Source organism: Curtobacterium sp. 314Chir4.1, assembly GCF_900215175.1.
GTDB classification, from domain to species: Bacteria; Actinomycetota; Actinomycetes; order Actinomycetales; family Microbacteriaceae; genus Curtobacterium; species Curtobacterium pusillum_A.
In genome coordinates this window covers 345,675-569,733 of record NZ_OCMI01000004.1, presented here as the reverse complement: position 1 = coordinate 569,733, position 224,059 = coordinate 345,675, and the positions used below count along the sequence as shown (strand labels likewise).

The 224,059-nt window shown below is 71.1% G+C and carries 228 protein-coding genes, 3 tRNA genes and 1 pseudogene (1 of these 232 running past the window's edge); 124 read left to right on the top strand and 108 right to left on the bottom strand.

Features of this window, described 5'->3' with window-relative positions:
- The first annotated feature begins 113 nt into the window (after positions 1-113).
- Together CRP27_RS15545 and CRP27_RS15540 are read left to right on the top strand one after the other, a co-directional pair.
- The gene (locus tag CRP27_RS15545) at positions 114-554 is read left to right on the top strand and encodes an Hsp20/alpha crystallin family protein (protein WP_097181493.1); all 441 of its coding nucleotides are present in this window, start codon (positions 114-116) and stop codon (positions 552-554) included.
- A 5-nt stretch (positions 555-559) separates the two neighbouring features.
- Positions 560-826 carry a hypothetical protein gene (locus tag CRP27_RS15540; RefSeq protein ID WP_097181492.1) on the top strand — a complete coding sequence of 89 codons (267 nt, stop codon included), beginning with the start codon at positions 560-562 and terminating at the stop codon, positions 824-826.
- 72 nt (positions 827-898) lie between these two features.
- On the opposite strand, the gene CRP27_RS15535 is transcribed toward CRP27_RS15540, so the two are convergent.
- Both CRP27_RS15535 and CRP27_RS15530 read right to left on the bottom strand, forming a co-directional pair.
- Positions 899-1,780: a manganese catalase family protein gene (locus tag CRP27_RS15535; protein WP_097181491.1), complete on the bottom strand. Its 882-nt coding sequence runs from the start codon at positions 1,778-1,780 to the stop codon at positions 899-901.
- A 26-nt stretch (positions 1,781-1,806) separates the two neighbouring features.
- Entirely contained in the window at positions 1,807-2,646 is an 840-nt protein-coding gene (locus tag CRP27_RS15530; protein WP_097181490.1) for an SDR family oxidoreductase, read from the bottom strand.
- A 126-nt stretch (positions 2,647-2,772) separates the two neighbouring features.
- Here CRP27_RS15530 and CRP27_RS15525 point away from each other — a divergent pair, with 126 nt between their 5' ends.
- From CRP27_RS15525 to CRP27_RS15510, 4 genes are all read left to right on the top strand, one after another.
- Positions 2,773-3,459, top strand: a complete 687-nt coding sequence (locus tag CRP27_RS15525) for an SDR family oxidoreductase (protein ID WP_097181579.1) — start codon at positions 2,773-2,775, stop codon at positions 3,457-3,459.
- A gap of 145 nt (positions 3,460-3,604) precedes the next feature.
- Positions 3,605-4,225, top strand: coding sequence for a M15 family metallopeptidase (locus CRP27_RS15520; RefSeq protein ID WP_097181489.1), 621 nt, complete (start codon positions 3,605-3,607; stop codon positions 4,223-4,225).
- 219 nt (positions 4,226-4,444) lie between these two features.
- Positions 4,445-5,713 carry a sensor histidine kinase gene (locus tag CRP27_RS15515; protein WP_101686015.1) on the top strand — a complete coding sequence of 423 codons (1,269 nt, stop codon included), beginning with the start codon at positions 4,445-4,447 and terminating at the stop codon, positions 5,711-5,713.
- Entirely contained in the window at positions 5,710-6,384 is a 675-nt protein-coding gene (locus CRP27_RS15510; protein WP_097181487.1) for a response regulator transcription factor, read from the top strand. Before CRP27_RS15515 ends, CRP27_RS15510 begins: the two co-directional genes overlap by 4 nt.
- On the opposite strand, the gene CRP27_RS15505 is transcribed toward CRP27_RS15510, so the two are convergent.
- The gene (locus CRP27_RS15505) at positions 6,381-7,130 is read right to left on the bottom strand and encodes a TetR/AcrR family transcriptional regulator (RefSeq protein WP_255257612.1); all 750 of its coding nucleotides are present in this window, start codon (positions 7,128-7,130) and stop codon (positions 6,381-6,383) included. The two genes, CRP27_RS15510 and CRP27_RS15505, sit on opposite strands and share 4 nt — an antisense overlap.
- Before the next feature lie 77 nt (positions 7,131-7,207).
- Here CRP27_RS15505 and CRP27_RS15500 point away from each other — a divergent pair, with 77 nt between their 5' ends.
- Positions 7,208-8,050: an NAD(P)H-binding protein gene (locus tag CRP27_RS15500; RefSeq protein ID WP_097181486.1), complete on the top strand. Its 843-nt coding sequence runs from the start codon at positions 7,208-7,210 to the stop codon at positions 8,048-8,050.
- Here CRP27_RS15500 and CRP27_RS15495 read toward each other — a convergent pair.
- From CRP27_RS15495 to CRP27_RS15460, 8 genes are all read right to left on the bottom strand, one after another.
- Entirely contained in the window at positions 8,043-8,807 is a 765-nt protein-coding gene (locus CRP27_RS15495) for a triose-phosphate isomerase family protein (RefSeq protein WP_097181485.1), read from the bottom strand. The two genes, CRP27_RS15500 and CRP27_RS15495, sit on opposite strands and share 8 nt — an antisense overlap.
- Complete coding sequence (locus CRP27_RS15490) at positions 8,804-10,510, bottom strand: dihydroxyacetone kinase family protein (RefSeq protein WP_097181484.1); 1,707 nt, start codon at positions 10,508-10,510, stop codon at positions 8,804-8,806. Before CRP27_RS15490 ends, CRP27_RS15495 begins: the two co-directional genes overlap by 4 nt.
- Complete coding sequence (locus CRP27_RS15485; RefSeq protein WP_097181483.1) at positions 10,507-11,886, bottom strand: MFS transporter; 1,380 nt, start codon at positions 11,884-11,886, stop codon at positions 10,507-10,509. The genes CRP27_RS15490 and CRP27_RS15485 overlap by 4 nt, the downstream gene beginning before the upstream one ends.
- A gap of 124 nt (positions 11,887-12,010) precedes the next feature.
- Positions 12,011-12,778: an SDR family NAD(P)-dependent oxidoreductase gene (locus tag CRP27_RS15480; RefSeq protein ID WP_097181482.1), complete on the bottom strand. Its 768-nt coding sequence runs from the start codon at positions 12,776-12,778 to the stop codon at positions 12,011-12,013.
- A gap of 11 nt (positions 12,779-12,789) precedes the next feature.
- Positions 12,790-13,743 carry a 3-hydroxyacyl-CoA dehydrogenase family protein gene (locus CRP27_RS15475; protein ID WP_097181481.1) on the bottom strand — a complete coding sequence of 318 codons (954 nt, stop codon included), beginning with the start codon at positions 13,741-13,743 and terminating at the stop codon, positions 12,790-12,792.
- On the bottom strand, positions 13,740-14,738 hold the full coding sequence (locus CRP27_RS15470) for a sugar phosphate isomerase/epimerase (RefSeq protein ID WP_097181480.1): 999 nt from the start codon (positions 14,736-14,738) through the stop codon (positions 13,740-13,742). Before CRP27_RS15470 ends, CRP27_RS15475 begins: the two co-directional genes overlap by 4 nt.
- 91 nt (positions 14,739-14,829) lie before the next feature.
- On the bottom strand, positions 14,830-15,546 hold the full coding sequence (locus tag CRP27_RS15465) for a GntR family transcriptional regulator (protein ID WP_097181479.1): 717 nt from the start codon (positions 15,544-15,546) through the stop codon (positions 14,830-14,832).
- Positions 15,547-15,571: 25 nt separating this feature from the next.
- Positions 15,572-16,549, bottom strand: a complete 978-nt coding sequence (locus CRP27_RS15460) for a matrixin family metalloprotease (protein ID WP_097181478.1) — start codon at positions 16,547-16,549, stop codon at positions 15,572-15,574.
- A gap of 147 nt (positions 16,550-16,696) precedes the next feature.
- Between CRP27_RS15460 and CRP27_RS15455 the strand changes: the two genes are divergently transcribed.
- Positions 16,697-17,809, top strand: coding sequence for an FAD-binding oxidoreductase (locus tag CRP27_RS15455; RefSeq protein ID WP_097181477.1), 1,113 nt, complete (start codon positions 16,697-16,699; stop codon positions 17,807-17,809).
- Positions 17,810-17,813: 4 nt separating this feature from the next.
- Here the strand turns inward: CRP27_RS15455 and CRP27_RS15450 are convergent, their stop codons facing one another.
- From CRP27_RS15450 to CRP27_RS15435, 4 genes are all read right to left on the bottom strand, one after another.
- Positions 17,814-18,728, bottom strand: coding sequence for a GNAT family N-acetyltransferase (locus CRP27_RS15450; protein ID WP_097181476.1), 915 nt, complete (start codon positions 18,726-18,728; stop codon positions 17,814-17,816).
- 188 nt (positions 18,729-18,916) lie between these two features.
- Complete coding sequence (locus tag CRP27_RS15445) at positions 18,917-20,725, bottom strand: prolyl oligopeptidase family serine peptidase (RefSeq protein WP_255257611.1); 1,809 nt, start codon at positions 20,723-20,725, stop codon at positions 18,917-18,919.
- A 173-nt stretch (positions 20,726-20,898) separates the two neighbouring features.
- Positions 20,899-22,698 carry an N-acetylglutaminylglutamine amidotransferase gene (locus tag CRP27_RS15440; RefSeq protein ID WP_097181474.1) on the bottom strand — a complete coding sequence of 600 codons (1,800 nt, stop codon included), beginning with the start codon at positions 22,696-22,698 and terminating at the stop codon, positions 20,899-20,901.
- Positions 22,698-25,247 (bottom strand): carboxylate--amine ligase/circularly permuted type 2 ATP-grasp protein, encoded by a 2,550-nt coding sequence (locus CRP27_RS15435; RefSeq protein ID WP_097181473.1) that lies wholly within the window; start codon positions 25,245-25,247, stop codon positions 22,698-22,700. Before CRP27_RS15435 ends, CRP27_RS15440 begins: the two co-directional genes overlap by 1 nt.
- 120 nt (positions 25,248-25,367) lie before the next feature.
- Between CRP27_RS15435 and CRP27_RS15430 the strand changes: the two genes are divergently transcribed.
- Together CRP27_RS15430 and CRP27_RS15425 are read left to right on the top strand one after the other, a co-directional pair.
- Complete coding sequence (locus CRP27_RS15430; RefSeq protein ID WP_097181472.1) at positions 25,368-26,717, top strand: alpha/beta hydrolase; 1,350 nt, start codon at positions 25,368-25,370, stop codon at positions 26,715-26,717.
- On the top strand, positions 26,714-28,267 hold the full coding sequence (locus CRP27_RS15425; protein WP_097181471.1) for a GMC family oxidoreductase: 1,554 nt from the start codon (positions 26,714-26,716) through the stop codon (positions 28,265-28,267). The genes CRP27_RS15430 and CRP27_RS15425 overlap by 4 nt, the downstream gene beginning before the upstream one ends.
- A gap of 407 nt (positions 28,268-28,674) precedes the next feature.
- Here CRP27_RS15425 and CRP27_RS15415 read toward each other — a convergent pair whose 3' ends face one another.
- Genes CRP27_RS15415 through CRP27_RS15395 form a run of 5 tightly spaced genes read right to left on the bottom strand, consistent with a single transcriptional unit; the run spans position 28,675 to position 34,357 of the window.
- On the bottom strand, positions 28,675-29,553 hold the full coding sequence (locus tag CRP27_RS15415) for an ABC transporter permease (protein ID WP_079237639.1): 879 nt from the start codon (positions 29,551-29,553) through the stop codon (positions 28,675-28,677).
- Positions 29,550-30,461: an ABC transporter permease gene (locus tag CRP27_RS15410; RefSeq protein WP_097181469.1), complete on the bottom strand. Its 912-nt coding sequence runs from the start codon at positions 30,459-30,461 to the stop codon at positions 29,550-29,552. The genes CRP27_RS15415 and CRP27_RS15410 overlap by 4 nt, the downstream gene beginning before the upstream one ends.
- On the bottom strand, positions 30,458-31,663 hold the full coding sequence (locus CRP27_RS15405; protein ID WP_097181468.1) for a PotD/PotF family extracellular solute-binding protein: 1,206 nt from the start codon (positions 31,661-31,663) through the stop codon (positions 30,458-30,460). Before CRP27_RS15405 ends, CRP27_RS15410 begins: the two co-directional genes overlap by 4 nt.
- Positions 31,660-32,847 carry an ABC transporter ATP-binding protein gene (locus CRP27_RS15400; RefSeq protein ID WP_097181467.1) on the bottom strand — a complete coding sequence of 396 codons (1,188 nt, stop codon included), beginning with the start codon at positions 32,845-32,847 and terminating at the stop codon, positions 31,660-31,662. The genes CRP27_RS15405 and CRP27_RS15400 overlap by 4 nt, the downstream gene beginning before the upstream one ends.
- Before the next feature lie 55 nt (positions 32,848-32,902).
- The gene (locus CRP27_RS15395; RefSeq protein ID WP_097181466.1) at positions 32,903-34,357 is read right to left on the bottom strand and encodes a gamma-aminobutyraldehyde dehydrogenase; all 1,455 of its coding nucleotides are present in this window, start codon (positions 34,355-34,357) and stop codon (positions 32,903-32,905) included.
- A 146-nt stretch (positions 34,358-34,503) separates the two neighbouring features.
- Here CRP27_RS15395 and CRP27_RS15390 point away from each other — a divergent pair, with 146 nt between their 5' ends.
- The 5 genes from CRP27_RS15390 to CRP27_RS15370 are packed head-to-tail and all read left to right on the top strand — an operon-like array spanning position 34,504 to position 39,769.
- A complete protein-coding gene (locus CRP27_RS15390; RefSeq protein ID WP_097181577.1) occupies positions 34,504-34,974 on the top strand; it encodes an Lrp/AsnC family transcriptional regulator in 471 nt (156 codons plus the stop codon).
- Positions 34,975-34,976: 2 nt separating this feature from the next.
- Entirely contained in the window at positions 34,977-36,401 is a 1,425-nt protein-coding gene (locus CRP27_RS15385) for an aspartate aminotransferase family protein (RefSeq protein ID WP_202818718.1), read from the top strand.
- 2 nt (positions 36,402-36,403) lie between these two features.
- Complete coding sequence (locus CRP27_RS15380; protein ID WP_097181465.1) at positions 36,404-37,768, top strand: FAD-binding oxidoreductase; 1,365 nt, start codon at positions 36,404-36,406, stop codon at positions 37,766-37,768.
- On the top strand, positions 37,768-39,096 hold the full coding sequence (locus tag CRP27_RS15375) for an NAD(P)/FAD-dependent oxidoreductase (protein ID WP_101686014.1): 1,329 nt from the start codon (positions 37,768-37,770) through the stop codon (positions 39,094-39,096). The genes CRP27_RS15380 and CRP27_RS15375 overlap by 1 nt, the downstream gene beginning before the upstream one ends.
- Before the next feature lie 19 nt (positions 39,097-39,115).
- Positions 39,116-39,769 (top strand): DUF1345 domain-containing protein, encoded by a 654-nt coding sequence (locus tag CRP27_RS15370; RefSeq protein ID WP_255257610.1) that lies wholly within the window; start codon positions 39,116-39,118, stop codon positions 39,767-39,769.
- Here the strand turns inward: CRP27_RS15370 and CRP27_RS15365 are convergent.
- Complete coding sequence (locus CRP27_RS15365; protein WP_097181464.1) at positions 39,762-40,682, bottom strand: SDR family oxidoreductase; 921 nt, start codon at positions 40,680-40,682, stop codon at positions 39,762-39,764. The genes CRP27_RS15370 and CRP27_RS15365 overlap by 8 nt on opposite strands.
- A 127-nt stretch (positions 40,683-40,809) precedes the next feature.
- Between CRP27_RS15365 and CRP27_RS15360 the strand changes: the two genes are divergently transcribed.
- The 5 genes from CRP27_RS15360 (at position 40,810) to CRP27_RS15340 (ending at position 46,666) form a co-directional block, all read left to right on the top strand.
- A complete protein-coding gene (locus CRP27_RS15360) occupies positions 40,810-41,652 on the top strand; it encodes a helix-turn-helix transcriptional regulator (RefSeq protein WP_097181463.1) in 843 nt (280 codons plus the stop codon).
- Positions 41,653-41,714: 62 nt separating this feature from the next.
- On the top strand, positions 41,715-42,716 hold the full coding sequence (locus CRP27_RS15355) for a nitrilase-related carbon-nitrogen hydrolase (protein WP_097181574.1): 1,002 nt from the start codon (positions 41,715-41,717) through the stop codon (positions 42,714-42,716).
- Positions 42,713-43,726, top strand: coding sequence for an agmatine/peptidylarginine deiminase (locus tag CRP27_RS15350; protein ID WP_097181462.1), 1,014 nt, complete (start codon positions 42,713-42,715; stop codon positions 43,724-43,726). Before CRP27_RS15355 ends, CRP27_RS15350 begins: the two co-directional genes overlap by 4 nt.
- 139 nt (positions 43,727-43,865) lie before the next feature.
- Positions 43,866-45,293, top strand: coding sequence for an APC family permease (locus CRP27_RS15345; RefSeq protein ID WP_097181461.1), 1,428 nt, complete (start codon positions 43,866-43,868; stop codon positions 45,291-45,293).
- Complete coding sequence (locus tag CRP27_RS15340) at positions 45,290-46,666, top strand: NAD-dependent succinate-semialdehyde dehydrogenase (RefSeq protein WP_097181460.1); 1,377 nt, start codon at positions 45,290-45,292, stop codon at positions 46,664-46,666. Before CRP27_RS15345 ends, CRP27_RS15340 begins: the two co-directional genes overlap by 4 nt.
- A 10-nt stretch (positions 46,667-46,676) precedes the next feature.
- Here CRP27_RS15340 and CRP27_RS15335 read toward each other — a convergent pair whose 3' ends face one another.
- From CRP27_RS15335 to CRP27_RS15330, 3 genes are all read right to left on the bottom strand, one after another.
- A complete protein-coding gene (locus CRP27_RS15335) occupies positions 46,677-47,360 on the bottom strand; it encodes a DUF6766 family protein (protein ID WP_097181459.1) in 684 nt (227 codons plus the stop codon).
- 15 nt (positions 47,361-47,375) lie between these two features.
- Positions 47,376-47,534, bottom strand: a complete 159-nt coding sequence (locus CRP27_RS18295) for a hypothetical protein (RefSeq protein ID WP_176505633.1) — start codon at positions 47,532-47,534, stop codon at positions 47,376-47,378.
- Positions 47,535-47,642: 108 nt separating this feature from the next.
- On the bottom strand, positions 47,643-48,377 hold the full coding sequence (locus CRP27_RS15330) for an SDR family NAD(P)-dependent oxidoreductase (RefSeq protein ID WP_097181458.1): 735 nt from the start codon (positions 48,375-48,377) through the stop codon (positions 47,643-47,645).
- A 78-nt stretch (positions 48,378-48,455) separates the two neighbouring features.
- Between CRP27_RS15330 and CRP27_RS15325 the strand changes: the two genes are divergently transcribed.
- Complete coding sequence (locus CRP27_RS15325) at positions 48,456-49,031, top strand: TetR/AcrR family transcriptional regulator (RefSeq protein ID WP_097181457.1); 576 nt, start codon at positions 48,456-48,458, stop codon at positions 49,029-49,031.
- A gap of 45 nt (positions 49,032-49,076) precedes the next feature.
- Here CRP27_RS15325 and CRP27_RS15320 read toward each other — a convergent pair whose 3' ends face one another.
- The 3 genes from CRP27_RS15320 to gabT are packed head-to-tail and all read right to left on the bottom strand — an operon-like array spanning position 49,077 to position 53,358.
- Entirely contained in the window at positions 49,077-50,447 is a 1,371-nt protein-coding gene (locus CRP27_RS15320) for an NAD(P)/FAD-dependent oxidoreductase (protein WP_097181456.1), read from the bottom strand.
- Positions 50,444-52,000: an NAD-dependent succinate-semialdehyde dehydrogenase gene (locus tag CRP27_RS15315; protein WP_097181455.1), complete on the bottom strand. Its 1,557-nt coding sequence runs from the start codon at positions 51,998-52,000 to the stop codon at positions 50,444-50,446. The genes CRP27_RS15320 and CRP27_RS15315 overlap by 4 nt, the downstream gene beginning before the upstream one ends.
- The gene (gabT, locus tag CRP27_RS15310; protein ID WP_097181454.1) at positions 51,997-53,358 is read right to left on the bottom strand and encodes a 4-aminobutyrate--2-oxoglutarate transaminase; all 1,362 of its coding nucleotides are present in this window, start codon (positions 53,356-53,358) and stop codon (positions 51,997-51,999) included. Before gabT ends, CRP27_RS15315 begins: the two co-directional genes overlap by 4 nt.
- 92 nt (positions 53,359-53,450) lie before the next feature.
- Between gabT and CRP27_RS15305 the strand changes: the two genes are divergently transcribed.
- Both CRP27_RS15305 and CRP27_RS15300 read left to right on the top strand, forming a co-directional pair.
- The gene (locus CRP27_RS15305) at positions 53,451-55,013 is read left to right on the top strand and encodes a PucR family transcriptional regulator (RefSeq protein ID WP_097181453.1); all 1,563 of its coding nucleotides are present in this window, start codon (positions 53,451-53,453) and stop codon (positions 55,011-55,013) included.
- 9 nt (positions 55,014-55,022) lie between these two features.
- Positions 55,023-55,640 carry a TetR family transcriptional regulator gene (locus tag CRP27_RS15300; protein ID WP_097181452.1) on the top strand — a complete coding sequence of 206 codons (618 nt, stop codon included), beginning with the start codon at positions 55,023-55,025 and terminating at the stop codon, positions 55,638-55,640.
- Here CRP27_RS15300 and CRP27_RS15295 read toward each other — a convergent pair.
- Positions 55,623-56,321, bottom strand: coding sequence for an NUDIX domain-containing protein (locus CRP27_RS15295; RefSeq protein WP_097181451.1), 699 nt, complete (start codon positions 56,319-56,321; stop codon positions 55,623-55,625). The genes CRP27_RS15300 and CRP27_RS15295 overlap by 18 nt on opposite strands.
- 89 nt (positions 56,322-56,410) lie before the next feature.
- Here CRP27_RS15295 and CRP27_RS15290 point away from each other — a divergent pair, with 89 nt between their 5' ends.
- The gene (locus tag CRP27_RS15290; RefSeq protein ID WP_141399786.1) at positions 56,411-56,824 is read left to right on the top strand and encodes a hypothetical protein; all 414 of its coding nucleotides are present in this window, start codon (positions 56,411-56,413) and stop codon (positions 56,822-56,824) included.
- A 59-nt stretch (positions 56,825-56,883) separates the two neighbouring features.
- Here CRP27_RS15290 and CRP27_RS15285 read toward each other — a convergent pair.
- A tRNA-Leu gene (locus CRP27_RS15285) sits at positions 56,884-56,970 on the bottom strand.
- 86 nt (positions 56,971-57,056) lie between these two features.
- On the opposite strand from CRP27_RS15285, the gene CRP27_RS15280 reads away from it, so the two are divergent.
- The 7 genes from CRP27_RS15280 to pknB all read left to right on the top strand — a co-directional run bounded on the left by CRP27_RS15280 (position 57,057) and on the right by pknB (position 66,193).
- Positions 57,057-57,737, top strand: coding sequence for a DUF3662 and FHA domain-containing protein (locus CRP27_RS15280; protein ID WP_079237613.1), 681 nt, complete (start codon positions 57,057-57,059; stop codon positions 57,735-57,737).
- The gene (locus CRP27_RS15275) at positions 57,734-58,285 is read left to right on the top strand and encodes an FHA domain-containing protein (RefSeq protein WP_097181449.1); all 552 of its coding nucleotides are present in this window, start codon (positions 57,734-57,736) and stop codon (positions 58,283-58,285) included. The genes CRP27_RS15280 and CRP27_RS15275 overlap by 4 nt, the downstream gene beginning before the upstream one ends.
- Before the next feature lie 6 nt (positions 58,286-58,291).
- Positions 58,292-59,644, top strand: a complete 1,353-nt coding sequence (locus tag CRP27_RS15270) for a Stp1/IreP family PP2C-type Ser/Thr phosphatase (RefSeq protein WP_097181448.1) — start codon at positions 58,292-58,294, stop codon at positions 59,642-59,644.
- Positions 59,641-61,083 (top strand): FtsW/RodA/SpoVE family cell cycle protein, encoded by a 1,443-nt coding sequence (locus tag CRP27_RS15265; protein ID WP_097181447.1) that lies wholly within the window; start codon positions 59,641-59,643, stop codon positions 61,081-61,083. Before CRP27_RS15270 ends, CRP27_RS15265 begins: the two co-directional genes overlap by 4 nt.
- The gene (locus tag CRP27_RS15260) at positions 61,080-62,537 is read left to right on the top strand and encodes a penicillin-binding protein 2 (protein ID WP_097181446.1); all 1,458 of its coding nucleotides are present in this window, start codon (positions 61,080-61,082) and stop codon (positions 62,535-62,537) included. The genes CRP27_RS15265 and CRP27_RS15260 overlap by 4 nt, the downstream gene beginning before the upstream one ends.
- The gene (locus CRP27_RS15255; RefSeq protein ID WP_097181445.1) at positions 62,534-64,279 is read left to right on the top strand and encodes a protein kinase; all 1,746 of its coding nucleotides are present in this window, start codon (positions 62,534-62,536) and stop codon (positions 64,277-64,279) included. The genes CRP27_RS15260 and CRP27_RS15255 overlap by 4 nt, the downstream gene beginning before the upstream one ends.
- A gap of 117 nt (positions 64,280-64,396) precedes the next feature.
- Positions 64,397-66,193, top strand: coding sequence for a Stk1 family PASTA domain-containing Ser/Thr kinase (gene pknB / locus CRP27_RS15250; protein ID WP_255257609.1), 1,797 nt, complete (start codon positions 64,397-64,399; stop codon positions 66,191-66,193).
- Positions 66,194-66,257: 64 nt separating this feature from the next.
- Here pknB and CRP27_RS15245 read toward each other — a convergent pair whose 3' ends face one another.
- Positions 66,258-66,902, bottom strand: coding sequence for an aminodeoxychorismate/anthranilate synthase component II (locus CRP27_RS15245; protein ID WP_097181444.1), 645 nt, complete (start codon positions 66,900-66,902; stop codon positions 66,258-66,260).
- An 82-nt stretch (positions 66,903-66,984) separates the two neighbouring features.
- On the opposite strand from CRP27_RS15245, the gene CRP27_RS15240 reads away from it, so the two are divergent.
- A complete protein-coding gene (locus CRP27_RS15240) occupies positions 66,985-67,239 on the top strand; it encodes a cell division protein CrgA (RefSeq protein WP_079237606.1) in 255 nt (84 codons plus the stop codon).
- A gap of 409 nt (positions 67,240-67,648) precedes the next feature.
- Here the strand turns inward: CRP27_RS15240 and CRP27_RS15235 are convergent, their stop codons facing one another.
- Complete coding sequence (locus CRP27_RS15235; RefSeq protein WP_097181443.1) at positions 67,649-68,518, bottom strand: rhomboid family intramembrane serine protease; 870 nt, start codon at positions 68,516-68,518, stop codon at positions 67,649-67,651.
- A gap of 8 nt (positions 68,519-68,526) precedes the next feature.
- On the bottom strand, positions 68,527-69,066 hold the full coding sequence (locus CRP27_RS15230; protein ID WP_071291656.1) for a peptidylprolyl isomerase: 540 nt from the start codon (positions 69,064-69,066) through the stop codon (positions 68,527-68,529).
- A 117-nt stretch (positions 69,067-69,183) separates the two neighbouring features.
- Here CRP27_RS15230 and CRP27_RS15225 point away from each other — a divergent pair, with 117 nt between their 5' ends.
- Positions 69,184-69,756: a hypothetical protein gene (locus tag CRP27_RS15225; protein WP_097181442.1), complete on the top strand. Its 573-nt coding sequence runs from the start codon at positions 69,184-69,186 to the stop codon at positions 69,754-69,756.
- A 363-nt stretch (positions 69,757-70,119) separates the two neighbouring features.
- On the opposite strand, the gene CRP27_RS15220 is transcribed toward CRP27_RS15225, so the two are convergent.
- From CRP27_RS15220 to dnaA, 10 genes are all read right to left on the bottom strand, one after another.
- A tRNA-Ala gene (locus tag CRP27_RS15220) sits at positions 70,120-70,192 on the bottom strand.
- Positions 70,193-70,224: 32 nt separating this feature from the next.
- Positions 70,225-70,301: transfer RNA gene (locus CRP27_RS15215), tRNA-Ile, on the bottom strand.
- A gap of 76 nt (positions 70,302-70,377) precedes the next feature.
- Complete coding sequence (locus CRP27_RS15210; RefSeq protein ID WP_070417462.1) at positions 70,378-70,785, bottom strand: DUF3566 domain-containing protein; 408 nt, start codon at positions 70,783-70,785, stop codon at positions 70,378-70,380.
- The gene (gene gyrA, locus CRP27_RS15205; protein WP_255257608.1) at positions 70,778-73,435 is read right to left on the bottom strand and encodes a DNA gyrase subunit A; all 2,658 of its coding nucleotides are present in this window, start codon (positions 73,433-73,435) and stop codon (positions 70,778-70,780) included. The genes CRP27_RS15210 and gyrA overlap by 8 nt, the downstream gene beginning before the upstream one ends.
- A gap of 117 nt (positions 73,436-73,552) precedes the next feature.
- Positions 73,553-75,556: a DNA topoisomerase (ATP-hydrolyzing) subunit B gene (gene gyrB / locus CRP27_RS15200; RefSeq protein ID WP_097181441.1), complete on the bottom strand. Its 2,004-nt coding sequence runs from the start codon at positions 75,554-75,556 to the stop codon at positions 73,553-73,555.
- Between the two features lie 132 nt (positions 75,557-75,688).
- Entirely contained in the window at positions 75,689-76,189 is a 501-nt protein-coding gene (locus tag CRP27_RS15195) for a DUF721 domain-containing protein (RefSeq protein WP_097181440.1), read from the bottom strand.
- Positions 76,189-77,424, bottom strand: a complete 1,236-nt coding sequence (gene recF / locus CRP27_RS15190; protein WP_097181439.1) for a DNA replication/repair protein RecF — start codon at positions 77,422-77,424, stop codon at positions 76,189-76,191. The genes CRP27_RS15195 and recF overlap by 1 nt, the downstream gene beginning before the upstream one ends.
- 30 nt (positions 77,425-77,454) lie before the next feature.
- Entirely contained in the window at positions 77,455-78,342 is an 888-nt protein-coding gene (gene gnd / locus CRP27_RS15185) for a phosphogluconate dehydrogenase (NAD(+)-dependent, decarboxylating) (protein ID WP_097181438.1), read from the bottom strand.
- A 70-nt stretch (positions 78,343-78,412) separates the two neighbouring features.
- Entirely contained in the window at positions 78,413-79,558 is a 1,146-nt protein-coding gene (gene dnaN, locus CRP27_RS15180; protein WP_097181437.1) for a DNA polymerase III subunit beta, read from the bottom strand.
- Between the two features lie 485 nt (positions 79,559-80,043).
- A complete protein-coding gene (dnaA, locus tag CRP27_RS15175) occupies positions 80,044-81,504 on the bottom strand; it encodes a chromosomal replication initiator protein DnaA (protein WP_255257624.1) in 1,461 nt (486 codons plus the stop codon).
- Between the two features lie 511 nt (positions 81,505-82,015).
- Here dnaA and rpmH point away from each other — a divergent pair.
- From rpmH to CRP27_RS15130, 9 genes are all read left to right on the top strand, one after another.
- Positions 82,016-82,153 (top strand): 50S ribosomal protein L34, encoded by a 138-nt coding sequence (gene rpmH, locus CRP27_RS15170; protein WP_058724833.1) that lies wholly within the window; start codon positions 82,016-82,018, stop codon positions 82,151-82,153.
- Positions 82,154-82,211: 58 nt separating this feature from the next.
- Positions 82,212-82,577 (top strand): ribonuclease P protein component, encoded by a 366-nt coding sequence (gene rnpA / locus CRP27_RS15165; protein ID WP_097181435.1) that lies wholly within the window; start codon positions 82,212-82,214, stop codon positions 82,575-82,577.
- Positions 82,574-82,954: a membrane protein insertion efficiency factor YidD gene (yidD, locus tag CRP27_RS15160; protein WP_097181434.1), complete on the top strand. Its 381-nt coding sequence runs from the start codon at positions 82,574-82,576 to the stop codon at positions 82,952-82,954. The genes rnpA and yidD overlap by 4 nt, the downstream gene beginning before the upstream one ends.
- Positions 82,955-82,962: 8 nt before the next feature.
- Entirely contained in the window at positions 82,963-83,937 is a 975-nt protein-coding gene (yidC, locus tag CRP27_RS15155) for a membrane protein insertase YidC (protein WP_097181433.1), read from the top strand.
- The gene (locus CRP27_RS15150) at positions 83,938-84,432 is read left to right on the top strand and encodes a R3H domain-containing nucleic acid-binding protein (protein ID WP_079237595.1); all 495 of its coding nucleotides are present in this window, start codon (positions 83,938-83,940) and stop codon (positions 84,430-84,432) included.
- On the top strand, positions 84,429-85,070 hold the full coding sequence (gene rsmG, locus CRP27_RS15145) for a 16S rRNA (guanine(527)-N(7))-methyltransferase RsmG (RefSeq protein ID WP_097181432.1): 642 nt from the start codon (positions 84,429-84,431) through the stop codon (positions 85,068-85,070). Before CRP27_RS15150 ends, rsmG begins: the two co-directional genes overlap by 4 nt.
- Before the next feature lie 81 nt (positions 85,071-85,151).
- A complete protein-coding gene (locus CRP27_RS15140) occupies positions 85,152-86,045 on the top strand; it encodes a ParA family protein (protein WP_097181431.1) in 894 nt (297 codons plus the stop codon).
- Complete coding sequence (locus CRP27_RS15135; RefSeq protein WP_097181430.1) at positions 86,045-87,010, top strand: ParB/RepB/Spo0J family partition protein; 966 nt, start codon at positions 86,045-86,047, stop codon at positions 87,008-87,010. The genes CRP27_RS15140 and CRP27_RS15135 overlap by 1 nt, the downstream gene beginning before the upstream one ends.
- 213 nt (positions 87,011-87,223) lie before the next feature.
- Entirely contained in the window at positions 87,224-87,514 is a 291-nt protein-coding gene (locus CRP27_RS15130; RefSeq protein ID WP_369680021.1) for a helix-turn-helix domain-containing protein, read from the top strand.
- Between the two features lie 3 nt (positions 87,515-87,517).
- Here CRP27_RS15130 and CRP27_RS15125 read toward each other — a convergent pair whose 3' ends face one another.
- The 8 genes from CRP27_RS15125 to CRP27_RS18540 form a co-directional block, all read right to left on the bottom strand.
- A complete protein-coding gene (locus CRP27_RS15125) occupies positions 87,518-88,108 on the bottom strand; it encodes a ClpP family protease (protein ID WP_097181428.1) in 591 nt (196 codons plus the stop codon).
- Positions 88,105-88,749: a ClpP family protease gene (locus CRP27_RS15120; RefSeq protein WP_097181427.1), complete on the bottom strand. Its 645-nt coding sequence runs from the start codon at positions 88,747-88,749 to the stop codon at positions 88,105-88,107. Before CRP27_RS15120 ends, CRP27_RS15125 begins: the two co-directional genes overlap by 4 nt.
- A gap of 62 nt (positions 88,750-88,811) precedes the next feature.
- The gene (locus tag CRP27_RS15115; protein ID WP_176505632.1) at positions 88,812-89,363 is read right to left on the bottom strand and encodes a YdcF family protein; all 552 of its coding nucleotides are present in this window, start codon (positions 89,361-89,363) and stop codon (positions 88,812-88,814) included.
- A 93-nt stretch (positions 89,364-89,456) separates the two neighbouring features.
- Positions 89,457-90,419, bottom strand: a complete 963-nt coding sequence (locus CRP27_RS15110) for a D-alanine--D-alanine ligase (RefSeq protein WP_097181425.1) — start codon at positions 90,417-90,419, stop codon at positions 89,457-89,459.
- Positions 90,420-90,465: 46 nt separating this feature from the next.
- Positions 90,466-91,770: a PLP-dependent aminotransferase family protein gene (locus CRP27_RS15105; protein WP_097181424.1), complete on the bottom strand. Its 1,305-nt coding sequence runs from the start codon at positions 91,768-91,770 to the stop codon at positions 90,466-90,468.
- Between the two features lie 188 nt (positions 91,771-91,958).
- The gene (gene trxA / locus CRP27_RS15100; protein ID WP_022832611.1) at positions 91,959-92,285 is read right to left on the bottom strand and encodes a thioredoxin; all 327 of its coding nucleotides are present in this window, start codon (positions 92,283-92,285) and stop codon (positions 91,959-91,961) included.
- Between the two features lie 63 nt (positions 92,286-92,348).
- A complete protein-coding gene (gene trxB, locus CRP27_RS15095; RefSeq protein WP_097181423.1) occupies positions 92,349-93,347 on the bottom strand; it encodes a thioredoxin-disulfide reductase in 999 nt (332 codons plus the stop codon).
- Between the two features lie 86 nt (positions 93,348-93,433).
- Complete coding sequence (locus CRP27_RS18540) at positions 93,434-97,492, bottom strand: DUF6049 family protein (protein WP_255257607.1); 4,059 nt, start codon at positions 97,490-97,492, stop codon at positions 93,434-93,436.
- Between the two features lie 124 nt (positions 97,493-97,616).
- Between CRP27_RS18540 and CRP27_RS15085 the strand changes: the two genes are divergently transcribed.
- The 8 genes from CRP27_RS15085 (at position 97,617) to CRP27_RS15050 (ending at position 104,447) form a co-directional block, all read left to right on the top strand.
- A complete protein-coding gene (locus tag CRP27_RS15085; protein WP_097181570.1) occupies positions 97,617-99,053 on the top strand; it encodes a CCA tRNA nucleotidyltransferase in 1,437 nt (478 codons plus the stop codon).
- A gap of 159 nt (positions 99,054-99,212) precedes the next feature.
- Entirely contained in the window at positions 99,213-99,596 is a 384-nt protein-coding gene (gene rpsF, locus CRP27_RS15080; protein ID WP_079237587.1) for a 30S ribosomal protein S6, read from the top strand.
- Positions 99,597-99,599: 3 nt separating this feature from the next.
- A complete protein-coding gene (locus tag CRP27_RS15075; protein WP_097181422.1) occupies positions 99,600-100,169 on the top strand; it encodes a single-stranded DNA-binding protein in 570 nt (189 codons plus the stop codon).
- A gap of 47 nt (positions 100,170-100,216) precedes the next feature.
- Positions 100,217-100,474 (top strand): 30S ribosomal protein S18, encoded by a 258-nt coding sequence (rpsR, locus tag CRP27_RS15070; RefSeq protein ID WP_017887834.1) that lies wholly within the window; start codon positions 100,217-100,219, stop codon positions 100,472-100,474.
- Positions 100,475-100,488: 14 nt separating this feature from the next.
- Entirely contained in the window at positions 100,489-100,941 is a 453-nt protein-coding gene (gene rplI / locus CRP27_RS15065; protein WP_097181421.1) for a 50S ribosomal protein L9, read from the top strand.
- A gap of 683 nt (positions 100,942-101,624) precedes the next feature.
- A complete protein-coding gene (gene dnaB, locus CRP27_RS15060) occupies positions 101,625-102,992 on the top strand; it encodes a replicative DNA helicase (RefSeq protein ID WP_079237584.1) in 1,368 nt (455 codons plus the stop codon).
- Positions 102,993-103,360: 368 nt separating this feature from the next.
- On the top strand, positions 103,361-103,543 hold the full coding sequence (locus tag CRP27_RS15055; protein WP_141399785.1) for a hypothetical protein: 183 nt from the start codon (positions 103,361-103,363) through the stop codon (positions 103,541-103,543).
- Positions 103,544-103,730: 187 nt separating this feature from the next.
- The gene (locus tag CRP27_RS15050) at positions 103,731-104,447 is read left to right on the top strand and encodes a CPBP family intramembrane glutamic endopeptidase (RefSeq protein ID WP_176505631.1); all 717 of its coding nucleotides are present in this window, start codon (positions 103,731-103,733) and stop codon (positions 104,445-104,447) included.
- 254 nt (positions 104,448-104,701) lie between these two features.
- Here the strand turns inward: CRP27_RS15050 and CRP27_RS15045 are convergent, their stop codons facing one another.
- Positions 104,702-105,013, bottom strand: a complete 312-nt coding sequence (locus CRP27_RS15045; protein ID WP_097181418.1) for a YciI-like protein — start codon at positions 105,011-105,013, stop codon at positions 104,702-104,704.
- Between the two features lie 81 nt (positions 105,014-105,094).
- Positions 105,095-105,343: a hypothetical protein gene (locus CRP27_RS18290; protein ID WP_176505630.1), complete on the bottom strand. Its 249-nt coding sequence runs from the start codon at positions 105,341-105,343 to the stop codon at positions 105,095-105,097.
- A gap of 256 nt (positions 105,344-105,599) precedes the next feature.
- Here CRP27_RS18290 and CRP27_RS15040 point away from each other — a divergent pair, with 256 nt between their 5' ends.
- Genes CRP27_RS15040 through CRP27_RS15025 form a run of 4 tightly spaced genes read left to right on the top strand, consistent with a single transcriptional unit; the run spans position 105,600 to position 109,671 of the window.
- On the top strand, positions 105,600-107,033 hold the full coding sequence (locus CRP27_RS15040; RefSeq protein ID WP_176505629.1) for an MFS transporter: 1,434 nt from the start codon (positions 105,600-105,602) through the stop codon (positions 107,031-107,033).
- Positions 107,030-107,971 carry a nucleoside hydrolase gene (locus CRP27_RS15035; protein WP_176505628.1) on the top strand — a complete coding sequence of 314 codons (942 nt, stop codon included), beginning with the start codon at positions 107,030-107,032 and terminating at the stop codon, positions 107,969-107,971. The genes CRP27_RS15040 and CRP27_RS15035 overlap by 4 nt, the downstream gene beginning before the upstream one ends.
- Complete coding sequence (locus CRP27_RS15030) at positions 107,968-108,888, top strand: ribokinase (protein ID WP_176505627.1); 921 nt, start codon at positions 107,968-107,970, stop codon at positions 108,886-108,888. Before CRP27_RS15035 ends, CRP27_RS15030 begins: the two co-directional genes overlap by 4 nt.
- Before the next feature lie 12 nt (positions 108,889-108,900).
- The gene (locus tag CRP27_RS15025) at positions 108,901-109,671 is read left to right on the top strand and encodes a GntR family transcriptional regulator (RefSeq protein ID WP_097181415.1); all 771 of its coding nucleotides are present in this window, start codon (positions 108,901-108,903) and stop codon (positions 109,669-109,671) included.
- Positions 109,672-109,677: 6 nt separating this feature from the next.
- Here CRP27_RS15025 and CRP27_RS15020 read toward each other — a convergent pair whose 3' ends face one another.
- A complete protein-coding gene (locus CRP27_RS15020) occupies positions 109,678-110,124 on the bottom strand; it encodes a MarR family winged helix-turn-helix transcriptional regulator (protein WP_097181414.1) in 447 nt (148 codons plus the stop codon).
- A 61-nt stretch (positions 110,125-110,185) separates the two neighbouring features.
- On the opposite strand from CRP27_RS15020, the gene CRP27_RS15015 reads away from it, so the two are divergent.
- The 4 genes from CRP27_RS15015 to CRP27_RS15000 all read left to right on the top strand — a co-directional run bounded on the left by CRP27_RS15015 (position 110,186) and on the right by CRP27_RS15000 (position 113,791).
- The gene (locus CRP27_RS15015) at positions 110,186-110,554 is read left to right on the top strand and encodes a VOC family protein (RefSeq protein WP_097181413.1); all 369 of its coding nucleotides are present in this window, start codon (positions 110,186-110,188) and stop codon (positions 110,552-110,554) included.
- A gap of 37 nt (positions 110,555-110,591) precedes the next feature.
- Positions 110,592-111,374, top strand: coding sequence for an MBL fold metallo-hydrolase (locus CRP27_RS15010; protein ID WP_255257606.1), 783 nt, complete (start codon positions 110,592-110,594; stop codon positions 111,372-111,374).
- A 146-nt stretch (positions 111,375-111,520) separates the two neighbouring features.
- A complete protein-coding gene (locus tag CRP27_RS15005; protein ID WP_097181412.1) occupies positions 111,521-113,548 on the top strand; it encodes a GMC oxidoreductase in 2,028 nt (675 codons plus the stop codon).
- A gap of 9 nt (positions 113,549-113,557) precedes the next feature.
- Positions 113,558-113,791, top strand: a complete 234-nt coding sequence (locus CRP27_RS15000) for a hypothetical protein (RefSeq protein WP_097181411.1) — start codon at positions 113,558-113,560, stop codon at positions 113,789-113,791.
- Positions 113,792-113,810: 19 nt separating this feature from the next.
- Here the strand turns inward: CRP27_RS15000 and CRP27_RS14995 are convergent, their stop codons facing one another.
- Entirely contained in the window at positions 113,811-114,554 is a 744-nt protein-coding gene (locus CRP27_RS14995) for a sulfite exporter TauE/SafE family protein (protein ID WP_097181410.1), read from the bottom strand.
- Positions 114,555-115,349, bottom strand: a complete 795-nt coding sequence (locus tag CRP27_RS14990) for an alpha/beta fold hydrolase (protein WP_097181409.1) — start codon at positions 115,347-115,349, stop codon at positions 114,555-114,557.
- 92 nt (positions 115,350-115,441) lie between these two features.
- Here CRP27_RS14990 and CRP27_RS14985 point away from each other — a divergent pair, with 92 nt between their 5' ends.
- On the top strand, positions 115,442-115,963 hold the full coding sequence (locus CRP27_RS14985; protein WP_097181408.1) for an AAA family ATPase: 522 nt from the start codon (positions 115,442-115,444) through the stop codon (positions 115,961-115,963).
- Positions 115,964-115,966: 3 nt separating this feature from the next.
- Here CRP27_RS14985 and CRP27_RS14980 read toward each other — a convergent pair whose 3' ends face one another.
- Positions 115,967-116,356 (bottom strand): MerR family transcriptional regulator, encoded by a 390-nt coding sequence (locus tag CRP27_RS14980; protein WP_097181407.1) that lies wholly within the window; start codon positions 116,354-116,356, stop codon positions 115,967-115,969.
- Positions 116,357-116,441: 85 nt separating this feature from the next.
- Between CRP27_RS14980 and CRP27_RS14975 the strand changes: the two genes are divergently transcribed.
- The 3 genes from CRP27_RS14975 (at position 116,442) to CRP27_RS14965 (ending at position 118,335) form a co-directional block, all read left to right on the top strand.
- Positions 116,442-117,143, top strand: a complete 702-nt coding sequence (locus CRP27_RS14975; protein ID WP_097181406.1) for an SDR family oxidoreductase — start codon at positions 116,442-116,444, stop codon at positions 117,141-117,143.
- A 92-nt stretch (positions 117,144-117,235) separates the two neighbouring features.
- Positions 117,236-117,766 (top strand): hypothetical protein, encoded by a 531-nt coding sequence (locus CRP27_RS14970; protein ID WP_097181405.1) that lies wholly within the window; start codon positions 117,236-117,238, stop codon positions 117,764-117,766.
- Positions 117,767-117,810: 44 nt separating this feature from the next.
- The gene (locus tag CRP27_RS14965) at positions 117,811-118,335 is read left to right on the top strand and encodes a DUF6611 family protein (protein WP_097181404.1); all 525 of its coding nucleotides are present in this window, start codon (positions 117,811-117,813) and stop codon (positions 118,333-118,335) included.
- Here CRP27_RS14965 and CRP27_RS14960 read toward each other — a convergent pair.
- The 6 genes from CRP27_RS14960 to CRP27_RS14935 all read right to left on the bottom strand — a co-directional run bounded on the left by CRP27_RS14960 (position 118,283) and on the right by CRP27_RS14935 (position 122,027).
- A complete protein-coding gene (locus CRP27_RS14960) occupies positions 118,283-118,981 on the bottom strand; it encodes an alpha/beta fold hydrolase (protein WP_097181403.1) in 699 nt (232 codons plus the stop codon). The genes CRP27_RS14965 and CRP27_RS14960 overlap by 53 nt on opposite strands.
- Positions 118,981-119,625: an SDR family oxidoreductase gene (locus CRP27_RS14955; RefSeq protein WP_097181402.1), complete on the bottom strand. Its 645-nt coding sequence runs from the start codon at positions 119,623-119,625 to the stop codon at positions 118,981-118,983. The genes CRP27_RS14960 and CRP27_RS14955 overlap by 1 nt, the downstream gene beginning before the upstream one ends.
- A gap of 119 nt (positions 119,626-119,744) precedes the next feature.
- On the bottom strand, positions 119,745-120,506 hold the full coding sequence (locus CRP27_RS14950) for an ABC transporter permease (RefSeq protein WP_097181401.1): 762 nt from the start codon (positions 120,504-120,506) through the stop codon (positions 119,745-119,747).
- Positions 120,506-121,282 (bottom strand): ABC transporter ATP-binding protein, encoded by a 777-nt coding sequence (locus CRP27_RS14945; RefSeq protein WP_097181400.1) that lies wholly within the window; start codon positions 121,280-121,282, stop codon positions 120,506-120,508. Before CRP27_RS14945 ends, CRP27_RS14950 begins: the two co-directional genes overlap by 1 nt.
- Entirely contained in the window at positions 121,279-121,677 is a 399-nt protein-coding gene (locus CRP27_RS14940) for a DUF1048 domain-containing protein (protein ID WP_097181399.1), read from the bottom strand. The genes CRP27_RS14945 and CRP27_RS14940 overlap by 4 nt, the downstream gene beginning before the upstream one ends.
- 2 nt (positions 121,678-121,679) lie before the next feature.
- Positions 121,680-122,027, bottom strand: coding sequence for a PadR family transcriptional regulator (locus tag CRP27_RS14935; RefSeq protein WP_097181398.1), 348 nt, complete (start codon positions 122,025-122,027; stop codon positions 121,680-121,682).
- A 181-nt stretch (positions 122,028-122,208) separates the two neighbouring features.
- Here CRP27_RS14935 and CRP27_RS14930 point away from each other — a divergent pair, with 181 nt between their 5' ends.
- Both CRP27_RS14930 and CRP27_RS14925 read left to right on the top strand, forming a co-directional pair.
- Positions 122,209-122,697, top strand: coding sequence for a DUF4126 family protein (locus CRP27_RS14930; RefSeq protein WP_097181397.1), 489 nt, complete (start codon positions 122,209-122,211; stop codon positions 122,695-122,697).
- 36 nt (positions 122,698-122,733) lie between these two features.
- Positions 122,734-123,705, top strand: coding sequence for an NAD(P)-dependent oxidoreductase (locus CRP27_RS14925; protein WP_097181396.1), 972 nt, complete (start codon positions 122,734-122,736; stop codon positions 123,703-123,705).
- Between the two features lie 41 nt (positions 123,706-123,746).
- Here the strand turns inward: CRP27_RS14925 and CRP27_RS14920 are convergent, their stop codons facing one another.
- The 3 genes from CRP27_RS14920 to CRP27_RS14910 are packed head-to-tail and all read right to left on the bottom strand — an operon-like array spanning position 123,747 to position 126,072.
- Positions 123,747-124,937, bottom strand: coding sequence for an MFS transporter (locus CRP27_RS14920; protein ID WP_255257605.1), 1,191 nt, complete (start codon positions 124,935-124,937; stop codon positions 123,747-123,749).
- On the bottom strand, positions 124,934-125,140 hold the full coding sequence (locus CRP27_RS14915; RefSeq protein ID WP_097181394.1) for a hypothetical protein: 207 nt from the start codon (positions 125,138-125,140) through the stop codon (positions 124,934-124,936). Before CRP27_RS14915 ends, CRP27_RS14920 begins: the two co-directional genes overlap by 4 nt.
- Positions 125,137-126,072 (bottom strand): helix-turn-helix domain-containing protein, encoded by a 936-nt coding sequence (locus CRP27_RS14910; RefSeq protein WP_097181393.1) that lies wholly within the window; start codon positions 126,070-126,072, stop codon positions 125,137-125,139. Before CRP27_RS14910 ends, CRP27_RS14915 begins: the two co-directional genes overlap by 4 nt.
- A 113-nt stretch (positions 126,073-126,185) precedes the next feature.
- Here CRP27_RS14910 and CRP27_RS14905 point away from each other — a divergent pair, with 113 nt between their 5' ends.
- Positions 126,186-127,070 carry an aldo/keto reductase gene (locus CRP27_RS14905; RefSeq protein ID WP_097181392.1) on the top strand — a complete coding sequence of 295 codons (885 nt, stop codon included), beginning with the start codon at positions 126,186-126,188 and terminating at the stop codon, positions 127,068-127,070.
- A 54-nt stretch (positions 127,071-127,124) separates the two neighbouring features.
- Here the strand turns inward: CRP27_RS14905 and CRP27_RS14900 are convergent, their stop codons facing one another.
- A complete protein-coding gene (locus tag CRP27_RS14900) occupies positions 127,125-128,261 on the bottom strand; it encodes a sorbosone dehydrogenase family protein (RefSeq protein WP_097181568.1) in 1,137 nt (378 codons plus the stop codon).
- Positions 128,262-128,411: 150 nt separating this feature from the next.
- Between CRP27_RS14900 and CRP27_RS14895 the strand changes: the two genes are divergently transcribed.
- Positions 128,412-129,077: an SDR family oxidoreductase gene (locus CRP27_RS14895; RefSeq protein ID WP_097181391.1), complete on the top strand. Its 666-nt coding sequence runs from the start codon at positions 128,412-128,414 to the stop codon at positions 129,075-129,077.
- A gap of 51 nt (positions 129,078-129,128) precedes the next feature.
- Here CRP27_RS14895 and CRP27_RS14890 read toward each other — a convergent pair whose 3' ends face one another.
- Entirely contained in the window at positions 129,129-129,671 is a 543-nt protein-coding gene (locus CRP27_RS14890; RefSeq protein WP_176505626.1) for a TetR/AcrR family transcriptional regulator, read from the bottom strand.
- A gap of 54 nt (positions 129,672-129,725) precedes the next feature.
- On the opposite strand from CRP27_RS14890, the gene CRP27_RS14885 reads away from it, so the two are divergent.
- On the top strand, positions 129,726-130,058 hold the full coding sequence (locus CRP27_RS14885; protein WP_141399783.1) for a DUF952 domain-containing protein: 333 nt from the start codon (positions 129,726-129,728) through the stop codon (positions 130,056-130,058).
- A 50-nt stretch (positions 130,059-130,108) separates the two neighbouring features.
- A complete protein-coding gene (locus tag CRP27_RS14880) occupies positions 130,109-131,224 on the top strand; it encodes a hypothetical protein (protein WP_097181388.1) in 1,116 nt (371 codons plus the stop codon).
- A 26-nt stretch (positions 131,225-131,250) separates the two neighbouring features.
- Here CRP27_RS14880 and CRP27_RS14875 read toward each other — a convergent pair whose 3' ends face one another.
- The 7 genes from CRP27_RS14875 to CRP27_RS14845 all read right to left on the bottom strand — a co-directional run bounded on the left by CRP27_RS14875 (position 131,251) and on the right by CRP27_RS14845 (position 138,204).
- Positions 131,251-131,487 (bottom strand): hypothetical protein, encoded by a 237-nt coding sequence (locus CRP27_RS14875; protein WP_097181387.1) that lies wholly within the window; start codon positions 131,485-131,487, stop codon positions 131,251-131,253.
- The gene (locus tag CRP27_RS14870; RefSeq protein ID WP_097181386.1) at positions 131,484-132,077 is read right to left on the bottom strand and encodes a transcriptional regulator; all 594 of its coding nucleotides are present in this window, start codon (positions 132,075-132,077) and stop codon (positions 131,484-131,486) included. Before CRP27_RS14870 ends, CRP27_RS14875 begins: the two co-directional genes overlap by 4 nt.
- 78 nt (positions 132,078-132,155) lie before the next feature.
- Complete coding sequence (locus CRP27_RS14865) at positions 132,156-132,920, bottom strand: SGNH/GDSL hydrolase family protein (RefSeq protein WP_176505625.1); 765 nt, start codon at positions 132,918-132,920, stop codon at positions 132,156-132,158.
- A 118-nt stretch (positions 132,921-133,038) separates the two neighbouring features.
- On the bottom strand, positions 133,039-135,873 hold the full coding sequence (locus CRP27_RS14860; protein WP_176505624.1) for a hypothetical protein: 2,835 nt from the start codon (positions 135,871-135,873) through the stop codon (positions 133,039-133,041).
- Positions 135,870-136,598, bottom strand: a complete 729-nt coding sequence (locus tag CRP27_RS14855; RefSeq protein ID WP_097181383.1) for an ABC transporter ATP-binding protein — start codon at positions 136,596-136,598, stop codon at positions 135,870-135,872. Before CRP27_RS14855 ends, CRP27_RS14860 begins: the two co-directional genes overlap by 4 nt.
- Complete coding sequence (locus CRP27_RS14850; protein ID WP_097181382.1) at positions 136,595-137,170, bottom strand: PadR family transcriptional regulator; 576 nt, start codon at positions 137,168-137,170, stop codon at positions 136,595-136,597. The genes CRP27_RS14855 and CRP27_RS14850 overlap by 4 nt, the downstream gene beginning before the upstream one ends.
- A gap of 152 nt (positions 137,171-137,322) precedes the next feature.
- Positions 137,323-138,204 (bottom strand): aldo/keto reductase, encoded by an 882-nt coding sequence (locus tag CRP27_RS14845; RefSeq protein ID WP_097181381.1) that lies wholly within the window; start codon positions 138,202-138,204, stop codon positions 137,323-137,325.
- An 85-nt stretch (positions 138,205-138,289) separates the two neighbouring features.
- On the opposite strand from CRP27_RS14845, the gene CRP27_RS14840 reads away from it, so the two are divergent.
- On the top strand, positions 138,290-139,210 hold the full coding sequence (locus CRP27_RS14840; protein ID WP_097181380.1) for an endonuclease/exonuclease/phosphatase family protein: 921 nt from the start codon (positions 138,290-138,292) through the stop codon (positions 139,208-139,210).
- A 19-nt stretch (positions 139,211-139,229) separates the two neighbouring features.
- Here the strand turns inward: CRP27_RS14840 and CRP27_RS14835 are convergent, their stop codons facing one another.
- The 3 genes from CRP27_RS14835 to CRP27_RS14825 all read right to left on the bottom strand — a co-directional run bounded on the left by CRP27_RS14835 (position 139,230) and on the right by CRP27_RS14825 (position 142,056).
- On the bottom strand, positions 139,230-139,811 hold the full coding sequence (locus tag CRP27_RS14835) for a YdeI family protein (protein ID WP_097181379.1): 582 nt from the start codon (positions 139,809-139,811) through the stop codon (positions 139,230-139,232).
- 130 nt (positions 139,812-139,941) lie between these two features.
- A complete protein-coding gene (locus CRP27_RS14830) occupies positions 139,942-141,504 on the bottom strand; it encodes an FAD-binding oxidoreductase (RefSeq protein ID WP_097181378.1) in 1,563 nt (520 codons plus the stop codon).
- Between the two features lie 9 nt (positions 141,505-141,513).
- A complete protein-coding gene (locus tag CRP27_RS14825; protein ID WP_097181377.1) occupies positions 141,514-142,056 on the bottom strand; it encodes an acyl-CoA thioesterase in 543 nt (180 codons plus the stop codon).
- Positions 142,057-142,185: 129 nt separating this feature from the next.
- Here CRP27_RS14825 and CRP27_RS14820 point away from each other — a divergent pair, with 129 nt between their 5' ends.
- Both CRP27_RS14820 and CRP27_RS14815 read left to right on the top strand, forming a co-directional pair.
- A complete protein-coding gene (locus tag CRP27_RS14820; RefSeq protein ID WP_079237509.1) occupies positions 142,186-143,172 on the top strand; it encodes an aldo/keto reductase in 987 nt (328 codons plus the stop codon).
- A 178-nt stretch (positions 143,173-143,350) separates the two neighbouring features.
- Positions 143,351-144,742, top strand: coding sequence for a nucleobase:cation symporter-2 family protein (locus CRP27_RS14815; RefSeq protein ID WP_255257604.1), 1,392 nt, complete (start codon positions 143,351-143,353; stop codon positions 144,740-144,742).
- Positions 144,743-145,024: 282 nt separating this feature from the next.
- Here the strand turns inward: CRP27_RS14815 and uraH are convergent, their stop codons facing one another.
- The 4 genes and pseudogenes from uraH to CRP27_RS14800 all read right to left on the bottom strand — a co-directional run bounded on the left by uraH (position 145,025) and on the right by CRP27_RS14800 (position 147,451).
- The gene (gene uraH / locus CRP27_RS18535) at positions 145,025-145,363 is read right to left on the bottom strand and encodes a hydroxyisourate hydrolase (protein WP_176505644.1); all 339 of its coding nucleotides are present in this window, start codon (positions 145,361-145,363) and stop codon (positions 145,025-145,027) included.
- Positions 145,364-145,822 (bottom strand): annotated as a pseudogene (gene uraD, locus CRP27_RS18530) (2-oxo-4-hydroxy-4-carboxy-5-ureidoimidazoline decarboxylase); the annotation flags it as partial.
- Positions 145,823-145,975: 153 nt separating this feature from the next.
- Positions 145,976-146,458 (bottom strand): FBP domain-containing protein, encoded by a 483-nt coding sequence (locus tag CRP27_RS14805; protein ID WP_097181376.1) that lies wholly within the window; start codon positions 146,456-146,458, stop codon positions 145,976-145,978.
- Positions 146,459-146,638: 180 nt separating this feature from the next.
- The gene (locus CRP27_RS14800) at positions 146,639-147,451 is read right to left on the bottom strand and encodes a class I SAM-dependent methyltransferase (RefSeq protein ID WP_097181375.1); all 813 of its coding nucleotides are present in this window, start codon (positions 147,449-147,451) and stop codon (positions 146,639-146,641) included.
- A 38-nt stretch (positions 147,452-147,489) separates the two neighbouring features.
- Here CRP27_RS14800 and CRP27_RS14795 point away from each other — a divergent pair, with 38 nt between their 5' ends.
- Positions 147,490-147,726, top strand: a complete 237-nt coding sequence (locus CRP27_RS14795) for a hypothetical protein (RefSeq protein ID WP_097181374.1) — start codon at positions 147,490-147,492, stop codon at positions 147,724-147,726.
- A gap of 19 nt (positions 147,727-147,745) precedes the next feature.
- On the opposite strand, the gene CRP27_RS14790 is transcribed toward CRP27_RS14795, so the two are convergent.
- The 3 genes from CRP27_RS14790 to CRP27_RS14780 all read right to left on the bottom strand — a co-directional run bounded on the left by CRP27_RS14790 (position 147,746) and on the right by CRP27_RS14780 (position 151,234).
- Positions 147,746-148,651, bottom strand: a complete 906-nt coding sequence (locus tag CRP27_RS14790) for a helix-turn-helix transcriptional regulator (RefSeq protein WP_097181373.1) — start codon at positions 148,649-148,651, stop codon at positions 147,746-147,748.
- Positions 148,652-148,907: 256 nt separating this feature from the next.
- Complete coding sequence (locus tag CRP27_RS14785) at positions 148,908-150,167, bottom strand: hemolysin family protein (RefSeq protein ID WP_097181372.1); 1,260 nt, start codon at positions 150,165-150,167, stop codon at positions 148,908-148,910.
- An 83-nt stretch (positions 150,168-150,250) separates the two neighbouring features.
- Entirely contained in the window at positions 150,251-151,234 is a 984-nt protein-coding gene (locus CRP27_RS14780) for a M23 family metallopeptidase (RefSeq protein ID WP_176505623.1), read from the bottom strand.
- A 162-nt stretch (positions 151,235-151,396) separates the two neighbouring features.
- Here CRP27_RS14780 and CRP27_RS14775 point away from each other — a divergent pair, with 162 nt between their 5' ends.
- Positions 151,397-151,891, top strand: coding sequence for a hypothetical protein (locus CRP27_RS14775; protein WP_097181370.1), 495 nt, complete (start codon positions 151,397-151,399; stop codon positions 151,889-151,891).
- Between the two features lie 21 nt (positions 151,892-151,912).
- On the opposite strand, the gene CRP27_RS14770 is transcribed toward CRP27_RS14775, so the two are convergent.
- Both CRP27_RS14770 and CRP27_RS14765 read right to left on the bottom strand, forming a co-directional pair.
- Positions 151,913-153,604, bottom strand: a complete 1,692-nt coding sequence (locus tag CRP27_RS14770; RefSeq protein ID WP_097181369.1) for a sodium:proton antiporter — start codon at positions 153,602-153,604, stop codon at positions 151,913-151,915.
- Between the two features lie 27 nt (positions 153,605-153,631).
- Positions 153,632-153,997: a hypothetical protein gene (locus CRP27_RS14765; protein WP_141399782.1), complete on the bottom strand. Its 366-nt coding sequence runs from the start codon at positions 153,995-153,997 to the stop codon at positions 153,632-153,634.
- A gap of 191 nt (positions 153,998-154,188) precedes the next feature.
- On the opposite strand from CRP27_RS14765, the gene CRP27_RS14760 reads away from it, so the two are divergent.
- Complete coding sequence (locus tag CRP27_RS14760; protein WP_097181367.1) at positions 154,189-156,399, top strand: NADP-dependent isocitrate dehydrogenase; 2,211 nt, start codon at positions 154,189-154,191, stop codon at positions 156,397-156,399.
- A 142-nt stretch (positions 156,400-156,541) separates the two neighbouring features.
- Here CRP27_RS14760 and CRP27_RS14755 read toward each other — a convergent pair whose 3' ends face one another.
- A complete protein-coding gene (locus tag CRP27_RS14755; RefSeq protein ID WP_097181366.1) occupies positions 156,542-156,988 on the bottom strand; it encodes a DUF3817 domain-containing protein in 447 nt (148 codons plus the stop codon).
- An 89-nt stretch (positions 156,989-157,077) separates the two neighbouring features.
- Here CRP27_RS14755 and CRP27_RS14750 point away from each other — a divergent pair, with 89 nt between their 5' ends.
- Positions 157,078-157,854 carry a ThuA domain-containing protein gene (locus CRP27_RS14750; protein WP_255257603.1) on the top strand — a complete coding sequence of 259 codons (777 nt, stop codon included), beginning with the start codon at positions 157,078-157,080 and terminating at the stop codon, positions 157,852-157,854.
- Positions 157,851-158,981, top strand: a complete 1,131-nt coding sequence (locus CRP27_RS14745; RefSeq protein ID WP_097181365.1) for a PP2C family protein-serine/threonine phosphatase — start codon at positions 157,851-157,853, stop codon at positions 158,979-158,981. Before CRP27_RS14750 ends, CRP27_RS14745 begins: the two co-directional genes overlap by 4 nt.
- Before the next feature lie 28 nt (positions 158,982-159,009).
- Here CRP27_RS14745 and CRP27_RS14740 read toward each other — a convergent pair whose 3' ends face one another.
- Positions 159,010-159,435, bottom strand: a complete 426-nt coding sequence (locus CRP27_RS14740) for a hypothetical protein (RefSeq protein ID WP_097181364.1) — start codon at positions 159,433-159,435, stop codon at positions 159,010-159,012.
- 78 nt (positions 159,436-159,513) lie between these two features.
- Here CRP27_RS14740 and CRP27_RS14735 point away from each other — a divergent pair, with 78 nt between their 5' ends.
- From CRP27_RS14735 to CRP27_RS14700, 8 genes are all read left to right on the top strand, one after another.
- Entirely contained in the window at positions 159,514-160,176 is a 663-nt protein-coding gene (locus CRP27_RS14735; protein WP_097181363.1) for a ScbR family autoregulator-binding transcription factor, read from the top strand.
- A gap of 156 nt (positions 160,177-160,332) precedes the next feature.
- Complete coding sequence (locus CRP27_RS14730) at positions 160,333-161,211, top strand: aminoglycoside phosphotransferase family protein (RefSeq protein WP_097181362.1); 879 nt, start codon at positions 160,333-160,335, stop codon at positions 161,209-161,211.
- Between the two features lie 60 nt (positions 161,212-161,271).
- A complete protein-coding gene (locus tag CRP27_RS14725; protein WP_141399781.1) occupies positions 161,272-161,883 on the top strand; it encodes a hypothetical protein in 612 nt (203 codons plus the stop codon).
- Positions 161,880-162,575, top strand: a complete 696-nt coding sequence (locus CRP27_RS14720; RefSeq protein WP_097181360.1) for a DinB family protein — start codon at positions 161,880-161,882, stop codon at positions 162,573-162,575. The genes CRP27_RS14725 and CRP27_RS14720 overlap by 4 nt, the downstream gene beginning before the upstream one ends.
- A gap of 207 nt (positions 162,576-162,782) precedes the next feature.
- Positions 162,783-163,430: an ABC transporter permease gene (locus CRP27_RS14715; RefSeq protein WP_097181359.1), complete on the top strand. Its 648-nt coding sequence runs from the start codon at positions 162,783-162,785 to the stop codon at positions 163,428-163,430.
- Positions 163,417-164,694: an ABC transporter ATP-binding protein gene (locus CRP27_RS14710; protein ID WP_097181358.1), complete on the top strand. Its 1,278-nt coding sequence runs from the start codon at positions 163,417-163,419 to the stop codon at positions 164,692-164,694. The genes CRP27_RS14715 and CRP27_RS14710 overlap by 14 nt, the downstream gene beginning before the upstream one ends.
- Positions 164,691-165,452 carry an ABC transporter permease gene (locus tag CRP27_RS14705; protein ID WP_097181357.1) on the top strand — a complete coding sequence of 254 codons (762 nt, stop codon included), beginning with the start codon at positions 164,691-164,693 and terminating at the stop codon, positions 165,450-165,452. Before CRP27_RS14710 ends, CRP27_RS14705 begins: the two co-directional genes overlap by 4 nt.
- Positions 165,449-166,450, top strand: coding sequence for a glycine betaine ABC transporter substrate-binding protein (locus CRP27_RS14700; protein WP_097181356.1), 1,002 nt, complete (start codon positions 165,449-165,451; stop codon positions 166,448-166,450). Before CRP27_RS14705 ends, CRP27_RS14700 begins: the two co-directional genes overlap by 4 nt.
- 75 nt (positions 166,451-166,525) lie before the next feature.
- Here the strand turns inward: CRP27_RS14700 and CRP27_RS14695 are convergent, their stop codons facing one another.
- Positions 166,526-167,155 (bottom strand): TetR/AcrR family transcriptional regulator, encoded by a 630-nt coding sequence (locus CRP27_RS14695; protein ID WP_097181355.1) that lies wholly within the window; start codon positions 167,153-167,155, stop codon positions 166,526-166,528.
- Positions 167,156-167,235: 80 nt separating this feature from the next.
- Between CRP27_RS14695 and CRP27_RS14690 the strand changes: the two genes are divergently transcribed.
- From CRP27_RS14690 to CRP27_RS14680, 3 genes are read left to right on the top strand one after another with little or no spacing between them, the layout of a single operon-like run.
- Positions 167,236-167,982, top strand: a complete 747-nt coding sequence (locus tag CRP27_RS14690; protein ID WP_097181354.1) for an ABC transporter ATP-binding protein — start codon at positions 167,236-167,238, stop codon at positions 167,980-167,982.
- Complete coding sequence (locus tag CRP27_RS14685) at positions 167,979-169,256, top strand: ABC transporter permease (protein WP_097181353.1); 1,278 nt, start codon at positions 167,979-167,981, stop codon at positions 169,254-169,256. The genes CRP27_RS14690 and CRP27_RS14685 overlap by 4 nt, the downstream gene beginning before the upstream one ends.
- A gap of 26 nt (positions 169,257-169,282) precedes the next feature.
- Entirely contained in the window at positions 169,283-169,810 is a 528-nt protein-coding gene (locus tag CRP27_RS14680; RefSeq protein WP_097181352.1) for a GNAT family N-acetyltransferase, read from the top strand.
- Between the two features lie 18 nt (positions 169,811-169,828).
- Here the strand turns inward: CRP27_RS14680 and CRP27_RS14675 are convergent, their stop codons facing one another.
- Positions 169,829-170,104 (bottom strand): hypothetical protein, encoded by a 276-nt coding sequence (locus CRP27_RS14675; protein ID WP_097181351.1) that lies wholly within the window; start codon positions 170,102-170,104, stop codon positions 169,829-169,831.
- 103 nt (positions 170,105-170,207) lie between these two features.
- On the opposite strand from CRP27_RS14675, the gene CRP27_RS14670 reads away from it, so the two are divergent.
- The 3 genes from CRP27_RS14670 (at position 170,208) to CRP27_RS14660 (ending at position 172,960) form a co-directional block, all read left to right on the top strand.
- Positions 170,208-170,894 carry a hypothetical protein gene (locus CRP27_RS14670; RefSeq protein ID WP_079237484.1) on the top strand — a complete coding sequence of 229 codons (687 nt, stop codon included), beginning with the start codon at positions 170,208-170,210 and terminating at the stop codon, positions 170,892-170,894.
- A 173-nt stretch (positions 170,895-171,067) separates the two neighbouring features.
- On the top strand, positions 171,068-172,513 hold the full coding sequence (locus CRP27_RS14665; protein ID WP_097181350.1) for an NAD(P)/FAD-dependent oxidoreductase: 1,446 nt from the start codon (positions 171,068-171,070) through the stop codon (positions 172,511-172,513).
- A 3-nt stretch (positions 172,514-172,516) separates the two neighbouring features.
- Positions 172,517-172,960 (top strand): SRPBCC domain-containing protein, encoded by a 444-nt coding sequence (locus CRP27_RS14660; RefSeq protein WP_097181349.1) that lies wholly within the window; start codon positions 172,517-172,519, stop codon positions 172,958-172,960.
- An 85-nt stretch (positions 172,961-173,045) separates the two neighbouring features.
- On the opposite strand, the gene CRP27_RS14655 is transcribed toward CRP27_RS14660, so the two are convergent.
- Positions 173,046-173,864, bottom strand: coding sequence for a shikimate 5-dehydrogenase (locus CRP27_RS14655; protein ID WP_097181348.1), 819 nt, complete (start codon positions 173,862-173,864; stop codon positions 173,046-173,048).
- Between the two features lie 135 nt (positions 173,865-173,999).
- On the opposite strand from CRP27_RS14655, the gene CRP27_RS14650 reads away from it, so the two are divergent.
- Together CRP27_RS14650 and CRP27_RS14645 are read left to right on the top strand one after the other, a co-directional pair.
- A complete protein-coding gene (locus CRP27_RS14650; protein ID WP_097181347.1) occupies positions 174,000-174,191 on the top strand; it encodes a PspC domain-containing protein in 192 nt (63 codons plus the stop codon).
- A gap of 34 nt (positions 174,192-174,225) precedes the next feature.
- The gene (locus CRP27_RS14645) at positions 174,226-175,617 is read left to right on the top strand and encodes an L-serine ammonia-lyase (RefSeq protein WP_097181346.1); all 1,392 of its coding nucleotides are present in this window, start codon (positions 174,226-174,228) and stop codon (positions 175,615-175,617) included.
- Between the two features lie 14 nt (positions 175,618-175,631).
- Here the strand turns inward: CRP27_RS14645 and CRP27_RS14640 are convergent, their stop codons facing one another.
- From CRP27_RS14640 to CRP27_RS14620, 5 genes are read right to left on the bottom strand one after another with little or no spacing between them, the layout of a single operon-like run.
- The gene (locus CRP27_RS14640) at positions 175,632-176,468 is read right to left on the bottom strand and encodes a class II fructose-bisphosphate aldolase (protein WP_176505622.1); all 837 of its coding nucleotides are present in this window, start codon (positions 176,466-176,468) and stop codon (positions 175,632-175,634) included.
- The gene (locus CRP27_RS14635; protein WP_255257602.1) at positions 176,465-177,430 is read right to left on the bottom strand and encodes a 1-phosphofructokinase family hexose kinase; all 966 of its coding nucleotides are present in this window, start codon (positions 177,428-177,430) and stop codon (positions 176,465-176,467) included. Before CRP27_RS14635 ends, CRP27_RS14640 begins: the two co-directional genes overlap by 4 nt.
- A gap of 5 nt (positions 177,431-177,435) precedes the next feature.
- Positions 177,436-178,590: an N-acetylglucosamine-6-phosphate deacetylase gene (nagA, locus tag CRP27_RS14630; RefSeq protein ID WP_097181344.1), complete on the bottom strand. Its 1,155-nt coding sequence runs from the start codon at positions 178,588-178,590 to the stop codon at positions 177,436-177,438.
- Positions 178,587-179,492, bottom strand: a complete 906-nt coding sequence (locus CRP27_RS14625; protein ID WP_097181343.1) for an ROK family protein — start codon at positions 179,490-179,492, stop codon at positions 178,587-178,589. The genes nagA and CRP27_RS14625 overlap by 4 nt, the downstream gene beginning before the upstream one ends.
- The gene (locus tag CRP27_RS14620; RefSeq protein WP_097181342.1) at positions 179,492-180,370 is read right to left on the bottom strand and encodes an SIS domain-containing protein; all 879 of its coding nucleotides are present in this window, start codon (positions 180,368-180,370) and stop codon (positions 179,492-179,494) included. Before CRP27_RS14620 ends, CRP27_RS14625 begins: the two co-directional genes overlap by 1 nt.
- Positions 180,371-180,502: 132 nt before the next feature.
- Between CRP27_RS14620 and CRP27_RS14615 the strand changes: the two genes are divergently transcribed.
- The 13 genes from CRP27_RS14615 to CRP27_RS14560 all read left to right on the top strand — a co-directional run bounded on the left by CRP27_RS14615 (position 180,503) and on the right by CRP27_RS14560 (position 194,998).
- The gene (locus CRP27_RS14615; protein ID WP_167590901.1) at positions 180,503-181,291 is read left to right on the top strand and encodes a DeoR/GlpR family DNA-binding transcription regulator; all 789 of its coding nucleotides are present in this window, start codon (positions 180,503-180,505) and stop codon (positions 181,289-181,291) included.
- 159 nt (positions 181,292-181,450) lie between these two features.
- A complete protein-coding gene (locus tag CRP27_RS14610; RefSeq protein WP_097181341.1) occupies positions 181,451-182,665 on the top strand; it encodes a Gfo/Idh/MocA family protein in 1,215 nt (404 codons plus the stop codon).
- A gap of 22 nt (positions 182,666-182,687) precedes the next feature.
- On the top strand, positions 182,688-184,013 hold the full coding sequence (locus CRP27_RS14605; RefSeq protein WP_097181340.1) for a sugar ABC transporter substrate-binding protein: 1,326 nt from the start codon (positions 182,688-182,690) through the stop codon (positions 184,011-184,013).
- On the top strand, positions 184,010-185,005 hold the full coding sequence (locus tag CRP27_RS14600; RefSeq protein WP_255257601.1) for a carbohydrate ABC transporter permease: 996 nt from the start codon (positions 184,010-184,012) through the stop codon (positions 185,003-185,005). Before CRP27_RS14605 ends, CRP27_RS14600 begins: the two co-directional genes overlap by 4 nt.
- A complete protein-coding gene (locus CRP27_RS14595; protein WP_097181338.1) occupies positions 185,002-185,862 on the top strand; it encodes a carbohydrate ABC transporter permease in 861 nt (286 codons plus the stop codon). The genes CRP27_RS14600 and CRP27_RS14595 overlap by 4 nt, the downstream gene beginning before the upstream one ends.
- Entirely contained in the window at positions 185,859-186,620 is a 762-nt protein-coding gene (locus tag CRP27_RS14590) for a hypothetical protein (RefSeq protein ID WP_097181337.1), read from the top strand. Before CRP27_RS14595 ends, CRP27_RS14590 begins: the two co-directional genes overlap by 4 nt.
- A gap of 40 nt (positions 186,621-186,660) precedes the next feature.
- Complete coding sequence (locus CRP27_RS14585) at positions 186,661-186,879, top strand: hypothetical protein (protein WP_097181336.1); 219 nt, start codon at positions 186,661-186,663, stop codon at positions 186,877-186,879.
- Between the two features lie 112 nt (positions 186,880-186,991).
- Positions 186,992-188,677 (top strand): bifunctional 3'-5' exonuclease/DNA polymerase, encoded by a 1,686-nt coding sequence (locus tag CRP27_RS14580; RefSeq protein WP_097181335.1) that lies wholly within the window; start codon positions 186,992-186,994, stop codon positions 188,675-188,677.
- Between the two features lie 61 nt (positions 188,678-188,738).
- Complete coding sequence (locus CRP27_RS14575; RefSeq protein ID WP_097181334.1) at positions 188,739-189,560, top strand: phosphatase PAP2 family protein; 822 nt, start codon at positions 188,739-188,741, stop codon at positions 189,558-189,560.
- A 195-nt stretch (positions 189,561-189,755) separates the two neighbouring features.
- On the top strand, positions 189,756-189,944 hold the full coding sequence (locus tag CRP27_RS18020) for a hypothetical protein (RefSeq protein WP_141399780.1): 189 nt from the start codon (positions 189,756-189,758) through the stop codon (positions 189,942-189,944).
- 10 nt (positions 189,945-189,954) lie between these two features.
- Positions 189,955-191,550, top strand: a complete 1,596-nt coding sequence (locus CRP27_RS14570; RefSeq protein ID WP_097181333.1) for a serine/threonine-protein kinase — start codon at positions 189,955-189,957, stop codon at positions 191,548-191,550.
- A 47-nt stretch (positions 191,551-191,597) separates the two neighbouring features.
- Positions 191,598-194,738 carry a GH92 family glycosyl hydrolase gene (locus CRP27_RS14565; protein WP_255257600.1) on the top strand — a complete coding sequence of 1,047 codons (3,141 nt, stop codon included), beginning with the start codon at positions 191,598-191,600 and terminating at the stop codon, positions 194,736-194,738.
- Positions 194,739-194,797: 59 nt separating this feature from the next.
- Complete coding sequence (locus CRP27_RS14560) at positions 194,798-194,998, top strand: hypothetical protein (protein WP_141399779.1); 201 nt, start codon at positions 194,798-194,800, stop codon at positions 194,996-194,998.
- A gap of 21 nt (positions 194,999-195,019) precedes the next feature.
- Here CRP27_RS14560 and CRP27_RS14555 read toward each other — a convergent pair whose 3' ends face one another.
- From CRP27_RS14555 to CRP27_RS14535, 5 genes are all read right to left on the bottom strand, one after another.
- The gene (locus CRP27_RS14555) at positions 195,020-195,802 is read right to left on the bottom strand and encodes an Abi family protein (protein ID WP_141399778.1); all 783 of its coding nucleotides are present in this window, start codon (positions 195,800-195,802) and stop codon (positions 195,020-195,022) included.
- A gap of 240 nt (positions 195,803-196,042) precedes the next feature.
- Positions 196,043-196,588, bottom strand: a complete 546-nt coding sequence (locus tag CRP27_RS14550; protein WP_097181564.1) for a GNAT family N-acetyltransferase — start codon at positions 196,586-196,588, stop codon at positions 196,043-196,045.
- 23 nt (positions 196,589-196,611) lie between these two features.
- Complete coding sequence (locus CRP27_RS14545) at positions 196,612-197,550, bottom strand: aldo/keto reductase family oxidoreductase (RefSeq protein WP_097181330.1); 939 nt, start codon at positions 197,548-197,550, stop codon at positions 196,612-196,614.
- Between the two features lie 60 nt (positions 197,551-197,610).
- Positions 197,611-198,222, bottom strand: a complete 612-nt coding sequence (locus tag CRP27_RS14540; RefSeq protein ID WP_097181329.1) for a hypothetical protein — start codon at positions 198,220-198,222, stop codon at positions 197,611-197,613.
- A gap of 19 nt (positions 198,223-198,241) precedes the next feature.
- Complete coding sequence (locus tag CRP27_RS14535; protein ID WP_097181328.1) at positions 198,242-198,997, bottom strand: SDR family NAD(P)-dependent oxidoreductase; 756 nt, start codon at positions 198,995-198,997, stop codon at positions 198,242-198,244.
- A gap of 35 nt (positions 198,998-199,032) precedes the next feature.
- On the opposite strand from CRP27_RS14535, the gene CRP27_RS14530 reads away from it, so the two are divergent.
- Positions 199,033-199,911: a putative RNA methyltransferase gene (locus CRP27_RS14530; RefSeq protein ID WP_097181327.1), complete on the top strand. Its 879-nt coding sequence runs from the start codon at positions 199,033-199,035 to the stop codon at positions 199,909-199,911.
- Positions 199,908-200,471, top strand: coding sequence for a GNAT family N-acetyltransferase (locus CRP27_RS14525; protein ID WP_097181563.1), 564 nt, complete (start codon positions 199,908-199,910; stop codon positions 200,469-200,471). The genes CRP27_RS14530 and CRP27_RS14525 overlap by 4 nt, the downstream gene beginning before the upstream one ends.
- Here the strand turns inward: CRP27_RS14525 and CRP27_RS14520 are convergent.
- Together CRP27_RS14520 and CRP27_RS14515 are read right to left on the bottom strand one after the other, a co-directional pair.
- Positions 200,468-200,968: a hypothetical protein gene (locus CRP27_RS14520; protein ID WP_097181326.1), complete on the bottom strand. Its 501-nt coding sequence runs from the start codon at positions 200,966-200,968 to the stop codon at positions 200,468-200,470. The genes CRP27_RS14525 and CRP27_RS14520 overlap by 4 nt on opposite strands.
- An 88-nt stretch (positions 200,969-201,056) precedes the next feature.
- Positions 201,057-201,473, bottom strand: a complete 417-nt coding sequence (locus CRP27_RS14515; RefSeq protein WP_097181325.1) for a VOC family protein — start codon at positions 201,471-201,473, stop codon at positions 201,057-201,059.
- Between the two features lie 62 nt (positions 201,474-201,535).
- On the opposite strand from CRP27_RS14515, the gene CRP27_RS14510 reads away from it, so the two are divergent.
- The 10 genes from CRP27_RS14510 (at position 201,536) to CRP27_RS14465 (ending at position 212,950) form a co-directional block, all read left to right on the top strand.
- Positions 201,536-202,480 (top strand): YafY family protein, encoded by a 945-nt coding sequence (locus CRP27_RS14510; protein ID WP_097181324.1) that lies wholly within the window; start codon positions 201,536-201,538, stop codon positions 202,478-202,480.
- Between the two features lie 226 nt (positions 202,481-202,706).
- A complete protein-coding gene (locus CRP27_RS14505; protein ID WP_079237457.1) occupies positions 202,707-202,796 on the top strand; it encodes a potassium-transporting ATPase subunit F in 90 nt (29 codons plus the stop codon).
- Positions 202,796-204,499: a potassium-transporting ATPase subunit KdpA gene (gene kdpA, locus CRP27_RS14500; RefSeq protein WP_097181323.1), complete on the top strand. Its 1,704-nt coding sequence runs from the start codon at positions 202,796-202,798 to the stop codon at positions 204,497-204,499. Before CRP27_RS14505 ends, kdpA begins: the two co-directional genes overlap by 1 nt.
- 11 nt (positions 204,500-204,510) lie before the next feature.
- The gene (kdpB, locus tag CRP27_RS14495; RefSeq protein WP_097181322.1) at positions 204,511-206,601 is read left to right on the top strand and encodes a potassium-transporting ATPase subunit KdpB; all 2,091 of its coding nucleotides are present in this window, start codon (positions 204,511-204,513) and stop codon (positions 206,599-206,601) included.
- The gene (gene kdpC / locus CRP27_RS14490) at positions 206,598-207,206 is read left to right on the top strand and encodes a potassium-transporting ATPase subunit KdpC (RefSeq protein ID WP_097181321.1); all 609 of its coding nucleotides are present in this window, start codon (positions 206,598-206,600) and stop codon (positions 207,204-207,206) included. The genes kdpB and kdpC overlap by 4 nt, the downstream gene beginning before the upstream one ends.
- 121 nt (positions 207,207-207,327) lie before the next feature.
- A complete protein-coding gene (locus tag CRP27_RS14485) occupies positions 207,328-209,820 on the top strand; it encodes an ATP-binding protein (protein ID WP_097181320.1) in 2,493 nt (830 codons plus the stop codon).
- Positions 209,817-210,509, top strand: a complete 693-nt coding sequence (locus CRP27_RS14480; RefSeq protein ID WP_079237451.1) for a response regulator — start codon at positions 209,817-209,819, stop codon at positions 210,507-210,509. The genes CRP27_RS14485 and CRP27_RS14480 overlap by 4 nt, the downstream gene beginning before the upstream one ends.
- 91 nt (positions 210,510-210,600) lie before the next feature.
- Entirely contained in the window at positions 210,601-211,098 is a 498-nt protein-coding gene (locus CRP27_RS14475; RefSeq protein WP_176505621.1) for a helix-turn-helix domain-containing protein, read from the top strand.
- Between the two features lie 47 nt (positions 211,099-211,145).
- Positions 211,146-212,231 carry a bifunctional GNAT family N-acetyltransferase/class I SAM-dependent methyltransferase gene (locus CRP27_RS14470; protein ID WP_097181318.1) on the top strand — a complete coding sequence of 362 codons (1,086 nt, stop codon included), beginning with the start codon at positions 211,146-211,148 and terminating at the stop codon, positions 212,229-212,231.
- Positions 212,228-212,950: an alpha/beta hydrolase gene (locus CRP27_RS14465; RefSeq protein ID WP_097181317.1), complete on the top strand. Its 723-nt coding sequence runs from the start codon at positions 212,228-212,230 to the stop codon at positions 212,948-212,950. Before CRP27_RS14470 ends, CRP27_RS14465 begins: the two co-directional genes overlap by 4 nt.
- Here the strand turns inward: CRP27_RS14465 and CRP27_RS14460 are convergent.
- A complete protein-coding gene (locus CRP27_RS14460; RefSeq protein WP_176505620.1) occupies positions 212,934-213,350 on the bottom strand; it encodes an NUDIX domain-containing protein in 417 nt (138 codons plus the stop codon). The two genes, CRP27_RS14465 and CRP27_RS14460, sit on opposite strands and share 17 nt — an antisense overlap.
- A gap of 45 nt (positions 213,351-213,395) precedes the next feature.
- Between CRP27_RS14460 and CRP27_RS14455 the strand changes: the two genes are divergently transcribed.
- A complete protein-coding gene (locus CRP27_RS14455) occupies positions 213,396-213,941 on the top strand; it encodes an AAA family ATPase (protein WP_097181315.1) in 546 nt (181 codons plus the stop codon).
- Positions 213,942-214,028: 87 nt separating this feature from the next.
- Here CRP27_RS14455 and CRP27_RS14450 read toward each other — a convergent pair whose 3' ends face one another.
- Entirely contained in the window at positions 214,029-215,387 is a 1,359-nt protein-coding gene (locus tag CRP27_RS14450) for an APC family permease (protein WP_097181314.1), read from the bottom strand.
- A 202-nt stretch (positions 215,388-215,589) separates the two neighbouring features.
- On the opposite strand from CRP27_RS14450, the gene CRP27_RS14445 reads away from it, so the two are divergent.
- The 3 genes from CRP27_RS14445 to CRP27_RS14435 all read left to right on the top strand — a co-directional run bounded on the left by CRP27_RS14445 (position 215,590) and on the right by CRP27_RS14435 (position 219,878).
- Entirely contained in the window at positions 215,590-216,357 is a 768-nt protein-coding gene (locus CRP27_RS14445) for an HAD family phosphatase (protein ID WP_097181313.1), read from the top strand.
- Between the two features lie 77 nt (positions 216,358-216,434).
- Positions 216,435-218,945: a glycoside hydrolase family 65 protein gene (locus CRP27_RS14440; RefSeq protein ID WP_097181312.1), complete on the top strand. Its 2,511-nt coding sequence runs from the start codon at positions 216,435-216,437 to the stop codon at positions 218,943-218,945.
- A gap of 165 nt (positions 218,946-219,110) precedes the next feature.
- On the top strand, positions 219,111-219,878 hold the full coding sequence (locus CRP27_RS14435; protein WP_097181311.1) for an SDR family NAD(P)-dependent oxidoreductase: 768 nt from the start codon (positions 219,111-219,113) through the stop codon (positions 219,876-219,878).
- A 6-nt stretch (positions 219,879-219,884) separates the two neighbouring features.
- On the opposite strand, the gene CRP27_RS14430 is transcribed toward CRP27_RS14435, so the two are convergent.
- On the bottom strand, positions 219,885-220,400 hold the full coding sequence (locus CRP27_RS14430) for a DUF1697 domain-containing protein (RefSeq protein ID WP_097181562.1): 516 nt from the start codon (positions 220,398-220,400) through the stop codon (positions 219,885-219,887).
- Between the two features lie 26 nt (positions 220,401-220,426).
- Positions 220,427-220,690 (bottom strand): hypothetical protein, encoded by a 264-nt coding sequence (locus CRP27_RS14425; protein WP_097181310.1) that lies wholly within the window; start codon positions 220,688-220,690, stop codon positions 220,427-220,429.
- 137 nt (positions 220,691-220,827) lie between these two features.
- Here CRP27_RS14425 and CRP27_RS14420 point away from each other — a divergent pair, with 137 nt between their 5' ends.
- Both CRP27_RS14420 and CRP27_RS14415 read left to right on the top strand, forming a co-directional pair.
- On the top strand, positions 220,828-221,292 hold the full coding sequence (locus CRP27_RS14420) for a prevent-host-death protein (RefSeq protein WP_097181309.1): 465 nt from the start codon (positions 220,828-220,830) through the stop codon (positions 221,290-221,292).
- Between the two features lie 382 nt (positions 221,293-221,674).
- A complete protein-coding gene (locus tag CRP27_RS14415) occupies positions 221,675-222,136 on the top strand; it encodes a hypothetical protein (RefSeq protein ID WP_097181308.1) in 462 nt (153 codons plus the stop codon).
- A gap of 162 nt (positions 222,137-222,298) precedes the next feature.
- Here the strand turns inward: CRP27_RS14415 and CRP27_RS14410 are convergent, their stop codons facing one another.
- Positions 222,299-223,771 carry an NCS2 family permease gene (locus CRP27_RS14410; protein WP_079237442.1) on the bottom strand — a complete coding sequence of 491 codons (1,473 nt, stop codon included), beginning with the start codon at positions 223,769-223,771 and terminating at the stop codon, positions 222,299-222,301.
- Between the two features lie 157 nt (positions 223,772-223,928).
- Between CRP27_RS14410 and folE the strand changes: the two genes are divergently transcribed.
- Positions 223,929-224,059, top strand: the beginning of a protein-coding gene (gene folE, locus CRP27_RS14405; protein WP_097181307.1) for a GTP cyclohydrolase I. Its footprint extends 481 nt past the window's final position; the window shows 131 of its 612 coding nt (coding positions 1-131); the start codon lies at positions 223,929-223,931; its stop codon lies off the right edge, out of view.

The following is a 224,059-nucleotide window of genomic DNA, read 5'->3' as shown; positions in this document are numbered from 1 at the left end:
TCCGACACCCGGCGACCTCTGAGCGTTCTTTTGGCACTCCTGAGGGTCGAGTGCTAAAACGGTGGCAGTTGAGTCGAGGGGACTCAACTGCAGACACGAAGGAGTTGATCTCGATGACGATGAACTTCGACCCGTTCCGCGAGCTCGACCGTCTCGCTGGGTCCCTCCTCGGAGCCGGAGGGCCCCGCTCCATGCCGATGGACCTCTACCGGACCGGGGACCACTACGTCCTCGACGTCGACCTGCCGGGCATCGACCCGGGGTCGGTCGACATCGACGTGGACGGCTCGGTGCTGACCATCCGCGCCGAGCGGACCCTCGGTGCCCCTGATGGGTCGCAGTGGATCACGCGCGAGCGGCAGCCCGGCTCGTTCGTCCGACAGCTGACGCTCGGCGACGGCCTCGACGCCGCCCGCATCACGGCCGGCTACGACAACGGCGTGCTGAGCATCACGATCCCGGTGAAGGAGTCCGCCAAGCCGCGCAAGATCGCGGTCACCGTCGGAGGCGGTTCCGAGCAGCTCGCCGTCGGGGCGGGCTCCGACCAGCACTGACCGGCATGGCGGTCCTGGCGAACGCGGTCGCGGCGGTCCTCGTCGTCACCGCATCCCTCGCGCTGACCAGCCTCGACCGACGGACTGCCGCTCTGCTCGGCGCGACCGGCAGCCTGACCGGCACCTTCCTGGCCTGGGTGGTGGCCCCGCACCTGTGGAGTTCGACCCCGCTCCTGCCGTGGGCTGCTGCCGTCGCCGGGACGATCCTCCTCGTCGCGGGGTGGAGCGCCGTCCGCGCGTACTCCGACCTGTTCGAGCCGCCCCGGCGGTGAGCTCGAAGCAGCGATGACCGAGTGGAGGGCCCGGCGCACCACGTGCGCCGGGCCCTCCACGATGTCGACGGACTACTCCTTGTTCAGCGTGTCCTGCACCGCGCCCGCCGTCTTCTCGACGAAGTTCGGCAGCTCGGTGGTGCCGTAGAAGCGCGAGTCCGGGTGCGTGGGTGGCGGCATCGGCACCGACGTGGTCGGCCCGTCGTGGTACGAGTACTCGCCCTTGCCATCGAAGGACGGCCCGCTCGCCCAGGGACCGTTGCCGGCCTCGGCGCCGTCCGAGAAGTTGAGGTACTGGTACGCGACCTCGTTCGCCTGCTTGGCCTCCGGGAACTTGTTCGGCACCGGGAAGTCCTCGATCCCGTTCTCACGGAGCTCAGCCGCGGCGGACGCCCACATGTTCTGGTGCATCGTGTCCCGGGCGATGAGGAAGCCCAGGAGGTCTCGCACCCCCTTGTCGTCGGTCATGTGGTAGAGCCGCGCTGCCTGGACTCGGCCCTGCATCTCGGCGTTCTCGTTGGCGGTGAAGTCAGCGAGCAGGTTGCCGCTCGCGGTGATGTACGAGCCCTGCCAGGGGTTGCCGTTGCTGTCGACCGGTCGTGCTCCGGCACCCGCGACGATCGCGTGCTGCACATCGGTGCCCCCGACGATCGCGGCGACCGTCGGGTCGTCCTGGACGGCGTCCTCGGTGATCCCGAGCGGGGACTTCTCGAGCAGCTGCGCGATCATCGTCGCGAGCATCTCGACGTGCCCCATCTCCTCGGCGCCGATGCCGAAGACGAGGTCGCGGTACTTGCCGGGCATGTGCATGTTCCAGGCCTGGAACTGGTACTGCATCGCCACCGAGATCTCGCCGTACTGTCCGCCGAGCACCTCCTGCAGCTTGCGGGCGTAGACCGCGTCGGGCTTGTCCGGGGTGGACTTGAACTGAAGCTCTTGCTTGTGGAAGTACAACTCGTTCTCCTGTTTCGCTTGGTCGGTCAGAGGATCGGGGTGCCGCCGGTGACGGCGATGCGCGCCCCGGAGACGTAGCTGCCGTCGTCGCTGGCGAGCAGCACGTAGACGGGAGCGAGCTCGGCGGGCTGCCCGGCTCGGCCGAGGGGCGTCTGCTTGCCGAACTGCTCGACCTCCTCCGGCGGCATCGTCGAGGGGATGAGCGGCGTCCAGATCGGGCCGGGAGCGACGCTGTTCACGCGGATGCCCCGGTCGCCGAGCAGCTGCGCGAGGGCGGCGGACAGGTTCGCGACGCCGGCCTTCGTGACGTCGTAGGGCGCGAGGGTCGGCTTCGGGTTGTCGGAGTTCACCGAGCTCGAACCGATGATCGAGGCTCCGGCGCCGAGGTGCGGGAGCGCCGCCTTCACGAGGTGGAAGTAGGCGCTGAGGTTCGTCGCGATGGTGTGGTCCCACTCCTCGTCGCTGATCTCCTCGAGCGTCTCGTGGGTCATCTGGTACGCAGCGTTGTTCACGAGGACGTCGATGCCGCCGAGTTCGTCCACAGCTGTCGCGATGACGCTCCGGCAGTGAGCGGGGTCGTTCAGGTCGCCGGGGCACAGGACGGCGGTGCGGCCTGCCGCTTCGACCCAGCGCCTGGTGTCCTGCGCGTCGTCCTCCTCCTCGGGGAGGTAGCTGATCAGCAGGTCGGCACCCTCGCGTGCGAACGCGAACGCGATCGCCACCGCCTTGCCGATGCCGCTGTCCCCACCGGTGATGACGGCGCGCTTGCCGGTGAGCTTCCCGGAACCGCGGTACGAGTCCTCGCCGTGGTCGGCTCGCGGGGTGAGTTCGCGGTCGCTGCCCGGCGGCTGCTGCTGGTCGGTCATGTGCCCTCCTGATCCGGTGGTGCGGGTGTCGAGGCCGATGGTCGGCGTCGGGTGCTGGGTACCCGTCCGGAGTGGACCGATCACGCAGTTGGTCTGGCCGGATCACGCGGGCGTAGCGTCGTGTCCGTGGACCTCCAACTGCAGAACCGTGTTGCACTCGTCGTCGGCGGGAAGGGGTACATCGGTGCCGCGATCGCCGATCGACTCCGCGCCGAGGGAGCGACCGTCGTCGTCGCCTCCCGGACCGCCGGCGACTCCGCCGACAGCGTCGCGATCGACACCGCAGACCAGGCTTCCGTCGACGCCGGGATCGCCCGCGTGCTCGAGCAGCACGGCCGCATCGACGCGCTCGTGGTGACGGCTGCCCCGAGCGCGGGGACGCTCGACCCGGCGAAGAAGTCCGACCCGGACCAGGTGCTCACCGCGATCGACGGCAAGGCCCTCGGGTTCCTCCGGGTCGCCAATGCGGTGCTGCCGGCGCAGCGGGCGGCGGGCTTCGGACGCATCGTCGTGGTGAGCGGCCAGAACGCGTACCTGTCGGGCAACATCACCGCCTCCCTGCGGAACACCGCCGTGAGCGTCATCGCGAAGAACCTCGCCGATGAGGCCGCGGGCACCGGCGTCACCGTCACGGTCGTCAACCCGGGGACGGTGACCGACACCCCGAGTCCCGAGGTGCGGCCGGGCGGCCCCGGGGACTCCAGCCCGCAGCAGATCGCGGACCTCGTCGCGTTCCTCGCGTCGCCGCTGTCGGTCGTGTCCGGCGAGTCGATCTCGATCGCCCACCGCGTGCTGGGCCAGATCACCATCTGATGGACTGGAGGCGCGGGGCGGCGCCGCCCCGCGCCTCCAGCCCGACGACCGGTCACCACGGACGACGCGGGTTCACCCGGCAGGGTGACCGCCTTGGGTCCCGTGCCCGATGCACGATGACGGCGATGTTCCACATGCTGGGGGCATGCAGACGTCACGCCTCCACCTGATCGCGACCGTCGTGGTCACCTGCGCCGCGCTGACCGTCGCAGGGTGTGCTGCCGCCTCGATCCCTGCCGACGGGCGAGCCGGCGCCCGCGCCGGCCGCACGACCGTGTCGGTCGGGCCGCCGTCCGGCGAGTCCGCCGAGGTCGGCGGTCACACCGTCAGCACCGCGGACGGGTACGCCGCCGACGGGGCTCCGATGTCCGAGATCGCGGACACCCCGGCGATCGCGAACCTCGACGCGGACCTCCGGCACGCGGTGGCCCGCGCGGCCGAGGCGGCGGCCGCGGACGGGGTCGAGGTGCGCATCAACTCGGGCTGGCGGAGCAGGGCCTACCAGCAGGCGTTGCTCGACCAGGGCGTCGAGGAGCACGGTTCGCTCGAGGAGGCCCGCCGCTGGGTGAACACCCCGGACCGGTCGACTCACGTCCAGGGCCGCGCGGTGGACGTCGGCGCGATCGATGCCGCGGCGTGGATGCAGGAGCACGGGCGTCAGTTCGGACTCTGCCAGACCTACGAGAACGAGTCGTGGCACTACGAGCTCGCGACGACCGCGGGTGGCGAGTGCCCACCGATGCGCCGCGACAGCTCCGCGGGGTGACCGACCACGGTTCAGCCGGTGGGATGAAGGCCTTCCACCTCGCGCCCGATGCCGTGCAGCCACCGGGACGCGAGGCTGGTGGCATGGAGTCCTCGACGAAGCACACGATCGCCACGCTGCTGCTCTGCGCCGCGATCGTCGCGGTCACGGCCACCGCCCTCATCGCGATGTCGCCGGTCCCGTGACGATCCCGACACGCCCGCGTGCGATGATCGAGCCGTGACGGAACGGCGCACGTTCATCCGGCCGCTCGCCACCCGTTCGATCGTCGTCGACGTGGCCTGGGCGGTCTTCGCGGCGTTCGTCTTCCTGCTCCCCATCGACCTCGAGCTGGAGCACGCGAGCTTCTTCGCCGTCCTCGCCGCGTCCGGGGCGATCGCGCTGCGCCGGGTTTCACCGTCCGCGGCGATGCTCATGGTCGTCGTCCTCGGGATCGTCCAGGTCGGCGGTGGTGAACGCCCGTCCCTGGTGGACCTCGCCATCTTCGTCGTGATCGGAACCGCGGCCGTGGTCGGGTCCCGGACCGAGGTCATCGTCTCCGGACTCCTGGCGTTCGTCGCCGGGATCGGTGCCACCGCCTACCTCGCGCTGACCGGCTTCCGGTTCCTGGTGCTCATCAACGGACCGCGCGACCAGGCGTTCCTCGCGATGGCCGCCCCGGTCACCGCGCTCCTGGGCGTCTGGGCCGGCGGTGTCGCCGTCCGGGCGTTCCGGTCCCGTGACCGCGAGTCGGAACGCCGAGCCGACGCCGAGGCCGCCGCGTCCCGCGCCGAGGCCGTCGCCACCGAGGCCGAGGCGACCGCCACCCGCGCGATCGACGAAGCCGAGTCGGAACGCATCCGCGCGGACATCGCCCGCGACGTGCACGACGTGGTCGGGCACTCCCTCGCGGTGATCATCGCGCAGGCCGACTCGGTGCCGTTCCTCGACGACGAGGCCCGCATCCGCGAGGTCAGCGCCACCATCGCCAGCACCGCCCGGAGCTCCCTCGTCGAGGTCCGGCAGGTGCTCGGGCACATCGACGGTTCCGGCGCCGCGACGGACCCGGGGTCGCTCGACGAGATCGTGCAGGGTATCCGCGAGGCCGGGGTCGACGTCGACCACGCCGTCCGCGGGGCCCCGGTGCCCCTCGGCCCGGAGAGCGGGACCGCCGCGCGCCGCGTCCTGCAGGAGATGCTCACGAACGCCCTCCGGCACGGTGCCCCCGGCATGCCCGTCACCGTGCGGGAGACCTGGCGGTCCGCCGACCTGGTCCTCGAGGTGGAGAACGTGGTCCCGGGGACGACGGACGCCGCCGCGGGCACCGCCGTCGGCACGGGACCCGTCGCGCTGCCCGCTCCGACCACCCGCGGTTCCGGCCGCGGCCTCGCCGGGATGCAGTCCCGGCTCAGCACGCTCGGCGGGTCGTTCGACGCCGCCGTCCTGGACGACGTGTTCGCAGCACGCGCCCGCATCCCGTTCGACGTCCATGGGGGGACCAACCGATGACCGATCCGATCCGCATCCTGCTCACCGACGACCAGGCGCTCTTCCGCGCCGGACTCCGTGTCGTCCTCGACGCCCAGGACGACATGGTGGTGGTCGGTGAGGCCTCCGACGGCGCCGAAGCCCTGGCCCTCGTTCCACAGCTCCGACCCGACGTGGTGCTGCTCGACATGCGCATGGCCGGGATGGACGGCGTCGAGACGGTCCGGCAGCTGTTCTCCGGCGCGGTCGACGGGCCGCTCCCGCGCGTGATCGTCCTGACCACGTTCGGCCTCGACCCGGCGGCGGCCACCGCGATCCGACTCGGCGCCAGCGGCTTCCTGCTCAAGGACACCACGCCGCCGTTCCTGTTCGCGGCCGTACGGGCCGTGCACGAGGGCAGTTCGGTGATCGCGCCGAACGACCTCTCCCAGCTGTTCGGCGCCGACGTCGAGCGCGCGCCGGCCCCGCAGCCGCCGGCGTTCCAGACGCTGACGGACCGGGAGCGCATCGTGTTCGGCTGGGCCTCGCGCGGCCTGTCGAACGCGGAGATCGCGGCGAAGGAGTTCGTCACGGAGTCGACCGTGAAGACGCAGATCTCGAGCATCCTCGGGAAGCTCGCGCTGCGCGACCGCGTGCAGCTGGTCGTGTACGCGCACGACCACGGGCTGGCCGGCGCCCGCGACGACTCCTAGCGAGCCACGGCCACCCGGTCGAGCCACTCGGCGAGCATCGTCCGCTCGGCGGGGGACAACGCGCCGAGGCGCGACGTGGCGTCGAGGTCCGACGCCGCGGCACGCAACGTGATCGCCGCGCTCCGCACCGCGCCCATGTGCTCGTCGGTCGAGGACGGACCGGACCCCGGCACGAGGATCCGACCGAGCACCGCCTCCAACGCGTCGTCGGCGAGCGTCGTGTCCCGCTCCTCCGCCGGCGCCGACAGGATCGCGAGCACCGCACCGGTGCCGGCGGCGTGCACGAGCCGGAGGGCACGACGTTCCGGCACGGCCAGCCGTCCGGCCTCGGCGACCCGGCGGATCCGCTCCGCGAGCAGCTCGGTGCCCGTTCGCGCGGCGGCGGAGCGACGCCCGCGTTCCGGGTCGCTGAGGAGGACGAACAGATCGGGGTTGGCCAACCCGAACCCGATCGTCATCGCCCAACCGGATCGCAGGTCCTCGACGGGATCGGTCTGCTCGTCGCGAGCGACCCGGATCGCATCGGCCTTGACCGCCGCGAACGACGTCATCTCGTGCTCGGCCACCGCTTCGAGCAGGCCGTCCTTGTCGCCGAACAACCGGTAGATCGTCGGTGCCTGGACTCCGGCTCCCTCGGCGACGGCGCGGGTCGTGACCGCGGCAGCACCGTGCTCCCGGAGCATCGCGCCCGCGACCGCGACGATCCGTGCTCGGGTCTCGTCGCGCTGGGTTCCCTGGTCGATCACGGAACAACGGTAACGGATTCCTGCTACCAGTGTTACCGTCGATATCAAAGGTACGTTTCCATCGATACGGAGATCGCATGATCATCATCACCGGCGCCACTGGGGCGCTCAACGGCGCGACCGCAGAACACCTCCTCGACCAGATCGACCCGGGCGACCTCGCCGTCGTCACGCGTGACCCCGCGAAGGCCCAGCGGTTCGCGGACCGCGGCGTGGAGGTCCGCCGGGGCGACTACGCCGAGCCGGCCGCCCTGCCCGAGGCGTTCGTCGGGGCGGACCAGCTCCTCCTCGTGTCGTCGAACGACCCGGGCGCCGATGCCGTCGCGTTGCACCGGACCGCGATCGACGCAGCCGTCGCGGCGGGAGTCGGCCGCGTCCTGTACACGAGCCACCAGGGTGCGACGCATGACTCCCCCTTCGTGCCCGCGGCCCACCACGCCGCCACCGAGGACCTGCTCCGCGCTTCCGGTCTCCCGTGGACGAGTCTCCGCAACGGCTTCTACGCGCACAGCACCGCCTGGATGATGGGTCCCTGGCAGACCACGGGCGTGGTGTCCGTACCGGTCGACGGCCCGGTCTCCTGGACGGCTCGGGAAGACGCCGCCGAGGCAGCCGCGCGCATCCTGCTCGCCGACCAGCCGTACGACGGCCCGGTCACGCTCACCGCGCCGCAGGCGCCCACCTTCGCAGACCTGGCCGGCTACGCCGCCGAGCGGTCCGGCCGACCGGTCCGGTTCGAGGCGATCGGCGAGGACGCGTGGACGGAACGTGCGGTCGCCGCCGGTCAGGACCCGCGGATGGTCGGGTTCCTGCTCGGCATGTACCAGGCCGCGGCGCAGGGCTTGTTCGCGGGGACCGATCCGCTCCTCGGCGAGCTGCTGGGACGAGCGCCCCGTCCGGTGCAGGACCAGCTCAGCTGACGGCCAGCGCCTGGACCTCGTCGAGGATCGTTCCGATCGCCGCGGGGTCGTGCGCGAAGCGGCCGAGGAACAGGCCGCCGATGCGTCCACGTCCACGGGTGAGCAGCCCCGGACCGGCACTGCCGCCGTAGATGACGGTGCTGCCGACGAGCTCCGGTCGGGATGCGAGGTGCGCCTCGATGCCGGCGAGCAGGTCGACGACGTGCTCGTCGGGCGCCGGCGCCGGTGCACCGATGGCCCAGACCGGCTCGTACGCCACGGTGAGCGGACCCGCCAGACCGTCGGCGACGGCCGTCGACACGGCCCGGTCGAGCTGCGCCGTCACCTCGGCGATCGTCTCCGGCCTGGAGGCACGACTCGCCTCGCCGACGCAGAGCAACGGACGCAGGTGGTTGCGGAAGGCGGCGTGCACCTTCCCCGCGACCTCGTCGTCCGTCTCGTGGAACAGGGAGCGCCGCTCCGCGTGCCCGATCTCGACGAGGTCGACGCCGATCTCCCGGAGTTCCGCGCCCGTGACCTCGCCCGTGTACGCCCCCGCGTCCGCCCACGACAGGTCCTGCGCGCCGAGCAGCACCGGCGCGTCCCCGAGCACCTGGCGCACGGGCACCAGCGCGGGGAAGGTCGGCACGACGAACAGCGTCGCCGCGCCGGACCGGAGCGCGGGGTGCCGCCGGGCGGTGTCCGCGACGTCGGCCGCCCACGCGAGCGTCCGCGCGTGCGAGAAGTACGTCTTCAGCGACACCCCGATCGTGATCACGGCGCGACCGTCTCCACGATCAGCGCGAACGACACCGCACCAGGGTCCGGCGTCCCGACGGCGTGCTCGGCGTGCGTGCGCGCCCGACCCATCCGCGGGAGCAGCTCGGCGGTCCCGTCCGCAGCGGTCCTGGCCGCGACGGCAGCCGCACGCCAGGCCTCGGCGAGCGGAGCCCCCTCGTCGATCCGCGACCGGAGGGCCTCGTCGAACGGGACCAGCGCGTCCACCATCGTCTTGTCGCCGACGGTCGCACCGAAGGCGAGCACCGCCTCGGTGGCCGCACCGACGGCCTGCGCGACGGTGGCAGCCGACGGACGCTGGTCGTCCCCGAGGACGCGACCCAGTGCCTCCAGGGCGGCTCCCCAGATCGCACCGGACGTGCCGCCGGCCTTGTCGGACCACGCGTCGCCGGCGACGGCGAGGACGGAGCCCGCACCGGCGCCGCGCGCGGCGGCGTCCTGCGCGGCCGCGTCGGCGGCGGTGGACCCGCGCTGCATGCCGATGCCGTGGTCGCCGTCACCGGCGACCGCGTCGATCCGGCCGAGTTCGTCGGCCTGCTCGTCGAGCAGCGCTCGGACGGCGGCGAAGCCCGCGGCGATGCGTGCGGCGACGGCACGGGAGTCGTCGCTCGCCGGGCCGACGGCGTCGGGTGTCGCCTCGGCCGCCGCGACGGACGCGGCGACGCGTTCCTGCGGGACGGCACCGCCCTTCCGGTACGCGGGGGTGTCGGCTGGTGCTGCCCAGAGGTCCTCGAGTTCGTCGTCCAGCCAGAACAGCGTCAGCGAGACCCCGGCCATGTCGAAGCTCGTGACGAGTTCCCCGACTTCGGGCTCGACGAGCACGACGCCCGCGTCGCCGAGCAGGCGCTGGACGGACCGGTAGACGACGAAGAGTTCCTCGTACTTCACGCTCCCGAGCCCGTTGAGGATCGGCACGGCGCGGGACCCCGCTGCGGTGATCCCGTCCGGCAGTTCGTCGAGCAGCCGCGCGACGAGCAGGGTCGCCAGCTCGTCCGCCGTCGGGACGTCGGTCTCGTCGATGCCCCGTTCGCCGTGGATGCCCATCCCGACCGCCATGCGGCCCTCGGGCACCTCGAACAGCGGTTCCTCGGCGCCCGGCAGGGAGCACCCGGAGAACGCGACGCCGAAGGACCGGGTCCGGTCGTTCGCGCGGTCCGCGACGGCCGTCACCGTGTCGAGGTCGTCGCCGCGTTCCGCCGCGGCTCCGGCGACCTTGAAGACGCAGAGGTCCCCCGCGATGCCCCGACGCTCGTGCCGGCGCTCGGCCGGTGCCGACGTGACGTCGTCGGTGACGCGGACCGTGCGGACCGGGATCCCGTCCGCCTCGAGCGTCCGCGCCGCAGCGTCGAAGTTCAGGACGTCGCCCGCGTAGTTGCCGTAGCTCAGCAGGACCCCGCCGCCGTGCTCGCTCGCCCGAGCCACGGCCGTCACCTGCTGCGCACTCGGACTGGCGAACAGGTTCCCCATCGCGGCGCCGGCCGCCAGCCCGTGCCCGACGAGCCCGCCGAACGCCGGGTAGTGCCCCGATCCGCCGCCGATCACCAGGGCGACCGTGCCGTCCGGCGACGTCGTCGACCGCGCGACGCCGCCGTGCACCCGCCGCACCCACCGCTCGTTCGCCGCGACGAAGCCGTCGGTGGCCTCGTCCGCGAAGTCCGCCGGGTCGTTGAACAGCCGCGTCACCGCTCGTCCCCCTGCGTGCGCACGTGGGTGGTGTCGAGCAGCTCGTCGGCCTTCGCACCGCGGAAGAACTTCGTGCAGAAGATCATCACCGCGGCCACGAACGCCAGGACCCCGAGCGACACGATGCCGAACGCCCCGCTGTCCGTCGGGACGACCTCGTTGATCGCGGTCCGCATGATGGGTGCGACGAAGCCGCCGAGGTTGCCGAGCGAGTTGATCAGACCGATGCCAGCGGCCGCCGCGGCGCCCGTGAGGAACGCCGTCGGGTACGCCCACGTGATCGGCCCCACCGCGAGGAAGCTCGCCACCGCCAGGGTGATGAACACGATGCCGAGGATCGGCTGCCCGTTCGCCCCGGCCCACGCCGACCCGAGGATCGACAGCCCGGTCGTGACGTAGAACAGCGTCCCCCAGCGTCGGCGGCGCCCGACCGTGTCGGCCTTCGAGCCCACGAGGTAGCAGGCGACCAGACCGACGAGCCACGGGATCGCCGCGACGAGGCCGACCTGCCAGCCGACGTCCTGCCCGAGCAGCGCGGAGACCTGCTGCGGCAGGTAGAACGTCGTGCCGTAGACGGCGACCTGCAGGCAGAAGTAGATGATCGTGAAGTACCAGACGCGCCCGCTCGCCATCGCCTTCCAGATGCCCGTCGGACCGTCAGCACTGCGCACCGTGTCCTCCCGCGCCATCGCCGCGGTAAGCGAGTCCTTCTCCCCCGGTTCCAGCCACTTCGCCTGCTGCGGACTGTTCGTCAGGAACACCAGGGCGGCGATGCCGGCGAGCACCGCGAGGAGGCCCTCGCCGAAGAACATGACCTGCCAGCCGTGGAACGGCGTGGCCTGGTCACCGAAGCTCAGCAGACCGCCGGACAGCGGTGCACCGATCATCTGCGAGAACGGCTGCGCCAGGTAGAAGATGGCGAACATCCGCACGCGCACCTTGTTCGGGAACCACTCGGACAGGTACATGATCACGCCGGGGAACAGCCCCGCCTCGGTCACACCGAGGACGAACCGCAGGACGATGAACATCGTGTCGTTCGTCGTGAAGGCGAACAGCGCGGCGACGATGCCCCATGTGACCGCGATGCGGGCGAGCCAGAAGCGCGCACCGAACCGCTTGAGGAGCAGGTTCGACGGGATCTCGAAGATCGCGTAGCCGATGAAGAAGATGCCGGCGCCGAGCGCGAAGGCGGCGTCGGAGATGCCGCGGTCGACGCTCAGGGCCTCCTCGGCGAAGCCGACGTTCGTACGGTCGAGGAACGCGACGAAGTACAGGATGACGAGCATCGGCATGAGGTGTTTCGTCGCCTTGCCGATGGCCGACTTCAGGGCTGGGTCGTGGGTGGACCCCAGGGCGGGCAGGGATGAGGACACGGTCGCTCCTTCGCGATCATGGTCGGTTCTTCGGGTCGGCCGGCGTCGACCGTCGGGTCGGTGGTCCGGCCTGGAGGCGCGGCTCGTCTCGTGCCGTCGGCACGCGAACCGCAGGCGGTTCCGTCTAGTGCATGTACAGGCCGCCGTCGACGTTCAGCGTCTGACCGGTGACGAACCCGGCGTCCTCGCCGATGAGGTAGGCGACCGCGGCCGCGATGTCCCGCGGCGTCCCGATCCGGGGCAGGACCCCGTCGGCGGCCAGCTCGACCTTCCGCTCCTCGGACAGCGTGCCGCCCATGATGTCCGTGTCGATCGGCCCGGGGGCGATCGCGTTGACCGTGACGCCCTTCGGTCCGAGCTCCCGGGCGAGACCGCGGGTCAGACCGATCACGCCGGCCTTGGCGACCGTGTACGGCGTCTTGCTGAAGGTCCCGCCGCCGCGCTGGGCGGAGACGGACGACAGGTTCACGATGCGTCCGTAGCCGTGCTGCACCATCGACTCCGCCGCTCGCAGGCTCGCGAAGTGCACGCCGTCGAGGTTGATCGACAGCACGCGGTGCCACTCCCCCTCGGGCAGGTCGAGGTAGGCGTGCGCCGAGGACACCCCGGCGAGGTTCACGAGCGCGGTGACGCGCGGTAGCTGCGCCTCGATCGTGTCGAAGGCAGCACGGACGGCGGACTCGTCGGCGACGTTCGCTCCAGCGCCCACGGCCCGGACGCCGTGCTGCTCGCGGATCTCCGCGGCGACCTGCTCGCTCGCGGTCTGGTCGAGGTCGATGATCCCGACGTTCCAGCCCGCCTCGGCGAGGTGGTGTGCGGTCGCCCGGCCGATGCCCCGCGGTGAGGCCGCTCCGGTGAGGACGACGGTGTGGTCCAGGTTCTGGTCGCTCATGGTCGTTCCCCTCAGTGGATCGGTGCCGGGCCGAGCTCGTCGAGGAGCTTCTGCATGGCGACGTACGCCTTGTTCCGGTAGGCCACGAGCTCCGGCGTTCGGTCGGCGGGCACCTCGAGGTACCCGGCGCCGGACTTCGTGCCGAGCTCGCCCGCGTCGACGTGCTGCTGCAGCGACGCCGGGGTGGCGAAGCGCTCGGGCCAGCGGGTCTGCAGCGACTCGAAGCAGAACGCGTAGACGTCTAGCCCCGCCATGTCGGCGATGGCGAAGGGGCCGAAGAACGGCAGGCGGAACCCGAAGGTGGTCCGGACGATCGTGTCGATGTCGTCCGGGCTGGCGATGCCCTCGTCGGCGATCTTCGTGGCCTCCTCGAACAGCGCGTACTGCAGCCGGTTGAGGACGAACCCGGTCGAGTCCTTGACCCGCGCGGACTGCTTGCCCGTCGCGGCGACGACGGTCTCGCCGACCTCGATCGCGTGCTCGCTCGTCGTCGGGTGCGGGATGAGCTCGACGCCGGGGATGAACGGCGCGGGGTTCGAGAAGTGCACCCCGAGGAACCGCTCCGGTCCGACCACGGCCTCGGCCAGCGACGCGATGAGGATCGTCGAGGTGTTCGACCCGATCACGGCGTCGGGGCGGGCGGCCTCGCTGATCCGGCGGAGGGTCGCGTGCTTGATCTCGAGCTTCTCGGGCACGGCCTCCTCGATGAAGTCGGCCGTGGCGACCGCTTCCTCGATGGAGGTCGCGGCGCTGAGGTGGGCGTCGACGCGCGACACCGCGTCCGCGGGGAACAGGCCGTCCGCGACGAACTGTTCCGTCTCCGCGATGAGCCGTGCGCGGTTGGACGCGGCGATCTCGGCGGAGACGTCCGCGATCCGGACGGTGTGGCCGGCGAGGGCGAGGACCTGGGCGATCCCGCCGCCCATGTAGCCGGACCCGACGACGGCGATGTCGAGGGTGCTCATCGTGTTGCTCCTTCGTGCTTCGTGCCCACGCTCGTGGTGGCGAGCACGGAACGGATGTACTGCTGGTTGGTGGCGCAGACACCGAGGCTGTCCCCGCCGTACTGCTCCGTCATGACGATCCCGCGGAAGCCGTCGGCCACGGCGTCGCGGAGGACCTGGCGGTAGTTGATGAGCCCCGCCTCCATCGTGCTCGGCGCGCTCGTCGCCCAGCTGCCGTCGCCCGCTTCGTCCCGCGTGTAGTTCTTCACGTGCAGGTAGTTCGTCAGCGGCATGGTCTTGGCGAACAGCTCCCGCCAGTCCTCGACCGGGCGGTGCAGGCGGATGAGGTTCGCGACGTCCGCGTTGAGCCCGACGTTGTCCAGGCCGATCTCCTCGATCAGCCGCACGGCACTGTCGGCGGTGCCGAGGTAGGTGTCCTCGTACAGCTCGAGCGCCATCGGCAGCCCGACGGAGGCGGCGTGCTCCCCGAGCTCACGCAGTCGCGAGACGGCGGCCTTCCGGACCTCCGGGTCGTCGGGGTCCTTCGGGCCCTGCGCGGTCCAGAACCACAGGGCCGCGCGCTGGGCGTCGGTGAACGGCTGGTGCAGTCCGGTGGAGAAGACCTGCATGCCCCACTCGGCCGCGGCGTCGATCGTCCGGTGCGCGTAGGCGAGGTTGTCCTCCTCGTGCCCGGGCTGGATGACGCTCTTGCGCTGCAGGTGCACCGACGGGATCCCGACGCCGTGGGCCTTCGCGATGGCGAACAGCTCGTCCCGACGGGACCGCTCGAGGTCGGCGGGGCGGATGTGGCTGTCGGCGAGCTCGGCGAGCGAGAACCCGACGGCCTCGATCTGTGCGAACACGTCGTCCCAGACCTCGGGGGCGGCGTCGTGGAACGCGGTCCCGTCACGGGTGATCGGGGGGAACCCGTGCAGACAGGTGGCGATCGGCCAGGTGTCGGACGTCCAGGTGGCGGGGTTCCAGTCCTGGTCGACCCAGTCCTGTGGTGTGGTCACGGAATGCTCCCTCGCATGTCTCGGTTCGGCGATGAACCTCTTTCCTATAGGAAAGATACTCGCGCAGCGCCGAAACGCAACCCCGACCGCGCTACCCGGTGTGCGAGGCGTCGGCGCGGGACCGCAGTCGGACCGCGTCGATGTGGTGCCGCATCGCCGCCACCGCTTCGGCAGGCCCCTCGGCGAGCGCGTCGAGGACCGCCCGGTGCTCCTGCACCGCGCGGTCGGTGTCGTCGCCGCCACCCTCCACGATCTGGCGCATCCGGTGCACCCGCGTCGTGATGATCTCGGACATCTCCTCGAGGAACGGGTTCCGCGTCGCGTCGAAGACGAGCTGGTGGAACTGCCAGTCGCTCCGGAAGAACCGGGCCATCAGCTCCTCGGACGCGTCCGCAGCCCCGACCGCGGCGATCTCCTCGGCGACGGCCGCCTGCTCGGCGAGCGCACCCTCGAGACGGCTCCGCAGCACGTCGACGTCCCCGCGGGCGGCGAGGTCGACGGCGCCGCTCTCCACGATGAGCCGGGCGTCGAAGAGCGCCTCGAGCTGGTCCCCCGCGAGCGGCGGGGACACCCGGTACCCCTTGTTGGCCTCGCGCGTGACGAGGCCCGTCCGCTCGAGCTGCACGAGCGCCTCGCGCACCGGGGTGGGCGAGACGCCCAGGGTCCGGGCGAGGCCGTCGATCGACAGGCGCATGCCCGGTTCGACGTCGTGGCCCATGAGCACCTCGAGCACCCGGTCGTAGACGCGGTCCCGCAGGCCGAGCTGCGTGATGCGTTCGCTCCCGAACCCGGGCATCGTGCTGGACATGCCTCGATCCTAGAGAATCGACGAATCAGTACAGGGCGTCGATGCCCATCAGGTCGCCGAGTCCGAGCGTGCGCTGGCCGACCTCGCAGGTCGTCGACGCCGGCTTCATCACGAGGCCGCTGTTCTGCGCAGTGTGCCCGAGTCCGAACGCGTGACCCCACTCGTGCGTCGCGACCCCGCGCAGGTCGAACCGGGCGCCGGAGCACGCCGCGGACGTCGACCAGGCCACCGCGGTCGAGTAGCGCTGGTCGACCTCGATCGCCGTCCCGGACCGCGACCAGACGCACGTCACCGCGAGGGTGCCCGAGCGCAGCGAGCCCCACCCGACGACGCTCGTCCCGCTCGACGCCCCGCACCCACCGGCCGCCGTGACACCGGTCGCCTGGGTGGTGGTGCCGACGAACCGCTCGGCCGCGGTCGTGGTGGCCTTCCTCCCGCACACCGACACGGCACCCGTCCACGCGTCCGCACCGGAGCGGATCGTCGATGCGCCGGAGACCTTCTGCCCCGTGGCGTTGTAGCTCCAGCTGACGGGTGTCGTCCACCGGAAACCGAGCTTGGTGTACGTCTTGTTGCTGCAGCTCGACACCGGCTGCGTCGTGGTCGCGGTGGCGCCGCGCGCCACGACGGCGGACCTGGCCCGCACGGCCGCACGCTCCTGCCGGACGGCCGCCGGCGAACCGGACCACACGTGGTCGACGACCACCGCGATGCCGGCCCGCCCGGTGTTGGTGATGGACACGTCGCCCGGGTCGTGCGCACCGGCTGCGCCCACCGGCAGCGCGGACACCGTCGTGCCGGCGCGCGGGACGCCGAAGCGGCGGCCGTCGGGCAGCACGACCGTCCCCGTCGCCACCGCGCACCCGGTCGTGAGTTCGGCGACGGTGATCCGGTCGCCCCGACACGTCGGCGCCGCGTCGGCCCGCCCCTCGTCGATCGACGTGACGACGACCGCGGTGACCACGATCCCGAGTACGACCGCCCCTGCGGTCACGGAAGACATGCGCACGATCCGACCCTCCTGGTCCCCTGTGCCCGGGCAGTCCCTTGCCCGACGCAGTCAGTGTGCGGATCGGTCGCCAGCAGGGTCAACCCCCCGAACTGGCCTGTGCGCGCGTGCGTCGGATGTGCCTTCCGGCAGGATCGGTGCATGGGATCACGCTCCGCCGTCGTCATCGGGTCTGGCATCGCCGGCGCCGCCACCTTCTTCGCCCTCGCCCGTCGCGGCGTGGACGTGACGCTCGTCGACGACGGTGCGGTCGGGCAGGCGACCGCGGCGAGCGCCGGGATCCTGCAGCCGTGGTCGTCGGCGATCGACGGCCCGTTCGCGGACCTGTACGTCCGTGGCGCGGCGTTCTGGCCGGAGGTCCTGACGCGTCTGGCGGACGTCGGCGTCACGCACACCGGTCACCGGCGGGGTGGCGCCCTCGTGGTGAACACCGACCCGTCGGCGGTCGACGCGGCCGAGGAGCGGGTCGAACGCCGGCGCGCAGCGGAGCCGGACGTGGTCGGCAGGGTGGAGCGGATCGGCGGCGACCGCGCTCGCGAGCTGTTCCCGCCGCTCGCACCCGGTCTCGACGCCCTCTGGATCGAGGGCGGCGGTCGGGTCGACGGGCGGACCGTCCGCGATGCGCTCGTCGAGGCCGGCCGGCGGCACGGTGGGACGACCGTCACGGCGCACGCCACGCTCGTCGACGACGGACGGGTGCGCGTCGGGGACCGGGCCGTGGAGGCCGACGCGATCGTGCTCGCCGGCGGCGCGTGGACGAACGACCTGCTCGGGGCGCTCGGGCTGCGGGTCCCGGTGGCGCCGCAGCGCGGACAGATCACGCACCTGAGCCTGCCAGGGGCGGACACCACGCACTGGCCCTCCGTGCACCCGCTCTCGCACCACTACCTCGTCGCGTTCGACGGCTCGCGCGTCGCCGTCGGTGCGACCCGCGAGACCGGGAGCGGCTTCGACGCCCGTGTGACGGCGGCCGGGCAGCTCCAGGTCCTGCGGGACGCGCTGTCGATCGCGCCGGGGCTCGCCGACGCGACGTTCCTCGAGACCCGTGTCGGACTCCGCCCGCTGGCCGACGACACGATGCCGGTCGTCGGGGCCGTCCCGGGGCACGAGCGCCTCTTCGTCGCCACCGGCTACGGCGCAGCGGGACTCACGATGGGCCCGTTGCTCGGCGATGCCCTGGCCCGCTGCATCGTCGGCGACCCGGCCCCGGAGCTCGACGCCCTGCTCCCGACGACGTCCGCCGCGACCGCCTGAGCGCTCAGGGCACCTGCACGAACCGCGGCGCCCCGCGGTCCCGCAGCCGGAACCCGAGGTGCTGGTACAGCCCGATCGCCCCGGTGTTCCCGGCGGCGGCGTGCATGAGCGGCGTCTCGCCCCGCTGCCGGATGCCGTACGCGACGTCGAGCACCAGGCGCCGACCGAGCCCCTGTCCACGGAACTCGGCGTCGGTGCACACGGCGCTGATCTCGGTCCACCCCGGCGGGTGCAGGCGCTCCCCGGCCATGGCGATCAGGCGACCCTCGCGCCGGACGCCGACGTAGCGCCCGAGCTCGATCGTGCGGGGCAGGAACGGCCCGGGCTTGGTGCGGGCGATGAGCTCGAGGATCTCGGGGACGTCGTCGGGCGTGAGTTCGACGACCTCGGGATCAGGGGCGCCCTCGATGTGCTCGCCCGTGAGCTGCACACCGCCGGCGCTCTCGACCACGGGCCACCCTTCGGGGACCTCCGCCGATGCACCCACGCCGAACACCGCACCGGATCCGAGCAGCACACGGACGTCCTCCCAGTCCTGCGCGGTGGGCCGTTCCGGGATCCCGGTCCACACCGACACGTCGGGCAGGTACCGCGCGATCTCGCCGCGGCGTTCGGCGAACCGGGCGTGCGCGCCGTTGAGCGAGGCCAGCGCGGGGTTGTCGAGCAGCCGGGTCGGGGTGCCGTCGTCGGCGATGGTGAGGTCGAGGACACGGACGGCCTCGCCGCGCGCGTCGCCCCCGCGGAACCCGAGGTGCTCGAGCCGGCGTCGGTCACCGTCCGCCCACCCGGCGGTGTCGGCGACCACCGCGGCGGCGTAGCGGTTGCGCGCCCGGTCCACGACGTCGCCGGCGTCCGCGGCGGTGGTCAGGAGGACCTCTCCGGGTCGCGTCAGGTCGGTCGTCGGGGCATCGGTCGTCATGCGTCCATCCTGCGACGCCGCGAGGGCCCCGCGGCGCATCGTTGCACCACGTGACGCGGCGCCCGCACCTCGCACCGTGCGACGTGCGCTCCGTCACCGTGCGAGGTTCGGAGCACGGTGCGAGGCGATCCACCCCGCACGCTGCGCGGAACCTCGCACACTGCGGAGCGCGGCCGCGCCCGCCCGCACTACCGCAGTCGGGACGCCAGGAACCGCACCATCCGGCCGACGAGCTCCGCCCGCGAGGACGCCCGCCGGTACTCGTGCCCCTCGCCCGCGAGCTCGAGGTACTCCACGTCGTGCGACCGTCCCCGCAGCGCCGCGACGACCTGGTGCGCCTCGCCGATCGGCACGTTCGTGTCGAGTTCGCCGTGCACGACGAGCAGCGGCGCGGTGACGTCGTCGATCGCCCGCATCGGCGAGAGCGAGTCGAGCAGTGCGGCGTCGTCCACGGGGTGCCCGTACTTGGTGGCCGCTGCCGACGCGATCCACGGCTCGGTGTCCCGGTAGAACGTCGCGAAGTCGCTCATCCCGCACACCGCGACCCCCGCCGCGAACACGTCCGGGGTGAACGCCAACGACGCGAGGGTGGCGTACCCGCCGTACGAGCGACCCTCGACGGCGACCCGGGAGCGGTCCGCGTACCCGTTCGACACCAGGAACCGTGCGCAGTCCACGACGTCGGCGAGCGCGTTCCAGCGCAGCGCGAGGTCGTCGGCGTGCACGAAGTCGCGTCCGTACCCGCTGGACCCGCGGATGTTCGGCGCGAACACCGTGATCCCCGCGGCGGCGAGGGCCTGGTGCTGCGGGGAGAAGGTGGGCCGCTCCTGCGACTCCGGTCCGCCGTGCAGGTGCAGCATCGCTGCGCGGCCGGGAGGCACGGCACCGGCATCGGGGTCGCCGCCGGTCGACGACGCGGTCGGCTCCACGGCCCGGTACAGCCAGCCGGTGAGCTCCAGTCCGTCTCGTGCGGCGAACCGCTCGAGGGTCGGCTCGACGAGGGTCGCCTCCGGCAGCACGGGCACGTCGGTGACCCGGCTCCAGGTGAGCGCGTTCGTGTCGAGTCGCCAGAGTTCGCGTGGCCGGGTGGGGCCCTCGACGGCGAGGATGACGCTCCGCCCGTCGCGGCTGAGGACCGGGTCGGTGACGACGTACCCGGGCAGGTCGGGCACCGGGGTGCGCGAGGCGTCGTGCGTGTTGATGAGGTCGAGTTCGCTGCGGCCGTCGACGTTCCAGACGAGCAGGAGGGTCCGTCCGGCGTCGTCGGCGTCGAGGTACTCGAGCTCCGCGTCGGCGCGCTCGATGATCCGTCGGGGCTGCCCGCGCCACCCGTGCGGTCCGACGGGCTGCGCGACGAGCTGCCGACGCGGCAGGCCTGCCTCGGTCGCGACGTAGGCGACGAGCGGGCTGGTCTCGCTCGCGGGCGATGGACGGAGGAACGCGATCTCCGCCGAGCCGTCCGGCGGGTCGGTCAGGAGCGCCTGGCTCTCGTCGGTCAGCCGGTCGACCACGACGACGAACTCGTGGCCGCGCTGACCGTCCCGGAGCACGACGAGGCGTTCCTCGACGGAGAGGTCGAGGATGTGGATGAGCTCCCCGACGGCGAGGTCGTCCCGGTCACCGGAGACGGGGTCGACGAGGTACGAGCGTGCCGGCTGCTCCGGTTCGGTGGAGGGCAGCGTGATCACGACCCGGTGCCCACTGCGGCTCCACGGTCCGAGTTCGGCGTGCTGGTACCGCGAGCCGGCGATCTGCGCGGCGTCGCTGCCGTCCGGGCGCACCACCCACACCTGCTGCTTCACGCCGCCGTCGGTCGCGATCGCCACGGCCAGCCACTCCCCGTCGGAGGACCACGTGACCCGGATCACCGGGTCGTCGGACAGCCGGATCCGGACGGGTTCGGACGGAGCACCGTCGACGACGACGTCCTGCACGAAGACCTCGGGGCTGCCGTGCCGGTCGCTGACGAACGCCACCCGGCGCGCGTTGCGCGTCATGGTGGGCCCCCACGATCCCCAGGCCGCGACGAGGCGCTCGCCCAGGTCGACCGCCTGCTCGACGCGGGCCGACGACGCGACTGGTGCCGCGCCTCTCCCCACGGGCTCGGCCGCCACGTCGCTCCGCAAGCTCCGCGACGCGTCGGAACCGGCCCGCGTGGGCCCAGGCACGCTCACCGCACCCCCTGGTGCTGCAGCCACATCTCGATCAGGCCGAGCTGCCAGAGCGCGTTCGCGCCGATCTCGGTCCGCGTGCTGTTCGGGTCCTGGAGCATCCGCTCGACGGTACCCGGGTCGAACAGCCCGCGTTCCCGCGCCTCCGGGGCGTGCAGCGCCTGCCGGACGCGCTCCAGGTAGGGTCCCTCGAGCTGGCGGATCGCCGGCACCGGGAAGTACCGCTTCGTCCGGTCGATGACGGCGTCTGGAACGATGCCGCGGGCCGCACGCTTCATGACGCCCTTGCCGCCGTCGGCGAGCTTGAGCTCGGGCGGGATCGCTCCGGCGAACTCGACGAACTCGTGGTCGAGGAACGGCACGCGCGCCTCGAGTCCCCACGCCATCGTCATGTTGTCGACGCGCTTCACCGGGTCGTCGACGAGCATCGTCATCGTGTCGCTGCGGAGCGCGGCGTCGACGCTGGTCTCCGCTCCCGGGACCGCGAACGAGGCGTCCACGAACGCCGACGGGGTGTCGTCGTCGCTCCGCCAGCGCTCCCCGAGGAGTGGCTGGAGCGCCGGCCAGCGGCGGTCCATGAACACCGAGCGGTAGACCTCGGCGGCCTGGTCCCGCGGGACGGACGCGAGCGGCGGGTACCAGCTGTACCCGCCGAGCACCTCGTCCGCACCCTGACCGGACTGCACGACCTTGACGTGCTGCGAGACCTCCTGGGAGAGCAGGTAGAACGCGACGCAGTCGTGGCTGACCATCGGTTCGCTCATCGCCTGGATCGCACCGTCGATGCCGTCGAGCAGGCGCGACGACGGGACCCGGATGCGGTGGTGGTCGGTGCCGAAGTGGCGCGCGACCTCGTCGGAGTACTCGAACTCGTCGCCGGACTCCCCGCCCGCCGACTCGAAGCCGATGCTGAACGTGGCGAGGTCCTGCTGCCCGGCCTCGGCGAGCAGCGCCACGACGAGGGACGAGTCGATCCCGCCGGAGAGCAGCACGCCGACCGGGACGTCGGCGACCATGCGGCGCTCGACCGCGGTGCGGAGCTTCGCGGTGAAGGCCTCCTGCCAGTCCTGGTCGCTCCAGTCGGCCCTGTCCGGGTCGCGCTCGAAGCGGGGCTCCCAGTAGGTGGTGTCGCGGAACGCGCCGGACGGTTCGACCACCCGGACGGTGGCGGGCGGCAGCTTGCCGACGCCGGTCAGGATCGTCCGCGGCGCCGGGACGATGGAGTGGAAGGTCATGTACGACGCGAAGGCGACCGGGTCGATGGACGTGTCGACGCTGCCCCCGGGGCCGCCGTTGGCCGCCAGGATCGCCGGCAACGAGCTCGCGAAGCGCATCCCGCCCGGGACCTCGGCGACGTACAGCGGCTTGATGCCGAGCCGGTCGCGGGCGAGCACCAGCCGACCGCTCGCGTGCTCCCAGATCGCGATCGCGAACATCCCGATCAGGTGGTCGACGAACGCCGTGCCCCACTCGGCGTACGCGGCGACGATCACCTCGGTGTCCGAGGTCGAGTCGAACGTGTGCCCCTTGCCGTGCAGCTCGTCGCGGAGCTGCCGGTAGTTGTAGACCATGCCGTTGTAGGCGATCGTCAGCCCGAGCCGCGGGACCGCCATCGGCTGGGCCCCGGCCGTGGACAGGTCGACGATCGACAGCCGGCGGTGCCCGAGCGCCACCGGCCCACGCGCCCACAGTCCGTCGCCGTCGGGGCCGCGGTGCCGCAGGCACCCGGTCATCCGGGCCACCGCGCCGACGTCCGGGGACGTCCCGTCGAACCGGATCTCGCCCGCGAGTCCACACATCAGCTGTCCCCTGCCGTTCCGATGATCCAGGTGTCCTTGGCGCCGCCACCCCGCGAGGAGTTCACGACCATGCTGCCCTCCGGGGCGACGCGGGTGAGCGCGACGTCGGCGAGGTGGGTGTCGTCCGGACCGGTCCCCGTGACGTACACGAAGGCACGGAGGTCGACGTGCCGGGGGTCGAGCCCCGCCGGCCCGATGGTCGGGTGCGACGAGAGCTGCACGACCTCCTGGCCGACCCAGCCCGCGGGGTCGGCGGCGATCGCGCGCCGTCGCTCGGCGACCTCGGGGGCGCTCGCGCTCGGGCCGATGAGGACGTCCCGGCCGCCCTCGCCGTCGACCGGCTTCGTGACGAGTTCGCCGACGCGGTCGAGCACGGAGAGCCGTTCGCCCTCGATGCTCGTGCGGTAGGTGGGCACCGAGTCGAGCAGGGGTTTCTCCTCGAGGTAGTACCAGATGAGGTCGGGCACGTTGACGTACATCGCCTTGTCGTCGACGAGCGCGTTGCCCGGCGCGTTGGCCAGGTGCACCCGCCCGGCCTCGGCCGCGTCGAGGATCCGGGCGCCCAGGTCCGGCGTGCGCTCGGTGGTCAGGGCGCTCGCGTCCCGGTCGATCCGCAGGTACAGCCCGTCCAGGACCTCGCCGGTCGCCGCGACGACGACGTGGCCGTCGCGGACGTCCAGGTCGGTGTCGGCCAGGAGGCGCAGCCCGGCCCCGTCGGCCAGCCTGCGGTGCTCGAACCACGCGCCGGCGGCGGGGCCGTCGCTGATCAGTGCGATCACGGGGTCCGGGTTGCCGGTGACGGCGGTCGCGTTGGTCCGCAGGGTGTCGCGGAGGCGCGCGGTGACGCTCGCCGGGTCGCGCAGGTTCGCGGGACGCGGCGCATCGGGCACCACGTCGTCCATGAGCTCGCGGAGGGCGATGCCGTACGCGACGCCAGAGGGCGACCGGACGTTGTCCTCGAGGACGCGCCACCCGCCGAACTCGTTCCGGACCAGGTCGAAGCCCATCACCGGCGCACGGACGGCCGACGCGGGGAGGCGTTTCGCGTCCGGGTCCCAGCCGTTCGCACCGACGAACTGGTGCGCGTCCATCGCGCCGTCCGCGACGATCCGCTGCTCGCCGTACGCGTCGCGCAGGAACAGCTCGACGGCACGGGCCCGCTGCGAGAGCCCTGCGGCGAGCTGGCTCCACTCGTAGGCGCTGATCGTCCGCGGGACGAGGTCGCACCCGAACGCCTGGACGCCGCCGTCGACGACGAACCCCACCTCGTGCTCGCGGGTCCAGGCGTCGCGGGCGGCGCACCGGTCGATCGTGGTCTCGGCGTCCCAGTCGCGGAAGAACACGGCGAGGTCCCGGAAGGCGGGGCGCGGTCGGGCACCGGGGCCGACCGCCTCGTCGCCGGCGCGGACGCGGTAGGACGGCAGCGTCACGGTCGGGTGCTCGCTGCGGCCGGAGGGAGTCCCGGCGGTGTCCTCGACCACAGAGGCCACGACGTCGTCGAGCTCGCCGCGCTCGGCGTACGCGGTGCGCTGCCGGTCGGTGGAGTTGCCGCGGGCGAGGGTGTCCTCGGCGAGTTCGGCCACCGTGCCCCAGTCCCCGAGCTCCTCGAGTTCCGGACGCAGGCGGGAGACGAGCTGCCGGACGGCGGTCTCGGCGGGGAGCCGTTCCGGGTGCTGCCCGAGGCCGAGCAGTTCGCCGGTCAGCCCACCGCGCGCCGCCTGCCACATCGCGGCCCGGTGCAGGGGTTCGCTCCGGGGGTGCCACTCGGCACCGGACTCGACCGCCTTCTCGGCCTTCCGGACGGCCGCCCGGAACAGCCCGGCGATGAGGACCGCATCGTCGACGATCGGCGTCGCGTCGCAGACCCGGAGCTCGAGCGTCGGCGCGTGCGACGAGGGGCGGACGTCGAAGTACGCCATCTTCTTGTCCGCGATGACGCCGGACGCGATGAGGTCGTCGAGCACCTTGTCGTACTCGGCCGCGTCGGACACCCGCCCGAAGCTGCCGGCGGACGGCCAGCGCTGCCAGATGATGCTCCGGAACGACGAGTACCCGGTGTCCTGCCCGTTCCAGAACGGACTCGAGGCACTGAGTGCCAGCAGCACGGGCAGCACCGGGGCCACCCGCTGGGCGATCTGCACCGCCAGGTCACGGTCGCTCACCCCGACGTGCACCTGCAGGCCGCAGATGAGCTGTTCGTCGACGAGCATCCGGTACTGCTCCTGCATGCGGCCGTAGCGGCCGCCGCTCGTCAGCTCGAAGTCGGCGTACTCGGAGCGCGGTGCGGTGCCGGCCGCTGCGATCGTGACTCCCGCGGGGGCGATCGCGGCGCTCAGCTCGGTGCGGAGGTCGACGATCACGCGTCTGAGGTCGTCGAGGGTCCGCACGACCGGGGTGTTCGTCTCGATGGTGGTCCGCTGGAGTTCCGCGCCGAAGCGATCGGCGGGCAGCTTGGGCAGAAGGCGCGGGGCCTTCGCGGAAAGTCGGCCGGACTCGAGGTCGATGAGGTGCAGTTCTTCCTCGGCGCCGAGCGTCAGCTCTGCACTCATGGCTGGAACCTACCGTCGCCACCATCGGTTCCGCCCGGGCCTCCGCCGATCTTCGCATGTTCGAAACACGGGGTACAGCGGTGCTGTGAGCGTCGGCACGCCGGCACGTAGGAACGAAGGATGCCCACCACCGTGTTCTGCCTGCACGCCCTCGGCTCGAGTTCCGAGGAGTTCGTGGGCCTCCGCACCCGTCTCGCCGGGACGCTCGATCTGGTCGGGATCGACCTGCCCGGCTTCGGGACGAGCACCGCTGCGACCGGCACCACCGTCGAGGAGATGGTCGTGCTCGTCGAGCGGGCGATCGGTCGCAGCGGGGTCACCGAGTGGGCGCTGCTCGGGCACTCGATGGGCGGCAAGGTCGCGTCCGTGGTCGCCTCCCGCACCGTCGACGGATCGAACGGCCTGTTCGGACTCCGGGCCGTGGTGCTGCTCGCCGCGTCGCCGCTGTCGCCGGAGCCGATGGACGACGAGCGCCGCGCGACCATGCTCGGGTGGGCGGCCGACGGCGAGATCGGACCGGACGAGGCCGAGACGTTCGTCGACGCGAACACCGCGTCCCGCCTGGCCCCCGAACCGCACGCCACCGCTGTGCACGACGTGCAGCGCGCCCTCCCGCAGGCCTGGACCGACTGGCTCCTCCGCGGCAGCCGTGAGGACTGGTCGACCGTGTTCCCCGCGAACCCCGTCCCCGCGCTCGTGCTCGCCGGCGCCGAGGACGGCGACCTCGGCCCGGACGCCCAACGCTCGCTGAACCTGCCGCACTGGTCCGCCGGCGAGTTCGACGTCGTCCCCGGGGCCGCGCACCTGCTGCCGTGGGAGCAGCCGGACGAGGTCGCCGACCGAATCCGCGACTTCTGGCGCCGACGCGTCGACCACGGTCCCGTCGTCCCCGCCGACACCGCCCGGGTGATCGCCTCCCCGCGCGTGAGCGCCCGCACCCGGGGGATCCTCGCGGTCCGCTCGCTGCCCGACGCCCCCGACCGCGAGCCCCGGGCCCTCACCCGAGGCCAGCTCGACACCCTCCGCGCCCTGGCCCGGGTCGTCGTGCCGCAGCCCGGTGACCGGCCCGTCGACCTCGCGCTGCGCGTCGACGACCAGCTCGCCGACGGACTCGGGGACGGCTGGCGACCGGACGGACTGCCCGCCGACGTCGACGCCTACCGAGCCGGGCTCGACGCCCTCCAGGCGGATGCCACCCAGGGCGACGAGCACCTCGCCGTCGTCCTGGGGTCGATCACCGCGGGCGTGTACACACCGGTGTCGGGTGGCCTGGACTCCGAGCAGCTGCAGGCGTGGGCCGAGGACGCCGCCGTCGACCTGGCGAAGCAGTGGATGGCGCACCCCGCGACGATGGCCGCGGTCGACTACGACGGGTTCGCCACCGGCGGCGACGGGCTCCGCAAGCAGGGCTTCCTGCTGCTCGGTGCCGGCGAACGCGAAGCTTGGGAACCGACGGGAGCCGCACGATGAGACTCGACCACCAGCGCCACCACAGCGAGGCCGAGGTCGTCGACGTGGTCGTCGTCGGCACCGGAGCCGGCGGCGCACCCCTCCTCGCCAGCCTCGCCCGACGCGGCCTCAGCGTCGTGGCACTCGAGGCCGGCCGGAACACCGAGCCGGGCGACCACACACCCGACGAGGTCGAGGCCCCCGGCGACGTCAACTGGATGGACGAGCGGATCAGCGGCGGAAGCGCACCGACCGCGTTCGGCCCGAACAACAGCGGCACCGGCGTCGGCGGCTCGACCCTGCACTGGGGCGCGTTCACGCCGCGGCCGAACGCGCACGACATCCGGCTCCGCACCGACTCCGGGCAGGGCGAGGACTGGCCGATCGACCACGCCGAGCTCACCGGGTGGATCGAGCAGGTCGAGCACGACGTCGGCGTCGCCGGTCCCGCCCACTACCCGTGGGACCCGGCCCGCCGCTACCGGATGGGACCGCCGGCGCGGAACGCCTCGTCGGACATGATGATCCGCGGCGCGGCTGCCGTGGGCATCACCGCGACGGACGCCCCCGTCGGCCTGACCACCGAGGACCGGCACCAGGACCACCACGGCCTCCGGCAGGCGTGCGTCGCGTGCGGGTCCTGCCACCAGGGTTGCCGGAACGGCGCGAAGGTGTCGATGGACACCACGTACCTGCCGGCGGCGGTGGCGTTCGGAGCGGAGATCCGCGCCGAGGCGTTCGTGCACGGCATCGAGCTCGACGCCCGCGGCGAGGTCGAAGCGGTCGTGTACCGCCAGGGTGGTCGCGACCACCGGCAGCGCTGCCGGGCGCTCGTGCTCGCAGCCGGCGGGATCGAGACGCCCCGACTGCTGCTGCACACCGGGCTCGCGAACAGCAGCGGCCAGGTCGGCCGGAACTTCACGGCACACGGGGCGACCCAGGTGTGGGGGACCTTCGACGAGTCGATGCGGTCGTACCGCGGGTACCCGTCGTCGATCATCACCGAGGACTTCGTCCGCCCGGCCGACGCGGACTTCGCGGGTGGCTACCTCATCCAGAGCCTCGGCGTGCAGCCGCTGACCCTGACCACCTCGCTCGTCCGGGGCGGTGGGCTCCGCGGCGCCGAACTCGTCCGCGCCCTGCAGGACTACCCGCGCATGGCCGGCGTCGGCATCAACGCCGAGTGCCTGCCGTACGACGAGAACCGGCTGGTCCTGTCCGACGAGCTGGACGAGAACGGCGTGCCGAAGGCCCGCGTGACGTTCTCGCCCGGGTCGAACGAGGAGGCCATCACGAAGCACGCGGTCCGCACCATGACGGCGATCGTCGAGGCCGCAGGGGGGAAGGACGTCCGGGTCCTCGACCGCACGGCGCACACCGTCGGGACCGCCCGCATGGGCACGGACGCGGGGAACTCGGTCGTGGACGACGCCGGTCGGTCGTGGGACGTGCCGAACATGTGGATCGTCGACAACTCGGTCTTCCCGAGCTCCCTGATCGCGAACCCGGCGCTCACGATCATGGCGCTGTCGCTCCGCACCGCCGACCGCCTGCTCGGCACCGGACGGTGAAGTATCACCGAGGCTGATCGCGGGAGGACCCCACCGCCGGGTGGTGCTCCCGGGCAAGGGTGAAGCCCACCACCGCGCCAACGGTGATGGGCTTCGATTTGCTCTCCGAGTGGAAAGCCGAGGACGGGCAGTCGCCGTCCCGAGTCCAACGCTCGGGTCCAGTGTAATCGAGCTCCGGCCCGATCGCACGCCCGTCCCGGCCCACCGCTCCTCGTGTCCGCCGGCGCTGACACCGGAGGTGGTCTCGATGTCGAACGACACCGATCCCAAGCCCAGGCGTCAGGTGCTCTGGCTGGGGGTCGCGGGCTTGCTCGTGAACCTCGCCAGGCTCCTCGTCGACCTGGTCCGGAAGGACTGAGACAGGGCTCCCCGCACTCGCGTACGACGGGTGCGGGGAGCTCCGGGCGTCAGCCGCGGGTACGGGTCAAGCGCCGGTTCAGCGCCCCGTTCAGCAGCGCGACGAGCAGCCCCACCGCGAACACCAGCGTCCCGAAGCACAGCACCTGCGGCGGCATCCCGGCCTTCGCGGCGCCGTACACGAACAGCGGGAACGTCACGGAGGGCCCGGCGACGAACGACGTGATCACGTAGTCGTCGATCGACATCGCCAGCGCCAGGAGTCCCGCGGCGAGCATGCCCGGCGCGAGCAGCGGCAGCGTCACGAGCCGGAACGCCTGGAACGGTGTCGCCCCGAGGTCCCCCGCGGCCTCTTCCAGCGCTCGGGAGGTCCCCGCGATCCGCGCCCGGAGCACCACGACCACGTAGGCGACGTCGAACGCGACGTGCGTCAGCAGCACGGTGAGGAACCCGGTGCCCAGGCCGATCGAGAGGAAGAACGACAGCGACGCCGACCCGACGACGATCGACGGCGCCGCGATGTCCGCGAAGACGACCGCGTTGACGGCACCGCGCCCGAAGAACCGGTACCGCTCGAGCGCCAGGGCCAGCGGGAGGCCGATCGCGACGGAGATCAGAGCGGCGAGGAACGCGATGACGACCGAGGTGACGAACGCCTGCCCGAGCCCGGAGACGTTCACGAGGTTCGCGTACCAGTAGGTCGTGAAGCCGTTCCAGGCGAACGACAGCCGGTTCGTCGGGGCGTCGTTGAACGAGTACACGATCATGTAGACGATCGGCACCAGGGTGATGGCGATGACGACCCAGTACACGATGGCGAGCCACGGCCCGCGACGGTTCACGCCGTGCCGGCCGGGCAGGCGACCGGTCGCGCCGGTGACGGGCGACGTCGGGGCGGTGGACGAGCGGGTGGGTGCGACGGCGGTCATACGAGGTCCTCGAGGTCGTCGGTGCCGGAGACGCGGGCGTAGATGAACAGGATGATGCCGAGCACGACCATGAGCACGGTCGACAGCGCGGCGGCGACGTTGTACTGCTGGTTGCCGGAGTAGGCGTCCTGGATCGCCTGGCCGATCGTGTACGTGTTCGTGCCGCCGAGCAGCGCCGAGTTCACCGGGTCCCCCACGCAGTCGATGAACACGAGCAGCACCCCGGCGAAGATGCCGGACCGGGACAGCGGGAGGGTGGTGTGCCAGAACGCCCGGAACTTCCCGGCGTACAGGTCGTTGGCGGCCTCACCGAGCCGGGGGTCGATGCGCTCGAGTGCGGCGTAGATCGGCAGCACCATGAACGCCAGGTCGTTGTACGCGTCGCCGAAGACGACCGCACCGCCGGTGCCGAGGATGTGGAAGTCCTTGCCGGCGATCCCGATCCCCTGCAGGAAGGTGACGACCGGCCCCTGCGACGCGAGCACGAACGCCCACATGTCGGTCCGGATGATGAACGACACCAGGAAGCTGACGAACACGAGCATGAGCAGCGGGTTCTTCCACCGCGGCGAGACCCGGAACGCGATGAAGTAGGCGACCGGGTACCCGACGATGATGGTCACCAGCGTTGCCGCGAAGCCGTACCAGAGCGATCGGAGCAGGAAGGTCAGGTACGGCACCTGCGGGTCGACGAACAGGGACGAGTAGATCCCGAAGTTCCACGTGAACGTGTAGCCGTCGTCCGGGTTGCCCGACATGAGCGAGACGATGAGCCCCGACACGAGTGGGATGACGAAGAACACGCAGAGGTACGCGGTGCCGACCAGGGCGAGCAGGAACGGCGTGCTCCGACGCCGGCCCCGCCGGATCGGCACGGACGGCGGCGCGCCCACCGACAGGGCGGTCACGACTGCACCACCGCGTTGAAGATGCCGTTCCACTCCGAGTACTCGTCGTAGTTCTTGAACACCCGAAACTCGTGCGACTTTGCCAACACCTCTTCCGACGGGAACACCAGCGGACTGTCCGCCACGGTCGGGTCGTCGAGCTCGTTCCGGACGTAGTCCTCGGCGCCGGGCACCGGGCAGACGTAGTTGACGTAGTCCTCGACGATGCCGGCGGCCTTCGGCGTGTAGTAGAAGTTCATCCACTCCAGGGCGGACACCGGGTTCGAGGCCTGCCGCGGGATGAGCATGTTGTCGTGCCAGGTCATCTGCCCCTCCTCAGGTGTGACGAACTCCAGGTGCGGGAACCCGGACTGCTGCGCCTGGAACACGTCGCCGGACCACGCCTGGGTGATCCAGGTGTCACCGTTCTCGAGCCGGTTGATGTAGCTCTGGTCGTAGAACCCGGTGACGTTCGGCCGGAGTTGCCGAAGCCACTCCTGTGCCTTCCGCCAGTCCGCCGGCGTCGACTGCTCCGGGGCGATCCCGAGCGCGAGCAGTGCCAGGGAGCCGAGCTCCGTGTTGTCGCTCATCAGCCCGATGCGTCCTTTGAACGCGGGATCGAGCAGGTCCTTGAACGAGGTGATCTTCCGGCCGGTGTACTTCGGGTTGTACGCGAGCCCCGTGAACCCGGTCTGCCACACGACCGAGTGCTTGTTGCCCGGGTCGTAGATCGGGTCCTTCACCGAGTCGGACGCGTTCGCGGCGAAGTTCGGCAGCCGCGAGTGGTCGAGTTCGCAGACGAAGCCGTTGTCGATCATCTCGGTCAGCTCGTACCCGTTCGTCATCACGACGAGGTCGTAGCCGGTGGCACCCTGCGCCCGGAGGATCGGCGAGACGGTCGCGTAGAAGGTCGCGTTGTCCTGGATGACCGCCTGGTAGTCGACCGCGATGCCGGTCTCCCGCTTGAACAGTGCAAGCGACTCGGACTTGCCGTGGTCGGAGTCGATGTACAGCGGCCAGTTCGCGAAGTTGAGTTCCTTGGTCGGCTTCGCGTCCTTCCAGAACGCCGTCCAGTCGACGGCGGGACCCATCGACGCCGCGGATCCCTTGATGCTGCACCCGGCGAGGAGGGCCGCGACGGCGGCAGCGCCGCCGCCGGCGAGGAAGCCCCGCCGGCTCACCCGCGCGGACGTCAGTCCGCGCACCAGGTCGGGGCGACTCACGCGACCGCTCCTGCCGTGGCGGGTGCGGACTGGAGGCGCGGGTCGGCTCCGGCGGTGACGGTCGCGTCGGACGCGGGGTGCGCCTCCAGGCCGAAACCGTGGTCGACGCCCCACGTGAGCCAGACCTCGGTGCCGGTCGCGATCCGCGGCCCGCCCTTCGAGTTCTGCGCGAAGACGGAGACGCGACCCGCGCCGGGGACGTCGACGAGGTACTGCGTGCTGACGCCGGAGAACGAGACGTCGACGACGCGACCCGGGCCGAGGATGTTGCGGCCGGCCTCGTGCGCCGGCTCGGCGGTGCGGATCTTGAGCTTCTCCGGCCGGACGCCGACGACGACGCGGCCGGACGTGGCGACGGCACGCGCGGCCGGGACGGCGAGGGTCCCGGCCCCCGTCGCGACCACGAGCAGGCCGCCCTCGGTGCCGCGGACCTCGCCCTCGAGCAGGTTCGACTGCCCGAGGAAGTTCGCGACGAACGCGGTCCGGGGCAGCTCGTACAGGTCCTGGGGGCTGCCCATCTGCTCGATGCGACCGCCGTTCATGACGGCGACCGTGTCGGCCATCGTCATCGCTTCCTCTTGGTCGTGGGTGACGTGCAGGAACGTGAGCCCGACCTCGGCCTGGATCGTCTTCAGCTCGAGCTGCATCTGGTGCCGCAGCTTCAGGTCCAGCGCACCGAGCGGTTCGTCGAGCAGGAGCAGCGCCGGTCGGTTCACGATCGCCCGGGCGAGGGCGACGCGCTGCTGCATGCCGCCGGAGAGCTGCGCGGGACGCTTGTTCGCGGAGTCCTCGAGCTCGACCAGGTGCAGGGCCTCCCGCGCCTTCGTCATCGGGTCCGGGATCCGGCGGCGCTTCAACCCGAACGCGACGTTGTCGAGGACGCTCATGTGCGGGAACAGCGCGTAGTTCTGGAACACCGTGTTGACCGGCCGCTGGTAGGGCTTCGTGTCGGTGACGTCCCGCCCGCCGATCGTGATCGTGCCGCTCGTGGGTTCCTCGAGCCCGGCGACGAGCCGGAGCGTCGTGGTCTTCCCGCAGCCGGAGGGGCCGAGCAGGGCGAAGAACGACCCCGCCGGGACGGTCAGGTCGAGCGCGTCGACCGCAGTGTGTCCGGGGAAGGACTTGGTGATCTGTTCGAGCCGGAGATCGGCTCCCGATTCGGCGAAGGTGCCGGTCACTGCCATGGTGCCTCCTGCTGCTGCTGGTGCTGCTCGGGTCGGGTTCGGTGTCGTCGCTGGGTCAGCCGATGTAGGACATGACGTGCTTGATGCGGGTGTAGTCGTCGAAGCCGTACTGCGACAGGTCCTTGCCGTAGCCGGAGTGCTTGAAGCCGCCGTGCGGCATCTCGGCGACGATCGGGATGTGGGTGTTGATCCACACGCAGCCGAAGTCGAGGTCGCGGGCGAAGCGCATGGCCCGACCGTGGTCCGTCGTCCACACCGAGCTCGCCAGGCCGTACTCGACGCCGTTCGCCCACCGCAGTGCCTCGTCCTCGGTGGAGAAGCGCTGCACCGTCTGCACCGGGCCGAAGATCTCCTGCTGCACGGCGCGGTCGTCCTGTCGCAGCCCGGAGACGATCGTGGCCTGGTGGAAGTAGCCGCGGTCCCCGACACGACTGCCGCCGAGTGCGATCGAGGCGTGGTCGGGCAGGGTGTCGACGAAGGAGTGGACGTGGGCGAGCTGGTTCGCGTTGTTCACCGGGCCGAAGTACGGGGTGGGCGCGTCCGGGCCGGTCTGCGCGTCCGTTCGGGCGGCTTCGGCGAGCGCCGCGACGAACTCGTCGTGGATGCCGTCCTGCACGAGCAGCCGGGTGGCTGCGGTGCAGTCCTGCCCGGCGTTGAAGAACCCGGCGGCGACGATGCCGGCGACCGCTGACGGGATGTCCGCGTCGTCGAACACGATCACCGGGGCCTTGCCGCCGAGCTCGAGGTGCGTGCGCTTCAGGTCCCCGGCGGCGGCGCGGGCGACCTCCATGCCGGCGCGGACGGAACCCGTGATGGACACGAGCTGCGGCGTCGGGTGGTCGATCATGGCGGCGCCGGTGGTGCGGTCCCCCACGACGACGTTGAGGACGCCCGGCGGCAGGAACTCGGCGGCGACCTCGGCGAGGAGCAGGGTGGAGAGCGGCGTGGTGTCGCTCGGCTTGAGGACGGTCGTGTTCCCCGCGGCGAGCGCCGGGGCGAACTTCCAGACCGCCATGTTGAGCGGGTAGTTCCACGGGGTGACCTGGGCGACGACGCCGATCGGCTCACGGCGGACGAACGACGTGTGGTCGGGCAGGTACTCGCCGGCGCTCCGGCCCTCGAGGTTGCGGGCGGCCCCGGCGAAGAACCGGATCTGGTCGACGGACAGCAGGATCTCGTCCTCGACCAGGGTGGCGCGTGGCTTCCCGGTGTCGAGCGACTCGAGGTCGGCGAACTCCTCGGCCCGCTGCTCCATCGCGTCGGCGATCCGGAAGAGCGCGAGCTGGCGTTCCCCGGGGGTGGTGCGGCGCCAGGTCGCGAACGCGGTGCTCGCGGCCGTGAACGCGGCGTCCACGTCGGCAGCGGTCGACACGGGCGAGGTGCCGTAGACCCGCTCGGTCGTCGGGTCGACCAGGTCGAACGCGCTGTCGGCACGCGACTCGACGGACGCGCCCCCGACGAAGTTGCGCACGTCGTGCGTCTCCGTCGCTGTCTTCGTCGTGTCCAGCATGGCGGCGATACTGGCACGGAATCCGGTGGCGCGGAAGAAGAATCCGCAGGTTGTGGCGAACCGTAACAACGGAAATCGTCGCGAAACACGGTGTTCACAACGAAATCCCTTGCTTTCTCGCGATGGTCACTGCAATGCTGTGCGGCATGGCGGCAGCACCACGACGTCCCGGACCGATCGACGACACCTCGAAGCGGATCATCGAGCAACTCCAGGCGGACGGGCGCCGTCCGTACGGCGAGATCGGCAAGGCGGTCGGTCTCAGCGAGGCGGCGGTCCGGCAGCGCGTCCAGAAGCTCACCGAGACCGGCGTCATGCAGATCGTCGCGGTCACCGACCCCATGCAGCTCGGCTTCCACCGGCAGGCGATGATCGGCATCCGCGTGAACGGCGACACCCGCAAGGTGGCCGACGCGCTCGAGCAGCTCGCGGCGGTCGACTACCTCGTGATGACGGCCGGCAGCTTCGACCTCATGGTGGAGGTCGTCTGCGAGGACGACGACGACCTCATCGAACTGCTCAACGGCACGATCCGGGCCATCCCGGGCGTGACCGCCACCGAGACCTTCGTCTACCTGCAACTCCGCAAACAGCTCTACGACTGGGGAACGCGATGACCATGTCCGACCAGACCACCCGCCTCGGCTCCTACGACCCGTTCGCCCCGGTCGACGATGCCGCCCTGCAGCAGAAGTCCCGCGACCACCTGTGGATGCACTTCGCCCGGCACGGTGCGAACCAGGCCGGCGCCGACGTGCCGATCATGGTCCGCGGCGAGGGGCACCACGTCTACGACAGCCACGGCAAGGGCTACATCGACGGGCTCTCCGGCCTGTTCGTCGTCGCCGCCGGGCACGGCCGGAAGCGTCTCGCCGAGATGGCCGCCAAGCAGGCCGAGACGCTGTCCTTCTTCCCGATCTGGTCCTACGCGCACCCCGCGGCGATCGAGCTCGCGGACCGCCTGGCGGACCACGCGCCTGGTGACCTCAACAAGGTGTTCTTCTCGACCGGTGGCGGCGAGGCCGTCGAGACCGCGTTCAAGCTCGCGAAGTACTACTGGAAGCTCCGCGGCAAGCCGATGAAGCACAAGGTGATCTCCCGCGCGGTGGCCTACCACGGCACCCCGCAGGGCGCGCTCGCGATCACCGGCATCCCCGCGATGAAGCAGATGTTCGAGCCGCTCGCCCCCGGTGGCTTCCGCGTCCCGAACACGAACTACTACCGCGCTGCCGAGATGGGCTTCGCCGGCGAGAGCGAGGAGGAGTTCGGCTTCTGGGCGGCCGAGCGCATCCGCGAGATGATCGAGTTCGAGGGCCCGGACACCGTCGCCGCGGTCTTCCTCGAGCCCGTGCAGAACTCCGGCGGCTGCTTCACCCCGCCGCCCGGGTACTTCCAGCGGGTCCGCGAGATCTGCGACGAGTACGACGTCCTGCTGGTCTCCGACGAGGTCATCTGCGCGTTCGGCCGCATCGGCACGATGTTCGCGTGCGACACCTACGACTTCGTGCCGGACATGATCACCTGCGCGAAGGCGATGACCTCGGGGTACTCCCCCATCGGCGCGACGATCATCAGCGACAAGCTGTTCGAGCCGTTCTCGAAGGGCGACACGACCTTCTACCACGGCTACACGTTCGGCGGGCACCCGGTCTCGGCCGCCGTCGCGATGGAGAACCTCGACATCTTCGAGGAAGAGGGGCTGCTGCAGAACGTCCAGCAGAACGCCCCGCTCTTCAAGGCCGAGCTCGACACCCTGCTCGACCTGCCCATCGTCGGCGACGTCCGCGGTGCGGGGTACTTCTACGGCATCGAGCTCGTGAAGGACAAGGCCACGAAGACGACCTTCGACGACGACGAGTCGGAGCGTCTGCTCCGCGGGTTCCTCTCCAAGGCGCTGTTCGACGCCGGGTTGTACTGCCGCGCCGACGACCGTGGCGACCCGGTCGTGCAGCTCGCTCCGCCGCTCACCATCGGGCAGCCGGAGTTCCGCGAGATCACGTCGATCCTGCGGAGCGTGCTGTCCGAGGCCGCGTCGAAGATCTGACCGTGACCGGCTACCGGGGCGTCTCGTTCTGGCTCGACGCACTCGTGTCCTCCGGACGCGACGACCTGACGCCCCGGCCGCCGCTCGACGGTGACACCACGGCGGACGTGTGCATCGTCGGGGGTGGACTGACGGGTCTCTGGACCGCGTGGTACCTGCACCAGGCCGACCCGCGCCTCCAGATCGTCGTCGTGGAACGCGAGATCGCGGGGTACGGCGCGTCCGGACGCAACGGTGGCTGGTGCTCCGCCCTGTTCCCGCGCTCCGCCGCCTCGATCGCCGAGGAGCACGGCCGCGACGCGGCCCTCGCGCTGCGCGCCGCGATGCGCGACACCGTCGACGAGGTCGGACGCGCCGCGTCCGAAGCCGAGGTCGACTGCGACTACGTCAAGGGCGGCACCGTCCTCTACGCCCGCTCCGCCGTGCAGGAGCGCGCAGCGCGCGCCGAGGTCGACTCGTCCGCCGCATGGGGCGACGACATGACGTACCGCGACGGTCGCCCCGGCGACGCCGCCGGTTCGGCCGGCGTCGCGTGGACCCCGGACTGCGCGCGCGTCCAGCCCGCAGCGTTGGTACGTGGCCTGGCGGCCGCCCTGGAGGCACGTGGCGTCCGGATCGCGGAGCACACGCCCGCCGTGTCGTGGGCTCCAGGGCGCGTGGTCACCACGCGTGGGACCGTCTCGGCCGGTGCCGTGGTGATCGCGGTCGAGGGGTACGGCGCGCAGCTCGCACAGACGAAACGGCGGATCCTGCCGCTGTACTCGCTCATGATCGCGACCGCACCGCTGCCGTCCGCGGTGTGGGACCGCATCGGCCTGGAGCACGGGCAGACCTTCTCGGACTACCGGCACCTGCTCGTCTACGGCCAGCGGACCGCGGACGACCGGCTCGCGTTCGGCGGCCGGGGCGCCCGGTACCACTGGGGGTCGTCGATCACGGCCGGGTACGACCGGGTGCCGCGGGTCTTCGCGCACCTGCGCTCGTCGCTCGTCGACCTGTTCCCGGCGGTGGCCGACGCCCCGATCACGCACACCTGGGGTGGCCCGCTCGGCGTCCCGCGCGACTGGTGCGCCTCGGTGACGTGGGACGGACACGTGGGGACCGCCGGCGGGTACGTGGGCGACGGGCTCTCCACGACGAACCTGGCCGGGCGGACGCTCGCCGACCTCGTGCGCGGGGAGTCCTCACCGCTGACGGCGCTGCCGTGGGTGAACCACCGTTCACCGGACTGGGAGCCGGAGCCGCTCCGGTTCCTCGGCGCGAACGCCGGGCTCGTGGCGACCGACCTGGCCGACCGCGAGGAAGCACTGACCGGACGGCCCAGCCTGGCCGCACGACTGATGGCACCACTCACAGGAGGCCACTGATGGACACCGAAGTCGTCGTCGTGGGGGCCGGCGTCTCCGGTCTCGCCGCCGCCCGGGCACTGACACGCGCCGGACGGTCCGTCGTCGTGCTCGAAGCCCGCGACCGCATCGGCGGGCGCACCTGGACCGACACCGAGCTCGGCGTGCCCGTCGACCTCGGAGCGTCCTGGATCCACGGCATCGACGGCAACCCGCTGTGGTCACTGGCGGCGTCCTTCGGGATCGAGACCGTCGAGTTCACCGTCGGCAGCTTCCAGTTCGACGGCCGACCGATCGCCTGGCACGACCCGTCGGGCGAACCCCTGTCCGGTGCCGCCGCGGCGTCGTTCGTCGCCGACCTGCACACGGTCGACGCGGCGCTGGACCGTGCCGTCGCCGACGCTGCCCCCGGGACCTCGTACGCCGACGTCGTCGCGTCCGTCGTGTCGGCCCTCGGCTGGTCCGGCACTCGCGCCGACCGGGTGCGGGAGTACGCCGCGCACCGCTCGGAGGACCTCTGCGGCGCCCCCGTCACCGACCTCGACGCGCACGGGCTCGAGGAGGAGCACGTCGCCGGTGACGAGGTCGTCTTCCCCGGCGGGTACGGGCAGTACGCCGCGGCCCTCGCGTCCGGGCTCGACGTCCGGCTGTCGTCGGTCGTGCGGTCGGTGTCGTCGACGGACACCCGGGTCGCCGTGGGCCTGGCGGACGGGTCGACCGTGTCGGCCGCGCACGCGATCGTGACCGTCCCGCTCGGCGTCCTGCAGGCCGGCGACGTCACGTTCACGCCGCCGGTGTCCGGACCGGCCGCCGGTGCCCTCGAGCGACTCGGGATGGGCGTCTACGACAAGGTGTTCCTCCGGTTCCCGGAGGTGTTCTGGGGCGGTGACTGGGTGGTCCGTCAGCAGGGTCCCGCCGGGGTCGACTGGCACTCCTGGTACGACATGTCCCGGGTGACCGGCGCGCCCGTGCTCGCGGCGCTCGTCGGCGGTGCGGGAGCCCGACGACTCGAGACGCTCTCCGACGAGGCGATCCTCGCCGAGGCCGTCGCCGCACTGCGCCACGCGTTCGGACCGGTCGTGCCGGCGCCCGAGGCCGTGCGGATCACGCGGTGGGCGGCCGACCCGTTCGCGAAGGGGTCCTACTCGTACCTGCACGTCGGGGCGTCGCCGGACGACCACGACGTGCTCGGCACACCGTTCGGCCACGTGCAGTTCGCCGGCGAGGCCACGTGGGGGGACGACCCGGCGACCGTCCACGGCGCGCTGCTGTCCGGTCTCCGGGCCGCGGGTCGGTTGCTCGGGCAGGACGTTGACGCTGTCTCGCTGGCCGACGAACTGCCCGGCTGAGGCGCTCTACACTCGGCGCGTGAGCACCCGGCGAGCCCGTCCCCAGCACGAACACCGTGCGCCGGTCGCCGTCGCGGTGCTGGTGAACCTCGCGCTCAGCCTGTTCCTGCCGAGCGAGGTGCTGTTCTTCCCGTCGTGGGTCGTCCCCGCGATCGGCCTGTCGCTGCTCATCCCGCTCGTGGTGTTCAACCCGCGCCGCCTGACCCGCGAGACGACGTGGTCCCGGTGGCTCTCGTTCGCCCTCGCGATCCTGCTCACGGTCGCGAACCAGCTCACCGTCGTCCGGACGATCGACCAGCTCCTGCACGGGCACCCCGACGGGGGCGCGGTGCTGCTGACGGCGCTGCAGGTCTGGGTGAGCAGCATCATCGCGTTCGGACTCGTGTACTGGGAGCTCGACCGCGGCGGCCCGGTGGCACGCCGCCGGCCGGACCTCTTCGCCCGCGATGAAGCGGACTTCCAGTTCCCGCAGGAGACCGACCCGGCGACCGCCGCCTGGCGACCGGTGTACCTCGACTACCTCTACGTGGCACTGACGAACATGATGGCGTTCAGCCCGACCGACACCATGCCGATGACCGTCCGCGCGAAGATGATCATGGCCTACCAGTCGATCGGCGGGTTCATCCTGCTGGCCCTGGTCATCTCGCGCGCGGTCAACATCATCAGCTGACGAGCGCTTCGGAGACGTCCCAGAGCCGCGCGGCGTCCTCGTCCCGGAGCATCGGCGCCCAGGGCTCCCGGCGTCCGGCCGGTCCGCCGAGCTGACCGGGCCCGGTCGGACCGACGAACCCGCCGTCGAGCTCGGGGTCGGTCGCGGCGAGGAGGGCCGGCTCCGCCGCCGAGACCGGCGTCCCGACGAGGAGCCCGCGCGCGGACAGCCACCGGATCAGCCGGACGGCCACGGTGTCACCCGTGCGTCCGATCTCCGGCCGTGCGGCGAGCAGGTTCGTGGGTGCGACGCCGGGGTGGCTGACCGCGGTCGTGATCCCCCACCCGCCGGCTCGGCTCCTGCGGCCGAGTTCGCGTGCGAAGAGCGCGCAGGCGAGCTTCGACTGCGCGTACGCCCGCGCGACGTCGTAGTCCCGCTCGGACTGCAGGTCGTCCCACCGGATCGAGGCCCGCCGTGCCGCCACGCTCGTCTGCATCACGACCCGGCCGCTCGCGGCACGCACCAACGGCAGGAGGCCGCCGACGAGCGCGACGTGCCCGAGGTGGTTCGTGCCGAACTGCAGCTCGAAGCCGTCCCGCGTGGTCTGCCGCTCGGGCGGGTTCATGACGCCGGCGTTCCCGACGACCACGTCGATCGGGGTGCCCTCGGACCGCAACCGGTCCCCCAGCGTCGCGACGGACTCCAACGAGGACAGGTCGAGGTCCTCGAGCACGACGGACGCACCCGGGTGCTGCTGGGTGATCCGGGCGACGGCCGCGGCCCCCTTGTCGCGGTTCCGGACCGGCACGACGACCTCGGCGCCGGCCCCCGCGAAGCGCGCGGCGATCTCGAGTCCGATGCCGTCGCTCGCTCCGGTCACCAGGACCCTGCGGCCGCCGAGGTCCGCGATCTCCAGTCGTTCGTTCCGTGCCATGGTCCGCCTCTTCCGTCGTGGTCGGTGCCGGATCCGGCACCCGAGACGATCGTCCTCGTGGCCCGCGAGCGCAACCACGGCCCGACGATCCGTGGCTCCGGGCTGCCACCCGGGAGAAGATGGGCGCATGATCGACCGAGCGTCCCTCGCGGACTTCCTCCGCAGCCGTCGGACGGCACTGCAGCCCGAGGACGTCGGCCTGCCGCGGGGACAGCGCCGCCGCACGAGCGGGCTGCGGCGCGAAGAGGCGGCGCTGCTGAGCAACATGTCCGTCGACTACTACGCACGGCTGGAGCGGGAGCGCGGCCCGCAGCCGTCCGACCAGATGCTCGCGTCGATCGCACAGGGGTTGCGCCTCTCGATCGCGGAGCGCGACCACCTCTTCCGCCTTGCCGGACACGAGCCCCCGACGCCGGCGTCCGGCGGCGACCACGTCAGCCCGGGCATGATGCGCATCTTCGACCGGCTCGCCGACAGTCCGGCCGAGATCGTCACCGAACTCGGCGAGACGCTGCAGCAGACGGCCCTCGCCGCGCAGCTCACCGGTGACGCGAGTGGTCGCCGTGGCGACGACCGGAGCATCGGGTACCGGTGGTTCGCCGACCCCGGGTCCCGAGACGTCCACCCGGTGGAGGACCACCCGTTCCTGTCCCGGATGTACGCCTCGGGCCTCCGCACCGTCATCGCGCGCCGTGGCCCGGGCTCCCGTGCCGCGCACCTGGCCGAACGGCTCCTCGCCACCAGCGAGGAGTTCCGCGAGGTCTGGGCGCGCCACGAGGTCGGCATCCGCCCGCGTGACGTGAAGCACTACCGTCACCCGGAGGTCGGCCTGCTCACGTTGCAGTGCCAGGTGCTGCAGGACCCGGACAGTTCGCAGGCGCTGCTCGTGTACACGGCCGAGCCGGGCAGCGAGAGTGCCGACCGGCTCAGACTGCTCGCCGTCATCGGCTCGACGGTCCGTCAGACCTGACAGCGCACAGTCGTACGGGATCGGGTCTTGTGCGCGTTGATCACATGATCAACAATGGCGACATGGACGTCATCACCGGCTCGCCGCCCCGCTCGCCCCTGCACGAGGACACGGGCACTCCACGACGATCCGCCCGGGTCGCCCTCGTGCAGGCCCACTGGGTCGACGACCCCGACGAGCACCGCCGAGTCCTCGCCGACGGCATCGCCACCGCGGCCGCGAACGGCGCCGACGCGGTCTTCCTGCCGGAGCTCACGCTGTCCCGGTACCCGGGCGACACCCCCGCGGACGGCATCCCGAAGGAGCACGCGGAGTCCCTCACGGACGGCCCGACGACCACGTTCGCGCGGGAACAGGCCCGGCGTCACGGGGTGTTCGTCCACGCCTCGCTGTACGAGCGGCCCGCCGAGGACGACCGCCCGGAGGACCCGCGCGGGTACAACACCGCGGTCCTCGTCGCGCCGGACGGCACTCTGGTCGGCCGCACCCGCAAGACGCACATCCCGATCAGCGCCGGCTACTACGAGGACACGTACTTCCGTCCAGGCGCCGACGCCGATCCCTTCCCCGTGTACGACGCCGCGGGCCTCCGCCTCGGCCTGCCGACGTGCTGGGACGAGTGGTTCCCCGAGGTCGCGCGGTCGTACGGCATCGCCGGGTCCGAGGTCCTCGCGTACCCGACCGCGATCGGCTCCGAACCGTCCTTCCCCGACTTCGACACCGCACCGATCTGGCGACAGGTCATCGTCGCGAACGGCATCACCGCGGGCCAGTTCATGGTCGTGCCGAACCGGTGGGGGGACGAGGGGGACATCACGTTCTACGGCTCGTCGTTCGTCTCGGACCCGTTCGGTCGGGTCCTCGTCGAGGCACCGCGCGACGCCGACGTCGTCCTCGTGACCGATCTCGACCTCGACGCCCGCGTCGAGTGGCTCCGCCTCTTCCCCTTCTACCTGACCAGGCGACCCGACCTGTACGGCGGCCTGGTGCGGGAGATCGACCCCGTCCGCGACGGGTACGGCGCGCGTGAGGCGATCCGTGCCTCCAGGGCGGTGCACTCGTGACCTGGCGGATGCCGGCGGAGACGGCTCCGCAGGAACGCACCTGGATGGCGTTCCCCCGGCCCGGCGCCACGCTCGGTGACGACCCGGCGAGCGCCGAGGCGGCCCGGACCGCCTGGGCGACCACCGCGAACACCATCAGCGAGTACCAGCCCGTGACCGTCGTGGTCGACCCGGTCGCACGCGCCGACGCGGACCGCCTGCTGGCCGGGGCGGTCGAGGTGCTCGAAGCACCGCTCGACGACTTCTGGATGCGCGACGTCGGCCCGACGTTCGTCGTCGACGACGAGACGGGCGAGCGCGGTGCGGTCGACTGGGTCTTCAACGGCTGGGGCGCGAACGCCTGGGCGACCTGGACCCGCGACGCGGCGATCGCGGCGGTCGTCGCCGAGGCGGCCGGCGTGCAACGGGTGCCCTCGCTGCTGGTCAACGAGGGCGGGGCGATCCACGTCGACGGCCGGGGCACCGTCCTCGTCACGGAGACGGTCCAGCTCGACCCCCGGCGGAACCCCTACGCCGACCGGGCGCGGGTCGAGCAGGAGCTCGCACGGACGATCGGGGCCACCGAGGCGATCTGGCTCCCCCGGGGGCTCACCCGGGACTACGACGGACTCGGCACCCGCGGGCACGTCGACATGGTCGCCACCTTCGCGGGCGCGCAGACCGACACGATCCTGCTGCACGCGCAGCCGGACCCTGGTCACCCGGACCACCTCGTGATGCCGCTCATCCGGCGTGCGATCGAGGAAGCCACGGACGCGACGATCGTCGAGCTCCCCGCTCCGACGACGCTGACGGACGACGGCGGGCCGGTCGACTGGAACTACGTGAACCACGTCGTGGTGAACGGCGCCGTCATCGCGTGCGGCTTCGGCGAGCCCGCGGCCGACGACCGCGCCCGGGGCATCCTCGCCGACGTCTACCCGGGCCGCGAGGTCCGCACCGTCGACGCACGCGAGGTCTTCGCCCGCGGCGGGGGCCTGCACTGCATCACCCAGCAACAGCCCGCGTAGCGCACCCGCCGCGGCGTACAGGCGAAACCGACGTCCTGTACGTCACGGCAGGTCCCCCGTCCGACGCACCGTCGGTATGTTGCTCCGAACCGAACCGGGCACCGTCGCCCGGCCGAGAACGACAGGGAAGTCCACGCACATGGCATCACCCATCGCGGTCACCGCACCGGCAGCGCCGGCGCGCGGCGGCTCACTGAAGCGGAGCCTGGGCCTCTGGGCCATCGTCGGACTCGGGCTCGGGTACATGACCCCGACCGTGGTGTTCGACACGTTCGGCATCGTGTCCGGCCAGACCGACGGCGCCGTGCCGAGCGCCTACCTCATCGCCCTCGTGATCATGCTGCTCACCGCGGTGAGCTACGGGAAGATGGTCCGTGTCTACCCGGCGGCCGGGTCGGCGTACACGTACGTGCGGGAGTCGATCCACCCGAACGCCGGCTTCATGGTCGGCTGGGCCTCGCTCCTCGACTACCTGCTCCTGCCGATGGTGAACGCGCTGATCATCCGGCTCTACCTCGAGCAGGTGTTCCCAGCGCTGCCCGCCTGGGTGACGGTGGTGGTCTACACGCTGTTCGTCACGACGGTCATCTGCCTGTCGATGCGCGGCACCTCGAACCTCAACATGGTCCTGCTCATCGGAGCGATCCTCGCGATGATCGCGTTCGTGGTCTTCGCCGTGATCGAGCTCGTGCGCGGTGCCGGTGCTGGCACGATCGTCAGCGCGGAGCCGTTCGTGCACGACGGCGTGACGATGTCGGCGCTCCTCACCGGGGCGACCGTCGTGTGCTTCTCGTTCATCGGGTTCGACGCCGTCACGATGTACACGGAAGAGGCGAAGAGCATCAGGATCATGCCGAAGGCGATCCTGCTGACCGTCCTCATCGGCGGACTGATCTTCCTGGTCTCGGCGTACTTCGCGCAGCTGCGGTTCCCGACGAACGCCCCCTTCGGCGAGTTCACCGACGACCCGCTCCCCCAGATCGGCCTGCTGGTCGGCGGCAGGGTCTTCCAGGCGATCCTCGTCGCCGCCGGGTTCGTCGCCGCACTGGCGTCCGGCCTGGCCTCGCACGCGAGCGTCGCCCGCATGCTGCTCGTGATGGGCCGGAACAACGTGCTGCCGAAGAAGGTCTTCGGCTACGTCAGCCCGCGCACCAGGACCCCCATCCTCAACGTGATCGTCGTCGGGGCGGTCACCCTGCTCGCGATGACGTTCTCGCTCGACACGATCTCGTCGTACATCAACTTCGGCGCCCTCATCGCGTTCACGTTCGTCAACCTGACGGTGATCGTGCACTTCGCCTGGCGCGAGGGCCGCCGGCACACCGCCCGCGACCGCTTCACCTTCATCGTGCTGCCCGGCGTCGCGATGCTGCTCACCGGTGTTCTCTGGTCTCAGCTGCACGCCGACGCGCTCATCGCCGGCTGCGTCTGGGCCGCGATCGGCTTCGTGTACCTGCTCGTCATCACGAAGGGGTTCCGGATCCAGCCGAAGGGCTTCGACGAGAACCAGCCCGTCACGGGCGTCAACAAGCAGCTGACCGACCAGCACGCACAGGAGGAACGATGACCGACACCGCCACCGTCTACGCCGTCACCGACCCGACGACCGGCGAGGTGCTGACCACCTTCCCCACCATCACGGACGACGAGCTCCGCGCGGCGATCGACACCGCGGACCGGGCCCACCGCGCCGACCGCAGCACCGTCGCCGACCGGGCCGCCCTGCTGCACCGCGTCGCCGAGCTGTACCGGGAGCGTCGCGACGAGCTCGCGGCGACGATCGTGCGGGAGATGGCGAAGCCGATCGACCAGGCCGTCGGCGAGGTCGACTTCTGCGCCGACATCTACGACTACTACGCGGACCACGCCTCGGAGTTCCTGGCGGACGAGCCCATCACCCTCGCACCGGGCAGCGAGGGCAGCGCGTTCATCCGGAAGTCCTCGATCGGCGTGCTGCTCGGCATCATGCCGTGGAACTTCCCGGCGTACCAGATCGCCCGGTTCGCCGGCCCGAACCTGCTGATCGGCAACACCGTCCTGCTGAAGCACGCCCCGCAGTGCCCCGAGTCGGCCCTGGCCATCGAGCGGATCTTCCACGACGCCGGCTTCCCCGAGGGCGCGTACACGAACGTCTTCGCCACGAACGACCAGGCGGCCGACGTCATCGCCGACGCGCGCGTCCAGGGGGTCTCGCTCACCGGCTCCGGCCGGGCCGGCGCCGCGGTCGCCGAGATCGCCGGCCGGAACCTGACCAAGGTCGTGCTCGAGCTCGGCGGCTCGGACCCGTTCATCCTGCTCTCGACCGACGACCTGGACGCCGTGGTCGAGTCCGCCGTCGCCACGCGCCTCGAGGGCAACGGCCAGGTCTGCAACGCCGCGAAGCGGTTCCTCGTCGCCGACCACCTGTACGACGACTTCCTGACGAAGTTCACCGAGGCGATGGCCGCGGTCGCGCCGACCGACCCGACGACGCCCGGCGCCGAGCTCGGGCCGCTGTCCTCCCCTGCGGCAGCCGACCGACTGCAGGAACAGCTCGACGCCGCGACGGCGCAGGGCGCGACGGTCGTGACCGGCGGCGAGCGCCGGGGCAACGCGTTCACGCCGACGGTCCTGACGGGTGTCACGCCCGACAACGACGCCTACCGCGAGGAGTTCTTCGGCCCGGTCGCCGCCGTCTACCGCGTCGAGGACGAGGACGCCGCGATCACGATCGCGAACGACACCCCGTACGGGCTCGGCTCCTACCTGTTCACCACGGATGCCGAGCAGGCACTCCGGGTCGCGGACCGCATCGAGGCGGGCATGGTCTACGTGAACATCGTGGGCGCCGACAGCCCCGAGCTCCCGTTCGGCGGGGTCAAGGCGAGCGGCTTCGGCCGCGAGCTCGGCCCCCTGGGGGCCGACGAGTTCGTCAACAAGAAGCTGATCCGCATCGGTTGACGATTGCGGCTCAACCGCCCGTCTCGGCGTGCGGAGCAGCGACCGGCTTCGACTGGCTCGATCCGCGCTGCCGGAGCCACACGGTTGCGACGACCATCACGGAGATCACCAGGAACTCGGACTGCCAGTTCTGCATGGACTCGAACCAGAACTGGCTCGTCCCGAGGTACTGCCAGGCGGTGACGACTGCGGCGCCGTGCTCCGCCTGCTCCTCGTTGTACGCCGCCGCCCCACCGATCACGTGTCCGACGACACTGCTCGCGAACAACACCGCGAAGAGCAGCAGGAGCGAGTTCTCGTAGAGCTTCAGGACGATGCCACCCTGCCGAACCGGCCGAGGCGCGCGCGGGTCACGAGAACGGTCACGAGGGTCGGCATCCTGGGGGGCGTCGCCGTCGAGCGTCTTCGACTCACTCGAGCCCTTCTGGAACAGGAACGTGGTCAGCACCACGTACGAGCCCATCTGCAGGAACTCGCTCTCCCAGTTCTCGAACGTGGCCTCGGCGAAGTCGCCGCTGGTGAGGAAGCCCCACAGGCCTTCCGCCGCCTGCCCGTGCAGCACTGCATCGTGGTCCGAGACCCGCCATCCGGCGAACACCATCCCGGCGAAGCAGAGCAGGAACACCAGCGCGTTCGCCAGGAAGAGGCCGTTCCGGCGGAGCCACGACCACTCGTCTGGACGTCTCCCCGGCATCGTCGGACTATCGACCTACTGCGGGTCGGCCGGCTCACCGCCGGAGTCGTGGTCGCTGTCCTTGGCCGGATCCTCCGTGGCGTCGCCGGACGGCGACCCGTCCGGCAGGTCCTCGGTGTACTGCCGCTCGGCGTCGGTCGGCTCGCTGCTCCCCGTCGGGGTCGTGTCGCTCATGGCCGGGACGCTACGCGCAGGTCGCGCCACGTCCGTCCAGGCGGCCGGTGACGGACTGGAGGCGCGGTGCGGGCCGGCACCGCGCCTCCAGTCCTTCCGTGGGTCGCGTCAGACCGCGGTCCGGCCGCCGTCCACCGGCAACACCGCGCCGTGCACGAACGACGCCGCGTCGGTCGCGAGGAACACGATCGCCTCGGCGATCTCCGCGGCCGAGCCAGGCCGGCCCGCAGGGCCGGCTGCCGCGAGCTGATCGAGGCTCTCCCCCATCGCCGCCGTGCCCTCGGTCCGCGTGGGCCCGGGGCTCACGGCGTTGACGCGCACGCCCGACGGGCCGAACTCTGCCGCCCACGACTTCGTCAGTAGGACGAGCGCCGCCTTCGTCGAGCCGTACAGGCCCATCCCGGCGGCACCGAACTCGGCAACCATGGTCGTGACGTTCACGATCGCACCCTCGCCCCGTTCGGCCATCCCCGGAGCGAGTGCGGCGACGAGGAAGTAGGGCGCCTTCACGTTGATGTCGTACACCTCGTCAAAACCCTCTGAGGTGGTGTCAGCCGTCGCGCCGAACGGGAAGACGCCGGCGCTGTTGACGATGACGTCCACCCGACCGTCCCCGATCTCGAGGGCCGCCGCGGCGAGCTCGTTCGCGCTCGTCGCGTCGCGCAGGTCCGCCTGGACGAAGTCGGCGGTGCCTCCCGCGGCTCGGATCGCACGCACGACCGCCGCCCCGCGCTCGGCATTGCGGCCGGAGACGACGACGTGCATCCCCTCGGCGGCGAGGCGTTCGGCAGTGGCGCGGCCGATGCCGCTGGTGGCACCGGTGATGAGGGCGGTCGTGGTCATGGTGGCCTTCCTAACTGAACAGATCGGTGTAGTTGAATGCGCTGGTAACTGTACAGATCGGTGCAGTAAAGTCAAACCATGCCCGAGACGACCCCGACGAGGACTCGACGACGTCCCGCCTACGAGCGCGCGGTTGCGACCGCCGACCGGCTCTTCTACGAACACGGCATCCAAGCGGTGGGGGTCGATCAGGTCGCCGCCGACGCGGGCATCTCGAAGGCGAGCCTGTACGCGCACTTCCGCACGAAGGACGACCTCGTCCTCGGCTACCTCCGCGGGCGCAGTCGGTCGTGGCAGGAGCACGTCGCGGCCGAGCTCCCGAAGCGGGGTGGCACGCCCCGTGAGCGCGTGCTCGCGGTGTTCGATCTGCTCGGCGAATGGTTCGACGAACCGAGCTACCGCGGCTGTCCGTTCATCAACGTCGAGGCGGAGTACGGCGCCGGCCACCCGACGCACGCGGTCACGCTCGAGCACCGCGACTGGGTCAGGACGCTCTTCGCGTCGCTGCTCGCCGAGACGGACGCAGCCGACGTCGACGGGACGGCGCTGCAGCTGTGCTTGCTCTACGACGGCGCGATGGCGAGCGCGCAGGCGGACCCGTCACGGCCCTGGGCGGCAGCGGCACGCGCGGCGGCGGCGCGCGTCATCGACTGACCGACACGTCTGTCCGGGCGACCGGGTGACGGCCTGGAGGCGGGTCTACCGCACCGCCGGCTGCGGCAACGAGGCGAGGATCTCCGCGGCCGCTTCGCGGCCCATCCGGACCGCCCCGTCCACGTGCTGGTACCCGTGCCCGGCGAGGTCGCTCGACGCGAACCGGATGGGTCCGACGGCCGCGCGCTGGTCGGCCCCGTACCGGACGAGACCGCCGAGGTCGAAGCTCGCCGCGTACGCGCCCCGGGTCCACTCCTCGGTGCCCCAGTCGCTCTCGTAGTAGACGACCGGTCGGAGTGCCTCGTCGCCGTAGTAGTGCGCGAGCGATGCGAGCACGCGCGCCTTGCGCTCCTCGGCGCTCAGCGCGAAGACGTCGTCGGCGTGCACGTCCGAGACGAACCCGACGAGGGTGCCCTGCTCCGAGCCGTGGGAGGTGTTGTCGTACGCCTCGTGGACGAGCTCGTAGGGGCTGAACGCCGTGCCGGACAGGCCCGCTCCGCGCCAGAAGGGCCGGTCGTAGACCGCGTGCACCTTGATGACGAAGCCCATCGACAGGTGCTGGTGCAGCTGGTGCTGGCGGCGGGGCAGCGGCGGGTCGTAGGAGATGCGCGAGTACAGGGGCGGCGGCACGGCGACGAGCGCCTGCCGTGCCCGGACCTCGATGCCGCCGTCCGCGATGGCGACCACGCCGTCGTCGTCCCAGCGCAGGGTGCGCACCGGCGCGTCCAGGTGCACGTCGTCGCCGAGGCGCTCCGCCAGGCGCTCGGAGACCTGCTGCATGCCGCCGACGACGCGCTTGTCCAGGATGAAGTCCGCGTCGACGAGGTTCGTGAAGCTGCCGGCGGATGCGGCCATGAGCAGCGCCTGCAGTGCCGAGAAGGCGTGCGCGGGCTTCGTGAGCATCGCGCCGGCGATGAAGAGCTCGACGTTGTCGGTGGCGACCCGGTCGTCGCTGAGCGTGTGCAGCCAGGCGCGGAAGGAGGTCTCGTCGAGTGCCGCGGCACCCGGCGCCTCCCAGGGGCGGGCCGGGTCGACCGTCGCCACGTACTCGTCGACGACGGCGACGAGCCGTTCGATCTCGGCGGCGGTGGCCTCGGGCAGCGGGAAGATGTCGCCGGTGTACTCGGTGCGGGTGCCGTGCTCGTCGACGTAGACGCTGGAGCCCTCGCGGTAGCGGTCGTACGTTGCGAGACCGAGTTCGTCGAGGGTCTCGAGCAGGGCGGTCTGGTCCGGGGAGACCCACTGGCCGCCGATCTCGAGCGTGACGCCCTCGATGTCGTTCGTCCACGTGCGGCCACCGACGCGGTCGCGGGCCTCGAGCACGGCGACGGTCCGGCCCTCGGCGACGATGCGGTTCGCGGCGGTGAGTCCGGTCACGCCGGCGCCGATGATGACGACGTCCTTCTCGATGGTCATCGCTGCGTTCCCTTCGTGCGCCCGAACGGGTCGGGCGTCAGTGTGTACATGGTCTCGAGGTACTCGGCGATGCCCTCACCGCCGCCCTCCCGACCGAGGCCGGACTGCTTCACCCCGCCGAACGGGGCGGAGGCGTTCGACACGACGCCGGTGTTGAGTCCCAGCATGCCCGTCTCGAGCCGCTCCATCAGCCGCTGCCCGCGAGCCGCGTCGGACGTGCAGGCGTAGCCGACGAGACCGTACTCCGTGTCGTTCGCGGCCGTCACGGCCTCGTCCTCGGTGCGGAACGTCCGGATCGCCAGGACGGGCCCGAAGATCTCGTCGCGGAGCAGCTCGCTGCCGGGTTGCACGTCGGTCAGGACGGTCGGTGCGTAGAAGGTCCCAGGCCCCTCCACGGGGTGTCCGCCGGTGCGCAGGACGGCACCGCGCTCGACGGCGTCGGTGACCAGGCGGTGCGCCTTGTCGACCGCGCGCTGGTCGATCAGCGGGCCGATGGCGACACCGTCCTCGGTACCGCGACCGACGGGCATCGCCTCGACGCGCTCGGTGACCCGGCGGGCGAACTCCTCGGCGACGTCCTCGTGCACGAGGAACCGGTTCGCCGCGGTGCACGCCTGCCCGGTGTTGCGGAACTTCGCGGCGAGGGCTGCGTCCACCGCGAGGTCGAGGTCGGCGTCCTCGAACACCAGGAAGGGGGCGTTGCCGCCGAGTTCCATGCTCGTCCGCAGCACGGTCTGTGCGGCCTGCGTCAGGAGCGTCCGGCCGACCGGCGTGGACCCGGTGAAGGACAGCTTCCGCAGGCGCGGGTCGGCGATCAGCGGCTCGGACAGCGCGACCGCGTGCGTGGTCGGCACGACGTTGACGACACCCGCCGGCACACCGGCCTCGAGCAGCAGGTCGGCGAAGAGCAGCGTGGTGAGCGGGGTGAGCTCGGCCGGCTTCACGACGACGGTGCACCCGGCGGCGAGCGCCGGCGCGATCTTGCGGGTGGCCATCGCGAGGGGGAAGTTCCACGGCGTGATGAGGAACGCCGGACCGACGGGCTTGTGCGTGACGATCGCCCGGCCGGTGCCCTCGGGGTTGGTGCCGTAGGACCCGCCGATGCGGACCGCTTCCTCGGAGAACCAGCGGAGGAACTCGCCGCCGTACGTGACCTCGCCACGGGCCTCGGCGAGCGGCTTGCCCATCTCGAGCGTCATCAGGAGCGCGAACTCCTCGCGACGGTCCTGGAGCAGGTCGAACGCCCGGCGGAGGACCTCGGCACGCCGGCGCGGCGGGGTGGTCGCCCAGCCGTCCTTCGCCGCGTGCGCGGCGTCGAGCGCCCGCCGGCCGTCGTCCACGGTGGCGTCGGCGATCCGCAGGAGCGTCTCCCCGGTGGACGGGTCGACGACGGGGAACGTCGCGCCGTCGGCCGCCTGCTGCCAGGTGCCGTCGACCAGGAGGCCCGTGGGGACCCGGTCGAGCACGGCCTGTTCGGCGGCTGGTCCGGTCGCGTCGGGGACGGCGGGCCACGCGGTGGCGGTCGCCGTGGTCGTGGGTGCCGTGGTAGTCATGCGGTTGCCAGACCTTCCAGGACGACGTCGAGGCCCTCACCGAGCAGCGCGTCGTCGATCGCGAGTGGGGGGAGGAAGCGCACGACGTTGCCGTGGGTGCCGGCGGTCAGTGCGATGACGCCGTGCTCGTACGCGTACCGCACGACCGCGCCGGTGAGTCCGGGGTCCGGGTCGCCGGTCGCGGGGTCGACGAGTTCGATCGCGACCATCGCGCCGCGCCCGCGGACGTCGCCGATCCGGGGGTCTGATGCCTGGGCGGTGCGGAGCCGGTCGACCAGGAGCGTGCCGATCGCCTCCGCTCGCCCGACGAGTCCGTCGTGCTCGAACGCGTCGATGGCGGCGAGCGCGGCGGCGCAGGCCACCGGGTTGCCGCCGTACGTCCCGCCGAGGCCGCCGACGTGGGCGGAGTCCATGATCTCGGCGCGGCCGGTGACCGCGGAGAGCGGCAGCCCCCCGGCCATCCCCTTCGCGGTGGTCACGACGTCGGGGACGATCCCCTCGTGCTCGCTGGCGAACATCGCCCCGGTGCGGGCGAAGCCGGTCTGCACCTCGTCGGCGATGAACACGACGTCGTTCGCCGTGGTCCACTCCGACAGGGCGGTGAGGAACCCCGGTGCCGGGACGACGAAGCCGCCCTCGCCCTGGATCGGCTCGATGAGCACCGCGGCGGTGTTCTCCGCGCCGACCTGCTTCTCGATCTGGCTGATCGCGCGCTTCGCCGCCTCGGCGCCGGTGAGCCCGTCGCGGAACGGGTACGACATCGGGACGCGGTAGACCTCGGGGGCGAAGGGACCGAAGCCGTTCTTGTAGGGCTGGTTCTTCGCGGTGAGCGCCATCGTGAGGTTCGTGCGGCCGTGGTACGCGTGGTCGAACACGACGACGGCCTGCCGACCGGTGTGCTTCCGGGCGATCTTCACCGCGTTCTCGACGGCCTCGGCGCCGGAGTTGAACAGGGCGGTCCGCTTCTCGTGGTCGCCGGGGGTCAGGCGGTTGAGTGCCTCGGCGACGGCGACGTACCCGTCGTACGCGGTGATCGTGAAGCACGTGTGGGTGAACGCGGCGACCTGCTCCTGCACGGCGGCGACGACTCCGGGGTGCGCGTTGCCGACGCTCGTCACGGCGATGCCGGAACCGAGGTCGATGAGTGAGTTGCCGTCCGCGTCGACAACCACGCCACCGCCCGCGGCGACGACGGCGATCGGCACGGCGACGCCGACCCCGGCCGCGACGGCCGCGGACTTCCGCGCGAACAGCTCCTGCGAGCGCGGGCCGGGCACCTCGGTGACGAGCCGGCGTTCCTGGGGCAGCGAGGGGCCACCGGGGGCGGCGCTGATCGAGGGTGCAGCGGTGGAGGTCATGCGGCGATGGTAGGAGCGTCCGGTGTCGGGCCCCACTGTCCGCCGTGTACACCGAGGGTGGTTCCGGTCGACTCGATGGATAAGGTGCTCCCATGCCCGCGACGCTGCGATCCCTGCTCCACCGCGCCGACCTCCACCTCCGCCTGCTGACCAGCCCCGAGGCCGAGGCGCTCGACGCACCCCTGTCGTGGCTGCACAGCTCCGACCTCGACGACCCGACGCCGTTCCTCGCCGACGGACAGGGACTCCTGACCACCGGGAAGCAGTTCGGTGCCGAGACGGACGTGACGGAGTCGTTCGCCGTCGCGTACGTCGCCCGGCTGCGGGCCCGCGGGGTCGTCGCACTCGGGTTCGGCACCGAGGTCGTGCGTGCCGGCACCCCCGCACAGCTCGTCGCCGCCTGCGAGGCGTCCGGGCTGCCCTTGTTCGAGGTGCCGTACGAGACCTCGTTCATCGCCGTCGCCCAGGCGAACGCGGACGCCGTCGCGCGCGAGGCCAACGCCCGGAACGCGTGGGCCCTCGCCGCGCAGCGGGCCATCTCCCTCGCCGCGATGCGACCGGACGGCCTCGGTGCCACGATCGCGGAGCTCTCCCGGCAGCTGGACGGCTGGGTCGGGCTGTTCGACGTCTCCGGTCGTCTGGACCGCGGGTACCCCGACGACGGTGTCCCGGCGTCCGACCTGGACCTGCTCCGGACCGAGTCGCTCCGACTCCTCCGCGCCGGGCAGCGGGCCAGCCTGCCCGTGACGACCGAGCACCACACCGGGTTCACGCTGCAGACCCTCGGCAGCGGCGGACACCTCAGTGGCGTACTGGCCATCGCGAACGGCGGCGCACTCGACCGCGCCGGCCGGGAGGTCGTGACCGCGGTCATCGCCCTCGCCGGTCTCGCGCTGCAGCAGAACCGCGAGCTCGCACGGGCCCGTGGCCTGCTCCGGACCGGCCTGCTCACGATGCTGTCCGTCGGGGACCCGGCCGTCGTCGACACCACCTCGCGTGAGGTGTGGGGGCCGCTCCCCGCCGAGCCCGTGCGGATCGCGGCACTCGACGTCGCCGACCAGGACCTCGACACGGTGGTGGACCTGCTCGAACTCTGGGTGCAGGACCGCCCCGGCCGGCTGTTCTTCGCCGTGGACGACGCGCTCTTCCTCTGCGTCGGCGCCGACGACACCGCGGTCGTCGAGGAACTCGTCAGCCGGTACGACCTGCACGCCGGGCTCTCGGACGGTGCGTCGTACCCGTACTTCGGGAGGGCCCGCACCGAGGCCGTCCAGGCACTCGACCGTCGCCGCGAAGGGCGCCCAGGGATCACCGAGTTCGGCGACCTCGCCCGCGACGGCGTCCTCGCCCACCTCGCCCACGTGGACGTCGACGCCCGCGCCGTCGCCCGCGCGGTGCTCGCTCCCCTGCTCGACCACGACCGCACCGCGGGCACCGAGCTCACCAGGACCGTCCGGACCTGGCTCGAGCAGAACTGCGAGTACGACCGGACCGCGCAGGAGCTCGGTGTCCACCGGCACACCGCCCGCGCCCGGATCGAGCACGCCGGACGGCTCCTCGAGCGGGACCTCTCGGTGTTCGCGACCCGTGCGGACCTCTGGGCGGCCTTCGTCGTCGAGGGCGGTCCCGGAGCCGGGTCGACGGTGTCCGCCTAGGCTGGACGCGTGCCGACCACACCGACCCGACGGCGCCTGAGCCCCGCCGAGCGGGAGGCCCAGATCGCCGACGCCGCGATCGCCGTCGCCCGCGCCGACGGACTCGCCGCGGTCACCCTGCGCGGTGTCGCCGCCTCGATCGGGGTCGCCCCGTCGCTCGTCGCGCACTACCACCCGGCGATGGAGGACCTCGTCGGCGAGACCTTCCGCGCGATCGCCGCAGCCGAGGTCGCCGAGGTGGCCGCGATCGTGGCCGACGTGCACGGCCCTGCCGCCCGGCTCGGCGCGCTGCTGTCCTGCATCGCCGACCCGGACCGTGACGACGTCGCCGCGCTCTGGGCCGACGCGTGGAGCATCGGCCGGACGAACGCCGTGCTCGCGGCGGCGGCCCGCGACGTCATGGACGACTGGCAGCGACTGGCGACCGGCATCGTCGTCGAGGGGGTCCGGGCCGGTGTCATGCGCGTGGACGACCCGGACGCGGTCGGCCGCCTGCTGTTCGCGCTCGTCGACGCCACGAACGGGTACGCCCTCGTCGACTACCTCGACCGGCCCACCCGCGAGGGGCTCGTCCGCACGACGATCGCCCGCGCGGTCGACCTCGACGCCTCAGCCCTCACGTCCTGACCCCGGGTGCGGTGCCGGGTGCAGCGCCACCCACTGCAGCAGCATGATCGTCTTGCCGTCGGCGATGCGGCCGTCGTCCACCATCGCGAGCGCCTCGACGAGCGGGAGCTCCAGGACCTCGATGTCCTCACCCTCGTCCTCGATCCCCCCGCCGGCGTCGACGCGGTCCGCCGGTCGGTACGCGCCGACGTAGCAGTGCACCCGCTCCGTGACCGAGCCGGGGCTCATGAACGCGTCGTGGACCAGCCGCACGTCCCCGAGCCGGATGCCGAGCTCCTCGGCGGCCTCCCGGCGCACGGCGGTCTCGGGGTCGTCCTCGTCGAGGAGCCCCGCAGCCGCCTCGACGAGCATCCCGTCGGGGTGACCGTTCACGTACGCCGGCCAGCGGAACTGCCGGGTGAGCAGCACGGTGCCGCGCTCGGCGTCGTACGGCAGCACCGCCGCGCCGTTGCCGCGGTCGTAGGTCTCCCGCTGCTGTCGGTCCCAGCGGCCGTCTCGCCGGCGGACGTCGAGGGTCGTCCGGCGCAGCACGTGCCACCCGTTCGAGACCACCTCGACGTCGCGGACGACCACGTCCGGGTTCCGGTCCAGGTCCCGGCCGACGGCATCGAGGCCGGTCCGGCCGCGATCGTCGGGCACCGTCGTGCCGGGCCGTGGGTCCGTCGTCCGTACATCGTCCACGGCCTCAGGCTAACGCCCGCCGGGGGCGACGGAGCCGCCGCGGGTACGCTCGTCACGCCGCTGCCGGGAGCGGCGGAGACGGGGACACGATGACCACGACGGACGACCTCCGACGGACACGACCGAGTCGACCACGGGTGGTGACGATCGCCGTCGTGCTCTGGGCGGTGTGGCTGGTGGCCGGGGTGCTGTCCACCGTCCTGGTCGCGACCTCCGACGGCCTCGCGGGCGTCGGCGGCGTCCTCACGATCGCGCTGTCCCTCGTGATCTGGGCGGTGGTCGCCGCGGCGGTCGTCCTGCTCCTCCGTGGTTCCGCGGTCGCGCGCACCGTGCTCGTCGCGGTCGCCGCTCTGCGTGCCGTCCTGAGCATCTCGGAAGGCGGACCGGCCACGGCGCTCATCCTGCTGTCGGTGGTGGCCGCCGTCCTGCTCTTCCTGCCCAGCGCACGCCCGTTCTTCCGGCGAGCCGACGCTGCGGGGCCGAGCCGCGCCTCCAGGCAGTGACGTCCAGCAGGGACGCAGAAGGCCCCCGGATTCCTCCGGGGGCCTTCTGCGTCTTCGCTTGGTGCGCGAGGGGGGACTTGAACCCCCACGCCGTTTCCAGCACACGGACCTGAACCGTGCGCGTCTACCAATTCCGCCACTCGCGCCAGCCCGAGAACACTACCACGCACAGACGGTGCCAGACGCCAACCACTACCATGCAGAGGTCGACGACCGAGAACACTGGAGACCCATGGGCCTGTTGGACAGCTTCGAGCGAGGGCTGGAGCGCGCCGTGAACGGCGCGTTCGCGAAGACCTTCCGCTCCGGCGTGCAGCCCGTCGAGATCTCGAGCGCACTCCGCCGAGAGCTCGACACGAAGGCTGCCGTGGTGTCCCGCGAGCGGATCCTCGTGCCGAACGAGTTCACGGTGCGCCTCGCTCCGCCGGACTTCACGCGCATGAACGACGTGGGGCGTCCCCTCATCGACGAGCTGTCACAGATGGTGCAGCAGCACGCCGTCGCGCAGAACTACTCGTTCTCCGGCCCGGTGACGATCCGGCTGCAGCAGGACGGCACGCTGTCGACGGGCATCCTGCAGATCGACTCGACGACGGTGCAGCGCGACGTCGCCTGGGTCGCAGTGCTCGACATCGGTTCGCAGCGGCACAAACTGCAGCGCGGACGCACCGTCATCGGCCGCGGAACGGACGCGGACATCACCGTCGCGGACACCGGCACGAGCCGCAAGCACGTCGAGGTCATCTGGGACGGCAAGCACGCCCAGGCCAACGACCTCGGGTCGACGAACGGCTCGAAACTGAACGGTGAGCGCTTCCAGCAGGCCATCGTGGAGCCGGATTCGACGATCGAGATCGGTCGTACCCGTATGGTGTTCCGGGTGATCCCCGAGAACGACGGAGGTACCAGGTGACCACAGGGCTGACCCTGCTCGTCCTGCGCTTCGCGTTCCTCGCGGTGCTCTGGCTGTTCGTGTTCGTGATCGTCTTCGCCCTGCGGAGCGATCTGTTCGGGCAACGCGTGCGCACCATCCCCACCGATCCGAAGGCCGGCGCGTCCGGTCCGACGACACCTGCGGTGCCGGCAGCAGCGGCGCCGGCTCCGGCATCCAACGGCGCGTTCACGGATCTCATCGGAAAGCCTGCAGCGGGGCAGCAGTCCGCCACGCCGGTCGCGACCCGTCTCGTGATCACCGAGGGCTCGCGCGAGGGCATGGAGATGCCGCTGGGCGGCGGCCCGATCACGATCGGGCGCTCCAGCGAGTCCAACGTCGTGATCCGTGACGACTACACCTCGACCAACCACGCCCGCCTCGACCTGCGCGCCGACGGCTGGCTCCTCACCGACCTCGAGTCCACGAACGGCACCTTCGTCAACGGTCAGAAGGTGACCGTTCCCGTGACCATCGCAGAGCGGACGCCGATCACGATCGGGACGACGACGTTCGAGCTGCGGCGGTAACCCGGGATGACGGCTCGCACGCTGAGCGCCGCTGTGTCCCACGTCGGACGCATCCGCGCGAACAACCAGGACTCCGGCTACGCCGGGCAGCACCTGTTCGCGGTCGCGGACGGCATGGGCGGCCACGCCGGCGGTGACGTCGCATCGGCGATCGCGATCCGTCGCATCAGGGAGGTCGACCGGGAGTTCCCGTCGGCCCACGACGCCGAGTTCGCCCTGCAGTCGGCGTTGATCGCGGCGAACCAGCTCATCACCGAGACGGTGTTCGAGCACCAGGAGCTCACCGGGATGGGCACCACGGTGTCCGCGATGATCCGCGTCGGCGACCAGATCGCGATCGCGCACATCGGTGACTCCCGGATCTACCTGCACCGCGACGGCGAGCTGCGGCAGATCACCTCGGACCACACCTTCGTGCAGCGCCTCGTGGACAGCGGCCGCATCACCCCGGAGGAAGCCGCCGTCCACCCCCGGCGCTCGGTGCTCATGCGCGTGCTCGGTGACGTCGACGCCGCACCCGAGGTCGACACCGCGATCATGGACATCCAGCCGGGCGACCGCTGGCTGCTCTGCTCGGACGGGCTCTCGTCGTACCTCGCCGAGGAACGCATCCGCCACGCCCTCGCGTCGAACATGGACGCGAACCAGGTCACGCAGCGCCTCGTGAAGGAGACGCTCGACCACGGCGCGCCCGACAACGTCACCGTCGTCGTGATGGACGTCACCGACTCCGAGCCGGGTGACGACGACGACGCGGCGACCACCGTCGGTTCCGCAGCGGCCCCGCTCACGTTCGAGGCGTCGACCGGCCGCAAGCCGATCCGCCTCCCCACGATCCTGCTGCACCCACTGAAGGTCACGACGGCCCCCGAGGACTCGCACTTCGAGCCGGAGTCGGACCAGTTCTTCGCCGAGCTCATCGCCGAGGACCGCCGGCGCCGGATCCGCCGTCGCATCTCGTGGACCATCGCGCTCGTCGTCGCGATCGCGGCCCTCGTCGGCGCCGTCTTCCTCGGCTGGCGCATCATCCAGGACCACTACTACGTCGGCACCGACCGCGGCACCGTCGCGATCTACAAGGGCGTGCAGCAGTCGATCGGACCGATCGCACTGTCGGACGTCTACGAGGACACCGACATCACCGTCTCGTCACTCCCCGACTACACGCGGGAGAACGTCCGCTCGACGATCAACGCGCAGTCGCTCGACGACGCGCGCGACATCGTGGACCGACTGCGCAAGGCGGCCGAGACCGGGCAGGACCAGGCCGGGACCGGCGGTGACGGCGGATCGTCGTCGCCGACGCCGACCTCGTCGCCCAGCGGCTCGCCGTCCGCGTCCCCCGGAGCGAAGCGATGAGCAACGCCACCGCCCAGTCCTTCACGCAGGCCATCACGATCAAGCTGCGTGAGCCGACGCGAGCCCGGAACCTCGAGCTCGTGCTGCTCGTCATCGCCTGCGGCATCTGCGCCGGGGCGATGGTCCTCGTGCAGCTCGGCACGAAGGGCAAGCTGTTCGACACCTCGGTGCTCTGGGTCGGTGCGGGCATCCTCGGACTGGCACTGATCATGCACGTGGTGCTCCGGATCGTCGCGAAGAACGCCGACCCGTTCATCCTGCCCGTGGCCCTCGTGCTGAACGGCATCGGGATCGCGGAGATCTACCGGATCGACATCCACAACGACCTGTCCGGGTGGTCGGCGATCGGCGTGAAGCAGATCGTGTGGACGATGCTCGCGATGGTCCTGGCGATCGTCACGGTCGTGCTCGTGCGGAACCACCGGTTCCTGCAGCGGTACCGGTACATCTTCATGTTCCTGACGATCGCGCTGCTGCTCATGCCGATGCTGCCGGGCATCGGGCTCAACGTGAACGGCGCCCGCGTCTGGATCAAGGTCGGCTCGTTCACCTTCCAGCCCGGTGAGCTCGCGAAGATCACGATGGCGCTGTTCTTCGCCGGCTACCTGGTGACGGCGCGTGACTCCCTGTCGATCGTCGGCCGGAAGTTCCTCGGGATGACGTTCCCGCGCGCCCGTGACCTCGGTCCGATCCTCGTCATGTGGGGCGCGGCGATGGGCGTCCTGGTGTTCCAGCGCGACCTCGGCACCGCCCTGCTGTACTTCGGCCTGTTCCTCGTGATGATCTACGTCGCGACGGCTCGGCTGGGCTGGGTCGTGATCGGACTCGTGCTCTTCGTCGGTGGCGCACTCGTGGCGCAGTCGGCACTCGTGTACGTGCACGGACGGTTCGAGCAGTGGCTCGACCCGTTCAACCAGGAGATCTTCACTCGCCAGACACAGGGCAGCTACCAGCTCGTCCAGGGACTCTTCGGCTTCGCGAACGGCGGGATCACGGGCACCGGCCTCGGCCAGGGTCGTCCGTACATCACCCCGGTCGCGAACGCGGACTACATCATCGCCTCGCTCGGCGAAGAACTCGGGCTGATCGGTGTGTTCGCGATCCTGGCGCTCTTCATCGTCCTGGCCTCCAGGGGCCTCCGCGTCGCCTTCATGGCGCAGGACGACTTCGGCAAGCTGCTCGGCGTCGGCTTCGGGTTCATCATCGCCCTGCAGGTGTTCGTCGTCGTCGGCGGCATCACCCGCGTCATCCCGGTCACCGGCCTCACGACACCGTTCATGGCGGCCGGTGGTTCGTCACTCGTCGCCAACTGGATCATCGCCGCGATGCTGCTGCGACTGACCGACGCCATCCCAGCCGAACAGCGCGTCCAGCAGGGCGCGATCCCCGCCGCGCGCGGCCGGAACGCGCGCGCGACCAGGAAGGAGCGCAGCCGGTGAACCGACAGCTCCGCGGTGTCTCGACCGTCATCGTGCTCATGTTCGTCGCACTCTTCGTGTCGACGACCTCGATCCAGTTCTTCTCGGCGGACTCGCTCCGTGCCGACTCCCGCAACTCCCGGACGATCCTCGCCAGCTACTCGACCAAGCGCGGCGCCATCCTCGTGAACGGCAGCCCGATCGCCGAGTCGACCCCGGTGGACGACCAGTACCAGTACCAGCGGAAGTACACCAACGGCGACCTGTACTCGGCCGTCACGGGGTACTTCACGATCGGCCAGGGCAACTCCGGGATCGAGGGCGCAGAGAACACCGTGCTCTCCGGCAACTCGGACGCCTCGTTCTTCCAGAACCTCAACGCGATCCTCACCGGGCAGGACGTCCAGGGCGACAACGTCAACCTGACGATCGACCCCGACGTCCAGAAGGCCGCCTACGACGCGCTCGGGGACAACACCGGTGCCGTCGTCGCCATCCAGCCGAAGACCGGCAAGATCCTCGCGATGGTGTCGAAGCCGAGCTACGACCCGAACACGCTGACCTCGCACGACACGCAGAACGTCATCGAGCAGTACAAGGCACTCGAGGGCAACGCGGCGAAGCCCCTGCAGAACCGTGCGATCGGCGGCGACCTGTACACGCCGGGATCGGTCTTCAAGCTCATCGTCGCCTCGGCGGCGCTCGAGGGTGGGAAGTACGACCTCGACTCCGAGTTCCCGAACCCGTCGCGGTTGCAGCTCCCGGGGACGAGCACGTACATCAACAACGCCGAAGGCGGCTCCTGCGGCGGTGGCGACACCGTGAAGCTCCGCACGGCGATCCAGTACTCGTGCAACATCCCGTTCGCGGAACTCGGGCAGAAGCTCGGCTACGACGCGATCAAGAGCATGGCGGACAAGTACGGCTTCGGCGACGCGATCGAGGTCCCGATGCGGGCCACCGCCAGCCAGTACCCCGACGTCAGCGACGACACCGCGCAGCTCATGCTCAGCTCGTTCGGTCAGGCCAGCGTCCGGGTGTCCCCGCTGCAGATGGCGATGGTCTCGGCCGGGATCGCGAACGGCGGCAAGGTCATGCAGCCGTCCCTCGTCGACTCGATCACCACGAGTGACCTGAAGACGGTCGAGTCCTTCTCGCCGAAGCAGTACAGCGACCCGCTCTCGGCCTCCGAGTCCAGCGACCTGACCGAGGCCATGCAGAGCGTCGTCAGCTCCGGGACCGGGACCAATGCCAAGATCAACGGTGTCGACGTCGCAGGGAAGACCGGCACTGCAGAGGGCGGTACCGGCGATCCGTACACGCTGTGGTTCACCGGGTTCGCTCCCGCGAAGGACCCCGAGGTGGCCGTCGCGGTCGTCGTCGGGAACGGCGGCGGACTCGGGCAGTCCGGAGTCGGCAACACGGTCGCGGCTCCGGTCGCGAAGAAAGTCATGGAGGCGGTGCTGAACAAATGAGACCCACCAGCGGACTCACCTTCGGTGGGCGGTACCAACTCTCGTCCCGCGTCGCGATCGGCGGCATGGGAGAGGTCTGGCAGGCCACCGACCTCGTCATCGGGCGGACCGTCGCACTCAAGATCCTCAAGGACGAGTACCTCGGCGACCCGGGCTTCCTCGAGCGCTTCCGCGCCGAGGCCCGTCACGCTGCGCTCGTCAACCACGAGGGCATCGCCAACGTCTTCGACTACGGCGAGGAGGACGGCAGCGCCTACCTCGTGATGGAGCTCGTCCCGGGCGAGGCGCTCTCGACCATGATCGAGCGGGAGCACACGCTGCCGGTCGACAAGGTCCTCGACATCGTGGCGCAGACCGCGAACGCCCTGCAGGCCGCCCACGCCGTCGGCCTGGTGCACCGCGACATCAAGCCCGGCAACCTGCTCATCACGCCGGACGGCCGCGTCAAGATCACCGACTTCGGCATCGCCCGCATCGCCGACCAGGTCCCGCTCACGGCGACCGGCCAGGTGATGGGCACCGTCCAGTACCTCTCGCCCGAGCAGGCGAGCGGTCACCCGGCGTCGCCCTCCACGGACATCTACTCCCTCGGCATCGTCGCGTACGAGGCCCTCGCCGGCCGTCGGCCCTTCACGGGCGAGTCGCAGGTCGCGATCGCGATGGCGCACATCAACGAGCAGCCGCCGGCCCTCCCTGGAGGCATCCCGGAGCCCGTGTCGGCGCTCGTGATGTCCTGCATCGCGAAGAAGCCCGCCGACCGCCCGGCGACCGCTGCGAACCTGGCCCGTGCGGCCCAGGCGCTGCGCCGCGGGGACGTCGCCGCGGCCACCGTCGCCGTGCCCGCCATCGCAGCGGGCGGCACCGTGGCGTTCAACCCGCCGCAGGGGCAGGGGAACGACGCCGCGACCGCGCTCATCGGGACCCAGGCCGGGGCAGTCGCCGGCGGACCGGTGACCCCGGGATCGCCCGTCGACGGCGACGACGAGGAACCGAAGAAGAAGCGCGCGTGGATCTGGTGGCTCGTGGGCGGGATCGCGGTCCTCGTCGTCGCCGGTGTCATCGCGGCCTTCGCGCTGAACGGTGGTGGCCAGCCGGACCCGACGCCGTCGCAGTCGACGCCCAAGCCGACCCGCTCGCAGACGCCGACGCCGAGCTCCACCCCGGTCGAGACGCGCGTCCTGGTGAACGCTTCGGACTACGTCGGTCTGTCGGTCACGGATGCCCAGGCGAAGCTGCAGCAGGCCGGCCTGACCTCCCGCGTGGAGGACGGTGACCCCGCTCCGAGCGCCGACAAGGCCAACACGGTCCAGTCGATCAGCCCGACGGGCAGCCTCGCGGCCGGATCGCTCGTCGTGCTCCAGCAGTACACGGCGCCGCCGACGGTGAACCAGCCGAACTCGGCGTCGCCGGGTGCCGTCTCCGCGACCGGTCAGGTGACGTTCTCGTGGGCGGCCGCGACGTGCCCGACCGGGTACACGGTCGCGTCGTACGCGTACACGATCACGGGCGGCAAGGACAGCTCGAGCCAGACCTCGGGCACGCTCGACGCCGACCACCGCTCGGTGACCGTGCAGATCGACGCCGTCGGTCAGTCCGCATCGCTGAGCTACACGGTCACCTGCGGCAACCTCACCGCGTCGACCCCGTCGGAGAGCGCTGCGAGCGACACCTGGCAGGCCACCGACGAGCCCACGGTCGACCCGACCGACGGCAACAACCCCAGCCAGGGGCCGCAGGACTGACCCTCGCACGGGGGCTCGCGACACCGTTGCGTAACGGTTCGGTCCGGGCCCCCGTGACCAGCGTCCCACCAGCAAGGCCTGCCGTACACTGGCCCGGACGGACATTCGGAGGAGTACGTGCCAGAAGGTGTGACCGCGGGGATCACCCTCCTCGCCAACCGCTACGAGATCGGTGACGTCATCGGTCGGGGCGGCATGGCCACAGTGCATCTGGGCAACGACACCCGCCTCGGACGCAAGGTGGCGGTGAAGCTGCTCAAGCCGAGCCTCGCCAACGACCCGGCGTTCCGCACCCGCTTCCGCCAGGAAGCCCAGGCCGCCGCGCGCATGGCGCACCCGACCATCGTCCGTGTCTACGACGCCGGCGAAGAGACGGTCACCGAGGCCTCCGGCGCCGAGGTGCAGGTGCCCTTCATCGTCATGGAGTACGTCGAGGGCCGTCCGCTCTCCGACATCATCGGCGACGGACCGGTCGCCCCGGACGAGGCCGTGCGCATCACCGAGGGCATCCTCACCGCGCTCGAGTACTCGCACCGCGCCGGCGTCGTGCACCGCGACATCAAGCCCGCGAACGTCATGGTCACGCACTCCGGCCAGGTCAAGGTGATGGACTTCGGGATCGCCCGCGCCATCACCGACACCTCGGCGACGGTGGCGCAGACCACCTCGATCCTCGGGACCGCCTCGTACTTCTCGCCGGAGCAGGCACGCGGTGAGACCGTGGACGCACGCACCGACGTCTACTCGACCGGTGTCGTGCTGTTCGAGCTGCTCACCGGTCGACCGCCGTTCCTCGGCGACTCGCCCGTCGCCGTCGCCTACCAGCATGTCAGCGAGCAGCCCGTCGCGCCGTCGTCCCTGGTGGCCGAGGTCTCACCGGCGCTCGACGCCGTGACCCTTCACGCCCTGGTGAAGGACCGGACCCGCCGCTACCAGAACGCCGCCGAGTTCCGGACCGAGCTGCAGCAGGCCGCTGCGGGTCACGTCCCGGCGTCGACCCGGAAGCTCCAGCACCAGGCCGCGAACGACGCATCGACGATGCTGTTCGGCGTCAACCCGCGCACGACGTCCAACCCGGCCGTCGCGTTCCGCGAGCTCGAGGACGACACGGCCGAGCACCGCCCGCAGCGCACACAGAACCGTCCGCCGGTGGCGTGGATCTGGGTCGGCATCATCCTGACCGCAGCCGTCATCGTCGCCGTGGTGTTCTTCGTCGCGAACCTACAGCCCGGCAAGGGTCCGGTGTCGTCGGTCAGCGTGCCGAACGTCGCCGGTGCGACCTGGGACTCCGCAGCGTCGGCGCTCGACAAGCACGACCTGGTCGCCGTCAAGGTGGAGGAGAACTCCGACGACGTCGAGAAGGGCACGGTCATCCGGACCGAGCCCGGTGCGGGGACGAAGGTCGGCCGCAGTCAGAACGTGCGCGTGATCGTGTCGCTCGGTCCGCAGCAGATCGCGGTCCCGGACCTCGCCGGCCAGGCGCAGGACGCCGCCGAGAAGACCCTCACGGACGCCGGGTTCACGGTCGGCGCGATCAACTCCGACTACTCGCCCGACGTGCCGGAGGGCACCGTCATGAGCACCGACCCCGCTTCGGCGTCGCAGCACGCCAAGGGCACCGTGGTGAACCTGACCGTGTCGAACGGCAAGGTCGAACTCCCGGACGTCACGCAGCAGCCGTTCTCGACCGCGAACGCGACGCTCGCCGGCCTCGGACTGACGGTGACGCCCGCGCCGGCATACTCGTGCACCGGTGGCACGGTGACGCAGCAGAGCGCGCCGGCCGGCGACATCGCCCAGGGCAGCACCGTGGTGCTCACCTACTGCGCCGCCTCGTCCCAGCCCACGCAGCCGCCCGCATCGGGCGGCGACACCGGCGGGGACGACGGTGGCGACGGTGGCGACGGGCAGTGAACTGACGGCGTCCTGACGGATGCCGCGGGTCGGACCCGAGCCGTGCCTCCAGGCCGACCGCTCGTCAGGCGCGGTGCGCCGCGATGAGCGGGTTCAGTCCGGCCGCACGGTCGGCAGCGCCGGACAGTCCGGTCGTCTCCAGCCAGTTGCCGACCATGCGGTACCCGCCCTCGGTGAGGACCGACTCGGGGTGGAACTGGACGCCGTACACGGGGTGCTCGCGGTGCTGGACACCCATGATCACGCCGCCGCCGGTCCGGGCCGTGACGGTGAGCTCCTCGGGGACGGTCCCCTCGACGATCGCGAGCGAGTGGTAGCGGGTCGCAGTGAACGGGTGCGGGACGCCGACGAAGAGGTCGCTGTCGTCGTGGTCGACCTGCGAGGTCTTGCCGTGCATGAGCTCCTCGGCGTGCGTCACCGTGCCGCCGAGCGCCTCGGCGATCGCCTGGTGGCCGAGGCAGACTCCGAGGAGCGGCTTGTCCGCCGCGATCGCGGCGTGCACGGTCGCGATCGACACTCCGGCGTCGGCCGGCGTGCCCGGGCCGGGTGACAGGAGCACGCCGTCGTAGTCGGCGATGCGGTCGGCGATCTCGGACTCGGGGAAGGTGTCGTTCCGCACGACGTCGGTCTCCGCACCGAGCTGCTGCACGTAGCCGTTCAGCGTGTAGACGAAGCTGTCGTAGTTGTCGACGACGAGGATCTTGGTCATGGTCGGTTCACCGTACTCGTGGGGGATGTGTGCAGCGGGCTGAGAGTCCTCCCACACACGTGGTCACGGTAGGATACCGGCCATGGCCAAGGACAAGGACCGCACCAAGCCCGCCCGGAGGACCCGAGCCGACTCGGTCGACACTGCGGGGGACCAGCCGAACCCCGTCTGGTTCAAGCCGGTCATGTTCGGCTTCATGCTCATCGGGCTCGCCTGGGTCATCGTCTTCTACATCTCGAACACCACGCTGCCGGTCCCGTCCCTCGGGTCGTGGAACATCCTGATCGGCTTCGGCATCATGTTCGTCGGCTTCCTCATGACCACCCGCTGGCGGTAGCAACCTCGACCTTCTGTTTCTCCTGACGCCCGTCGCACCGTGTGGTGCGGCGGGCGTCGTCGTTGTCGCGGCCACCTCGGGCAGTTGTCCACAGCACTCCCGTGGCGACGATCGCGTTCTCCCCACTGCGGCCGCGGTTGTCCACAGTTGTCCACATTCTCCACACCGCTCTCCACACCCATGACCCGGAGTTATCCACAGCGAAGTCCACAATGGGGATAATCACATGCGTGTAACTCACCGGTTTCTCCACAGCTGTGGAGAACTCGCTCGTGCACGTGTGGAAACTCGCCGACCCAGGAGATGCCCGGTGTGCGACGCAACGACTGATCCCCGCTGTGCGACGCAACGACGAAGGCCCCGTCGCGCAAGCGACGGGGCCTTCGTAGGGGCGGGGCGGGGTGCGCGGTCAGACGCCTACGCCGATGCCGGCCTGGAGACTCGCGTACACCGCGAAGATGCCCGCGATGAGCACGACCGCCTCGGCCACCAGCAGGCCGATCTGCAGGCCGCGCTGTCGGACGTTGCGGGTCTTCGCGAACACGAACCCGGTGATGAAGCCGAGGACGATGCCACCGACGTGCGCCTGCCACGAGATCGCCGTGCCGGGCAGGAACCCGACGACCAGGTTGAGCCCCATGATCACCAGGAGCTGCACGGCGTTGTACCCGAGGCTCCGCTGGATCACGAAGAACGCGGCGAACAGGCCGAAGATCGCACCGGAGGCGCCGACGACCTGCGTTCCCGGGCTCAGCAACGAGACCGCGAGGTCCCCGCCGAGACCCGCCAGGAAGTAGAGCGCCAGGAAGCGCCACGTCCCGAGGATGTTCTCGAGCATCCGCCCGAAGATCCAGACGGCCCACATGTTGAACAGGATGTGGAAGAACGACGAGTGCACGAACAGCCCGGTGACCAGCCGCCACGGCTGCGTGCCGACAAACGGTGTGTAGTAGCTCAACCACGCGTTGACGTACCCGCCACTGACCTGGTTCAGCAACCACAGCACGACCGAGACGGCGACGATCACGACCGTCGCCTTCTGGTCGAGCATGGCGAAGCGCCGTCGGGCGACGGTCATCCCACTGGGGCCGTTCGCCCGACGGTTCGCCGTGAACTGCGCGCGCTGCTCACGCACGCACTCCGGGCAGTGCACCCCGACCGCCGCCGGCGTCTGGCACTCAGGGCAGATCGTGCGCCCACACCGCTGGCAGAGCACGAAGCTCTGCCGGTCGGGGTGCCGGTAGCAGGTGTTGTTCGAGTTGTACGCCGGATCGCTCACGTGGTGGCTCAGACGTCCTCGACGTCGATGCTCTGGATGACGACGTCCTCGAGCGGCTTGTCACGGCCGTCCGTCGCCACACCCTCGATCGCGTCGACGACGGCACGGGACTCGTCGTCCGCCACCTCGCCGAAGATGGTGTGCTTGCCCTGCAGCCAGGGGGTCGCCACCGTGGTGATGAAGAACTGCGAGCCGTTCGTGCCACGGCCGCCCTGGATGCCGGCGTTCGCCATCGCGAAGATGTACGGGTTCTGGAAGGTGAGCTCCGGGGAGATCTCGTCGTCGAAGCGGTAGCCCGGGCCGCCGATGCCCTGACCGAGCGGGTCGCCGCCCTGGATCATGAAGTCCTTGATGATGCGGTGGAAGACCACGCCGTCGTAGAGCTTGTCGGTGGACACCTTGCCGGTGCCCGGGTGCGTCCACTCCTGCTTGCCCGTCGCGAGGTCGACGAAGTTCTTGACGGTCTTCGGAGCGTGGTTGCCGAACAGGTTGACGCGGATGTCGCCCTTGTTCGTGTGGATCGTTGCGACAGCGGTGTGCAGAGACATGTTCCGATTCTCGCATGTACTGCTGAAGGTCAGACGGATCCCACAGGTGAGGCTCCGTGACCTGTCAGGGACTCCGGTGGCAGGATGGGACCCACGCCGATCCGATGGAGGTACCAGATGACGACGATCGAGATCCCGCGCAAGCGTCGGAAGCAGATCAAGAAGCTCAAGGGCCAGACCGCCTCGCTCCTCGGAGAGCAGCGCAAGGTCCTCGAGCACGCGAACGCGATCCTGGCGGAAGCGCGTTCGAATGCGGCAGATGCCGCTCGCAAGGACATCGCACCGCGGGTGCAGAACGCGATCGACAACGGCATCCGGCCGGCTGTCGCCACGGGTGTGCACGCCGCGACCAGCGCAGCACAGAGCGCCTCGCACCGTTTCCAGTCCGAGGTCGTCCCCGGCCTCGTCGCGACGGCGGGTTCGGTCCTCAGCGTGGGTGACCTCGCGAAGGACCCGCGCGTCAAGAAGATCGTGAAGAACGCCCAGAAGAAGGGCAAGAACGCGAAGAAGGCCGCGCAGAAGTACGTGCCGCACCAGAAGAAGGGCATCGGCTTCGGCGGTGTCGCGCTCATCATCGTCGGCGTGGTCGCCGTCGCGGGTGCCGCGTACGCCGCGTACCAGACGCTGCGCGCCGACGACGACCTGTGGGTCGCCGACGACGCCGACACGGCGGAGAAGCCCTCCGCCTGACCTCCCGGTTCGTACGAACGGCCCCGGCATCCGCCGGGGCCCTTCGTCGTCCTCGGGGTCGCACGACCCGCCGCTCACGTCCGCCGAAGTCGCGGGACTTCCCACGCCTGCCCCGCCCGAACCGCAGTTCGTGCGACCTCACGCCACGGGCGGTCACGTCTCCGCCATGTGACGGACTGGAGGCCCGTGGCGGCCCCGCCCCGTGCCTCCCGTCCGTCCTCAGGGGCGAAGCAACCACGCACCGGAACGGCTGCGGAGAGGCGCCCATCGCGGAGCGGCGCGCCGAAGGCGCCAACAAGCACAGCGAAACGACCCGGCGAAGGGAGGAACGACCGGAGCAGGGTCGTTCGAGAGAAAAGCTTGTGGAGCCTAGGAGAATCGAACTCCTGACATCCTGCTTGCAAAGCAGGCGCTCTACCAACTGAGCTAAGGCCCCGAGACGTCCAGCGTACTGGAGTCGGTGGGAGATGGTGGGGCTACAAGGACTTGAACCTTGGACCTCTTCGTTATCAGCGAAGCGCTCTAACCGCCTGAGCTATAGCCCCTCAGACCGGATGAAAGCCTACCGTACCGATCCCGCAGAACGAAATCGAGGCGGTCGGCCCATCCGGGCCGGGTGTGTCAGTTGTTCGTGAAGCCGACGAGCAGGCCGCCGGTGATCCGCACACTGAGGTTGTAGAGGACGCTCACGATGGCGCCGAGCACGGTGCCGACGACGACGTTGAGGATGCCCACGACGATGGAGAACCCGAGCACCTGGCCCAGCGAGAACTGGTCCATGATCGAGTAGTTGTTCTGCCCGGTGACGTCCTTGAGCAGGGCGTCGATCTGGGTGAAGACGCCGGTCTGGTTCAGGATGACCCACACCAGGGCGGTGGCCACGACGATCACGATGGAGCCGGCCAGGGCGATGAGGAAGCTGAGCTTCACCATCGACCAGAAGTCGACGTACACCAGTCGCAACCGCACCTGGCGGGTGCCGACGGGACGCTTCGCCTTCTTCTGGAGCTTCTCGGCGACACTACTCATTGCTTGACTGGTCCTCTCCGGCCTGGTCGTCGCCAGGCTCGGTGTCGATGGGATCAGTGGATTCCGGCACTGCCTCAGCAGGGCTGACCGTCTCCACCGGGCCCGCAGGCTCGATCTCGGCGTCGTCCTGGTCGTCCAGGTTCCGCTCTGTGTTCCGGGCCACCGCGATGATCCGGTCGTTCTCCGCGAACCTCGCGAAGACCACACCCATCGTGTCACGGCCCTTGGCGGGCACCTCGGACACGGCAGACCTTACCACCTTGCCCGATTGCAGCACGACGAGCACCTCGTCGTCCTCACCCACGATGAGAGCACCCACAAGGTCGCCTCGATCGGCTGCCAGCTTGGCCACCTTGATGCCGAGACCGCCACGGCCCTGCACGCGGTACTGGTCGACCGAGGTGCGCTTGGCGTAGCCGCCCTCCGTCATGACCCACACGTAGCCGTCGTCCGACACGACCCGCGCTGCGAGGAGCGCGTCGCCGTCACGGAAGGACATGCCCTTCACGCCGGAGGTCGACCGGCCCATCGGACGCAGCGTGTCGTTCGTCGCCGTGAAGCGGAGCGACATGCCGTGCTTCGACACGAGCAGCAGGTCGTCGTGCTCGTCGACGAGGAGCGCCTGCACGAGGGTGTCGCCGTCGCGCAGGTTGATGGCGATGATGCCACCGGTGCGGTTCGTGTCGTACTCGGTCAGCGCGGTCTTCTTCACGAGACCGTGCTCGGTGGCGAGCACGAGGTACTGCGCGGCCTCGTAGTCCCGGATGTCGAGCACCTGCTGGATCTTCTCGTCCGGCTGGAGCGCGAGCAGGTTCGCCACGTGCTGGCCCTTGGCGTCGCGGCTGGCTTCCTGCAGCTCGTACGCCTTGGCGCGGTAGACCCGGCCCTGGTCGGTGAGGAACAGGAGCCAGTGGTGCGTCGTCGTGACGAAGAAGTGCTCGACGATGTCGTCGGCGCGCAGCTGCGCACCCTTGACCCCGCGGCCGCCACGGTGCTGCGAGCGGTAGTTGTCGCTGCGCGTCCGCTTGACGTACCCGCCGCGGGTGAGGGTGACGACCATCTCCTCCTCGGGGATGAGGTCCTCGATGGACATGTCGCCGTCGAAGCCGAGCAGGATCTCGCTGCGGCGGTCGTCGCCGAAGCGCTCCACGATCTCGTCGAGCTCCTCGCCGATGATCGTGCGCTGCCGGGTCTCCGACCCGAGGATGTCCTGGAAGTCGGCGATCTTGCGCTCGAGCTCCTCGGCCTCGTCGTGGATCTTCTGCCGCTCGAGGGCGGCGAGGCGGCGGAGCTGCAGTTCGAGGATCGCGCGCGCCTGGATCTCGTCGACGGACAGCAGGTCCATCAGGCCGGTGCGGGCCTCTTCGACGTCGGGCGACCGGCGGATGAGCGCGATGACCTCGTCGAGGGCGTCGAGCGCCGCCAGGTAGCCACGGAGGATGTGGGCACGCTTCTCGGCCTCGCGCAGCCGGAACTGCGTGCGGCGGACGATGACGTCGATCTGGTGGTCGACCCACGCCGAGATGAAGCCGTCGAGCGCCAGGGTACGGGGCACGCCGTCGACGATCGCGAGCATGTTCGCGCCGAAGTTCTCCTGCAGCTGCGTGTGCTTGTACAGGTTGTTGAGCACGACCTTCGCGACTGCGTCGCGCTTGAGCACGATGACCAGGCGCTGACCGGTACGACCCGAGGTCTCGTCGCGGATGTCCGCGATGCCGGCGAGCTTGCCGTCCTTGACGCCCTCGGCGATGCGGATCGCGAGGTTGTCGGGGTTGACCTGGTACGGCAGCTCGGTGACGACGAGGCAGGTGCGACCCTGGATCTCCTCGACGTTGACGACGGCGCGCATCGTGATCGAACCACGACCCGTGCGGTAGGCGTCCTGGATGCCCTTCGTGCCGAGGATCTGCGCGCCGGTCGGGAAGTCCGGTCCCTTGATCCGCTGCATGAGCGCACCGAGGAGCTGCTCGCGCGTCGCGTCCGGGTGCTCGAGCGCCCACTTCGCGCCGGCGGCGACCTCGCGCAGGTTGTGCGGCGGGATGTTCGTCGCCATGCCGACCGCGATGCCGACGGACCCGTTGACGAGCAGGTTCGGGAACCGTGCCGGCAGGATCGCCGGTTCCTGCGTGCGACCGTCGTAGTTGTCCACGAAGTCGACGGTGTCCTCGTCGATGTCCCGGACCATCTCCATGGCGAGCGGCGCCATCTTGGTCTCGGTGTACCGCGGGGCCGCGGCACCGTCGTTGCCAGGGGACCCGAAGTTGCCCTGGCCGAGCGCGAGCGGGTACCGCAGCGACCACGGCTGCACGAGGCGGACGAGCGCGTCGTAGATCGCGCTGTCGCCGTGCGGGTGGAACTGCCCCATGACGTCACCGACGACACGCGAGCACTTGGAGAAGGCGCGGTCAGGGCGGTAGCCGCCGTCGAACATCGCGTAGATCACGCGGCGGTGCACCGGCTTCAGCCCGTCACGGACCTCCGGCAGGGCACGACCGACGATGACGCTCATCGCGTAGTCGAGGTACGAGCGCTGCATCTCGAGCTGCAGGTCGACCTGCGAGATGCGGTCACCGGAGACGACGATGTCCCCGCTGTCGCCGTGGACGATCTCGGGCTGCTCGTCGGCGCCGTTCTCGTTGTCGTCAGCCATGTGGCTTCGTTCCCTTTCTGGACAGCCTGGAGGCTGTGGTTCCGTCAGTCGCGCCGGGCGCGACCACAGGTGGTCAGGACTGGTCCGCGCGACTCACGCCGCGCCTCCAGGCCAGGATCAGATGTCCAAGAACCGGACGTCCTTCGCGTTCTGCTGGATGAACTGGCGACGGGACTCGACGTCCTCGCCCATCAGCGTCGCGAACACGCTGTCCACCGCGGCGGCGTCCTCGAGCGTGACCTGCAGGAGCGTCCGGGTGTCCGGGTTCATCGTGGTGTCCCACAGCTCCTTGTAGTCCATCTCGCCGAGACCCTTGTAGCGCTGGATCCCGTTGTCCTTCGGGATGCGCTTGCCGGAGGCGAGGCCGGACGCCATCAGGGCGTCGCGCTCGCGGTCGCTGAACACGTACTCGTGTGCCGAGTTCGACCACTTCAGGCGGTACAGCGGCGGCTGCGCCAGGTACACGTAGCCGCGCTCGATGAGCGGCCGCATGTAGCGGAACAGCAGGGTCAGGAGCAGGGTCGTGATGTGCTGGCCGTCGACGTCGGCATCGGCCATCAGCACGATCTTGTGGTAGCGGGCCTTGTCCGGGTCGAAGTCCTCGCCGATGCCGGCACCGAACGCCGTGATCATCGACTGGATCTCCTGGTTGGCCAGGGCACGGTCGAGACGGGCCTTCTCGACGTTGAGGATCTTGCCGCGCAGCGGCAGGATCGCCTGCGTCATCGGGTTGCGGCCCTGCACGGCGGAACCGCCGGCGGAGTCACCCTCGACCATGAAGATCTCGGAGACCGTCGGGTCCTTCGACTGGCAGTCCTTGAGCTTGCCGGGCATGCCGCCCGACTCCAGGAGGCCCTTGCGACGGGTGGTCTCACGGGCCTTGCGGGCGGCGAGCCGGGCCTGCGAGGCCTGGATCGCCTTGCGCACGACGTCGCGGGCCTGCGTCGGGTTGCTCTCGAACCAGTGCGTGAGCTCGTTCCCGACGACGCGCTGCACGAAGCCCTTCGCCTCGGTGTTGCCGAGCTTGGTCTTCGTCTGTCCCTCGAACTGCGGTTCGCCGAGCTTCACGGAGATGACGGCCGTCAGCCCTTCGCGGATGTCGTCACCCGTGAGGTTGTCGTCCTTCTCCTTGATGATCTTCGCCTCGCGCGCGTACTTGTTCACCAGGTACGTCAGCGCGGCGCGGAAGCCCTCTTCGTGGGTGCCGCCCTCGTGCGTGTTGATCGTGTTCGCGAAGGTGTGGACGCTCTCCTGGTAGGAGGTGTTCCACTGCATCGCGACCTCGAGCGCGATCTTGCGCTCCGGGTCCTCGGCCTCGAAGCCGATGACGTCCGGGTGCACCAGGTCGGCCTTCTTCTGGGCGTTGAGGTACTCGACGTAGTCGGCGAGGCCGCGCTCGTAGAGGAAGGAGTCGTGGCGGGCCTCTTCACCCTCGGCCGGGGTGCGCTCGTCCGTGAGGGTGATGCGCAGGCCCTTGTTGAGGAAGGCCATCTGCTGGAACCGCGTGCGCAGGGTCTCGTAGTCGAAGACGACGGTCTCGAAGATGTCGGCGTTCGGCCAGAAGGTGATCGTGGTGCCGTGACCGTCGTCCGCTTCGTCCTTCGACAGGGGCGCGACGGGGACGCCGTCGGTGTAGCTCTGGCGCCACACGTGGCCCTGCTGGCGGACCTCGACGTCGAGTTCCGAGCTCAGCGCGTTGACGACGGAGGAGCCGACGCCGTGCAGACCACCGGACACCGCGTACGCGCCGCCGCCGAACTTGCCACCGGCGTGCAGGACGGTCAGGACGACCTGGACGGTCGAGACGCCCTCGGCCGCGTGGATCCCCACGGGGATGCCACGGCCGTTGTCGACCACGCGCACGCCACCGTCTTCACGGATGGTGACGTTGATGGTGTCGCAGTAGCCGGCGAGGGCCTCGTCGACGGAGTTGTCCACGATCTCCTGCACGAGGTGGTGCAGACCACGCGGTCCCGTCGACCCGATGTACATGCCCGGACGCTTCCGGACGGCTTCGAGTCCCTCGAGCACCTGGATCTGGTCTGCGCCGTACTGGGGTTCGCTCTGCGGGGTCGCCTCGCCGGACGAGTTCTGTCGGTCGTCGTCAGATCCGGATGTCATTCGAAGGTGCTCCTGCCTGCGCGCGGAACACCCGCGCACTGCACCTCCCAGTCTACCGCAGGGACCCCGCATCCGAGGGCGAAATCCGCCCGTGGACGGCCTTTTTTCGTCCTCCCGGACGATTTCGTCGACTCACCCGTAAGTGTCGCGAGGACCGCGCCCCTGGACCGTCCTGGGACCGCGTTTCCAGGTGGGGGCGTCGGGGCCCGAAACCCGGATCGACTGCACCCCCGCCTCCGGGTGCCGCTCGGCGATGGTCGTCGTGATGGTGCTGCGCATGAGCCGGAGCTGCGTCGCCCAAGCCGTCGAGTCGCACCGGATGACGAGTGCGCCGTCGTCGATGGTCATCGGGCGGGAGTGCTTCGCGAGCTCGTCGCCCACGACCGCGGGCCAGTCCACGAACAGTTCGGAGCGGGCGAGCGGTTCGGTCCAGCCGAGCTCCTGGGCGAGCGAGCCGACGACGTCGCCGAGCCCGGCGGGCTCACGACCCCGGCCGTACGGCACCGAGTCGGGGTCGAGTCCCTTCATGCGGCGTCGACGCGCGTCGACGCCGCGCTTGGAGGGGTCGCCGAACACGGCACGGAGGTGCCGGTAGACCCGCGAGGGCTCGGTGGGCTTCACGGGCTTCGGCATCAGACGCCGGCTTCCGTCGGGTGGTCTCCCGGGTCTTCGGACGGACTGGAGGCACGGCTCGGCTCCGCCTCGTCGGTCACGATCGTGCCGGATTCGATCCGGACGGTGTGCGCGGCGAGCTGCTCGGGCACGTCACCGAACACCGCGGCGGTGATGAGCACCTGCTCGTAGTCGGCGACCGCTGCGGCCAGGCGCTCCCGGCGCGACTCGTCGAGTTCGGCGAACACGTCGTCGAGGATGATGATCGGGTCGCCCAGGCTCGACTCGGCGCGCAGGATCGACGCACTGGCCAGCTGCACCGCGAGGGCGAACGACCACGATTCCCCGTGACTGGCGTAGCCCCGAGCAGGTAACCCGTTCAGCTGGAAGAGCACGTCGTCCCGGTGTGGCCCGACGAGCGTCAGACCGCGGTCGAGCTCGTCGCGCCGACGCCGTTCCAGCGCTGCACGGAACGCCTCGGCAGCTGCTGTGACCGTAACCGGCTCGTCTGGTGTCCCGAGGACGGGATCCGTCGCTGCGGCGTCCTCCGGGTCGCCGCCGCGGACACTGAGCACACCCGTGATCGACGCCTCGTGCCGTTCGCCCGCGACGGTGGCGTAGGCCTCGGCGACGAACGGGGCGAGCCGACGCGTGAGGTGATCGCGCGCGGCGATGATCTCGGCGCCGAACGCCACGAGCCGTTCGTCCCAGACGTCGAGCGTCGCGAGCGAGCCGGCCTTCGCGCCCGTCGCTCTGGCCGACTTCAGCAGGGTGTTGCGCTGCCGGAGCGTCCGGTCGTAGTCGGCGAGGACACCCTGCATGCGCGGCGCGATCTGACCGAGGAGCTCGTCGAGCATCCGACGACGGCCGGCCGGTTCACCGCGCACGAGCGCGAGGTCCTCCGGTGCGAAGAGCACGCTCGTGCAGTACCGCGGGAGCTCGCGCGGCTTGATGGCCGCACGGTTCACCTGCGCCCGGTTCGATCCGGTGCGGTTGATCTGCACCTCGGCGAGGATGCTGCGGTCCTCGTGGGCGAGCCGCGCGCGGACGATCGCCGCGTCGCAGCCCTGCCGGACGAGGGCCGCATCGGTCGGGACCCGGTGGGAGCCGAGGGTCGACAGGTAGCCGATCGCCTCGACCAGGTTGGTCTTGCCCTGTCCGTTCCGTCCGACGAACAGGTTCGGCCCGCGTGCGAGGTCGACCTCGGCCTCCCGGTAGTTCCGGAAGTCCGTGAGTTGCAGGTGGTCGACGTGCACGCGGGCCGTGGCCGGGTTGCCCCGGTTGGACTACGCCTTCTTGACGGCGTGGCCGCCGAACTGGTTGCGGAGCGCCGCGACGGCCTTCATCGTCGGGGACTCGCTGCCCTGACGCGAGACGAAGCGCGCGAACATCGCCGCCGAGAGCGCGGGCATCGGCACAGCGAGCTCGATGGCCTCTTCGAGGGTCCAACGACCCTCGCCCGAGTCGTCGACGTAGCCCTCGAGCTCGCTGAGCTTCGGGTCCTCGTTGATCGCGAGGACGAGGAGGTCGAGCAGCCAGGAGCGGACGACCGTGCCACGCTGCCACCCGGCGAAGACCGCCGGGACGTCGTGCACGATGTCCTTGGCCTCGAGGAGCTCGTAGCCCTCGCCGTAGGCCTGCATGATCGCGTACTCGATGCCGTTGTGGACCATCTTCGCGTAGTGGCCCGCACCGACGCCGCCGGCGTGCGAGAAGCCCTCTTCGCGCGGACCCTCCGGACGGAGTGCGTCGAAGACGGGCATGGCGAACTCGACGTCCTCGGGGGCGCCGCCCACCATGAGGCCGTAGCCGTTCTCCTTGCCCCAGACGCCACCGGAGACGCCGGCGTCCATGTACCGGATGCCCTTGGCGTCGAGCTGCTTGGCGTGCACCTCGTCGTCGAGCCACTTCGAGTTGCCGCCGTCGATCACGAGGTCGCCCTCGCTCAGGACGTTCGACAGGTCGGTGATCACGTCGTCGGTGATCTTGCCGTGCGGGACCATGACCCACACGAGCTTCTTGCCCTCGGGGAGCGCCGCGGCGAGTGCGCCGAGGTCGGCGACGTCCGAGACGGCGGGGTTCGCGTCGTAGCCGGTGACCTCGATGCCTGCGTTGCGGAGACGGGCACGCATGTTGTTGCCCATGCGACCGAGGCCGACAAGACCGATGTGCATGATTTCCTCTTCTGTTCGTCGTCGCGCTGATGCAGGGATGGCGCGTCAGCGCAGTGTTCGGCTGTTGCGCTTACCGCAGCAGGAGATTGGGCTGCAGCAGGTACCGGTATCCGTCCGTCGCCGGGGCCTCTTGCGAGGTCTGCCCGGTGATGAGCACCGGACCCGGCTTGTTGGGGTTCTCCGTCTTGGTGAAGGAGATCCGGACGAACTCGGAGTGCACCGCGTTCAACCCGTCCAGGAGGAAGGCGGGCTTCAACGAGACCACCGTTTCCTCCCCGGTCAGCAACGCACTGATCGACTCTGACGCCTGCGCTTGTTCGGAACCGATCGCCTCGAGCGTGAGCCCGTCGACCGTGAAGGAGAACCGGAGTGCTGCTTCGCGCTCCAGGACGAGGGAGACCCGTCGGACCGCCTCGACCAGTTCCGCGGTGTTGATCACCGCGTGGTCCTGGACGGTCTCGGGGAAGAGCCGGCGGACCGGCGGGTAGTTGCCCTTGATGAGCAACGAGGTCACGGTCTTGTCGTCGGCGTGGAACGCGATGAGCTCGCGGTCCGACGAGCCGCTGATCGAGACCGACACGGTGGACGCCGAGCCGAACGTGCGGCCGACCTCCTGCAGGGTGCGGGCCGGAACGAGTGCGTGCAGCGGGTCCGAACCGACACGACCGGAGTCCCACGCGATCGTGCGGACGGCGACGCGGTAGCGGTCGGTCGCGATGAGCGAGAGGTCGTTGTCGCCGACCTCGAGCTGCACGCCGGTGATCACCGGGGTGACGTCGTCACGACTGGCGGCGACGGCGACCTGGGAGACGGCCTCGGAGAACGCGTCGCCGGGGATGACACCGGTCTGCGCACCGATCTCCGGGAGCGTCGGGTACTCCTCGACCGGCATGGACAGCAGCGTGAAGTGCGCCGAACCGCAGGTGACCGAGATCTTCGAGTCCTCGGTCGTGAAGGTCACAGGGGCGTTCGGCAGGCGGCTCGCGATGTCGTTCAGCAGGCGGCCGGAGACGAGCACCGTGCCCGGGTCGTCGATCTGCGCGGCGATGGACGTCTGCGCCGAGACCTCGTAGTCGAACGACGAGAGCGTGAGTCGATCGCCGTCGGCGTGGATGAGGACGCCCGAGAGGATCGGGAGGGTCGTGCGCTGTGGGAGGAGCTTCACCGCGAAGGAGACGGCTTCGGAGAAGACGTCCCGGTTGACCTCGAACTTCACAGCTGGAACCCCTGTCGATCGGTTGGACTGTCCGGCCGCCCCATTGTGGCACAGCCCGACCCGGCCAGGATTTCTTGTCATCCCGCCGTCCACAAGGTTGGCCCGCTGAGATCAATCGTTAACCAGGAGTAATGGTGTTAACGCCTGTGCACACTGTGGATAACCCTGTTAACACCGCTTGTCCACAGGGAACTACACACGTGTGAGTTGTGAGTGGCGTGTGGGGGACTTCTGGATGAGCGAATCTCATCTATCCACTTCCATCCCCAGTCTCCACAGGTGGCCCCTCCGCTGTGAACAACCGACCGGCGTGTCCTCCACAGTTATCCACAGGCTTTCCACACTGTGTGAAGTCCGGCGCATGGAACCGTCTCAGATGGTGGATGCGCGCGGAAGTGGGCCGATCCGACGGTCGTCAGTCGTGCCTCCAGGCCGCTCGCGTGCGCATCTGCGGATGCGAGCCGCTGTGCTCGCCGGACCCGCGATCAGCGGTAGCGGCGGTCCTGCTTGATCCGGCTGGTGAGCTCGGTGACTTGGTTGTAGATCGACCGTCGCTCCTTCATCAGCTCGGTGATCTTCTTGTTCGCGTACATGACCGTGGTGTGGTCGCGGTTGCCGAACAGCTGCCCGATCTTGGGCAGGGACAGGCTCGTCATCTCCCGGCAGAGGTACATCGCGATCTGCCGTGCCGTCGCGATCGCCTGGGAGCGGGAGGACCCGTAGAGGTCGTCCACGGAGAGCTTGAAGTACTCCGCGGTGTGGTTGATGATGTCCGTCGGCGCGATCACGTTGTCGTCGTCGAGCGTGATGAGGTCCTTGAGGACCGTCTGCACCAGGGCCATGTCGACGGCCGTCCGGTTGAGGCTCGCGAACGCCGTGACGCGGATGAGCGTCCCCTCGAGCTCCCGGATGTTGCTCGAGACCTTCGACGCCATGAACTCGAGGATGTCGTCGGGCACCTGCAGGTGGTCGGACTGCGCCTTCTTGCGGAGGATCGCGATGCGGGTCTCGAGGTCCGGGGCCTGTACGTCGGTGATCAGGCCCCACTCGAAGCGGGAGCGCATCCGGTCCTCGAACCCGGTGAGGTGCTTCGGCGCGACGTCGGACGTGATGACGACCTGCTTGTTGTGGTCGTGCAGGGTGTTGAACGTGTGGAAGAACGCTTCCTGCGTCGAGTCCTTGCCCTGCAGGAACTGGATGTCGTCGATCAGCAGGATGTCGATGTCGCGGTAGCGCTGCTGGAACTGGTTCGAGCGGTTGTTCGCGATCGAGTTGATGAAGTCGTTCGTGAACTCCTCGCTCGACACGTACCGCACCCGGATCCCCGGGTAGAGGCTCTCGGCGTAGTGGCCGATGGCGTGCAGGAGGTGGGTCTTGCCGAGGCCGGAGTCGCCGTAGATGAAGAGCGGGTTGTAGGCCTTGGCCGGGGCTTCGGCGACCGCGACCGCCGCGGCGTGCGCGAACCGGTTCGACGAGCCGATGACGAAGTTGTCGAAGTTGTACTTGGGGTTGAGCCGGGACTCGGGCCGGCCGCTGGTGCCCGGCGCGTCGATCTGGCTCGGGACGAAGGGCGCCTCGATGTACTGACGCGGGGCTGCGCTCTGCTCCACCGCTTCCTGCACGGGCTCCGCGTACTCGGGCACGTGGCTGGCGACCGCGGGGTCGACCCGCGGCTCGGAAGCCATGTCCGGGTTCACCGTGATGGCGAAGTTCGCGACGGTGTCGTCCCCGATGCGCGAGACCGCTTCGGTGATGGGGATCCGGATGCGCTGTTCGAGCATGCCGCGGGTGAGGTCGTTCGGGACCTCGAGGTAGAGCGTGCCGGCGAGCACGCCCTTCGGCTCGACCAGGTTGAGGAAGCCGTGGAGCTGCGGGGTGATGCGGTCGTCCTCCGAGAGGAGTCCGAGGACGGATGACCAGAGGTCCTCGACGGGGTCGGCCGGCATCGTCATGTCGCGCTCGTCTCCAGGTCTCGTGTGCGGTGTTGGGCGTTCCGTGGCTCGGGGGCGCCCGTCGTGCCGGGACAGCGTCGACCGTCGGATCGTCCTGGCGGGTCGTCGTGTGCCCGGGTGGCTTCGTCGACGGCCCGGACCGCGTGTCGTCCCGCGTGGTGGTCCACAGGGTTGTCCACAGTGTTCTCCACGACCGCCACGGGTTACTGGTCGAGGAGACTCCCCCGTCCTGCCGGGCCACGGGCGGATCGATCACACCACTGTAAAGGACCGGGGCGCGTCGTACCGAACGCACGTTTTCCCCAATGTGGATAATGATCGTGCGCACGGGGTCGGCGGTCCTGGTCCGGTGCTGCGTTTGACCTGCTCGTCGCTGTCACGTACCGTTAACCAGTTGACTGCGGCCGTTCGGTCGCGCCCATCTGCGTCGTTCGACACCGAGCGACTACACATACGTGACGGCTCGCGTCGGGGTTCCCCCAGCGCAGCTGTAGTGGAGACCATCATGAGCAAGCGCACCTTCCAGCCGAACAACCGTCGTCGTGCCAAGAAGCACGGCTTCCGTGCCCGCATGCGCACCCGTGCCGGCCGCGCCATCCTGGCCGCGCGCCGCGCCAAGGGCCGCACCGAGCTGAGCGCCTGAACGAGCAACGCCTGATCGGGCACCTCGTCCGGTCCTTGCCGGGTACCTGGTAGCGATCGTGTTGGCCCGCGCCAACCGCATCGTCCGTGGTGACGACTACCGGTCCGTCGTGCGTCGTGGTCGCAGGAGCGCCACGGCGCACGCCGTCGTATCGGTGGTCCGTCGGACCTCGGACGATCCGTCGACCGGTGCCGGACCGACCCGGTTCGGGTTCATCGTCGCCAAGACGGTCGGCAACGCCGTGACCCGGAACCGGGTCCGACGTCGTCTCAAGGCGATCGCGCACGGTCTCCTCGCGGACATCCCCGTCGGCTACGACGTGGTGGTCCGCGCACTGCCAGCCGCCGCGCAGGCCGGATGGCCTACCCTGCTCGAAGACGTCTCGCGCTCCTGTGCGCGTGGTGTGGAGAAGGCAGCAGCATGAACCGCAACCTCTGGACTCGGCTCGCCTGGGTCGTCGCGTTGCTCCCGCGCAACGCGTGCGTCGTCGTGCTGCGCGCGTACCGTGCCGTGATCTCACCGCTCTACGGCAACGTCTGCCGGTACCACCCCTCGTGCTCGCGGTACGCCCTCGAAGCCATCCAGCAGTACGGCGTCGTCCGCGGATCGGCGATGGGCGCGTGGCGCATCGCACGGTGCAACCCCTGGGCAGCCGGGGGCATCGACGACGTCCGTGAACGGCGTCGTCCCTATGTCGTCAACCGGTTCGGGTTCGTGCTCGCGCCGACCCAGCAGCAGCCGCAGCCCGCGGTCGGGAACCTCCGCCCGGTCCTGCTCCCCCAGCGCACTCGAAAGGCGTGACCGTCCCCATGGACCTCATCGGTACGATCCTCTGGCCGCTCAAATGGGTGGTCTCGGCCATCCTCGTCGGATTCCACTGGGTCTTCGAGAACCTCGGCATGGACCCCGGCGCGGGCATCACCTGGGTCCTCTCCATCATCTTCCTGACGTTCGTGGTCCGCGCCGCGCTCATCCCGATCTTCGTGCGCCAGATCAAGTCGCAGCGCCGCATGCTCGAGGTGGCACCGCAGCTCAAGAAGATCCAGGACAAGTACAAGGGCAAGAAGGACCAGTTCTCGCGTGAGGCCATGAGCCGCGAGACCATGGCGCTGTACAAGGAGACCGGGACGAACCCGCTGAGCTCCTGCCTGCCGCTGCTCATCCAGATGCCGATCTTCTTCTCGCTGTACTCCGTGCTGCACGAGGCGCAGATCAACAAGACCGGCATCGGTCTGCTCACGAACGACCTCGCCGCCTCCTTCGGCAACGCGTCGCTGTTCGGTGCTCCCCTGCACGAGACCTTCACGAACGCCTCCGGCTGGGAGGTCCGCGCGATCGCCGGCTTCATGATCGTCGTGATGACCGCCTCGCAGTTCATCACGCAGCTGCAGCTCGTGGCGAAGAACATGTCGCCGGAGACCAAGGCGTCCCCGATGTACCGCCAGCAGAAGATGATGCTGTACATCCTCCCGCTCGTCTTCGTGATCTCGGGTCTCTCGTTCCCCCTCGGCGTCATGTTCTACTGGCTCGCCTCGAACATCTGGACGATGGCGCAGCAGTACTTCGTCATCCGCAGCATGCCGACCCCCGGTTCCGAGGCCGCCCTCGCTCGTGAGGCACGTCTCGCGAAGAAGGCCCAGCGTCGTGGCTCGGCGACCCCGGTGCTCGCCGAGGCCGGTGCCGGCGCCGGCGCCGGCGCCGCTGAGATGGAGGCCGTCCGCGTCACCACGCAGCGTCAGCAGCCCGTCGGCAAGAACCGCTCCAAGAAGAACGGGAAGAAGTAAGTGACCGAGCAGGACATCGCCCCCGTGACCGAGGTCGTCGAGGACGACGACACCCGTGACGAGGCGGACATCGCCGCGGACTACATCGAGGAGCTGCTCGACATCTGCGACCTCGACGGTGACATCGAGATCGAGGAACGTGCCGGGCGCGTGTACCTCTCGGTGACGGACGAGGGCGGCGCGCTGCGGGTGCTCTCGAAGCCGGACACGGTCTCTGCGCTGCAGGAGCTGACCCGGATCGCCGTGCAGGCCGAGACGGGCGAGTTCAGCCGGCTCATCCTCGACGTCGGTGGGTCGCGCGACGCTCGCGCGTCCGAGTTGCAGCGCCTCGTGGACACGGCCGTCGAGCGCATCGAAGCCGGCTCGACCTCCGCTGCACTCCCCCCGATGTCCTCGTACGAGCGCAAGCTCGTGCACGACCTCGTCGCGGAGAAGGGCTTCCACTCCGAGTCCGAGGGTGAGGGTCGGGACCGCCACACCGTCGTCACCCGATGACGGAGGCGTCCCCGGTCCTCGAGGCAGAACCGGCAGCGGCAGCGACGCTGTTCGGCGATCGTGTCGATGTGGCCCGCTCGTTCACGAACGAGCTGGCGCGACGGGGCGAGGAGCTGGGCCTGATCGGCCCCCTTGAGCTGCCGCGACTCTGGACACGACACATCCTCAATTCTGCGGTGGTCGCGCCCCTCCTGGAGGCACGTGGTCGCGTCGCGGACGTCGGCTCCGGAGCGGGACTGCCCGGCTTGGTGCTGGCCATCGCTCGCCCCGACGTGCACCTCACGCTCATCGAGCCGATGGAGCGGCGCGTGGACTGGTTGACGTCCGAGGCGGAACGTCTCGGCCTCGACAACGTCACGGTCGTCCGTGCACGTGCTGAGGACGTCGCCGACGACATCGTCGTCGACCAGGTGACGGCGCGTGCGGTGAGCGCACTGTCGAAGCTCATCCCGCTGACGGTGCCACTCGTTCGGTCTGGCGGCCAGCTCATCCTGATGAAGGGTGCGCGAGTCGACGAGGAGATCGAGAAGGCTCGGAAGGTCATCCTCCGAAAGCGTCTGGCGGACGTCGAAGTACTCGAGCTCGGAGTCGGTGTGGTCGAGGAGACCACGCGGGTCTTCCGGGCTACAGTTGACTGACGCTGCGGCTCGGGCCGGTTCATCCGGCCGCCAGTGGCTCCGCGTTCCACGTGAAACACCGAACCGGGGAAGAGGCACTCGTTGAGTTCATCGACCGATTACGACGCGTCGACACCGCTCGCGCGCGAGATCGCCGACCTGAACCGTCGTCGTCGCGCAATCGCGACGCAGCAGTTCCCGCTGCCCTCGAAGACGCGCGTGTTCACGGTCTCGAACCAGAAGGGTGGAGTCGGGAAGACCACCACCACGGTGAACCTCGCGGCCGCGTTGGCGCACGGCGGGGCACGCGTGCTCGTCATCGACCTCGACCCCCAGGGCAATGCCTCGACTGCTCTCGGCGTGAACCATCAGGCTGAGGTCGCGAGCATCTACGACGTGATCGTTGACGAGGCGCCGATCGCCGACACCGTGCAGCGATCCCCCGAGTCGGACACGCTGTGGTGCGTGCCGGCGACGATCCACCTCGCCGGGGCTGAGATCGAGCTGGTGTCGCTCGTCGCCCGCGAGCAGCGGCTCCGGACTGCGCTCGACCAGTACCTCGAGTCCCTCGACGAGCCGTACCACTACGTCTTCATCGACTGCCCGCCCTCGTTGGGGCTTCTGACGATCAACGCGTTCGTCGCGGCGCAGGAGGTCCTGATCCCGATCCAGTGCGAGTACTACGCGCTGGAAGGTCTGAGCCAGTTGCTGCGGAACATCGAGCTGATCGAGCGGCACCTGAACCCGAACCTCCGCGTCTCGACGATCCTGCTCACCATGTACGACAGCCGGACGAACCTCTCGAATCAGGTCGCCGCGGATGTGCGTGAGCACTTCGGTGGCCAGGTCCTCGAGGCGGTCATTCCCCGCTCGGTTCGCGTCAGTGAGGCGCCGAGCTACGGGCAGAGCGTGGTCGCGTACGACGTCAACTCAACCGGATCGCTCTCCTACCTGGAGGCAGCAGCGGAGATCGCAGCACGAGGAGCACAGCACTGATGGCACCGAAGCGAACCGGACTCGGCCGAGGCATCGGCGCCCTCATCCCGACCGCGACCGAGCAGCAGGAGCGTCCGGTCGACGTCTTCTTCCCCACCGGTGGATCCCCCTCGTCGGCCCCGACCGCCGAAGAGCTCGTCGCCGTGCCCGGAGCACGCCTGGCGAACCTGAACCCGCTCGACGTGATCCCGAACGCGCATCAGCCGCGCAAGGAGTTCCGCGAGGAGGAACTGCAGGAGCTCGTCCACTCCATCCGTGAGATCGGCGTGCTGCAGCCCATCGTCGTGCGCCCGATCCCCGGCGCCACGGGAGCGGAGCCGCAGTACGAACTCATCATGGGTGAGCGTCGGCTTCGCGCGACGAAGGAGCTCGGCCTCAGCACGATCCCCGCGATCGTCAAGGACACCCCGGACGACGCGATGCTCCGCGACGCCTTGCTGGAGAACCTGCATCGCGCGAACCTCAACCCGCTGGAAGAAGCCTCGGCCTACCAGCAGCTCCTCGCGGACTTCGGCATCACCCAGGAGCAGCTCGCACAGCGAATCGGTCGCTCTCGGCCGCAGATCACCAACACGATCCGCCTGCTGCGCCTCCCCTCCCCCGTGCAGCGTCGGGTGGCGGCCGGAGTGCTGTCCGCCGGTCATGCTCGTGCGATCCTCGCAGCACCCGACGCCGAGGCGATGGAGTACCTCGCAGAGAAGATAGTGAACGAGGATCTCTCCGTGCGGGCCACCGAGGCGATCGCACAGCAGTTGGCGTCCAAGACGCCGGTGCAGCCCAAGGCGGAGCCCACAAAGCGTCAGGTGCACTTCAACGACCTCGCTGAACGGCTCGGAGACCGTCTCAACACTCGGGTGAAGATCGCCGTCGGTGCGCGGAAGAGTTCCGTGACGATCGACTTCGCGAACGGGGACGACCTCAACCGGATCCTCGGTGAGCTCGGCATTGAGGACATCGCGGGCTGAGACAGCTGCGCTGCACAGCCCTGAACGGCGCTGTACGCCGTTCTGCGCTGAGATCCGGGCGTTCGCTGTGTCGCAGGCTGGCCACATTGAGTTCGGGCCGCAGCGCGCCTCTCAGCGCGTCGTGCCACCGCCTGCCCGTCCGCGCGGGGCGAACAGCAGGACCGGTACGTTCCACGTGGAACATGGCAGCCTGATCGCATGACTCCATCCCCCATGCCCGAGCCGCTCTGGCGGCACGTCGTCGGCCGCCAGCTTCGCGAACGACGACGCGGCCGGGGTGACACCCTGCAACACGTGGCGAAGCGCGCCGGTGTCTCGCCGCAGTACCTCTCTGAGATCGAGCGGGGACGGAAGGAGCCTTCGTCGGAGAGGATCGCCGCGGTGGCGGGCGCACTCGACACGTCTCTACTGGATCTCACACTCGGTGCCGCGGACGACCTCCGCGCATCCCGGGCGCCTGACAGCGTCGCGCAGGTTCGAGTGGACTTCGCGCTGGCCGCCTGACCATCACGGGCGGCGGGCAAGTACCTTGTCCAGGAGTCCGTACTCGCGAGCTTGCACCGCAGTGAACACGCGGTCGTGATCAGTGTCGGCTCGGAGTCGCTGAGCTGTCTGGCCGGTGTGCTCGGCGAGCACTGCCTCCATGTCTGCCCTGATGCGAACGAGCTCCTCCGCCTGCAGGATCAGCTCCGGAATGGCGCCTTGTCCCTGTGTTGCCGGCTGGTGGAGAACGACGCGGGCGTGTGGGAGTGCCGACCGCTTCCCTTGCGATCCGCAGGCGAGCAGCATGGCGCCGACGCCGATCGCCTGGCCGACGCAGGTGGTGGCGACATCTGGCCGGACGTACTGCATGGTGTCGTACACGGCGAGCATTGCGCTGGGGTCGCCACCTTCGCAGTTGACGGTGAGGTGGATGTCGGCGTCCGGGCTGTCTGATTCGAGGAACAGCAGTTGAGCGATGAGCGCGTTGGCAACACCTGCGTCGACTGGTGTCCCGAGGTAGATGATGCGCTCCGTCAAGAGGTGCGAGTAGACGTCCATCACGCGCTCCCCTCTGGGATCGCGCGCGATGACGCTGGGAATGGTGTAGCTCGTCACCGGGTCACCGCCGAGGTCGGCGCCGCAGATGGCACGAAGCCGAGCGAACGTGTGTGGATCGGAGTGGGGCGGATCGCCGTGAAGTCGGTGACGATGGCATCGATGAAGCCGTAGTCGAGGGCCTCCTGCGCCGAGTACCAGTGGTCGTGGAGGGAGTCCTCGAACACCCGAGCGACGTCCTGGGAGGTGTCCTCCGCGATCAGCCGCAGGACGGTGTCTCTCGTGTCCCGGAGGTGATCGGCCTGCAGGGCGATGTCCACCGCTGATCCGCCGATCCCCGCCGACCCTTGGTGCATGAGTACGCGGGTGTGCGGGAGTGCTCGGCGCTTCCCACGTGTTCCCGCGGACAGGAGGAACTGCCCGGCGCTGCACGCGATGCCGAGCGCCAGCGTGGACACATCGTTCGGGATGGTGCCCATCAGGTCCCGGATCGCCAGCATCGCCGGCACCGATCCCCCCGGCGAGTGGATCCACAGGGCGATGTCTGTGTCTGGGTCCTCGGTGGCGAGCTGCATGAGATGCGTCATGAGAACCGCACCGTTGTCATCGTCGAGTGCACCGTCGAGGACGAGGACTCGCTGATCGAGCAAGGTGCGCCGGTGTGCGGTGTCGAAACGCAGGGGGCTGGCTGTTTCGGTCATACGGCCAGCGTGTCCGTGCAGAAACAGGTCCGCGCGGGGTGCTGCCCAGGGCAGATCTGCTGTCAGCAGCCGGGACGTTCCACGTGGAACACCGACCTCAGCTTCATGAGGCCGACCACCGCGAAGAGCGGCTTCATCCACGTCATTTCGCCCAGCCGGTAGTCATCAGCGGCGACCAACCGACCGCCGAGGTTCGGCCGCTGTCGGGCAAGGTACAAGCGGGCCTTCGCGGCATGGAGTCCGTTCGACGCGAAGGCGATCCAGTCGTACTCCTCAACGAGGGGCAGGACGTTGCGGACGTTCTCCCACGTCGACGAGCTGTGCGGCTCCACGAGCATCTCGCCTCGCCAGTGCAGACGGTCGACGATGTACTGGCGGAGGAGTACCGCTTCCGGAGTCGACCCGCGGACGGCTCCCCCGCTGCAGATGATCGTGGCTGTGGCTCCGGCCAGTTCGGCGCGCTCGGCCGTCCGGACAGCGATGCGAGCGCGCCAACGATTGACTGCGTTCGGCCGGTTCGATCGATTCCCGAACCCGAGGACGACGACGGCTCCTCGGGTCCCGGCACGCGGCTGCGGAAGTTGCCGGGCTGCTCGTGCTGCGCTCTGGTGCACCCACTCACCCCAGGTGAGCGCCGCCGCTACGACCACTCCTACCGTGGCAACGGTGGCCGATGTTCCACGTGGAACGCCGCGCCCCCGCACTGGTCAGCCGCGGTGGTCGCGAATCGCCTGCTCGGCGAGTTCCGCATAGGTCCAGCCGAGGTCGAAGCCGGATGCCGAGAGCGCTTGCGGGACCAGCGAGGTCTCAGTGAGTCCGGGGAGCACGTTCGCCTCGAGGAACCACGGGGTCCCAGCGGCGTCGATGATCAGGTCGACTCGGGAGATGTGCCGGAGACCGAGTGCCGCGTGCGCAGCGATGGCCGCGTCTGAGGCTGCCGCGGCGAAGTCCGCGGAAAGGCGAGCCGGCGTGTAGAAGGTGGTCTCCCCCGCGTTGTAGCGGGCCTCGAAGCCGTAGATACCGTTCCTCGGGACGATCTCCACTGCGGAGAGCGCCACGGGGCCATCGCCGGTGTCGATGATGCCGACCGCGACCTCGGTCCCCCGGATGAGCTGCTCGACCACGACGTCGTCGCAGTACGTGTAGGCGGTGACCATCGCCCGCGGGAGGTCGTTCACGTCGTCCACCAGCGTGACGCCCTGTGCGCTACCACCCCGCGCTGGCTTCACGGCAAGCGGGACGGGGTGTTCCGCCGCGATGCTCTCGAGGACGCCGACGGCACCGAGCTCCCGGAAGACGTCGTGGGAGAGCGTTACGGACCGAGGAGTTCGCACGCCTGCCCGCGCGACCAGCGCGGAGGCGGTGGGCTTGTCCCATGCCAACCGGGCCGACGTGGAACGTGAGCCGACGAACGGGATGTCCAGTGCCTCCAGGATGCCCCGCAGGGCGCCGTCCTCACCGGAGGCGCCGTGCAGTGCCGGCCACACGACGTCCGGGCGGGCCTCCCGCAGGGTCGGCAGGAGTGACGCGTCCGCGTCGCGGAGGTCGACCTGCCAGCCGTAGCCCGTCAGGGAGTCGGCGACGCGGCGCCCGGACCGCAACGACACGTCACGCTCGTGGGAGATCCCTCCCGCGACGACGACGACGTGACGGCGAGTGAGCTCGGCCATGCGAAGGGACCTCCGGTACTGCGGGCGGGACGATGAAAACTGCTGATCAGGAGACGTTGGGAGGCGGCGCGCTGACCGACGAGGTCGGCCGGACGAGCGTGTTCGGCCGGGTCGTCGGACCGAAGGTCTCGATCAGTTCGAGCTCGTCGTTCACGACGTTGGCGAGCCGCTTCACCCCGACGCGGATCTGCTCCGGCGTCGGGTAGCAGAACGACAGGCGGATGTGGCCGCCGCCGCGACCGTCGGCGTAGAAGGCAGTACCGGGCGTGTACGCGACGAGCTCCTTGACGGCGCGGGGCAACATGCCCTTCGAGTCCAGGGACTCCGGGAGCGTCAGCCAGACGAAGAAGCCGCCGTTCGGCTTCGTCCAGGACAGGTCCGGCAGGAACTCTCCGAGGGCGGACATCATGGCGTCCCGGCGCTCCGCGTACAGTCCCCGGAACGTGTCGACCTGACCCTTCCAGTCGGCGGCGTCGAGGTAGGCGTTCACCACGTACTGGCCGAAGGAGTTCGGCGCGAGGACCGCGGACTCGTTGGCAAGCACGAGCTTCTCGCGGATGGCGTGCGGCGCGAGGGCCCACCCGACGCGGAAGCCGGGTGCGAGCGTCTTCGAGAACGAGCCGAGGTAGACCACGCCCTCCTCGTCGATGGACCGGATGGCCTGCGGCGCGGGCTCGTCGAACCAGAGGAGCCCGTACGGGTTGTCCTCGAGCACGAGGATGTTGTTCGAGCGGCAGATGTCGAGGATCTCGATGCGACGCTCGCGGCTCATCGTCACGCCGGCCGGGTTGTGGAAGTTCGGGATCGTGTAGAGGAACTTGATCCGCTTGCCCTGGGTGCGCAGGTTGGCGATGGCCTCACGGAGTGCCTCGGGCACGAGGCCGTTCTCGTCGGTGGTGACGTGCACCGTCTCCGCCTGGTAGGACCGGAAGACGCCGATCGCTCCGACGTACGACGGGGACTCGGCCAGCACGACGTCACCCGGGTCGATGAAGAGCCGCGTGACGAGGTCGAGCGCGTGCTGCGAGCCCGTCGTGACGACGACGTCCTCAGCGCTGGCACGGATGCCCTCGAGGCTCATCACGTCGACGATGTGCTCGCGCAGGGACCGCAGGCCCTGTCCACCGCCGTACTGCAGTGCCATCGCGGCGTCCTCGGCCATCACACGGTCCAGGGAGCCCGTGACGAGCTCACGAGGGAGCGCGGAGACATACGGCATGCCGCCGGCGAGCGAGACCACCTCGGGCCGCGAGGCGACGGCGAACAGGGCTCGGACCTCGGAGGCGCTCAGCCCGGCGGTGCGCTGGGCGTAGGAGTCGTACCAGGGGTCGAGGCTGTTGCCGTTCGTCATCTTGGCTCCGTTCCAGCGGGACGTGCCCGCCACTCACATTCCCGCCACACTACGACATGGACCCCGGAAACCCGGGCTCCGCGACGGGGCCGATCCTGAACCGGTGGACCGGAACGGCCCGGAACGGCCGGGAACGACGAACGGCCCCGCTCCCTGTGCGGGTGCGGGGCCGTTCGTGCGGCGTGGTCCTACGCGAGGAACTCCGCGAGGTCTGCCTCGAGCGCCGGCTTCGGCTTGGCGCCGATGACGGTCTTGACGACCTCGCCGCCCTTGAAGACCTTCATCGCCGGGATCGACGTGATCTGGTAGTTCATCGCCGACTGCGGGTTGTCGTCGACGTTGAGCTTCACGATCTCGATCTTGTCGGCGTGCTCCGCGGCGATCTGGTCGAGGATCGGCGAGACGGCGCGACACGGGCCGCACCACTCGGCCCAGAAGTCGACGAGGATCGTCTTGTCGGACTTGAGGACCTCGTCCGAGAAGGTGGCGTCGGTGACTGCCTTGGCGTTGGACATGTGTGCTCCTTCGAGAAGTCGATCAGTGGGTGCAACGGCTGGGCCGTCGCAGTATTCCCCGGGTCAGGCGCGAGCGGCTTCGACGTCGATCGTCACGGGCGACTCGGGCGCGGTGCCCTCGGCCGGGACGGTGAGCGAGTCGTCAAGGTCTGCGAGGTACTTCTCGGCGTCGAGGGCGGCCACCGTGCCTGACCCGGCGGCGGTGATCGCCTGCCGGTACGTGGGGTCGATGACGTCGCCGGCGGCGAAGACACCCGGCAGGTTGGTCTTCGACGTGCGGCCCTGGACGGCGATGGTGCCCTCCGGCGCGATGTCGATCTGCCCGTGGATCAGGTGCGTGCGGGGGTCGTTGCCGATCGCGATGAACAGACCGTCGAGGGCGAGTTCGCTCTCGGAGCCGTCCACCGTGTCGCGCAGCGTGACGCCCGTCACGGCGGAGTCACCCGTGATGCCCGTGACCTCCTTGTTCCACGCGAACTCGATCTTCGGGTCGTTCATCGCGCGGTCCTGCATGATCTTCGACGCGCGGAGGGTGTCCTTGCGGTGGATGACCGTGACCTTGTCGGCGAAGCGCGTGAGGAACGTCGCTTCCTCCATCGCCGAGTCACCACCGCCGACGACGGCGATGTTCTTCTGGCGGAAGAAGAAGCCGTCGCAGGTCGCGCACCAGCTCACGCCGTGGCCGGAGAGACGCTCTTCGTCGGCGAGGCCGAGGTGGCGGTACGCCGAACCCGTCGCGTAGATGACCGCGAGGGCCTCGTACGTCTCGCCGGAGCCGACGGTGACCTTCTTCACGTCGCCGGTGAGGTCGACGGAGACGGCGTCGTCGTAGAGGACCTCGGCGCCGAACTTCTCGGCCTGTTCCTGCATCTTGATCATGAGGTCAGGGCCCTGGATCCCCTCGGGGAAGCCCGGGAAGTTCTCGACCTCGGTCGTCTTGGTGAGCTCGCCGCCGGTCTCGACGCTGGACGCGACGATGAGCGGCTTGAGCTCCGCCCGCGCGGCGTAGATGCCGGCGGTGAACCCGGCCGGGCCGGAACCGATGATGATGAGCTGGCGCATGTGCCTCGATGCCCTTCCGTAGATCGCTGACCGGGTCAACACATGCTAGCGGCGTCGCATTCCAGGAGACCCGGGAACGCCGGGCGTCAGCGACCGAGCCGGCTGCGCACGAGTGCCACCGCGTTCGCGATCTCGCCGTTCTTCGCGACGACGAGGGCCCCGAAGTAGACGACGACCATGACCGCACCGGTGAGCGCGAGGGTGATCAGCGCCCCCGTGACGTCCGACATCGCGAAACCGTCGGAGCTGAACGCCCCGAAGAAGTTCGCGACGACGAGGCCGGCGACCCCGGAGATCAGGGCAGCGATGACGAACTGCACGTGCGAGCGGGTGACGACCGGCCCCTCGATGCCACCGAGGCGCTTCCGGACGAGCACCAGGGCGACGATCGTCTGGGCGGAGCCGGCGATGGTCGTGCAGATCGCGATCCCGACGCCGATGACCGACCCGGGGAGCATCGCCACGGCGAGGGCACCGATGACGAACAGACCCGACTGCACGAGCTGCATGAGGAACGGCGTGCGGTGGTCGTGCATCGCCCAGAACACGCGCTGGATGATGAAGAGCATGCTGAACAGCACGAGACCGGGCATGTAGGCGACGAGCACGAGCGCCATCGCCCGCGTGTGGCCGAACTCGTTCTCCCAGATCCGGGCGAACGGCATCGCGGTGACGATCAGTGCGACGGACGCGAAGACCGTGAACAGCCCGACGATCCGGAGCGACAGGGACAGGTTCCTCCGGACGGCGGCCAGGTCGCCCCGCTCGGCGTCGTGGCTCATCCGGGTGAAGTACGCCGTCGCGATCGAGACGGTGATGATCGAGTGCGGCAGCATGAACAGCAGCCACGTGGTGCTGAGCGTCGCGTTCCCGGCTCCGGTCGCGAGCGAGGCCACGCGGGCCTGCACGATGCCGGCGAGCTGCGTCACGAGGATCATCGCGAAGAGCCACCCGGCTGCCGTGCCGGTCGACTTCAGGCCGACGCCCCGCCACCGGAAGTCCGGGCGGAAGCTCAGGCCTGCGCGTCGCCAGAACAGCGGCAGGAACGCCGCCTGCGCGAGCACGCCCACCGACGCACTGCCGGCCAGCACGGCGATCTTCAGCGGCGTCCAGTCCTCGGTGGAGGCGTTCACGCTGCGCCCGCCGAAGAGGGCGATGAAGACGATGAGTCCGGCGATCGCGATGACGTTGTTGATCAGCGGTGCCCACGTGAACGGCCCGAACACCTGCTTGGCGTTGAGGACCTCGCCGAGCAGCGAGTACATCGCGTAGAAGAGGATCTGCGGCAGGCACCAGAACGCGAACGCCACCGCGAGGTCGGTCGTGGCCGCGCTGAAGCCCTTGCCGCCGTCGCCGGCGCTCTGGCTGTACAGACGCACCAGGACGGGTGCGAGCAGGGTCGCCACGACGGTGATGACCAGGAACGCGGACCCGCCGAGGGTGACGATCTTGTTGACGTACGCGGTGCCGCCGTCGGTGTGCTGCTTCATCGAGCGGACGATCTGCGGGATGAGCACCGCGGAGAGCAGGCCGCCGGCGATGAGCGCGTAGATGTTGTTCGGCAGCTGGTTCGAGATCGCGAACGCGTTGGCGGCGTCGGAACCCGTGTTGCCGATCGCGAAGGCCAGCACGAAGGTCTTCGCGAACCCGAGGATGCGCGAGACCATCGTCCCGGCCGCGAGCATCGCGCTGGCGCGGCCCAGGCTGCGCTCGGCCGCGGGCTCCGCGTCGACGGACGGCTGGGGCTGGGTGGCGCTGATGACGGGCTCCTCTGGATCTGCTGCCGGCTCGTCGCGGTCGACCGGGACGACTGCGCGAGCGTCGGCCTGGAGGAGCGGTGCGGGTCCGTCACGCCGCGTCGCGGCCGGCACGGGCTCGCCTCCGACCACCGGCTGGACCTCCAGGGGACGGTTCGGGTCGTCGTCGTCCTCGTCGTCGAGCTCGCCGTTCCGGCGCCGGATCCGCTTGCGGATGCTGCGGAAGATGCCGAACCCGAAGATCGCGACGAGGGCCACCGCGGCGGCGGCCGTGATCACGGTCTCCCACTGGGCCTGCACGTTCAGCTCGACGGTCGCGGGGGCGCTGATCTTCACGCCCGTCGGGCTCGCGAGCGACATGGTCAGGTTGACCTTGCCGTTCGCGACCGACTGGACCGGCACGGTCGTGCGGGTCGAGGACTCGGGCTGGATCTTCACCTCGATGTCGTTCCGCACGACGCGCAGTGCCGAGTTCGACGGCTGCACGGAGAGGCGCACCGTGACGGGGTACGTCGAGCTGTTCCGGATCGAGATCGGCAGCGAGGAGCGGTCACCGAGCAGCGTGAGGCTGCTCGAGTCGACGATGGCGACCTTCGAGACGGCCTTCGCCCAGTTCGCGACCCGGGCGTCGACCGCGTTCGCGAAGCCGTCGGGGTCCGGTCGCCAGGCGTTCGACGAGAGCGCGAGCAGGTTGAGGCGTGCGGGTGCGGTGAGCTCGGTGGGGGTGTCCAGCGCGGAGGAGAACGCCGTGAGGTCCTGCTCCCCCTGCACGAGGTGCTCGAGCTGGTCGATCCGGGCGTCGCCGTTCGTGCCCGCAGTGAGGGTGAGTGACCCGGCGCTGGCGGACGACGTCGACGAGAGGTCGGCCGGGGCGACCCAGGGGGTGCCCTCGATCGCGTCGAGCGCCGCGCTGAGGCGTGCGGAGTTCGTCGGCCACTCGCGGGCGAGCGTGAGGAGGATCGGGCTCTCGGCCGTCCCGGCGCGCGCGGCGGTCGCGAGGGTCGCCGTGAGCTCGGACACGGCCGTGGACCAGTCCTGCTGGTTCGTGGCGGTCGCGGCGGATCGCAGCAGCGAGGACATCGACTGGTCGGACACCAGGACGTGCTGGCCGCCGATCTGCTCGGATGCCGAGATGGTCGTGTCGGCGCCGGCCGAGGTGTTGCCGCTCGACACGATGGTCGTCTTCGTGCCGGCCTTCGCCAGCGCCGGCAGGTCGGCCGCCGTGACCGTGCCGTCGGCGGGCCAGGCGATCGAGTCCATCGAGTACGGGAAGTCGAGGAGGGACGCCGTCGTCGGCAGCGTCGTGGGGGTGCCGTCGTCGGTCGTCGTGTCGTCGCCCGTGCCGCCCGCCGTGCCGTTCCCTGCGTCGGAGGTCGCGCCGTCCGTCGGGGTCGCCGTCGCCGAGGCGTCGGTCGACGGCGACGCGGGGTCCGGCGTCGGGGTCGGCGTGGGCGTCGAGGCGCCCGGGAAGTGGTCGGCGTCGACCTGCTGGTCGAGGGAGATCGGCGAGAGGATGCCGTTCGCCCCCGCCTGGCGGAGCCCGGTGACGTCGGCGTCGGCGTAGGGCAGCGCGAAGGTCTCGTTGCGGAGCGACTCGAGGCGTGCAAGCCACGCGGTCGCGGACGACGGGGCGTCCGCACCAAGGAGGCGGATCGAGGCGATGATCCGCGGGTCGACGGCGACGGCGACGTTGTGGTCCTCGGCCGCGTCGAGCTGCTGGGTGAGGGTGCCGTCGACGGCCGTCACGGAGGCGAGCACGTTCTTGTCGAGGACGCCGTCACCCGTCTTCGGCACGGTGATCGGCATCGCGACCGAGACGCTCACGGGTGTCTGGTCGGCGGAGTCCGGGTACCAGGTGATCGCGGACCGTGCGACGGCGTAGGTGTCACCCGCGGTGTACTCCGCCGCGATGCGCCGGGCGCCGAACGACGAGTAGCCGCCGAGCGCCACGTTGCCGGACACGATCTTGACGGAGCCGAGGGTCACCGATCGGTGCGCCGGGACGGCCGGGATGTCCACGGAGTCCATCGGGGCGCCGAGGTAACCGGTCGTGCTGGTGTCGCCGAGCCAGTCAGAGAGGACGTCCCGCGTGCTCACGGAACGGAAGATGTCGAGGTCGGCCGTACCGGCCGGGACGTCCGAGTCGGTGTCGTTCGTCACCGTGACGGAGAGTTCGAGGTCCTCGTCGCGCTGCACGATGCCACGGTTCGCCGGGGCGATCGAGATCGTCGTCTTGCCCGCTTCGGCGGCGGCCGGGTGGGCCACGCGGGTCTTCGTCGTGGGGGCCGTGGTGGCGAGGGCGCCGTCGGTCGCCGCGGGCGCGACGACGAGGCCGAGGGCGACGAGAGCCGTCGCGGCGGCGGCGAGCGTTGTGCGGAAGATCTGCATACGGAAGGGGCCACGGGATCGGTCCGGGCCGTCCACGAGTGTATGAGGCGCGACCATGAACGCTCCCGTGCACGCGGACGATGTGGAGAACTCGGGGGCGTGATCTGGGAGGATGAGGACCGTCATGCAGTCCGTTGCCCAGGCCGTCGAGCGTCTCGACGCACTCGCCGCCACCGAGCCCGTCGACCTCCTCGCTCGGGCCTTCGCCGACGCCGGACACGAACTCGCGCTCGTCGGCGGGCCGGTCCGCGACGCCTTCCTCGGCCGCCCGGTCACCGACCTCGACTTCACGACCGACGCCCGACCGGACGACATCCTGCGGATCGTGGAACCGATCGCGAGCGCCACCTGGGACGTCGGCCGCCAGTTCGGCACCATCGCCGCGCGGGTCGCCGGCGAGCAGGTCGAGATCACGACGTACCGCAGCGACGTCTACGACGGCGAGACCCGGAAGCCCGAGGTCGCGTTCGGCGACACCATCGAGGACGACCTGCTCCGCCGTGACTTCACGGTGAACGCGATGGCGCTGCGACTGCCCGCCCGGGAACTCGTGGACGTGCACGGCGGGGTGGAGGACCTCCTCGCCCGGCGCCTGCACACCCCCCAGGCCGCACGGGTGTCCTTCCGCGACGACCCGCTCCGGATGATGCGCGCCGCGCGGTTCACCGCACAGCTCGGGTTCACGGTGTCGGACGAGGTCCGCGCGGCCATGACGGACCTGGTCGACTCGATCGAGATCGTCTCCGCCGAACGCGTGCGGGACGAACTCGTCAAGCTCCTGAACACCGGTGACCCCGTGGACGGCGTCCGCCTGCTGGTCGACACCGGGCTCGCCGAGCGCTTCCTGCCCGAGCTGCCGGCGATGCGGCTCGAGATCGACGAGCACCACCACCACAAGGACGTCTACGAGCACTCGCTGACGGTCCTGACCCAGGCGATCGGGTACGAGGCCGAGCGGCACCCCGGCGAGGCGCCGGACACCGTGCTCCGGATCGCCGCCCTGCTGCACGACATCGGCAAGCCCGCCACCCGCAAGCTCGAGCCGGGCGGCGCCGTGAGCTTCCACCACCACGACCTCGTCGGGTCGAAGCTCGCGAAGAAGCGCCTGCGTGCCCTGCGCTTCGACAACGACACGATCGCCGCGGTGAGCCGACTGATCGAGCTGCACCTCCGGTTCTTCGGCTACACCGAGGGCACCTGGACCGACTCCGCCGTCCGCCGGTACGTCCGGGACGCCGGCCCGCAGCTCGAACGCCTGCACGAGCTCACCCGCTCCGACGTCACGACCCGGAACCGCCGCAAGGCCGACCGACTCGCCTTCGCGTACGACGACCTCGAGGACCGCATCAAGGAGCTGTCCGAGCAGGAGAAGCTCGACGCGATCCGCCCGGACCTGTCCGGCGACGACATCATGCGCATCCTCGACATCCCGCCGGGCCGTGCCGTGGGCGAGGCCTACCGCCACCTGCTCGAGGTCCGCATGGACGAGGGGCCCCTCGGCCCCGAGGACGCCGAGGCGCGCCTGCGCGACTGGTGGGCCGCCCGCGACGCGACCGACTGACGGACGCGACCGGTTCTCCACAGCCGGTGGCGCGCCTCCAGGCCGTCCGGTAGGCTTGCCGGGTTGTCCGCGCGCATTCTGCGTGGCGGGACACATGCATCAACCCTCCTGCCCCGAGAACTGCTCGGGGCCGCTGAGACCAGAGGAGGTGGGTTCCGCATGCACCAGTACGAACTGATGGCGATCCTCGACCCCGAGATCGATGAGCGCACCGTCGCTCCCAGCCTGGACAAGTTCCTCGCTGTGATCCGCAACGACGGTGGCACCGTCGACAACGTGGACGTCTGGGGCCGTCGTCGTCTCGCCTACGAGATCGCGAAGAAGTCCGAGGGCATCTACGCCGTCGTGGACTTCACGTCCTCCCCCGAGGCCGCCAAGGAGCTCGACCGTCAGCTCGGTCTCTCCGAGGCCGTGCTCCGCACGAAGGTCCTCCGCGCCGAAGAGGGCATCGCGCAGGTCGCCGCCCAGAAGCAGCGCGACGAGGCCCGCGCGGCCCGCAAGGCCGCCAACGCGACCGCAACCGCGACCGCGAGCGCCGAGTAACCCGTGGCCGGCGAAACCGTCATCACGGTGGTGGGCAACCTCACCGCGGACCCGGAGCTGCGCTACACGCAGAACGGGCTCGCCGTGGCGAACTTCACCATCGCGTCCACCCCTCGCACGTTCGACCGTCAGGCGAACGAGTGGAAGGACGGCGACGCGCTGTTCCTCCGCGCGAGCGTGTGGCGCGAGTTCGCCGAGCACGTGGCGGGCTCACTGACGAAGGGCTCGCGCGTCATCGCGCAGGGTCGCCTCCGTCAGCGCTCCTACCAGGACCGTGAGGGCCAGCAGCGCACGAGCATCGAGCTCGAGGTCGACGAGATCGGCCCCTCGCTCCGCTACGCGACCGCACAGGTCACCCGTGCTGCGGGTGGCGCCGGTGGCGGTCGTGGTCAGATCGGCGGCGGCAACGCCCCGGCAGGCAACGGTGGCAACGGCGGCAACTGGAACAACAACGGTGGCGGTCAGTCGGACGCGCCCTGGTCCCCGCAGGGTGGCCAGCAGGGTGGCAACGCACAGTCGAACGACGTGTGGAGCACCCCCGGTGGCACGTACGACGACGAGACCCCGTTCTGATCCTCCGCGGTTCAACGGACACAACTTTCACTTCTTAAGGACAAACAATGGCTGGAAAGAGCACCGGCGATCGCCGGAAGCCTCGCGGTAAGGGCGGCAAGAACGCCGCTCCCGCGAAGTCGATCAAGGTCGGCGTCATCGACTACAAGGACGTCGCGACCCTTCGCAAGTTCATCTCGGAGCGTGGAAAGATCCGCGCCCGTCGCATCACCGGCGTCTCCGTCCAGGAGCAGCGCCTCATCGCCCGTGCCGTGAAGAACGCCCGTGAGATGGCGCTCCTCCCCTACGCCGGCTCCGGCCGCTGATCGGAGGTCGACACATGTCGAAGCTCATCCTCACCCACGAGGTCTCCGGCCTCGGTTCCGCCGGTGACGTCGTCGACGTCAAGAACGGCTACGCCCGCAACTACCTGATCCCCCAAGGCTTCGCTGTCGCGTGGTCCAAGGGCGGCGAGAAGCAGGTCGAGTCGATCCGTGCGGCGCGTGCCGCTCGCGAGCTCGCCACCATCGAAGAGGCCCAGGACCTCAAGATGAAGCTCGAGAACGCGACCATCCAGCTGTCGGTCAAGGCCGGCAAGGACGGCCGTCTGTTCGGCTCCGTCCGTCCGGGCGACGTCGCTGACGCCGTCCAGGCGCAGGGAGTCGGCTCGCTCGACAAGCGCAAGGTCGAGGTCCCCGCGACCATCAAGACCGTCGGTGACCACGAGGCCACCGTGCGTCTGCGCGAGGACATCACTGCCGTGATCTCGCTCAAGGTCGTCGCTGCCAAGTAGCACTGACGTTCCGCTCCCCGACGGGCGGGTCTCCTCCGGGAGGCCCGCCCGTCGTTGCGTTGTGGGGCGGGCGCGGCGGGGGCGGGCGCGGGTGGGGTGGCGCGGGCGGGGCGGCGCGGGCGCCGTCGGTCGGCGGCGAGACGCCGCTGCTGTGACGAGACGCCGCTGGGTGTTCGAGACACCGCACGTTTTGGCGGTGTCTCGGGCTGCGTGCGGCGTCTCACCGACCGTCCGGTGTCACGTCAGATGGCCTGGAGGCGCGGGTCGTCCCGCGCTGACCGGTTACCTCTCCGACGGGGTCGCGCTTGCTGGGAGGCGCTTGGGAAAGTTGTCCTCAGGTTTCGGTTTGTCAACTGTTTTTACACAGGCGAAACGTCCAAATCACCAACCTTCAATGCGTAGTTGAACCCCACTTCTCCACACATGGTGTGGAACGGAAAACCCCAGGTCAGTCGGTCGAAAGTGTGTTCCCCACACCACTTGTCCACACCCTCATCCACAGTTGTCCACACAGCACCCCGGCGTGTTCCGCAGACTCTCCACAGAGTTATCCACAGGGGCGTTTGCTGGGGATAACTCTGTCCCCGTAGCTTGGCCCAGCGACTCGGCGATGTCGGTCGCCCGAGGTAGAACTGGCTCGGTCGGTCCGACCGTGGACCGCCGTCCGACCAAGAGGAGCAAGTGTGTCGATCGCGCATCTCGAGCCCGCCCCGCAGGACTTCGCGGAGCGCGGTGGCATGGAGCGCACACCGCCGCACGACATGCTCGCCGAGCAGTCGACCATCGGCGGGATGCTCCTGTCGAAGGACGCCGTCGCAGACGTCATCGAGACCGCCCGTGGCGTGGACTTCTACATCCCGAAGCACGAGGTCATCTTCGACGCGATCCTCTCGCTCTACTCGCACGGTGAGCCCACCGACGTCATCGCGGTCACCGACGAACTGACCAAGACGGGTCTGCTCTCCCGTGCCGGCGGCGCCGAGTACCTGCACAGCGTCACGAGCATGGTGCCCACCGCCGCGAACGCCGGCTACTACGCCGCGATCGTCGCCGAGAAGGCCGTCCTGCGCCGCCTGGTGGACGCCGGTACCCGCATCGTCCAGATGGGCTACGCGTCCGAGGGTGAGGTCACCGACCTGGTGAACAGCGCCCAGGCCGAGGTGTACAACGTCGCCGGCGGCATCCAGACCGAGGACTACGTCCCGCTCACCGACGCCATCTCCGCCGCCCTCGACGAGATCGAGGCCGCCAAGGGTCGTGACGGGCAGATGACCGGCGTGCCGACCGGGTTCGCGCAGCTCGACGGCCTGACGAACGGCTTCCACCCCGGGCAGCTCATCATCATCGCCGCCCGACCCGCACTCGGGAAGTCGACGCTCGCGCTCGACCTCTGCCGCGCCGCCGCGATCAAGCACAACGAGACCGCCGCCTTCTTCTCGCTCGAGATGGGTCGCGCCGAGATCGCCATGCGTCTGCTCTCCGCCGAGTCCAGTGTCCCGCTGCAGAACATGCGCAAGGGCACCGTCGACTCCCGCGACTGGACGACCATCGCGCAGACCCGCGGGCGCATCAACGACGCTCCCTTCTTCATCGACGACTCCCCCAACATGACCCTCGTCGAGATCCGCGCCAAGTGCCGTCGCCTCAAGCAGCAGCACAACCTGCGCATGGTCGTCATCGACTACCTGCAGCTCATGACCTCCGGCAAGAAGGTCGAGTCCCGCCAGCAGGAGGTCTCCGAGTTCTCGCGTGCGCTGAAGCTCATGGCGAAGGAGCTCCAGGTCCCCGTCGTCGCGCTGTCGCAGCTGAACCGTGGTCCCGAGCAGCGTGCCGACAAGAAGCCGCAGATCTCCGACCTCCGCGAATCCGGGTCGATCGAGCAGGACGCCGACATGGTCATCCTGTTGCACCGCGAGTCGGCGTACGAGAAGGACAACCCGCGTCAGGGTGAGGCGGATCTCATCGTGGCGAAGCACCGTAACGGGCCGACGGACACCATCACGGTGGCGTTCCACGGGATGTTCTCGCGGTTCGTTGACATGCCGCAGTAGTTCGTTGTCGCTGTCGTCCGCCAGCTAACTTGTCCGACTGCCACTCAACGCGTCTGAAATACGAAGATGGACACGTTGTTTGGCAGCGCGAACGGGTTGAGCCGACCGCAAGGCAATGCTTGGGCGGGCCTACGCGTCGGCGGCACGCAGCTTGAGGCCGAGGACCGCGTCCGGCTCAGCGACCAGCAGTTGTGGCTGAGCAAGCGTCAGGGTGACGTCGCTTCGGTCAGGTCGACAGACGCGGTTCTCAACCTCACTGACGTGATCGGACTAGCCGCTGATCAGATGTTCGCGGAGGACGCATGGCTCGCGAGCACGAGCACGAGCACGAGAGCACCGGCAGCGAGACGCTACCGACACTCCACCAGATGACCGCCAACCTGCCGCCGTTCCTACGCCTTGCCGACGTGGCTCTGCTCTGCATGAGCACGGCGACCGTCACAACGCTCGTCTCTCGTCAGCAGCTCGGCCGCGTCGTCGTGCGCTCTGTGCGCCGCGTCCCAGCCGGGGCGCTGCGGACGTATCTCTCCGCCGCGCGCAACAGCGCATAGGGATCGCCCTCCGGACAGTCCCCGACGGTCGTTCATAGGATGGCTACCGAGCGGAACGGGCACCGCAGGGGACGCACGCCGCCGTATGAAATGGGGCACCATGCGCTCACCCGCTGATCGGCCGGATCTTCGCGTCCGACCTCGGATTTGGATCGGCATCGCCGTCGTCGTCGGCTACGTCGCCCTCGTGTCCATCACCCAACACCTCTCCGGCGTTCCCTACCCAGACCTCGGCGACAACGGCAGCACCCTGTTTCGCGGCGTCGGCATTTCACTGATCCTCGGCGCCATCGCCCTCACCGTCGTCACGACCCTGCTCGGCTGGTGGCGGCCAGCGATACGCGAACAGCACCGAGCGACGTCACGGTGGCCCGTCATCGCGCCGGCACTCATGACCGTCCTCATGCTGCTCAACCTGATCGGCACCGACTGGGGCGCCTACGACCTCAGCTTCTTTGCCGCGTCACTGGTGCTCCTGCTCGTCGGGTTCACCGAGGAGATCGCCACGCGCGGCCTCCTCGTCACAGCCCTCCGGTCCAGGCTCGGCGAGGGCTGGGTCTGGTTCCTCTCCTCCCTCGCGTTCGGTCTCATGCACTACGTCAACGTCCTCAGCGGCCAAGACTTCGGCCGGACCAGCTTCCAAGTGCTCTCCGCATTCCTGTTCGGCACCGTCCTCTACATCCTCCGCCGCATCACCGGAACCCTCGTCTGGGCGATGGTGCTGCACGCGCTCTGGGACTTTGCCGTCTTCGCCACCGGGAAAGGCCACCCCGCCTCGTTCACCGGCATGGGCGGACTCGAGCTCCTCATCGGAGCCTTCGCCCTCATCGCTGTCTGGTGGGTCATCCGAGGATCAAACGAACGCCTCGCCGAGACACCCGCGCTCAGCAGCCAGCCGCGATAGGGCACGTCACTGGCGATCGGCGCGGCTCGAAGTGCAAGGGCGCGAACGACCTCAAGTATGAACACGCACCCCGAGGCCCGAGGCGGGTGTCCGATAGCCGATCGGCTACCGAGACGGACGCGTGCCGTCTCAGCAACGGCGACAAGATGTTCGGTCAGATCAGGTGCCACGCGCGCCGTCACCAGTCTCGTATGCGGTCGTTGGTGACAAGTAGTGAGTTGGCCGACAGACGAATCCGCGCGCCCGCGCCTTGGTCAATCTGGCCGGACTGGGGTGGAGGCTGCAGCTCCGACGACGGTGGTCCAGGGTTTCGCGGTCCATGATTCGACGAGTCCGCCGGTGACGTACGGATCGGTCTCCGCGAAGGCGCGAGCGCGCTCGAGGGCGTCGTCTCCGGTGAACACGATGAGGGCGCTGAACGGCCCGTCGCCTGCTCCGACGGCTCCACCGAGGAGGAGCTCACCACGCTCCGCGGCAGCCCATGCTGCGGTGAGGTGTTGCTGGCGGAACGCGTCACGGCGCGCCAGGTAGTCGTCGACGTAGGTGTACTCGAGGACTGCGTGCATGATCCTTCTCCGATCTGGTCGTGTTCAGAGCTCGAGAGCCCAGGTCTGCTCGGCGACGGCGGTGCCGATCAACGACAGGGGTCATACGACCAGTTGTGTCGCACGACCCCTGTCAGTGTTCGTTGACTGCCGTTCAGTCGCAGATCCGGTGTACGCCGTGCGGATCTGCTTCTTCTTGTCGCACCCCGGCTTCGTGTAGGTCTCGGTCCACGAGTGACAGACGAGTGGACCGGCGTGCGCCGGCGCCGCAGCAGCGGGCAGAACGACACCTGCTCCCGCCTGTGCCGCGACCGTTCCCATGCCGAACAGTGCCTGCTTCATCTTGCTCATTGCGTGTCCCCCTGGGTGTCGACAGCCGTCATCCGCTTCGTCTCCGACGTCAGGTCAGCGAACGGTGATCGGAACTGTCGGCTCACGCGGCGGACGTCCGGACCTGACGGACTGGAGGCACGGTGCGGGCTGGCACCGTGCCTCCCGTCCGCCCGTGCGCGCGTCGAGTCCCCGCGCTTGCCAGCGCGGGGACCGGGTCATAGAGTACGGACCTGTATTACAGGTACGTACGACAACCCGGACGAAGGAGTCCTCCATGACCGTCGCCCCCGCTCGCCCCGAGACGGAACGCGAGCGCCTGTCCGGCGCACGCGTCCCCCTGCTCGTCGCGTCCCTCATCGTCGCGGTGCTCGCGTTCCAGCTGAACGCGAGCCTGCTCACCCCGGCCATCCCCGCGATGGCGGTCGACCTGCACGCCTCCGCCGGCGTCGTGTCCCAGGTGCAGTCCCTCTTCTTCCTCTCCGGTTCGGTCCTGGGCATGGTGGTCTCCCGCTGGTCGGACACGATCGGTCGGCGGCGGGCGCTCTTGGTGACGATGACCGCCCTGCTCGTCGGGACGCTGCTGACGGTCACAGCCTCGTCGCTGCCCCTCCTGCTCACCGGTCGTGTGCTGCAGGGGACCTCGTCGGCGGCACTGACGATCGCGTTCCTGGTGCTGTCCGAGGAGCTCACCGCGAAGCAGTTCGGCATCTCGGTCGGCGTCGTGACCGCGGTGAGCGGCGGCCTCGGTGGTCTCGACGGGTACATCGGCGGGGCGATCACGGACACGTTCGGCTGGCGCGCGGTCTTCGTCGTCATCCTCGTCGTCGCGGTGCTCGGCACCCTCTCGGTGATCGCCTTCGTGCCGCGGGTCCGACGCACCGCCGCCCGCCGGATGGACTGGCTCGGCGCGACGATCCTCGGCGCCTTCCTCGTCGGGTTCTCGCAGTTCGTCAGCGAGGTGCCGTCCCGGGGCATCGCCGACGCGCGCACCCTGCTGTGGCTCGCCGTCGCCGTGCTCGCGGCTGTGGCCTTCGTCCTCGTCGAACGCCGAGTGGCGCAGCCGCTCATCGCCGTGCCGGCACTCCGCGCCCGGACCGCGTGGCCGGTGCCGCTCTGCACGTTCCTGACGCTGTCGGGGGTCTTCGCGTCGACGAACTTCACCATCGTGGTCCTCAGCCAGGACGGGCCGAACGGGTTCGGGCTGAACGCGGCGATGTCCGGGCTCCTGTTCCTCACCCCGACGGCGATCGCGGGGCTCCTGACGGCTCCGGCGGCCGGGTGGATCGCGCATCGCATCGGGTGGGTCCGGTCCCTCCGGGTGGCCACCGGCGGGATCCTCCTCATCTCCGTCGCGCTCGCGTTCTCCGCCACCGACAAGTGGGTCGTCTTCGGCCTGCTCATCGTGATGGGTGTGTTCTACCTCGGGCTGTACCAGGCCACCGCGAACGGGCTGTCGGTGCTGAACGCCCCCGCCGACGCGCCGGGTTCCCTGCCGGGCATCCACGGGGCATGCTTCGGTCTGGGAGCCGGCACCGGGGTCGCCCTCGTCGGGCCGGCCGTCAGCGCGGGCACACCCGAGGGGTACCACCTGGCGCTCTGGATCTCCGTCGCCCTCACCGCCGCGGCGTTCGTCGCAGCGCTCGTCCTCCGTCCCACCCCGAACGCTCTGCCCGCCGGAGCCCGCTCAGAAGGAGCCGCAACCGCATGACCACCCCCACGATCCCGCTCTTCCTCGACTGCGACACCGGTGTCGACGATGCCCTCGCCCTGGCGTACCTGCTCGACGTCCCGCACGTGGACCTCGTCGGCATCGGCACCGTGTCCGGCAACACCGACTCGACGACCGCGGCGGTGAACACGACGGCGCTGCTGGGCATGTGCGGGCGGTCGGTACCGGTGGCGGTCGGTGCGCACGACCCGCTCGGCGGTGTCTACGGCGGTGGCGCTCCCCACGTGCACGGCGCGAACGGGGTGGGCGGGGTCGACCTGCCGGCCGGCCTTGCCGCAGCCGAGGACCCCGCGGCCGAGCTCCTGGTGCGACTGGCGCGGTCGTACGCGGCTGGTCCGCGCCGGCTGGACGTGCTCGCGATCGGGCCGCTGACGAACCTCGCCGTCGCGCTCGAGCTCGAGCCCCGTCTGCCGGAGCTCGTCGGCACGCTGACGATCATGGGCGGCGCCGTCTGGGAGCCCGGCAACGTGTCGCCGGTGGCCGAGGCGAACGTCCACAACGACGCCGAGGCGGCTCGCCGGGTCCTCACGGCCGGGTTCGACCTCGTGCTCGTCCCGCTCGACGTCACGCGCCAGCACCGGTTCGACGACGCCGACGGCGACCGGTTCATCGCGGCCGGCGACCCGCTCCGCGTGGCGCTCGGCACGATGCTGCACCGCTACATCGACTTCTACGAGACCGTCGACCACGTCCGTCGAGCGCCCCTGCACGACCCGCTCGCCGCTGCGATCGCCGCCGGTGAGGTCGAGCCGACCGTCCGCGAGACGCCGCTCGACGTCGTGGTCGACGGCGCCGAGCACGGCCGGACGGTCCCGGCGGCGCAGGGGCCGGTCGTGCAGGTGGTCGTCGGTGCCGACGATGCCGCCGCGGACGTCATCCGGAACCGGATCCTCCAGCTCGACGCGGTGCACGCGTGACCGGCGCACCTGCTCTCCCGTCCCTGGCCGTCCTCGGCAGCATCAACGTCGACGCGGTCCTGCGCGTCCCGGAGCTCCCCGCGCCGGGCGAGACGGTCCTCGCCACCAAGCAGCACCGGTTCCTCGGGGGCAAGGGCGCGAACCAGGCCGTCGCCGCCGCGCGACTCGGTGCCTCCGTCACGGTGATCGGCGCGGTGGGCGACGACCTGGACGGCGTCTTCGCCGTCGAGGAGCTCCGGCGAGCGGGCGTGCGGACCGAGTTCGTCGCGACGACCCCGGACGCCCCGACCGGCACCGCCGCCATCACGGTGGACGACGCCGGGGAGAACGCGATCGCGGTGTTCCCCGGGGCGAACGCCCTCGTCGCCCTGCCGGCGGCGCTGCCGGACACCGACGTGCTGCTCTGCCAGCTCGAGGTCGACCCGGCGCTCGTCGACGCGGCCGTCGCACGGTCGTCGGCGTTCGTCGCCGTCAACGCCGCGCCCGCCCGGCACCTGCGCCCGGAGACGCTCGAGCGCGCCGACCTGGTGGTCGTCAACGAACTCGAGTGGGCCGCGCTGCCGGAACTCGCACGGTGCCGCCGCGTCGTGGTGACCGCCGGCTCGTCGGGAGCGTCCGTCCTCGAGCGCGGCCGGGTCGTCGCCGAGGTGCCGGCCGTGCCCGCGCGGGTCCGGAACACGGTCGGTGCCGGCGATGCCTTCACCGCGGCGGTCACGATCGCCCTCGCGGCCGGGCTCCCGGCCGAACAGGCGCTCCGCACCGCAGCGCGCGTCGGCGCCGCGGCCGTGGCGGACGAGGCGTCCCAGCCCGCGCTGCTCGCCTTCGCCGAGTACGCCGAAGCCGAGCCCGAGCCCGAGCCCGAGCCCGAGCCCGAAGCCGAGCCCGAGCCTGAGGCCGCCGCCGCCGCGAGCGTCTGACAGGCTGGGCACATGACGATCGCCGATGCTCTCCGGGGCCCGCTCCCCGCACACGCCGGGGTCCCGCTCCGCGTGGCGGCCTACATGCGCATCAGCGACGCGATCCGCAGCGGGGCGGTCCGGCCGGGCATCCTGCTGCCGTCCGAGGCCGAGCTGGTCGAGCTGCTCGGGGTGTCCCGCACGGTCGTCCGCGAGGCGCTGATCTTCTTGGAGGAGGACGGCTTCATCCGCTCCCGCCGGGGCATCGGCCGCTTCGTCGCGGAACGGCTGCCGGTGTCCGGCCTGGAGCGGGTCGAAGCGCCGGAGCGGCTGCTCGTCCCGGAGGGCGGCAGCGTCGAACGCACCGAGATGGTCGTCCAGGACCGCACCGGGTTGTTCGCGTCGGAGTCGCTCGGCATCGCGGAGTCCTCGGCCTCGTGGTTCGTCGAGAGCGTGGTCCGACGCGGGGACACCGTCGTCGGGCTCGTCCAGGAGCACCTGCCGCCCGACGAGGCACTGGTCGGCGAGTTCGCGCCGATCCGCGAGTTGATCCGGATGAGCCGGCCCGACCAGACGATGCTCGCGGCGATGTTCGACGCGGGCATCGTCCCCGGGCCGGGTACCACCGAGGTGTCGATCGGCACACCCGGTGCGACCCGCGGGCACCGTCTGGGTGTCGGCGCCGAGGAACCCGTGCTCGTCCTGTCACGCAGTCTGCGCTTCGCGGGTCGGCCGCTCTACGTGTCGAAGACCCTCGTCAACCCGCACGAGGCGCGGATCACCGTGGCCCACGGCGCCCCCTGAGCCCGATCAGTCGTCGCGGAGCGCCCGCACCATGCTCCGCAGGGCGCTGAGCGCCGCCGCCTGTTCCTGCGCGCTCATCCCGCCGAGCATCCGCACCTCGACGGCGCGCACCGCCGCCGAGGCCTGCTCGAGCGTCCGCTGCCCCACCGCCGTCAGGCGCGTCGGCAACGCCTTCCCCACCGGCGCCGCGGCCGGTCGGGTCACGAGCCCGTCCCGCTCGAACGCCTGCAGCAGCACGTTCATCGACTGCCGGGTCACGAAGGCGCCCCGCGCGAGGTCCGAGTTCGACAGCCCGGGTCGTTGTGCGAGCAGCTCGAGGCACGAGTACTGCGTCACCGTCAGCTCGAGCGGCCGCAGCACGGCCTCCATCGCGGCGCGCAGGGCGCTCGCGGCCTCCTTCAGCAGGTAGCCGAGCGACGAGTCGAGGTCGATGCGGTCGGCGTCTTGACTCATGTCAGTAGTCTGACATAGATTGCCCTGTGTCAGAAGACTGACACACAACGAAGGAGCACCCATGCCCGTCACCGGCCCCGACTTCATCTCCCTGCAGACCCGCGACCTCGATGCGTCGCAGGCGTTCTACGAGCAGTACCTCGGGCTCGTCCGCTCCCAGGCCGGCCCGCCCCACGCGGTCGTCTTCGAGACCACCCCGATCGCGTTCGCCCTCCGGGACATCGTCCCCGGCACCGACCTCGACGCGGTGTCCCAGCCCGGCGTCGGGGCGGCGATCTGGCTGCACGCGACCGACGTCCAGGCCATCCACGACGCCCTGGCCGCCGACGGGCACACCATCGTCGCCGGGCCGATCGACGGGCCCTTCGGGCGCACGTTCACCTTCGCCGACCCGGACGGGTACCACGTCACGCTCCACGACCGCGCCTGACGCCGCCTCCCGCACTGCGGGCCGTAGGCTGACGCGCGTGGGGTCCGGTGGGAGTGCGGCGGTGACGGGGTTCGTGCCCGTGGCCGACGGCGTGCACGTCGCCACGAGCCGGCAGATGTCGACCACGTCGACGCTGCTGCACGACGGTCGTGACGCCCTGCTCGTCGACCCCGCGTGGATGCCCGACGAACTCGCCGCGATGGCGGGCTCGCTCGAGCGCGCCGGCCTCCGCGTCATCGCCGGCTTCTCGACCCACGCGCACCACGACCACCTCCTGTGGCACCCGGGTCTCGGCGACGTCCCCCGCTACGCGTCGCCGCGGACGGCGGAGCTCGCCAGGACGGAGCGTGGCGACCTCGTGGAGTCCCTCGGTGCCGGTTTCCCGGCATCGTTGACGGAGCTGATGGGCCGTGTGCAGGGCGTCGAGGCGCTCCCCGCCGCGGCGATCCCGTCCGGGTTCCACCCCGAGGTCGTGGTGCACGACGGGCACGCCCCCGGGCACACCGCCGTCTGGCTGCCGGACCAGCGGGTCCTCATCGCCGGCGACATGCTCAGCGACGAGGAACTCCCGCTGCCGTTCTGGCCGGACGACCTGCCCGCGTACCTGCACGCCCTCGACGTCCTGGCGGAACACGCGCGCACGGCAGAGGTGGTGATCCCCGGTCACGGTCGCCCCGGCACCGACGCGCTCGCACGGGTGGACGCTGATCGTCGCTTCCTCGAGACGGTCGCGCGCGGCGGTGACCCGGACGATCCGCGGCTCGCCAACCCCGGCATGCCGGAGGTGCTCGAGCACCTCCGCCAGCTCATGCCGCGCTGATCGGTCGACGCGACCACGGCCTGGAGGCACGGTGCGCGTCCGGCGCACACCGCGCCTCCAGGCCCTGGTCGCCACCGACCACCGCAGCCCGCCCCGGTACGGTGGTCGCGGGCCGCAGCGGAGCAGCCCGGAGGGCTGGTGCACCGATGACCGGACGGACGTTCGTCCAGCAGCACGCGGCGCGCCTGCGCGCGCTGGTCGACCGGGTGCTGCCGGGTGACGAGTACCCGTCGGCCTCCGAAGCCGGGGCCCTGGACTTCCTCGCCACCGTGCTCGACGACCGGCCAGACTGGACCGACCGGGTCCGCGCGGTCGTCGACGGCACCGACGACGAGGGCGACCCCGACTGGGCCTGGTTCGCCGAACTCGTGTCGGCCGGCTACTACGCCGACGCGGGGAACGGCGGCAACCACGGGGAGCGCTCCTGGGCGATGGTCGGCTGGCAGCCCGGACCGCCCGACGGGTGGAGCGTCCCGGTGCCCGTCCCCACGGCGCAGCCCGTCGTGGTGCACCCGTCGGAGCTGGCCGAACGCTACGACGCCATCGTCGTCGGCTCGGGTGCCGGTGGCGGTGTCGCGGCTTGCGGGCTCGCCGGATCCGGTCGCCGCGTGCTCGTCGTCGAGGCCGGGCAGTGGCCGGGCACCGCCGAGCTGAACCGGGACCACATCCGGAACCCGCGCTCGACGTGGGGCATCGCACCACGATCCGGACCGTCCGACGCGGGCAACCCGCGGACGGTCTCCGACGGGCGGACCCGGTTGCTGCTCCGGCCGTCCTCGCCGGGCTGGCACAACAACGCGGTCACGGCCGGCGGCGGCACCCGGGTGTACGGGGCACAGGCGTGGCGGTTCGGGCCGCGCGACTTCACGATGGCATCGACGTACGGGGTGCCGGACGGCAGCAGCCTGGCGGACTGGCCGTTCGGGTACGACGAGCTCGAGCCCTGGTACGAGCGCGCCGAGTGGGAGGTCGGGGTGAGCGGCGGCGACACCGACGGACCCTGGGCCGGGCACCGGGGTCGGCCGTTCCCGATGCCCCCGCTACCGTCCGGCGCCGCTCGGGACCGACTGGCGCGGGCGGCCGACGTCCTCGGGATGTCGACGGTGCACGTCCCGCTCCTCATCAACTCGACGCCGTACCTGGGGCGCCGGGCGTGCGAGCAGTGCGGCACGTGCGTCGGGTTCGCCTGCCCGGTGGACGCCAAGAACGGCAGCCAGAACACGATGCTGACCCGGGCGTTCGCGACCGGGAACGCCTCGATCCTGCTCGACAGCCGGGTGGCACGGCTCCGGACGGACGGCGCCGGGCGGGTCGTCGGCGTGACGATCGTCGGATCCACGGACGGGCGGGACTGGACCCGGGACGTCGACGCCGCCGAGGTCGTCGTCGCCGCGGGGGCCGTGGAGTCCGCGCGGCTCCTGCTCAACAGCCGCAGCGACCGGGAGCCGGACGGCATCGGCAACGGCACCGACCAGGTGGGGCGACACCTGCAGGGGCACGTCTACGGCGGGGCGATGGGCATCTTCGACGACGTCGTCGACGACGGGCTCGGACCGGGACCCTCCATCGCGACCACCGACTTCCGCCACGGCGTGGACGGGCAGATCGGCGGCGGGATCCTGGCGAACGAGTTCATCGCGACGCCGTCGAACACCTACCAGTACCTCGTCGGGACCGGACTCATCCCGCGGTCCGGCATCGAGAGCAAGCACGCGATGCGCGACCTCGCCCGGCGCAGCATGCGGATCATGGGACCGATCCAGGAGGTCACGACCGCCGACGCGCGCGTCCGCGTCGACCCCTCCGTGACCGACCGTCACGGCATCCCGGCGGCGTGGTTCAGCGGCGGCGTCCACACAGAGGACGTCCGCGCCCGCGACCACACGAGCGTGCGGAGTGCCGAGTGGCTCCGTGCAGCCGGGGCCACCCGGGTCGCGGAACTGCACGGACCCGTCGTCGGGACGAGCGGCGGGCAGCACCAGGCCGGCACGCTCCGGATGGGCACCGACCCCGCGACCTCGGTCGTCGACCCCGTCGGACGGGTGTGGGGGCACGACAACCTCCGGGTCGCCGACGGATCGGTGCACGTGACGAACGGGGGCGTGAACCCGGTGCTGACGATCTTCGCCACGGCCATGCGGACGATCGATGCGATGGTCGCACCAGGCGGTTAGCCTGGCCCCATGAGCGACGACGCTGCATCACAGACCCTGTGGCGTTCCATCGTCGGGCGGCCGTGGATCTGGCAGGCCGTCGTGTGGATCGCGATCGGCGCCGCGTGGATCGTGCTCGCCGTCGGTGGGGACGGGATCTGGCGCTGGATCGTGGGCGGGGCCTGGCTCGTCATCGGGGTGCTCTGGATGTTCGTCGCGGTCTCGGACCGGCGACACGGGCGCGGACGGTACGAGGGGCGCTGACAGAGCACCGCGATCCCGCTCACGCCGTCACGAACAAGTACACCGCCAGCACGAACCCGCAGCCCGCGATGAGCACCCGGAGCACCGCGGCCGGCACCCGCCGCGCCACCGACGGCCCGATCAGCCCACCGATGACGGCCCCGATCCCGAGCGCGACGGCAGCGTGCCACACGACCGCTCCGAGCACCGCGAACAGCACCGCCGGCAGGACGTCCGCCGCGACGAGGATGACGTTCTTCAGCGCGTTCGCCCGGTGCAGGACGGGCTCGGTCGTGAGCAGCAGCAGGGCGATGAGCAGGATGCCCGACCCTGCGCCGAAGTACCCGTTGTAGACCGCCACCCCGGCCCCGGCAGCCCCGACGACCGGACGGGAGAGTGCACGCCCTCGTGCGGTCTGCCACCGGGTGATCGCCGGCTGCAGCAGGAGGACGAGCGACCCGGCGGCGACGAGGAACGGCACGATCCGGTCGAACAGGTCGGCCGGAGTGACGACGAGCAGTGCGGCTCCCGCGAGCGAGAGCGCGACCGACGCCGGCAACCATGCGCGGATGGTCTGCCCGTGGCCGACGACGTCCGGGCCGGCTCGGAGCGCCGAACTCAGTCCGGAGCCGATCAGGGCGACGGAGTTCGTGACGTTCGCGGCCAGGGGCGGGATGCCGACCGCGAGCAGCGCCGGGTACGCGACGAGGGAGGTGATGCCGCCGGCGGTGCCGATGATCCCCGCGACGACCCCGGCCGCGACGAGGAACAGCGCCTCCGTCACTCAGTCGCCCGCGGTGAAGGACAGCACGTCGTCGACGAGCCGGTCGGTCTCCTCGGAGGCGAGCATGTGCCCGGAGTGCTCGTAGACCTCGAACCGTGCGTTCGGTAGGTGGTCCGCGAGTTCCCGGCCGAGTTCGGGTGGGTTCAACCCGTCGCTCGCACCGGAGACCACGAGTGCGGGTGCGGTGACCCGGCCGAGACCGGGTCGCAGGTCGAAGCCGGCCAGGGACCGTTCGACTCGTGCCTGTTCGTCCGGCGTGAGCTGCACCTGCTCCCCCGCCATCGAGCCGAGCAGTTCCGCGCGGCGATCGGCAGGGGTGTCCGGGGACCAGAGCGCTTCGGCGAGCAGGGCCATCGCGGCCTCGGGGTCGAGGGTCGCGAGGTCGACCCCGCGGCGCGCGGCGAACGCGGCCGACGAGGACGTCGTGCCGTGCGCCTTGCTCACGACGAGGACGAGTCGGTCGGTGCGCGCGGGCTCGAGGATCGCGGCCTGCGCGACGAGGTACGAGCCCATCGAGATGCCCGCGAGGGTCGCGCTGGACCGTCCGAGCGCCGCGACGAGGGCGTTCAGCACGCGGCCCTGGTCCTCGATGGTGAAGGACGCCGGGTGGTCGGAGCGGCCGTGTCCGAGCGCGTCGGGCGTCACGACGTGGAAGTGCTCCGCGAGTCGTGCTGCGAGCGGCGCGACGGTGGACGCGTCGCCGTTCAGGCCGTGCACGAGGACGAGCAGCGGCTGCTCCGGATCGCCGTACGCCTCGTACGCGATCCGGTGGCCTGCGACGTCGATGGACGGCATCTGGGGGTCCCTTCCGGTGGTGACCTCTCGAACCGTAGTCGCGTGGGGTCGCCTCCACCCCGCTGATCGGACGGCCCGGGCACACTGGGTGCATGATCGTCTGGCTCAACGGCACCCACGGGGTCGGCAAGACCACCACGAGTCGTCTCCTGCAGCCACTGCTGCCCGATGCCCGGATCCTCGACCCCGAGAAGGTCGGCGAGACGCTGATGGACGTCCGGCCGACCCTGCGCACGACGGACGACTTCCAGCACTGGGATCCGTGGCGGCCGCTCGTCGTGGAGACCGCCCGGCAGGTCCTGCAGTACGTGGGCGGGACCCTGGTCATGCCGCAGACCGTCCTGGTCGAACGGTACTGGCGCGAGATCGCGGACGGCCTGGCGGCGCACGGCATCCCGGTGCGGCACTTCGTGCTGCACACCGACACGGACACGTTGCGGGACCGGATCCGCAACGACACGGACATGGGCCCGTCGACCTTCCGCTTCAGCCGCGTGGAGCCCTACTCGGAAGCGGCGCGGACGTGGCTCCACGCCGAGGCCGAGGTGGTCGACACGACGGACGCGACGGCCGAGCAGGCGGCACGACAGATCGCGAGCGCGGTGCTCGGCTGACCGTCAGGCCGCCTGCGCCTGCGGCTCCCGGAGGGCCGGACAGTGCTCGGGCGTCGGGTGCTCGCTGATCGCGATGACCTCGTCCAGGCGCTCCCGTGCGGCCTCGAGCTCCGCGAGCTGTGCCGTGATCCGGTCGCGCTCGGACACCAGCAGCGCGAACGACTCCGGGGTCGCCCGGCCGGAGTCGACGCACGGCAGCAGCTGCACGATGGTCCGGCTCGGCAGGCCGGCGGCGAAGAGCTGTTGGACGAGCTGCACGCGTTCGACCGCGGGTGCGCCGTAGGTGCGCTGCCCACTCGGCGTGCGGGTCGCGACGAGCAGGCCCTGCTCCTCGTAGTACCGCAGGGAACGGACGCTGGCCCCGGTCGCGGCGGCGAGGTCTCCGATGCGCACGATTCCTCCTTGCACCTCACATGGATGTCAGGTCTTAGCGTAACCGAGCCGTCGCGGGAAGTGCCCGCGAGGCAGGAGGAACACCATGGACATCGCTGGATCGGTCGCACTCGTCACGGGCTCGAACCGCGGCATCGGACGACGCTTCGTGCTGCAGCTGCTCGAACGCGGTGCGGCCAAGGTCTACGCCACGGCACGCCGACCCGAGCTCGTCGACATCGAGGGCGTGGAGATCCTGCCGCTCGACATCACCGACCAGGACTCGATCGACGCCGCTGCCGCCGCGGCGTCGGACGTCACGCTGCTGGTCAACAACGCGGGGATCGCGACGACCGGGTCGCTGCTCACGGACCCCCTGGACGACGTCCGGCGCGAGATGGACACCCACTTCTGGGGCAACCTCGGGATGGTCCGGGCCTTCGCGCCGGTCATCGAGCGGAACGGCGGCGGCGGGATCGTGAACGTGCTGTCGGCCCTGTCGTGGTTCGTCTACCCGGGCTCCGGCGGGTACGCAGCCGCGAAGGCCGCGGAGTGGAACATGACGAACGCCGTCCGGCTCGAACTCGCCGCGAAGGGCATCACGGTGCAGGGCCTCCACCTCGGTGCTGCCGACACCGACATCATGGCCGGGTACGAGGGTCCGATGATCGACCCGGCGGAGGCCGCGCGGGCTGCACTCGACGGGGTCGAGCGTGGCGCGGCCGAGGTCGTGGTGGACGAGTGGAGCGCGATGGTGAAGGCGTCGCTCGCGCACGAGCCCGAGCGCTTCTACGCCCAGTTCGCCTGAGCCGTCAGGGCGCCGCACGGAGTCGGCACCGGGGCGTGAGGAGTCCGTCAGGACCGGTTCCCCGGGCCGGCTCCCGGACGGATCGTGTCGGTGTGACCCTGACAGCGATCCTCCCCACGCTCCGCGCGTCCCTGCCGGAACCCGTGGACCCCGCCCTCTGGCCGGCGCACACCGAGACCACCACCGACGACGTCCTGGTCGCCGCCGTGTCGATGGTCCGCCTCGCCGAGTTGACCGGCACCCCGTGCGTGCACACCGCCGAGCAGGCGCCGCCCCGCTACCGACCCCGCTCGTGGATGCCGCGCGACGTGAGCGTCGCCGTGGCCTCGGTCCTCCGGGTCCGTCGGCCGCGGACCGGCGTGGTGCTCCTCGAGCTCGACGCCGTGCTGCCCCCGTTCGCGGTGCTCGACCAGGTGCGCTTGATCGGGCGGGTCAGCACGGCCGCGCCGACGCGGACCTCCGTGGTCACGCCGTACGACGGAACGGACGGCGAACCGTTCCACCGGCTGCCGGCCCCGCTGCCCGCCGACGTCCGGGAGGGCGATCTGCTCTGCTTCCCCTGCGTCTCGGCGATCCGGCACCGCGACGTGGTCGAGCCCGTGCGGGCCGAGGTGTCACGGTGAGGCACGGCCCGAGGTCCGGCGCCGCAGCCGACCTGCGCGCCTGAGTGGTCGACGGACCGCACGTGTGGGGCAGCTGCTCGGTCCGTCCGGTGGGTCGCACGATGTGGAGCAGCCGCACCCTCGTCGTGTTCCCGCCCGGCACCACGCGGAGCGAACGTGCGCGGCTGCGGGCGTGGTCGACGTGGCCGGGCGTCGGGGCGCTCCTCGCCGTCGCGGTGATGGCGGCGCTCGCCGGATCGCCTGGCCTCGGCACGGTCGCGGCGGTGGTCGTGTACGCGGCCGGGTTCGTGACGCTCGCCCGAGTGACCCGGCGCCTGCGACCCGGGGTCCGCTCGGTCACCGTGACGACGTTCCACGGCAACGGCCGGCCCGAGGTCCACGGGGACGTCCGGCTGCTCCGGCGTTCGCTCGACGCACTGGCCGTCACGGAGCGCGCCCTCCGTGCCGGAGACCTGCGCCCCGTCGACTTCGAGTCGATCTGGGCCGACGTCTGGAGCGACCTGCCGGCGCGCCCGGTCAGGCCAGGAACGCCTCGAGCTGCTCGACGACGAGGTCCGGTCGTGTGGTGAACGGGTGGTGCCCGGTCGGCAGCTCGACGGCGCGCGTCGCCCGTTCGGCGTGCTGCCACTGCAGGGCGACCGTGGTCGACCGGTCGTCGCCGCACACGATCGCGGTGGAGTCCACGCCGGCCCAGCCGGCCGCGGTCGTCGGCGTCCCGAACGCTCGGGCGTCCTGTGACGTGACGCGACTCCAGGCCTCGCGTCGGGTGGCCTCGTCGGCGTCCTGCAGGAACCGGGCGCCGAACGAGTCCGCGTCGTACCCGTCGACGACGATGCGCCCGTCGACGTCCTGGCGGACCGCGACGGGATCGGGCTCGCCCGACATGATCGAGCCCTGGGACGCCCCGACGGGCGGCAGGTAGGACGACACGAGCAGCAGGTGCGACACGGCGGGGTGCCGACCGGCCTCGGCGATCACGGTGCCGCCGTAGGAGTGGCCGACGACGATCGCCTCGGATACCTCGTCGAGTGCCCTGCGCAGCGCCGCGGCGTCCTCGGTCAGGCCTCCGTCCGTCTCGGTCTCACCGCAGGACGGCAGGAGGACCGCGTGGCTCTCGATGCCGGTGCGCTCCCGCAGGAGGTCGGCGGTGGGGCCCCACCACCACGCGCCGTCCCGGACGAGGGCCCCGTGCACGAACAGGACGGCCGGGCTCATCATGCCGAGCGGAGGAAGTCGGCGATCGGGGTCGAGCCGGTGTTGAAGCGGATGGTCTTCCCGACGGTCTCGTCGTGCTCGAGCGCGTCCGCCACCACGTGCGCGACGTCGCCGCGCGGGACCTCGGTCGAGGATCCGTCCCAGTCGACCGAGCCGGTGGGCTCGTCGTCGGTGAGGGTGCTCGGTGCGACGACGGTCCACCGCAGCCCGGAGTCGCGCAGGACCGCGTCGGCGATCATCTTCGACTGGGCGTAGGCGAAGAAGTCGTTGTCCTGCGGCACCCCGTGGTCGAGGACGGATCCGGACCAGGACACCATCACGTACCGGTCGACGCCGGCCTTCGCGGCTCCCTGGACGGACAGCACGGCGGCGTCGCGGTCGATCGCCCAGGTCCGGTCTGCGGATCCCCCGCCGGCACCAGCGGACCACACGACGGCGTCGTGTCCGTGGACGAGCTCGGCGAAGTCGGTCAGGGTCTGCTGCTGGATGTCCGCGACGTGCGGTTCGCCGCCGTGGGCGCGGATCTCGTCGGCCTGGTCCGGGTTGCGGATGACCGAGGTGACGGTGTGTCCGCGGTCGGCGAGGATGCGGGTGGCGAGGAGTGCGACCTTGCCGTGGCCGCCGAAGAGGATGACGTTGCTCATGCGGCGGACGCTACTCGCGGCGCCTCTGCAGACCGGGTGGCGGTCTGCAGGTGACCGGGGGACGGACTGGAGGCGCGGTGCCAGCCGGCACCGTGCCTCCAGTCCGTCTGTTGGTCGCGTCAGCCGACCCGCCGGCGCTGCACCAGGGTCGCGGCGCCGAAGGCGACGAGCAGGATCCCGACGCACCAGGCCAGCGCGACCCACAGGTCCGACTCGGGCGGCTGCCCCGCGAACAGCGCACGGATCGAGTTCACGATGGACGTGACCGGCTGGTGTTCCGCGAACCACCGGACCGGACCGGGCATGGTGTCCGTCGGCACGAACGCCGAGCTGATGAACGGCAGGAAGATGAGCGGGTACGAGAACGCACTCGCGCCGTCCACCGACTTCGCCGAGAGCCCCGCGACGACCGCGATCCACGTGAGCGCCAGGGTGAACAGGACGAGGATCCCGAGCACCGCGAGCCACGCACCGACGCCCGCGCTGCTCCGGAACCCCATGAGCAGGGCGACCCCGACGACCACGGTGACCGACACCAGGTTGGCGACGAGGGACGTCAGCACGTGCGCCCACAGCGAGGCCGCGCGCACGATCGGCATCGACCGGAAGCGCTCGTCGATCCCGGCCTGCAGGTCGAGGAACAGCCGGTACGAGGTGTACGCCACGCCGGACGCCACCGTGATCAGGAGGATCCCCGGCAGCAGGTAGTCGACGTACGAGGTGGACCCGGTCTCGATCGCGCCGCCGAAGACGTAGACGAACAGCAGCAGGAACGCGATGGGCATCACGGCGGTGGTGATGATCGTGTCGGGGCTCCGGAGGACGTGCTTCAGCGAGCGCCCAGCCAGGACGGCGGTGTCGTGGATCGGGTGGGCGGACATCAGGCCACCTCCTTGGTGGTCGTGTCGGAACGGTGTCCGATGACGGCGAGGAAGACGTCCTCGAGCGTGGGTTGCTTCTCGACGTACTCGACCTTCGCGGGCGGGAGCAGTCGCTGGAGTTCGGCGAGGGTGCCGTCGGCGATGATGCGGCCCTCGTGCAGGATGGCGATGCGGTCGGCGAGCTGCTCGGCCTCGTCCAGGTACTGCGTGGTGAGCAGCACCGTGGTGCCGCTGGCGGCGAGGGCGCGGACGGCGTCCCAGACCTCGATCCGGGCCTCGGGGTCGAGGCCGGTCGTCGGTTCGTCGAGGAACACCACGGCCGGGTCGCCGATCAGGCTCATGGCGATGTCGAGCCGTCGACGCATCCCGCCCGAGTAGGTCCCGGCGCGACGCGATCCCGCCTCGGTGAGGGAGAACCGCGCGAGCAGGTCGTCGGCGGTGCGGCCGGCGTGCGGCAGGTGTCGGAGCCGCGCGACGAGGACGAGGTTCTCGCGACCGGTCAGGACCTCGTCGACGGCGGCGAACTGCCCGGTGAGGCTGATCGACTCGCGGACCGCACCCGGGTCGGCGACCACGTCGTGTCCCGCGACGGACGCGGACCCGGCGGTGGCCTTCGCCAGCGTCGCGAGGATCCGGATCGTGGTGGTCTTGCCCGCGCCGTTCGAGCCGAGCAGGGCGACCACGGAGCCGGCCTCGACGTCGAGGTCGACGCCACGCAGCACGTGCACGTCACCGAAGGACTTCTCGAGCCCCCGGACCCGGATCGCCGCGGTCACGACCGTTCCCCGTCCGCATCGGCCCGGTCGGCGTCGGCCCGGTCGGCGTCGGCCTTCTCGATCGCGTCGACGAGGCGCTGCTGCTCCTTGCTGAGCCACGAGCCGATGCCGTAGTTCGCCTTGAACTCCTCGGCGAAGGCGATCGGGTCGTCACCGACCACCGCGCGGACGCTCGTGCCGTCGGCGGCGCTCTGCTCGAACAGGTCGGCGAGGTCGTCGAGCATGCGCATGAGCTGCTCGCCGTCGTTCGGGCCGGTGTACATCAGGTACCGCTCGATGCCGTCGATGGCGGTGCGGTGACTCGTCGGCAGCGCTGCCGTGCGGGCCTTGTACTGCTTCCAGCGCTTCTTGTCGCCGATGAGCTTGGTCGTGATGTCCGAGATCGAGATCCCCATGATCAGTCCTGTCCGTTCGTGCTGGTGGTGGTGTGCTTGAGGTGGTCGAGCCGCTCGGAGAGGAAGGCCCATGCCTGCCAGAAGTCGTCGAGCTGCTCCTGCCCGCGGGCGTTCAGCGTGAACACCTTGCGGGGCGGGCCCTTCTCCGAGGGGACCTTCTCGACGTCGACGAGGCCGCGCTGCTCGATGCGGACGAGCAGGGCGTAGACGGTGCCCTCGGCGATGTCGGTGAAGCCCTGCTCCCGGAGCGAGGCCGTGATCTCGTACCCGTGGGCCGGTCGGCCGACGAGCACGGCGAGGACGATCCCCTCGAGGATGCCCTTGAGCATCTCGGTCTCCTGCTTGGGCATGCGTGCCTCCTGCTGTCGTGGTGGTGGCGGTGGTCGTGGTGCTGGTACTCGGTGTTGCTGGTACTCAGTGCGGCCGGTACTCAGTGTCGCTGGTATTCAGCGTCGCTGACTACCGGTACATAGTAACGCTGAGTACCAGGAGCGCAAGAGTAGATTCCGAACGGACTCGACAGGAGAAGCGATGAGCAAGCACAACGAGCAGCACACCCTGGTCCGCACCCTGGTGCTGGGCATCCTGAGCGGCGGCCGGAGCGCGACCCCACTGGCCGTCCTCGCGCTGAACCACGACCGCTCCTCGCTGAAGGGGTCGTGGCAGGACTGGAAGGTGTTCAGCACCCCGATCGGCCGCGGCCTGCTCGTGGCCTCCGCCGTCGGCGAGCTCATCGGGGACAAGCTGCCGGCGACCCCGAACCGGATCTCCCCCGCCGGCCTGGTCGGCCGGGTCGCCTCCGGCGCGCTCGCCGGTGCCGCGCTCGGGACGACGGGCAAGCGTGACCTCCGCATCGAGGGCGCGATCCTCGGCGGCGTCGGCGCGATCGTCGGCAGCTTCGTCGGCTGGGGTGCACGCAAGCTCGTCGGCGCCACCACGAGGCTCCCCGACCCGGTGGTCGCGCTCGCCGAGGACGCCGCGACGATCGCCGGTTCCGTGAAGGTCATCACCGCCGACTGACGCACCGTCCGGCGTCGTGCGCCTACCGTGACGTCCATGCGCATCGTCGTCATCGGAGCCACCGGCCACATCGGCACCTTCCTCGTCCCCCGCCTCGTCCGCGCCGGGCACGAGGTCATCGCCGTGAGCCGCGGGACCCGCTCCGCCTACGCCGACTCCCCCGAGTGGGCCCAGGTCGAGCGGGTCACCGCGGACCGCGAGCAGGAGGACCGCGACGGCACGTTCGGTGCCCGCATCGCCGGACTCCGAGCAGACGCCGTCGTCGACCTCGTCTGCTTCACCCTGTCGTCCGCCGAGGCCCTCGTCGCCGCCCTCCGCGGGAGCGGCACGCACCTCGTGCACTGCGGGTCGATCTGGCGTGCCGGGGTCTCGCACGTGCTGCCGATCACCGAGGAGAACGCCACCGAGCCCTTCGGCGAGTACGGCACCCAGAAGGACGCCATCGCCCGGATGCTCAAGCGTGAAACCGCCGACGGTGGTGTCGTCACGACCTCGCTGCACCCCGGGCACATCAGCGGTCCGGGCTGGGCGCCGATCGGTCCGCTCGGCAATCTCGATCCGTCGGTCTGGTCGCGGCTGTCCGCCGGCGAGAGCATCGAGGTCCCCGGCCTCGGCGCCGAGACCATGGCGCACGTGCACGCCGACGACGTCGCGCAGGCGTTCCAACTGGCGGTCGAGCACCGGGAAGCCGCGGCGGGCGAGGACTTCTTCGTCACGGCCCCGACGGCGCTCACGGTGCGCGGGTACGCCCACCTCGCGGCGTCGTGGTTCGGTCAGGAGGCGCGGCTCGAGTCCGTCACGTGGGACCGGTTCCGCGAGACCACGGCTCCGGAGCACGCCGGTGCCAGTTGGGAGCACCTGTCGCGCAGCCAGGTGTTCAGCACCGAGAAGCCGCGCCGGGTGTTGGGCTACGAGCCGGCGTACACGGCCGAGGCGACGGTGCTCGACGCGGTCCGCTGGCTCGTCGAGCACGGCGAGGTCGACGTCGCGCGTCCGCTCATCGCCTGATCGTCACGCAGTCGTGCTCGCGACCGTGATCAGTTGCAGCGTCAGTGCGCGGCGCGCACGACCAGACCACGGCGGCGGTGGACCACCCAGACCGTCAGCGCGAACCCGACCAGGACTGCGCCGCCCACGGTGACCGCGGTCCACCCGCCGGCGTTCCACAGGACCGAGGCGAGTGCCGATCCGATCGCTCCGCCGATGAAGTTCCCGGTGACGAACGCGGTGTTGAGGCGGCTGCGCGCTGCGGGGTCGATCGCGAAGAGCCGCGTCTGGTTGAGGACGTTCGTCGCCTGCACGCCGACGTCGAGCAGCACGACGGCGACGAGGACCACCACGATCGACCGCGACCCGAGCCCGGCGACCACGAGGGAGACGAGCACGAGGGCGATCGCCGCTCCGGTCACCGGCACCGACACCCCGCGGTCGTGGAGTCGACCGACCCGCTGCGCTGCGACCGCACCGGCGAGCCCCGCCAGCCCGACGAGTCCGATCGCGCTCGTCGAGTACCCGAACGGTTCCGCGCTGAGCAGGAACGTCAGCGCCGTCCAGAACATCGTGAAGACGGCGAACACCGCGGAGCTGATGACGAGGGTCACCCGCACGGCGCGGTGCGCGGCGACCGCACGGAACACCGAAGCGATGAGCGTCGGGTAGCGGACACGATCGCGTCCCTCGAGCTCGGGGATCGCCCGTCGGAGCAGCACGGCGAACACCAGGGCTGCGACGGCGGCGACCACGTAGATCGTTCGCCACCCGAACGCGTCCGCCACGAGCCCGCTCACCGTCCGGGAGACCAGGATGCCCGTGAGGACACCGGAGGCGATGGTGCCCACCACCCGCCCTCGGGTCGCCGGGTCGGCGAGGTCCCCGGCGAGCGGGATGAGGAGCTGCCCGGCGACGGTGGTGAGACCGACGAGTGCGAGTGCCACCAGGAGCACGGCGAACGACGGCGCCACCGCGGCGAAGAGTAGCGCGACGGCGGACGCGACGAGCACGCCGGGGATCAGTCGGCGTCGGTCGAGGACGTCGCCGAGCGGCACCACGAGGAGGATGCCCAGCGCGTACCCGACCTGGGTGAGCGTGACGAGCAGCCCCGCGACCGCGGCGGAGGTCCCGAGCGAGGACGCGATCTCGTCGAGCAGCGGCTGCGCCCAGTACAGGTTCCCGACCGCCGCGCCACCGGCGACTGCGAACAGCAGGGTCCGCGCGGGTGTCATCCCCGTGCGGTCGCTCACGGACGGCGCCGGAGGAGTTCCCCGAGGTGCCACGGCCCCGGGGCCAGGCGGACGGCTGCCTCGGCGCGGATGCGTTCCTCGTGGGCGCGGTCTCGGGTGAGTTCGTCGATCTCGCGTTCGGCGTGCAGCCGGAAGCGGATCCGTCCGAGGAACGAGAGCGGTCCCGCTGGGCGGTCGGTGCGGATCGAGTCGGTCTCGCTCATGCGTCCTCCGCGGTCGTGACGGCGGCGGAGCCCGCGGCCCCGGCCGCGCTCGCCGCCTCCGCCGCGCTCGCCGCCTCGGTCGCTCCCATCGCCTCGGTCGCGGCGACGTTGGCGAGGAGCTGCAGGCGTTCCTCGGACGGCGAGCCGGGTTCGGCGCCGTAGACGACGAGGGTCAGTCCGGTGTCGGTGACCAGTTCCATCGTCTCGTAGGTGAGGTCGAGGTCGCCGACCTCCGGGTGGCGGAGCCGCTTCGTGCCGTTGCGGTGCCGCATCACGTCGTGCGCGGCCCAGCGCTGCCGGAACTCCTCGCTGCGGGTCGAGAGCTCCCCGATCAGGTCGGTGAGGCCCTTGTCGTACGGGGATCGCGCGGCCTCGGCACGGAGCACGGCGACCATGTCACCGGTCACCCCGTCCCAGTCGCGCCAGTACTCCCGGCCGCGGGGGTCGAGGAAGGCGAAGCGTGCGGTGTTCGGTGTGCCCGACGGCTCGAGGAAGAGCGGCGCGTAGAGGGCGCGGGCGAGGGCGTTGCCAGCAAGGAAGTCCGACCGGCCGTTCCGCACCCAGGCCGGGGCCGTCATCGAGTCGAGCACCCGCTGCACGTTCGCCCGGACCTTCGACGTCGGGGTCCTCCGCCGCGTCGTTGCCGAGGCGTTCTGCGCACGGGCGAGGTCGAACAGGTGGGCGTGCTCGGCGTCGTCGAGGCGGAGGGCACGGGACAGCGACTCGAGGACGCTCTCGGAGACCCCGGTGAGGTTCCCCCGCTCGAGCCGGATGTAGTAGTCGACGCTCATGCCCGCGATGAGGGCGAGCTCCTCGCGGCGGAGACCCTTCACCCGGCGCGCGCCGCCGAAGTCGGGCAGACCGACCTGCTGCGGCGTGACGCGCTCGCGGCGGGTGCGGAGGAAGTCGCGGACTTCGTCTCTCGTGTCCATGGCTCCACGGTACGGCGACCGCGCGCGGCGAAGGAGGGGACGACCGTACCTGCCAGCAGGGAGGTACTGCTGTTCCCCGTCAGCCTGACAACGGCGGTCGTAGCGTCGTGGACATGGACACAGTCACCCTCAACAACGGACTCGAGATCCCGGCGATCGGCTTCGGCGTCTTCCAGAGCGCGCCGGCGGACACGGTCGACGCGGTGCGCACGGCGCTCGAGACCGGGTACCGCCACATCGACACCGCCGCGGCGTACGGCAACGAGCGCGAGGTCGGCGAAGGCATCCGCGCTTCCGGCGTCGACCGCGACGAGATCGTCGTCGAGACGAAGGTCTGGGTCTCCGACTACGGCTACGACCAGACCCTGCACGCGTTCGAGAAGGCCACCGGCAAGCTCGGCTTCGACACGATCGACGTCCTGATCCTGCACCAGCCCGCTCCCGACCGCTTCGAGCAGACCGTCGCCGCGTACAAGGCCCTCGAGACCCTGTACGCGGACGGCAGGGTCCGGGCGATCGGCGTCAGCAACTTCATGCCGCACCACCTCCGGTCCCTGCTCGACCAGACCGACGTGATCCCGGCGCTCAACCAGGTCGAGCTGCACCCGTACTTCACGCAGCCCGACGTCCAGCGCGCCGATGCGGAGCACGGGGTCCTCGACCAGGCGTGGTCGCCGATCGGTGGCATCACGTTCTACCCCGGTTGGGGCGACGAGCGCGTCAGCGTGATGGACGACCCGACCATCCGGGCGATCGGCGAGGCGCACGGGAAGACGCCGGCGCAGGTGATGCTCCGCTGGCACCTGCAGCAGGGGCGGAACGCGATCCCGAAGTCGACGAACCCGGGACGCATCGCGGAGAACTTCGCCGTGTTCGACTTCGCGTTGTCGGACGAGGAGCTCGCCCGCCTGGACGCCCTCGACACCGGCCGCCGCGGCGGTCCCGACCCCGACGGCACCGACACCAGCCGGTTCGAACGGGTCATCCCGGAGCCCTGATCGGCCCGCCAGGCCTGATCGGCCCGCCAGGCCTGGTCGGCTCGCCGGGCCAGGTCAGGCGAGTGGCACCGACACGATCCGGTCGTCGCCCTCGGTGGGGTCCCCACGGCCGTCGGTGTTGTTCGTGACGAACCAGAGCGCGCCGTCGGGCCCCTCGAGCACGGTCCGGATGCGGCCGAAGTCCCCCGCGAAGTACTCGGCGGACTCCGCGGGCGAAGCGGCCGGGATCGCCCGGACCACCTCACCGCGCAGGTTCGCCACGAACACGGTGTCGCCGATGACCGCCAGGCCGCTCGGGGAGGCGTCGTCGGTGGCCCACTGCTGCACGGGGTCGACGAACCCCTGGTCCTCGCCGCCCGTGCCCTCGACCTCGGGCCAGCCGTAGTCCTTCCCCGGCTCGATGACGTTCAACTCGTCCCAGGTGTCCTGCCCGAACTCGGACGCGAACATCGTGCCGTCGGCGGTCCACCCCATGCCCTGCACGTTCCGGTGCCCGAGGCTCCACACCGGCGAGCCGCGGAACGGGTTCCCACCGGGTACCTCGCCGTCCGGTGTCAGCCGCAGGATCTTGCCGGCGAGCGAGTCACGGTCCTGGGCGTCCGATCCCGTGCCGGCGTCGCCGACGCTCGCGTAGAGCATGCCGTCCGGTCCGAACGCGATGCGGCCGCCGTTGTGGAAGCTGTTCGACGGCAGCCCGTCGATGATCGTGGTCGCGTCGCCGAGCGCGTACGACCCGGCACTGCCGGTCAGGTCGTAGCGCTGGATGCGGTTGCCGTCCTCGGCGGTGGAGTACACGAACAGGTCGCCGTCGTGCAGCGCCAACCCGAGCAGTCCGCCCTCGCCGCCACCGCTGACCCCGTCGACGGTGCCGACCTCCCGTGTCGTCCCGGCGGCGGTCAGCTCGAGCACCTTCGCCGAGTCGCGCTCGCTGATCAGGGCGTCGACACCGTCGCCGGTGCGGACCACCGACCACGGGGCGTCGAGGCCGGTGGCGAGGTCGGACGGCTCACCGCCCGGGGCGAGGAGTCCGGGCGCCGAGGTCGTGGGGGAGGCCGTCGGGACGGTCGTCGCCGACGCGGTGCCCCGCAGCGTCCGTGCGCCGTCGTCCGTGCAGGACGTGAGGACGAGCGCGGTGACGGCGGCCGCGCCGAGGGCCGCCCAGGTGCGGTGTGGTCGAGGGGTCGTGTGCACGGTGTTCCTCCCGGTCGGTGGGTCGATCACACTCGGCGCGATCGGGAATCCGCTGGGTGGCCCTGTCCGCACCCCTCTCCGGTGCGCGGAGCGGCCTACCGTCGGGTCCGTGCACGAGCACGACGCCGTCGCAACCGGAAGGACCACCTCATGACCACCATCGCCATCGTCGGAGCCGGCAAGGGCCTCGGTCTCGCCGTCGCCGAACGCTTCGGCCGGGAGGGCTTCTCCGTCGCCGTGATCTCCCGCAACCAGGACCGTCTCGACGGCCTCGCCGCATCGCTGCGGGAGCAGGGCGTCGCGGCCGCCGGGTTCGCCGCGAACGTCCGTGACGGTGACTCGCTCCGCGGCGCGCTCGAGCGCGCCACCGAGCAGCTCGGTCCGATCGAGGTGCTGCAGTACAGCCCGCTGCCCGCCAAGGAGTACATGCGCCCGGTGCTCGAGACCACGGCGGAGGACCTCGTCGGCCCGATCGAGTTCTCGGTCTACGGCTCGGTGAACGCCGTCCGCCAGGTCCTGCCGGGCATGCGGGCGATCGGCCGCGGCACGATCCTGTTCGTGAACGGTGGCAGTGCCGTCCGCCCGGGTGCTCGGGTCACCGGCACGTCCGTCGCCTTCGCGGGCGAGAGCGCCTACGCGCAGCTCCTGCACGACGCGGTCCGCGACGAGCAGGTGCACGTCGGGCAGCTCATCATCCCGTTCGGGATCGACGACGGGCAGCCGGACCACTCCGGTGCGTCGATCGCGGACCGCCTGTGGGCGATCCACACCGAGCGCGGGGACTTCCGCACCTACGCGGAGCCGCTGCCCGAGTGACGGCCTGGAGGCGCGTGGGGACCCGCCACGTGCCTCCCGTCCGTCACCGGGTCACGTCGAGAGCAGCGCGACGGCACGCGAGGCGCGTGCGGCGATCTGGTCGGCCGTCGGCTCCGGTGCCAGGCCGAGCAGCCGCTCGCGGTGGAGCTCCCCGAGCAGCAGCGTGAAGAGCTCCGCGGCGGTCTCCGGTGTCGCGCCCGCCCGGACGAGGGCGGCCTGCGCGGCGAGCGGTCCGGCCTCGTGGAACTCCCGCGCCAGTTCCGGGTTCCGACCGGCCTCCGCGATCACCAGGCGGTGGAGCGCGACGGCCCGATCGGTCAGCAGCGCGCGTGCGATCCCGGCGGCGGTCGATGCGAGGTCGCCGGTCGGGGCACCTGAGTAGGTGTGTTGTCGGCGCACGACGGCGCGGAGCAGTTCGTGCTTGTCCCCGACGGAGACGTAGAGGGTCCGTTTCGTGACCCCGGCATCGGCGGCGACCCGGTCGAGGGTGACCCCGGAGAAGCCGTTCGCGAGGAACAGGTCGGTGGCGACGTCGAGGACCCGCTCGTCCCGGGCGGCGCGTTCGTCGGCGGTCGGTCGTCCTCGTTTCGTCACGACCACAGCCTAGCCGGTAATGATACGGTCGCGTTTCATTACTGAGGAGGGTCCATGATCGATGTCGTGTGTCACGTGGCGATCGCGGACGACTGGGAGATGAGCCGCGGGTTCGGCGAGTACGAGGTGGCGACACGTGGGGTGCCGCTCGAACCGGGCGGGTACGTCCGGGCGACCGTTCCCGAGCGGGTCGACGCCGTCGTCGCCGAACGGTTCGGTGACCTGTCGATCCCACTGCTCCGCATCGACCTCAGTGTCGCGGGGCTGGAGGCCGCGGGGGTCCGGGTCGAGTGGGTCGACGGCGACCCGCGCGTCCACGGCGCGATCCCGATGGACCCGGAGGTCGTCCTCGCCGAGGTGCCGATCCCGATGGGCCGTCGGACGTAGTCCCCCACCCGGGTCCTGCTCGGCGGAGGTCGGACTCGTAGCGTCGCAGTGTGGACCCCGACGCCTTCGACGCAGCAGCCGGCACGGCGCTGTTCCTGCTGATGCCCGCCGCGGTGCTCTTCGCCGCCGCGGCCCTCCGGCGACTCGGCGTCCCGCGGTGGTCGTGGGCGCTCTTCCTGCTCGGCATCGGCGGCGTGCTCGTGCTGCTGCACCTGGACGGGCACAAGCGGTACGAACTCGACGGCCCGTCCCCCGACACGATCGTCGGGTGGGGGTTCGGGCAGTTCGTCGGTCTCGAGTTCGGTCGGATCGGTGTCGCCGTCAACGCTGTGGCCGCAGCCGTCTGGATCGCAGCCCGCAAGAAGGGTTACCACGAACGACTCCCCGAGCGGGAGACGGGTCTGCTCGTCGCGGCCTACGGCACGATGGCGATCGCGACCGCACTCCCGGCGACGTGGTGGGCCGTCGGGCTCGGCGTCGTCCCTCTGGTCGTCGAGGCCCCTTTCGTGCTGGCGGGTGCGGCGTTCCTGACCGTCTCGCTCACGCTGCGGTGGCGGCGACACCGGCGGATCCCCGAGGACGAACTCCCGTCGATCATGACCACCTGGCCGGCGGATGCCGTCGTCGCGGTGGGGCTGTCGGCCGCCCTCGCGATCGGTCCGCTGTTCGCGGGCAGTGGCCTGCCGGATGCGTCACTGTGGCCCCGACCCGAGGTTGCGACGTCCCCAGGACCGCCGCGGACGCCGGAGCCCGAGTGGCCGGGACCGACGCCGGTGACCTCGACGAGCCTCGACGCCACCGCGGTCGAGGACGGCACCCGCACACTGCTCACCGAGACGATCCGCTGGGCCGGTCCGCTCGACGACCTGTCGTCGCCGACCCCGGCACGAGCGGAGTCGCCGCCCGTGGTCCTGACGGAGGAACGGTGCGGCGGCGAGGGACGGCGGTGGACGGGGTCACTCGTGCTGCCCACCGTGCGACCGCAGGACCTCGCACCGCGGGTCCTCGACGGGTGGGAGGCGGCGGGCTACGCGGCGGTCGACCGTGCGATGGGGACCGACCTGGTCATGCCGCTCCGGGGGGACGCCGCCGTGGAGCGGATGCGACTCGGCGGTGGCACCGACGGCGTGCACGTCACCGTCGAGTCGTTCTGCGTCGGCGGCTGAGGGCGACCCGCCCGGGCCGACCTCGGTCAGCGGAGTCGGGGCGCGGCGGCGGCGAGCTCGTCCCAGTGCCGGTGGCGTGCCTCCAGAGCGGTGCGCTGCTCGTACGCGAGGCGGGCCGCGGTCCGGCCGGATGTCGTGCGGAAGCCGGTCGGGAACTCGACCCGGGCGGCACGCGATTCGCTCCAGCGGAGCAGCGCCGTGCCGATGCGGTGGGCGGCCCGTTCGAGTGGGCCGACTTCGGTGAGGTGGAGTGCTGCGCTCATGATCCTTGTTCTTCGTCGTCGAGGACGGGGAGTGCTGCGAGGCGGAGGAAGACGCGTTCCGTGCCGTCGATCGTCGTGTCGTCGAGCACATGCCGGTCTCGGAATGTGTCGATGAGGGCGTGGATGCCGTCGGTGAGCTCGGTCACCTCGGCCGGGGTGAGCCGCATGATCGCGACGGAGAACTCGCTCGCATCGCGCCAGGCGGGCTCGAGGGTCTCCTGGTCACGCGCGAGGAACTCGCGGATCAGCTGTTCGGAGAACTCGTTCGACCCGTTCGCCAGCAGCCGGGCGGCGGCGATGCCCGCGGGTGACTGCGGGCCCGTCGTGCCGCCCGAGTGCACGGCGACGGGGACCCGGCGCCACCAGCGCTCACGGCCGTTTCCGCGACCCTCGACCTCCTCGATGAAGCCGTGCTTCTCGAGCTGACGGAGGTGGTAACTGGTCGAGCCGGTTGACTCGCCGACCCGCTCGGCCAGGGTGGTGGCCGTTGCCGGACCGTGCGCAGCGAGCTCGTTGAAGAGCTCGGTGCGCAGCGGGTGGTTGAGCGCCTTCATCGACGGGAGGTCGAGGACGCGTGCTTCGAGGGCCATGCTCCGAGCGTACGACTGCAAAGAAATCTTTGCAAGTGCTTCTTTGCAAGCACTTCTTTGCAGTGCCCCGGGATCAGGTCAGCGTGCCGCCGCCGTGATCGCCGAGGCCATCGCACGGGCGATCACGACGTTCGCCGCCGCGGTGCCGTGGATGCCGTCCGGCGAGGACCCACGCACCCAGGCGCCGTCCGCCTGCCGGAACGCCGTGAACGGGTCGACGGACGACCAGCCGTGCTCCGTCGCGTCCCGCTCGAGCGCACGGCTCAGGACGAGCTGTCCGGTGCGGCGGTCGGCGCCCCACCGACTGCTCGTCCAGTCGGACGGCGGACCGGCGACGACCAGGACGTGCTGCGCGCCGACCGTCCGCACGACGGCGTCGACGTTCGCGATGGTCGTCGCCGTGGGGACCGCCTGGTTCACGTCGTTCGTGCCGAGCTCCACCACGAGGACGTCCGCCGTCGGCACCGGGCCGATCTCGTGGAGCACCTGGTCCGCCCGGTACCCGCTGTGCGCGTAGCCACCGACGGCGTGCAGGCGTCGATCGGACTCGATGACGTGCAACCACGAGTCCGGCCGGGCCGTGATCGAGTCCCCGGCGTACGCGAAGGTGACGGCGCCGGAGCGGTCGCCGGACCCCAGGGCGCCGGTCACGACCTGTTCGCGGACCGGGATGCGGGTGTCCGCCCGCTCGACCGGTGCGAGCCCGGCGCGCGTGGCGCTCTCGGCGGATGCGGTCCGCGCGGGGCCGAGGACGACGGAGCCGACGACGAAGGAGCCACCCGCGACGAGGCAGGCGGAGGTGACGATGCTCGCGATCAGGGCGAGCCGACGGGTGCGGGACACGACAACAGGTATCCCCCGGATCGACGCTCGGTACCAGCCCCCAGACCTGGGGAACGGCGACGTTCGCTGTGGGTCCTCGCGGCCGTTCCCAGCTGGTCCCGGTCCTGACGGGGCCGCGTCAGAGCGCGCGACGCACTGCCACCCGTCGGCTGCGGCCCGCCGTCAGCCACGTCCCCACCGTCACCAGGACGGGCAGCCCGATCGCGAGCAACGCGAGGAACGGCCAGTCCGGGACGAACGGCATGTGCGACGCCCCGACGGGTCCCGCCGTGAAGCGCAGCGTGAGCGCCCGGATCGGCAGCAGTCCGAGCAGGGTGCCGATCACCGCGCCGACCGTGGTGAGGATCGCCGCCTGCCAGGCCGACACGCGACGTCGGAGGACCGGGGCCGCACCGACCGAGTCGAGCACCTCGTCGTCGCGCCGCCCGTCCGAGCGTGCGAGTCCGATGGCGACCGCCGTCGCGCCGATCGTCACGGCAGCCGCGAGCGCGAGCACGAGCGCCTTCACCACGCCCTGCGCGTCCACCGGACCGGTCTCGTACATGAACGTCGGGCCACCCCACCGGTCGCGGTCGAGGCCGCCCTGGCTCTGCCACGCCGAGGACAGGTCGTCCCACTGCGTCGGGGTGAGCTCGGTCGGCTGCGTCGTCACGAGCATGCCGTCGACGGCGGGCACGCGGTAGCGCTCGGCGGTCTCGCGGGTCATGAACACGCCGACCTGGATCCGCGGCGACTGCACGTCGAGCACGGCCGGGATCGTCGTCGTCGCGTCCGGCCGGTCCCCCGACGTCGTCGTCATGCTGTCCCAGGTCTGGTCGTGGAACGTGTCGATCTGCACGGCGCCGTCGTGCGCGTACTCCGGCCAGAGCGACACTGCCTTGCCGGAGGCCAGGGCGTCGCGGACGGTCGCGGACGGGCGGTGTCCGGTCAGCAGCGCGTAGTCGTCGACCGTGCCCGTCCAGATGTGCGGCGTCGCGTCGTCCTGGGACTGCAGGTACATCGAGCACGAGGTCGTGTCGTTCGTCGAGCACTCCCGCTTCTGCCAGTCGTGCGGGAGCGTGACCGTCGAGGGGGCCTTGCCGGCCTGCTCGGACACGGCGCCCAGCACCCGGACCCGGTCGTGGGTGAGCACCCCGGCCACGACCTTCGCGGCGCGGGCCGTGAGGGCGGCGTCGTACCCGGTCGCGTTGCCCTGGTCGTCGGTGACCGACACCGACGCCGTCGCTACGCCGACCGCCGTCCGGTACTCGTAGTCGCGGACGAACTGCGCGTGCGAGGAAGCGCTCCACGTGATCGCGACCGAGGCCACGAACACGACGCTCATCACGCTCGCCAGCACCGGGACGGTCCGGACCGGGTTCCGACGGGCGTCCCGCGCGGCCAACCGTGCCGACAGCCCGAGCTTCGTCGACACCCGGGCGACCAGCGCGAGGAGCCACGGCGAGCACATGGCGACGCCGACCTGCACGAGGCACGGACCGATCGCGACGCCTGCGCCGACCACCCAGGCGAGGTCGTCGTGCTGCACGGGCCGGTCGTTGAGCAGCAGGACCCCGACGCCGCACGCGAGCGTCATGAGCGCACCGACGACGATGAGCACGGGTGCCCAGACGCGCCGTCGCCGTTCGGCGCGGGGGTTCACCTGCGCCGGTCGGAGGGACCCGCGCAGCGCGGCGAGTACGTTGATCCGGGTGGCGGCACGCGCGGCGACCAGGGCGGCCACGAGCCCGGCGAGCACCCCGGCCGCACCGATCGCGAGGAGCAGGAAGCCGGGGACGTGCAGGCCCGGCCAGGTGCTCACGTTGCCGTTGTCGATCAGTCGGAACGCCAGCACGCCGATCCCGGTGCCGAGCGCGACGCCGAGCACCGCCCCGGTGACACCGAGCACGAGTCCTGACCCGGCCACGATCGTCCGCACGAACCGGCGGTCCCCACCGACACTGGTCACGATCGCGTACGAGCGGGTGTCCGCCCGGGTGCCGACCAGGAACGCGGCCCCGGCGAGCAGGGCGACCTCGAACATCGCGAAGACGCCGAGCAGCGCCATCGCGCCGAGGTACCAGCCGAGGGACGAGTTCCGCTGCGCGGCAGGGAAGCGCTCGTCCGGCGGGTCGAGCACGACAGGGCGCGACTGCACGACGATCCCGTGCGCGTTGAGCTGCCGGATCTCCGACCACGTCGGCGCGTCCGACGCCAGGTAGACCGTGACGTCGGAGACGCCGTGCTCGTCCTCGCCGGTGGTCGGCGACAGCGTGGTGCCCCACGGCAGGAACACACCCTGCTCGTCCGGGTCGGAGCCGAGGTCGCGCATGGTCCCCGTGATCGTGAACCGCTTCGTGACCGGGTCGGTCAGGTCGACGGTGTCCCCGATCGACGCCCCGAGCCGCGTCAGGGTCGCCGGCGTCACCATGAGTTCGTCGCGGTCGGTCGGTGCGGTGCCCTCGAGCACCTGCCAGTGCCCCGCGAGCACCTTCGACCACACCGCACCCTCGACGGCCATGAGTCCGATCGGCCCCTTCGGTCCGGAGAGCACGATCGACGCGGACCCGACCGGGATCGACACGGCACCGGACGGCGCGTGGTCGAGGACGTTCGCGTAGCGGAGGTCGCCCTCGGCCTTCGACGCGGGGCTGCCCTTCGCTGCCTCGGAGTACTGCCACGCCACCGGGTCCTGCCGCATGCCCGGCAGGTCGGGTCCCATCGCCCGCATCTGCGCGGCCGCGTGCCCGAGGTCGTACCGGAGCTGTTCGGCCGTGGTCGGCTGCGTCGACTGGACCACGACGGACACCGCGGCGAACCCGGCCGTCGGGATCCCGATCAGCGCGACGATGAGCGCCGCACGCCCGACCTTCGCGAACGCCAGACGCCGCCCGAGCCGGAGCGCCGGCCGGAGTGCGAACGGCGTGCGGACGCGGGGCTGGTCGACGTCGGCTCGGCGCCGACGTGCGCTCACGAGGCGGCCCGGTCCGTGAGCGCCATCTCGACGCCCGAGTACACCGTCTCGTCGACCACCCGACCGTCCCGGAGGAACACGATCCGGTCCGCCCATGCCGCGTGCCGGGCGTCGTGCGTCACGAGGAGCGCCCCGGCTCCGGCGTCGACGTGTCGACGGAGCATCCGGAGCACGACCTCGCCGGTCTGCGAGTCCAGGGCACCCGTCGGCTCGTCGGCCAGGACCAACCGGCGCTCGCCGACGACCCCGCGCGCGATCGCCACGCGCTGCTGCTGGCCGCCGGACAGGTCGTCCGGGAACGCGTCGGAGCGGTGGCCGAGCTCGACGTTGTCGAGCGCGAGTTCCGCGGCGCGCCGGGCCCGCGAGGCCTTCCACCCGTCGAGTTCGAGCGGCAGTGCCACGTTCTCGACGGCGGTGAGTGACGGGATGAGGTTGAAGTCCTGGAACACGAACCCGACCAGGCGTCGGCGGAGCGCGGCGAGGTCCTTCGCGGGACGGTCCGACACGAAGTCCCCGTCGATGACGACCTCACCGCTGGTCGGTGGCAGCAGGGTGCCGGCGCACGCGAGCAGCGTGGACTTGCCGGAGCCCGACGTGCCCATCACCGCGACCATCTCGCCGCGGCGGATCTGCAGGTCGATGCCGGCGAGGGCGGTGACGGCCTTCGCGCCGGAGCCGTACTGCACGCTCACGGCGTCGAGCTCGAGGAGCGGCGCGGCGGTCACCGGGCGCTCCGGACGGTCGCGTCGGACGTTGATGCGTCGACCGGGGCGGGATGCTCCTTCGGCCGGTACCGGGCGACGCTCGACTCGACGTGGTCGAGCCAGCGCACCTCGGCCTCGGCCTGGAACAGCATCGACTCGAGGACGAGCGACCAGGCGAGGTCCTCCGCCGGGTCGGTGCCCCGCTTCAGGCGCGTGAGGTCCTGCAGGTTCCGCACGGCGGCCGTGCGCTGCACCTGCACGAGGTGGGTGACGTCGACGCCGGGCACGGTCACGGCGAGGGCGAACTTGATCGCCAGTTCGTCGCGCCCGCGCTTGGCCGGGACGGGCTCGCTGAACCAGCGCCCCACTGCCTCGCGACCCGCGTCGGTCGCCGTGTAGACGACGTGTCCGTCGTCGTCGGCGTCGCCGCGGGCCACGAGGCCGTCCCGCTCCAGGCGGTCGAGCGTCGTGTAGACCTGGCCGATGTTCAGCGGCCAGCTGCCGCCGGTGCGGTGCTCGAACTCCCCCCGGAGCTGGTACCCGTAGCCGGGTCCTCCCACCAGCAGCGCGAGTACGCCCATCCGTACGCTCATGACACTTCCCCCATTCTCCGTCCGCCGTGGACATACTGAGTATGCACATACCCGGTATGCCGACGCAAGCTCGCGTCCTGAAATCGGACAGCAGACGGACTGGAGGCACGGTGCCAGCTGGCACCGTGCCTCCAGTCCGTCCCGTGGTCGCGTCAGCGACCCAGCTTCGACAGCTCCTCGAACTCGTCGTCGGTCAGCTCGATGGTCGCGCCCTCCAGGTTGTCCTCCAGGTGGTCGACGCTCGACGTCCCGGGGATCGGCAGCACCACCGGCGAGCGCTTGAGCAGCCACGCCAGCGCGAGCTGCGCCGGGGTCGCCCCCTTGCGCTCGGCGATCTCGGTGAGCGGGGAGTCCGCCCCGGTCAGTCCGCCGGTCGCGAGCGGGAACCACGGGATGAACGCGATGCCCTGCTCGGTCGACCAGTCGAGGAGCTCCTCGGCGTCGCGCTTCTGCAGGTTGTACAGGTTCTGGACCGAGACGATCGTCGCGATCTCCTGTGCGGCCTGGACGTCGCTGACGGAGACCTCGGACAGGCCGATGTGCCGGATCTTGCCCTCGTCCTGCAGCTTCTGCAGCTCGCCGACCTGGTCCTCGAGCGGGACCTTCGGGTCGATGCGGTGCAGCTGGAACAGGTCGATGCGTTCGAGCCCGAGACGGCGGAGGCTCATCTCGGCCTCCTGCCGCAGGTACTCCGGGCGGCCGACCGGCGGCCACTCGTTCGGGCCGGTGCGGGTGAGGCCGGCCTTCGTCGCGATGACGACGTCGTCGCCGTAGGGGTGGAGGGCTTCGTGCAGGAGCTCCTCGGCGACGTAGGGGCCGTACGAGTCGGCGGTGTCGAAGAAGTCCACGCCGAGCTCGACGGCGCGCTTGAGGACCCGGACGGCCTCGTCGCGGTCCTTCGGCGGCCCCCAGACGCCGGGGCCGGTGAGCTGCATGGTGCCGTAGCCCAGGCGGTGGACCTCGAGGTCCCCGCCGATGCGGAAGGTGCCGGAGGCGGCTGCCGGACGGTTCGTGGTGTCGGTGCCAATGGTCATGGACCCGGTGTACGCCTGACCGTTCGACCCGTGCTGGACGGTTGTCCCCCGGGCGGCTGTCAGATCGGGTTCCTATGCTCGTCGGGTGCCCTTCCGTTCCCCACGACGGAGTCCCGGCCGCTCGCTCGTCATCGGTGTCGTCGGGATCGTGCTGCTCGCCGGGATCGTCGTCCTCGTGTTCCCCGCCGCGCTCGGTGTCCTCGGGACCGCCGGTTCGGTCGTCGGCTCACTGCTCCCCTGGCTCGCCCTGCTGCTCGTCCCCGTCGCCGGGGTCGCCCTCGGCACCCGGTCGAAGCGGCTCGCGGTGGGAGCCTTGGCGTTCGCCGCCGCGTGGGCGTTCGCGATCCTGCCCGGGGTGCTCACGCCGGACGCGCCGGGGTCGCCGCAGCTGACGGTGGTCACCGAGAACGTCGAGGCCGCGAACCCGGACCCAGCGGCCACCGCCCGGTCGATCGCGGCACGCGGCCCGGACGTCATCGCGCTCGAGGAGCTCACCGAATCCTCCGGCACTGCCGTCGCGGGCGTGCTCGACGAGCGGTACCCGCACCACTACCGGGTCGGGTCGGTCGGGGTGTGGAGCAGGACGACGCTGCGCGACGGCGAGCCGATGACGCTCGGCCTCGGGTGGGCACGAGCGCTCCGGGTCACCGTGGACACCGACCTCGGGGACGTCCGGCTGTACGTCGTGCACATGGACTCGCTGCGGCTCGGCGGCGAGGACGGACGGCCGACGATGCTGGCGTCCCTCGCGACCGCGGCCCGTGACGACGACGCGGAGCGGCTCGTCGTCGCCGGGGACTTCAACGGCGGCTCGAAGGACCCGGAGATGCTCCCGCTGACCCGGATGCTCGACGAGGGCGGCGGGTTCGGGTTCACCTGGCCCGCGCAGGCGCCCGTCGTGCGGATCGACCACGTGTTCGTCCGCGGGCTCGACACCACGTCGACCGAGGTCCTCCCGGCGAACGGGAGCGATCACCGGGGCGTGCGGGTCGGGCTCCGGGGCTGACGGCCGGTCGGCCGGTGGCTCAGGCCTTCCGCGGGTACGGGGTCTCGCCGCGCTCGAGCCCGCCGACGAGCTTCGCCAGCCGGTTCGCCCGAGCCGTGGCGCTCGGCGCGGTCGTGATCCGGTGCAGCACCGCGTACCGGTTCGTGGCGTCGAGTTCGGCGAACAACGCGGCGGCTGCCGGGGAGGCGTCGAGTGCTGCCTGCAGGTCCTCGGGCACGGTGGCCGCGGCGGCCCCGGAGTAGGCGCGGTCCCACCGGCCGTCTCCCTTCGCGCGGTCGATCTCCGCCTGGCCCCGGTCCCGCATGCGTCCCTCGGCGACGAGGGTCACGACGAGCCCGATGTTCCGCTGCGACCAGAGCGAGGCCCTCCGCCGCGGGGTGAACCGCTGTCGGAACGTGGCCTCGTCGCGCCCGCGCTTCTGCCCGTCGATCCAGCCGGAGCACAGGGCCTCGTCGAGCGCCTGGTCGTACGTCAGCGTCGTCGGCTCCGTGGTGCCCTTCTTCGCGAGGACGAGCCACACCCCGTCGGGTTCGGCCTCGTGGGCGTCGAGCCAGGCGCGCCAGGCGGCGGCGTCCGGCAGCACGAGGTCGTCGATGTCCACGCGCTCATCGTAGGACGGGCCGCCGTCATCCCGGCGAGACGCCGCACGACGGCCGAGACACCGCGGGATCCGGCGGCGTTCCGCGCGTCGGGCGGTGTCTCGCGCGTCCGGCGGCGTCGCGGCGCGCCGGTCACACCCAGTGCGGCTGCGCCAGCACCCCCGTCGGATCCGCCTGCTCCGCGATCCGGTGCAACCGGGAGGTGTTCACGTCGAAGTAGTCCGCCGGGTCCGTGATCGCCGCGTCGCAGTAGTTCGCGTACGCCGCGTCGCCCCACGCCGGCCGCATCGCCTTCCGGAACCCCCGCACGTACGCGTCGAACGGCGCCGGGTCCGCCCCGTCCGCGAACACCGCCGTGTACTGCACGGTCATCAGTGCCGATCGCCACGGGAACGCGGTGTCGGTCCGTCCGACGTCCGACACGACGCCGCCGAGCGCGTCGAGGGCGACCCCGCCCTCGCGGTTGCCGGCGACGTCGCCAGCCGCGGCCGCGTGCTGCACGAGGGTGTCGATCTGCGCGTCCGTCAGCTTCGTGGTGCCGATCGACGAGGTCGCCGCCTGCGAGACCCGCTGCGCCTTCCCCGCGAGCGTCGACATCGCCGCTCCGTAGGTCAGCTGCTGGGCGGTGTGCGCGAGCGGCGTGGCACCGGTCGCGCGGATGAACCCGTCGACGGAGGCGTCCGCACCGGTCTTCGCCCCGGTCCACACGCCGGTCACGGTGACCGTCGGGGCGGTGTGCCGCGAGCCGTTCAGGAGCTTGAGCGTCGACCACAGCTGCCGGTCCGCCGAGGGCGCCCAGTCCTGCCAGGCGCGTACCACGGCAGCGGCGGCCGACCACCGGAAGGTGATGCGGAAGAGCAGTACGGGAGGCGCGGCCTGCGTCCGGTAGGTCAGCGCGGTCACGACGCCGACGCTTCCACCCCCGCCGCCGCGGCAGGCCCAGAACAGGTCGGGTTCGGCGGTCGCCGAGACGTCGTGCACGGTGCCGTCGGGGGTGACGAGGGTCGCACCGGTGAGCTGGTCGCAGGTCAGGCCGAAGGAGCGCACGAGCACGCCGACACCGCCGCCGAGCGTCAGCCCGCCGATGCCGACCGTCGGGCAGGACCCGGCGCCGATGGCACGGCCGGCCTTCGCGAGCGCGGCGTACACGTCCGCGAGCTGCGCACCGGGGCCGATCGTCACGGTGTCGTCGTCGTGCAGCTGGATCCGGTCGAGGTCCTGCGTGCTGATCACGAGCGACCGCGGGACGTCGGTGCCGCTCGCGCCGCCGGCCGACCACCCCGTGTAGGAGTGCCCGCCGGCCCGGAGCGCCACGGGGGTGTTCGTGTTCCGGGCGAAGGCGAGCCCGGCCTGCACGTCGGTGGCGTCGGCGGCCCGGAGGATCGCCTGCGGATCGGCGTCGTCGTACCGGGGGTTCTCGACGAGCCGTGCCGAGTCCCAACCGTTCGACCCCGACCGCAGCAGCCGGCCGGACACCGCGGCGGCGAGGGCGTCCCACGTGTCGGGTCCGCCCGGGGTCGGGGACGCGGTCGGGGTCCGGGTCGGCCGGGGTGTCGACGTGGCGCTGGGCGACGGCGACGGGGACGGTCGACTGCACGCCGCGAGTACCCCGGCGATCCCGAGTCCGACTCCTCCGGCGAGCAGGACCCGTCGGCTGGTGGCAGGGGTGCGGTGCTCGTCGTCGCGTTCGCTCACCGGACCTGTCTACCCTGCGGAGCTGCTGATGCGGGTCGCCCCCGCCCACTCGTGCACCCACTCCGGCACCGACAGGTCCCGGTCCGTCGCGCCCGCTGCCTCGAGGAGCTCCGACGGCGGCACCGTCCCGCCGGTCTTCCGCAGGAACCGCCCCTGCACCACCGCACGGGCGACGACGACCCCGCGCCGGCTGAACGTCTGCTCGAGGTACACGGCGCGGTCGTCGACCCCGAGCACCCGGGTGACGAGCTCGAACCGCTGCCCGAGCGTCAACGACCGCTTGTAGGTGATCGTCTGCGCGGACACCACCGGGTACCAGCCCCGCTCGGCGATGGCTGCCCAGAACCCGGAGCGGAGCATGAGGTCGAGCCGCCCGAGGTCGAGCATCGACAGGTACTTCCCGTTGTTCACGTGCCGCAGCGGGTCGAGGTCGGTCAGGGTCACGCGGAAAGGCGTGCGGACCTCGTCCCAGAGCGACGGTCGCCGTCCGCCGGTCGTGGGACGGAGCCGGACGCGCAACCGGAGCAGGAACAGGCGGAAGTACAGGTTCACGATCCGATCCCACCAGGGTGACCGCCGGTCGTGCGGAACCTTGGAGGAACCGCACGAAGCCGCATTCCCCGCTGACGGGTCCGGTCAGTGCCTCCCTCCAACCGAGGGACCCGGAGTAGACCTGCACCCATGCAGACACGCAAGCTCGCAGACCTCGAGGTCGGACCGATCGGCCTCGGAACCATGGGCATGAGCGCCTTCTACACGGGCGCCGGCACCGACGACGACGAGTCGATCCGCACCATCCACCGCGCGATCGACCTCGGCGTCACCCTGTTCGACACGGCCGAGGCCTACGGGCCCTACACGAACGAGGACCTGCTCCGCCGGGCCCTCGGCGACCGCCGCGACGACGTCGTCATCGCGACGAAGTTCGGGCTCATCACCCACACCGCCGGAGAGGAGACCCCGGCCACCGGTCGCGGCATCAGCTCCGCGCCGGAGTCCGTCCGAGAGGCGCTCGAGGGCTCCCTCCGTCGGCTCGGCACCGACCACATCGACCTCTACTACCAGCACCGCGTCGACCCGGCCGTCCCGATCGAGGACGTGATCGGTCAGCTCGCCGGCTTCGTGCAGGAGGGCAAGATCCGCCACATCGGCCTGTCCGAGGCGAGCGCGGCGACGATCCGGAAGGCACACGCCGTCCACCCGATCACGGCCCTGCAGAGCGAGTACTCGCTGTGGACCCGGGACCCGGAGGGCGACGTGCTCGACACCCTCCGCGAACTCGGCATCGGCCTCGTGCCCTACTCGCCACTCGGCCGCGGGTTCCTCACCGGTGCCATCACGAAGCCGTCCGACCTGGACTCCGACGACTTCCGCCTGGCGAACCCGCGCTTCCAGGAGGAGGCATTCGCCGAGAACATGCGGATCGTCGACGCCGTCAAGGAGATCGCCACCGAGGCCGGCGGGACCCCGGCGCAGGTGGCGCTCGCCTGGCTGCTCGCGCAGGGCGACGACGTCGTCCCGATCCCCGGCACGAAGCGGGTCTCGCGACTCGAGGAGAACGTCGGTGCAGCCGACCTCACCCTGACGGCGGACCAGATCTCGCGCCTGTCGGCGCTGCCGGTCCCGACGGGCGACCGCTACCCCGACATGTCGACCATCGGTCGGTAGACGCAACCGGAAGACGGCCTGGAGGCCCGTGGCGGATCCGCCACGGGCCTCCAGGCCGTTTCGGGGTGCGTTTCGGGCGCGTGCGGGGTGACGGACGCGACCCACGCCCGTCATCCCCGGGAAACACGGGCTGCATAGCGTCCGGAGGACAGGGAAATCCACCACCGGAGGGGACGCCATGACGACCACGAAGACCAGTGCGGACGGGGTGGACGCCGTCCCGCCGCTCGCACGACTCCTGCCGCTCGGCCTGCAGCACGTGCTCGCGATGTACGCGGGGGCGATCGCCGTGCCGCTCATCGTCGGCGGAGCGCTCGGCTTCGACAGCGCCGACCTGGCGTTCCTCATCAGCGCGGACCTGTTCGTCGCCGGACTCGCCACGATCGTGCAGTCAGTCGGCTTCTGGCGGTTCGGCGTCCGACTGCCGCTCGTGCAGGGCGTCACGTTCGCCGCCGTCGGCCCGATGATCGCGATCGGCACCGAGCACGGCATCACCGCCGTCTACGGGGCGACGATCGCGTGCGGTGTCTTCATGGTCGTGATCGCCCCGTGGTTCGCGCAGCTCGTGCGGCTGTTCCCGCCGATCGTCACCGGCACGGTCATCCTGATCATCGGGCTGTCGTTGATGAGCGTCGCGGCTGGTTGGGTCACCGACGGCGGCAAGGACGGTGCGGCCGATCCGCTCGACGTCGCGTTCGCCGCGGGGGTGCTGCTCGCGATCGTCCTGGTCGAGCGGTTCGCGCCGCGGGGGCTCGCCCGGGTGTCGGTGCTGTTCGGGCTGCTGCTCGGCACCGTCGTGGCGCTGTTCGTCCCGGGCATGGTCGACGGATCGGGCATCGGGAGTGCCTCGTGGTTCGCGTTCGTCACGCCGTTCCACTTCGGGCTGCCGACGTTCGACCTGGCCTCGATCGTCTCGATGCTCGTCGTCGGTCTCGTCATCATGACCGAGACGACCGGCGACATGATCGCCGTCGGTGAGGTCACGGGCCGGCCGGTCTCGAAGCGGACGCTCGCCGACGGGCTCCGCGCGGACGGCCTCGGCACGGTCGTCGGCGGGGTGTTCAACACGTTCCCGTACACGGCGTTCGCGCAGAACGTCGGGCTCGTCGCACTCACCGGGGTGCGCTCCCGGTACGTGGCGACGGCGGCAGGCGGCATCCTCGTGGTGCTCGGCCTCGTGCCGAAGGTGGCCGCGGTCGTCGAGGCGATCCCGCACGCGGTGCTCGGTGGCGCCGGCGTGGCCCTGTTCGGCATGGTCGCGGCGTCGGGCATCAGGACGCTGTCGAAGGTGCGGTTCGACAACCGGAACGTGCTCGTCGTGGCGCTCCCGCTCGGCATCGCGCTGCTGCCGACCGTCGCCCCGGAGATCTACGGGCAGTTCCCGACCTGGTTCACGTTGGTCTTCGACTCGGGCATCTCGGCCGGGGCGGTCGCGGCGATCCTGCTCAACCTGCTGCTCGGGTCGCGCTCCGTGGCCGAACGGTACGGCGAGGACCCGGCGGTGGGGTCGTACGACGGGGTGCGCTCCACGGCCCCGATCGCCGTCGCCCGCGAGTCCGACCCGGTCTGACCCGGTCCGGCCGGTTCTGGCCGGTCGTCCGGTCGTCCGGGCGTCCGGCCGGTCGTCCGGTCGGCGGTTCTGGTCCGCCGGGCACGCGAGCGGGCGAAACATGCCCCCGAACTCATGGCTCGGGCGCGTCTTTCGCCCGCTCGCGTGCGTCCGGGGCTCCTGCATGCCACGCCAGGCATACGACGCCCCCGCGTGACGGGTGCACATCCTGACGACGAGTGCACGTGGTGGATCGCGCGCACTCGTCGTCGGAGCGCGCGGCCGCCGGGGCGGACGCTCGCGTCAGCTCCCTCGGTAGGTGCTGTAGGCGAACGGGCTGAGCAGCAGCGGCACGTGGAGGTGTTCGGTGCCGCTCACGGTGAAGGCGACGACCACGAACGGGTGGAACGCCGGCACCCCGACGGCACGGTGGTAGCGCCCTGTGCCGAAGCGGAGCTGCAGATCGCCGCGAGGCAGGACGTCCGGCCCGAGGGCGGCGCGCCCGTCGGCGTCGGTCGTGCCGGTGGCGATGACGTCTCCGTCGACCGTGCTCAGCACGAGGTCGATCCCGGCGGCCGGGACGCCCCGGGTCGCGTCGAGCACGTGGGTGGTGAGGTGCGGGACGGCGAAGGTCGCACGGATGCGGTGCACGGCGATGTCGGCGAGGGCTGCGGCGGCCTCGAGCGTCTCGGCTGCGGGATCGTTGCCGAGCCGTCGTTCGAGTTCGCCCAACAGCTCCTCCGGCGTCCGTCCGGCAGCCCGCACGAGGAACACCCGTCCGAACCGGCGCTCGTACTCGGCGTTGCCCGCGGCGATCGCTCCCGCGACGTCGTCCGCGGCGGTCTGCATCGCCGACTGCTCACGAGCTGAGGAGGCATCCACCGCCCGCTCACCGATCCGCGGGTGCTGGGCAAGTGCCGCATCGAGCTCCGTCGGGCCCCAGGACCCGGCGGCGGCAGCGGCTCGCTCGGTGAGCGACTGCACGCTGCCGAACGGCCGGGCGGCCACGAGTGTGTCGACCCACGCGGGAACGTCCGCCCATCCACGGATCACCGCTGCGGCATCGGAGGCGGTCGCGTCGTTGAAATCGCCGAGGTCCATCCCCCCACGCTACGGAACGCCCGTTTCACGGGCATTACGCGGCGGTTTCCCCCGGAACGCGACCAGCGGCCCTGGAACGGGCCGGTCTGCCGGACTGGAGGCGCGGGTCGGCCCCGCCCCGCCCCTCCCCTCCGTCACCGGGTCGCGCTGGGGCTAGACCTCGGCGGCGAACGACGCGGCGCGGAGCTGCAGGTCCTCGATCCGCCGCAGGCGGGCGGCCTCGACGTCGTAGCCCTCGTAGGCGGGCGGTGGCAGCCTCCGGACGTTCCGGGAGCACTGGAACTCCTGGCAGACGAGCGTGCCGACCGTGTTGCCGTTCCGTCCCGCCTTGCCGGATCGCTTGGCGCTGTAGAACACGACGTCGTTCGGGAGCTTCACGTCCTGGCACCACGAGCACTGCGCACGTGCGCGCGACGAGGCCTCGGCCTGCCGGAACAGGATGCCGATGAGGTCACCCTCGAGTGTGGGCACGACGGCGTACGCACGGCGGCCGATCTTCGGGTCGCGCCAGCCGAGGAAGTCGAGGCCGTCCCAGTCGATCGTCTCGAAGTCGGCGGGCAGCGTGAGGTCGGAGGTCTCCCTGCGGGAGGCGTTCACGAAGGAGGTACGCAGGGTCTTCTCGCTGATGGGCAGCATGGTGCATCGCTTTCGGAAGGGCCCGTTGCACGCGGACGCGCGCCGCACCGGGCGGAGGGTTCAGGGTTCGATGACGGCGGCCACACCGAACGGTGCGACCTGGGGCATCACGCCCTGATGTCGGCGTCTCGGGCGCCGACCACCTCCTGGAAGCTCACCCGACCAGCCTACGACGACGTGTCAAGCCGGGCGTGTCGCGGTGGACTCGTCAGAGCTCACCGGCACCGCGGTGACCAGCACGAGCGAGCCCTCGTACGTCGGCTGCACGCGGAGCGAACCGTGGGCGCGGTCCCAGTCGCCCGACTCGAGCGCGGTCCGGAGCGCGGCGACCGACCGTCGGGCGGTCAACTCGTCGACGAAGCTCCACGCCGAGTTCGCCTGCCGGGCGCCCGGGTCGAGGAGCCGCTCGGGCCGGGCGTAGTACGCCTCCGAGAACCCGTCGACGCAGGTGAAGGGGATCGGCAGCGGGGTGCTCGTCACGGTGTCCTGGCCGAGCGCGTCGGCGATGCGGGCGAGGGAGGGGTAGCGCCGCGCCTCGGTGGCCATGACCTCGGGGGCGTACTCGGCGAGCCAGTAGTCCTCGACCCGGTCGGGGTCGCACGTCAGGATCACGATCGGGCCCCGGGTCACCCGACGCATCTCGGCCAGCCCGCGCTCGAGGTCGCCCCACTGGTGCACGGAGAACGTCGTCATCGCGGCGTCGAACGTGTCGTCGGCGAACGGGAGGTCCCCGGCGACGGCGTCGATCGCCGTCGCGAGGGACTCCGGGCGCTGGGCGCGCATCGACGCCGAGGGTTCGACCGGAGTCACGTCGCGGTCGGTCGGTTCGTACGAGCCGGCACCGGCGCCGACGTTGAGGACGGTCCGGGCATCGCCGAGGGCCGCCCCGATGGCCCGGGCGAACGACGGCTCCGGTCGGCGGTACTTCCGGTAGTCCTGCCCGATGCGGGCGTAGTCGGCGTCCCCCGCTGAACCGTCCGTCGTCCTCGTCACGATCCCAGCCTACGGACCGTGGCTGTTACGGTCGGGACATGGTCTCCGGGGGATTCGCCGTCGTCAGCGTGCTGTACATCGCCTTCTTCGTGGCGCTCGCCGTGCTGGTGGTCGCACTCATCGTGCTCGTGTTCGCCGCAATCCGCGTGCTGCGGTTGTCCGCGACGGAGCGACGGCTGCGCATCGAGCGGCTGCGGTACCAGGCGGTCGTCGACGGCATCGACGACGGCGGTGCCGGTCCGGACACGACCGGTCCGACGTCGCCCGCCGCCTGACGACCGCGGCGACGACGGGTCAGTCGACGGGTTCGGACTCCGACTCGCGTAACGCCGCGTACTGCTCTGCGCGCTCGGTCGCCGCCCAGGACCCGAGGAGCGCGAGCGACCGCTCGGACTCGCTGCCCGGCTCCGCCGAGTACGAGAACATCACGAGGCCGGGGTCGGCGACGAGCTCGAGCGCCTCGTAGTCGAGCCGCAGTTCCCCGACGATCGGGTGCAGGATCCGCTTCTTCCCGGTCCGGTGCATGCGGACGTCGTGCGCGGCCCACCAGGTGCGGAACTCCTCGCTCCGCGTCGACAGCTCACCGACGAGCGTCACCAGCCCGGGCTCGCAGGGGTTCGACACCGCGGCCGCACGGAGGATCGCCACCGCGTCCCGGGCGGTCTGCGCCCAGTCCGGGAAGAACTCCTTGGCCACCGGGTCGAGGAACGTGAAGCGTGCGGTGTTGACCGGGCGCCCGGGGCCGGCGAACATCGGCGCGTACAGGGCACGGCCGAGCTCGTTCGTCGCGACGACGTCACCGCGCTCGTTCCGCACCCACGCTGGCGCTCCCGTGATCGAGTCCAGCAGCCGCTGCACCCCGGGTCGCACCCGGGTCGGGACGTTGCGGTGCATGACCTTCACACCGGCGTTCGCGAGACGCGCGAGGTCCCAGAGGTGGATGCGCTCGTCCTCGTCGAGCTGCAGTGCGCCGGCGAGCCCCTCGAGCACGCTGTCCGAGACGCCCTTGAGCGAGCCTCGTTCGAGCCGCGTGTAGTAGTCGACGCTCACCCCGGCGAGCATGGCGACCTCGTGGCGACGCAGCCCCGGCACGCGCCGGACCCCACCGCCGAACGAGGGCATGCCGACCTGCTCCGGGGTGAGTCGCGCCCGCCTCGAGGACAGGAAGTCGCGGATCTCGTTGCGCACGTCGATACCCATGCGACGAGCGTACGTCCCGCGGCTGGTACCGAGGCAGGCCCTGCCCGTACCCGCCGGGGCCCCGGCCGGCCCGTCGGCCGGCTGCGGTGGTTTCGCTGGCGCGAAAGCGACGGAACCCGCGGTCGCCGCGCGGTGGCTGCCTCGGAAGCGACAGTCTGCAGCACGGGTCCCGCGGGATCCTGTCGCTTTCGCGGGTGGGCGCGAGGCCGGGGCGGACGGGAGGCGCGGGGCGGGGCGGCCACGCGCCTCCCGTCCGTCAGGCGGTCGCGCTGGCCGTGATGCGGACGCGCGCCACGCGGTGACCGTCCGTGGCGGTCACCTCGAGGCGGTGGCCGTCCACCTCGACGACGTCGCCCACCTCGGGCACGCGGTCGAGGGCGACCTGCACCAGGCCGCCCACGGTCTCGTAGTCGCCATCGGGCAGGGCCGGGCCGCCGTCGGCGACGAGGTCCTCGAGCACGGTCGCTCCGTCCACACCGTCGTGCTCGGCCGTGGGTTCGTCGTACTCATCGCGGATGCGTCCGACGAGGTCCTCGAGCAGCGCTTCGAGCGTCACCATGCCCGCGCTGCCGCCGTACTCGTCGACGACCAGGGCGATCTGGTGTCCCTCGGTGCGCATGTCCGCGATCGCACTCGACAGCGACTTCGTCTCCGGCAACGCGAGCACGGGCCGGACCAGCGTCGAGACCGGGGCCGTGGGGTCGACCGGGCGCAGGAGGTCCCGCAGGTGCACGAAGCCGTCGACGTGGTCCCGCGTGCCGTCCGTGACGAGGTACCGGGTGTGCCCGAGGTCGATCGCGCGGTCGGTGGCCGCGGCGATCGAGGTACCCGCGTCGATCGTCGACACGTCGTACCAGGGTCGCATCGACTCGCGCAGGATGCGATCGCCGGCGTCGAGTGCGCTCCGGGCGATCCGGCGCCCCTGCGCGTCGATGGCGTCGTGGTCCTCGACGAGGCCGCGGAGCTCCTCGGTGCTCATCGACTCGCTCCGGGCGTTCGGGTCGCCGCCGAGCAGCCGCACGACGGTGTCGGTCGACTTCGAGAGCAGCCAGATCACCGGGCGCATGAGCGTGGCGAACCGCTCGAGCGTCGGGGCGACCGCCATCGAGAAGCCCTCGGCACGCTGCAGGGCGAGCCGCTTCGGCACCAGCTCGCCGAACACGAGCGACAGGTACGCGATGACGAGCGTCATCAGCACGAGCGCCACCGTCTCGGCCACGCCCTGCTCGAGACCGAGCCCGGTGAACAGCGGCGCCACGTCGGGGGCGATCGACGACGCCCCGTACGCGGCGGAGAAGAAGCCCGCGACGGTCACGCCGATCTGCACGGCGGACAGGAACCGGTTCGGGTCGCGCCCGAGCTCGGCGACGCGCATGCCCCGGGAGCCCCGACGCTCGAGTTGCTGCAGCTGCGACTCACGGAGCGAGACGAGGGCGATCTCGGCGGCGGCGAACACGCCGCCGACGAGCACGAAGAGGACCACGAGCCCGAAGGCGATCCAGGTGTCGGCGCCCATCAGCGGGCTGCCGGGTCAGATCGGCGTCGGGCGGGCGGTCTGTGACAGTCGTCCATGTCTGTGACTCTGCACAGGAAAGCTGATCAAGCGGTGAGGGAACGCCCGATGCGCGCTTCGAGCCAGGCTTCCGGGTCGATCGGCGTGACGCCGTCCATCCAGACCTCGAGGTGCAGGTGCGCCCCGGTCGAGACCCCGGAGGAGCCGACCTTGCCGATGAACTCGCCTGCCTCGACGGTGTCGCCGACCTTGAGCGGGGAGGACCCAGGGATCATGTGGCCGTAGAGCGTGGAGACCTCGCGACCGTCGACCACGTGGTCGATGATCACCGCGGTGCCGTACGAGAAGTAGGTTCCGGAGACCCGGACGGTTCCAGCGGCGACGGCGCCGATCGGAGCGCCCATGCCGGGGTTGAAGTCGAGGCCCTGGTGCAACGACGAGCACGCGCCGCACGGTGCCGAGCGGTAGCCGAAGCCCGAGCTCATCCGGACGGGCCCGGGGAACGGCGACCGGATCTCGCCGCCGTACGACACCGACGTACCAGGAGCCCCGGCCGAGCCGCCGCCGACGGTGAACTCGTCGCGGTCGAGGACGCTCGCCGAGATCGCCTGTGTCACGGCGTAGTCCTGCGTGCGGACGGACGGCGCGAGGGTCGCGGTGGCCATCGAGGTCCCGGCGCTGGCGTGGGCCGGCATCGCCGACGCGGCGAACATCGCCAGGGCCGCGAGCGCACTGGTCAGGGTGATCCGGCTTGCGCGGTGCGACCGGGAGGCGCGGGGAGCGCTGGGCGCTCGCGTCACGCTGGGTGCGGGGCGGCGGACGACGCGCTGGATGCGGGAGTCGACGTGCTCGGTGGTGGCGCGGGCTGCAGTGGCCCGGCGGCCGGTGCGCTCCGGCTTCGCGGGACGCTCGGCAGTCGTGCGCTCGGCAGTCGGGCGCTCGGGCTTCGCCGGGCGTTCGCGACGGGCCGGCTTGCGGGCGGCTGCGCGCTCTGCCTCGAGGGCGGCGCGACGGGACAGGTGCACCACCGGGGTGTCCGGGTGCTGGTCGTGTTCGCGTGCAGTCGTCATGGCCGCCCACCATTCTGCACGACTCTGTCGCTTTGTACAGGTCATTTCGTGATCTCATCGTTACCGACGCCCTGAGAGGGTCCTGATCCGCCCGCCCGCCCCGGCCGCGCACCCAACGGGATCGGTAGTGTCCGCAGTGAGCGAGCGGAAAGGACCCTCCACATGGCCCGAACGCCGCGAGAGCGGCACGAACCCGTCGACCTGGCGTCGGCGCACGTCGTGCTCGCAGGGACGCAGGAACTGCTGCCGGTGCTCCGGACCGCCGCCGTGCGCGCGGGGGTCGATGCGGCCCGGATGCGCGTGGTGGGTGTCGACGACCTGCCGGATCCCGGCGAGACCTGGGACGCGGAGCTCGCCGTCATCGCGATCCGCCGACCGGGCAGCGACCCCGCGTTCCACCGTGCACAAGAGGCGGCGGAGACGATCGACTCGTTGCTCGCCCCGCACGCCGTCCGGATCGTCGTCACCGTGTCCGGCCTGACCCGGCTCGCGCCCAAGCTCGAGCGGACGCTGACGTCCGAGGTCCTGCACCAGATCGGTGCGGCGTCGGCGCCGTCCGGGTTCGAACGACCCTTCCGGAGCTTTCGGATGCGGCTCGGGCTCGCGGCGCTGAAGACCGCCGGGGTCCGGGTCTTCCGGGTCCGCATCGGCGAGTGACCTCGGGCCGCCAGTCAACGGTCAGCGGGCCGGCGCTCCCCTGAGTTCGAGGGCGATCTGCTCGGCGTCGAGGTTCTGCAGCATCGACTCGAGCACCTCGGCGTCGAAGCTCCCGTCGTCGCGGGCGTCGAGGACGGCGGCGCGCTGGGCCTCGAGCACCGCGAGCCGTCGGGCCTTCTCGCGACCCATCCACGCCCGGAGCTCGGCGGGGTCGGCTGCTTCGAGTTCCTCACGCGCACGGGGCCCGGCCTCGCCCGTGCCGGGGACCTGCTCCGCCGCCGTCCGCATGAGGTCGAGGAGCCGCTTGCGCTCCTCGGTGTCCTTCGCGGCGGTGTCCGGCGCCGGAGCGGCGATCCTGCGGAGGAGGGGTCCGATCGTGCCGCCCTGGACCACGAGCGACAGCAGGGCGACCGCGAAGGCGATGAACACGAGCAGCGACTTCTGCGGCGTGCCGTCGGGCAGCGTCTGCGCCGCGGCGACCGTGACCGCCCCGCGCATCCCGGCCCAGACGACCGCAGTGCCCTCCCGCCAGCCGAGCGGTGCCTTCGTGTAGTACGCGATGTCCGCCAGGGTTCGGCGGACCCGCGTGGAGAACCGGTCGAGCTCCCGCTCCGACGGCGCGCGGTTGCCGGGGCGGTGCTCACGGATGACCTCGCTCATGGCGTCGCGGTCACCGGCGTGCATCTCGGCGAACCGCTGCTGCATGCGCTCCCCGCGCTTGGCGCTCGACGACAGGGCGAGCAGCAGCGGCACCACGTACGCGGCCCGGACGACCACGGTCAGCACGAGGGCGCCGACGGCGATGAGGAGCGCCGGCCCGATGCCCGTGTGGTCCCGCTCGACCTCCCGGAGGATGGACGCGAGCTCGAGGCCCATGGTGAGGAACACCGCACCCTCGAGCACGAGTTCGATCGTCTGCCAGTTCTGCGCGTCCGACAGGCGGTGCCCCGGCGGGAGCTTCCGTGGGCCGACGATCCCGGTGAACAGCCCGGCGACGACCGCCGCGACGAGCCCGGACCCGTGCAGGTACTCGGTCGGGACGGCGGCGACGAACGGGACCGCGAACGAGAGGGCCGTGTTGACCGCCGCGTTCGGGACCCGGGCGCGGACGGACACGTTCGCCCAGCCGACGAACCAGCCGATCACCACGGCGATGGCCACGGCCTTCGCGAAGTCCCCGAGCGCGCCCCAGAACGAGAACGACGCGGCCGCGGCGGCGATGGCGGTCCGGAGGAGCACGAGCGCGGTCGCGTCGTTGAGCAGTGATTCGCCGTCGAGGATCGAGATCGCCCGGCGGGAGATCGAGGTCTGCTTGACGATCGAGGTGGCCACCGCGTCGGTCGGACTGACGATCGCCCCCAGTGCGATGCCCCACCAGAACCCGAGCCCCGGGATCACCCAGGCGAAGAACAGCCCGAGCACGAGGCTCGACGCGATGACGAGCAGGACCGACAGGCCGCTGATGGCGCCGAACTCGCGCCGGAAGTTCATGGACGGCATCGACACCGCCGACGAGTACAGCAGCGGCGGCAGGACCCCGGCGAGGATCCACTCCGGGTCGATCTCGGCGTTCGGGATCCACGGCACGAGGCTCGCGATGATCCCGACGACGACGAGCACGAGCGGCGCCGCGACACCGATGCGCGGACCGAGCACGGCGGCGCCCGCGATGGCGATGAGGGCGATGACGCCGACGACGAGGAATTCGGTCACGCACCCACCATGACACCGTTCGGGCGGTCAGTCCCGGTCGGGCTCCGCGCTGTGGAGCGCCGAGGCGTTCACGGCGTGGTGTGGAGGAACGATGTGCGCGACGACGGCCACGCTCCCCGCGGCGAGGACGAGTGCGAGCGTGCCCGCGGTCACGGCGGTCCCGATCCGCCGCAACCGCGAGCCCGACCCGCGGTCCCGCGGCGCGAACCGGGCGATGCCACGGCGCGGTTCCGGTCCGACCAGCCACGGTCCCGAGCCGTCCTCGTCGTACGAGAACGGACCGGAACCGTCTGGTGCGTACCGGTAGGGCCCGCTGCCGTCGACGGCGTAGGCGGAGCGCAGGTCCTCGGCGGACCACCCGAAGTCCGATGGTGTCTGCCGTGTCGTGGACATGCGCGCCTCCTGCGGTCGTGTGCTGCGGAAGACCATTGCAGGCGACGTTCCTATGAGTCGACAGTGCGCCTCCAGGAAGTCGACCGAGCGTCTGCTCGACGCAGACCGCACCATGTATCTTGATGTCGAGACATCCTGCGCCACGAGTACCGTGGACGTACCGACGGTCGAACAAGGGAGTACCCGCCAGCATGGCCAAGATCATCTACACCCTCACGGACGAGGCACCGTTCCTCGCCACCCACTCCTTCCTCCCGGTCATCCAGGCCTTCGCCGGCACCGCAGGTGTCGACGTCGAGACCCGCGACATCTCGCTCTCCGGCCGGATCATCGCCCAGTTCCCGGAGCGGCTCACCGCCGAGCAGCGCCTGGACGACGCCCTCGCCGAGCTCGGCGACCTGGCGAAGACGCCCGAGGCGAACATCATCAAGCTGCCGAACATCTCGGCGTCGATCCCGCAGCTCAAGGCCGCGATCAAGGAACTCCAGGCGCAGGGCTACGACCTGCCGGACTACCCCGACGAGCCGACGACCGACGACGAGCGCGACGCCCGCGCCCGCTACGACCGCACCAAGGGCAGCGCCGTGAACCCGGTGCTGCGCGAGGGCAACTCGGACCGTCGCGCGCCGCTCTCGGTGAAGAACTACGCCCGCAAGCACCCGCACCGCATGGGCGCGTGGTCGTCCGACTCGAAGACGAACGTCGTGACCATGGGCGTCGACGACTTCCGCTCGAACGAGCAGTCCTGGATCGCTCCGGCGGACGACGTCCTGACGATCGAGTTCGTCGGCACGGACGGCGAGACCACGGTCCTCAAGCAGTCGATCCCCGTCCTCGCGGGCGAGGTCGTCGACGGCACCGTGCTGCACGTCGCCGCGCTCGAGGCCTTCCTGCAGGACCAGATCGCCGCGGCGAAGGAGCAGGGCGTCCTGTTCTCGGTGCACCTCAAGGCCACGATGATGAAGGTCTCCGACCCGATCATCTTCGGCCACGTCATCCGCGCGTTCTTCCCGAGCGTCTTCGAGCGCTTCGGTGCCGACCTCGTCGCCGCGGGCCTCAACCCGAACGACGGCCTCGGCTCGATCCTCGCCGGCCTCGACGCCGTGCCGAACGGTGCGGAGATCAAGCGGGCCTTCGCGGACGGCATCGACGCCGGCCCCGAGCTCGCGATGGTCGACTCCGACAAGGGCATCACGAACCTGCACGTCCCGAGCGACGTCATCGTCGACGCCTCGATGCCGGCGATGATCCGCACCTCCGGTCACATGTGGGGCCCGGACGGCGACGAGCACGACACCCTCGCGGTCATCCCCGACTCGAGCTACGCCGGCATCTACCAGGTCGTCATCGACGACTGCCGCGCGAACGGCGCGTTCGACCCGGCCACCATGGGCTCGGTGCCGAACGTCGGCCTGATGGCGCAGAAGGCCGAGGAGTACGGCTCGCACGACAAGACGTTCGAGGTCCCGGCAGCGGGGCGCGTGCGCGTCGTCACGAGCGGCGGCGACACGGTCATCGAGCACGACGTCGAGGCTGGCGACATCTGGCGCGCCTGCCAGACCAAGGACGTCGCGATCCGCGACTGGGTGAAGCTCGCGGTCACCCGTGCGCGTGCCTCCGAGACCCCCGCCGTGTTCTGGCTCGACGAGACGCGTGCGCACGACGCGAACCTCATCGGCCTCGTCCGCACCTACCTCGGCGAGCAGGACACCGACGGGCTGCAGATCGAGATCCTCTCCCCCGAGGACGCCATGCGCTTCTCGCTCGAGCGCATCCGTCGCGGCGAGGACACCATCTCGGTCACGGGCAACGTCCTCCGCGACTACCTCACCGACCTCTTCCCGATCATGGAGCTCGGCACGTCGGCGAAGATGCTCTCCGTCGTCCCGCTGCTCGGCGGTGGCGGCCTGTTCGAGACCGGTGCCGGTGGTTCGGCGCCGAAGCACGTGCAGCAGCTCGTGCAGCAGAACTACCTGCGCTGGGACAGCCTCGGCGAGTTCCTGGCGCTCGCGGTCAGCCTCGAGCACCTCGCCGGTGTGACGGGCAACGAGCGGGCGAAGATCCTCGGCGAGACCCTCGACCGTGCCACCGGGACGTTCCTCGAGCAGGACAAGTCCCCCGGTCGCAAGCTCGGCTCGATCGACAACCGCGGCAGCCACTTCTACCTGGCGAAGTACTGGGCCGAGGAACTCGCGGCGCAGACCTCGGACACCGAGCTCGCGGCGGCCTTCGCGCAGATCGCGTCGACACTGGGCGAGCAGGAGGCCACCATCGTCGGTGAGCTGAACGGCGTGCAGGGGCACCCGGCGGACATCGGCGGGTACTACCGCCCCGACGACGCGAAGACGAGCGCCGTGATGCGCCCGTCCGCCACGTTGAACCAGGTCCTCGCGGCCCTGTAGCCGCGCTGACGACGGACGGGCGCGCCCCGCTCGGCGGCGACGCGAAGCGTCGCGCGGGGCGCGCCGACTGAGCCTGCGAGGGAGGGCGGTGCCAGCTGGCACCGTGCCTCCCGTCCGTCGTGTGGTGGCGACCACCGCGTCGTCATCGACCCGGCGGGCCGACCGCCAGCAGCGCCAGGAACACCAGGGCGACGGCCACGACACCGACGCCGATCGACACGGCGGGGCGGCGCACCACGAAGAAGAGCAGGCGGTCCCAGAACCCGGCGTGCCCCTCGGCCCCTCGGCGCCACGGGCCCTCGAGCATCCCGCGCCGGGCCACCGCGACCTCGAACGGCACGGTCGCGTACGGCACGACGGCACTCGCCCACCCGAGCACGAGCGCCCCGAACGACCACCGCTGGTTCACCGCGACCACGGTCGTGACGACGAGGTAGGCCAGGAACACGAACCCGTGCACCCCGCCGCCGATCCGCACGCCCCAGTCACCGGCGTCGAGTCCGTACTTCACCACCATCCCGGCGATGAGGAGCGTCCAGGTCACGAGTTCGGCCACCGCGGCGGCGCGGAACAGGGATCGGGGAGTCATGCCGACATCGTGACCGAGCCGGCCTGGAGAAGCCCCGACACTCCGGCGGTCGTATCGATTCGACGCCCGGGGAGGCTAGCGTGGGAGCCATGTCGACGCCGACCGAATCCCGTCCCCTGAACATCGTCGTCTGGAACGAGAACGTGCACGAGAGCCGGGGTGACGAGACCGTCATCGGGCACTACCCGGACGGCATGCACACCGTGATCGCCGCCGCGCTCCGCGAGCACCACCCCGAGGCGACCGTGAGCACCGCCACGCTGCAGGAGCCCGACCACGGCATCACCGCCGAGCGTCTCGCCACCACCGACGTGCTGTTCTGGTGGGGGCACGCCGCCCACGACGAGGTGAGCGACGCCGTGGTCGACCTGGTGGTCGAGGCCGTGCACGCCGGGATGGGCCTCGTGGTGCTGCACTCCGGGCACTACTCCAAGCCGTTCAAGCGCCTGATGGGCACGACGTGCTCCCTGAAGTGGCGCAACGACGGCGAGCGCGAACTCGTCTGGACCGTCGCGCCGGAGCACCCGATCGCCGCCGGTGTCCCGCACCCGATCGTCATCGAGCGGCAGGAGATGTACGGCGAGTACTTCGACATCCCGCGGCCAGACGAAGAAGTGTTCCTGTCGACCTTCGCCGGCGGTGAGGTCTTCCGCTCCGGCGTCGCCTACCGTCGTGGCCTCGGGAAGGTCTTCTACTTCTCCCCCGGCGACCAGGAGTACCCCGTGTACCACCATCCGGACATCCAGCGGGTGCTGTCGAACGCGGCGTCCTGGGCGGCGCCGGTGTCCGAGCGGCGCGAGCTCACCGCCGACCCCCACCCGCGGGACTGGTTCCTGGGCGAGGGTGCGGGTAGACAGGACGGGTGACCCACCTCGACGCCGCAGCGCACCGAACGGCAGTGGTCGAGGCGCTCGGCGTCCTCGGCAGCGGCCCCGAGGAACGCTTCGACCGCATCACCCGCATGACGCAGGAGGCCTTCGGCGTCCCGCTGACCTTCCTCAACCTCGTGCACGACGACCTCGTGACGGCGCAGTCCACGCAGGGCTGGCGGCAGGGCGGGAGTGCTCCGGCCGAGCAGGTCTTCTGCTCGACGACGGTCCTGACCGACGAACCGATGGTGGTGCCCGACGCGACGCTCGACCCGCGGTTCGCGCACCTCGCGGCGGTGACCGAGCAGGGCATCCGGTTCTACGCGGGCGCACCCCTGTCGATGCTCGACGGCACCCGGGTCGGCACGCTCTGCATCATGGACGCGAAGCCGCGCGAGCTGACCGCAGAGGACCTCGACCTGCTCCGGGACCTCGCGCGCTGGGCGGAGCGCGAACTCGGGCACACGATCGAGCGGGACCGGGTCCGGCGGGTCGTCGACGGCCTCGTCCCGGAGCCGGTGACGGTGCCCGGGTACCGTCTCGACACCCTGTCCGTCCCGCGGGAGGACTCGGGCGACGTCGGCGACTGGCGACTCGCGGCCGACGGTCGACTGCACCTCACGGTCGGTTCGGTCCCGGCGGCGGGACGCGCGTCCGCGCTCCTCGCGGCGGCGGTCCGTGCCGCGGTCATCGCGCGCACGGACGTCGCGATGGGAAAGGCGATCGTCGGCCTGGAGGCGCAGATCGCCGCCGACCTGTCGGCTGCGGACACCGTGGGGTCGCTCTTCCACCTCCGGCTCGACCCGACGTCGGGTCACGTCGACCACGGGGACGCCGGACACGGCCTCGCGGTGCTCCTGCACGCCGACGGCACGGCCGAGGCGCTGCGGTCGCACGACCTGCCGATCGGCCTGCAGCCGCAGACGGTCCCGCGCACGCCGGGATCCCTGGACCTCGCGCCCGGCGACCGGATCGTGCTGTGCACCGACGGGGTGCTGGCCGGGGTGGGGGACCTCGACGCCCTGGTCGAGCTGGCCAGGGCGACGACGGACGGAGCCGACCTGGTCGACCGCGTCCGTGCGGTCGCGACGGGTGGGACGCTCATCGTCCTCACCCGCGACTGAGCGGGTCGCGCCCGGCCGTCCCGCGCGGTCAGCGCCGAGCGGGCTTCGCGGTGAGCGACACGACGAGCAGGGTGGCGAGCATCCCGAAGCCGGCGAGCTCGATGCCCAGGCCGGCGAGCTGCCAGTAGGCGCTGCCCACCACCTGCGGCTGTGTGATCGACTCCGGCCACCAGGGGTCGATGAGCGGGAACGACCCGGGGAACGGGTCGAGGCCGAACACCACGAGTCCACCGATCAGCAGCACGACCCCGAGTGCCGCCATCGCTCCGCGGGACCGCCCGAGCATGTGCACGACGAGGGCCGCAGCGATGCCGGCGAGCCCGACGACGGCGATCAGGAACGCCAGCACGACGATCGTCTGGGGGGCGAGCGCGACCCAGTCCAGCACGGCGATCGGCAGCAGCAGCCACCGTCCCGCCCGTGCCCACCGTGCCGGGCTCCGCCATCCGTCCATGCCCGGAACGGTACGACAGGCCGCGTGGGAGAACCCCGGTGATCAGCCGGGAGTCCCCCTCGGTACGATTGCAGGATCATGGCGCAGGACGGTCGCACCCGGCAGCAGCGGGCAGTCGCCACCCGGGCTGCGATCATCGACGCGGCAGCGGGCGAGTTCGACGAGCGCGGGTACGTCGGCGCCTCGATGGACGCCGTCGCCGAGCGTGCCGGCCTGACGAAGGGCGCGCTCTACTTCCACTTCACGTCGAAGGCCGACCTCGCCGGCGCGGTGATCGCCCGGCAGCACGAGGTCTCCCGTGCGTACGGCGAGGCCGCGGCCGCCCGTGGGACCACCCCGCTCGAGGTCCTGATGTGGATGTCGCAGGGGCTCGCCTCGCAGATGGTCCACGAGGTCGTGGTGAGCGCCGGCATCCGGCTCTCCACCGAGGCAGCGACGGCGGACGTGGCCCGCCAGGACCCGTACACCGACTGGATCGCCGTGGTCACCGACCTCGTGCGCCGGGGCGTCGACGCCGGCGAGGTCGATCCCGCCTGGGACCCGGAGCTCGTCGGCCGCGTGGTGATCCCCGCGTACACGGGCGTGCAGACCGTGTCGGACGTGCTGGCCGACCGGACCGACCTGTACGAGCGGCTCCGCGAACTCTGGACCGTCCTGCTCGCCGCGATCGTCACCGACCGGGTGCGCCCGGAGATCCCGCGGCTCGTCGCGCTGATCGCGCCGACCACCCCGGGGGACTGACCTCGTCCGAGCGACGCGGGTCCCCCCATGGACACCCACGTCACCACTCCCCCCGAGGGTACCCAGCGGTCGGTTTCCGCTCTCGCCCCCGTTCACGGGGCTGTGCGCACGGGGCTCTGCGCACGGGTCCGGGCGCGGTCGCGCTAGCCTGACCCGATGGCCACCCCCGCTGCCGAGGTCGACGTCGACGTCCCGCTCGTCCGGGCGCTGCTCCGCGACCAGCACCCCGACCTGGCGGACCTCCCGCTCGAGCTCGTCGCGAACGGCTGGGACAACGTCATCGTCCGGCTCGGTGACCTGCTCGCGGTCCGGCTCCCCCGCCGTGCGGCGGCCGCCGAGCTGATCGAGCACGAGCAGCGGTGGTTGCCGGCGATCGCGCACCGGGTGGCGGCCGTCGTGCCCGTCCCCGATCCGGTCCGCACCGGACGCCCGGCCCTCGGGTACCCGTGGTCCTGGAGCGTCGTCCGCTGGCTGCCCGGGACGCCGGTGGGCGAGCGTGCGGCCGGGGTGCACGTGGCCGAGGCGCTCGCCGCGTTCGTCGAGCTGCTGCACGTCCCCGCGCCGGCCGACGCCCCCGTGAACCCGGTCCGCGCCGTGCCGCTCGCGACGCGCAGCGACAGCGTCCTGACGCGACTCGCGACGAAGGACGTGCCCCGGGCCGGAGAGCTGGCGGCAGTCTGGCGGGCCGCGGCGGCGCTGCCCGCGTACGCCGGGCCTCCCGTCTGGGTGCACGGCGACCTGCACCCGTTCAACGTGCTGGTCGAGGAGACGCCCGACGGCGACGGCCGCCTGGCGGCCGTCGTCGACTTCGGCGACGTCACGGCCGGCGACCCGGCGGTCGACCTGGCCACCGCCTGGCTGGTGCTCGACCGGGAGGCGCGGCGCACCTTCCGCGCGCACGTCACCGCCGACGACGACACCTGGGAACGGGCGCGTGGTTGGGCCGTGTCCATCGCCTCGGCGCTGCACCTGTCCGACGACCGCACGTTCCGTGCCGTCGCACGCCGGACGATCGACGCAGTGCTGGACGGCTGACTCCGCCCGGGGCTATCGTGACCGCACCAATCCGTGCACGTGAAGATCGGAGGGGCCGTCATGACCCTCGAGTTCCGCGTCCAGCACGACGTCGCCACCGACGCCTCTCCCGTCCCGTCCGCCCCCACCCGCACCGGTCTCCGCGGGCTCCTCGACCGGTACGCCGCGCGCCGGGCCGCATCCCGTGTGCGCCGCGCCGAGGTCCGGTTGCAGGAGCTCGGCGACCTCGAGCGGCTGCTGTCCGTCGCCCGCGGCGTCATCGAACGGGGGTGGATCCAGCACGCGTGGTTCGCCTACCTCGACGAACACGGGCGCATGCGCAAGGCATCGAGCGCCGCCGCGATGGACGTGCAGGGTCGCCCGCTCGTCGCCGCGTGCCTCGTCGGCTCGGTGGTCTCGGCCGCCGGGGGCCCGCACGCCGTGCACTCCCAGCAGGTCCAGCGTGCGCTCGACCTCGTCTGGCACGCCCTCGCCGTCGAGGAGGGGCAGCCGGTGCTCTGGTGCCCGGCCCCCGACGTCCGGATGGGACGGGTGCGCGACCTGACGAGCTGGAACGACGCGCCCTCCCGGAACTCGGGCGAGGTCGCCGGCCTCCTGCTCACCGCCGAACGCGTCGCCGTGCAGGAGTCGGAGCGCGTCCGACAGCGCGCGGTGGCACGATCGAGGGCATGAGCAGCGCCGACGCCGTCCCCGAGGTCCACCCCGCACCGGCGGGGCCGTCGCTGGCGTCCGGCGGCGGCTCGCTGTTGTCGGACGAGGGGTCGGCGCCGGTCCTCGACGCCGCCGTCCACAAGCGGACCCTCCACCGGTACCTGCAGAAGCACCGGGACGCGCTGCTCGCGAAGCTCGACGGCCTGGCCGAACGGCAGGCACGGTGGCCGGTGACGCCGACCGGGACGAACGTGCTCGGGCTGGTGAAGCACGTCGCCTCCGTGCAGGCCGGGTACTTCGGAGAGGTCTTCGGGCGCCCGCTGCCCGACCCGCCCGCCTGGCTCGAGTCGGAGGACGGCGACGACATGTACGCGACGCTCGACGAGACCCTGGACGACGTCGTCGCGTTCCACCACCGCAGCGCCGCGCACGCCGACGCCACCATCGAGGCGCTCGACCTCGACGCCCTCGGGGTCGTCCCCTGGTGGCCCGAGGACCGCCGCCAGGTGACGCTGCACCGGATCCTCGTGCACATGTCCTACGAGACGGCCCGGCACGCGGGACACGCGGACATCGTGCGCGAGATGCTCGACGGGCTGGCCGGCGACGGTGACGGCAACCTCGCCGAGAAGACCCCGGACGAGTGGGTCGAGTGGCGCGAGCAGCTCGTCGACATCGCCGAGCGGTCCGGCCTCCGAGGCATCGACGCATAGCCGACGACCGCTCGCGATCGTTACCGTTCTCCCAGACTGAGTCCCCCACACCCGGTTTGACCGGGTGTTTCCCACTGATCGGACGCTCAGGATCAGCCGGACCCGAAGATTTGCAGTTGTACAACCACCGGCAGCGCTGCGTAGGTTCGAACCCACTTGTGCCCCGACCCGTGGGCAGTTCGGCCGACCGGAGAGGAGCGCTTCCGCGTGTTCCAGTACATCGGGGAGCGGTGGGACCAGATCTGGTTCGCGTCGTGGCAGCACTTCTCACTGGTGGTCCAGTGCACGGTGCTCGCGACGCTCATCGCCGTGGTGCTCGCCACACTCGTCTACCGCAGCCCACGGCTCACGTCCGTCGCGAACGGGGTGTCGGCGATCGGCCTGACGCTGCCGTCCTTCGCCGTGATCGGTCTGCTCATCGTCCCGCTCGGGTTCGGCGTCGTGCCCTCGGTCGTGACGGTGGTGTTCTTCGCCACCCTGCCGATCCTCCGCAACGCGGTCGTCGGCCTCGCCGAGATCCCGCCGACGGTCGTCGAGTCCGCCCGGGGCATCGGCATGAGCCGCTTCCGGACCCTCGTCCAGGTCGAACTGCCGATGGCGTGGCCGATCATCCTCAGCGGCGTGCGGGTGTCGGCGCAGATGGTGATGGGCATCGCCGCGATCGCCGCGTACGCGCTCGGCCCCGGTCTCGGCGGCTTCATCTTCTCCGGGCTGTCCCGCCTCGGCGGCGCCAACGCCCTGTTCTCCGTGACGGTCGGGGTGGTGGGGGTCGTCCTGCTCGCCCTCGTCCTCGACCTGCTCCTCCTCGGCCTCGGCCGTCTGACCATCTCGAGAGGTATCCGTGTCCAGCACTGACTCCGCCACCACCACCGCCCCCGACGGGGACGTCACCGGCCGCAGCATCCTGCTCGACGAGGTCACCAAGCGGTACCCGGGCCAGACGAAGCCCGCGGTCGACGGCATCACGCTCGAGATCCCGGCGGGCAAGATCGTCATGCTCGTCGGCCCGTCCGGCTGCGGCAAGACGACCACGCTGAAGATGATCAACCGCCTCATCGAACCGACCGAGGGCCGCATCGTGGTCGGCGACGACGACGTCACGGGCATCGACGCCGACGAACTGCGTCGGCGCATGGGGTACGTGATCCAGGCCGGTGGGCTCTTCCCGCACATGACCGTCGCGGCGAACATCGCGATCGTCCCGAAGATGCTCGGCTGGTCGAAGGAGAAGATCGCGGCGCGCGTCGACGAGCTCCTCGACCTCGTCTCGCTCGACCCGGAGACCTACCGCGACCGCTTCCCCCGTGAGCTCTCCGGCGGCCAGCAGCAGCGCGTCGGCGTGGCCAGGGCCCTCGCCGCGGACCCGCCCGTCCTGCTCATGGACGAGCCGTTCGGTGCCGTCGACCCGATCACCCGGCAGCGCCTGCAGGACGAGCTCCTCCGCATCCAAGAGGAGCTGCACAAGACGATCGTCATCGTCAGCCACGACTTCGACGAGGCCGTGAAGCTCGGCGACTGGATCGTGATCTTCACCGAGGGCGCCCACATCGTGCAGTACGACACCCCGGAACGGATCCTCGCCGAGCCCGCGAACGAGTTCGTGGAGAACTTCATCGGGTCCGGCGCCGGCCTGAAGCAGCTCACGCTGAACCGGGTCCGCGACGTCGAGGTCGAGTCCGCGGTGACCTGCTCGGTGGGCGAGGAGACGAAGGCCGTCCTGCAACGCATGAACGAGGCCGGCGGCCACCAGCACGCCGTGGTCGTGGACCAGCGCCAGCGCCCGATCGGATGGCCGAGCAAGCGCCAGCTCGAGCGACTCACCCGCATTCCCGACGGCGTCGAACCGGACCTGCCCGTCGTGGGCGAGGCCGCGACCCTCAACGACGCGCTCGACACCATGCTCGTCTCCAGCGCCGGCGCTGCGCTCGTCACCGGACGTCGTGACGCGTTCCGCGGTGTCATCACCGTCGAGACCGTGATGGAGGCGATCACCCGGTCGCGTGCCGCCGCAGCCTCGGGCCAGGAGTACGCCCCGGTCGGAACCAACACGAACCCGATCGAGACGATGCCGTCGGCACCGGTGGCACCCACGATCGCGTCCAGTGGGGAGGAACTGTGAGCGCGGTCGCAGCCGGGCCCGCGACAGGCGCGCGCACGTCGTGGAAGGGTCTGCTCGTCCAGCCGGTCGCGATCCTGGTCGTGTTGGCGGCCTTCGCGGTCTGGCTCGCCACCGCGGAGCTGACCCCGACCGAGCGCACCACCCTCAACCCGGCCGACATCCTCGCGCTGACCGGCCAGCACCTCGTGTTGACCCTCGAGTCGACCGTCCTGGTGCTCGTCATCGGCATCCCGCTCGGCGTCCTGCTCACCCGCGGTCCGCTCCGGCGGGCGAGCGTGTACGTCCTCGCCGTCGCGAACTTCGGGCAGGCGGCACCCGCGGTCGGCCTCATCGTGCTGCTCGCGGCGTGGCTCGGCCTGAACTCGTGGTCGGCCGTCGTCGCCCTCGTGCTCTACGCCATCCTGCCGGTGCTCCGGAACACCATGATCGGCATCCAGAGCGTCGACTCCCGTCTGGTCGAGGCCGGTCGGGGCATGGGCATGACCGCGTTCAGCGTCCTGATGAAGGTCGAGCTGCCGCTGGCCGTCCCCGTGATGCTCTCCGGCATCCGGACGGCCCTCGTGCTGCTCGTCGGCACCGCCAGCCTCGCGACATTCGTCGGGGCCGGCGGCCTCGGACTGCTCATCACGACGGGCGTGAACCTGTTCCTGCCGAAGGTCCTCGTCTCCGGGGCGCTCCTCGTGGCACTCCTCGCCCTGTCCATCGACTGGCTCGGCCGCGTGGTCGAGACCGTCGCACGACCGAAGGGACTCCGATGACCCGCCGACTCCGCCGGACGGCCGCCGTCGTGGTGGCCGGTGCCACCGCCCTCGTCCTGGCGGGCTGCGGTCTGCAGCCCGCGACATCGTTCGTCCCCGCGGCGGACCCCGGTTCCATCAAGCGCATCGACGACCTGCCGGACGGCGCACACATCACGGTGACCTCGAAGAACTTCACCGAGCAGCTCGTGCTCGGGAAGATCGCCGTCCTCGCCGCGAAGGCCGCCGGGTTCGACGTCACCGACGAGACGAACGTGCCGGGCAGCGTCGCCGTCCGCGAGCTCATGACCTCGCACGGTGCGGACTTCACCTACGAGTACACGGGGACCGCCTGGCTGACCTTCATGGGGCACGCCGAGGGGATCCCGGACAAGACCGAGCAGTGGGAGGCGGTCAAGAAGGAGGACGCCGGCAACGGGCTCACCTGGCTGCAGCCCGCGCCGATGAACAACACCTACGCCTTCGCCGTCCGCGACGAGGCCGTGTCGGAGCTCGGGAACATCACGACCCTCTCCGACATCACGAAGCTCCCCATCGACCAGCGGACCTTCTGCGTCGAGTCGGAGTTCAACTCCCGTGCCGACGGCTTCAAGCCGATGCTCGAGAAGTACGGGCTCGAACTCGGTGGCTCCGGGGACAACGGCATCCCGACGAAGAACGTCAGCATCCTCGACACCGGCACCGTGTACACGGCGACCGACCGGGGCAAGTGCAACTTCGGCGAGGTCTTCACCACCGACGGCCGCATCAAGTCGCTGGGGCTCACCGTGCTCGAGGACGACAAGGGGTTCTTCCCGGCCTACAACGTCGCGCCGGTGCTCGACACGGCGACGCTGAAGGAGTACCCGCAGCTCGAGGACGTCTACGACCAGATCTCGCCGAAGCTGACCGACTCCGTCCTGCAGGAGCTGAACCGGCAGGTGGACGTCGAGGGCCGGGAACCGGCCGACGTCGCCTTCGACTGGATGGTCAAGGAGGGCTTCATCACGAAGCCGTGACGGCTCTCGACGTGGGGACACGACGGACTGGAGGCGCGGAGCCAGCTGGCACCGCGCCTCCAGTCCGTCCGTCCGCTACTGGGCCGTGATGCGGGCCGCGGTGTCGCGGATGGTCGCGACCACCTGCTCGCGGACCTCCTCGGGCTCCGACCCCTCGTGGCGTGCCGAACTGCGCAGCCCGGTCATGCACATGCCGAGCAGCATCTCGGCCGCCTGTGGGGTCGCCGCGTCGGGACCCCACGCCGGATCGCGTTCGAGGATCGTCCGCACCGCCCCGGTCATCGCCTCGGCCACCGTGGTCATCCGGGAGACCTGCCGGCGCATGAGCTGCGGGAAGCGCACGATGACCTCCTTCCGGGCGAGCCGCTCGTGCTCGTCGCCGAACGAGGAACCGAAGACCAGGAACGCCAGGTCGACCACGGCCCGCGCTGCCGGCTCCCCCGCGACCGTGGCCAGGTGCGCGTCGAGCGTCTCCGGCGTGAGGTCGAGTTCGGTGTGCCCGAGGACCGCGTCCTCCTTGCTCTCGAAGTAGTTGAAGAACGTCCGCGGTGAGACCTCGGCCCGCGCGGCGATCTGCTCGATCGTGGTGTGGTCGATGTCCTGTTCGAGCGCGAGGGAACGGGCCGCCTCGGCGATGCGGTGCCGGGTCTCGAGGCGTTTGCGGTCGCGGAGGCCCATCTCGGCGGCGGGCGCGGTGTCGGGCATGGCCCGACTGTAACCGGAACGTCACATCGTCTACAGCAAACGCAAACTTGCAGTCGTGCAGCGGACAGTACGGTTGGCGCATGACCACTCCCGTGCTCGAGGCGCGTGACCTCGCCAGGACCTACGGCCGCGGCGCGACGCGGTTCGATGCGCTCAAGGGGGTGTCCCTGCAGGTGAACCAGGGCGAGAGCCTCGCCATCGTCGGCAAGTCCGGCTCGGGCAAGTCGACCCTGATGCACCTGCTCGCCCTGCTCGACAAGCCGTCGGCCGGGCAGATCCTGCTCGACGGCACCGACGCCGCGACGCTGAGCGCCCGGCAGGTGAACCGCACGCGGAACAGCACGTTCGGGTTCGTCTTCCAGCAGTTCTTCCTCACGCCGAAGACCTCCGTGCTCGACAACGTCGTGCTGCCGTTGAAGATCGCCGGCGTCACCGGTGCCGAGCGGAAGCGCCGCGGCATGGCGGCGCTCGACGCCCTCGGCCTGGCCGACAAGGCGAAGAACGACGCGAACGACCTGTCCGGTGGGCAGAAGCAGCGGGTGGTCATCGCGCGTGCGCTCGTCGGCGAGCCGAGCGTGATCTTCGCGGACGAGCCGACCGGCAACCTCGACACGAACACCGGCCAGGTCGTCGAGGACATGCTCTTCGGGCTGCAGCGCGACCGCGGCATCACCCTCGTGGTCGTCACCCACGACGAGGAGCTCGCCGAACGCTGCGACCGGCGCGTCAACGTGCGCGACGGGCTCATCGTGGGCGGACCCGACGGCACACCCACCGCCGGCGCCGCCGTCGACCAGCAGGCCACGCACGGAAGGCACTCCGCATGAACTTCCTCGACCTGCTCCGCACCGCGGTCTCGAACACGTTCCGGTCGAAGCTGCGCACCACCCTCACCGTGATCGCGATCTTCATCGGTGCCTTCACCATCACGCTGACCTCGGCGATCGGCACCGGCGTCAGCAACTACATCGACACCCAGGTCGCCTCCATCGGTGACACCGGGTCCCTGACGATCACGAAGACCGTCGAGTCCAGCACCGACAGCGGTCCGGCGAAGTACGACCCGGACGAGTCGAGCCAGAGCGTCAACCGCGGCCCCGCGTCGTTCGCGTACCTGTCCCAGTCGGACGTCGACACGATCGAGGGCGTCTCCGGGATCCGGACCGTCCGCCCGGCGGTCGCGCTGAGCACGAAGTGGGTCGAGTACGACGGGAAGGGCAAGTACGTCGTCGACGTCGCGGCCAACGCCGGCGAGCTCGACGCCGACCTCGCCGCCGGCAAGCAGCTGGACGACGCGTCCTCCGCCGGCAACCAGGTGCTCCTGCCGACGAACTACCTGAAGAACCTCGGACTCGGCAGCGCGAAGGCGGCCGTGGGCAAGCAGCTCACCATCGCCGTCGACGACTACCAGGGCACGGAGCACACCCTGACCGCCACGGTCGTCGGCGTGCAGAACGAGTCGCTGTTCGGCGGTGGGGCCGGCGCCAACGCCACCCTGACCGACGCGATGCAGGCCGCCCAGGAGACCGGGAAGCCGTCCTCCATCGCCACGTCGTACGCCAGCGCGACGGCGACCCTCGAGTCCGGCGCGTCCGCGAGCACCGTGAAGAACGCCCTGTCGAAGGACGGCTACGCGGGCCAGACGATCCAGGACCAGCTCGGCCAGTTCCAGACCGTGATCAGCGGCATCGTCGGCGTCCTGAACGCCTTCGCCGTGATCGCGCTGGTCGCCGCCGGGTTCGGCATCATCAACACGCTGCTCATGAGCGTCCAGGAGCGCACCCGCGAGATCGGCCTGATGAAGGCCATGGGCATGGGCGGCGGCAAGGTCTACACGCTGTTCTCGCTCGAGGCCGTGTTCATCGGGTTCCTCGGCAGCGCGATCGGCGCAGGCGTGGCGATCCTGCTCGGCACCGGGATCTCGAACCTGCTCGCCGGCACCGTCCTGAAGGACCTGCCGGGCCTGCAGATCATGCAGTTCGCACCGTCGTCGGTGATCACGATCATCCTGGTCGTGATGTTCATCGCCTTCCTCGCCGGCACCCTGCCCGCCCGTCGGGCCGCCCGCCAGAACCCGATCGAGGCGCTCCGGTACGAGTAGGCGCTCGTGTGCCTAGTCTCTGAGGAGTGGCGGCGTTCGGACGGGACCTCGGGGACGGGTACACGCTCACCCTGCGCGACCTGACGACCGTCCGGCCGCTGCACGAACTGGTGGTGGCCAACGCCGAACGCCTGCGGGCGGCCGAACCGTGGGCGTGGCAGGAGCAGACCGTCGAGACGATCGGGCTGCACACCGAGCACCTGCTCGGCCAGTACGCGATGGACCGTGCGCTCCCCTGCGTCATCCGGCAGGACGACCGCATCGTCGGAGCCGCCTCGCTGGCCTTCGACCCGTACCTCGGGCAGGCGTCGCTCGGCTACTGGGTGGACGCCGGCCTGGAGGGACGGGGAGTCGTCCGCCGCGCCGCCACCGTCCTCGTCGGGGTGGCCCGGGCGCGGGGCGCCGCACGTGCCGAGATCCGGACGGCGGTCGACAACGTGCGCAGTCGGGGCCTCGCCGAGCGGCTCGGCTTCACGCACGAGGGCACCCTGCGGAGCGCGATGCCCCTCGGGCCGGTGCGGGTGGACGTCGCCGTGTACGGCCTGGTGCTCTGACGCGGTCGCGGTCGCGGGTCAGGAGCCCTGCGTCGCGCCCTGCCACACCGCGAACACGCCGCCGACGACGAGCAGTGCGAGCACGAGGATCCACACCGCCAGCGCGACGAGGTTGAGGAAGATCCCCCAGCCGGCACGCCCGCGTGCGAGCGGCTCGCGGCTGCGCGACGCGACGCCGAGGCAGAGCCCGACGATCGGCGCGACGAACGTCCATCCGGCGAGCAGGGAGCAGATGCCGAGGACGAGACTCGCCGTGCCCAGTCCGGTGCGGGGGGATTCCGAGTACGTGACCATGCACCCGACGCTACGGGCCCGTGGAAGGCGAGTCGTCCCTCCAGGGCGTGATCCGGGTCCACCTGCGGACGGATGGTCACCGGACGCCGGTATCGTCGACTGCATGGCCTTGTTCGGACGACGCAGCAAGCACGACGTGCGCGACCGACCCGTCAGCCAGGTCGAACTGAAGCGCGCCGTCGACGAGGGGTTCCTCATCGCGAAGGCCGCGGTCACCATCGCCGTCGGCAACCGGATCATCACGAACGCCCTCCGCGACGAGGGGTACTTCGACCACGCCCTGATCGCCGAGGTCGCGCGCGAGGAACTCCACCGCATGGCCGAGGAACAGCGCGGCGACGCTGCCCGGATGCGGGACATCCGGTCGAGGTCGAGCAAGCAGAAGGGTCGCTCCCGCCACCAGCACGACTACCGACGCGGCGACGACCTCAAGCTCCGCACGCGAGAGGCAACGTACGAGCAACTCGCCGAGATGCTCGACCGGCGTCGGGAGGACCAGGGCTTCGTGGACGGCATCGTCCTCGCGGCCCGGGCCCGCGCCTGGGACGACATCGGCACCACCGTCGTCGGGCGGCTCGGGTGGGCGCAGCGCCCCGCGGACGACTACGAGATCGGCCGGGACGACCGCCTGCAGCAGATGCTCGACGAGGACTTCGCGGCACTGCTCGCGGAGCACCCGGTCGGTGCGGGCACCCCGTCGGCCACCCCGGCGGACGCCGACGAGCCCGATGCTGCCGACGCCGGCGACGACGGGACGGACCCAGCGGACCCGGACGCGGCGCGCGCCTGACCCGGTCGCTCAGGGCCTGCCGCGAGACGCCGGCCCGGCCGCGAGACGCCGGCCCTGCCGCGAGACACCGCCGGAACCGGCGGTGTCTCGGCGCGGGCGCGGAGTCTCGGACGCGAGGCGGTGCCGGGCGTGACCGGGACGCCGTGCAGCCGGGGATCCCTAGGCTCGGGGACATGGTGGATGCGGTGGTCGTCGGGGCCGGACCGAACGGACTCGCGGCAGCGGTGACGCTCGCGCGTGCCGGGCTCAGCGTCGAGGTCGTCGAACGGAACGACACGATCGGCGGCGGTGCCCGGACGTCGGAGCTCACGCTGCCGGGGTTCCTGCACGACGTCTGCTCCGCGGTGCACCCGATGGCGCTGCAGTCCGAGTTCTTCCGACGCTTCCGGCTCGAGGACCGCATCGACCTCCGCCTGCCCGAGGTGCAGTACGGCCACCCGCTCGACGGGGGCCGTGCCGGGATCGCGTACCGGGACCTCGCGCGGACCGTCGACGAGCTCGGAGCCGACGGGCCGGCGTTCCACCAGCTCATGGCACCGCTCGCGAGGAACGCCGACGACGTCGCGGACTTCGCCACGGATGCCCTGCTGAACGTCCCTCGCCACCCCGTGAACGTCCTGCGCTTCGGCCTCCGCGCACTCGAGCAGGGGTCGCGCGCCTGGAACCTGCGCTTCCGCGAGGACGTGGCTCCCGCGATGGTCTCCGGCGTCGCTGCGCACTCCATCCAGCACATGCCGTCGCTCGCCACCGCGGCCGCAGCCCTCTCGCTCGGCGCGTACGCCCACGGGCGGGGGTGGCCGGTGCCGATCGGCGGGAGCCAGGCGATCGTCGACGCGCTCGCCGCGGACCTGGTCGCGCACGGCGGGCGGATCGAGACCGGCCGCGAGGTCCGATCCCTCGGCGACCTCACCCCGGCGAAGGCGGTGCTGTTCGACACGAGCGTGCCGGGCATGCTCCGGATCGCCGGGAAGCAGATCCCGAACCCGCGACGCGGTGCCCTCCGACGGTTCCGGTTCGGCAACGCGGCGGCCAAGGTCGACTTCGCCCTGTCGGACCCGGTGCCGTGGGCGAACGAGTCGCTCCGGAAGGCGGGAACCGTGCACATCGGCGGGACGCGTGCCGAGATCGCGGCTGCCGAGGGCGCCGTCGCGAACGGTCAGCACGCGGACCGGCCGTACGTCCTCGGTTCGGAGCCGACGGTCGTCGACCCGAGCCGGGCGCCGGAGGGCAAGCACGTGTTCTGGGCGTACGCGCACGTCCCCTCGGGTTCCGACGTGGACCAGACCGAGACCGTCACCCGACAGATCGAGCGGTTCGCACCGGGGTTCCGCGACACGGTCCTGCGGTCGAGCAGTCGCACGGCCCTGGACATGGCGGCGTACAACCCGAACTACGTCGGCGGCGACATCGCTGCCGGGGCCGCCAGCTTCTGGCAGCTCGTCAAGCGGCCGCTGCTGTCGTCCGATCCGTGGCGGATGGGCGGCGGCATGTACCTCTGCTCGGAAGCCTCCGCACCCGGTCCGGGCGTGCACGGCATGGCCGGCTGGCACGCGGCCAGGAGCGCGCTCCGCCACACGTTCGGGCTGCCCGAGCACGTCGATCTCGCACCGGAGGACTGACCAATGTCGAAGAACGTCCGCATCCTGCACTGCCGCCCGGAGGACGTCTTCGACGTGCTCGCCGATGGCTGGCTCTTCACGACCTGGGTGGTCGGGGCCTCGCGCATGCGTGGGCAGGACGCCGGCTGGCCCGCCGTCGGCACCCGCCTGCACCACTCGTTCGGCTCGTGGCCCGTCGTGATCGACGACGTCACGACGGTGCACGAGTGGGATCCGCCGCACCGGATGGTGATCCAGCCGCAGGGCTGGCCGCTCGGCGAGGCTCGCGTCGAGCTGACGGTCGAGGAGCACCGCCGCGGCTGCAAGGTCACCATCGTCGAGAACCCGATCGCCGGGCCGGGGTCGTGGGTACCGGGATTCCTGTTGCAACCGGTGCTCTGGGTACGGAACCGCGAGACGTTGCGACGGCTCGGGTGGGTCGCTGCGGGTCGCGCCGCGACCGACTGACGCCCCTGGCGGACTGGAGGCGCGGGGCGGGCCCGCACCGTGCCTCCAGTCCGACACCTGCCCGGTCCGTCGGCGGCTTCCGCCGCTAGTCAGCGCGGCTGAACTCGCTCGCCCGGCGGACCTGGTCATCCGTCAGGGCGACGCCCGTGTACCGCTCGAACTGGCGCGCTGCCTGCAGCGCGATCACCTCGGCACCGGTGATGACCTGCTTGCCCGCCGTGCGTCCGGCGAGGACGAGCGGGGTCTCCGACGGGAAGGCGACGACGTCGAACACCGTGTGCGCGGCCTCGATCCGGTCCTGTTCGAAGGCGAGTGCATCCTGTTGGTCGCCCCGCATGCCGAGCGGCGTGACGTTGACGACGACGTCGGCCGGCGATGCCTCGCGCTCGTCCGCCACCCAGTCGTAGCCGTACTGCGACGCGAGTGCCGGGCCGGTCTGCTCGTTGCGGGCGACGACCGTCAGCCGTTCGAAGCCCGCGCCCCGGAACGCCGCCGTGACCGCCTTCGCCATGCCACCGGAGCCGCGGAGCAGGACGCTCGACGTCGGGTCGACCGCGTGCGACGCGAGGAGCGACGCCACCGCTTCGTAGTCGGTGTTCGACGCCGTCAGCACGCCGTCGTCGTTCACCACCGTGTTGATCGACTCGATGGCCGCCGCGGACTCCTCGACGACGTCGACGAGCGGGATGATCGCCTCCTTGAAGGGCATCGAGACCGAGCACCCGCGGATGCCGAGCGCACGGATGCCGGTCACCGCGCCCGCGAGGTCGGTCGTCGTGAAGGCCTTGTAGGCGAAGTTCAGGCCGAGTTCGTCGTACAGGTAGTTGTGGAACCGGGTGCCGATGTTGCTCGGCCGGGCGGCGAGTGAGATGCAGACCTGCATGTCCTTGTTGAGGATGGGCATGGCCCCAGTCTCCCATCTCCGTGCCGATGGAGCGGTCCACCGTACGAGTTGTGGAAAGGGGTGGGGTTGTCCCCACCCCCGATACGGGAGTCCCCCGGATTCGATCCGGAACGCCGTGTCCGTACCGTCGACGTCATGAACACACTCATCCGCCCCCGCACCGGCCGCCTCCTCGCCGGAGTCTGCGCCGGCATCGCCGACCGCTTCGGCTGGTCCCGCACCTTCGTCCGCATCGCCTGGGTCATCCTGAGCTTCTTCCCCGGCCCGCTCTGGATCGCCTACGTCGTGCTCTGGATCCTCATGCCGAACCAGGGTTCGCGTCGCTGATCCCCCACCCGTCCGGACGGGTTAGTGTGGCGGGGTGCCGGTCTCCGTCTTCGATCTGTTCAGCATCGGGATCGGTCCGTCGAGTTCCCACACCGTCGGACCGATGCGCGCGGGCGCGGCCTTCGTGGCCCGTGCGACGCACGCCGCACGGACGGCCGGGACGCCGATCGCCACCGTCCGTGTCGACCTCTACGGGTCCCTGGCCTCCACCGGGCAGGGCCACGGGACGCTCGGCGCCGTCGTCGCGGGGCTGATGGGCTCCGACCCGGAGACGGTGGACCCCGATGCGATGGCTCGCGACCTCGCCGAGGTCGACGACACCGGGTCGCTCCGGCTCGCGGACGGGACCGCGGTCCCGTTCCGGCTCGCCGACATCGTGCTGCACCCCCTGACGATGCTCCCCCGCCACCCCAACGCCATGCGGCTCCGAGCAGCGGACGCGTCCGACGGGACGATCGCCGAGGAGACGTACTACTCGATCGGCGGCGGGTTCATCACGAGTGACACCGGCGGCGAGGTCGCCGAGGCCGCGATCCCCGTCGACGACGCCGTTCCGCACCCGTTCTCGAGCGGCGCCGAGCTCCTCGCCGCCTGCGCCGCCACCGGACTGCCGGTCAGCGGCGTCGCCCTCGCGAACGAGACCGCGACACGGGCACTCGAGGACGTCCGGGCCGGGCTCCTGCGCATCCACGACGTCATGGAGTCCTGCGTCGACCGGAGCGTCGAGCGTTCCGGCACGCTGCCCGGCGGACTCACCGTCCGGCGGCGTGCCGCGAACTGGTACGAGCAGCTCACCCGCGACGACCCCGAGCACGACCCGCTCTTCGCGATGGAGTGGGTGAACCTCATCGCGATGGCCGTCAACGAGGAGAACGCCACCGGTGGTCGCGTCGTCACCGCCCCCACGAACGGCGCCGCCGGCATCATCCCCGCGGTGCTGTACTACGCGCTCACGTACGTGCCGACCGTGACGCCCGACACCCGTGACGACGCCGTGGTCCGGTTCCTCCTGACCGCAGGCGCCGTCGGGTCGATCTACAAGGAGCGCGCATCGATCTCCGGCGCCGAGGTCGGGTGCCAGGGCGAGGTCGGATCAGCCGCGTCCATGGCAGCGGCCGGGCTCGCAGAAGTCCTCGGCGGGACCCCCGAGCAGGTCGAGAACGCGGCGGAGATCGCGATGGAGCACAACCTCGGGCTGACCTGCGACCCGATCGGTGGCCTGGTGCAGATCCCGTGCATCGAGCGGAACGCGATCGCGGCGAACAAGGCCATCAACGCCGCCCGGATGGCACTCCGCGGCGACGGGGTGCACCACGTGTCGCTCGACCAGGTCGTCGAGACGATGCGGCAGACGGGCGCCGACATGTCAACGAAGTACAAGGAGACCGCGATGGGCGGCCTCGCGGTGAACGTCCCGCTCTGCTGACCGCTTCGTCCCGGTCAGCCGTGCAGCAGCGTCAGGAGCCGTGCGGTCTCCGCGGCGATGGCGTCCCGGCCCGCGGACACGTACTTGCGGGGGTCGACGACGTCCGGGCGCTCGTCGAGCACCTCGCGCAGCGCCCGTGTGAACAGCCCGTTCAGGTGCGTGGAGATGTTGATCTTCGTCATCCCCGACTGCACGGCACCGCGGAGCTCGTCGTCCGACAGACCCGACGAGCCGTGCAGCACGAGCGGTACCGGAACGGTCGCGCGCAGCCGTCCGACGAGGTCCCGGTCCACCGATGCCTCCCGCGTCTGCATCGCGTGCGAGGTCCCCACCGCCACGGCGAGGGCATCGACCCCGGTGTCGGCGACGAACGCGGCCGCATCGTCCGGATCGGTCCGCACCCCGGGAGCGTGGACGCCGTCCTTCCCGCCGACCTCGCCGAGTTCGGCCTCGATCGCGACCCCGGCGTCGTGACAACGCCGCGCCAGCGCACGGGTCGCCTCGACGTTCGCGGCGAAGTCGAGGTGGGAGCCGTCGTACATGATCGAGTCCACGCCGAGCCCGACCCCGGCGAGCACCAGCTCGGGATCCTCGATGTGGTCCAGGTGCACGAGCACCTCGACGTCCGCGGCTCGGGCGATCGCCTGCGTCGCGGTCGTGATCGGAGCGAGGCCGCCGTGGTACCGGACGCAGTTCTCGCTGATCTGCAGGATGACCGGGAGCCCGGCGAGCTCGGCACCGGCGACGATCGCCTCGGCGTGCTCGAGGAGGACGACGTTGAAGGCCCCGACGCCGCGGTGGGCGGTGCGGGCGGTGTCCAGCAGGCCGGTGAGGGCGAGGTCGGTGATCATGCGGGGCTCCCGGTTCGGTCGTCGGACGGTGCTGGGTCGGTGTCTGTGTCGGTGCTCGTGAGGAACCGGCGGACGTCGTCGGGGTCGACCTCGCCGGCGACCGGACGGAGGACCGCCGCGGCTCCGAACGCGGCGGCGGTGCGGAGCGCGGACTCGTCGACGACGGGGCCGCTCGCATCGGTCGGCCGGGCTGCCAGTGCCGTGATGAGTCCGGCGGTCGCGGCGTCGCCGGCGCCCGTCGGGTTCCCGGTCACCCCCGCCACTGCCGGGACCTCGACGATGCTGTCGACCGTGTGCGCGGCGATCCCGTCCGCCCCGCGGGACACCACGACGACGGCGGCGCCCCGGCCGAGCAGCAGGAGCGCTCCGGTCCGTTCGTCCGTCGCGCCGGTGGCCTCGAGCAGTTCGCCGCGGTTCGGCTTGCAGACGGTCGCGCCCGCGGAGGCCGCGGCGAGGAGCGCGTCGCCCGAGCAGTCGACCAGGCTCAGGACGCCGCGGGCACGCGCGGCGGCGACCCAGGTGGCCACGACCGCCGGATCGGCGCCGCTCGGCAGCGATCCGGACACGACCAGCGCCGTGGGGCCGGCGGTGTCGAGCAACCACTCGACGGAGGCGGTCACGGCGTCCCACTCCGCTGCGGTCACGTGGGGCCCCGGTTCGCCGAACATCGTCGGGTGCTCGTGGTCGTCGACGACGGTCACGGTCGTGCGGGTCTCCCCCGTCACCGCGACGTCGGTGTGCGCGAGCCGGAGCTCGTCGAGGGCATCGGCCACCCATCGTCCGGCCGGACCGCCGAGTGGCAGGACGGCGTGGGTCTCGGTGCCCCCTGCGTCGAGGACCCGACCGACGTTGAGTCCCTTCCCGCCGGGGCGTCGCGCCACGTCGAGGACGCGTTGCGTCTCGCCGATCCGCTGTTCGGCGACGCGGTAGGTCACGTCCACCGCGGGGTTCGGGGTCACCACGACGATCACGGGACCACCACCGGCGTCGAGACGGCGTGGGTGTCATCGAGGACGACCAGGTCGGCCGGGGCGCCGACGGTGAGCGGGGCCGGCCGGCCGAGGAGCCGTGCGGGCCGGGTCGACGCCGCGGCGACGACCTCGGTCAGCGGCGTCCCGGAGTCGAGCAGGCGGCGGACGGCGTCGGCGACCGTGATGGTGCTCCCCGCGAGGGACGAGCCGTCGCGCAGCATCGCCACGCCGCCCCGCACCGACACGGCCGAGCCAGCGATCGTGTGGTCGCCGTCCGGGCAGCCCGTCGCGGACATGGCGTCGGACACCAGGACCATCCGGCCGGGCGCCGCGCGTCGGACGAGGTCCACGGCGACGGGATCGAGGTGGTGGCCGTCGACGATGCACTCGACGACGAGCCGGTCGTCCGTCAGCGCGACACCGACGGGGCCGGGTTCCCGGTGGTGCAGCGGTGGCATCCCGTTGAACAGGTGCGTGACCAGGGTCGCGCCGGCGTCGACCGCCCGGCGGGCCTGGTCGGCGGTGGCGTCGGTGTGCCCGATCGCGACGACGATGCCCTCGGTCACGAGCCGCTGGACGGTGTCGGGCGCTCCCGGGAGTTCCGGCGCGAGGGTGACGATCGCGAGCGCCCCGTCCGCCGCGTCGAGGTACCGGTCGACCTCGGTCGGCGTCGGCGGGTGCAGCAGGTCCGCCCGGTGCGCTCCTCGACGGGCGGGGCTGAGCCACGGCCCCTCGAGGTGCAGTCCGCCGATCGTGCCGTCGGCGACGAGCGGACGCAGTCGTCGGAGGGCGGCCACGGTGTCGTCGGGCGTGCCCGTCGCGATCGAGGCGACGAGCGTCGTCGTCCCGTGGGCGCGGTGGTGCGCGGCCGCGGCGGCGGCGTCGTCGGCGGTGCAGGCGGCGAAGTCGTGTCCGAGGGCGCCGTGCGCGTGCAGGTCCGCCATCCCCGGGACGATCGTGCCCGCCACGGTCGTCGCGGAGTCCGTGGTCGGCGGCGTCCCCGTCCCGACCGCGACCACGACACCGGACCGGGCGGCGGTCACGACACCGGACCGGTCGGCGGCGGCACCGGCGTCGTCCACGACCATCCAGGCGTCGCGGAGGTCGTCCGTCGCGGTCACGATGCGGTCGGCCCGGAGCAGGGTGGTCATGCGGCGACCCCGGTCCGCGCGACGCGATGTGCGAGCAGCCCGGCACCGATGGCGCCGGCCGCGTCGCCGTGGCGTGCGGGGACGAGCGTCGGGACGCGCAGCCCCGTGAGGCGTTCGGAGACGGCGGTGCGCAGCGGCTCGAACAGCAGTGCTCCGGACTCCGCCAGTCCCCCGCCGACGATGATCGTGTGGCAACCCGACACCACGGTGGTCCAGACCAGGGCGTCCGCGAGCACGTCGACGCACTCGTCCCACACGCTCGTGGCGACGGGGTCGCCGGCGCGGACGCGGAGCATCGCCTCGTGTGCCGAGGCCGATCCGGAGCGGCGGGCGACTCCCCCGGCCGAGGCGATCTCCTCGACCCGGTGTCCGGCGTGCGGACCGGCCGGGATCCGGACCTGACCGATCTCCCCGGCCCAGCCGCCACCCGAGACGACGGCGCCGTCGACCACCAGGGCACTCGCGAGTCCGGTGCCGACGGGGACGAACGCCACCGAACCGCGGGTCAGCGCGGTGTCGGCAGTCGTCGTCTCGGCCAGGGCGCCGGCGCGGACGTCGTGCCCGAACGCGAGCGGGACGTCGATGCCGCGACGGGCGAGTTCGGTCCGGACGCGGTCGCGCACCGGCAGGTCGCGCCAGCCGAGGTTCACGGAGAGCACGACCGTCCCGGCCCCGTCGTCCACGACACCGGGGGTGACGAGCCCGATCGCGTCGAGCGGACCCCGGTCGAGCGCGCGCGTCGCGAGGTCGGCCACCAGGTCCGCGAGCCGTGCGGCACCGGGGTCGTCCCGTGGCGTCGGCACCCGGGTCTCGTCGAGGACGAGTCCATCGGCACCGGTCAGCCGGGCCTTGGTGCCCGTGCCGCCGACGTCGACCCCGAGCACCGCGCCTGCGCCGGGCATCAGGTGAGGATGACCGAACGGGTGAGCGAGCGGGGGTTGTCAGGGTCGAGCCCACGGCCCTCGGCGAGGGCGACCGCGAAGCGGTGGACGACGACGAGCCCGGCGATAGGGTCGAGGTCGTGCGCGACGAACCGGGCGCCGGTGGCCTCGACCTCGGCGGCGAGCCCCTCCGGTGCGGCGCCGAGCGACCAGACGAGCCGTCCGGGCTGCGCGATCGCGATCGGCCCGTGCCGGTAGTCCATCGCCGGGTACGACTCTGCCCAGAACTGCGCGGCCTCACGCGTCTTGAGTGCGGCCTCGAAGGTCAGGCCGACGGCAGGTCCGCGCCCGACGAAGCTGACCTGCTCGGCGTCGAGGAGATCGTCGATCGGCAGTGCGAGTGCGATCTCGGCCTGCGCGGCGAGTGCGTCCACGTCGTCGCCGATCGACGCGCGCAGGAGCGCCAGGGTCGTCGTGGCGAACCGCGTCTGCACGACCGAGCGCTCGTCGGCGAACGGGAGTGCGACGACGTCGTCGGCCACCGCGGCGGCCGGGCTGTCCGGGACGGCGGTGATGAGCACGGTCCGCTGACCGGGCAGCGCCTGCAGGAGGTCGACGATCTCGGTGGTCGTGCCGGAACGGCTGATCGTGAGCACGCGGTCGTACTCGCGGCCGGTCGGGTACTCGGAGCCGGCGAAGGCGTCCGTGACCCCGAGCCCGGCCTGTTCACGGGCCACGGCGTAGCTCATGGCGATGAACCAGCTCGTGCCGCACCCGACGACCGCGACGCGCTCGCCGGGCTGGGGGAGCGCGTCGGCGAACGACGGCAGGAGCGCTGCGGCAGCACGCCAGGTCTCCGGTTGGGACGCCAGCTCTGCGCTCACGAAGGTGTCGGTCATGGGTGCCTTCCGGTCCGGTTCGATCCGGGTGATCGATGATCTGGAAGCGTAGCGAGCGATCGTGCGCGAGGGAAGCCCAAACCGTCATTTTCGCTCAACTCGACGGTGAGTGGTGCCCGTAGGATGGCCGTCATGACTCCGCAACAGCGGCTCAACGCCCTGCTCGAACTCGTGAGCGAACGCGGCAACGTGTCGATCGCCGAGATCGGGGAGATGCTCGGGATCTCGCCGGCGACCGCCCGCCGCGACCTCACGACCCTCGCGGACCAACGACTCGTCACCCGGACGCACGGCGGAGCGGCCGCGCTCGGGGCTGGCTACGAACTCCCCCTGCAGTACAAGATCGCCCGGCAGGCCGAGGCGAAGACCGCGATCGCCCGTGCGGCCACGCGACTCATCCAGCCAGGGGACACGGTCGGGCTCAACGGCGGGACCACCACGACCGAGGTCGCTCGTGAGCTCGGCAAGAGCGAACGCTTCACCCGGGCCGACGGTGAGTACGGCGTCACCATCGTCACGAACGCCCTGAACATCGGCTACGAGCTGTCCGTCCGCGCCAACGTGAAGATCGTGGTCACCGGTGGGGTCGCGCGGCGGCAGTCGTACGAGCTCGTCGGCCCGCTGGTCCGGGACACGCTCGACGAGTTCGCCCTGGACGTCGTCGTGCTCGGCGTCGACGGCCTCAGCGGCCAGTACGGCGCGACGACCATGCACGAGGGCGAGGCCGAGGTGAGCCGGCACTTCGCGTCCGTCGGGCGCCGGGTCATCGTGGTCGCGGACTCGACCAAGATCGAGCGTGCGACCTTCGCGCGCATCTGCCCGCTGGACCGCATCGACGTCCTGGTGACGGACCAGCCGGTCCCGTCGGCCTTCGCCGCGGACCTGGCCAGCGCCGGTGTGGAGCTCGTCGTCGCCGACTGAGCGCCCGCTGCACCAGGGGACTCGTCCTCTGTTCCCGGTGGACGACGTTTCCATCGTGTAAAACCCTCCGCGGTCTCCCCATGAGCGTTCGTTGAGCGCCTATTGTGCATTCATGATCGATTCGGCATCATGGGCGTCACAATCACGCAAGGGAGCGAGATGAGCATGGGTGACGCAGGGACGGCACGACCCCTCCGGGTCGGCATCGTCGGCATGGGACAGCGCGCGGCGATCGCCCGCCACGTGGCAGAGGCGGCTGCCGCCGCGACCGACCTGGAGGCACAGGTCGTCGCCGTCGCGGACGTCACCGACCAGGGACGCGAGCGAGCACGGGCCGAGTACCCGGACGCCGTCGTGGTCGCGCAGCACGGCGACCTGGTCGGTGCGGTGGACGCGGCGATCGTGACGACGCCGGACTGGACGCACGCCGCCATCGCGATCGACCTGCTCCGCGCGGGGATCGCGGTCTACCTCGAGAAGCCCCTGGCCATCACGGTCGAGGACGCCGACGCCGTGCTCAACACGGCAGCGGAGACCGGCACGCCCCTGTACGTCGGGCACAACTTCCGGCACGCCGCCGTCGTCCGGCTCATGCGCGAGATCGTCGACCGCGGCGAGATCGGCCAGGTCAAGGCCGTCTGGTGCCGCCACTTCGTCGGCAACGGCGGCGACTACTACTTCAAGGACTGGCACGCCGACCGCGCCAAGGTGAACTCCCTGCTCCTGCAGAAGGCCAGCCACGACCTCGACGTCATCCACGCCCTCGGCGGCGGGGACACCGCCCGCGTCGTCGGGATGGGATCGCTCTCGGTGTACGGCGACGTCACCGACCGACGCGATCGCAGCGGTGAGCTCATGGGGGACTGGTTCTCGCTCGACAACTGGCCGCCGCTCGAGCAGACCGGGCTGAACCCCGTCGTCGACGTCGAGGACGTCTCGATGGTGATGATGACGCTCGACAACGGCGTCCAGGCGAGCTACGAGCAGTGCCACTTCACCCCGGACTACTGGCGGAACTACACCGTCATCGGGACGGAGGGGCGCCTCGAGAACATCGGTGACACCGGCGGCGGTGTGGTGAAGGTCTGGACCCACCGTCGGGGCTGGGACGTCGCGGGGGACCGCGAGTACCCGATCGACGGCGTCGAGTCCGGTCACGCGGACGCCGACCTCGTCACCATGACCGAGTTCCTCCGCCACGTCGCCCTGGGGGAGCCCACGACGCTCTCGCCGATCGCGGCCCGTGCCGCCGTCGCCGCGGGAGCCCTCGCGACCCGTTCGCTCCGGAACGGTTCCGTCCCCATCGACGTCCCGCCGCTCCCTGCGGCGACGATCGCCCACTTCACCACCCCCACCCCGGCCGTCACCCGCTGACGGACTCGCGAAAGGACACCCGATGCCCGCAACCACCTCCGCGAAGGGCCGCGGCCGTCGCCGCGCGATCCTCGGCGCCGTCGCAGCGATCGGTGCCGCCGTGCTCCTCGCCGGCTGCAGCACCTCCTCCGGCGCCACCGGCTCCGGCAGCGACTACGAGAAGGCCGCCAAGGACACCAAGGCGACCCTGACGTACGCCGTCTGGGACGAGAACCAGGTCAAGGCGATCAAGGCGAACCTCGAGGGGTTCAACGAGGAGTACCCCGACATCAAGGTGAACGTCGACGTGACGCCGTTCGCGAGCTACTGGACGAAGCTGCAGACGCAGGGGTCGAGCGACACGCTCCCCGACCTGTTCTGGATGAACGGCCCGAACTTCCAGCTGTACGCGGCGAACGGCAAGCTCGCGCCGATCACCGGCGAGGTCAAGGCCGGCGCGATCGACCCCGCGAAGTACTCGTCCGCACTCAACGACCTGTACACGTACGACGAGACCCAGTACGGCGTCCCGAAGGACTTTGACACCATCGGCGTCTGGATGAACAAGGCGCTCTTCGAGAAGGCCGGGGTCGCCATGCCCTCGAAGGACTGGACCTGGGACGACTTCCAGAAGACCGGCGCCGAGCTCTCCGAGAAGCTCAAGGCCGACGGCGCGTACGGCGCGGCCGGTGGCATGGACGGCCAGACCACCTACTACGACACGATCTTCCAGGCCGGCGGCAGCGTCGTCGGTGACGACGGCACGAAGTCGATGTACGACACGAAGGCCTCCGAGGCCGGGCTGCAGTTCTGGACCGACCTCATCGCGTCCGGGGCGTCGCCGTCGATCAAGCAGCTGACCGACACCACCGCCGACCAGTGGTTCACCTCGGGCAAGCTCGCCATGTACCAGGGCGGCAGCTGGTTCCGTTCCGCGCTCACCGGCACCGACCTCGAGAAGGACGTCGTCGTCTACCCGCTGCCGAAGGGCAAGGAGCAGGCCACGGTCATCCACGGCGTCTCGAACGTGGTCTCCGCGAACACGAAGCACAAGGCCGCGGCCCAGGCACTGCAGGTGTACCTCGCCGGCAAGCAGGCCCAGCAGCAGCAGGGCGACATGGGCGCGGTGATCCCGGCCTACGACGGCACGCAGAGCGCCTTCACGAAGACGATGCCCGACGCCGACCTGCAGGTCTTCCTCGACGCGGTGGACTACGCCAAGCCGCTGCCCGTCTCGAAGAACACCGCCGCGTGGAACACCCTCGAGACGAACCTCCTGCCGAGTGCCTTCGACGGCTCCACGCCGGTCGACGACGTCGCGAAGGAGCTCGCGCAGAAGATGGACGCCGCCCTCGCCAAGGAGCAGTGACCCGAGTGACGATCCACACCGAGCGGCACCCCACCGCGAACACCCCGGCCCGGGCGCAACGCGCGTCCGGGCCGGGGGCCCCGGGGGCGGATCGCCCCGACGGCCGGTCGGACCACCGGCCCCGACGGACCGACGGCTTCTGGCCGTGGTTGTTCGTCCTCCCGCTGCTCGTCGGCGTGGGCACGTTCTACATCTGGCCGATCATCCAGACGTTCTGGTACTCGTTCACCACGTGGGGCGTCTTCGGCGGGGCCAGCTTCAGCGGTGTCGCCAACTACGTCCGGCTCGTCTCCGACCCGCAGCTGTACCAGTCCCTGCTCAACACGGTGATCTACACGGTCATCGTCCTGGCCGGCATCCCGATCGCGGTGTGGCTGGCGAGTCTGCTGAACACGCCGGGCCTCCGGTTCGCCCAGTTCTACCGGGTGCTCTTCTTCCTGCCGTACGTCGCCATGCCGGCCGCGATCGCGCTCGTCTGGCGGATCATGTTCAACGGCGACTACGGGATCGTGAACTGGTTCCTCGGACGCTTCGGCATCGACGGCCCGTACTGGATCTCGACGCCCGGGTTCGCCCTGGTCGCGGTGTCGCTCGTCGGGCTGTGGTCCTCGCTCGGCTTCTCGATGATCATCCTCGGCGCGGGCCTCAAGGACATCCCACCGGAGCTGTACGAGGCCGCCGAACTCGACGGCGCGGGCCGCTGGCGGCAGTTCCGTTCCGTCACGGTCCCGCTCCTGAGCCCGAGCATCTTCTTCGTGGTCATCGTCACGACGATCTCGAGCTTCCAGCTGTTCGACCTGCTCTACGCGATCCTCGGCAGCACGAACCCGGTGATCCCGAAGACGATGTCGCTCGTCTTCTACTTCTACAGCGCCGGGTTCATCGACAACGACAAGGGCTTCGCGGCCGCGATCGCCATGGTGATCTTCCTGCTCATCGGCATCGTCACGCTCGTGCAGTTCCGCGTCCAACGGAAGTGGGTGCAGGCATGACCGCAACCGTCACACCGCCACGGGCGGCACGCAGGCCCGGTCGTCGCGGCGGCAGCCAGTGGTGGATCCACGTCGTCCTCGGCGTCGGCGGGTTCCTGATGGCGTTCCCGTTCCTGTGGCAGATCATCATGTCGCTCTCCACCAACGCGCAGGTGCAGTCCGTCACGCCGACGTTCTGGCCGGGGGAGCTGCAGTGGCAGAACTACGCCCAGGTGTTCGAGCGCCTGCCGTTCCTCAGCCAACTCGGCACCTCGGTCATGGTGACCGTCATCCGCACCGTCGCCCAGATCCTGCTCTGCACCCTCGCCGGCTACGCCTTCGCCCGCATGCGGTTCCGCGGCCGTGCGATCCTGCTCGCGATCGTCCTGTCGATCCTGCTCGTCCCCTCGCAGGTGTACCTGATCTCGCAGTACCAGATCGTGCAGGGCCTCGGGTGGCTCGACACCCTGATGGGCATCGTGGCACCCGGTCTGTTCAGCGCCTTCGGCACGTTCCTCATGCGCACGGCGTTCCTCAACCTGCCGCCGGAGCTCGAGGAGGCCGCCCGGATGGACGGCGCGAACCCGTTCCAGACGTTCTGGCGGATCATGCTGCCGCTCGCCCGGCCGTCGATCAGCGTCCTGGCGATCACGACGGTGCTGTGGTCGTGGAACGAGCTGCTCTGGCCGCTGGTCGTGTCCACCCGTGCCGAGGACATGCCGCTCGCCGCCGGCCTCGCCACCCTGTCGGGTGACCGGACGATCGACTACCCGGTACTCATGGCCGCGAGCCTGATGGCGATGGCACCGGTGCTGATCATGTTCGTCGTGCTGCAGCGCCGGGTGATGGACGGCCTGGCCTCGTCGGGTCTCAAGTGACCGTCCTGGAGGCACGGCCCGCCTCCGTCGCGCTCCTCGCCGACGCGGTGGGTCGCCTCCAGGACCCGGGGACGCTCGCCGCGGAGCTCGCGGCGAGCGTCGCGGACGCACCGCCGGAGGATCGTGACGACCTCGCCCTGGCGGCGGTCCGAGCCGTGCTCCCGCGCACTGCCGCGTGGCTCACCGAGCACGGTGCGACCCCGGAGCAGGCGGCCGCGAGCATCGCCGACGTGGAGCGCAAACGTGACCGGTACGGCGTCGCGACAACGGGGTTGGACTGGTTCTGTGCCCTGGCGACCGCGCGCGTGGTGGCCGTGGGGCGCCTCCAGTTCGAACTCGGTGCGCACCTGCCGGACCGGACCTGCGCGTGGGGCGTGCACGTCCCCGAGACCGGGCCGTTGGACCCCGCCGCGTGCGAGCGGTCCTTCGCGGCCGCCTCGGAGCTGCTCCGTCGGCTCGCGCCGGAGCACGCGGCGTCCGTCTGGACCTGCCGCTCCTGGACGCTGGACCCGGGTCTCGCGGTCGCCCTCGGACCGGGATCGAACCTCGTCCGCTTCGCAGCCCGGTTCGTGCTGCTGCCGCCGGGGCCGGACGACGACGCCGAGGGCGATGCCAGCGTCGCGAAGTTCGTCTTCGGGACCGACCTCGAGGCCGCTCGCCGGGCGACGGCCACCGGCCGGGTCCAGCGGGCCGTGCTCGATCGCTGGCACGCAGGCGGGCACTGGACGGAGCGCACCGGGACCGCCCCGGTCGTGTGAGGCCGTCCGCGCCCAGCGCTCGCCGGGTACCGTCGCGCGCATGACCCAGCACGACCGCGACCACCTCGACGACGGCGTCGACATGTCCTTCGAAGAACGGCGGCAGGACACGTTCCGCCGCATGTCCGGATCCGACGAGCACGACGCCGACCCGCGCGTCGAGGTCTCCCGGGCCGAGGACGGCGACGTCCGCATCGACGTCGCGGACACCGCTGCCGTCCGTCCCGGTGGCGTGACCCGGAAGACGACCGACCAGTAGCGAGTGCTGTGCGTCCCGCGCGTCCGTGCAGGACGACCCTCCCGGCGCGGAGATCGTCGAACTCGACTCCTGAGCGCACGCGGGTGACGGTGGGGCACGGCATGATCGTTCCGTGCACCTCGTCCTCCGCCGCGTCGACGGCGGCGTCCTCGCGACGCCCCTGACCGACGCGGGGACCGCGCAGGGCGAGCCGATCCGGGTGGACGAGTCGCGCCTCCCGGCCTTCGTCGCGTCCCGCGACGCCCCCGATGTGCGCTGGGTGTGGGACGACACTGCGCGCTGGTACCCGGCCGTGCTCGCGGCCGGCGGCCGCGTCGGTCGCTGCACCGACCTGCGACTCTGCCGACGGATCCTGCGTGCGGCGCTCGCTGCACGGGGCTCCGCACTCGCCGCGGCGCCGGTCGACGCGTGGGACGCCCCCGCGCAGGAGCCCCGTGTCGTCCGTCCCACGCAGGCGCAGCTCTTCGACGACGCGCTGTTCCAGGTGGCCCCCGCCGACGACGCACTCGACCCGGTCGCGGAACTGCGTGCACAGCTCGACGCGGTCGCGACGTCGAGCGCGGCGGGTGCGCTGCGCCTGCTCCTCACGGCGGAGTCGGCCGGGGCGTTGGTTGCCGCGGAGATGCTGCACGCCGGGCTGCCGTGGCGTGCCGACGTGCACGAGCGCCTGCTCGAGGACGCCCTCGGGCCGCGGGTGCCGTACGGCGTGCGCCCCCGACGGCTCGAGGAGATCGCCGCGGTCGTCCGGGACCGTCTGGCGGACCCGTCGCTCAACCCGGACTCGCCCGGTGACGTCCTGAAGTCGCTGCGCCGCGCGGGTCTCATGGTGACGAGCACGCGGAAGTGGGAGCTGCAGGAGATCGAGCACCCGGTGATCGAACCGTTGCTCGAGTACAAACGGCTCGCGCGGCTGCTCACGGCCAACGGGTGGACCTGGCTCGACGAGTGGGTGCGGGACGGCCGGTTCCACCCGAAGTACCTGGTGGGCGGGGTCGTCACCGGGCGGTGGGCGGCCGACGGCGGGGGAGCGATGCAGCTGCCGAAGCTCGTCCGACCCGCGGTGGTCGCGGACGACGGGTGGAAGCTCGTCGTGGCCGACGCTGCGCAGCTGGAGCCCCGCGTGCTCGCGGCGATGTCCGGCGACCGGGCGATGGCGGCGGCGGGGGACGGGCGCGACCTGTACGACGGCGTGGTCGCCTCCGGGGCGGTCGAGAGCCGTCAGCAGGCGAAGGGCGCGATGCTCGGCGCGATGTACGGGGCGACCCAGGGCGAGGGCGGCCGGCTCGTGCCGCGACTCGCACGGGCGTTCCCGGACGCGATCCGGCTCGTTGAACGGGCTGCGCGGGCCGGTGAACGCGGTGAACCCGTGACGACACTGCTCGGACGGACGTCGCCGGTACCAGAGGCCTCCTGGTTCGAGGCGCGCAACCAGGCCTACACGGTGGAGGGGACCCCGGCGATGCAGCGTGCCGTGGAGTCGCGCGCGCGGAGCTGGGGGCGGTTCACCCGCAACTTCATCGTGCAGGGCACGGCCGCCGAGTGGGCGTTGGCGTGGATGGGGTCGCTGCGGTCGAGGCTCGCCGAACGGTTCCCGGGCCCGGTCACCGACGGGCCGCACCTGGTGTTCTTCGTGCACGACGAGATCGTCGTGCACACACCGGCCGAGCACGCCGACTGGGTGGCCGAGCAGGTCCGTGCGGCTGCCGCCGACGCCGGGCGCCTGCTGTTCCGTGACTTCCCGGTCGTCTTCCCCCTCTCGGTCGCGATCGTCGACGACTACGGCGCCGCGAAGGACTGATCGCTGCTCGACGGCTGCGCTGGCGCGGGCGCCCTCGGGTGTCGTCGGGCAGGGTGGTGCGATGCAGACCGATCGCTCCGAGGAGCCCGACCACCACGTCGGCGACGTCGACCTCACGACGTGGCGCACCCGTGCGGGACGGACCGGTGCCGATCGGTGGTCGGCGCTCGGTGACCGGTGGGGTGCGCTCCCGCTCCTGGTGCTGACACTCGCGATCGGCATCGGGGTCGCCGTCGTCGCGACCTGGGCGGCGTCCGAGGTCTACGACGCCGTGCGGGAAGCCGACGACGTCGCCGTGCTCGACCGTCCGGTGCTCGACTGGATGCTCACCCTTCGGTCACCGCTGGCCGACACCCTCGTGACGTGGTGGACCGACGTCGCGGGCACCATCGGGATGCCGATCGTGGCGCTGGGCTTCCTGGTGGGGTTCACGATCCAGCGTCGGGCGTGGACGCCGCTCGTGCTGCTCGTCGCGGCGAGCGGCGGATCGCTGCTCATGACGATCGCCGGCAAGGACCTCATCGGCCGAGCACGACCGCCGCTCACTGACGCGGTCCCGCCGTACGAGCACTCGCCGTCCTTCCCGTCCGGTCACACCCTCAACGCGACGGTCATCGTCGGCACGATCGTGTACCTCCTGCTGCTCCGGCAGTCGCGGCTCGTGACACGAGTGTGGACGATCATCGCCGGGACGGTGTTCGTCGTGTCGGTCGGCATCTCGCGGGTGTTCCTCGGGCACCACTGGCTCACCGACGTGCTCGCGGCGTGGGCGCTCGGGCTGGCGTGGCTCGCCCTGGTGATCACCGCGCACCGGCTCTACCTGACGGCGCTGCGTCGAGGTGCACGACCGGTGAAGCCGCTGCGCGACCGCCGCGCCGCCTGAAGAACAGGTCGGGCTCGATGAAGCACGAGAAGAGCCCCCGGCGGCAACCGGGGGCTCATCTCACCTCGTGAAGAGGTCAGTGGTCTGAGTTGCGGAGAAACTCGTACCGCACGGTGTCGAGTCTACGCGACCCTCCCGGCCATCCGGAAGGGGAGCTCGGACCGCGGTCTCCTGCCCTGGGAACGGAGGCCGACGATGGCGAAACACCGGCATCGTTGCGGCGAGCGCAGGACGTCCGTCCTCGTGCTCGAGGTACTCGGGCTGGCGACGGCGATCGTGACCCTCGTGGCCGCGATCCTGCAGCTGCTGGAGGTCCGCGGGGTGGTCGTGCCGAACGGTCGCGACCACCCCGTCCTCCCGAGTCCCGTCAGGCGCTCACGGTAGGTTGCCCCGCATGGAAGAACGGGTCTTCGGCGGTCGGTACCGCGTCACGGGCACGCTCGGGCACGGGGGCATGGCCTCCGTCTACCGCGCGGTCGACGAGCAGCTCGGCCGCGAGGTCGCCGTCAAGGTGTTCCGCATCGGGCCGGTCGACCACGGTGAACGGGCCCGTGCGGAAGCGGAGATCCAGACGCTGGCGGCCCTGCGCAGCCCCGCGCTCGTCACGCTCTACGACGCTGCACTGGACGACCTGGACGGCGACTCGTACCTCGTGATGGAGCTCGTCCCCGGGAGCGACCTCGCCACCCGGTTGCGCGAGGGCGTGTTGGACCGAGCGACGACCGCGCGCGTCGGGGCGCAGGTCGCGGACGGCCTCGCCGCAGTGCACGCGCAGGGGATCGTGCACCGTGACGTGAAGCCGGCGAACGTGCTCCTGGAGTCGGACGGGTCCCACGTGAAGCTCGCGGACTTCGGCATCGCCCTGCTCCGCGACGCTGCACGGGTCACCGGGACCGGCACGGTGATGGGCACGGCCGCGTACCTCGCTCCTGAGCAGGTCCTCGCGCAGGGCATCACGGGCAAGGCGGACGTCTACGCACTCGGGCTGGTGCTGCTCGAGTGCCTGACCGGGCGGCAGCCGTTCCCCGGGAGCGCCGTGGAGTCCGCCACCGCGCGGCTGACGCGCAGTCCGGAGATCGACCAGCACCTGCCCACCGCGTGGCGGACGCTCCTGCACGTGATGACGTCGCAGGACCCGGGGGACCGGCCCACCGCCGAGGAAGCCGCGCAGCGTCTGCGTGCGCTCCAGTACGACGACGCCGCGCCGGCCACGCAGCTGCTGCCCGGCGGTCCGGGAACCGTGACGCAGGCCGGCGGAGCGGCCGCGGCTGCCGCCGGAGCAGCTGCAGTCGGCGCCGCGGGAGCCGCCCACGCGGACGACGCGACGCGCGCGATGCCCGTGAGCAGTGCCTCCAGTGCGACGGACGGCGACGCCGACGCGACCCGCGTGCTGCAGTCGCAGCAGCCCGCATCCGACGACGTCGCGACCACCGTGCTCGGCGCCCAGCGCGGCGCACCCGGTGCTGGCGTCCCGCGCGGACCGGTGGCCGCGCCCCCGGCGCAGGTGCCCGACGAACCGAAGCGGCGCCGTCGGGGCCCGATCATCGCGGCGGTCGTCGTCGTGGTCCTCGTCCTGATCGGCATCGCGGTCGCGGTGTTCGCCCTGGGTGGCGACGACACCCCGGCGCCGACGGACTCGAGCACGCCGTCGACCTCCTCCGAGCCGGAGCAGCAACCCTCCGACGATCAGCAGCCGAGCGAGCCCGAGCAGCAGCCCAGCGGGCCGGAGCAGCAGCCGAGCGCGCCGGAGCAGCAGCCGAGCGAGCCGGAGCAGCAGCCGAGCGAGCCCGAGCAGCAGCCGAGCGAGCCGGAGCAGCCCGAACAGCCGAGCAACCCAGCGGACGACCCGTCGGTGGGCCCGCAGCCGAGTGCTCCGGTCAGCAACCCGGTGCAGGACCCCCAGAGCGGCACGGACACCGGTTCGGCGGCGGACATCAGCCAGCCGGGCAACTCCGGGAACGCTCCGGGGCACGCCGGGTCGCACGGCTGACACGCCGGAGGTTTTCATCCAGACACTGGAGCAAATAGGCTGACGGTGTGCGAGAGCTGCAACGGAGCGGTGGGCCGACGACGGCCGTCGCGGCCAGGAACCAGGCCGGATTCGAGTCCCCCGAGGGGTACCTCGTTGAACGCGGAGCGCGGGAGACGACCGTCACGGCGATCGTGCCCGGCTTCGACGGACGGACGATCGAGGTCGGGCAGGAGCTCTCCTGGGTCTGGTTCCCGGAGCGCACGCTGCCCGAGGGCGCGTCCGAACCGACCGAAGCCGACCTCCCGCACTTCTGGGACGCGACGGCGTTCTCGCTCGACGTCGTCTTCGACGACGGCTCCCGACTGAGCGACGGCGCGGGCCCGGCACGTGACCAGTACGGTGACACGCTCACGCCTGCAGGACAGGACGCGGCACGCAAGCAGTGGGTCGACCAGTGGAACCGCCGAGCAGTGGACCTCACGCCGTTCGCGGGTCGCGTCGTGGACCGCCTGGAGGCACGGCTCGGCTCCGCCCCGCAGCACACGCCGGACGACGGGGAGCGTCCGGTACTGCGCGGCTGGCTCGACGCCGTCCGCATCGAGGCCGCACGCCCGGCCCCCACGACCCCGCTCGGCCACGTCCGCACCACCCGCGGCACGCAGGCGTCGTCCCGGTTCTCCCGCGGCAACAACGCCCCGCTCGTCGGGATCCCACACGGTGGCGTGTTCGGCCTGCCGATGACCGACGCCTCGAGCAACCGGTGGCCGTACGCGTACCAGGAGCACGACCGGGTCGACGGGTCGGGTCGACTGCGTCCCGCGATCCAGGCCTTCGCGACGAGTCACATCCCGTCGCCGTGGATGGGGGACCGCGGGGTGTTCCAGGTCATGCCGTCCCCGCTCGAGACCCCCGATCCGGACCGCGCAGCGCGCGCGCTCGGGTTCGACCACGACCACGAGCACGACGGGCCGCACCGCTACCGCGTCGACCTCGACGGCGGCGTCACAGCGGAGATGACCGCGGGGGAGTTCGCCCTCGGTTTCCGGTTCGCGGGCGCGCGCAGCATCGTGCTCGACCACCACGGCCGGGTGTCGGACGTCACCGTGACGGTCACCGACGGCACAGCCGTCGTCGAGGCCGTCCTCGACGACCGGCCCGGGACGCCGCCCCACTTCGTGCACGTCCGGGTCCCCGGGGTGACGGCCGACCACACCACCGTCGGCGACCGCGAGCTGCGGGGCTGGCTGTCGGTGACCGGCGACACCGACGTCCTGCTCGGCATCTCGACGGTGTCGTTCGCGGACGCCCGGGCGAACCTCGACGCCGCGGGCACGTTCGACGCGATGCGCGCCCGTGCCGAGGAGCTCTGGACGGAGAAGCTCGCCACGCTCTCCGTCGACGGCGCGACCCCCGACCAGCTGACGAGCCTGTACTCGGGGCTGTACCGCCTGTTCCTCTACCCGAACCGGGCCGGCGAGACCGCGCTCACCGGGACGCCGCACCACCGCTCCCCGTACGGCGCCGTGCAGGCCCAACCGATCCGGGACGAACCGGGGCCCGAGGTCGTCGAGGGGCCGTTCACCACCACGAACGGGTTCTGGGACACCTACCGGACCGCCTGGCCCCTGCTCGCGCTGCTCACCCCGGACACGGCGGGCGAGCTCGCGCAGGGCTTCGTCGAGCACCACCACGACGGCGGGTGGACGCCGCGGTGGAGTGCCCCCGGTGCCGAGGACTGCATGACCGGGACCACGAGCGACACCGTCTTCGCGGACCTGGCGGTGAAGGGCGTCACCGGGTTCGACCTGACGGAGGCGTACCGGAGCGCACTGCGCAACGCGACCGTCCCGCCGCGGGACGAGCGTGTCGGACGCAAGGGGAGCCTTCCGGGGGCCTTCCGGGGCCACGTCGACACCGGGACCAGCGAAGGCATGTCCTGGACCCTCGACGCGGCCATCAACGACTGGGGTCTCGCCGTGATGGCGGGTCTGCTCGCCTCGCGCGCCGAGACGCCGGTCGACCTCGCACGGTACGAAGCCGAAGCGGAGTGGTTCGCACGACGCTCCCTGCAGTACCGGAACGTCTTCGACTCCGAACGCGGCTTCTTCATCGGCCGGGACCCCGACGGTTCGTGGCGGGTCGGAACCGAGTTCGACCCCGGGGACTGGGGCGACGACTACACCGAGACGAACGCGTGGGGTACTGCCTTCACCGCGCCGCACGACGGTGCCGGGGTGGTCGACCTGCACGGCGGCCCGGAACGGTTCGACGCGGCGGTCGACGCGTTCTTCGCGACCCCCGAGACCGGCGCGACCGCGCACGCCGGCTCGTACGGCTTCCCGATCCACGAGATGACCGAGGCCCGAGACGTCCGGATGGGCATGCTCGGGCTCTCCAACCAGCCCGCGCACCACATCCCCTTCTTCCCGATGTTCACCGGGCGCCACGACGACGCTCACCGGATCGTCCGGGACTGCCTCGAGCGCCTGTTCGTCGGATCCGACCTCGGCCAGGGCTACCCCGGCGACGAGGACAACGGCGAGATGAGCGCCTGGTACGTCTTCGCGACGATCGGCCTGTACCCGCTGGCACCCTCGACGGGTTCCTACGTGCTCGTGCCGCCGTCGGTCCGGAGGACGGTGCTGCAGCAGCCGGGAGGCACGTCCACCGTCATCGAGGTCGCCGCCGGTTCCGCAGGCGCGTACGTCGCGTCGGTGACGGTCGACGGCTCGCCCTGGACGTCGGTCAGCATCCCGCACGCGGTGGTCGTGTCGGCGTCGCACATCGTCTTCACGCTGTCGTCCGAGCCGCAGGGCTGGGCGTCGGACACCCGCCCGGTGTCCGCGTCCGACGTGCACGGGTACCGGGACACCCCGGTCGACCTGCTGCCCGTGGGGCTCGCACCGCTCAGCGACGACACCGGTCGGACGGTCACGGCGCTGGCCGCTGGGACGTCGGTCTCGTTCGAGGTCGCAGCGGTCCCCACGTCGCTCTACACGGTCACCGCGTCCGAACCCGGCGTCTACTCGTGGGACGCGTCGCTCGGGGACACCCGCGTCGCCGTGCAGGACGCGGTGTTCGACTGGGCTGGGCAGACCCGGGTGTTCCGGATGCAGGGGACCGGCACCGCGTTCTCGCTCTCCGCGGTGTCCGACCTGCCGCTCACGCAGCTCGAACTGATCGCGGCGGACACCCCGGAGGGCTGATCGCGCGTTCTCCGGAGGCTCTTGGGCGATTGCCAACCGCGTCGGGCATGCTCGGGCGCATGTCGATCGCGAACTCCTGGGACCCGTCCGGTGGCCGTGCCATCCCCGAGGACCAGGTGAAGGAAGACGGGCTGGAGCTCGACGAGGACTCGGCGATGCTCGGGATCTCGTTCGACGTCGTCGGTGGGGCGTCCGCCGATCCCGCCGCGGTCTCGCCCGTGGACGTCAGCGTGCCGAGCGCCCCGAGTTCCGCCGACTGACCGGGGTCGTTCGACGAAGCGTCACCGACGGTGCGGCTGTTGCAGGCCCTCGAGCAGGTCAGGGTGGCGGTCGAGATGGTGACGGAGCCCAACCGAGAACGACGTGTCCGAGCGGATCCCGTCGACGAGCCACTCCAACGTGACGATCAGCCCCCAGATCGTCTGTCGGTAGATCGACCGGTCCGGGTCGACCTGGAGCGCGCGTGGTACCTGGAGCGGGATCGTCGGCAACCTGTTCCACAGCCGGCCGTGGTGCGCGCAGGTGTTGCGGAGCACCACGAGTGCTCGCAGGGCTGATTCTGTGCGGGCAGGATCCAGGCGGAACGACTTCGCGACCTGCCAACGAACGTCATCGTTGCCACAGAGCCGGTACACCTTCGAGACTGTGCCGAAGCTCAAGGCCTCGACGGCCGCCCAGATCGGCACGGCAGTGTCTCGTCGGAGGTGGTGGGCGATGAAGTCCTCCCGGGACCGTCCCAGCTCTCTCCGCAGCTCTGCGAGGAGCTCGTCACGGAGTTCGACCGTCGCCTGGCCTCGCCGGCCGCGTTCATCAGAGTAGAAGTCTCGATCCAGGTACGCGGACGGTGACGCGAGCGTCGCGAGGGCGTACGCCAGTCTCGACCGGAATGCGATCTCCAGATCGGCGAGTCCTGCTCCGACGATGCGCCGGAGTTCGCGGTCGAAGGAGTAGACGCGCTCGATCGCATCGACGGAGGCGTCCGGCCGAAACGAATCGTCTCCGGCCTGCGGCGCACGCTGGAAGTAGCGCCAGTAGCCCGACAGACGGTAGTAGTTGTGGCTCATCAGGAGTCGGACGAGCCGCACGCGCTCGGACTCACTGACGGGAAGTCCGCGGGACGCGAGCAGCTGGAGCTGCTCACTGATGCTTCGGGCGGGCTTCGACACAGGCCGATCCTGCCACTGATGTATCAGTGCAAGAAAAAGCCCCGCCGGTCTTGGGGAAGCGTGCGCTCGAGCCCTGGCGGGGTCTGTTGGTCCCAGGGTACCCGGAGACCGCACCTCCGAACAACCGCTGGCGCCCTCTCACGCACGGGAGGGCTGCGCTTCTGCCCCGACGTCCGGGAGGCGGTACTTGAACCCGACGTGCGAGCCCGTGAACCCGAGCCGCTCGTAGAACCGGTGCGCTTCCGTCCGGTCGGCGTCGGACGTCAACTGCACGAGTGGCGTCCCGAGCTCCCGTGCCGCGACGTCGATCACCCACCGCATCACCGCGCTGCCGATCCCGCCTGAGCGCACGGCACTGCTCACCCGGACGGCCTCGACGAGCAACCGGGCCGATCCACGCCGGGCCATCCCGGGGATCCGCGTGAGCTGCAGTGTGCCGACGACGACGTCGCGCTCGTCCGTCACGACGAGGAGCGCGTTCGCCGGGTCCTCGACGACCGCCCGGAGCGCAGCAGCGTACAGCGGCTCGTCCTCGGGCGCGGCGACGTCCCCGCGTGCTGCGCTGATCGGGTCGTCCGACAGCAGTGCCATCAGGGCGTCGAGATCGTCTGGCGAGGCGTCCCGGACGGTCACAGCGCCGGATCGGGCGACGAGGGTGGCGGGCAGGGTGAGGTCGTGGAGCACGAGTCCCACCCTGCCCAATCCGCTCAGGGAACGGTGTGCCCCGCGGCGGTGAACACGCGGTACCACTCCTCGCGCGAGAGCACCACGTCCGACCCTGCTGCCGAGTCCCGGACGCGCTGCGGGTTCGTCGTGCCGAGGACGACCTGGAAGTGGGCCGGGTGCCGGGTGATCCACGCCACGGCGATGCCCGTCGGGGTGACCCCGTGCGCTGCCGCGAGCTCGTCGAGCACGTCGTTCAGCTCGGCGTAGTGCTCGCGGTCGCCGAGGAAGACGCCGTCGAAGAAGCCCTTCTGGAACGGCGACCATGCCTGCAGCGTGACGTCGTTGCTGCGCGAGTAGTTGAGGATGTCGTTGTCGCGGTCGATCGACTGGTCGAGACCGCCCATGTTCGCCGTGACGCCCTGCGAGATGACGTTCGCGTGCGTGATGCTCAGCTGCACCTGGTTGAACGCGAGCGGCTGCAGGACGTGATTCTTGAGCAGCTCGACCTGGCCGGGGGTGTGGTTCGAGACGCCGAAGTGGTGCACCTTGCCGGCGGCGTGCAGTTCGTCGAAGGCCTTCGCGACTTCTTCCGGCTCGACGAGCGCATCGGGCCGGTGCAGGAGCAGGACGTCGATGAAGTCGGTGCGGAGCGCGGCCAGCGACTCGTCGACCGATTCGATGATGTGCTCGTACGAGAAGTCGAAGTACGCGCCGTTCGCGGTCGGGCGGATGCCGACCTTGGTCTGCAGCACGATCTCCGCGCGCTCGGACGGCGACAGGGTGACGGCCGAGCCGAACCGCTCCTCGCAGCCGTGCCACCCGCCGTAGACCGCGGCGTGGTCGAACATCGTCACGCCGGCGTCGCGCGAGGCGGCGTAGAGCGCACGGATGTCCTCGTCGCTCATGTCGTTGATCCGCATCAGGCCGACGATGACGTCGGAGGCGGTGAGGTCCGTCTGTGGCAACTCCAGTGTCTTCACGCCCTCGATCCTGCCACCGGCACCGCCGGACAGGCAGGCCCTGCCCGTACCCGCCAGGACCTACGGCAGCAGGACGGCGACGACGCCGGACCCGTCGGCCCAGGTGCCCGTCAGGGTCGCTCCAGCGGGCAGGACGGCGCCGACGACCCGTGCGATGACGAGGGACCCGTGATCGGTGTCGATCTCGGTCGTGTCGTCAGCGGTGCGCACGACGACCGAGGACACCGTCGGCGAGTCCGGTGCGGTGCCGCTGCCGATCGCCGTGCCCTCCTTCTCCCACGTTCCCGGGGCGCCGTCCCGGGTGAGTTCGGCCTCGTGGCCGCCGGTCGCGATCGCGCGGCGCAGGACGTCGGCGTACACGGGGTCGCCCGCGGCGTCGTACACCCAGCGGCGTCCGAGGACGGAGTGGTCCATCTCGGTGACGAGGAAGTCCTCGGCACCGGCCAGCGGCGCCCCACGGTAGGTCAGGGGAGCGTGCAGCGTGCGTCCGTCGGGCGTCCGCACCAGGATCGTCTCGACGCCGACGTCCCCCTCGGGGTCGTCGAACCGGAACTTCCCCGCGATGGTGAGGTCCTCGCCGTCGGTCACCCCGCTCCACTGCTGCGTGGGCAACCAGGCGGCGAGCGCCTCGGCCTTCTGCGGACGGAGTTCTGCCTGGTGGATGACGGCCATGTACCGACCGTACCGATGGTCAGTGCACGGAGAACCCGCCGTCGACCGCGATCGACTGCCCGGTGACGTACGCCGACCCGTCCCCGGCGAGGAACACCGCGGCGGCGGCGAAGTCCGACGCGAGTCCGTTCCGCCCGACCAGGGTCCGCGCCGCGAGGGCGGCGACCGTCGCGGGGTCGGCGCTGAGCCGCCGGTTCAGCGGCGTCTGCACGAAACCCGGGACGAGGACGTTGGAGGTGACCCCCTGCCCGGACCAGGCCTCTGCTTGGGACCGGGCCAGTGCCTCCAGGCCGGCCTTGGAGACCCCGTACGCACCGCTGGCTGCGAAGGGGCGGTGGGCCTGCTGCGAGCTGATGCTGATGATGCGGCCGTGGCCGCGCGCCGCCATGCCGGGCGCGAGCCGCTGCCCCAGGACGAACGGTGCGTCGAGGTTCACCGCCATCGTGGCGTCCCAGGTGTCCTCGTCGAGTTCGGGCATCGGTGGGCGGAGGTTGATCCCCGCCGAGTTCACGAGGACGTCGACGGCCCCGGCGGCGTCGGCGAGCGCGTGGGCTCCGGCTCGGGAGGACAGGTCGGCGACGATGCCGTCGGCCGATCCGCCGGAGCCTCGGATCGCGGCGACCGTGTCGTCGATCGTCGCGGCGGTGCGGGCCGCGACGAGCACGTGTGCACCGGCGTCGGCGAGGGCGGACGCGATGGCCCGACCGATCCCGGAACTCCCGCCGGTGACCAGCGCGGTGCGACCGTCGAGTCCGAAGAGCTGCTGCAGCGACATCCGGTCAGGCTACCGACGCCCGTACGCTGGTCACCGTGCGCGACGACCTCCTGCCCGTGCTCGCCTGCCCCGTCTGCGCCGAGCCCCTCGGCCGTGTCGACGGCGGCCAGGTCGGCTGCGCCGCGGGTCACCGCTTCGACGAGGCGAAGCAGGGCCACCTGACGCTGCTGCCGGCGAGACGGCGGGCGCTGACCGCGGACACCCCGGAGATGGTCGACGCGCGGCTGCGCTTCCTGGGTCGCGGCCACTACGCGCCCGTCGAGCGGGCGCTCGCCGCGGTGGTCGCGTCGGTGGACGCGCCTGGCGTCGTCCTCGACGTCGGGTCGGGACCGGGCACCTACCTCGCGCACGTGCTGACAGCAGACGACGTTCCTGCCTGGGCCCACGCCGCCGGTCCCGGCGCGACGCGGCAGCGGCGGGCCGGCCGTGCCGGTGGGGAGAGGCTCGGGGTGGCGTTGGACCTGTCGGCCGTCGCGATCCGGCGAGCGGCTCGGGCACACGAGCGTGCGGGGGCCGTGGTCGGGGACGTGACCGAGCGCCTCCCGGTCGTCGACGGCGCGGCCGCCGTCGTGCTCGACGTCTTCGCCCCGCGGAACCAGACCGAGTACGCACGCGTGCTGCACCCCGACGGTGTGCTCGCGGTGGTGACCCCGCGGACCGGGCACCTGGCCGAGCTCGCGGACGCCACGATCTCGGTGGACCCGGAGAAGGAACGGCGTCTGCACGACTCCCTGACGCCGGCGTTCGTGCTGCGGTCGTCGGAGGACCTCACCTGGACGATGGACCTCTCCGCCGAGGACGTCCACGACGTGGTGCACATGGGGCCGAGCCACCACCACGTCGACCCGGACACGGTGTTCGCCCCGGCGACGGTGACGGCCGCGGTGACGGTCAGCACGTGGAGTCCGGCATGAGCACGCTCTCGGAACGGCTCGCCGCGCAGCCGACACTGACCACCGAGCGGCTCCGGCTCGTGCAGCTCGGTCCGGACCACCTCGACGAGACGATGGCGGCGCTCGACGACCAGGAGGCGATGCGCCTCACCGGTACGCGCGGCACGTTCACGCGCGACCAGGTCCGTGCGCACCTCGACCGACTGCCGGGTGCGGGGGACCGGGCCGACTTCGCGATCACGGGCGCCGACGGCGTGTACCTCGGCGAGGTCGTGCTCAACGAGCTCGAGGAGGACGACCTCGCGATGAACTACCGGATCGCCCTCGCCGGACCGTCGCTGCGCGGGCAGGGCTACGGCACCGAAGCCGGACGGGCGGTCGTGGACTGGGCGTTCGACGAGGTCGGGCTGCACCGGATCTCGCTCGAGGTGTACGCGTTCAACCCGGCGGCGCAGCGGTCCTACGAGAAGATCGGGTTCCTCGTCGAGGGCCGTGCGCGGGACGCCCTGCGGTGGGACGGGGCGTGGGTCGATGCCGTCCGCATGGCGATGCTCGACACCGACCCACGCCCGGGCCGCTAGCCCTGTCGCCGAGCGGTGTGCGCTCTCCCACGTGCCCGGTCGACCACGATGCCGATCCGGGCGAGCAGGAGCACGGCACCGACGACCCCGGCTGCGATCGGCGTCACGAACAGCCCGAGGTCCATCCCCGGCATCCGCCAGAAGTCGATCGACCACGCCGCGGTGCCGGCGAACCCGAGCAGCAGTCCGGCACGCCACCACCACGGCCCCGGCAGCGATCCGACCCCGAGGGCGGCGAGCACCAGGAGCGCCCAGCACCCTTCCGGAGCGAAGGACCGCGGGTCGTTCGTGCCGCAGCTCGACACGGCGCACTCCCACACGACCTGGTCGGCGACGCCGGCGTACCAGTGGAACAGCGCAGCCGCCGTGACGACGGCGAGCAGCGCGACCGGCGGCCCGGCCCAGCGCCAGACCCGGCCGAACCGGGAGCGACGACGGCGAGCTGCCACCCATCCGCCGCCGAGCTCGTAACCGGGCATCGGGCGGAACTCGGGCATGCCGGCACGCTACCCGCGACCGGATTTCGTGGGGAAGTGGCTCGGAAAGCGGCGCGGCCCGGGCAGGTCCCCGAGCCGCGGCGGCGTCCTACTCGGTCGGGGCGACGTCGAGCTGCCAGACCACACCGAAGCGGTCGCGCAGCTGTCCCGCGAGCGGCGCCCACGGCGTCGGGCCGAGCGGCTGGCGGATCTCGGCCCCCTCGGACAGCAGTGTCCAGGAGCGTTCGATCTCGGCCGCGTCGTCGCCGTGCACGAACACGTAGAACGCGTTCGTGCCCTGGTCGTACGACTGGTCGGGCCAGACGTCGAACGCCATGACCCGGAAGCCGGCGTCGGTGGCGACCTGGCCCCACACGATCCGGTCCGCCCAGGCCGGGTCTTGGGATGCGCCCATCGCGCCGTACGTCATGGAGGCGACCTCGCCGCCGAAGACCGTGGCGTAGAAGTCGAGGGCCGCGCGGGCCTGTCCGTCGAAGTTGAGGTGTGTTGTCGTTTCGATGCTCATGAGACGAGCATCCCGGGCATTGCGGTCAGATCGTGTCCGCTTCTCCGGCGATACTGATCGACATGTCCGGTCCGTCCTCGCGCATGCTCGCCCTGCTCTCGCTGCTGCAGGTGCACCGCGACTGGCCCGGCGACGAGCTCGCCGGCCGGCTCGAGGTCAGCCCCCGCACGCTCCGGCGCGACGTCGACCGGCTCCGTGAGCTGGGCTACCGGGTGGAGGCGCTCCGGGGTCCGGCCGGCGGGTACCGCCTCGCCGCGGGCTCGGACCTGCCGCCGCTCCTGTTCGACGACGACCAGGCGGTCGCGATCGCCCTGGCGCTCGCCGTGGCGCCGGCATCGGGAGCGGACATCGCCGAGTCGGCCGCGCGGGCGCTCGCGACCGTCCGGCAGGTGATGCCGGCGCGGCTCCGCACCCGGATCGACGCGGTCGAGGCGCTCACGACACCCGGTGCGACCCGGACCGGCCCGGAGGTCCTCGTCGCCGTCAGCGAGGCCGTGCACCTCCGAGAGCTCCTCCGATTCGGCTACGGCGACGACGAGGTGCCGCACCGGGTGGAACCGCACGCGGTCGTCGCCCGGAACGGCCGCTGGTACCTCCTCGACTGGGACCTCGAACGCCAGGACTGGCGCACCCACCGGATCGACCGGATCACGCCGCGGACGCGGACCCGGGTGTCGTTCACGCCGCGGCCGATCCCGGGCGGAGACGCCGTGGCCTTCGTGTCCGCGCGGTTCAAGGGATCGGCCCACGAGGACGCCTGGCCCTGCGTCGGCACCGCGGTCCTCGAGGTGTCGGCCCGGACCATCGCGCCGTACCTGCCCGCGGACGCCGAGCTCGAACCGCTCGGACCCGACCGGTGCCGACTCACCCGGGGCTCGTGGTCGTGGGAGGGGCTCGCCGCGGCCTTCGCGGCATCCGCGGCGGACTACACGGTGGAGGGGCCGGAGGAACTCCGTACCGCGACGGCCGCCCTGGCCGAACGGCTGCGGGGAGCGAGCGCGCGTTAGCGAGGCGCATGCGTCCGCCAGGAGCGCGTTAGGGATCCGTCAGGACCGACCTGGAGGCGCGGCGCAGGACCCAGCATCGGTTCGGCACCACACGTGGTGCCGTCCGCGTCGCCCGGCGCGGACCCCGTGACCTTCTGGAGTCCCTCGTGTTCGACGTCTTCGTCGTCGCCGGTGTCCTCGCCGTGTTCGGCGTGGTGGCACTGATCGCCAAGGGGGTGGAGCGGCTGTGATCGTCATCACCATCGCGGCCGCCGTCCTCGGCATCGCCGCTGTCGTGTACCTCGTCTGGGCGCTCGTGCGCCCGGAGAAGTTCTGATGAGCACGACACTGGTCTCATCAGGGGCAGAGTCGTGGGCGGGCATCGTCCAGGTCGCCACGCTCGTCCTGCTCCTCGTCGTCGCGTACCGCCCGCTCGGCGACTGGATGGCGCGGGTGTTCACCCCGGTCCGCCACAGCCGCGTCGAGCGCGGGGTCTACCGGATCATCGGTGTCGACCCGGACGCCGAGCAGTCGTGGCCCGCGTACCTCCGGGGCGTCCTGCTCTTCAGCGCCGTCGGGGTCCTCCTCGTCTACCTGCTCCAGCGCATCCAGGTCGTGCTCCCCGGGGACCTCGGACTGCCGAACGTCGGACCGTCGCTCGCCTTCAACACCGCGGCGTCGTTCGTGGCGAACACGAACTGGCAGTCCTACTCACCCGAGGTCACCGTCGGGTACTCGGTCCAGATGGCCGGGCTCGCCGTGCAGAACTTCCTGTCCGCAGCGGTCGGCCTCGCGGTCGCCGTCGCACTGGTCCGCGGGTTCGCCCGTCGGAAGTCCGGCACGCTCGGCAACGTCTGGGTGGACATCGTCCGCGGGACCGCCCGGCTCCTGCTGCCCGGCGCGTTCGTGTTCGCGATCGTGCTCGTCGCCGGCGGCGTCATCCAGTCGTGGGGGAGCGGCACCGACGTCACGACCCTGGTCGGCGGGACGCAGCACATCCCGGACGGGTTCGTCGCCTCGCAGGAGGCCATCAAGGAACTCGGGACGAACGGCGGCGGCTACTTCAACGCGAACTCGGCGCACCCGTTCGAGAACCCGCAGGCGTGGACCAACCTCGTCGAGGTCTTCCTCATGCTCGTGATCCCGTTCTCGCTGCCGCGCACCTTCGGGCGTCTGGTGGGCGACGACCGGCAGGGCTACGCGATCCTCGCCGTGATGGGCGCGATCTTCCTGCTCTCGCTCTCGGTGATGTCCATCGCCGAACTCGGCGCCGGGGGGACCGCGACCCACGCGGCCGGGGCAGCACTCGAGGGCAAGGAGATGCGCTTCGGCATCCTCGGCACCACGCTCTTCGGGACCACCTCGACCGCGACGTCGACGGGTGCGGTGAACGGGATGTTCGACAGCTTCACGCCGATCGGCGGGATGATGGCGCTCGTCAACATGATGCTCGGCGAGGTCACCCCCGGTGGTGTCGGCTCCGGCCTCTACGGGATGCTCGTGCTCGCCGTCATCACCGTCTTCATCGGCGGGCTCCTCGTCGGCCGGACCCCCGAGTACCTCGGCAAGAAGATCCGCGCCCGCGAGATGACCTTCGCGTCGCTGTACGTCCTCGTCACCCCGACCCTGGTGCTGCTCGGCACCGGACTGTCGCTGGTCATCCCGGGCGTCCGCGAACAGGTCCTCGGGACGTCGATCTTCAACCCGGGCAACCACGGGCTGTCGGAGCTGCTGTACGCGTTCACCTCCGGTGCGAACAACAACGGCTCGGCGTTCGGCGGGCTCACCGCGAACACGACGTGGATGAACTCCGCGCTCGGCGTCGTGATGCTGCTCGGCCGGTTCGTGCCGATGGTGTTCGTCCTGGCGCTCGCCGGGTCGCTCGCGTCGCAGGACCGCGTGCCGGAGACCGTCGGCACCCTGCCCACCCACCGACCCCTGTTCGTCGTGCTGCTCGGCGGCGTCGCCGTCGTCGTCACCGCGCTCACCTACTTCCCGGTGCTCGCACTGGGCCCGCTCGCAGAAGCCCTCGTCCGATGAAAGCCGAACCCATGACCGTCGCGACCTCCGAGCACGAGGCGAGCACCGCCTCCAGGCCGGCCACCCGCTCGTCCGCCTTCGGACCCCGCCAACTCGTGGCGGGCCTCCCGGGCGCCCTCCGCAAACTCGATCCGCGACTCATGTGGCGGAACCCCGTGATGTTCATCGTCGAGGTCGGTGCCGCGGTGACCACCGCGACCGCGTTCGTCGAACCGTCCGTCTTCACCGCCGCCATCGCCGTGTGGCTGTGGCTGACCGTCGTCTTCGCGAACCTGGCGGAGGCCGTCGCCGAGGGCCGCGGCAAGGCGCAGGCCGACACCCTGCGGAAGACCCGGTCCACCACCAGCGCACGCCGCGTCACGCGGTACGACCCGGCGGACCCGGCCGCGCTGTCGGCCGTCACCGAGGAGATCGCCTCGGTCGACCTCGCGAAGGGCGACCTGGTGGTGGTCGTCGCGGGCGAGGTGATCCCGGGCGACGGCGACGTCGTGGACGGCATCGCCTCGGTCGACGAGTCCGCCGTCACCGGTGAGTCGGCGCCCGTCATCCGTGAGTCCGGTGGTGACCGCAGCGCCGTCACCGGCGGCACCCGCGTGCTGTCGGACCGGATCGTGGTGCGCATCACGTCGACCCCGGGTGAGACCTTCATCGACCGGATGATCCGGCTCGTCGAGGGCGCCGCCCGGCAGAAGACCCCGAACGAGATCGCGCTGAACATCCTGCTCGCATCGCTGTCGATCGTGTTCGTGATCGTCTGCCTGACCATGCAGCCGATCGCCGGGCTCGTCGGGGCGACCGTGAGCGTGCCCGTCCTCATCGCGCTGCTCGTCTGCCTCATCCCGACGACCATCGGCGCGCTGCTCTCCGCGATCGGCATCGCCGGCATGGACCGACTCGTACAGCACAACGTGCTCGCGATGTCCGGCCGTGCCGTCGAGGCCGCCGGGGACATCACCACCCTGCTGCTCGACAAGACCGGGACGATCACGTACGGCAACCGTCGGGCGTCCCGCGTGGTGCCGATCGCCGGCGTCAGCGAGGGAGACCTGCTCGCCGCGTCCGCGCTGTCGTCCGCTGCCGACTCGACCCCCGAGGGTCGGTCGATCGTGGAGCTCGCCGCAGCCGCCGGTGTGACGACCGGGCTGCCAGCCGGGGCCACCGAGGTGCCGTTCACTGCACAGACCCGCATGTCGGGCGTCGACCTGGCCGACGGCACCCAGGTCCGCAAGGGAGCCGCGGGCGCACTGCTCGCCTGGGCAGGCACCGAGAGCCGGGAGATCGACGATACGGTCGTGGCGATCTCGGACGAGGGCGGCACCCCGCTCGTCGTCGCACGGCGCGACCCGTCCGGAGCCGTCTCGCTGCTCGGGGTGGTGCACCTCAAGGACGTCGTGAAGGACGGCATGGCCGCCCGGTTCGCGGAGATGCGCGAGATGGGGATCCGCACGGTGATGATCACCGGCGACAACCCCCGTACGGCCGCAGCGATCGCCGCCGAGGCCGGGGTCGACGACTTCCTCGCCGAGGCCACACCGGAGGACAAGCTCGCGTACATCAAGCGCGAGCAGGAGGGCGGCAACCTCGTCGCGATGACGGGCGACGGCACCAACGACGCCCCCGCCCTGGCGCAGGCGGACGTCGGCGTGGCGATGAACACCGGGACGACCGCGGCGAAGGAGGCCGGCAACATGGTCGACCTCGACTCGGACCCGACGAAGCTCATCGACGTCGTCCGGATCGGGAAGCAGCTGCTCATCACCCGCGGCGCGCTCACGACGTTCTCCATCGCGAACGACATCGCCAAGTACTTCGCGATCATCCCCGCGATGTTCCAGGCGGCGTTCCCCGGACTGGCCGCGCTCAACATCATGGGGCTGCACAGTCCGTCGTCGGCGATCCTGTCGGCGGTCGTGTTCAACGCGCTCGTCATCGTGGCGCTCATCCCGTTGTCCCTGCGCGGCGTCACGTACCGCGCGGCGGCGGCGTCGTCGATCCTCGGCCGCAACCTGCTCGTGTACGGGCTCGGCGGCGTCATCGTCCCCTTCATCGGCATCAAGCTCATCGACCTCGTGGTCGGTCTCATCCCGGGGTTCTCCTCATGACATCTGCATCTCGTTCGTCGTTCCGCTCGCTCGGGGTCGCCGTCCGGCTCACCCTGCTCAGCACCGTGGTGCTCGGCATCGCCTACCCGCTCGCCGTCTGGGGTGTCGGCCAGGCCGCGTTCCACGACCAGGCCAACGGGTCGATGGTGACCTCGTCCGACGGGACGACCGTCGGCTCGTCCCTGATCGGGCAGTCCTTCGACGGGAAGTCCGCCGACGAGTGGTTCCAGTCGCGGCCGAGTGCCGCGGGGGAGAAGGGCTACGACGCCGGCGCCTCGAGCGGGTCGAACCTCGGGCCGTCGAACCCGGACCTCCGGAACGCGATCGAAGCGCGCAGGGCGGCCGTGGCGAAGGCCGACGGTGTGCCCGCGTCGGAGGTGCCGGCGGACGCGGTGACGGCATCGGGTTCCGGTCTCGACCCGGACATCAGCCCGGCGTACGCGGAGCAGCAGGTCGCCCGGGTGGCCTCGGCTCGGGGGCTGTCGGAGTCGGCCGTGCGGAAGCTCGTCGAACAGCACACCGAGGCCCGGCAGCTCGGGTTCCTCGGAGAACCCGTGGTCAACGTCCTCGAGCTGAACCTGGCGCTCGCGAAGGCGTCGGCGTGACCCGTGGTGCGAATCGCTCCCGCACAACCAGAGTCACCCCGAACCGCGCGGAACCGCGGTTCGGGCGGACTTTGGTTGTGCGGGCGCTCCGAGCGCCCCGCACACGCGAGAGGATGAGCACGTGAAGCGCGGGAAGCTGCGGGTCCTGCTCGGTGCGGCACCCGGTGTCGGCAAGACGTTCACGATGCTCGAAGAGGGGCGTCGCCTGCTCGACGAGGGCCGGGACGTCGTCGTCGCCGTCGTCGAGACCCACGGGCGTGCTGCCACCGCGGCGCTGGTCGACGGGCTGGAGGTCGTCCCGCGTCGCGTGGTGGAGCACCGCGGGGTGGAGCTCGACGACATGGACCTCGAAGCGGTCCTCCGCCGGGCACCGGACGTGGCACTGGTCGACGAACTCGCCCACACGAACGCCCCCGACGGCCGGCACGAGAAGCGCTGGCAGGACGTCGAGGAGCTGCTCGCCGCCGGCATCTCGGTGGTGAGCACCGTGAACGTTCAGCACATGCAGTCCCTCGGCGACGTGGTCCGCGAGATCACCGGCACGGTCCAGCGCGAGACCGTCCCCGACGCGGTGGTGCGGGCTGCCGACCAGGTCGAGGTCGTCGACCTGGCTCCGGCGGCCCTCCGCGAACGGCTCTCGGACGGGCTCGTGTACCCGGCCGCCCGGATCGACGCGGCGCTCTCGAACTACTTCCGGCTCGGCAACCTCACCGCCCTGCGGGAGATCGCACTGCTCTGGCTCGCCGACGAGGTCGACGACGCACTCAAGGCGTACCGCGCCGAGCACGGCATCGACCACCGCTGGGAGACCCGCGAGCGCGTGCTCGTCGCCCTGACCGGCGGACCAGAGGGCGAGACCCTCCTGCGCCGCGGGGCCCGGATCGCCGCGAGGAGCGCCGGGGGTGAACTCGCCGCCGTGCACGTCACGACGAACGACGGCCTCCGGGAACGCCACCCGGGAGCCCTCGGGAAGCAGCGCACCCTGCTCGAGCAGCTCGGCGGGACCTACCACCAGGTGGTCGGCGACGACGTCCCGACGACGCTCGTGCGGTTCGCGAAGTCGATCGACGCGACGCAGATCGTGATCGGGGTGAGCCGCCGCAGCCGACTCGCCGCGGCCACGACCGGGCCGGGCATCGGCAACACGGTGATCCGTGAGTCGGGCGACATCGACGTGCACGTCGTCACGCACGAGCGGGCCGGCGGCGGCTTCGCCCTGCCGAAGCTCGGCGGCAGCCTGTCCCGGGGCCGGATCGTCGCCGCGTTCGTCCTCTCCCTGGTCGCCGGTCCGCTGCTCACCTGGCTGCTGTCGTTCAGCACCGACCCGGACTCGATCACGGTCGACGTGCTCGCGTACCAACTGCTCGTGCTCGTCGTGGCGCTCGTGGGCGGGATGTGGCCGGCGGTGTTCGCGGCGGTGCTGTCCGGGCTGAGCCTCGACTTCTTCTTCGTGCAACCCCTGCACATGGTCACCGTGCAGCAGCCCTGGCACCTCGTCGCCCTCGTCATGTACGTCATCAGCGCCGTGCTCGTGAGCTTCGTCGTGGACCGGTCGGCCCGTCGCTCGCGCGCTGCCCGGCGTGCCGCCGCCGAGTCGGGCCTCCTGATGGGGATCGCCGGCAGCGTGCTCCGCGGCGACGACGCGCTGCAGGCACTCCTCGACCGGACCCGCGAGGCCTTCGGCTTCGCGGGCGTCCGGATCCGCCAGGGCGACGACGTCCCGGCCACGTCGGGGACGTTCGGCGACACGCCGGACGCGGCCACGCGCCTCCAGTCCGGTGCCGTGCTCGAGTTCGCCGGCGCACCCGACGACCCGACCCAGCGTCGACTCCTGCGCGTCGTCGAGCAGCAGCTCGACGCCGCCGTCGAGCACCGCGACCTCACCCGCGCGGCGGTCGACGCGGAGCGGATCGCCGCGGCGGACCGCGTGCGGAGCGCCATCCTGGCGGCCGTCGGACACGACGTGCGGCGGCCGATCGCGGCCGCTTCGGCCGCCGTGCAGACGCTGCGCGCGTCCGACATCGAGCTGTCGCAGACCGACCGGGAGGCACTGCTCGCGACCGCCGACGAGAGCCTGCGTCAGCTGGCGGTCCTGTTGGCAGACCTGCTGGACGTCAGTCGCGTGCAGGCCGGGGTGCTCGCCGTCACCCCGGTGGCGCTCGCGATCGAGACGGTCGTCGCTCCGGCCCTGGACGAACTCGAACTCGGGCCGGACGACGTCGACCTCGACCTGCCGGCGGACCTGCCGCCGGTGCTCGCCGACGCCGTCCTGCTCCAGCGCGTCGTCGTGAACCTCCTGGCGAACGCCGCACGCTACGCCCCCGTCGGCACGCGGATCCGGGTCGCCGCGAGCGCGTTCGGCGGGGGAGTGGAACTGCGCGTCGCCGACCAGGGACCGGGCATCCCCGCGGACCGCGTCGACGAGGTGTTCCAGCCGTTCCAGCGCCTCGGCGACACCGACAACGACACGGGCCTCGGGCTCGGACTGGCCCTCGCCCGCGGCTTCACCGAGGGCATGGGCGGGACCATCGAGGTCGACGACACCCCCGGCGGCGGGCTCACCGTCGTCGTGCGGCTGCCGATCGCGGGACACCTGGGAGTGGAGATCCGATGAAGGTCCTGATCGTCGACGACGACGCCCAGCTCGTCCGGGCGCTCGCCGTTACGCTCGCCGCCAGGGGCTACGACGTCGTCACCGCCCGGGACGGCCGCGCCGCGATCGACGCCGTGATCACCGAACGACCCGACCTCGTGCTGCTCGACCTCGGGATGCCGCGGCTCGACGGCATCGGGGTGCTCGAGGGCGTGCGTGCATGGTCCCAGGTGCCGGTGCTCGTGCTCTCCGGCCGGACGGACTCGTCGGACAAGGTGGACGCGCTCGACGCCGGGGCGGACGACTACGTCACGAAGCCCTTCCAGATGGACGAACTGCTCGCACGGCTCCGGGCGCTCGGCCGACGGCAGGTCGCGGCGGCGACGGCTGCGGGGGCGACGCCGACGGTGTCGGTCGGCGACCTGGTGGTCGACCTCGTCGCGAAGCAGGTCACTCCTCCGTCCGGTCCGGCGATCCGACTGACCCCGACCGAGTGGCGGCTCCTCGAGGTCCTCGTCACGAACCCCGATCGCCTGATGACGCGCGAGATGCTCCTCACCGAGGTGTGGGGACCGACGCACGGCAACGACTCCGGGTACCTGCGGCTGTACATGGCGCAGCTGCGACGGAAGCTCGAGCCGGACCCGTCGCACCCTCGGTACCTGGTGACGGAGTCGGGCATGGGGTACCGCTTCAGCCCCGCGGGGTGATCGCATTGGCGGGCGCGTGGCGGCCACGTGTCGTGCAGGTGTCGGGTCCATGTCGTGGTCCGGGTACGGATGCTTCCCTAGTGTTCTGGTGATGAACGAGATGCGGATCGCTGAGCTGCGACGACACCGTGGGTGGACGCAGGAACGTCTGGCCGAGGCGAGCGGGATCGCGGTACGCACCGTGCAACGCATCGAGCGCGGGAGTGACGCCAGCCTCGAGTCGCTGTCGTCCATCGCGGGCGCGCTGGAAGTGCCTGTCCGGGATCTGTTCGCCGTGGACGAGACCGGTGGTCGGACGCTCGACCCGGAGGTCCAGGGGCTCGACGAGCGGACGTCCTCCGAGCAGGCTCGGCGCGATGCGTTCAGCCGTGGATGGCAGCACCTGTACACGGGGATCGGGGTGCTGGTGACGTTGGGGGCGGTCGCCGTGGTGACGACCGACGTGGTCCCGTGGGTCGTGTTCCTCGTCGTCCCCGCGTACTGGGCCGGAGGATCGCTGCTGTCTCGGTTCCTCAAGGCCACCGTGCTCGACCCGTGGCTCGACCGCCGCTACCCGATGTCGCAGACCAGCCCGACGCCCGGTCGCTGACTCGCCGCGTCCTGCCCCGCCCGTGCCGCTGGCGGTAGCGTCGGGGCGTGACGATCGAGCTGCGCCGGGTGACGGCGGACGACTGGGAGACCTGGCGCCCGGTCCGCCTGGCGGCGCTCGCCGAGGCCCCCGGCGCGTTCGGGTCCACACTCGACGACTGGGCGGACGCACCGGAGCACCGCTGGCGGACCCGGCTCTCGATCCCGGGCGCGCTCGACCTCGTGGCGTACGACGGTCCGACGGCGGTCGGCATGGCGAGCGGTGTCCCCGGCGATGCACCCGGGACCACCGAACTCATCTCGATGTGGGTCGATCCCGACGCCCGCGGCCGAGGCGTCGCGACCAAGCTCATCCGTGCGGTCGTCGGATGGGCCGCCGAGGCCGACTCGCACTCGCTCGAGCTGTCGGTGATGCCGGACAACGCCGTCGCCCGCCGGACCTACGAGTGGAACGGGTTCGTCGTCGCCGACGAACCCGGGGACCCGCTGCCGGACGGCCGGCACAAGGTCGTCATGCGCCGCGACCTCACAGCGGAACGCACCCTCGCGGCGTACGAGCACGGCGCCGAGCAGTACGCGGACCGCACCGACGGACACCGCTCCGGCCTCGTCGACGACCTGCTCGCGCTGGTCGCGCCGGGGTCCCACGTCCTCGAACTCGGTTCGGGACCCGGTCGTGACGCCCTCGCGCTCGAGGACGCCGGACTCGTCGTGGACCGGACCGACGGCGCACGCTCGTTCGTCGACGCGCTCCACGCCCACGGGCACGCGGCACGCGTCCTCGACGTCCGGTCGGACGACCTCGGCGGCCCGTACGACGCGGTGTTCGCCAACGCCGTCCTGCTGCACGTGGCGCGCCCGCTCCTCCCGACCGTGCTCGAACGGATCCGCGCCGCCGTCCGCCCCGGCGGGGTCCTGGCCGCGACCGTCAAGCACGGTGACGGCGACGCCTGGAGCACGCGGAAGCTCGACCGTGCCCGGCACTTCACCTACTGGTCCGAACACGACCTGACCGCCGTCGTCGCGCGAGCCGGCTGGACCGAGGTCATCGTCAGGGACTCCACCCACCCCGGCGCCGACGAGCGCTGGCTGACCGTCACGGCCCGTCGGCCGGAGGAAGCAGGACGACCGTGAACCGAGCACTCCGCTGGACCGCGTGGGTCGTCGCCGTGATCGTCCTGATCGCAGTGGTGTTCCTGGTCTGGGCGAACATCGTCATGCAGGGCACCCGCAGCGCCGCACTGCAGGTCTGGCGCGATGACCGCGTCGCCGTCCGCGACGCCGGGGACTCCGTCGTGATGACGCCGACCGGGACCGCGAACGGAGTCGGGATCGTGTTCATCCCCGGGGCGAAGGTCGACCCCTACGCGTACATGGCGACCTTCCGACAGGTGGTGGCATCAGGCACGACGGTGGTCATCACGAAGCCGACGCTGCACCTCGCCTTCTTCGACACCCGTCCGCTGTCGACGTTCGAGGCGCACGCCCCGTCCGTCACGCGGTGGGCCGTCGGTGGACACTCGCTCGGCGGCGTGCGCGCCTGCCAGCTCGCCCCCGACGCGGACGGCCTGCTCCTGCTCGGCAGCTACTGCGCGAACGACATCAGCCGCTCGTACATCAGTGTCCTCAGCGTGTCCGGCTCCCGTGACGGCCTGTCCACCCCGGCGAAGGTGGACGCCGCACGACACCTCCTGCCGTCGAACGCGACGATGACGGAGATCCAGGGGTCGAACCACGCGGACTTCGGTGCGTACGGCGCCCAGCCCGGCGACGACACGGCGACGATCTCCCGCGCCGATGCCCGGCAGCAGATCAGCGCGGCGATCGAGGAGTGGGTCAGGACGCTGCGCTGACCGCGCGCACGGCCCGCTCCGGCACGAGTCCGATGTCCCCGAGCGTGTCGATGCCCACCCACGTCGGCCGGTACCGGTTCTCCGCCGTCGTGCGTCGGGCCTCCGGGGAGCTCGGCCCCAGGACTGGTTCGTCACCCGTCACGCGGACACGCAGGTACACGGCGGGGGCGTCGCGGTCGACGCCGACCGGCAGCAGCTCCTCGACGACCCCGTCGAGGCCGGTCTCCTCACGGAGCTCGCGCAGGCATGCCTCCTGCGGCGTCCCCCCGGACTCGACGGCACCGCCGGGCAGCACGGCGTAGGACCGTCCGTCGCGCTCGCGGAGGACGACCAGGACCTCGTCGTCCCGCACAGCAACTGCGACGGCTCGGATGCGCAGGGCTCCAGCTGGTCCGGTCATGCCCCGACGGTAGCCGGTGCGGGCCGGTGCTGGCAGCATCGGGGCATGGCCGTCCTCGTGCACCTGAACGGGATCCCCGCGAGCGGGAAGTCGACCGTCGCGCTCGCGTGGGTCGAGCGGCACGCTGCCTCGCTGCCCGTCGCGTTCGACATCGACGTGCTGCGGGCGATGATCGGCGGGTGGCGTGACGCGCTCCGCCCGGCGGGCATCGCAGCGCGCGAGATGGCGATGGCGGCGATGCGTGCGCACCTCCGCTCCGGCCGCGACGTGATCGTGCCGCAGTACGCGCGGAGCGCCGCGTTCGTCGACGAGCTCGCGGCGCTCGCAGTGGACACGGGTGCGGTGTTCGTGGAGTGCGCGCTGCACGCCGACCCGGCCGAGGCGGACCGCCGTTTCACGGCGCGCGCCGCATCGGGACCCGGTGTGCACGGGGATCTGGGCGGGGATCTGATGGTGGACTTGGTGGTCGACCTGGAGGCGTTCCTCACCACACGCAGGCACCTCGCCCGGGTGGGTGGTCCGGGCCAGGGCACCGGTACGGTCCTCGACCAGGTCGACACCGCGGTCGCCGCGGCTCGGCAACAGCGGTGATCTCTCCACATCGAACGACTGCGTGCACTCCTGCGCGGGGGTCGGCTCGTCCCTGCGTGCCTCGACGTGCGCGGGATGGTGCCGTCGTCACGCGTCGTCGGTGGCCCGACCGGATCGCGCCGTCCGCCGCCCGGTGTACCGGGCGATCAGGAAGAGGACGACACCGACGGCCAGCAGGAGCGCGGCGTACGCCCACACCTGCCCGCTCTGCTGGGTGAGCAGCAGCACGCAGGAGGCGACGCCGAGCACCGGTACGACGGTCCACACGCGGAAGTGCTCGTGCTCGACGTGGTCGCGTCGGAGGACCAGGACGGCGACGTTGGTGCTGATGAAGACGAACAGCAGGAGGAGCACGACGGTCTCGGCGAGCACGCCGACATCACCGACCAGTGTCAGGAGCATCGCGACCACCGTGGTGGCGACGATGGCCGTCCACGGGGTCTTCCGGTTCGGGAGCACCTTGCCGAGGACGGACGGCAGCAGGCGCTGTTCGGCCATGCCGTAGGTCACTCGGCTCGCCATGATCATCGTGAGGAGTGCTCCGTTCGCCACGGCGACGAGGGCGATCAGGCTGAACACCCAGTCCGGGACCGGGACGCCGGACGCAGCGACCACTGCGAGCAGGGGGCCGCTCGAGTCCGAGAGCCGCGAGGCGGGGAGGGCGATCGCGCTCGCGAGGCCGACGAGCACGTAGACGACTCCGGCCGTCGCGAGTGCCCCGAAGAGCGCGCGGGGGTAGACCCGCCGGGGCTCGCGGACCTCCTCGGCGACGTTCGCGCTCGTCTCGAAGCCGACGAACGAGTAGTACGCGACGATGGCGGCACTCAGGGTGGCGAGCGCCGGATTGGCGTCCGCTGGGAACGCACCCACGCGGGAGACATCGCCGCCGCCTCCGCCGAGCATCACTGCGACGACCACGATGACGATCACGAGGCCGGACACCTCGATGACGGTCATCACGACGTTGCTCTTCAACGAGTCCGAGATGCCGCGGGCGTTGAGACATGCGATGAGCGCGAGGAACACGACGGCGGTGGGTACCGGTGGGAGGTCCACGAAGGTCGCCAGGTAGTCGCCGGCGAAGGCGAGCGAGAGTCCGGCGGCGCTCGTGACGCCCGCCGCCAGCATGCTGAAGCCCACGAGGAAGGACACGATCGGGACGCCGTAGGCCCGTTCGGCGAAGACGGCGGCGCCGCCGGCCTTCGGGTACTTGGTGACCAGCTCGGCGTAGGAGCCCGCGGTGAGCAGCGCCAGGAGCAGGGCGAGCAGGAGCGGCGCCCAGAGTGCACCGCCGACGTCCTTCGAGAGCGTCCCCATCAGGGCGTAGATGCCGGCACCGAGCACGTCGCCGAGGATGAAGAGGTAGAGCAGGGGTCCGGTGATCGCCTGCTTGAGCTTCGAGTCGCCGTTCCGTGCCGGTGCGGAGATGCCGGTGTCGCTGGTCATGGTGGTGCCTTCCGTCCCCGCCACTGTGTCGGGGCGGACCTCGGCGTCCTCTCAGCGGCCGCACACCGGGACCGAACCCTCCGCATCGAACGACTGTGTGAACTCTTTCCACACCCGGGCGGCGCGCCTGAACACCGGGCCTGGAGCGGTCCTAGACTCGTCCGGAAGCACGTCGACGACACCGTCCCCCGGAGGGCAGCACATGACGACGCCGGACCGGCGCACACCAGCGCGACTCGCAGACCAGCGAGCGCTCCTGTTCGACCTGGACGGTGTCCTCACCCCGACCGCCGACGTCCACATGCGCGCGTGGAGCCGACTGTTCACGCCGTACCTCGCCGCACACGGTGTCGACGCCTACACCGAGCAGGACTACTTCGCCTACATCGACGGGAAGCCCCGGTACGACGGCGTCCGCTCCCTGCTCGAGTCCCGTGGCATCGACCTGCCGCAGGGCACGCCCGACGACTCCCCGGACGCCGACACCGTCTGCGGCCTCGGCAACCGGAAGAACGCCGAGTTCACCGCCGAGCTGACCGAGCACGGCGTCGAGCCGTACCCCGGATCGCTCCGGTTCCTCGACGCCGCCATGGCCGCCGGGGTCTCCGTCGCGGTCGTCTCGAGCTCCGCGAACGCCACTTCGGTGCTGCGCACGGCGGGCATCCTCGACCGTTTCCCGGTCGTCGTCGACGGCCTGGTCGCCCGTCAGGACGGCCTCGCCGGTAAGCCCGCTCCCGACACCTACCTCGACGCCGCGAGCCGCTTCGGGCTGACCGCGGCCGAGTGCGTCGTGGTCGAGGACGCCACGAGCGGGGTCGAAGCCGGCCGGAACGGCGCCTTCGGCCTCGTCATCGGTGTCGACCGTGGGGCCGGTGCGGACGCTCTGCGGGCGCACGGGGCCGACGTCGTGGTGCAGGACCTCGACGAACTCGTCCACGAGCTGCCGGAACCCGCCACGAGCACGACGTAGGCCGACCGGCCCCGGCGATCCGTGCCTCCAGGCCGTTCGCAACCTCCCCACGAACCCCTCCCTTCCCACGGAGCACCATGAACCGCATCACCTCCGACCCGCTCGACCGCGTCCGCTACCCGATCGACGAGTGGGCACTCGTCGAGACCGAGTACACGCCCGACGAGCAGGGCGTCGCGGAGACGAACTTCGCCGTCGGCAACGGCTACCTCGGTCTGCGCGGCAACCTCGACGAGGGCCGTGGCGGCGTGCAGTACGGCACGTACATCAACGGCTTCCACGAGACCTGGCCGATCCGGCACGCCGAGGACGCCTTCGGCTTCGCGAAGACCGGGCAGACGATCATCAACGCGCCGGACGCGAAGGTGATCCGGTTGTACGTCGACGACGAGCCCCTCGTGCTGGCCGAGGCGGACATCCTCCGGCACACCCGGCGGCTCGACTTCCGTGGCGGGTACCTCTTCCGCGAGACCGAGTGGTCGACGCCGTCCGGCAAGCGGGTGCTCATCCGTTCGCGGCGGCTGGTGTCGTTCACGGACCGTCACCTCGCCGTCATCGACTACGAGGTCACCGTGCTCGACGCGGACGCCTCGATCCTGCTGTCCAGCCAGATCCTCAACCGGCAGGACGTGCAGGACGAGTACCACGCCGGGATGCGGGCGGCCGCGAACGCGTTCGACCCGCGCAAGGCCGAGGCCTTCACCGAGCGCGTGCTCGAGCCGAAGCTGAAGCGCAGCACCGGTGGGCGGTCCCTGCTCGGGTACCAGGCGGCGAGCTCCGGCATGACGATCTGTGTCGGTGTCGAGCACCACCTGGAGACCGAGAACAGCTGGGACGAGTCGTCGTCGATCGAGGACGACCTCGCGAAGCACGTCTACCGGGTGCAGGCGCGGGCGGGACAGCCGATCCGTCTGACGAAGCACGTGGTCTACCACACCTCCCGCGGGGTGCCGGCGCGCGAACTCGCCGACCGGTGCGACCGCACGCTGGACCGCGCGCACGCCGAGACCGTCGACGAGACGTTCGCGAAGCAGCACGCGTGGATGGACGACTTCTGGGCGCGCAGCGACGTCGAGATCGCCGGGCAGCCGGCGCTGCAGCAGGCCGTCCGGTGGAACCTCTTCATGCTCGCGCAGGCCACGGCCCGCACGGACGGCCACGGCATCGCCGCGAAGGGCGTCACCGGCTCCGGGTACGGCGGTCACTACTTCTGGGACATGGAGATCTACGTCCTGCCGTTCCTGTCGTACACGGCGCCCATCGTCGCCCGGAACGCCCTGCGGTTCCGGTACAACATGCTCGATGCCGCACGGGCCCGTGCTCGCGAGCTGAACCAGCACGGCGCCCTGTTCCCGTGGCGGACGATCAACGGCGAGGAGTCCAGCGCCTACTACGCCGCCGGCACCGCGCAGTACCACATCGACGCAGACATCGCCCATGCGTTGATGCAGTACGTGCGGGCGTCCGACGACCGCGAGTTCCTCAAGCGCGGGGCGATCGACATCCTCGTCGAGACCGCTCGGCTGTGGGAGGACCTCGGCTTCTGGCGGTCCAACGGCGACCAGAAGTTCCACATCGACGGCGTCACCGGCCCGGACGAGTACACGACCGTCGTCGACGACAACCTCTACACGAACGTCATGGCCCGGGCGAACCTGTGGTTCGCGGTGAACGCCTGCCGTGAGCTCGCGGTCGACGACCCGGAGGAGTACGACCGCATGGTGCGGCGGACCGGGCTGCAGGCACAGGAGATCACCGACTGGGAGCACGCCGCCGAGTCGATGGAGATCCCCTTCGACCCGCACCGCGGCATCCACCCGCAGGACGCCCAGTTCCTCGACAAGGAACTCTGGGACCTCGACAACACCCCGGAGAGCAAGCGGCCCCTGCTGCTCCACTACCACCCGCTGGTGATCTACCGGTTCCAGGTGCTCAAGCAGGCGGACGTCGTGCTCGCGCTGTTCCTGCAGGGTCACGAGTTCACCGCGGCCGAGAAGCGCCGCGACTTCGACTACTACGACGCCCTGACCACGGGCGACTCGACGCTGTCGGCTGTCGTGCAGTCGATCATGGCGGCCGAGGTCGGCTACCACGACCTCGCGCTGCAGTACTTCCAGACGGCGCTCTACGTCGACCTGGCCGACCTGCACGGCAACACCACCGACGGCGTGCACATCGCGTCGACCGGCGGCATCTGGGGCGGCCTCGTGAACGGCTTCGGCGGCATGCGCGACCACGGCGGCCGGATGTCGTTCAACCCGCGACTGCCGCGGGACTGGGAGCGGATCACCTACCGGCTGACGGTGCGTGGCTCACGGGTGCGGGTCGACCTCGAACAGGACACGATGACCTTCACGGTCGAGACCGGCGAGGGCTTCACCGCCTGGGTGCACAACCAGCAGTGGGACGTCACCGCCGGCGAGCCCACGGTCGTGCCGCTGCCGCACCAGGGGCCGCGGATGGCCGGGCGCACGCCGACCACGAGCGACATCCAGGGCACGCTCCGCGCGGACGGATCCGTCATCACGGCGTCGATCCCGACGATCTCCCTCGACCGCGACCTGGAGCCGGACGAGACGACCGCCTGACCATGGACGGCGGCGGCCTGGAGGCGCGGGTCGCCGTCGTCGCTCGGCTCACCTCCGAGCACACCTCCGAAGGCACCCAGTCGGGTGCGGGCACCGTGGTCTGCCGTGCCTCGTCGGGCCGACGGCGTCTCCTCGGGCACGGTTCGTGCAACGAGAGGAGACATCATGAGCAAGCGGTTCGAAGGCAAGGTCGCGATCGTCACGGGGGCGGGGTCCGGCATCGGCGAGGCCACCGCACGAGCGTTCGTCGACGAGGGAGCGTCGGTGGTCCTGACCGACACCGTTCACGAGAAGGTCCGCGCCGTCGGTGACAGCCTGCCGGGCGACCGGGTCGTGGCACTCCGCGCGGACGTCGCCGATCCCGCTGACTGGCAGACGGTCCTCGACGCCGCTGTCGATCGCTTCGACCGCGTGGACGTCCTCGTGAACAACGCCGGCACGTTCAGCTCGGGCGACATCACGGACATCAGCCCGGACGAGTGGCGGCGGGTCATCGAGACCGACCTCTCCGGCGTGTTCTACGGGACCCGCGCCGCGCTGCCGTTCCTCCGCGAGACGAAGGGCTCCATCGTGAACACGTCGTCCGTTTCCGGTGAGGACGCGGACTGGCGGATGAGCCCCTACAACGCGGCGAAGGGCGGCGTCTCGAACTTCACGAAGGCCGCGGCGCTCGACAACGGGCAGTTCGGCGTCCGGGTGAACGCGGTCGCGCCGGGGCTGATCTGGACCGACCTCACACAGGACCAGGCAGAGGACGAAGAACTCCGGTCCAAGTTCGCCGAGCGGATTGCCCTCGGACGGGGCGGGCGAGCGGAGGAGGTCGCAGCCGCCGTGCTGTTCCTGGCGAGTGACGCGGCGTCCTTCATCACCGGAGCGATACTGCCCGTCGATGGTGGGACGACGGCGAGCAACGGGCAGCCGCCGCAGTCCTGATCCGGGTCAGAGCAGTTTCCGGAGTGTGTTCGCGTTGCGGGTCGTGGTGGTGCGCTTGAACCGTGCGGCCCCCGCTCGTCTCGCGAAGGCCGTGTCCGTGCTCGACCCCTTCGGGCAGGACCAGTAGACGACGCCGGAGCCCCGGGCGACACGTTCCACGGACTCGTCGAGCTCGAGGTCGGCGAGCAGGTCGTCGAGTGCGCGTTCGTCGGAGCCGAACAACACGTAGTCGTGCCGGTCCTCGGCGGAGTCGAACGGGAAGCCGTCCACGATCGCCGCGAGGTCGTCGTGCTGGACGAGCACGATCCAGGCGTCGTAGCCGAACCGGTCCCGGAGGGCCTGCTCGACGTCGGTCTTCAGCGCGTCGGCGGTGCCGTCGGACGTGAACACCACGTTGCCCGAGGCGAGGACCGTCCGGACGTCCTGGTACCCGCGCTCCCGGAACAGCGCGGCGAGGTCGGCGCTCTTGATCGTGATCCCGTTGACGTTCACCCCGCGCAGCAGCGCGACCCACCTGGTCATGCCGGAACCGTAGCGGGCACGGGCGGTCACGTCCACGTCCGTGCGACTCCCCAGCCGCCAGCTTCCGGGACGATGTCCACCACGAGCGACTCTCCGTCGTCCGCTGTGGCCTGGAAGCGCCAGCCCACGGTCCGCTCAGGCGCATGGGTGATCGCGGTCGGCAGTTCGGCGCGCGTCACCGTCAGACGGGTCGGTGTGTCGCTCACCCGCCAGCGCCGGCCGGCCCAGACCATCCGCGTGGGGATGCCGTCGGACCACCACACCGTGGCGGCCGTGTCGATGACCATCATCGGGACCCTCCATTCGAACGTGTGTTCGAATGCTAGGGCCCGAACCGGACCGTCGCAACAGTCGCCTCGAGGCTCGGCGCGTCGTGGCTGGGTCCCGGAGCGTTGCGTTCAGAACACGTTCTGAATAACCTGGCGACATGACTCTCCTCGCGCCGGCCCGGACCCGCCGATCCGTGCAGTCGTCCGATCTGTCCAGGCACGCGAAGGACGTCTTCGCTGCGGCCGAGCAGGAGCCCTTGGAGGTGACCCGGCGAGACGGGAAACCACTGGTGCTCACCACGAAGGAGCGCTCGGACGACGACGAGGCCGTGCTCGACATCGCTGCGCAGCTCATCGCGGCGGTCACGGTCAACGAGCACCTCCCGCTGCACGACCGGCTCGCGATCCCGTACCCGTGGCTGAAGATGCTCAGCCGTGCCGATCAGCAGCAGTTCGCACGCGAGATCGTCGACGTCGCCCGCGGGTCCTTCTCGCTCCGGCAGCCCCGCCGGCTCCTGCTCGAGATGCAGGCGTGGCGGAACTCCGCCGAGGCGATCGCCGCCGGTTGGGAGACGACCGAGCCCGAACTGCTCGACGAGCCCGTCGTCGTCGAGAAGCCCTGATCGGTGGGTGCCCGGCGAGCCGGTGTGTCACGACCGGTCCGCACCACCGAGTTCACGATCGTCTTCGTGACCCGCGCCGCAGAGCAGGGGTGGCGTGACGCCGTCGCGACGCAGCGGAACGCCGTCGTCGGTGCATGGGAACGCCTCACCTCGGACCCGGTGAGCGAGGACCTCGCGTGCCACGCACTCAAGGGAGAACTCGGTGTCGTCACGCACTCGGGGCGCAACTGGGTCCGACGGCAGTACGAACTCATACGTGGCGCACGGATCTGGTACACGGCCGACGAGCCGAACCGGACGGTGCACCTGCTCGCTGTCCACACACCATCCGAACACAACGAAGTAGGGAGCCACCGCAGCCGCACTCCGGTAGACGGGACCCATGACGGACGAACGACGCGACGACCAGGGACCCGACGAGCAGCACCAGGTGCCCGAGGGTGTGACCGACGCCACCGTCGAGGCACTCGGATCGCTGTCGGCCGCGGTCGAGGTCATCGAGCACGCGCGCGGGCTGCTGTACGGCTTCCACCGCCTCACCGGGACCGCCGACCTGAACCTCGGCGAGGCGGTCGAGCAGCTCCGGAAGGCGGGGCACACGGACCTCGCCGACCGGATCGACACCGAGCTCGTCGGACGGAACGTCATCGCCGGTCGGTGGACGTTCCAGGTCGTCGAGGACTACGACGAGGGCTACTACGCCCTCGCGAAGGAGCTCGAGCGGACCGCGCGTGACGAACTCGTGCAGGGGCGGAAGCACCTGTTCGAGGCGAGCATGAAGGAGGACCGGCGCACGGCTGGTCGACGCCACCACGAGGCGACGCCGGGCGACCTGCCGGACTGACGCCGCGCCTCCAGTCCGCCGAGACGCCGCGCGGACGACGAGACACCGCCGGATCCGGCGGTGTCTCGGGTCAGATGCGGTGTCTCGCTCCGGAGGCGGTGTCTCGCCGGCGCGAACTGCCGCGGGCGCCCGAACCGGCGCCCGCGCCGGCCAGCCCGGGCGTCAGCCGACGCCGAGCACGGCCTCGAGCGGCCCCCGCGCGAAGTACAGGAGGAAGCCCGCCGCGACGACGTACAGCAGCCACGACACCTGACGGCCCCGGCCGGACAGCAGCTTGATGAGCACCCAGCTGATGAAGCCCGCACCGATGCCGTTCGCGATCGAGTAGGTCAGCGGCATGATCACGATCGTCAGGAACGCCGGCAGCGCTGCACCGAAGTCGGTCCAGTCGATGTCCTTCACCTGCGCCACCATGAGCGCACCGACGACGACGAGTCCGGCGGCGGCGACCTCGAGCGGGACGACCTGGGTGAGCGGCGTGAGGAACATCGACGCCAGGAACAGCAGGCCGGTCACGACGGAGGCCATGCCGGTCCGGGCGCCCTCACCGATGCCGGCGGCGGAGTCGATGAAGACGGTGTTCGACGACACCGAGGCGCCACCACCGGCGATGGCACCGGCGCCCTCGACGACGAGAGCGGACTTCAGGCGCGGGAAGGTGCCGTCGGCGTTCGCGACCCCGGCGGCCTTCGCGAGGCCGGTCATCGTGCCCATCGCGTCGAAGAAGTTCGTGAAGACGAGGGTGAAGACGAGCATCGACGCGGCGATCGGGCCGATGCGGGTGAAGGCGCCGAAGACGTCGGCGTGCCCGACGAGGGACAGGTCCGGGACGGCGAACAGGGCGCTCGGCAGGCCGGGGGCGTTGAGGTTCCAGCCGGTGGGGGAGTCGACCGAGGTCGGCACCTTGAAGATCGCCTGCAGGATGATCGCGATGATCGTGGTCGCCACGATGCCGATGAGCAGTGCGCCCTTGACCTTGCGGGCCATGAGCGTGCCGATGATGACGAGGCCGATGAGGAACACGATCGTCGGGAGCGCCGACACGGAGCCGTCCTCGCCGAGCTGCAGTGGCGGCGAGGCGTTCTTCGTGGTGCGGACGAAGCCGGAGTCGACGAGCCCGATGAACGCGATGAAGAGGCCGATGCCGACCGTGATCGCCGCCTTGAGCTGGGGCGGGACCGCGGTGAAGATCATCGTCCGGATGCCGGTGAGCGCCAGGATGACGATCACGACGCCGTTGATGACGACGAGACCCATGGCCTCGGCCCAGGTGACCTGGTGGACGACGCTGACGGCGAGGAACGAGTTGATCCCGAGCCCCGCCGCGATGCCGAACGGCAGGTTCGCGATGAGGCCCATCGCGATCGTCATGAGACCGGCGACGAGTCCGGTGGCCGCGGCGACCTGCGCGTTCTGCAGCCAGCCGCCGAGGACGTCCTGCGGTGCCTGGTCCTGGCTGAACCCACCGAGGATGAGCGGGTTGAGGATGACGATGTACGCCATGGTCACGAAGGAGACGAGACCGCCGCGGATCTCGCGGGGGATCGTCGATCCGCGGTGCGTGATCGAGAAGAAGCGGTCGAGGCCGGTCGCGAAGCGGTTCCGGGGTGTGGTGTCGGTCTGCGGGGCGCTCACCGATCAAGGGTAAAGGACGCTGAGTTTCAGGCATGTCACAGCATCTCCACAGGGGATGGACGGGAGGCGCGGCTCGCCTCGTCGGGGTACGTCACGCCCGGCAACCGCTCGCGTCCTCGGGCCGTGGCTGGTGTTGGATGGGCACGTGACGTCACGCATGGACCGTGCCCGCGTCGAGGCCGCCGTGCGCGAACTCCTGCTGGGCATCGGTGAGGACCCGGACCGGCCCGAACTGGAGCGCACCCCCTCCCGGGTCGCGGACGCGTACGGCGAGTTCTTCGCCGGGAT

Excerpts from the sequence above, each read along its gene's own strand:
- rpsF (WP_079237587.1), top strand. The coding sequence starts at position 99,213 with ATGCACCAGTACGAACTGATGGCGATCCTCGACCCCGAGATCGATGAG.
- CRP27_RS18295 (WP_176505633.1), bottom strand. The coding sequence starts at position 47,534 with ATGAGCGACACGACCCCGACGGGGAGCAGCGAGCCGACCGACGCCGAG.
- CRP27_RS15355 (WP_097181574.1), top strand. The coding sequence starts at position 41,715 with ATGGACGTCATCACCGGCTCGCCGCCCCGCTCGCCCCTGCACGAGGAC.
- nagA (WP_097181344.1), bottom strand. The coding sequence starts at position 178,590 with ATGACCACCCTGCTCCGGGCCGACCGCATCGTGACCGCGACGGACGAC.
- CRP27_RS15255 (WP_097181445.1), top strand. The coding sequence starts at position 62,534 with ATGAGACCCACCAGCGGACTCACCTTCGGTGGGCGGTACCAACTCTCG.
- CRP27_RS14730 (WP_097181362.1), top strand. The coding sequence starts at position 160,333 with ATGGCCACCCCCGCTGCCGAGGTCGACGTCGACGTCCCGCTCGTCCGG.
- CRP27_RS14510 (WP_097181324.1), top strand. The coding sequence starts at position 201,536 with ATGTCCGGTCCGTCCTCGCGCATGCTCGCCCTGCTCTCGCTGCTGCAG.
- CRP27_RS14795 (WP_097181374.1), top strand. The coding sequence starts at position 147,490 with ATGGTCTCCGGGGGATTCGCCGTCGTCAGCGTGCTGTACATCGCCTTC.
- CRP27_RS15055 (WP_141399785.1), top strand. The coding sequence starts at position 103,361 with ATGACCGCCAACCTGCCGCCGTTCCTACGCCTTGCCGACGTGGCTCTG.
- CRP27_RS14460 (WP_176505620.1), bottom strand. The coding sequence starts at position 213,350 with ATGACCGGACCAGCTGGAGCCCTGCGCATCCGAGCCGTCGCAGTTGCT.
- CRP27_RS14570 (WP_097181333.1), top strand. The coding sequence starts at position 189,955 with ATGGAAGAACGGGTCTTCGGCGGTCGGTACCGCGTCACGGGCACGCTC.
- CRP27_RS14790 (WP_097181373.1), bottom strand. The coding sequence starts at position 148,651 with ATGGGTATCGACGTGCGCAACGAGATCCGCGACTTCCTGTCCTCGAGG.
- CRP27_RS14595 (WP_097181338.1), top strand. The coding sequence starts at position 185,002 with ATGACCGCAACCGTCACACCGCCACGGGCGGCACGCAGGCCCGGTCGT.
- CRP27_RS15510 (WP_097181487.1), top strand. The coding sequence starts at position 5,710 with ATGACCGATCCGATCCGCATCCTGCTCACCGACGACCAGGCGCTCTTC.
- CRP27_RS14940 (WP_097181399.1), bottom strand. The coding sequence starts at position 121,677 with ATGGGGATCTCGATCTCGGACATCACGACCAAGCTCATCGGCGACAAG.
- CRP27_RS15130 (WP_369680021.1), top strand. The coding sequence starts at position 87,224 with ATGCCCGAGCCGCTCTGGCGGCACGTCGTCGGCCGCCAGCTTCGCGAA.
- CRP27_RS15365 (WP_097181464.1), bottom strand. The coding sequence starts at position 40,682 with ATGGCACGGAACGAACGACTGGAGATCGCGGACCTCGGCGGCCGCAGG.
- CRP27_RS14905 (WP_097181392.1), top strand. The coding sequence starts at position 126,186 with ATGGACACAGTCACCCTCAACAACGGACTCGAGATCCCGGCGATCGGC.
- CRP27_RS14695 (WP_097181355.1), bottom strand. The coding sequence starts at position 167,155 with ATGCCCGACACCGCGCCCGCCGCCGAGATGGGCCTCCGCGACCGCAAA.
- rpsR (WP_017887834.1), top strand. The coding sequence starts at position 100,217 with ATGGCTGGAAAGAGCACCGGCGATCGCCGGAAGCCTCGCGGTAAGGGC.
- CRP27_RS14990 (WP_097181409.1), bottom strand. The coding sequence starts at position 115,349 with ATGCCGTCCATCGACGTCGCAGGCCACCGGATCGCGTACGAGGCGTAC.
- CRP27_RS14845 (WP_097181381.1), bottom strand. The coding sequence starts at position 138,204 with ATGACCATTGGCACCGACACCACGAACCGTCCGGCAGCCGCCTCCGGC.
- CRP27_RS14615 (WP_167590901.1), top strand. The coding sequence starts at position 180,503 with ATGACTCCGCAACAGCGGCTCAACGCCCTGCTCGAACTCGTGAGCGAA.
- CRP27_RS14820 (WP_079237509.1), top strand. The coding sequence starts at position 142,186 with ATGCAGACACGCAAGCTCGCAGACCTCGAGGTCGGACCGATCGGCCTC.
- CRP27_RS14670 (WP_079237484.1), top strand. The coding sequence starts at position 170,208 with ATGGCCTTGTTCGGACGACGCAGCAAGCACGACGTGCGCGACCGACCC.
- CRP27_RS15195 (WP_097181440.1), bottom strand. The coding sequence starts at position 76,189 with ATGCCGAAGCCCGTGAAGCCCACCGAGCCCTCGCGGGTCTACCGGCAC.
- CRP27_RS15230 (WP_071291656.1), bottom strand. The coding sequence starts at position 69,066 with ATGTCTCTGCACACCGCTGTCGCAACGATCCACACGAACAAGGGCGAC.
- CRP27_RS15135 (WP_097181430.1), top strand. The coding sequence starts at position 86,045 with ATGGCACCGAAGCGAACCGGACTCGGCCGAGGCATCGGCGCCCTCATC.
- CRP27_RS14475 (WP_176505621.1), top strand. The coding sequence starts at position 210,601 with ATGAACGAGATGCGGATCGCTGAGCTGCGACGACACCGTGGGTGGACG.
- CRP27_RS14895 (WP_097181391.1), top strand. The coding sequence starts at position 128,412 with ATGACCACCATCGCCATCGTCGGAGCCGGCAAGGGCCTCGGTCTCGCC.
- CRP27_RS14735 (WP_097181363.1), top strand. The coding sequence starts at position 159,514 with ATGGCGCAGGACGGTCGCACCCGGCAGCAGCGGGCAGTCGCCACCCGG.
- CRP27_RS15000 (WP_097181411.1), top strand. The coding sequence starts at position 113,558 with ATGAGCGACGACGCTGCATCACAGACCCTGTGGCGTTCCATCGTCGGG.
- CRP27_RS15500 (WP_097181486.1), top strand. The coding sequence starts at position 7,208 with ATGATCATCATCACCGGCGCCACTGGGGCGCTCAACGGCGCGACCGCA.
- CRP27_RS14985 (WP_097181408.1), top strand. The coding sequence starts at position 115,442 with ATGATCGTCTGGCTCAACGGCACCCACGGGGTCGGCAAGACCACCACG.
- CRP27_RS14560 (WP_141399779.1), top strand. The coding sequence starts at position 194,798 with ATGTCGATCGCGAACTCCTGGGACCCGTCCGGTGGCCGTGCCATCCCC.
- CRP27_RS15265 (WP_097181447.1), top strand. The coding sequence starts at position 59,641 with ATGAGCAACGCCACCGCCCAGTCCTTCACGCAGGCCATCACGATCAAG.
- CRP27_RS14515 (WP_097181325.1), bottom strand. The coding sequence starts at position 201,473 with ATGAGCATCGAAACGACAACACACCTCAACTTCGACGGACAGGCCCGC.
- CRP27_RS15110 (WP_097181425.1), bottom strand. The coding sequence starts at position 90,419 with ATGGCCGAGCTCACTCGCCGTCACGTCGTCGTCGTCGCGGGAGGGATC.
- CRP27_RS18540 (WP_255257607.1), bottom strand. The coding sequence starts at position 97,492 with ATGCAGATCTTCCGCACAACGCTCGCCGCCGCCGCGACGGCTCTCGTC.
- CRP27_RS15005 (WP_097181412.1), top strand. The coding sequence starts at position 111,521 with ATGACCGGACGGACGTTCGTCCAGCAGCACGCGGCGCGCCTGCGCGCG.
- CRP27_RS14805 (WP_097181376.1), bottom strand. The coding sequence starts at position 146,458 with ATGCTGCCCATCAGCGAGAAGACCCTGCGTACCTCCTTCGTGAACGCC.
- CRP27_RS14885 (WP_141399783.1), top strand. The coding sequence starts at position 129,726 with ATGATCGATGTCGTGTGTCACGTGGCGATCGCGGACGACTGGGAGATG.
- CRP27_RS15425 (WP_097181471.1), top strand. The coding sequence starts at position 26,714 with ATGAGACTCGACCACCAGCGCCACCACAGCGAGGCCGAGGTCGTCGAC.
- CRP27_RS15455 (WP_097181477.1), top strand. The coding sequence starts at position 16,697 with ATGGGATCACGCTCCGCCGTCGTCATCGGGTCTGGCATCGCCGGCGCC.
- CRP27_RS15385 (WP_202818718.1), top strand. The coding sequence starts at position 34,977 with ATGTCCGACCAGACCACCCGCCTCGGCTCCTACGACCCGTTCGCCCCG.
- CRP27_RS14675 (WP_097181351.1), bottom strand. The coding sequence starts at position 170,104 with ATGGTCACGTACTCGGAATCCCCCCGCACCGGACTGGGCACGGCGAGT.
- CRP27_RS14765 (WP_141399782.1), bottom strand. The coding sequence starts at position 153,997 with ATGTCCACGACACGGCAGACACCATCGGACTTCGGGTGGTCCGCCGAG.
- CRP27_RS14585 (WP_097181336.1), top strand. The coding sequence starts at position 186,661 with ATGACCCAGCACGACCGCGACCACCTCGACGACGGCGTCGACATGTCC.
- CRP27_RS14720 (WP_097181360.1), top strand. The coding sequence starts at position 161,880 with ATGAGCAGCGCCGACGCCGTCCCCGAGGTCCACCCCGCACCGGCGGGG.
- CRP27_RS14950 (WP_097181401.1), bottom strand. The coding sequence starts at position 120,506 with ATGTCCGCCCACCCGATCCACGACACCGCCGTCCTGGCTGGGCGCTCG.
- CRP27_RS15445 (WP_255257611.1), bottom strand. The coding sequence starts at position 20,725 with ATGACGCGCAACGCGCGCCGGGTGGCGTTCGTCAGCGACCGGCACGGC.
- gabT (WP_097181454.1), bottom strand. The coding sequence starts at position 53,358 with ATGACCTCCACCGCTGCACCCTCGATCAGCGCCGCCCCCGGTGGCCCC.
- yidD (WP_097181434.1), top strand. The coding sequence starts at position 82,574 with ATGAACCGCAACCTCTGGACTCGGCTCGCCTGGGTCGTCGCGTTGCTC.
- CRP27_RS15105 (WP_097181424.1), bottom strand. The coding sequence starts at position 91,770 with ATGACGAACGGCAACAGCCTCGACCCCTGGTACGACTCCTACGCCCAG.
- rplI (WP_097181421.1), top strand. The coding sequence starts at position 100,489 with ATGTCGAAGCTCATCCTCACCCACGAGGTCTCCGGCCTCGGTTCCGCC.
- CRP27_RS14780 (WP_176505623.1), bottom strand. The coding sequence starts at position 151,234 with ATGACGACTGCACGCGAACACGACCAGCACCCGGACACCCCGGTGGTG.
- CRP27_RS14935 (WP_097181398.1), bottom strand. The coding sequence starts at position 122,027 with ATGCCCAAGCAGGAGACCGAGATGCTCAAGGGCATCCTCGAGGGGATC.
- CRP27_RS14555 (WP_141399778.1), bottom strand. The coding sequence starts at position 195,802 with ATGAGCCACAACTACTACCGTCTGTCGGGCTACTGGCGCTACTTCCAG.
- CRP27_RS15475 (WP_097181481.1), bottom strand. The coding sequence starts at position 13,743 with ATGAGCACCCTCGACATCGCCGTCGTCGGGTCCGGCTACATGGGCGGC.
- trxB (WP_097181423.1), bottom strand. The coding sequence starts at position 93,347 with ATGCGCCAGCTCATCATCATCGGTTCCGGCCCGGCCGGGTTCACCGCC.
- CRP27_RS14925 (WP_097181396.1), top strand. The coding sequence starts at position 122,734 with ATGCGCATCGTCGTCATCGGAGCCACCGGCCACATCGGCACCTTCCTC.
- CRP27_RS14625 (WP_097181343.1), bottom strand. The coding sequence starts at position 179,492 with ATGCCCGGCGCAGGCGCGGTGCTCGGGGTCGACGTCGGCGGCACGGGC.
- CRP27_RS15480 (WP_097181482.1), bottom strand. The coding sequence starts at position 12,778 with ATGAGCGACCAGAACCTGGACCACACCGTCGTCCTCACCGGAGCGGCC.
- CRP27_RS14690 (WP_097181354.1), top strand. The coding sequence starts at position 167,236 with ATGACCACTCCCGTGCTCGAGGCGCGTGACCTCGCCAGGACCTACGGC.
- CRP27_RS14850 (WP_097181382.1), bottom strand. The coding sequence starts at position 137,170 with ATGAGCGTACGGATGGGCGTACTCGCGCTGCTGGTGGGAGGACCCGGC.
- CRP27_RS15305 (WP_097181453.1), top strand. The coding sequence starts at position 53,451 with ATGCCCGCGACGCTGCGATCCCTGCTCCACCGCGCCGACCTCCACCTC.
- CRP27_RS15400 (WP_097181467.1), bottom strand. The coding sequence starts at position 32,847 with ATGGCAGTGACCGGCACCTTCGCCGAATCGGGAGCCGATCTCCGGCTC.
- CRP27_RS14960 (WP_097181403.1), bottom strand. The coding sequence starts at position 118,981 with ATGAGCCCGGCCGTCCTGTTCGTGCACGGGGCCCTCGTCCGGGACGGC.
- rsmG (WP_097181432.1), top strand. The coding sequence starts at position 84,429 with ATGACGGAGGCGTCCCCGGTCCTCGAGGCAGAACCGGCAGCGGCAGCG.
- CRP27_RS14440 (WP_097181312.1), top strand. The coding sequence starts at position 216,435 with ATGAACCGCATCACCTCCGACCCGCTCGACCGCGTCCGCTACCCGATC.
- CRP27_RS15530 (WP_097181490.1), bottom strand. The coding sequence starts at position 2,646 with ATGACCGACCAGCAGCAGCCGCCGGGCAGCGACCGCGAACTCACCCCG.
- CRP27_RS15035 (WP_176505628.1), top strand. The coding sequence starts at position 107,030 with ATGACCACCCCCACGATCCCGCTCTTCCTCGACTGCGACACCGGTGTC.
- CRP27_RS14435 (WP_097181311.1), top strand. The coding sequence starts at position 219,111 with ATGAGCAAGCGGTTCGAAGGCAAGGTCGCGATCGTCACGGGGGCGGGG.
- CRP27_RS15120 (WP_097181427.1), bottom strand. The coding sequence starts at position 88,749 with ATGACCGAAACAGCCAGCCCCCTGCGTTTCGACACCGCACACCGGCGC.
- CRP27_RS14655 (WP_097181348.1), bottom strand. The coding sequence starts at position 173,864 with ATGCCCATCCTCAACAAGGACATGCAGGTCTGCATCTCACTCGCCGCC.
- kdpB (WP_097181322.1), top strand. The coding sequence starts at position 204,511 with ATGACCGTCGCGACCTCCGAGCACGAGGCGAGCACCGCCTCCAGGCCG.
- CRP27_RS15465 (WP_097181479.1), bottom strand. The coding sequence starts at position 15,546 with ATGTCCAGCACGATGCCCGGGTTCGGGAGCGAACGCATCACGCAGCTC.
- CRP27_RS14610 (WP_097181341.1), top strand. The coding sequence starts at position 181,451 with ATGAGCATGGGTGACGCAGGGACGGCACGACCCCTCCGGGTCGGCATC.
- CRP27_RS14535 (WP_097181328.1), bottom strand. The coding sequence starts at position 198,997 with ATGTCGCTGCAGCAGCTCTTCGGACTCGACGGTCGCACCGCGCTGGTC.
- CRP27_RS14425 (WP_097181310.1), bottom strand. The coding sequence starts at position 220,690 with ATGATGGTCATCGACACGGCCGCCACGGTGTGGTGGTCCGACGGCATC.
- CRP27_RS14685 (WP_097181353.1), top strand. The coding sequence starts at position 167,979 with ATGAACTTCCTCGACCTGCTCCGCACCGCGGTCTCGAACACGTTCCGG.
- CRP27_RS14700 (WP_097181356.1), top strand. The coding sequence starts at position 165,449 with ATGACCCGCCGACTCCGCCGGACGGCCGCCGTCGTGGTGGCCGGTGCC.
- CRP27_RS14760 (WP_097181367.1), top strand. The coding sequence starts at position 154,189 with ATGGCCAAGATCATCTACACCCTCACGGACGAGGCACCGTTCCTCGCC.
- CRP27_RS14450 (WP_097181314.1), bottom strand. The coding sequence starts at position 215,387 with ATGACCAGCGACACCGGCATCTCCGCACCGGCACGGAACGGCGACTCG.
- CRP27_RS14910 (WP_097181393.1), bottom strand. The coding sequence starts at position 126,072 with ATGGACACGAGAGACGAAGTCCGCGACTTCCTCCGCACCCGCCGCGAG.
- CRP27_RS15440 (WP_097181474.1), bottom strand. The coding sequence starts at position 22,698 with ATGTGTGGACTCGCGGGCGAGATCCGGTTCGACGGGACGTCCCCGGAC.
- CRP27_RS15015 (WP_097181413.1), top strand. The coding sequence starts at position 110,186 with ATGCCCGTCACCGGCCCCGACTTCATCTCCCTGCAGACCCGCGACCTC.
- CRP27_RS14520 (WP_097181326.1), bottom strand. The coding sequence starts at position 200,968 with ATGCCCGAGTTCCGCCCGATGCCCGGTTACGAGCTCGGCGGCGGATGG.
- trxA (WP_022832611.1), bottom strand. The coding sequence starts at position 92,285 with ATGTCCAACGCCAAGGCAGTCACCGACGCCACCTTCTCGGACGAGGTC.
- gyrB (WP_097181441.1), bottom strand. The coding sequence starts at position 75,556 with ATGACATCCGGATCTGACGACGACCGACAGAACTCGTCCGGCGAGGCG.
- CRP27_RS14650 (WP_097181347.1), top strand. The coding sequence starts at position 174,000 with ATGAACACACTCATCCGCCCCCGCACCGGCCGCCTCCTCGCCGGAGTC.
- CRP27_RS15330 (WP_097181458.1), bottom strand. The coding sequence starts at position 48,377 with ATGACCACGACCGCCCTCATCACCGGTGCCACCAGCGGCATCGGCCGC.
- CRP27_RS15085 (WP_097181570.1), top strand. The coding sequence starts at position 97,617 with ATGCAGTCCGTTGCCCAGGCCGTCGAGCGTCTCGACGCACTCGCCGCC.
- CRP27_RS14660 (WP_097181349.1), top strand. The coding sequence starts at position 172,517 with ATGTCGAAGAACGTCCGCATCCTGCACTGCCGCCCGGAGGACGTCTTC.
- CRP27_RS15395 (WP_097181466.1), bottom strand. The coding sequence starts at position 34,357 with ATGCTGGACACGACGAAGACAGCGACGGAGACGCACGACGTGCGCAAC.
- CRP27_RS15325 (WP_097181457.1), top strand. The coding sequence starts at position 48,456 with ATGCCCGAGACGACCCCGACGAGGACTCGACGACGTCCCGCCTACGAG.
- CRP27_RS15415 (WP_079237639.1), bottom strand. The coding sequence starts at position 29,553 with ATGACCGCCGTCGCACCCACCCGCTCGTCCACCGCCCCGACGTCGCCC.
- CRP27_RS14420 (WP_097181309.1), top strand. The coding sequence starts at position 220,828 with ATGACTCTCCTCGCGCCGGCCCGGACCCGCCGATCCGTGCAGTCGTCC.
- CRP27_RS14755 (WP_097181366.1), bottom strand. The coding sequence starts at position 156,988 with ATGACTCCCCGATCCCTGTTCCGCGCCGCCGCGGTGGCCGAACTCGTG.
- CRP27_RS15280 (WP_079237613.1), top strand. The coding sequence starts at position 57,057 with ATGGGCCTGTTGGACAGCTTCGAGCGAGGGCTGGAGCGCGCCGTGAAC.
- CRP27_RS15520 (WP_097181489.1), top strand. The coding sequence starts at position 3,605 with ATGCAGACGTCACGCCTCCACCTGATCGCGACCGTCGTGGTCACCTGC.
- CRP27_RS15390 (WP_097181577.1), top strand. The coding sequence starts at position 34,504 with ATGGCGGCAGCACCACGACGTCCCGGACCGATCGACGACACCTCGAAG.
- CRP27_RS15345 (WP_097181461.1), top strand. The coding sequence starts at position 43,866 with ATGGCATCACCCATCGCGGTCACCGCACCGGCAGCGCCGGCGCGCGGC.
- CRP27_RS14750 (WP_255257603.1), top strand. The coding sequence starts at position 157,078 with ATGTCGACGCCGACCGAATCCCGTCCCCTGAACATCGTCGTCTGGAAC.
- CRP27_RS15435 (WP_097181473.1), bottom strand. The coding sequence starts at position 25,247 with ATGAGTGCAGAGCTGACGCTCGGCGCCGAGGAAGAACTGCACCTCATC.
- CRP27_RS14640 (WP_176505622.1), bottom strand. The coding sequence starts at position 176,468 with ATGATCACCGACCTCGCCCTCACCGGCCTGCTGGACACCGCCCGCACC.
- CRP27_RS14915 (WP_097181394.1), bottom strand. The coding sequence starts at position 125,140 with ATGAGCGAGACCGACTCGATCCGCACCGACCGCCCAGCGGGACCGCTC.
- CRP27_RS14955 (WP_097181402.1), bottom strand. The coding sequence starts at position 119,625 with ATGAGCAACGTCATCCTCTTCGGCGGCCACGGCAAGGTCGCACTCCTC.
- CRP27_RS14605 (WP_097181340.1), top strand. The coding sequence starts at position 182,688 with ATGCCCGCAACCACCTCCGCGAAGGGCCGCGGCCGTCGCCGCGCGATC.
- CRP27_RS15335 (WP_097181459.1), bottom strand. The coding sequence starts at position 47,360 with ATGCCGGGGAGACGTCCAGACGAGTGGTCGTGGCTCCGCCGGAACGGC.
- CRP27_RS14975 (WP_097181406.1), top strand. The coding sequence starts at position 116,442 with ATGGACATCGCTGGATCGGTCGCACTCGTCACGGGCTCGAACCGCGGC.
- CRP27_RS15245 (WP_097181444.1), bottom strand. The coding sequence starts at position 66,902 with ATGACCAAGATCCTCGTCGTCGACAACTACGACAGCTTCGTCTACACG.
- CRP27_RS15240 (WP_079237606.1), top strand. The coding sequence starts at position 66,985 with ATGGCCAAGGACAAGGACCGCACCAAGCCCGCCCGGAGGACCCGAGCC.
- gnd (WP_097181438.1), bottom strand. The coding sequence starts at position 78,342 with ATGCACATCGGTCTTGTCGGCCTCGGTCGCATGGGCAACAACATGCGT.
- CRP27_RS14540 (WP_097181329.1), bottom strand. The coding sequence starts at position 198,222 with ATGGCCGTCATCCACCAGGCAGAACTCCGTCCGCAGAAGGCCGAGGCG.
- CRP27_RS15320 (WP_097181456.1), bottom strand. The coding sequence starts at position 50,447 with ATGACCATCGAGAAGGACGTCGTCATCATCGGCGCCGGCGTGACCGGA.
- CRP27_RS14575 (WP_097181334.1), top strand. The coding sequence starts at position 188,739 with ATGCAGACCGATCGCTCCGAGGAGCCCGACCACCACGTCGGCGACGTC.
- CRP27_RS15315 (WP_097181455.1), bottom strand. The coding sequence starts at position 52,000 with ATGACTACCACGGCACCCACGACCACGGCGACCGCCACCGCGTGGCCC.
- CRP27_RS14775 (WP_097181370.1), top strand. The coding sequence starts at position 151,397 with ATGGCCCGAACGCCGCGAGAGCGGCACGAACCCGTCGACCTGGCGTCG.
- CRP27_RS14445 (WP_097181313.1), top strand. The coding sequence starts at position 215,590 with ATGACGACGCCGGACCGGCGCACACCAGCGCGACTCGCAGACCAGCGA.
- CRP27_RS14525 (WP_097181563.1), top strand. The coding sequence starts at position 199,908 with ATGAGCACGCTCTCGGAACGGCTCGCCGCGCAGCCGACACTGACCACC.
- CRP27_RS15040 (WP_176505629.1), top strand. The coding sequence starts at position 105,600 with ATGACCGTCGCCCCCGCTCGCCCCGAGACGGAACGCGAGCGCCTGTCC.
- CRP27_RS15020 (WP_097181414.1), bottom strand. The coding sequence starts at position 110,124 with ATGAGTCAAGACGCCGACCGCATCGACCTCGACTCGTCGCTCGGCTAC.
- CRP27_RS14480 (WP_079237451.1), top strand. The coding sequence starts at position 209,817 with ATGAAGGTCCTGATCGTCGACGACGACGCCCAGCTCGTCCGGGCGCTC.
- CRP27_RS15290 (WP_141399786.1), top strand. The coding sequence starts at position 56,411 with ATGACCACGACGGACGACCTCCGACGGACACGACCGAGTCGACCACGG.
- CRP27_RS14620 (WP_097181342.1), bottom strand. The coding sequence starts at position 180,370 with ATGACCGACACCTTCGTGAGCGCAGAGCTGGCGTCCCAACCGGAGACC.
- CRP27_RS15450 (WP_097181476.1), bottom strand. The coding sequence starts at position 18,728 with ATGACGACCGATGCCCCGACGACCGACCTGACGCGACCCGGAGAGGTC.
- CRP27_RS15540 (WP_097181492.1), top strand. The coding sequence starts at position 560 with ATGGCGGTCCTGGCGAACGCGGTCGCGGCGGTCCTCGTCGTCACCGCA.
- CRP27_RS14870 (WP_097181386.1), bottom strand. The coding sequence starts at position 132,077 with ATGGCCCTCGAAGCACGCGTCCTCGACCTCCCGTCGATGAAGGCGCTC.
- CRP27_RS15430 (WP_097181472.1), top strand. The coding sequence starts at position 25,368 with ATGCCCACCACCGTGTTCTGCCTGCACGCCCTCGGCTCGAGTTCCGAG.
- CRP27_RS14725 (WP_141399781.1), top strand. The coding sequence starts at position 161,272 with ATGACCCTCGAGTTCCGCGTCCAGCACGACGTCGCCACCGACGCCTCT.
- CRP27_RS14430 (WP_097181562.1), bottom strand. The coding sequence starts at position 220,400 with ATGACCAGGTGGGTCGCGCTGCTGCGCGGGGTGAACGTCAACGGGATC.
- dnaA (WP_255257624.1), bottom strand. The coding sequence starts at position 81,504 with ATGCCGGCCGACCCCGTCGAGGACCTCTGGTCATCCGTCCTCGGACTC.
- CRP27_RS15360 (WP_097181463.1), top strand. The coding sequence starts at position 40,810 with ATGATCGACCGAGCGTCCCTCGCGGACTTCCTCCGCAGCCGTCGGACG.
- CRP27_RS18020 (WP_141399780.1), top strand. The coding sequence starts at position 189,756 with ATGGCGAAACACCGGCATCGTTGCGGCGAGCGCAGGACGTCCGTCCTC.
- CRP27_RS14665 (WP_097181350.1), top strand. The coding sequence starts at position 171,068 with ATGGTGGATGCGGTGGTCGTCGGGGCCGGACCGAACGGACTCGCGGCA.
- CRP27_RS14455 (WP_097181315.1), top strand. The coding sequence starts at position 213,396 with ATGGCCGTCCTCGTGCACCTGAACGGGATCCCCGCGAGCGGGAAGTCG.
- CRP27_RS15270 (WP_097181448.1), top strand. The coding sequence starts at position 58,292 with ATGACGGCTCGCACGCTGAGCGCCGCTGTGTCCCACGTCGGACGCATC.
- CRP27_RS15045 (WP_097181418.1), bottom strand. The coding sequence starts at position 105,013 with ATGCACGCAGTCCTCGAGTACACCTACGTCGACGACTACCTGGCGCGC.
- CRP27_RS15225 (WP_097181442.1), top strand. The coding sequence starts at position 69,184 with ATGACGACGATCGAGATCCCGCGCAAGCGTCGGAAGCAGATCAAGAAG.
- rpmH (WP_058724833.1), top strand. The coding sequence starts at position 82,016 with ATGAGCAAGCGCACCTTCCAGCCGAACAACCGTCGTCGTGCCAAGAAG.
- CRP27_RS15460 (WP_097181478.1), bottom strand. The coding sequence starts at position 16,549 with ATGTCTTCCGTGACCGCAGGGGCGGTCGTACTCGGGATCGTGGTCACC.
- CRP27_RS14740 (WP_097181364.1), bottom strand. The coding sequence starts at position 159,435 with ATGGACGGATGGCGGAGCCCGGCACGGTGGGCACGGGCGGGACGGTGG.
- CRP27_RS14785 (WP_097181372.1), bottom strand. The coding sequence starts at position 150,167 with ATGGGCGCCGACACCTGGATCGCCTTCGGGCTCGTGGTCCTCTTCGTG.
- CRP27_RS15545 (WP_097181493.1), top strand. The coding sequence starts at position 114 with ATGACGATGAACTTCGACCCGTTCCGCGAGCTCGACCGTCTCGCTGGG.
- kdpA (WP_097181323.1), top strand. The coding sequence starts at position 202,796 with ATGAGCACGACACTGGTCTCATCAGGGGCAGAGTCGTGGGCGGGCATC.
- CRP27_RS18290 (WP_176505630.1), bottom strand. The coding sequence starts at position 105,343 with ATGAGCAAGATGAAGCAGGCACTGTTCGGCATGGGAACGGTCGCGGCA.
- CRP27_RS14930 (WP_097181397.1), top strand. The coding sequence starts at position 122,209 with ATGAGCAAGCACAACGAGCAGCACACCCTGGTCCGCACCCTGGTGCTG.
- CRP27_RS14415 (WP_097181308.1), top strand. The coding sequence starts at position 221,675 with ATGACGGACGAACGACGCGACGACCAGGGACCCGACGAGCAGCACCAG.
- CRP27_RS15340 (WP_097181460.1), top strand. The coding sequence starts at position 45,290 with ATGACCGACACCGCCACCGTCTACGCCGTCACCGACCCGACGACCGGC.
- CRP27_RS14875 (WP_097181387.1), bottom strand. The coding sequence starts at position 131,487 with ATGAGCGCAGCACTCCACCTCACCGAAGTCGGCCCACTCGAACGGGCC.
- kdpC (WP_097181321.1), top strand. The coding sequence starts at position 206,598 with ATGACATCTGCATCTCGTTCGTCGTTCCGCTCGCTCGGGGTCGCCGTC.
- CRP27_RS14815 (WP_255257604.1), top strand. The coding sequence starts at position 143,351 with ATGACGACCACGAAGACCAGTGCGGACGGGGTGGACGCCGTCCCGCCG.
- CRP27_RS15375 (WP_101686014.1), top strand. The coding sequence starts at position 37,768 with ATGGACACCGAAGTCGTCGTCGTGGGGGCCGGCGTCTCCGGTCTCGCC.
- yidC (WP_097181433.1), top strand. The coding sequence starts at position 82,963 with ATGGACCTCATCGGTACGATCCTCTGGCCGCTCAAATGGGTGGTCTCG.
- gyrA (WP_255257608.1), bottom strand. The coding sequence starts at position 73,435 with ATGGCTGACGACAACGAGAACGGCGCCGACGAGCAGCCCGAGATCGTC.
- CRP27_RS15210 (WP_070417462.1), bottom strand. The coding sequence starts at position 70,785 with ATGAGTAGTGTCGCCGAGAAGCTCCAGAAGAAGGCGAAGCGTCCCGTC.
- CRP27_RS15025 (WP_097181415.1), top strand. The coding sequence starts at position 108,901 with ATGACGATCGCCGATGCTCTCCGGGGCCCGCTCCCCGCACACGCCGGG.